The organism is Streptomyces sp. V2I9 (assembly GCF_030817475.1).
Taxonomy (GTDB): Bacteria; Actinomycetota; Actinomycetes; order Streptomycetales; family Streptomycetaceae; genus Streptomyces.
Genome location: NZ_JAUSZJ010000002.1, coordinates 756877 through 986362, shown reverse-complemented (window position 1 = coordinate 986362; position 229486 = coordinate 756877). Strand labels below are relative to the sequence as shown.

Here is a 229486-nt window from a genome sequence, read left to right as displayed (position 1 = left end):
TCGACGTACTCCATCACGTAGAACGGCGCGCCGAGCACCGTGTCGTCCTCGCAGAGCAGCAGCGGCTCCGGCACGGGCACGGCGGTGGGGTGCAGTCCGCTGATCACGCGGTACTCGCGTGCCATGTCGTGCGCGGTGGCCAGCACATGGCCGAGCGGCGGCCTGCGCACCACCCACTGCCCCGTCCCGTCGCCGACGACATACGTGAGGTTCGAGCGGCCGCCCTCGATCAGCCGTGCGTCGAGGGGCCCGCTCACCAGCCCCGGCCGCTCGCGGTCGAGATGGGCCCGCAGCGACTCCGGGTCGAGACCTGGCGGGGGGACTGGGCTCATGGTGCGTACCTCCGGGCGACGGGACGGGAACGGGACGGGAAGACGTGGTGGTGCGGGACGACGGGACGATCGGAGACCATGATGCCGACCAGTCGGTATGTCGTCCAGTGTCCTCCCGTGATCCGCCCTTTCCGAGGAGCGGCCGGGGTGCGCGAGGGAACCCCGCGCACCCCGGCGCGCGACGGGCGCCGCTCCGCCGTCCACCCGCGCCCGCCCTGAGTTGCGGCGACCCCGGCCCGCGCGGAAGGTCGGAGGATGAAGGCGATCAGCTACAGCGCGTACGGCTCCGCGGATGCCCTGGAGTACGGTGAGCGGCCCGACCCCACGGTGGGCCCCGACAGCGTCCTGGTGAAGGTGCGGGCCGCCGCCGTCAACCCGGTCGACTGGAAGGCCCGCGAGGGCTACCTCCGAGGGGCGCTCGACGCCGTCTTCCCGGTGATCCCCGGCTGGGACGTCTCCGGGGTCGTCGTGCAGCCGGGCGTCGCCGTGGACGAGTTCGCGGTGGGCGACGAGGTCATCGGCTACGTACGGGAGGACTTCCTCTCCCGCGGTACGTTCGCCCAGTACGTCGCCGCCCCCGTGCGCACCCTGGCCCGCAAGCCCCTGAGCCTGGGCTTCGAGGAGGCGGCCGGTCTGCCGCTGGCCGGCCTGACCGCGTACCAGGTGCTCCACCGGACCCTGAGGATCCGCGAGGGCGACACCGTCCTGGTCCACGCGGCGGCCGGCGGGGTCGGGTCGCTCGCCGTCCAGATCGCCCGGCATGCCGGCTGCCGGGTGGTCGGCACCGCGAGCCCCCGCAACCACGACCACCTCCGCAGCCTCGGCGCGGAGCCGGTGGCGTACGGCGAGGGCCTCGTCGAACGCCTGCGGGACCTGGTTCCCGAGGGCTTCGACGCCTCCTTCGACACGGTGGGCGGCGACGCCCTGCGGGCCTCCGCCGAGACCCTCGCCCCGGACGGCCGCCTCGCCTCCATCGCGGACGAGGAGGTCTTCTCCTACGGCGGCCGCTACGCCTTCGTGCGCCCCGACGCCAACGACCTCGCCCACGTCGCGGAGCTGGCGGAACGGGGCGTCGTCACCGTCCACGTGGACCGGGTGTTCCCGCTGGAGGAGGCCGCCGATGCGTACCGCCTCAACCAGGAGGGACGCACCCGCGGCAAGATCGTGGTGACGGTGGCCTGGGACGACTGAGGGCTCCGGCCGCGGCCGGAGCGTCCGCGCGTCCGCCCGGAAGCCCGGCTCCGGCCCGTCCGCGTGTCCGCCCGGAAGCCGGACCGCCCGGCGCCGTGCTCAGAACAGCATCGCCACCGCGAACGCCGCCAGCGCCACCACGCACAGCGTCGCCGTCAGTGCGCCGCGCGGCGCGAGCGGCTCGGGGCGCGCGGCCCCCAGCACCACCATCCGGCGGTGGGCGGCCAGCAGGAACCCCAGCCACGCCAGTGCGCTCAGCGCCACACCGGCCGGTGCGCCCGCGGTCGCCCCGCTGTGCAGGGCCTGCCGCGCCGCGAGCAGCACGACGACCGTGGCGGAGAGCGTCGTCCGCCGCCAGGCCAGCCGCGTCCGCTCGGGCTGCAGCCCGGGATCCCGGCCCGGTGCCGTCATCTGCCCTCCCAGCCGAAGAGGACCACCACCACCATCGCCACGGCCACGACGGCGACCACGAGGCTCAGCAGCGCCGGGAACCGGGACGCCGGCAGGTCCTCGCCCCGCCGCATCGCCCGCTCGCATCGCACCCAGTGGTCGACCGCCCGCAGCGCACAGAGCACCCCGGCGGCCAGCAGGCCGAGCGCCAGCCCGGCCCGGACGCCCCAGGCCAGGTCCGGCAGGAACTGGTCGACGGCGAACCCACCGCCGATCAGGGCCAGAGCCGTCCGGATCCAGGCGAGGAACGTCCGCTCGTTGGCCAGCGAGAACCGGTAGTCGGGGGTGTCCCCGTCCTCCCGGACCCGCTGCGGCGCGAACCACAGCCGTACGCTCTGCGCGATCTTGTTCACGCGGGAACCCTATGCCCGGCCGGATCAGGCGGACCGGAGCCCCCGCAGCCGCCGGTACGCCTCCACGCCGTCCGGCACCCAGGGCCACTCCCCGAGCCGCCGCTCCAGCTCCGCCTCGTCGAGGAACGCGTGCCAGGCGACCTCCTCCACCTGCGGGGAGACCGGCAGCTCGCAGCGCACCCGGTAGACGGCCGACCACCAGGTGTGCCCGCCGTCCGCGTAGAGGAACCGGAACAGCGGCTCCGGCCGGGGCAGCCCCGAGACCCCCAACTCCTCCTCCGCCTCCCGCAGCGCCGCCTCGTCGTACGACTCGCCCGCGCCCACGACACCGCCGACGAACATGTCGTAGTGCGAGGGGAAGACCAGCTTCGTGCCGGTGCGCCGGTGGACGAAGATCCTCCCCTCCGCGTCGCGCGCCTCGATGAACACGCAGCGGTGCCGCAGCCCCCGCGCGGTCGCCTCGCCGCGCGGAGCCTGCCCGACGACCACGTCGTTCTCGTCGACGATGTCCAGGATCTCGTCAGAGGGGTTCATGCGCTTCATCCAACAGCACCGGGCCGGACGGTTGACGTGGCCCCGGCGGGTACCCAAGATCTGACGCACGGGTAACGTGAATGTTTCGCCGACCGCGTGCGGCCGGTCGCCCCGCCCGTCCTGCCCCGCCCCGAGTCTCCCCGACAGGATGGAACCCATGGCGTACGACGCTGACGTGATCGTGATCGGGGCGGGACTCGCCGGGCTCGTGGCCACGGCCGAACTGGTCGACGCCGGCCGTTCCGTGATCCTCCTCGACCAGGAGCCCGAGCAGGCCGTCGGCGGCCAGGCGCACTGGTCCTTCGGCGGCCTCTTCCTCGTCGACTCGCCCGAACAGCGCCGGATGCGCATCAAGGACAGCCGCGAACTGGCCCTCCAGGACTGGTACGGCACGGCGGGCTTCGACCGCGAGGACGAGGACCGCTGGCCGAGGAAGTGGGCCGAGGCGTACGTCGACTTCGCCGCCGGCGAGAAGCGCTCCTGGCTGCACCAGCAGGGGTTGCGCCTCTTCCCCGTCGTCGGCTGGGCCGAACGCGGCGGTTACGACGCGACCGGCCACGGCAACTCCGTACCCCGCTTCCACATCACCTGGGGCACCGGCCCCGGCGTCGTCGCCCCCTTCGAACGGCGGGTCCGCGCGGGCGTCGCCAAGGGGCTCGTCCGGCTCGGGTTCCGCCACCGGGTCACCGGCCTCTCCCGCACCGCCGGGGCGCTCGACACGGTCACCGGGGAGATCCTGGAGCCCAGCGCGGCCGAACGCGGCACCGCGAGCAGCCGCGAGGTCGCCGGTGCCTTCGAGCTGAAGGCCCAGGCGGTGATCGTCACCTCCGGCGGCATCGGCGGCAACCACGACCTGGTCCGCGCCCAGTGGCCGAAGCGGCTGGGCACCCCGCCCGAGAAGATGCTCTCCGGTGTCCCGGCCCACGTGGACGGCCTGATGCTCGGCATCGCGGAGAAGGCGGGCGCGCACCACATCAACCGCGACCGGATGTGGCACTACACCGAGGGCATCGAGAACTGGAACCCGATCTGGGCCAAGCACGGCATCCGCATCCTGCCCGGCCCCTCCTCCCTCTGGCTGGACGCCCGCGGCAAGCGGCTGCCGGTCCCGCTCTTCCCCGGCTTCGACACGCTCGGCACCCTCGAACACATCATGGGCTCGGGCCACGGCTACACCTGGTTCGTGCTCAACCAGCGCATCATCGGCAAGGAGTTCGCCCTCTCCGGCTCCGAACAGAACCCGGACCTGACCGGCAAGTCGGTCCGCGACGTGATCGGCCGGGCCCGCGTGGACGTGCCCGCCCCGGTCAAGGCGTTCATGGACCACGGCGTCGACTTCGTCGTGGAGAAGGACCTCGGCGCGCTGGTGCGCGGCATGAACGCGGTCACCGGCGAGGGCCTCATCGACGAGGAGAGCCTGCGCCGCGAGATCACCGCCCGCGACCGCGAGATCGTCAACCCCTTCACCAAGGACCTCCAGGTCACCGCGATCAACGGGGCCCGCGCCTACCTGGGCGACCGCCTCATCCGGACCGTGAAGCCGCACCGCATCCTGGACCCGGCGGCGGGACCCCTGATCGCCGTCCGCCTCAACATCCTCACCCGCAAGTCCCTCGGCGGCCTGGAGACGGACCTGTCCTCGCGGGTCCTGACGGCGGACGGTGACCCGCTCCCCGGCCTGTACGCGGCGGGCGAGGCGGCGGGCTTCGGCGGCGGCGGCGTCCACGGTTACCGCTCCCTGGAGGGCACGTTCCTGGGCGGCTGCATCTTCTCCGGCCGGGCGGCGGGCCGGGCGGCGGCGGAGGCGGTGGCCTCCTAGGACCTCAGAGGCCGGGGGCCTCGGGGGTCGGGCCGACGCCCCGAACCCCACCGGCGGTCGAAAAGCGGGGCCCGCCCGGACCGCCGGCCAGGCGACGGCCCGCCTCGCGCCGCGCGGACACGCCGGAAACCGCTCCCCGACCTCACCCGGTCACACCAGCCGCTCGACCACCCGGAACCGCTCCGCGACGATCGGCGTCCCGTCGTCCACCGTGAACGACGGATCCCCCAGCGCCTCCCGCATCTCCTCGCCGTGCCAGAACCGTTCGTGCCCCGCCCGCCACTCGGCCACCGAGGCGTACCCCTCGCCCTCGTCCCGTACGTGTCGCAGGTCCACGGCCCCCAGCGGCAGCACCCGTACGTCCGTCACCTCGACCACCGCGACCTCCCGCCCGTCCGAGTCGATGAGCGCGGAGCGTTCGCCGACCGGCGGCAACTCCTCCTGCTCCAGCTCGTACTCGCACAGCAATCCGGTGGTGGACACTTTCTCGCCGGAGAGCACCGCTGCCACCAGACGGTCCCGCAGCGGTCCGGGGAAGGCGAGGAGGAAGGGCTTCAGGGGTTCGCGTGGCTCCATGCGATCAGTGTGGCACCCGGCGCGACCTCGGCCCGAACCCGATGCGTCCGCAGCGACCGCGCCCCGCCCGCTCCGCCCGCCCGCTGTGCCGACATCCCGCGCCGTTCGACCGGAACCAGCCAACTCGCCTACATGTATGAGCGGTTGATGGCAGGCCCCTCTTGACGCGTACCGTGGCGCCCCGCTTTGCTGTGCGCGATCATCCGCTCGCACACCGCATCGAAAGAAGCCCGCGGCATGCCCCCGCCCCCGCCGCCTCCGCCGCCCCCGGGCCGCTCCCGCCGCTCGGGCCACGTCTTCGACCCGGCCCTGGACGACGACGAACTCATCGCCGCGCGCGGCTGGTTCGCCCGCGGCAGATGGTCCGAGGCCCGCACCCTGCTGGTGGGCACCGGGCGGGACTGGGACCGCCGTGCGCACCGCCTGCTGGCCCTCGCCGAGATCGCGTCCGCCGTGGACTGGGCGGGCGACTGGCTGCTCGTCGAGCCCGAGAGCGCCGACGCTGCCGTCCTCCTCGGCTGCGCCCGCGTCGTGCGCGCGTTGCGGCCCAAGGCCAGGGCGCACGACGCCGCCCGCGCCCGGGAAGCGTGCCTGGCCGCCGCCCGGCTCGCCCCCGACGACCCCACCCCCTGGCTCGCGCTGCTTCTCCTGGACCGGGGGCGCGCCGACGGCGCGAACGAGACCGGCAGGCTCTTCGAGGAGGTCCGCTCCCGTCATCCGGACCACCACCACGCCCACCACGTGATGACCGCTCTGCTGGCCGAGAGCAGTCCCGAGAGCGGCCACGACCCGCTCCACGAGGTGTACGACTTCGCCGCCTGGGCCGCCGAACTGGCACCCGCCGACTCGCCGTTGGCCGTACTCCCGGTGGTCGCCCACGCCGAGCGCCACCGCGTCCTGGTCGCCGCGGGCATCGAGCCCGCCGACCCGGCGGCCTCCGCGCACTGGTCCGGCCGCCGGGCCCGCCAGGTGATGAAGGCCGCCTTCGACTGGTGGCTGGAATGGGAGCGCGACGACCACCCCCGCCATCGCATCGACCTGAACTTCCTGGCGCACGCCAAGGTCTGCGAGGGCCGCCCCGCCGAAGCCGCCGCCCTCTTCCACCGCATCGGCGACCACGCCACCGCCGCGCCCTGGTCGTACTCCGGCGGCGAACCCCACGCGGCGTTCACCGCCGCGCGCGCCTACGCGCTCGGCACCCCCTGAACCGCTCCGCGCCCCGAACCGCCGCACCCCGCGACACGGCTCCCGGCGCCCGCGCGGCACGAAGAGCACACCACTCCACCGGCTCCACCGCGAAGAAAGGGACCCATTCCGTCATGTCGACCGGCAGTTCATTTTCCAGCGAGACCGCGACCTCCGGGAGGGCGGCCGGCACCGGGGGGATCAACACCTACAAGGGCGAGGAACGCGCGCTGCGGGCGAACCGGCTCGGCACCCCCGGCCTCCTGCTGTCGGTGGTCGCCGCCAGCGCCCCGCTGATGGTGGTCGCCGGGGTGATGCCCACGGTCTTCGGCGTGATGGGCATCGTCGGGCAGCCGCTGCTCTACCTCATCCTGGGCGCCGTCCTGATGCTGTTCGGCGCCGGTTACGCGGAGATGAGCCGGCACGTCCACAACGCGGGAGCGTTCTACGCGTACATCGCGCGGGGACTCGGCCCCACCGCCGGCGCCGGGGCCTCGCTCGTGGCGCTGGTGGCGTACAGCGCGATGCAGGTCGGCATCTACGGCATCCTCGGCTTCGAGGTCTCGGGCATCTTCGCCACCTACCTCGACATCGAGCTGGTGTGGTGGGTCCCGGCCCTGGTCTCGGCGGCCGTCGTCGCCGTCCTGGGCTGGCTGAAGATCGACCTCAACGCCAAGGTGCTCGGCGTCCTGCTGGTCATCGAGTGCGCCCTCGTGGTGATCTTCGACATCGCCGCCGTGAGCGAGCCGGGCCCCGAGGGGCTGTCGCTGCACGCCTTCGACCCCGACACCCTCGTCGGCGCCGGACTCGGCACCGCCCTCTGCTTCTGCGTCGCCGCGTTCGTCGGCTTCGAGCAGGCCCCGGTGTACGCGGAGGAGACCAGCCGGCCGCAGGTCGTCGTGTCGCGGGTGATGTTCCTCGCGGTCGGCTACGCGGCGCTGTTCCTCGCGGTCAGCTCCTGGGCGCTCACCGTGGCCGCCGGGCCCGGCTCCATCGCCGGCACCGCCCTCGAACAGGGCCCCGGCATGCTGTTCGGCCTCACCGAGGAGCGGCTCGGCTCCACCTTCACCGACGTACTGCACATCCTCTTCGTCACCGGCATGTTCGCGGCGCTCCTCAGCTTCCACAACGTGGTGGCCCGCTACGCGTTCGCCATGGGCCGCGAGGGTCTGCTGCCCGCCCGCTTCGGCCGCACCAACCGGGCGAGCGGCGCCCCCGGAACCGGTTCGCTGCTCCAGAGCGCGGTCTCCGTGGTGGTCATCCTGGCGTTCGCGGCCGCCGACGACCGACCGGTCGGCGACCCCACCGTCCCCGTCCTGCGGCTGTTCACCTGGATGGGCAACGTCGGCGCGCTCGGCGTCATCCTGCTGATGGCCGCCGCCTCCTTCGCCGTCATCGCCTTCTTCGTCAAGCGCGGTGCGGGCCGCGCCCAGGCCCCGCGCCTGGCCGCCTCCGCCCTCGCCGGACTGGCGCTGCTGTCGATCGCCGTCCTCACCGTCCGCGACTTCGACGTCCTCGTCGGCTCGGGCCCCGGCTCGGCCCTCACCTGGCTGCTGCCCGGTGTGATCGCCCTCGCCCTCGTCGGCGGTCTGGTGCACGGAGCCGTGCTGCGCTCGGTCCGGCCCGAGGCGCACGCCCGCATCGGCCTCGGCAACGAGGCGTTCCAGCTGGAGAAGGCGGCCGGGAACGAGACCGTCCGCCGCTGACGCCCCTACGGCCCGCCCGCACGTACGGCGTCCCCGGACGCGGGCGCCCGTCCCGGACGGTTCCGGGACGGGCGCACCTGAACGCGTACGGACCGCGCTACAGCAGCAACGACAGCAGCAGGATGAACGCCATCGCCACCACGGAGATGATCGTCTCCATCACGGACCAGGTCTTCACCGTCTGGCCGACGTCCATGCCGAAGTACTCCTTCACCAGCCAGAACCCGGCGTCGTTCACATGGCTGAAGAAGAGCGAGCCGGCGCCGACCGCCAGCACCAGCAGAGCCGCGTGCGAGGTCGACATGTCGGCGGCCAGCGGGGCGACCAGACCGGCGGCCGAGATGGTGGCGACGGTGGCCGAGCCGGTGGCGAGGCGGATGGCGACGGCGATCAGCCAGCCGAGCAGCAGAGCGGGGATCGACCAGTTCTCGGAGAAGTCCAGGATCATCCGGCCCACCCCGGCGTCGATCAGCGTCTGCTTGAAGCCGCCGCCCGCGCCGACGATCAGCAGGATGCCGGCGATCGGGGCGAGGGACTTCTCCACGGTGCCGGCGATCCGGTCCTTGGTGAACCCGGCGGCCCGGCCGAGCGTGAACATCCCGACCAGGACGGCCGCGAGCAGGGCGATCAGCGGCGAGCCGACGACCATGGTGACCTTCTGGAGGCCGTTCTCCGGGTTGTCGACCACGATCTCGACGAGAGCGTTCAGGAGCATCAGGACGACCGGCAGCAGGATGGTCGCCAGGGTCGCGCCGAAGCTCGGGCGGCGGTCCAGCTCCTCGGAGGGCCGCTGCGGGATCATGTTCTCCGGCGGCTCGATGTCCACCCAGCGCGCGGCGTAACGGGAGAAGACCGGGCCGGCGATGATCACCGTCGGTATGGCGACCAGCACGCCGAGCGCCAGTGTCACGCCCAGGTTGGCGTCCAGGGCGTCGATCGCGACCAGCGGGCCGGGGTGCGGCGGGATCAGCCCGTGCATCACCGAGAGTCCGGCCAGTGCGGGGATGCCGATCCGCATCAGGGAGTAGTTGCCGCGCTTGGCGACGAGCAGCACGACGGGGATCATCAGCACGATCCCGACCTCGAAGAACAGCGGCAGGCCGATGATCGAGGCGATCAGCACCATCGCCCAGGGCATCGCCCGGCCGCTCGCCTTCGCCAGGATGGTGTCCACGACCTGGTCGGCGCCGCCCGAGTCCGCGAGCAGCTTGCCGAGGATCGCGCCGAGCGCGATGAGGACGCCCACGCCCGACACGGTGGAGCCGAGGCCCGCGGTGAAGCTGAGGATCGTGTCCGCCGGGGCCGCGCCCGCGAAGGAGCCGAGCGCCAGCGATCCGATGGTCAGCGCCAGGAAGGCGTGCATCTTGAGCTTGGTGATCAGGAGAACGATGACGGCGATGCCCGCCAGGACGGCGATGCCCAACTGAGCGTTGCCTGCCGAGGTGATCGGTTCGGCGGCGTCCGCTGCCAGCATCTCGACGCTGAGACTGGTCACGGTGAAGGTCCTTAACTGTCGAGCCGGCGCAGTGCCGCGACGGCTCGCTGGGTGATTTCCGTAGGGGTGCCGGACACGTCGACGCTCACCCCGGCCTCGTCGGCCTGGAGCGGCTGGAGCGTCGCGAACTGCGAGTCGAGCAGTGCGGTGGGCATGAAGTGGCCCTTGCGGTCCGCCATCCGCTCCGCGATCAGCTCCCGGTCACCGGTCAGGTGCAGGAAGACGGCGCCGGGCGCCCCCTCCCGCAGCCGGTCCCGGTAGGCCCGCTTGAGTGCGGAGCTGGAGACGACCCCGCCGAGTCCGGCACGCCCGTGCGCCCACTCACCGATGGCGTCCAGCCAGGGCCACCGGTCGTCGTCGTCCAGGGGGGTGCCGGCCGACATCTTGGCGATGTTCGCCGGGGGATGGAAGTCATCGCCCTCGGCGTACGGAACGCCGAGTTCGGCGGCGAGCAGGGGACCGATCGTGGTCTTGCCGGTTCCTGCTACGCCCATCACCACGACGACGTGGGGGGTGCTCATGGGGGGTGCCGTGTTCATGGGGGTGTCTCGCTGTCTTCTTCGACATCGGTCCGTCGCGCTACTGAAACCTATTAGGTACGACTTATTCAAGGGTCTGTGACGCAAACGTCGTACTTGTTGTTCCCAGAGGTCGCCCCTTAGGCTTGCCCCATGACCACACAGAGCCAGGGGCTGCATACCCATGTGCTGGACACCCTGGGTCTGGAGATCTCCTCCGGCCAGTGCCCGCCGGGCAGCGTCCTGCGCACCGACGAGCTGGCCCAGCGCTTCGACGTCTCCCGTACGGTCGTCCGCGAAGTGGTCCGGGTCCTGGAGTCGATGCACCTGGTCGAATCGCGCCGCCGCGTCGGCGTGACCGTCCGCCCCACCGAGGCGTGGAACGTGTACGACCCCCAGGTCATCCGCTGGCGCCTCGCCGGAGCCGACCGCCCGCGCCAGCTCCGCTCCCTCACCGTGCTGCGCTCCGCGATCGAACCGGTGGCCGCCTCCCTCGCCGCCCGCCACGCCACCGCCGAGCAGTGCGCCGAGCTGACCGAGCGCGCCCTCGGCATGGTCGCCACCTCGCGCGGTCAGCAGCTGGAGGGCTACCTCGAACACGACATCGCCTTCCACCGGATCGTCCTCAACGCCTCCGGCAACGAGATGTTCGCCCGCCTCGGGGACGTCGTGGCCGAGGTCCTGGCGGGCCGCACCCACCACCAGGTGATGTTCGAGGACCCCGACCCGGCCGCCGTCACCCTCCACGTACGGCTGGCCGAAGCGGTCCGCGAGGGCGACGCCGGGGCCGCCGAGCGGATCACCAAGGAGATCGCGGTGGGCGCCCTGCACGAACTGGACGTGCTCGCTCCGTAGCGGGTGCCCCACGGCGTACGGTGGTCCGCGATCGATCTTCGCGCAGCGCGGGAGCAGGGAGCAGGGTTATGGCACAGCAGGTGCAGGCGGTCATCGCACCGGGGAAGAACGAGCCGGTCAGGGTCGAGACGATCGTGATCCCGGACCCCGGGCCCGGCGAGGCCGTCGTGAAGATCCAGGCGTGCGGCGTCTGCCACACCGACCTCCACTACAAGCAGGGCGGCATCAACGACGCGTTCCCCTTCCTCCTCGGCCACGAGGCGGCGGGCGTCGTGGAATCGGTGGGCGAGGGCGTCACGGACGTCGCCCCCGGCGACTTCGTCGTCCTCAACTGGCGTGCCGTGTGCGGCCAGTGCCGTGCCTGTCTGCGCGGCCGCCCCTGGTACTGCTTCGACACCCACAACGCCAAGCAGAAGATGACCCTGCTGGACGGCACGGAACTGTCGCCCGCCCTCGGTATCGGCGCCTTCGCGGAGAAGACCCTCGTCGCCTCCGGCCAGTGCACCAAGGTCGATCCCGAGGTCGCCCCGGAGGTCGCCGGTCTGCTCGGCTGCGGCGTCATGGCGGGCATCGGCGCCGCCATCAACACCGGCCAGGTCGGCCGCGGCGACTCCGTCGCCGTCATCGGCTGCGGCGGCGTCGGCGACGCGGCGATCGCCGGGGCCCGGCTGGCCGGAGCGGCGAAGATCATCGCGGTCGACATCGACGACCGCAAGCTGGAGACGGCGAAGAAGATGGGCGCCACCCACACCGTCAACTCCCGCTCCACCGACCCCGTCGAGGCGATCCGCGCCCTCACCGACGGCAACGGCGCCGACGTCGTCATCGAGGCCGTCGGCCGCCCCGAGACGTACGAACAGGCCTTCTACGCCCGCGACCTCGCCGGAACGGTCGTCCTCGTCGGCGTCCCCACCCCGGACATGAAGCTCGAACTGCCGCTCCTGGACGTCTTCGGCCGCGGCGGCTCCCTCAAGTCCTCCTGGTACGGCGACTGCCTGCCCTCCCGCGACTTCCCGATGCTCGTCGACCTGCACCAGCAGGGCCGCCTCGACCTCGCGGCCTTCGTCACCGAGACCATCGGCATCGGCGACGTCGAGCAGGCGTTCGCCCGGATGCACGACGGCGACGTCCTGCGTTCGGTGGTGGTCTTCTGATGGCCGCCCGCATCGACCACCTGGTCACCTCCGGCACCTTCGCCCTCGACGGCGGCGAGTGGGAGGTCGACAACAACGTCTGGATCGTCGGCGACGACAGCGAGGCGATCGTCATCGACGCCGCCCACGACGCCGCCGCCATCGAGGCCGCGCTCGGCGGCCGTACCCTGCGCGCCATCGTCTGCACCCACGCGCACAACGACCACATCGACGCCGCGCCCGCCCTCGCGGAGGCCACCGGCGCCCCGGTCCTGCTCCACCCGGACGACCTGCCGCTCTGGCTGGCGACCCACCCGGAGCGCGCCCCCGACGGCACGCTCACGGACGGCCAGGAGCTGACCGTGGCCGGCACCACCCTCACGGTCCTGCACACGCCGGGCCACGCCCCCGGCGCCGTCTGCCTGTACGCCCCCGAGCTGGGAACCGTCTTCACCGGCGACACCCTCTTCCAGGGCGGCCCCGGCGCCACCGGCCGGTCGTTCTCGTCCTTCCCGACGATCATCGACTCGATCCGGGACCGGCTGCTCACGCTGCCCGGCGACACGGCCGTGCGCACCGGCCACGGCGACCCCACCACCATCGGCGCGGAGGCCCCGCAGCTCGGCGAGTGGATCGAGCGCGGCCACTGAGAGCCGCCCGCCTCACCCCTCCGGCCAGGCGGAGAGCCGCAGCCCGCTCATGAAGCGGCGCGGCTCCCCGCCGACCGGATCGGTGAACTCCAGCACCCGCGCCAGCAGCTGCAACGGCCGCGAGAAGTCGTCCGCGGCCCCCTCCGCCTCCACCACCGGATACAGCGGGTCGTGGAGGATCGGCAGCCCCAGCGCGTTCATGTGGACCCGCAGCTGATGCGTCCGCCCCGTCGTGGGCAGCAGCCGGTAGCGTCCGACCCCGCCCCGCCGCTCCACCAGCTCCACCCGGCTCTCGCTGTTCGGTTCGCCCGGCTCCTCGCGCGCCGTCAGCACCCCGCGCTCCTTGACGATCCGGCTGCGTACGGTCCGGGGGAGCGCCACCGAGGGGTCGTACGGGGCCACCGCCTCGTACTCCTTGCACACCCGCCGGTCCCGGAACAGCGTCTGGTACGCGCCCCGGTCCTCCGGCCGCACCACGCACAGCAGGAGCCCCGCGGTCAGCCGGTCCAGCCGGTGCGCGGGCTGCAACGCCGGCAGGTCCAGCTCCCGCCGCAGCCGGGCCACCGCCGTCTCGGTGATGTGCCGCCCCCGGGGCATCGTCGCCAGGAAGTGCGGCTTGTCGACGACCACGATCCGCTCGTCCCGGTACACCACGCCGACCGGGAACGGCACCGGCTCCTCGGGCGCGAAGTCCCGGTGGAACCAGAGGCACCGCCCGGCGGTGTACGGCTCCGCGTCCCGCACGGCCGCCCCGTCCGCCCCCACGAACCGCCCGGCCTCCAGCATCCCGGCCACCCGCGCGGCCCCGACCGCCCCGCCGAACCGCCCGACCAGATACTCCCCGACGGTGGCCGGAAAGCTCCCCGGATCCTCCGGCAACCGCACCCGCACCGCGTCGATCCCGTCCCGCTGGGGAAGCGGCCCGCCGGACGACCTCCTGCGACCCCTCACCGCCGCCCCTCTCCATGACCGTCCGACAACGCGAAGGAGCCCCACCGAAGTGGGGCTCCTGCTGGTGTCCGAGGGGGGACTTGAACCCCCACGCCCGATAAAGGGCACTAGCACCTCAAGCTAGCGCGTCTGCCATTCCGCCACCCGGACAAGGTGTCTGTCTCGCGGGCCGTGCCCGTTCCGACGTGGAAAACCATAGCAAACATTCGAGGGTGCTCGATCACGCCCCGGTTGCTGTGAACGGTGCGTGACGGGGGGTGTGCGCCCTTGGGTGTACGCCGTGGGCGCGGGAGGATGAGGAGGAGCACCACAGCGACAGCGGAGGGAACCAGCGTGAGCGAGAGCAGCACGGGCCGGACCGGGACGGGCGGCAACGCCGAGCAGGAGGTCGTCGACCTCTGTCGTGACCTGATCCGGATCGACACCAGCAACTACGGCGACCACTCGGGGCCCGGTGAGCGGCTCGCGGCCGAGTACGTGGCGGAGAAGCTCGCGGAGGTCGGTCTGGAGCCGCAGATCTTCGAGTCGCACAAGGGGCGGGCCTCCACCGTCGCCCGGATCGAGGGTGAGGACCCCTCGCGCCCGGCGCTCCTCATCCACGGGCACACCGACGTCGTCCCGGCCAACGCGGCGGACTGGACGCACGACCCGTTCTCCGGGGAGATCGCGGACGGCTGCGTCTGGGGCCGGGGCGCGGTCGACATGAAGGACATGGACGCGATGACCCTCGCGGTCGTACGGGAGAGGATGCGCACCGGCCGCAAGCCCCCGCGCGACATCGTGCTGGCCTTCCTCGCGGACGAGGAGGCGGGCGGCACGTACGGGGCCCGCTATCTCGTGGACCACCACCCCGGACTCTTCGAGGGCGTCACCGAGGCGATCAGCGAGGTGGGCGGCTTCTCCTTCACCGTCGACGAGAACCTGCGGCTGTATCTGGTGGAGACGGCCCAGAAGGGCATGCACTGGATGAAGCTGACCGTGGACGGCACCGCCGGACACGGCTCGATGATCCACAAGGACAACGCCATCACCGAGCTGTCCGAGGCGGTCGGGCGGCTGGGCCGGCACAAGTTCCCGGTGCGGGTCACCAAGACGCTGCGGCACTTCCTGGACGAGCTCTCGGACGCGCTGGGCACCGAGCTGGACCCGGAGAACATGGACGAGACGCTCGCCAAGCTGGGCGGCATCGCCAAGCTCATCGGCGCCTCCCTCCAGAACACCGCCAACCCCACCCAGCTCGGCGCGGGCTACAAGGTCAACGTCATTCCGGGCCAGGCGACGGCACACGTGGACGGCCGGTACCTGCCGGGGTACGAGGAGGAGTTCCTGGCCGACCTGGACCGCATCCTCGGGCCCAACGTCCGGCGCGAGGACGTGCACGCGGACAAGGCCCTGGAGACCACGTTCGACGGCGCCCTGGTCGACGCCATGCAGACCGCGCTGGTCGCGGAGGACCCGATCGCCCGTGCCGTGCCGTACATGCTCTCGGCCGGCACCGACGCCAAGTCCTTCGACGACCTGGGCATCCGGGGCTTCGGCTTCGCCCCGCTGAAGCTGCCGCCGGAGCTGGACTTCGCCGGGATGTTCCACGGGGTGGACGAGCGGGTCCCGGTCGACGGGCTCCAGTTCGGCGTGCGGGTGCTCGACCGGTTCATCGACCACTCCTGACCGCCCGGTGACCGATGCGCCCTTGATTCGTCCACCTGTGCGGAGATGTCCGAACGAGTGAAACGAGCCGTTCACACGTAGCCCCGCCACACCCTCCTCGTTACATGGTGTGCGGTCCGCGGCTGGGACCGCGCTTTCCAACTAGGAGGAATCATGATCAAGAAGGTCGTCGCAGTTGCGGCTGCTACCGGTGGCCTCGTTCTCGCGGGTGCGGGCATGGCTTCCGCCGACGCGGGCGCCCAGGGTGCGGCCATCGGCAGCCCCGGCGTGCTCTCCGGCAACGTCGTCCAGGTCCCGGTCCACGTGCCGATCAACCTGTGCGGCAACACGGTCTCCGTGATCGGTCTGCTGAACCCCGCCTTCGGCAACACCTGCGTCAACGCCTGACGTTGAACGTCAACCCGTAAGGGTTTGAGCTCGACCGGTCCCGGAGTGCACTCCATGCACTCCGGGACTGTTCGGCATTCGGCTCCCGCACGGTCATGTCCGGGGGTTTTTCGGAAGCCAGAAGGCAGGAAACGAACCTATGCGACAGGTCACTCGTAAAGGCCTGATCACCATGGCGGCTGCGGGCGGTGTGCTCGCACTCAGTGGCGGATACGCCCACGCCGACTCCGGAGCGGGCGCCACGGCGGCCGGCTCCCCGGGCGTGCTGTCCGGCAACTCGATCCAGGTCCCGGTCGAGATCCCGGTCAACGTCTGCGGCAACTCCGTCAGCGTCGGCGGACTGCTCAACCCGGCCGGCGGAAACGACTGCGGAAACGGAACGACGGAATCCGGCCGCGCCGGCGACCGCTCGGCCGCCCCGGAGAACCGCACGGTCCCCGGCGGCTCCGGCAACGGCGCGCGGGCCGGAGACACCACCGCGTCGGACCGCCACACCGAGCCCGGCACCGGACGCCACCGGGCCCCGGGCGGCGGCGGTGCCACGGCCGAAGGGGTCGCCCAGGGCTCGCCCGGCATCCTCTCCGGCAACTCGATCCAGGCGCCGATCGACATCCCCGTGAACCTCTGCGGCAACAGCATCAGCGTCGTCGGGCTGCTCAACCCCGTCTTCGGCAACAGCTGCTCCAACGACTCCGAGGTTCCGCCCCCGCCGCCCGAGCAGCCGGAGAAGCCTCCGGTCACCCCGGAGAAGCCGGTCGACCCGCCGGTCAACCAGCCGCCCGAGCCGAACACCCCCGAGCCCCACTTCCCCGAGGAGCAGCTCGCGCAGACCGGTGGGGACGGGCTCGACGTGCTCATCCCCGCCGCCGCCGGACTGCTGCTCGCCGGAGCGGGATCGGTGCTCTACCGCCGCACGCGCAGCGCCGCCTGACCCGGCACGCAGGCCACGGCAGAGCCGAAGCATGAAGAGCGGGCCCCGCGATCGCGGGGCCCGCTCCATGTCACCAGGTGGCCCGGAGCTGACGGATGATCCGGCGGCGCAGCCGCACCCGGCGGCTGCCGTCCCTGCGGAGCGTCAGGCGGTCCAGCTCCCAGTGTCCGTACTCGGCGTGGTCGGTCAGGAGTCGGGCCGCTTCCTTGCGGGACACCCCGCGCGGCACGTACACGTCGATGAATTCGTATTCCGGCATCGCATCTATTGTGCGGGCAGAGCCCTGGTACGGATAGCGTCTGCACTATGTCTGATGCTGCGCAGCCCACCGCTGCCGAGGTACGTGCCGCCGCCGAAGCGGTCAAAACCGCGATCGACCGTCACCTCGACGCGGTCGAACGCCGTACCGGGGACGACGACCCCGCCGTCTACGACGCGTTCAACGCCCTTGCCGCTGCCGCCGAGGTCTACGACGAACTCCTCTACGACCGTCACGACGAAGTCACCCCCTTCGAGATCCCCGGCGCGGACGGCTCCCTGCCTCCCTACGCCGGTCCCGCCGAGCCCAGCGCGCTCAGCGTCCTGATCCGGCGCGACTACGTGGTCGCGGAGCCCCCGCGCCTCCTCGCCCAGGCCCAGCGGCTCGCCGACCTCGACGCGGGTCCCGGCGGCCGGCCGGACACGGCGCCCGTGGTCGGTACCAGCGTCCACGCCGCGCTCGGCGTCCTCTTCGGCGAGTACGAACCGGACGAGATCGCCTCCCGGCACAAGGAGTTCGGCCTGGAGGAGGGCGACTCCACGCTCTGGGTCTCGGCCGCCGACACCGCGCCGGAGCCGGGGGAGTGGCTGGGTGCCCCGTTCGACGACGCCGACCCCGAACTGGTCGTCTGCCGTTTCGACGTCAGCGCGGTCTTCGACGAGGAGGACGAGGCCGACGAGGACTTCGCCGGACCCGCGGCGGGTGAACGCTGACCCGTCCCGCTCCCCCCCGACCCGCACCGGACGCGACGGTGGGGCCCGGTGCACCACGCACCGGGCCCCACCGCTGTCCGGGCCCGCCGCCGTCCGTGCGGCCCCGCCCCGCCGACGTGCGGGCCGTCACGGTCGGGGGCGGTTCCGTCCGGCGTCGCTCATCCGCTCAGGGACGCCGCGTCGGGCGTCGGAAGCGCCTCCAGCAGCGGGCGCAGCCGGGTCGTCCGCTCCTGGGCCGGAATCTCCGCCACCGCGTGCGGGAGCGCCCGGTCGGCCCCGTGGACCACCGACAGATGCCGCTCGCCGCGGCCGAACGCCGTGTACACCCACGGCCGGCTCAGCCCCTGCACGGCGTCGCCCGGCAGCACGACGACCACGGCGGGCCAGCGCATCCCGGCCGCCTGGTGGGCGCTGAGGGCCCAGCCGTGCCGCACCGACGACTCCACCCGCTCCTGCGGTACGACGACGGGGACGCCGCCGCAGTCCAGCCGCAGGCCCTCCGCGTCGGCCGAGCGCACCACTCCGGGCACCGCCCGGCCGGGCGCGGGCACATGGACCACGCGGTCGCCCGGGTCGAACCCGCCGAACCGGCCGGGGCCCGGATTGAGCCGCTGCTTCAGCGCCTCGTTCAACGCCCTGGTCCCGGCGGCTCCGCCATGGCCCACGGTGATCACTTGGGTCTCCTCGGCGGGGATGGAGAACGCGCGGGGCACCGAGTCGGCGACCAGCTGCACGGTGCGGTGGACCGCCTCTCCCGCGTCGCGCACCGGGACGATCACCACCTCCTTGCCCGGAGCGTCGACCTGGTTCAGCTCGCCGATGCCGATGCCGGAGACCAGTTCGCCGATCGGTCCGGGGTCCGGGGTGCGGGAGACGACCTGCGGGCAGGCGCGGGCGGCCAGCACATCGGCGAAGACCCGCCCGGCCCCCGCCGAGCCCAGCACGCCGGGATCGCCGCTCAGGACCAGCCGGGCCCCGTCGGCCAGCGCCTCCACCAGGACCGCCGCGCCCTCCACGTCCAGCTGCGGGGCGTCCAGCACGACCAGCAGGTCCAGGGCGAGCGCCCCGTCCTCGTCGCGGCCGGGGCCCTGGGCGCCGGAGAGGAGGCCGGCCAGGGTGACCGCCGTGCCGGGATCACCGGTGGCCTCCGCGAGCCGGCGGCGGCCGTCCTCGCTGTGGGCCGCGCCCAGCGCCCGCAGGCCCAGGCCGCGAGCCGCCACGATCAGCGCGGCGGGCTCGGCCCGTGCCGCCTCGCCGCCGCTGTGCACGACCAGTCCGGCCGAGGCGACCGTACGGATCAACTCGGCGGCCGAGGAGCTCGGTGCGGCGGCGGCCGCCTCCGTCCAGTCGGCGGCCTTCTCGCAGGTGTTGACCAGCCGGGCCAGGCCGTCCGCGAGGCTCTCCTCGGCCAGGGCGTAGCGGTCCAGGCCCAGCAGCACCCGGACGGGCTCCCCGGCCGCGTCGGCGCCCTCCGCGGGGCCCGCCCCGCGCGCTTCGCCCTCGTCCGCCCCGGTCCCGTCCGCCCCGGTCCCGTCCGGCTCCGGGTCGCCGCCTTCCCGGAAGAGCAGGGCGACGCCCTCCTCCACGGCGTTCAGCACCGCGGCGTCCGGGTCGCGGACCGCGTGTCCGGCGAGCGCCGTCCGTACGGCATCGGCATCCAGCGCGGTGTGCCCCTGGAGGGCGGCGCGCTCCAGCAGCCAGCCGACCAGTGCGGCCGTCCTGCGCCCGTCGTCCGGGCCGCACTCCGCGCCCAGCAGCGCCCGTGCGAAGCCGTCGGCCTGCTCCGGCCGCACGCCGGGCACGGCCAGGAGATGCCAGGGGTCGGTACGCAGCAGCCCGGCCGCCTGCTCGCCCAGCGCGCCGAGCGCCGTACGCGCCAGGGCCTCGGGCGCCCCGCCCTCCGTGAGCACCGCGCGCACCGCGTCCAGGGCCTCCGGCGAGGCGGCCTGCGGCGCGGGGGCGGTCGCGGGCACGGCGGTCCGGGGCGGCTGTGCGGCGGCCGGGGCGGAACCGGGGGAGGCCGGGCGCGGAGCGGGGGCCGGGGCGGGAGCGGACCGGGCGAAGAACGTGGTGCCCGCCTTCTCGCCGCTCTCCACCGCCCGGACGGCCGCGAGCAGATCGGCGGCCGTGCCGCTCAGACCCCCGCCCGCGGAGATGGGCGTGGCCTTCTCCGCCTTGCGCTTCTCGATCCGCTCCCGCAGCTCACGCTGTGCGGCCAGCTCGGCCTGCGCCTCCGAGAGCTCGGCGGCGGTCGTGGCCTCGGAGGAGCCGCCCCCCGGTGTGGTGTCGGAGGCGTCGGCTTCGGGCGTCGCGTCCGCGGTGCCGTCCGCGGGCGCGGTCTCGGGCGTGCCGGTCTCCCCGTTCTCGGCGGCGGGAGGCGTCTCGGAGCCGCCGTCCGAGAGCTCGGCGCCGTCCCCGGGCGCGGGGGCGGCGGCCGGCGCGTCCTCGGCCGTCGCGTCGTCCGTGCCGGGGGTTTCCCCGGGAAGCGCAGTCACAGGGTGCTCCAGTCCTGGTCGGGATAGCGGTGCACGGGCGCCGACACATCGTCGAGCGCCTGGCGGATCTCGTAGGGAAGACTAAGCACCTCCACCGACAAAGCCTCCGTGAGCTGCGCCGCGTTGCGCGCGCCGACGATCGGGGCGGTCACACCGGGCCGGTCCCGGACCCAGGCGAGCGCCACCTGGAGCGGACTCGTCGCCAGGCCGTCCGCGGCCGTCGCCACCGCGTCCACGATCCGGGCCGCCGCGTCGTCGAGGTACGGCTCGACGAACGGGGCCAGCCGCTCGGACGCCCCCCGCGAGCCGGACGGGGTGCCCTGGCGGTACTTGCCGGTGAGGACACCGCGTCCCAGCGGCGAGGACGGCAGCAGCCCGATCCCCAGGTCCAGTGCGGCGGGCAGCACCTCGCGCTCGATGCCCCGCTGGAGCAGCGAGTACTCCATCTGCGTACTGGCCAGCCGGGTACGCACACCGGGCGTGGCGAGCTGCCAGGTCGCGGCCTTCGCCAGCTGCCAGCCGCAGAAGTTCGACACGCCCGCGTACCGGACCCGGCCGGAGGAGACGGCCTGGTCCACCGCCTGGAGCGTCTCCTCCAGCGGGGTCGCCGGATCGAAGGCGTGGACCTGCCACAGGTCCACGTAGTCCGTGCCGAGCCGTTCCAGGGACGCGTCCAGAGCGGCCAGCAGGTGCCCGCGCGAACCGTTGACGCGGCGGTAGGGGTCGGGGACGTTCCCGGCCTTCGTGGCGATGACCAGGTCCTGACGGGGGATCAGGCTGTCGACGAGCCGCCCGAGCAGGTGTTCGGCCTCGCCGCCCCCGTACACATCGGCGGTGTCCACCAGGGTGCCGCCCGCGTCCCAGAAGGCTTTCAGCAGGTCGGCGGCGTCGTGCTCGTCCGTGTCCCGGCCCCACGTGAGGGTGCCGAGCCCGATCCGGGACACGCGAAGGCCGGTACGGCCGAGATACCTCTGCTCCATGGGGGCTGAGATTACTGGCCGATGCCCCGCCGGGTGGAGGCCTGTGGACAAGCGGAGGTCCGCCGGGCCTGCCGCATCGCCGCCGCCCGCGCTAGAGTCCGGAGCAAGGGACGTTACTGATCAGTAAGGGGAGCGGCTATGCGGCTCGGCATCAATCTCGGTTACTGGGGCGCCGGCATGGACGGCGACAACCTGGCCGTCGCGCAGGAGGCCGACCGGCTCGGCTACGACGTCTGCTGGGCGGCCGAGGCGTACGGCTCCGACGCCCCCACCGTGCTGACCTGGGTCGCGGCCCAGACCGAATCGATCGACGTCGGCTCCGCGATCATGCAGATCCCGGCCCGTCAGCCCACCATGACGGCGATGACCGCCGCCACCCTCGACTCGCTCTCCGGCGGCCGCTTCCGCCTCGGCCTCGGCGTCTCGGGCCCGCAGGTCTCCGAGGGCTGGTACGGCGTGAAGTTCGACAAGCCGCTGGCCCGCACCCGCGAGTACGTGGAGATCGTCCGCAAGGCGATGACCCGCGAGCGGGTGGCGTACGAGGGCGCGCACTGGACGCTGCCGCTCCCCGGCGGTCCGGGCAAGCCGATCAAGCTCACCGTGCACCCCCAGCGCGAGCACATCCCGCTCTACATCGCCGCGATCGGCCCCAAGAACCTGGAGCAGACCGGCGAGATCGCCGACGGCGCCCTGCTGATCTTCCCCTCGGCCGAGCACCTGGAGGAGACCGCGATCCAGCCGCTGCGCGCGGGCCGCGAGAAGGCCGGCCTGACGATGGAGGGCTTCGACGTCAGCCCGACGCTGCCGCTGGCGGTCGGCGACGACGTGACCGGCCTCGCCGACATGTTCCGCCCCTACACCGCCCTGTACGTCGGCGGCATGGGAAGCCGGAAGCAGAACTTCTACAACCAGCTCGCCCAGCGCATGGGGTACGAGAAGGAGGCCGCCGAGATCCAGGACAAGTACCTGGACGGGGACAAGGCGGGCGCCGCCGCCGCCGTGCCGCACCGGCTGATCGACCAGACCGCGCTGCTCGGTCCCGTCGAGCGGATCGCCGAGCGGATGCAGGCGTACGCCGCCGCCGGGGTCACCACGCTGAACCTCGCCCCGGCCGGCTTCACCCTGGAGGAGCGGCTCACCGCCCTGCGCGCCGGTACGGACGCCCTGGAGCGGTCCGGCCTCGCCTGATCCTCCCGGAGCAGCACTACGGCCGTGGTGGGGGCTCGGGGGTCTTCCCCGCCACGGCCGTCACCGGGAACAACGCGCCGGGCGCGCCGGGGTTACGGCGTGGGGCGCGCCGCCCGCGACCGCGCCGCCGGCGACCGCTCCGGTTGCCGACCGCCCCGGCGGGCCGTTGACTCTCTCTGCGGACTACTGCCCCGCGGAGTGCGGCTCGGCGGGCGACGGGTACGGAGGTGGCCGGCATGCTCTCAGCGCAGACCCTTTTCCAGGAGATTCTGGACAACGACGAGTCCTACCGGCTCTTCTGCTCCATCGCCGCGAGCGGAGAGGCCCAGGGCGGCTGGGAGAACGCGCGGATCGCCGCCCTCGTCCCGGAGGGCAGCCGCGACCTGGCCCCCAAGATCGTCCGGCACGGCGCCGACGAGGACAAGCACGGCCGGATCTTCAACGCCCTGCTGAGGAAGCGCGGGCTGCCGCCGGTCGAGGTCCCGCCGGAGACCGACTACACGATGCTCCTGGAGCAGGAGGGCATCGGCCTCGCGCACTCCCGGCTGCGGGGCGAGGAGCGGCTCACCGAGCGCGACATCATCACCTATCTGGCCCACAGCCGCGTCACCGAGCAGCGCGCCTCCGAGCAGATGCGCCTGCTGCGCCGGTACTTCGCCGACCACCCCGACATCGGGCGCGCGGTGAGGATGATCTCCGCCGACGAGGACAACCACCTCGCCTACTGCCACGAGGAACTGCTGCGCCTCGCCCGCGCCGGGCACGGGCGGACCATCCAGCGGACCATGCGCGAGTGCGCCCTGGCCGAGATCCGGATCTACCGCGACGTCAGCCTCGCGGTGATGGCGAACATGGGCCGCGTGCTGGGCTGGTCGCGCCCCAAGGCCGCCGTGCTCGCCGCGGGCATCCACGCGGTGTACGCCTACGAGCGCCTGGTCGGCTGGCGGCGGATGGTGCGCCTGGAGACGCCGCGGCTGCGCGACGCGCTGGGCGGTCCCGCCGCCCCGGAACACGCATACGCCTGAGCCCGGCCGCCGGACCCACGGGCCCTCAGAGCCAGCCGCGCCGCTTGAACAGCCGGTGCAGACCGACCACGGCCACGCCCATCAGACCGACCACCGCCGGATAGGTCCACGACCAGTGCAGCTCCGGCATGTGGTCGAAGTTCATGCCGTAGATGCCCGCCACCATCGTGGGGACGGCGGCCATGGCCGCCCAGGCGGAGATCTTGCGCATGTCGTCGTTCTGCCGCACGCCCATCTGCGCCAGATGCGCCGACAGGATGTCCGAGAGCAACCGGTCCAGCCCCTCCACCTGCTCGTTGGCGCGGGTCAGGTGGTCGGCGACGTCCCGGAAGAACGGCTGCGCGTCCGCGTGGACGAACGGCACGCCCGCCCCCGCGAGCCGCGTCATCGGGCCCGTCAGCGGACCGGCCGCCCGGCGGAACTCCAGCACCTGCCGCTTGAACGTGTAGATCCGGGCGGCGGTGTTCTTCGAATCGCCCGAGGAGGTCGGCGCGAAGACCTCCGTCTCCAGCTCCTCCAGGTCGACCTGGAGCTCCCCGGCCACGTCCATGTAGTGGTCCACGACCGCGTCGCTGACCGCGTACAGCACGGCGGTCGGGCCATGCTTGAGCACCTCGGGCTCGGCCTCCAGGCGGCGGCGCACGGCCGCCAGCGGGGCGCCCTCGCCGTGCCGGACCGTCACCACGAACGCGTCGCCGATGAAGACCATCAGCTCGTCGGCGCTGACCGTGTCGCTCTCCGGCTCGTAGACGACCGGCTTGAGCACCGCGAACAACGAGTCGTCGTACACCTCCAGCTTGGGCCGCTGGTGCGCCCGCAGCGCGTCCTCCACGGCCAGCGGGTGCAGCCCGAACTCGTCACGCACGAGATCGAACTCCGTCTCCGTCGGCTCGTGCAGTCCGATCCACAGGAACGCGTCGTGCGAGGCGCGCGCCTCGTCCAGAGCGTCGGAGAAGTCGGCGGGCCGCTCGGTACGGCGCCCGTCCCGGTAGATGGCACAGTCCACGATCACGGCGGGCATTCTTCCCCGTGAACCGCCCCTCACGCACCTTTCCCGGCCCTCTAGGCTGGCGGGTATGCCCACGCTGATCCTCGTACGCCACGGACGCTCCACCGCCAACACCGCCGGAGTGCTCGCGGGCCGCACCCCCGGCGTCCGCCTCGACGACCGCGGCGCCGAGCAGGCCGCGGCCCTTCCCGCCCGGCTGTCCGCCCTCTCCCCGGTCCTCGCCGTCAGCAGCCCCCTGGAGCGCTGCCGGCAGACCCTCCAGCCGCTCCTGGACGCCGACCCGGCCCTGCCCCTGCACACCGAGGACCGGATCAGCGAGTGCGACTACGGCGACTGGTCGGGGCGGAAGCTGGCCGAACTCGCCGACGAGCCCCTGATGGCCGTCGTGCAGCAGCACCCCTCCGCCGCGGCCTTCCCCGGCGGCGAGTCCCTGCGCGCGATGCAGGCCCGCGCCGTCGACGCCGTACGCGACTGGAACGAGCGCGTCGAGGCCGAGCACGGCGAGGACGCCACGTACGTCATGTGCTCGCACGGCGACATCATCAAGGCCCTGGTGGCCGACGCGCTGGGCATGCACCTGGACCTCTTCCAGCGCGTCCACGTCGACCCCTGCTCGGTCACCGCGATCCGCTACACCCGGCTGCGCCCCTTCCTCCTGCGGCTCGGGGACACCGGCGACCTGGCGGCCCTCGCCCCGCGCGCGAACCCCGTCGGGGCGGACGCGGCGGCCTCCTCCTCGGGAGCCGGTACGGCGGAGGCGACGGTCGGCGGCGGCGCGGGCGCGCCGTGATCGCTCCGGGCAGTAGGGTGGACGCGCCGTAGCGCCGCCCCACCACCATCGAAGCTCAAGGGAGCAGGACGTGTCCCGTCAGGTGTTCCTCTACGACCCCCCGGACCGATTCGTGGCCGGTACGGTCGGGTTGCCTGGCCGTCGTACGTTTTTCCTGCAGGCGTCCTCGCAGGGCCGGGTCACCAGCGTGGCCCTGGAGAAGACCCAGGTCGCCGCGCTCGCCGAACGGATCGACGAACTGCTCGACGAGGTCGTGCGCCGTACCGGGGGCAACTCCCCGGTGCCCGCCGTGGCCCCCACCGACGTCACCGACACCGCGCCGCTCGACGTGCCCGTCGAGGAGGAGTTCCGGGTCGGCACCATGGCCCTGGCCTGGGACGGCGAGGAACAGCGCATGATCGTCGAGGCGCAGGCCCTCGTCGAGCTCGACGCCGAGTCCGAGGACGACCTCGCGGAGGCCGAGGAGAAGCTCCTCCAGGACGAGGAGAACGGCCCGCCGATGCTCCGCGTCCGGCTCAGCGGCGCCCAGGCCCGTGCCTTCGCCAAGCGTGCCCTGGACGTCGTCAACGCCGGCCGCCCGCCGTGCCCGCTGTGCAGCCTGCCGCTCGACCCGGAAGGACACGTATGCCCGCGCCAGAACGGATACCGTCGCGGAGCCTGACCGACCCCGAGTTGCTCACCCTGCTCTCCGAGGGCACGCTCACCGTCCTGGGGCAGGTCGGCGGGGCCTCCAACGCGGTGCTGCACTGCACGGTGGCGCACCAGGGAGAGGAGCGCACCTGTGCCTACAAGCCCGTCGCGGGGGAGCAGCCGCTCTGGGACTTCCCCGACGGGACCCTCGCCCAGCGCGAGGTCGCCGCGTACGAGATCTCCCGCGCGACCGGCTGGGACCTGGTGCCGCCGACCGTGCTGCGGGACGGACCGTACGGGCAGGGGATGTGTCAGCTCTGGATCGACGGTCCCGCGTCCGACGAGGAGGCGCCCTCCCTGCTGGCGCTCGTCGAGGGCGAGGAGCCGGGCGACGGCTGGAAGGCCGTGGGCTTCGCGGACGTGGGGGAGGGGAGGACCGCGCTGCTGGTGCACGCCGACGATCCCCGGCTGCGGCGCCTCGCGGTGCTGGACGCGGTGATCAACAACGGGGACCGCAAGGGCGGGCACCTGCTGCCCGGCGCCGGCGGAGGACTCTTCGGCATCGACCACGGCGTCACCTTCAACGCCGACGACAAACTGCGGACCCTGCTCTGGGGATGGGCCGGCGAGCCGCTCACCGAGGAAGCCCGCCAGGTACTGGGCCGTCTCACCGCGGAGCTGGCACCGGGAACCGCCCTCGCCACACGGATGGCCGAACTCATCACCCCGGCCGAGCTGGCGGCCCTGCGGGAGCGGGTCGCCGGTCTGATCAGGAGCGGCGTGCACCCGCAGCCGAGCGGGCAGTGGCCGCCGATCCCCTGGCCGCCCGTCTAGGACGCGCCGTCCGCCCGCATGACGCCGACGGTTCCGCAAGAGTGCCTCTTCGGACAGGATTCCGGATCCGGTTCGTATCCGGAAGCATCGTCCGGTTACGCTCATGGCATGCATGCCTGGCCCGCTTCTGAGGTCCCCGCCCTGCCCGGCAAGGGCCGCGACCTTCGGATCCACGACACCGCGACCGGCGGACGGATCACCCTTGACCCCGGTCCCGTCGCCCGCATCTACGTCTGCGGCATCACGCCGTACGACGCGACCCACATGGGTCATGCGGCGACCTACAACGCGTTCGACCTGGTTCAGCGCGTGTGGCTCGACACCAAGCGGCAGGTCCACTACGTCCAGAACGTGACCGACGTGGACGATCCGCTGCTGGAGCGGGCCGTGCGCGACGGTCAGGACTGGACCGAGCTCGCGGAGCGCGAGACGGCACTCTTCCGCGAGGACATGACCGCCCTGCGGATGCTGCCCCCGCGGCACTACATCGGAGCGGTCGAGGCGATACCGGGCATCGTGCCCCTCGTCGAACGCCTCCGGGACGCGGGCGCCGCCTACGACCTGGACGGCGACACCTACTTCTCCGTCGACGCCGACCCGCACTTCGGCGAGGTCTCCGGCCTCGACGCCGAGGCGATGCGCCTGCTCTCCGCCGAGCGCGGCGGAGACCCGGAGCGCCCCGGCAAGAAGAACCCCCTCGACCCGATGCTCTGGATGGCCGCCCGTCCGGGCGAGCCGAGCTGGGACGGGGCCTCCCTGGGCGAGGGCCGCCCCGGCTGGCACATCGAGTGCGTCGCCATCGCGCTGGACCACCTCGGCATGGGCTTCGACGTCCAGGGCGGCGGCTCCGACCTGGCCTTCCCGCACCACGAGATGGGCGCCTCGCACGCCCAGGCGCTGACCGGCGAGCACCCGTTCGCCCGCGCGTACGTCCACGCGGGCATGGTCGGCCTGGGCGGCGAGAAGATGTCCAAGTCGCGCGGCAACCTGGTCTTCGTCTCGGCGCTGCGCCGGGACGGCGTGGACCCGGCGGCCATCCGGCTCGCCCTGCTCTCCCGTCACTACCGTTCCGACTGGGAGTGGAGCGACCAGGTGCTGGCCGACGCGGTCGAGCGCCTGGCGCGCTGGCGGGCCGCCGTCTCCCGCCCCGACGGGCCGTCCGCCGACGCGCTGGTCGAGGAGGTCCGCGAGGCCCTCGCCGACGACCTGGACAGCCCCGCCGCGCTGGCCGCGGTGGACCGCTGGGCCGCGCTGCAGGGCGCGGAGGGCGGTACGGACGAGGGCGCGCCCGGCCTCGTCTCGCGTACGGTCGACGCCCTGCTGGGGGTCGCGCTGTAGCACGGAGGGCGGCCGAGCCGTCCGGCCCGGCCGCCCTCCGTGAAGGTCACCGGCGCCAACGGGGCCGGGGACCACGGCGACCGGGACGCGCGGCGGAGTTACCCCGCGCCCGAGCCCGACCCCACGCACAGGAGCGCCGCACGGGATCGTTTCCCCGTGCGGCGCTCCTGTCGTTCTCCGGTCAGTCCCCCTCGGGACGGTCAGGGCCGTCGCCGGGGGCCGTCCCGCCCGGCCCGTCCGGTCCGCCCGCCTCGCCGTCGGACGCCTCGTCAGATCCCCGGGCGCCCTGGTCATCGGCACCCTTGCCCCGCCCCGTCTCCGGACGCGGCGGCTTCGGGGGGCGCGTGCGGCCGCCGGAGGTGTCGCGCAGATACGGTACGTCGCCGGACTCCGTGGCGTGGCCGCCCGGCCCCTGTCCGGGACCGCCGTCCCGGCGCCGCAGATAGCGCTCGAACTCGCGGGCGATGGCCTCGCCGGACGCCTCGGGCAGCTCCGCGGTGTCCCGCGCCTCCTCCAGCGTCTGCACGTACTCCGCCACCTCGCTGTCCTCCGAGGCGAGTTGGTCCACACCGACCTGCCAGGCCCGCGCGTCCTCGGGCAGTTCGCCCAGCGGGATGCGCAGCCCGATCAGATCCTCCAGGCGGTTCAGCAGGGCCAGCGTCGCCTTCGGGTTCGGCGGCTGCGACACGTAGTGCGGGACCGCCGCCCAGAGGCTGACCGCCGGCACCCCGGCGTGCGTGCACGCCTCCTGGAGCACGCCCACGATGCCCGTGGGGCCCTCGTACCGGGTCTCCTCCAGGTCCATCGTCCGCGCCAGGTCCGGGTCGGAGGTGACGCCGCTCACCGGCACCGGCCGGGTGTGCGGGGTGTCCCCGAGCAACGCGCCCAGGATGACGACCATTTCGACGCCCAGCTCATGGGCGAAGCCGAGGATCTCGTTGCAGAACGACCGCCAGCGCATCGACGGCTCGATGCCGCGCACCAGGACCAGGTCGCGGGGCTTCTCGCCGCCCACCCGCACCACGGACAGCCGCGTCGTCGGCCAGGTGATCTTCCGCGTCCCGCCGTCCAGCCACACCGTGGGCCGGTTGACCTGGAAGTCGTAGTAGTCCTCGGCGTCCAGCGCCGCGAACACCTCGCCCTTCCACTCCCGGTCCAGATGACCGACCGCTGTGGAGGCGGCGTCCCCGGCGTCGTTCCAGCCTTCGAACGCGGCCACCATGACCGGGTCGACCAGCTCGGGCACCGACTCGAGCTCGATCACCCGGGCCTCCTTCCGCTGACTCCATGCGTACGGAGCAACCTTACGGCTTCCGGGGCCCCGGTCCGCAGCCCTCCCGCACGGCCGGGTGAACCCTGCCACCAGGAGTGGATCAACGCGCGGAACCGTGCATCATGGCCCCGCACACCCGCGGCCGGACGGCTCCCGCGCCGCCGTGGACGGGCGGCCGACGCCCTGTCAGGAGCCGCTGGCGCGCGCGGACGCCGAACGGGGGCGGCTCCCGTGCGGAGGCCGCCCCCGTCCCCGTACCCGTGGGGGGTGGATCGGTGGTTCAGTCCCGGTCGGCCAGCAGCTTCTCGACGCCCTCGCGGACCTCGTCCGTGGCCAGGCCGCGGATCGTCAGCGTGGTCCGGCGGCGCAGCACGTCGTCCGCCGTCTCGGCCCACTCGTGGTCGCGGGCGTAGGCGACCTGCGCCCAGATCTCCGGGGCGTCCGGGTGGACGCGCTCGGCCAGCGCCGGGTTCTCGTTCGCCAGCCGGGCGATGTCGAAGGCGAGCGAGCCGTAGTGCGTGGCCAGGTGCCGGGCGGTGTCCGGAGCCATCCGGGGGCCGGGCGCGGGACCGTCGACCAGCAGCCGGTGCGCGACCGCGTTCGGGTTGGCGATACCGGGCAGCGGCAGCTTCCTCGGCAGCCGGTTCATCGGCTCCATGTCCTCGGCCAGCGGGTGGCCCGGCAGGGCGGCCAGCTTGTTCATCACGGTGCGGCCGATGTGGCGGAAGGTCGTCCACTTGCCGCCGGCGACCGACAGCATCCCGCCGCGGCCCTCCGTGACGACCGTCTCGCGCTTGGCCTTGGACGTGTCGCCCGGACCGCCGGGCAGCACCCGCAGACCCGCGAAGGAGTACGTGATCAGATCGCGCGAGAGCTGCTGGTCCTTGATCGAGAACGCCGCCTCGTCGAGGATCTGCACGGTGTCCGCCTCGGTCACCGCGACGTCCGCCGGATCGCCCTCGTACTCCTCGTCGGTCGTGCCGAGGAGCAGCATGTCCTCCCACGGCAGCGCGAACGTGATGCGGTACTTGTCGATCGGGGTGGCCAGCGCCGCCCGCCACGGCCGGGTCCGCTTGAGGACCAGGTGCGCGCCTTTGGAGAGGCGGATGGAGGGGGCCGCGTTCGGGTCCTCCATCTTCCGCAGGTGGTCGACCCAGGGGCCGGTGGCGTTCAGCACGAGGCGGGCGGTGACGCCGAACTCCGTACCGTCGGTGCGGTCCTGGAGGTCCGCGCCGGTGACCCGGCCGCGGGTGAAGCGCAGACCCGTGACGGCCGCGTGGTTGAGGACGACCGCGCCGGCGTCGACGGCCGCGCGGACCGTCATCAGCGCCATGCGGGCGTCGTTCATCTGGTCGTCGCCGTAGACCGCGACGGCCTTGAGGTTGTCGGTGCGCAGCTCCGGGACGTCGCGCTGGGCCTTGGCCGGGGAGATGACGTGGCCGACGCCGTCGCCGAACGCGGAGAGCGCGGAGTAGGCGAAGACGCCCGCGCCGAGCTTGGCCGCGCCGTGCGGGCCGCCCTTGTAGACCGGCAGGTAGAAGGTGAGCGGGTTGGCCAGGTGCGGGGCCACCTCGCGGGAGACCGCGCGCCGCTCGAAGTGGTTCTCCGCGACCAGCTTCACCGCGCCGGTCTGGAGGTAGCGCAGACCGCCGTGGAGGAGCTTGGAGGAGGCGGAGGAGGTGGCGCCGGCGAAGTCGCCGGCGTCCACCAGGGCCACCCGCAGCCCGGCCTGCGCGGCATGCCAGGCGGTGGAGATGCCCAGGATGCCGCCGCCGATGACCAGGAGGTCGTACGTGGCCCGCGACAGCTGGTCACGGGTCTCGGCGCGGCTCGGCAGCGAGCCGGAGGCCGGGTGCGTTCCGAGGGCGGGAACGCTCTGCAGGGTGGTCATGGTGATGCTCCTCGTCAGCTTTCTTCGTCCTCGATCCAGCCCATGGTCCGTTCGACGGCCTTGAGCCAGCTCTTGTACTCGCGGGCACGGGTGTCCGCGTCCATGCGGGGTGTCCACTCGGCGGCCCGGCGCCAGTTGGCGCGCAGCGCGTCGGTGTCCGGCCAGAAGCCGACGGCGAGACCGGCGGCGTAGGCGGCGCCGAGGCAGGTGGTCTCGGCGACCATCGGGCGCACCACGGGCGCGTCCAGGAAGTCGGAGAGCGTCTGCATCAGCAGGTTGTTGGACGTCATGCCGCCGTCGACCTTGAGCGCGGTCAGCTCGACGCCGGAGTCCTTGGTCATGGCGTCGCTGATCTCGCGGGTCTGCCAGGCGGTGGCCTCCAGGACGGCACGGGCGATGTGCGCCTTGGTGACGTAGCGGGTGAGGCCGGCGATCACGCCCCGCGCGTCGGGACGCCAGTACGGGGCGAAGAGACCCGAGAAGGCGGGCACGAAGTAGGCGCCCCCGTTGTCCTCGACCGAGGAGGCCAGCGTCTCGATCTCGGCGGCCGACTTGATCAGGCCCATCTGGTCGCGCATCCACTGCACCAGCGAACCGGTGACCGCGATGGAGCCCTCCAGGGCGTACACGGGGGGCTTGTCGCCGATCTGGTAACCGACCGTGGTGAGCAGCCCGTTGTACGAGTTCACCGGGGTGGAGCCGGTGTTCATCAGCATGAACGTGCCGGTGCCGTACGTGGACTTGGCCTCGCCCTCGGCGAAACAGGTCTGGCCGAACAGGGCCGCCTGCTGGTCGCCGAGCGCGGAGGCGACGGGCACACCGTCGAGGACGCCGCCCTTGGCGTGGCCGTAGACCTCGGCGGAGGAGCGGATCTCGGGGAGCACGGCGGCCGGGATGCCGATCGAGGAGAGGATCTTCTCGTCCCAGGACATGGTGTGCAGGTTCATCAGGAGGGTGCGGGAGGCGTTGGTGACGTCGGTGACGTGCACACCGCCGTCGGTGCCGCCGGTCAGGTTCCAGATGACCCAGGAGTCCATGGTGCCGAAGAGGATGTCGCCGCGCTCGGCGCGCTCGCGCAGTCCCTCGACGTTGTCGAGCAGCCAGCGGACCTTGGGGCCGGCGAAGTACGAGGCGAGCGGCAGCCCGGTCTCGCGGCGGAAGCGGTCCTGGCCCACGTTGCGGCCGAGCTCCTTGCAGAGCGCGTCGGTACGGGTGTCCTGCCAGACCAGCGCGTTGTGCACCGGCTCACCGGTGTGCCTGTCCCACAGCAGGGTGGTCTCACGCTGGTTGGTGATGCCGATCGCCTTGACGTCGGCGGAGGTGATGCCGGCCTTGACGATGGCTCCGGCGACGACCTCCTGGACGTTCTCCCAGATCTCGGTCGCGTCGTGCTCGACCCAGCCCGGCTTCGGGAAGATCTGCTCGTGCTCCTTCTGGTCGACGGAGACGATCCGGCCGTCCTTGTCGAAGACGATGCAGCGGCTGGAGGTGGTGCCCTGGTCGATGGCCGCGATGAACGGGCCGGTGCCGTGGGTGCCGGTGGTGTGTGCGTCGGTCACTGAGTGCTCCCGGAGGTCTGTGAGGTGGTGGAGGGGTGACTAGGCGAAGGCGAGGTTGTAGAGCCCGCCGGCGAGTGCGCCGCCGACGAGCGGACCCACGATGGGTACCCACGCGTAGCCCCAGTCCGAACCACCCTTGTTCGGCAGCGGCAGCAGGGAGTGCACGATGCGCGGACCGAGGTCGCGGACCGGGTTGATGGCGTAGCCGGTCGGGCCGCCGAGCGAGAGGCCGATGCCGACGACGACCAGGGAGGTGATCAGCGCGCCGAGCACGCCGAGGCCGTTGCCCTCGTCGTTGAGGCCCTGGGTCAGGATCGCCAGGACCAGCACGACCGTGGCGATGATCTCGGTGATCACGTTCTGCACGCCGTTGCGGATCTCCGGACCGGTGGAGAAGATCCCGAGCACCGGGCCCGCCTTCGGGGCGGCGGCCCGGTCGACCATGCCCTCGTCGGCGGACTTCGCCCCGACGATCTCCGGGTCGGTCAGGTGGGCGTGGAACTGGCCGTAGTAGACCGCCCAGACCAGCAGGGCGCCGATCATCGCGCCGAGCAGCTGCGAGCCGAGGTAGAGGGGAACGTGACCCCACTCGGTACCGCCCTGGATGGCCAGGCCGACCGTGACCGCGGGGTTCAGATGGGCGCCTGACACCCCGCCGGCGAGGTAGGCGGCGGTCAGCACCGCGAAGCCCCACCCGAAGGTGATGGCGAGCCAGCCCGCGTCACGGGCCTTGGAGCTCTTCAGCGTGACGGCGGCACAGACACCGCCGCCGAGCAGGATGAGTACGGCGGTACCTATGGTCTCGCCGATGAAAATGTCGGAGCTGGACACCCGCGACTCCTTTGTCCTTCGTCCAGGGGAGAGCGGACCACCGGTCCCGCCGGTGTTCCGCGCCCCAGATGGGTATCCACGAAGCGTGGGCAACCCACCTGTAAGGGCTTGACCGGCCCTTGGCACTGTCACACCCTAACGCGTATTGCCGTTAGGCGTTCGACAATGCCGACCGTTGAACGGCAGTGTTTCCCCCGAGTGAAGGAAGCGTCAAGGGTTCTGTGGGCCACGACTCGGTGCGCGACGCGATCGTTACCCCGCGTGCGGCGGGAGCGTGGGCGCGCCGGTGCGTGGGGGCCCGGAGCGCGGCATGAGGGCGGCCCGCGCCGTGTACCCGCGCGGGGCGGGCGGGGGTCGTACGGCGTACCCGCGCGGGGCGGCGGAGCGGTAGGGGGCCGTGCGGGTATGGGCCAGGGTGCTCAGAAGCGGCCGGCGCCCAGATCCCGCGAGACGGCGCGGGCGCAGTCGCGCACGGCCGCGATCAGCTCGGGCCGCAGCACCCCGGCCGGAGCCACCCGCTCCACCGCGCCGGTCACGGCGACCGCCCCGACCGGCATCCTCCGCCGGTCGTGCACCGGGGCGGCCACGGCCGCGACGCCCTCCCAGGTCTCCTCGGCGTCGGCCGCCCAGCCCTGCGCGCGGACCAGGTCGAGCATCGTCTCGAAATCGTCGGCGGCGGTGACGGTGCGCCCGGTGAAGGAGCGGCGCTCCGCCTCCATGACCTCGCTGTGGGCCACCGGGTCGTACGCGGACAGCACCTTGCCCAGCGCCGTGGAGTGCAGCGGCTGCATCGCCCCGACCTCCAGCACCTGGCGGCTGTCGTCGGGCCGGAAGACGTGGTGGACGATCAGCACGCCGTGCTGGTGCAGCACCCCGAGGTGGACGCTCTCACCGCTGGAGCGGGCCAGGTCGTCGGTCCAGACCAGGGCGCGCGCCCGCAGCTCGTGGACGTCCAGATAGCTGTTGCCCAGCCGCAGCAGCTCCGCGCCCAGCTGGTAACGGCCCGAGGCCGCGTCCTGCTCCACGAACCCCTCCAGCTGGAGGGTGCGCAGGATGCCGTGCGCGGTGCCCTTGGCCAGCCCCAGCGAGGAGGCGATGTCGGAGAGCCCGAGCCGGCGCTCGCCGCCCGCCAGCAGACGCAGCATCGCGGCCGCCCGCTCCAGCGACTGGATGTTCTTGGCCATCGCGCCGTACTCCTCCACCTCGGTTCGACAATGCTGAACACTATCGGTCGATGCCGACCTGCGCCGGACTCCGGGGGAAAGTCTCCGCCACCGGAGCGCACCCGCCGCACCCCGCACAGCATGCAGTCCGCCGTTCGGACGCATCGACGGGCCCGGAGGCGATCCGGCTAGGCTGGCGGCGTGCGCCTTCCCCGAGAAGGGCGCAAAGCCGACAGCCGTCGCATCCCCGGGAGATCATCCATGGCCTCGTTGCCGACATCCGCCGCCGACAGCCGGACCCGCGCAGACGCGCTCCGAGATGCACTCGCCACCCGCGTGGTGGTGGCCGACGGGGCGATGGGCACCATGCTCCAGGCACAGGACCCCACGCTGGAGGACTTCGAGAACCTCGAAGGCTGCAACGAGATCCTCAACATCACCCGGCCCGACATCGTGCGCTCGGTCCACGAGGAGTACTTCGCGGTCGGCGTCGACTGCGTCGAGACCAACACCTTCGGCGCGAACCACTCCGCCGCCAACGAGTACGAGATCGCCCACCGCATCCACGAGCTCTCCGAGTCCGGCGCCCGGATCGCCCGCGAGGTCGCGGACGAGTTCACCGCCGAGGACGGGCGGCAGCGCTGGGTCCTCGGCTCGATCGGTCCCGGCACCAAGCTGCCCTCGCTCGGCCACATCACCTACGACGTCCTGCGCGACGGCTACCAGCGGAACGCCGAGGGCCTCCTCGCCGGCGGCTCCGACGCGCTGATCGTCGAGACCACCCAGGACCTGCTCCAGACCAAGTCCAGCATCATCGGCGCACGCCGGGCGATGGACGCCCTCGGCGTCCAGGTGCCCCTGATCTGCTCCCTCGCCTTCGAGACGACCGGCGTCATGCTGCTGGGCTCCGAGATCGGCGCGGCCCTGACCGCCCTGGAGCCCCTGGGCATCGACCTGATCGGGCTGAACTGCTCGACCGGCCCGGACGAGATGAGCGAGCACCTGCGCTACCTCGCCCGCCACTCCCGTACGCCCCTGATGTGCATGCCCAACGCCGGCCTGCCGGTCCTCACCAAGGACGGCGCGCACTTCCCGCTCGGCCCCGAGGGGCTGGCCGACGCCCAGGAGCACTTCGTCCGGGACTACGGCCTCTCCCTCATCGGCGGCTGCTGCGGTACGACCCCCGAGCACCTGCGGGCCGTCGTCGAGCGGGCCCGCGCGCTGTCGCCGACCGAGCGCGACCCGCGTCCCGAACCCGGCGCCGCCTCCCTCTACCAGCACGTCCCCTTCCGTCAGGACACCGCCTACCTGGCGATCGGGGAGCGCACCAACGCCAACGGCTCGAAGAAGTTCCGCGAGGCCATGCTGGAGGCCCGGTGGGACGACTGCGTGGAGATGGCCCGCGACCAGATCCGCGAGGGCGCGCACATGCTCGACCTCTGCGTCGACTACGTGGGCCGCGACGGCGTCGCCGACATGACCGAGCTGGCCGGCCGCTTCGCCACCGCCTCCACCCTGCCGATCGTGCTGGACTCCACCGAACTGCCCGTTCTGCGCGCCGGCCTGGAGAAGCTCGGCGGCCGTGCCGTGCTCAACTCGGTCAACTACGAGGACGGCGACGGCCCCGACTCCCGCTTCGCCCGGGTCAGCGCCCTGGCCGCCGAGCACGGCGCCGCGCTGATCGCCCTGACGATCGACGAGGAGGGCCAGGCCCGCACCGTCGAGCACAAGGTCGCCATCGCCGAGCGGCTCATCGACGACCTCACCACCAACTGGGGCATCCGCGAGTCCGACATCCTCATCGACACCCTGACCTTTACCATCTGCACCGGTCAGGAGGAGTCCCGCGGCGACGGCATCGCCACCATCGGGGCCATCCGCGAGCTGAAGAAGCGCCGCCCCCACGTCCAGACCACCCTCGGCCTCTCGAACATCTCCTTCGGCCTCAACCCGGCCGCGCGCGTGGTGCTGAACTCCGTCTTCCTCGACGAGTGCGTCAAGGCCGGTCTGGACTCGGCGATCGTGCACGCCTCGAAGATCCTGCCGATCGCCCGGCTGGAGGAGGAGCAGGTCAAGGTCGCCCTCGACCTGATCTACGACCGCCGCGCCGAGGGCTACGACCCCCTCCAGAAGCTCATGGAGCTGTTCGAGGGCGTCAACATGAAGTCGATGAAGGCGGGCAAGGCCGAGGAGCTGATGGCCCTCCCGCTGGACGAGCGGCTCCAGCGCCGCATCATCGACGGCGAGAAGAACGGCCTGGAGGCCGACCTCGACGAGGCCCTCCAGGACACCCCCGCCCTCGACATCGTCAACAACACGCTGCTGGAAGGCATGAAGGTGGTCGGCGAGCTGTTCGGCTCCGGCCAGATGCAGCTGCCCTTCGTCCTCCAGTCCGCCGAGGTCATGAAGAGCGCGGTGGCCCACCTGGAGCCGCACATGGAGAAGTCCGACGACGAGGGCAAGGGCACCATCGTGCTGGCCACCGTCCGCGGCGACGTCCACGACATCGGCAAGAACCTCGTCGACATCATCCTCTCCAACAACGGCTACAACGTCGTCAACCTGGGTATCAAGCAGCCCGTCTCCGCGATCCTGGAAGCCGCCGAGGAACACCGCGCCGACGTCATCGGCATGTCCGGTCTCCTGGTGAAGTCCACCGTGATCATGAAGGAGAACCTGGAGGAGCTGAACCAGCGCAAGATGGCCGCCGACTTCCCGGTCATTCTCGGCGGCGCCGCGCTGACCAGGGCCTACGTCGAGCAGGACCTCCACGAGATCTACGAGGGCGAGGTCCGCTACGCCCGCGACGCCTTCGAGGGCCTGCGCCTCATGGACGCGCTCATCGGCGTCAAGCGCGGGGTGCCGGGCGCGGCTCTGCCCGAGCTGAAGCAGCGCCGGGTCCCCAGGAAGAACACCGACGCGGCGGTGCCGGAGGTCCAGGAGCCCGAGGGCTCGGTGCGCTCGGACGTCTCCACCACCAACCCCGTCCCCGAGCCGCCGTTCCGGGGCACCCGAGTCATCAAGGGCATCCCGCTCAAGGAGTACGCCTCCTGGCTCGACGAAGGCGCCCTGTTCAAGGGCCAGTGGGGGCTCAAGCAGGCCAGGACCGGCGACGGGCCGACGTACGAGGAGCTGGTGGAGACCGAGGGGCGCCCGCGTCTGCGGGGCTGGCTCGACCACCTCCAGTCCAACAACCTCCTGGAGGCGGCCGTCGTCTACGGCTACTTCCCCTGCGTGTCCAAGGGCGAGGACCTGATCCTCCTCCACGAGGACGGATCCGAGCGCACGCGCTTCACCTTCCCGCGCCAGCGCCGCGGCCGCCGCCTCTGTCTGGCGGACTTCTTCCGCCCCGAGGAGTCCGGGGAGACGGACGTCGTCGGCCTCCAGATCGTCACCGTCGGCTCCCGGATCGGCGAGGCCACCGCCGAACTGTTCGCCGCCGACTCCTACCGCGACTACCTGGAGCTGCACGGCCTCTCCGTCCAGCTCGCCGAGGCCCTGGCCGAGTACTGGCACGCCCGCGTCCGGGCCGAGCTGGGCTTCGCGGGGGAGGACCCGGCGGAGGTCGAGGACATGTTCGCGCTGAAGTACCGGGGCGCGCGGTTCTCGCTCGGCTACGGGGCGTGCCCGGACCTGGAGGACCGGGCGAAGATCGCCGACCTGCTCCAGCCGGAGCGGATCGGGGTGCACCTCTCCGAGGAGTTCCAGCTCCACCCGGAGCAGTCCACCGACGCCCTCGTCATCCACCACCCCGAGGCGAAGTACTTCAACGCCCGCTAGCCCCGCGTTCACGCCGCGGTCCCGCGTCCTTCGCGCACCGCGACCCGACACGTCGTACACTGGTCGGTCCAGTGCAGGCCGGTCGCCCTCCCACCCGTGGGAACGGCGGCCGGCCTTCTCGCCCCCCGACGGAAGGTGTGCCGGATGACCAGTACGGTTCCCGCGTCCTTGACCCGCACGGCCGAAGGAGCCGCTCTGCAGGCGGTCCTTCTCGACATGGACGGAACCCTGGTCGATACCGAGGGCTTCTGGTGGGACGTGGAGAAGGAGGTCTTCGCCGGCCTCGGGCACCGGCTGGAGGAGTCCTGGCGGGACGTGGTCGTCGGCGGCCCGATGACCCGCAGCGCCGGCTACCTCATCGACGCCACCGGCGCCGACATCCGGCTGGACGAGCTGACCGTGCTGCTCAACGACGGGTTCGAGAGCCGCATCAGCCGGGGCGTGCCGCTGATGCCGGGGGCCGAGCGGCTGCTGGCCGAACTGGCCGTCCACGAGGTGCCCACCGCGCTGGTCTCCGCCTCCCACCGCCGGATCATCGACCGGGTGCTGGACTCGGTGGGTCACCACCACTTCGCGCTCACGGTCGCCGGCGACGAGGTGACCCGGACCAAGCCCCACCCCGAGCCCTACCTCACCGCCGCCGCGGGTTTCGGCGCCGACCCCTGGCGCTGCGCCGTCATCGAGGACACCGCGACCGGGGTGGCCGCCGCCGAGGCCGCCGGGTGCCGGGTCGTCGCGGTGCCGTCCGTCGCCCCCATCGCCCCGAACGTCGGGCGCGTCGTGGTCGGCTCCCTCGAAGACGTGGATCTGGCCTTCCTGCGCAAGCTCATCACCGGAACGGGCTGAGGGGCACACCGCGCGCACATGTGAACGAACAGCGGACGTTCTGCCCGGTCCGTGTGCGTTCCGGCAACGTTCCGTGGATGTGGATCACCTGAGGGGTGCCTCTGTGAAGAGGGGGGAACGGTGACCTTCCTCACGCGAAACCGCCTGGCGGGCCACCGAGATCGGATGATCTGTCCGACATCGTGATCATATGATCTCCCGGTGGGCGGCCGGGGCGGCGCGAGCCGTCCGCCGGACGGTCCGGGGCGTGGAGCCACGGCTACTAGCGTTGATCCCTCACCTGCCGGGATGAGGGAGAACGTCCAGATGAACCGCAAGACCCTGGTGCTGCCGGCCGTCGTCGGCCTGCTCGCCCCCGTGCTCGCCGCCTGCGGCGGCACGGACGGTGGCGCCGATGGCAAGGGCGCCATCGTCGTCGGCACCACGGACCAGCTCGTCGCCTCGCGGGAGAACCCCGCGCCGCTCGACCCGGCCATCGGCTACGAGGCGGGCGTCTGGAACGTCCTGCGGCAGACCGTGCAGACCCTCACCACCGTGCCCGGCGGCGGCGGCGAGCCGGTGCCCGAGGCCGCCCGCAGCTGCTCCTTCACCGACACCGCGAACGAGCGCTACCGCTGCACCCTGCGGTCGGGCCTCACGTTCGCCGACGGGACGCCCGTCACCGCCGAGGACGTGAAGCACTCCATCCAGCGCGTCATCGACATCGGCGCGGAAAGCGGGCCCGTCGGCCTGCTCGCCAACATCGACATGATCGAGACCAAGGGCGAGGACCAGGTGATCTTCCACCTGGACACGCCCGACGCGACCTTCCCGTACAAGCTCGCCACCCCGGCCGCCGGCATCGTCCCGAAGGCGCAGTACCCGGCGAAGGCGGCCCGCACCGGCTTCCAGGTGAACGGTTCCGGCCCGTACACCATGAAGCCGGAGATCGAGGACGGCCGCGTCGTCAAGATCGAATTCGCCAGGAACCCTTCGTACAAGGGCGAGTTGAAGGTGCTCAACGACAAGGTCGAGATGGACCTCTTCCCCGATGCCGGAGCCATGGGCAAGGCGCTCGACGAGAAGAAGATCCACCTCATGACGCGGGCCATGTCGCCCGAGCAGGCCCACGCCATGCTCGTGGCGCCGGAGGAAGGTGTGGATCTCACCGAACTGCCCGGCCTCGCCATCAGCTACCTCGGCTTCAACACCAAGGACCCGGTGGTCACCAAGCCGGTGCGGCAGGCCATGGCGCAGGTCATCGACCGGGGCCGGATCGCGGAGAAGGTCTACGGCACCACCGCCGAGCCGCTCTACTCGCTGATCCCGTCCAGCATCGCCGGGCACACCAACGCCTTCTTCAACAAGTACGGCGAGCCCAGCACCGCCAAGGCCGCCAAGATCCTCGACGACGCCGGGGTCAGGACGCCGGTGAAGTTCACCCTGCACTACACCAGTGACCACTACGGCCCGGCCACCGCCGAGGAGTTCCGGGCGATCCAGCAGCAGCTGAACGCCTCGGGCCTCTTCAAGGTCTCCGTCCGGGGGCGAGAAGTGGTCGACGTACCGCCCCGAGCAGAAGCGCGGCGACTACGCGGCCTACGGGATGGGCTGGTTCCCCGACTTCCCGGACCCGGACAACTACACCGCGCCCTTCCTGGACACCGACAACTTCCTCAACTCGCCCTACCGGTCGCGCGAGGCGGAGAAGGTGCTCATCCCGCAGTCCCGCCGGACGGCCGACCGCGCCGCCGCCGCGGACACCTACGAGAAGCTCCAGGACATCGTCGCCGACGACGTACCGGTGCTCCCGATCTGGCAGGGCAAGCAGTACGTGGCCTCCCGCGACGGGATCGCCGGGGTCGAGCGGTCCGTCAGCGCCACCTCCGAACTGCAGCTCTGGGAACTCAACCGGCCCAACGCCTGAGTGCCGCAACGCCGTCCGGCCCGCCGCCCCCACGGGAGGGGAACGACGGGCCGGACGGCTTCACCGGGCGCGGGGGCGGCTACTGCGCGCCGGGGCGCACCAGCCCGCTCTCGTACGCGTACACCGCGGCCTGCACCCGGTCGCGCAGACCCAGCTTCGTGAGCACGTGGCCCACATGGGTCTTGACCGTCGTCTCGCTGACGAACAGGTCCGCCGCGATCTCCGCGTTGGACAGGCCCCGCGCCACCAGCTTCAGCACCTCGAGCTCGCGGTCCGTCAGCGTGTGCAGGGCGTCCGGGACCGGCTCCTCGCCGGACGGCAGATGGTCCGCGTACTTGTCGAGCAGGCGGCGCGTGATGCTCGGCGCGAGCATCGCCTCGCCCGCCGCCACCACCCGGATCGCCTGAACCAGTTCGGCCGCCGGAGCATCCTTGAGCAGGAAGCCGCTGGCGCCGGCGCGCAGCGCCTCCACCACGTACTCGTCGAGATCGAAGGTGGTCAGCACCAGCACCTTCGCCGGGCCGTCCTTACCGGGGCCGGTGATCTGACGGGTCGCCTCCACCCCGTCCATACGCGGCATCCGGATGTCCATCAGCACCACATCGGGCTGCAGCGCCCGCACCTGGTCGATGGCCTGGAGACCGTCACCGGCCTCGCCCACCACCGCCAGATCGCCTTCCGCCTCCAGGATCATCCGGAAACCGGTGCGCAGCAGAGGCTGGTCGTCGACCAGAAGGACGCGGATCGCCACAGGAACTCCTTAAGGGCCCTCAAGGGCCACGGCTCGGCCGGCCTCGGCCCGGACCGGTCCCATTCTGCCCTGGTCGCCCTCGTCCGCGTCCGCCGGGCGGACGGACAGCGGGTAGACCGGGGGAGTCCCGCCGAACTCCGGACACACCGCCCGGTGGTCGCACCACCCGCACAGCTTCGTCGGCCGGGGCCGCCAGTCACCGGTCTCCGTCGCCAGCGCGATCGCGTCCCACAACGCCAGCAGCTTGCGCTCCACCCGCTCCAGATCCGCCATCACCGGGTCGTACGTCAGCACGTCGCCGCTGCCCAGATAGACCAGCTGGAGCCGGCGCGGCACCACGCCCTTGAGCCGCCAGATCACCAGCGCGTAGAACGTCATCTGGAACAGCGGCCCCTCGGCGTACTCCGGCCGCGGCGCCTTCCCCGTCTTGTAGTCGACGATCCGGACCTCGCCGCTCGGCGCGACGTCCACCCGGTCGATCACCCCGCGCAGCCGCAGCCCCGACTCCAGCTCCGTCTCGACGAACATCTCGCGCTCCGCCGGCTCCAGCCGCGTCGGGTCCTCCAGCGAGAACCACCGCTCCACCAGCCGCTCCGCCTCGCCCAGCCAGCGCGTCAGCCGCTCGCCCCCGGCATCCCCGTCGAACAACTCGCCCAGCTCCGGCTTCGACTCCAGCAGCCGGTCCCACTGGCCGGGGACCAGTGCCCGCGCCCGCGGCGCCGTACGGTCGGCCGCCGGGGCGTCGAAGAGCCGCTCCAGCACTGCATGGACCAGCGTGCCGCGGGTAGCCGCCTCGCTGGGCTTCTCCGGCAGTCTGTCGATCACCCGGAAGCGGTAGAGCAAGGGGCACTGCATGAAATCGCTCGCCCGCGACGGCGACAGCGACGTGGGCGGCTGGGGTGGACGCGGCACGGAGGTCATGTCTCACGACCCTACGGCCCGCCACCGACAGCGAGCGGCATACCATCGACGGCAGACCCTCGCACGTGCATGATCGTGGCACAGGCCACACACCCGACCGAAGGGAACCCGTGGACGACAGCGGCGACAGCGGGCGGCCGCAGCCCGGCTCAGGGGGCACCGGCCCCGGTGCCGGCCCCGGCAAGCCGAAACGCCCCGCGGACCCCGGTGGCGGCCTGCTCATGGGCCGCCCCTTCGGCGTGCCCGTCTACGTCGCCCCCAGCTGGTTCGTCGTCGCCGCGCTGATCACCTGGGTATTCGGCGGCCAGCTCGACCGCGTCCTGCCCGAGCTGGGCGGCGCCCGCTATCTGGTCGCCCTGTTCTTCGCCATCGCCTTCTACGCCTCCGTGCTCGTCCACGAACTGGCCCACACGGTGGCCGCGCTGCGCTACAAACTCCCGGTCCGCCGCATCCAGCTCCAGTTCTTCGGCGGCGTCTCGGAGATCGAGAAGGAGACCGAGACCCCCGGCCGCGAGTTCGTCCTCGCCTTCGTCGGACCGCTCCTGTCCCTGGTCCTCGGCGGCGTCTTCTACGGTGCGATGCAGCTCGTCGAGCCCGGCACCGTCCCCGGCGTCCTGCTGGCCGGCCTGATGATCTCCAACCTCATCGTGGCCGCCTTCAACCTGCTGCCCGGCCTCCCCCTGGACGGCGGCCGGATGCTCCGCGCCGTCGTCTGGAAGATCACCGGCAAGCCCATGAGCGGCACCGTCGCCGCCGCCTGGGTCGGCCGCGGCCTCGCCGTCGTCGTCCTGGTCGGACTGCCGCTGCTCACCCACACCGGAACGCTCGGCGGCGACTCCCAGGACATCGGCGGGGTCGAGACCGTCATGGACGCGCTGCTCGCCGCGATCCTCGCCGGCATCATCTGGACCGGCGCGGGGAACAGCCTGCGCGTGGCCCGCCTCCGCGAACACCTGCCCGACCTCCGGGCCCGCACCCTGACCCGCCGCGCCGTTCCCGTCGAGTCCGCCACCCCGCTCTCCGAAGCGCTGCGCCGGGCCAACGAGGCGGGCGCCCGCGCCCTGGTCGTGGTCGACGGACAGGGCAACCCCAAGGGCCTCGTCCGCGAGGCCGCCATCGTCGGCGTCCCCGAGCACCGCCGGCCCTGGGTCGCCGTCAGCGGCCTCGCCCAGGACCTCACCGACGGCATGCGGGTCCCCGCGGAGCTGGCCGGCGAGGCCCTCCTGGACCGGCTCAAGGCCACCCCCGCCACCGAGTACCTGGTCGTCGAGGAGACCGGCGAGATCTACGGCGTCCTCTCCACCGCCGATGTGGAGCGCGCCTTCGTCAAGGCCATGGCCCGACCTGGCTCCTGAGCCCCCCGGCACCCGCGGGAGGGGCGGCGGGAGGCCCCGGAATCACCGGTAGGCTGGTCACATGTCTGAACCGACCGGTGCCGCCCGCCGACGTGGGCCCTTCAAGGTCGGGGACCAGGTACAGCTCACCGACCCCAAGGGCCGCCACTACACCTTCACGCTCGAAGCCGGAAAGAACTTCCACACCCACAAGGGTTCTTTCCCGCACGACGAGCTGATCGGTGCGCCCGAGGGCAGTGTTGTCCGCACCACGGGAAACGTCGCCTACCTCGCGCTGCGCCCCCTGCTCCCCGACTACGTCCTCTCCATGCCCCGCGGCGCCGCCGTGGTCTACCCCAAGGACGCGGGCCAGATCCTGGCCTTCGCCGACATCTTCCCCGGCGCGCGCGTCGTGGAGGCCGGGGTCGGCTCCGGCTCGCTCAGCACCTTCCTGCTGCGCGCCATCGGTGAGCAGGGCATGCTGCACTCCTACGAGCGCCGCGAGGACTTCGCCGAGATCGCCCAGCAGAACGTCGAGCGCTACTTCGGCTCCCCGCACCCGGCCTGGCAGCTGACCGTCGGAGACCTCCAGGACAACCTCTCCGACACCGACGTCGACCGCGTCGTGCTGGACATGCTCGCCCCCTGGGAGTGCCTGGAGGCCGTCTCCAAGGCCCTGGTGCCCGGCGGCATCCTCTGCGCCTACGTGGCCACCACCACCCAGCTCTCGCGCACCGTCGAGTCCATCCGCGAGATCGGCTGCTTCGCCGAACCGCAGCCCTGGGAGTCGATGATCCGCAACTGGCACGTGGAGGGCCTCGCGGTCCGTCCCGACCACCGGATGATCGGCCACACCGGTTTCCTGGTCACCGCGCGGCGTCTCGCGGACGGCGTCGAGCCGCCGCAGCGCCGCCGCCGCCCCTCCAAGGGCGCCTACGGCGAGGACTACGACGGACCCAACAGCCGGGGTGGCGCCGCCACCGCCGGAGCCTGACCCGCACAACGCACCGGCGCCGCCGTGCGGTTCCCCGACCGACCGGGGACCGCGCGGCGGCGCTTTTTCCGTGGACCCCGCCGTTCCGCCCGCGTGTGAGGTGTGGCACGATTCCGGCAACCCCTCGGGGGTGCTCCCCCCAGCGGGCTCCCAGGAACCATCAGGAGACGTACCGCGTGCAGACACCCGCGCTCCCGGACCTCGCCCACACCGCCGCCAAGCCGGTGCACTGGCTCGCCACGGCCGCGGCGATGGCGGGGGTCGTCGCGCTGGCCGGACTGCTCCAGCCCCGCACGGCCACCGCGACCGCCACGGCCTCCGAGCAGCGGACCACCACGCCGCACGGTGCCGCCGCGCCCGCCCCGGACCCGGCCGGTGTGGACTTCCCGCTGGAGTGCGGCGCGGCCGGGACGACCGTCGCCCGGCACGCCCCCGGCGACCTGGACGGCGACGGGCGGCCGGAAACCGTCGCCGTGGTGCACTGCGACGCCGGGTCGGGGACCCCGCCCGCCGGGATCTACGTCCTGACACGGACGGACGGGGCCGCGCCGCGGGTCGTGGCGACCCTGGTGGACCCCGCCGACCGCAAGACGGTCAAGGACTTCGCCGTACGCGGCGGCGCCGTCTCCGCGACCCTGCTCGGCTACTCCTCCCTGGAGGTGCCCCGCTGCTGCCCCGACCAGGAGGAACAGGCGTCCTGGCGGTGGCGGGGGAAGGCTTTCGTCCGCAGCACCGGAGACCTCGCCCGAAGCGCCTGAGCGCTCGCTCCCGGTCCACCCCGCGACGTCCGGGGCGCGGAAGGACGGCCGGTCAGTCGGCGTCCGGCCCGTACACCTCGACGCTGTCCTTGACGCGCCGTACGTGGATGCAGTCCCCGGGACACTCCTTGGCCGAATCGACCACGTCCTGGAGCAGCGGCAGCGGCACCGGAGTGGTCGCCCCCGCGTCCTGGAGCAGCTCGTCGTCCGCGCTCTTCACATACGCCAGGCCGTCGATGTCCAGCTCGAAGACATCGGGGGCGTACTGCACGCAGATGCCGTCGCCCGTACAGAGGTCCTGGTCGATCCAGACCTCCAGGTCCTGCGTGTCACTGTCGCCCGGCGAGTCCTGCTGCACGGTCATGTGTCCTGCCGTTCCTGCGTATCCGAACCAATTGGAGCCAGCCCTGACGGGTGTTGACCGGTTCGACGATACAACCGGCTGCTTTCCGGTGCCGAAGGGTGGGTATTCCCTTGGCGTGAGGGAGAGCGCAAGGGTGAAGATCGGACACACCCCGCAGTCTTTGTGATCTAGGGGTTTCAATCACCACCCACCCAGGTAGGGTCAGGAAGCGTCCAGCTCCCCATGGAGGAGGTGAGGACCGTGGCAGCCCACGACGACGACATCAACCGCGGCATCCGGCCCACGCGAGGGTCGGAGGACCCAGCCGGCCAGGTTGCCTATCTCGAGCAGGAAATCGCCGTCCTGCGACGTAAGCTCGCCGACTCGCCGCGCCACACGAGGATTCTCGAAGAGCGCGTCGTCGAGTTGCAGACGAATCTGGCAGGCGTGTCCGCACAGAACGAGCGGCTCGCCAACACGCTCCGCGAGGCGCGTGACCAGATCGTGGCCCTCAAGGAGGAGGTCGACCGGCTCGCGCAGCCGCCGGCCGGCTTCGGCGTCTTCCTGCAGGCCAACGAGGACGGCACCTGCGACATCTTCACCGGGGGCCGCAAGCTCCGGGTGAACGTCAGCCCCAGTGTCGAGCTCGAGGACCTGCGGCGTGGCCAGGAGGTCATGCTCAACGAAGCGCTCAACGTGGTCGAGGCCATGGAGTTCGAGCGCGCCGGGGACATCGTCACCCTCAAGGAGATCCTCGAGGACGGCGAGCGCGCCCTGGTGGTCGGGCACACCGACGAGGAGAGGGTGGTACGGCTCGCCGAACCGCTGCTGAACCTCACCATCCGCTCCGGCGACGCCCTGCTCCTGGACTCCAGGTCGGGTTACGTCTACGAAGTGGTGCCCAAGAGCGAGGTCGAGGAGCTCGTCCTCGAAGAGGTGCCGGACATCGACTACGACAAGATCGGCGGTCTGGGCGACCAGATCGAGCTGATCCGGGACGCGGTCGAGCTTCCGTACCTGCACCCCGACCTCTTCAAGGAGCACGAGCTCCGCCCGCCGAAGGGCATCCTGCTCTACGGTCCGCCCGGCTGCGGCAAGACGCTCATCGCCAAGGCCGTCGCCAACTCGCTCGCCAAGAAGGTCGCCGAGGTGACCGGGCAGCCCGCGGGGAAGAGCTACTTCCTCAATATCAAGGGCCCCGAGCTGCTCAACAAGTACGTCGGCGAGACCGAGCGGCACATCCGCCTGGTCTTCCAGCGAGCGAGGGAGAAGGCGAGCGAGGGCACCCCCGTCATCGTCTTCTTCGACGAGATGGAGTCCCTCTTCCGCACCCGCGGCAGCGGCGTCAGCTCGGACGTGGAGAACACCATCGTCCCGCAGCTGCTCGCCGAGATCGACGGTGTGGAGGGCCTGGAGAACGTCATCGTCATCGGCGCCTCCAACCGTGAGGACATGATCGACCCCGCCATCCTGCGACCCGGTCGCCTCGATGTGAAGATCAAGATCGAGCGTCCGGACGCCGAGGCCGCGAAGGACATCTTCGCGAAATACCTGACCCCGTCGCTTCCGCTGCACGCGGACGACCTCTCCGAGCACACCGGCTCGCGCGAGGCCGCCGCCCACGCCATGATCCAGTCGGTCGTGGAGCGGATGTACACGGAGTCCGAGGAGAACCGCTTCCTCGAGGTCACGTACGCCAACGGCGACAAGGAAGTCCTGTACTTCAAGGACTTCAACTCCGGCGCGATGATTCAGAACATCGTCGACCGGGCCAAGAAAATGGCCATCAAGGCATTCCTGGAACAGGGCCAGAAGGGGCTGCGGGTCGCCCATCTCCTGCAGGCCTGCGTGGACGAGTTCAAGGAGAACGAGGACCTGCCGAACACCACCAACCCGGACGACTGGGCCAGGATTTCCGGAAAGAAGGGTGAGCGGATCGTCTTCATTCGCACACTCGTCACCGGAAAGCAGGGCGCGGACACCGGACGCTCCATCGACACGGTGGCCAATACCGGCCAGTACCTGTAATGCACGGACCGGCTGCGGAAGGCCCGGTGGGCCTCCGCAGCCGGTCGCATTCCCCGTTCCGGCCACGCCGGAGCAATGTCGTAATTGATCTCCCCACCGGCGCAGAGGCGCTCTAGGCTCTGCGGTACCGCCGAGTCGCGCAGTGCGGTGTCGGGCACCACACACGCACCGGACCCAGCAGCGGTACGTGAGCGTCGCTCCCGGAGGGGACCGACGCCGGGCAAGGAGGGCCGCATGACCGTACGGCGAGTAATGGGCATCGAGACGGAGTACGGGATCTCCGTCCCCGGCCACCCCAACGCCAATGCCATGCTCACCTCGTCCCAGATCGTCAACGCCTACGCGGCGGCGATGCACCGGGCGCGGCGCGCCCGCTGGGACTTCGAGGAGGAGAACCCGCTGCGTGACGCGCGAGGCTTCGACCTCGCCCGCGAGACCGCCGACTCCAGCCAGCTCACCGACGAGGACATCGGCCTGGCCAATGTCATCCTCACCAACGGCGCCCGGCTCTACGTCGACCACGCGCACCCCGAGTACAGCTCGCCCGAGATCACCAATCCGCGCGACGCGGTGCTCTGGGACAAGGCCGGCGAGCGGATCATGGCGGAGGCCGCCGAGCGGGCGGCCGCCATTCCCGGAGCCCAGCCGATCCACCTCTACAAGAACAACACCGACAACAAGGGCGCCTCCTACGGCACGCACGAGAACTACCTCATGCAGCGGGAGACGCCGTTCTCGGACATCGTGCGCCATCTGACGCCGTTCTTCGTCTCCCGCCAGGTCGTCACGGGCGCGGGCCGGGTCGGCATCGGGCAGGACGGACACGAGCACGGCTTCCAGATCAGCCAGCGCGCCGACTACTTCGAGGTCGAGGTCGGCCTGGAGACCACGCTCAAGCGCCCCATCATCAACACGCGGGACGAACCCCACTCCGACGCGGAGAAGTACCGCCGGCTCCACGTGATCATCGGGGACGCCAACCTCTCGGAGATCTCCACCTACCTCAAGCTCGGCACCACGTCCCTGGTGCTGTCCATGATCGAGGACGCGTTCATCACCGTCGACCTCGCGGTCGACCAGCCCGTCCGCACCCTGCACGAGGTCTCGCACGACCCGGACCTGCGTCAGCTGATCACGCTCCGCAGCGGCCGGACGCTCACCGCCGTCCAGTTGCAGATGGAGTACTTCGAGCTGGCCCGCAAGTACGTCGACGAGCGGTACGGCGCGGACGCCGACGAGCAGACCAAGGACGTCCTGACCCGCTGGGAGGACACGCTCAACCGGCTGGAGACCGACCCGATGAGCCTGTCGGGCGAGCTGGACTGGATCGCCAAGCGGGAGCTGATGGAGGGCTACCGCCGCCGCGACGCCCTGGACTGGGACGCTCCGCGGCTCCATCTGGTGGACCTCCAGTACGCGGACGTGCGCCCCGACAAGGGCCTGTACAACCGCCTGGTGGCGCGCGGGAAGATCAAGCGCCTCCTGGACGAGGACGACGTCACCAGGGCCCGTACGCAGCCGCCGGAGGACACCAGGGCCTACTTCCGGGGCCGCTGCCTGGAGCAGTACGCCGACGACGTGGCGGCAGCCTCCTGGGACTCGGTCATCTTCGACCTGCCGGACCGTGACTCCCTGCAACGGGTACCCACCCTGGAGCCGCTGCGCGGGACCAGGGAACACGTCCAGGGCCTGCTGGACCGCTGCCGTACGGCGGAGGAGCTGGTCCGGGCGCTGACGGGCGGCTGAAAGTCCTCCGGGCTGGGAATCAATCACCCGAGGCCCGGACGTCGAACAACCACCGGGCCAGATGTCGGGCCCCGTGGGTAGGGTCTGATCAAGAGCTTCGATTGCTTCGAACCGAGCGGGGTGAGCTACATGGCGACCAAGGACACCGGCGGCGGACAGCAGAAGGCGACGCGTTCCACCGAGGAGACCGAGGAGCAGGCGCAGGATGCGCAGGCGTCCGAGGACCTCGCGGAACGCCAGGAGAAGCTGAGCGACGACGTCGACTCGGTCCTGGACGAGATCGACGACGTCCTGGAGGAGAACGCCGAGGACTTCGTGAGGTCCTTCGTCCAGAAGGGCGGGCAGTAGCCCGGCCGCACAGGCGCCCGGAGCGTTCCGGGCGCCCGTGCGGACAGCGGGGGAGACGGGGTGAGGGCGTGGCGTCGCGGCGCACGCCGTCGCCCCGCGCGCCGACACGGGGGCCGCTTCCCGGCCCCGCCGGATCGGTACGGACAACCTCCGCCGAACATGTGGATCACTCCCGCCGGACGGGTAGGGTCCCTGGCGTACGTACGTGCTTCAACGGCAATTCGGCCATCGGCAAGTTGGGGGATGATCCTGACTCTCTTGCGCAGGGCCATCGCATACCTGGAGGGAAACGCGTGGAAGCCAACACTCGTAGCACCGGGCGTCTACCAGCTGCCTTCCTGACGCCGGGGTCGTCCTCGTTCATGGACTTCCTCTCCGACCAGTCGCCCGAGATGCTTCCGGGCAATCGGAGCCTGCCGCCGCTCCAGGGGGCCATCGAGGCGCCGCACGGGACGACCATCGTGGCCGCGTCCTTCCCCGGCGGCGTGGTCCTGGCCGGCGACCGGCGCGCCACCATGGGCAACATGATCGCGCAGCGCGACATCGAGAAGGTCTTCCCGGCCGACGAGTACTCGGCGGTGGGCATCGCCGGCACCGCCGGACTGGCCGTGGAGATGGTCAAGCTGTTCCAGCTGGAGCTGGAGCACTTCGAGAAGGTCGAGGGCGCCCAGCTCTCCCTGGAGGGCAAGGCCAACCGCCTCTCCACCATGATCCGCTCCAACCTCGCGATGGCCATGCAGGGCCTCGCCGTGGTGCCCCTGTTCGCGGGCTACGACGTCGACCGCGACAAGGGCCGGATCTTCTCCTACGACGTCACCGGCGGCCGCTCCGAGGAGACCGGCTACGCCGCCACCGGCTCCGGGTCGATCTTCGCCCGCGGCTCCATGAAGAAGCTCTACCGCGCGGACCTGACGGAGGAGCAGGCCCTCACGCTGGTCGTGCAGGCGCTGTACGACGCGGCGGACGACGACTCGGCGACCGGCGGTCCGGACGTGGCCCGCCGCATCTACCCGATCGTCACCGTCATCACCGACGAAGGCTTCCGGAGGCTGACCGACCAGGAGTCCTCCGAGATCGCGCGCTCCGTCCTGGAACGCCGGCTGGAGCAGCCCGACGGCCCGCGCGCAGCGCTGCTCTGATCCGGATTCCGAGCCCCCCGACGCACTCGTCACTGACAGAAAGGGACGGATAGCCGGTGTCGACGCCGTTCTATGTCTCACCCCAGCAGGCCATGGCCGACCGGGCGGAATACGCCCGCAAGGGCATCGCCCGTGGTCGCAGCCTCGTTGTGCTGCAGTACGCCGACGGCATTGTGTTCGTCGGCGAGAACCCGTCCCGCGCACTCCACAAGTTCAGCGAGATCTACGACCGGATCGGCTTCGCGGCCGCAGGCAAGTACAACGAGTACGAGAACCTCCGCATCGGCGGAGTCCGCTACGCGGATCTGCGCGGGTACACCTACGACCGCGACGACGTGACGGCCCGTGGGCTGGCCAACGTCTACGCGCAGACGCTCGGCACCATCTTCTCCAGCGCGGCCGAGAAGCCGTACGAGGTGGAGCTGGTGGTCGCCGAGGTCGGCACCGATCCCGAGGGCGACCAGATCTACCGGCTGCCGCACGACGGTTCGATCGTGGACGAGCACGGCTCGGTCGCGGTCGGCGGCAACGCCGAGCAGATCAGCGGTTTCCTCGACCAGCGCCACCGCGACGGCATGACACTGGCCGAGGCGCTCAAGCTCGCCGTACAGGCCCTCTCGCGGGAGCCCGGCGGCGGCGAGCGGGAGATCCCCGCCGAGCGCCTGGAGGTCGCGGTCCTGGACCGCACCCGCCCCCAGAAGCGCAAGTTCAAGCGGATCGTCGGCCGTCAGCTGGCCCGGCTGCTGGAGACGGACTCCGCGGGCAGCACGCCCACGGACGCCCCGTCCGACACCGAGGAGAGCGACGCTCCCGACACCGGCAGCGCGTCCGGTTCCACCGAGGAGTAGCGAGCAGCACCCGGCGCTGTCCCCGGTCCGCGGTCCGGGGGCAGCGCCTCGTCATGCCCCGGCGGCGCGCGGCGGAGCGGTGGAGCCGCGGACGACGAGCCGGACCGGCAGACCGCCCGGCTCGACGGGCCGGCCGTCCAGCACGGCGAGCAGCGCCTCCATGCCCCGCTCGCCGACCAGCTCCGCCGGGAGCCGCACCGTGGTCAGCTCCGGCTCCAGGGCGGTCGCCAGCGCCAGATCGTCGAAGCCGGTGACCGACAGCTCGTCCGGCACCCGCAGCCCGAGCCTGCGGGCCGCCTTGCAGGCGCCCGCCGCCAGGATGTCGTCGTCGCAGACGATCGCGGTGGGCCGGTCCCCGGCGGCCGCCAGCGCCTGTTCCACGGCCTCCCGGCCCGCCCGTACGTCCAGCGGGGCCCGTACGGTCCGTACCGTCGCGGACCCCACCGCGCCCAGCGCGTCGTGCAGCGCGGCGGCGCGCACCGCGAACGTCCAGGTGTCCACGGCGGACGCCAGGTGCAGGAAGCGGCGGTGGCCGAGGCCCACCAGATGGTCCGTCACCTGCCGCATGCCGTCGGCGATGTCGAGGTTCACGTGGGCGGCCGGACCGCTGCCCGACGGATCGCTGTCCAGCATCACCAGCGGAAGGTCCGCCCCGTGCAGCGCCTCCAGCGCGTCGGCGGCCATCGAGGACGCGATGACCCCGTCGAGCGCCGCGCGGGCCGAGGCGAACGGGTCCCTCGCCGGGCCCGTGCCGTCCGGCGAGGGGTAGAGCACCACGCCGAAGTCGTGCTCGGCGGCGAGCCCCGCGGCCCCGGCGTACACACGGGCGAAGAACTCGTTGGTGAGGGCGGGCACCACCAGCAGGGCGGTCCTGGTCCGGCCGAGCCGGAGGCTGCGGGCCGCCAGATTGGGCCGGTAGCCGAGCTCGGCCGCCGCGTCCCGGACCCGCCGGGACGTGGCCTCCGACACCCGGCCCGGCCATTTCCCGCCGAGGACCAGGGAGACCGTCGCCTGCGAGACGCCCGCCGCACGGGCCACGTCGCGGCTGGTGGGCCGGGCGGGAACGGGCTGCTGCGCGCTGGTCACTCGTGCCTCCGTGCGGGATGTTCCGTGGAGCCGCGGGGTGGACCCGCGAACTGCGCACATGGTACGTATGAGTCCTGAGGTTATACGTAACACTTCGGCGCGTGGGCGGCCGGGGCGGAGAGGGGCGGGAATGGCCGCGGGATATCTGGACATCCTCCGGGCGCGGCACGCGGCCCGGCTGCTGACGGGCACCCTGGTGGGGCGGCTGCCCAACGGCACCGCGCACATCGCGATCGTGCTGTTCACCCGCGCGGAGGGCGGCAGCTACACCCTGGCCGGGGCGCTCGCCGCCGCGTACGGGCTGGCGACCGCCGTGGGGCAGCCGCTGCTCGGCCGGGCGGTCGACCTGTACGGGCAGCCGCGCGTCCAGCTCCCGGCCGCCGTGCTCTCCGCGCTCGGGATGGTCCTGCTGGCCCTCACCGGCCTCGGCTCGCTCCCGCTGGCCTATGTCGCCGTCGTCGTCGCGGGTCTCGCCACTCCGCCCCTGGAGGGCGGCCTGCGGGCGCTGTGGCCCGACGTCCTCGAGGGCGAGGACCAGGTGCACCGGGCCTACGCCCTGGACGCCGTGGCGCAGGAGGTCATGTTCACCGTCGGGCCGCTCCTGGTGACCCTGCTCGTCTCGCTCCGGTCCCCGGCCGCCGCCCTGCTCGTCATCAACGCCATCGGTGTCCTCGGCGCGCTCTCGGTCGTCCTGTCCGAACCCTCGCGCACCTGGCGCTCCGCACCCCGCGAGGCGCACTGGCTCGGCGCCCTGCGCTCGCCCGGACTCCTCGCGCTCCTGGGCGCGTTCTTCTTCGTCGGGCTCGCCCTCGGCTCCATCACGGTGGCCGGGGTGGCGTACGCCGACGACCACGGGCAGGAGTCCGTGTACGGCTGGCTGATGGCCGCGCTCGGCCTCGGCGCGCTGATCGGCGGCCTGGCCTACGGGGCGCGGCAGTGGACCGGCGCCCCCGAGAAGCGGCTGCGGGTCATCGTCGGACTGCTGGCGCTGGGCTATCTGCCGCTGACGCTCACGCCCCCGGTCCCGGTCATGACCGCCCTCGCCGCCCTCGCCGGGGTGTTCCTCGCGCCCGCCATCGCCTGCTCCTTCATCGTGGTCGACCGCCATGCCCCGCGCGGCACGGTGACCGAGGCGTTCTCCTGGCTCGTCACCACGTTCGGCGTAGGCGCGGCGGCCGGCACGGCCGCTGCCGGGCCGGCCGTCGAACTCGGCTCCACCGCCTGGAGCTTCGCCGTCGCGGGGGCCGGGGGAGTGGCGGCCCTGGTCGTCCTGCTGGCCACCGGAAGGCTCCTCGCGGCTCCCATCCGTACGGGCGAGGTCGTGACGGGATCGGAAAATGATCGAAACGGTGCCGTCGAACCCGGTTTCAGCTCGGGCCATAAGGCGTAATGTTCAGTCATGGACCGCCGCATTTTCGGGCTGGAGAACGAGTACGGCGTCACGTGCACGTTCAGGGGACAGCGCCGACTGTCACCTGACGAAGTGGCGCGCTACCTCTTCCGCCGTGTTGTGTCATGGGGCCGCAGCAGCAACGTCTTTCTGCGGAACGGCGCCCGCCTCTACCTCGACGTGGGATCGCATCCGGAATACGCGACACCCGAGTGCGACAACGTGACCGAACTGGTCACGCACGACAAGGCGGGCGAGCGCATTCTGGAAGGCCTGCTCGTCGACGCCGAACGCCGCCTGCACGAGGAGGGAATCGCGGGCGACGTCTATCTCTTCAAGAACAACACCGACTCGGCGGGAAACTCCTACGGCTGCCACGAGAACTACCTCGTGGCCCGGCACGGGGAATTCTCCCGACTCGCGGACATCCTCATTCCGTTCCTCGTCACCCGGCAGCTGATCTGCGGCGCGGGCAAGGTGCTCCAGACCCCGCGCGGCGCGGTCTACTGCGTCAGCCAGCGCGCCGAGCACATCTGGGAGGGCGTCAGCTCCGCGACGACCCGCTCCCGGCCGATCATCAACACCCGCGACGAACCGCACGCCGACGCCGAGCGGTACCGCCGCCTCCACGTCATCGTCGGTGACTCGAACATGTCCGAGACGACCATGCTGCTCAAGGTCGGCGCCACCGACCTGGTGCTCCGCATGATCGAGGCGGGCACGGTGATGCGCGACCTCACCCTGGAGAACCCGATCCGGGCGATCCGCGAGGTCAGCCACGACCTCACCGGCCGCCGCAAGGTGCGCCTGGCCAGCGGCCGGGAGGCATCGGCCATCGAGATCCAGCGGGAGTACTACGAGAAGGCCGTCGACTTCGTCGAGCGCCGGGGCATCCGCACCGGCACCGTCGACCAGGTCCTGGAGCTGTGGGGCCGCACCCTCGACGCGGTCGAGGCCGAGGACCTCGACCGGATCGACACCGAGATCGACTGGGTCATGAAGTACAAGCTCATCGAGCGGTACCGGGCCAAGCACAACATGACCATGTCGAATCCGCGGGTCGCCCAGATAGACCTCGCCTACCACGACATCCACCGCCGCCGCGGGCTTTTCTACCTCCTGGAGAGGAAGGGGCAGACCGCCCGCATCTGCAACGACCTGAAGATCTTCGAGGGCAAGTCGGTGCCCCCGCAGACCACCCGGGCGCGGCTGCGCGGCGATTTCATCCGCCGGGCACAGGAGCAGCGCAGGGACTTCACCGTCGACTGGGTCCACCTCAAGCTCAACGACCAGGCCCAGCGCACGGTCCTGTGCAAGGACCCGTTCCGTTCCGTGGACGAGCGGGTGGAGAAGCTGATCGCCGGCATGTGACCGGCCCACAGGCCCTCCGGCAGCCGGCCGTGGCCCCGGACCGCGCGAGAGCGCGGTCCGGGGCCACGGCCGGTCGTACGGGGGGTGAGTACCGGCCGGGCCGCACCCACGTGCGTGCGGGGGCGAGTAACGGGACCGTGCCCGGTCCGTGCGGGTGCGAGGTCCGCGGCTCCCGGCAGGGCCCCGGCGTCCCGGCCGCCCGGGCCCTGCCGGGGGCGGAGGTGTGTCGGCACTCGTGGTGCCCCCGGGGTGAGGTCGTACAGTGGCGGGACTTGCCCGGAGCCCCCTACTCGCGAGTTGGACTGATGAACCCCACGAAGACTGCCCGGTACGCCGCCGCACTGGTCGTGCCCGCCCTCCTGTTCACCGCCGCCTGCGGGTCCGACTCCAAGGACGACGACGCGCCGAAGTCGGGACCCGTCGGGAAGGTGTCCGGAGCGTTCGGATCCGAGCCCAAGATCGAGGTGCCCAAGGGCGCCAAGGCGGCCGACGAGATCGTGGTGGACGAGGTGTCCACCGGTGACGGCGCCGAGGTGAAGAAGGGCGACATCGTCCGCCTGGACTTCGCCGGAAACATCAAGGCGCTCGGCTCCACCTGGGCCAAGGGGCAGAACGCCGCCCCGAAGGCCCCGCGCGCCCAGGTCGTGCAGGAAGCCGGTCAGCAGGGACAGATGCTGCCGACCAAGGTCGCGGACGCGCTGGTGGGCCACAAGGTCGGCAGCCGGATCCAGGTCGAGGGCACGGCCAAGGCGATCGTCGGAGAGCAGCTGAACCCGCAGTCGGGGATCAAGCCCTCCGACCCGCTGGTCTGGGTCGTCGACATCGTCAACGCCAAGAAGGTCGACAAGAAGGGCGAGGCGAAGGGGGAGCAGGCCGCGGCCGAGGCCGGGATGCCCGAGGTGAAGGCGGCGTCGCAGAAGGCCGCGACGATCACCATCCCCAAGGGCGAGAAGGCCCCCAAGGAGCTCAAGGAGCAGGTGCTGATCAAGGGTGACGGGGCCGAGGTCAAGGCCGGCGAGGGCCTGGTCGTCCAGTACACCGGCGTGAAGTGGGAGGACGGCGAGAAGTTCGACTCCTCCTGGGACCACGGCGGCGCGAGCGCCTTCCCGATCGGCGTCAACGGCGTCATCCAGGGCTGGGACAAGGGGCTGGTCGGCAAGCACGTCGGCGACCGCGTCCTGCTGACGATCCCGCCCAACCAGGCCTACGGCGCCGACCCCTCGCACCAGCTGGCCAAGAACAACCTGGTCTTCGTCGTCGACATCCTCGACACCGTCTGACCGGCGGCACGGCCCCGTACGGTCCGACCGCCGGGGCGACCCGTGCGAAACTTGTGCCCCCAAGATTTTTTTAGGAGCAGTTCAGTGAGCATCGAGAAGCCCGAGGTCGACTTCCCGGGCGGCGAGCCGCCGGCCGACCTGGAGATCAAGGACATCTGGGAGGGCGACGGCCCGGTGGCCCGGGCGGGCCAGACCGTCTCCGTCCACTACGTGGGTGTCTCCTTCTCCAGCGGCGAGGAGTTCGACGCCTCCTGGAACCGCGGCACCCCGCTGCAGTTCCAGCTCGGCGCCGGCCAGGTCATCGCCGGCTGGGACCAGGGTGTGCAGGGCATGAAGGTCGGCGGCCGCCGCCAGCTGACCATCCCCGCCCACCTGGCCTACGGCGACCGCGGCGCCGGCGGCAAGATCGCCCCCGGCGAGACGCTGATCTTCGTCTGCGACCTCGTCGCGGTCTGATCCGCCCCACGCGCGCATCAGGAGGGCCCCCGCCGGCGGCGGGGGCCCTCCGTGTTCTCCGGCGGCCCCCTCCACCGGCCGGCGACCTGCGGCCCGGCTTTGGTCCGCGCCCCCCTGAGCGGTACGGTCGAGCGTCGTAGAGCACCGGAGAAAGGGCATCGATGGCGATTGCCAAGGCCGAGCGGTTGATGAACCTCGCGCTGTGCCTGCTGGGGACCCGGCGCCCGCTCAGCAAGCGCGAACTCCGCGGATCCATCGAGGCGTACCTCGAAGCGGGCTCCGACGACTCCTTCAACCGGATGTTCGAGCGGGACAAGGACGATCTGCGCGAGCTGGGCCTCGTCATCGAGACCGTCGAGAACCTCGACGGCGAGATCGGCTACCTGGCCCGCCGCGACAGCAACAGGCTTCCTCCCATCACCCTGGACGCCGAGGAGGCCGCCGCTCTCGGCCTCGCCGCGAAGGTCTGGCAGCAGGCGCGCCTCGCCGGTGCGGCCAGCGGTGCCCTGCAGAAGCTGCGCGCCGCCGGCATGCCCGAGTCCGAGGACGCCTACGAGGTCCACAGCGCCCTCGAACCCCGCATCCCCGTCCACGAGGCCGCCTTCGAGCCCCTCATGCTGGCCTGCCGCGACCGCCGTCCCGTCACCTTCGACTACCGCAAGGCCAACAGCGCCCGCGCCGAACAGCGCCAGGTGGAGCCCTGGACTCTCGAATGCTGGCGCGGCCACTGGTACCTCGCCGGATGGGACCGCGAACGCGGCGCCGAACGCGTCTTCCGGCTCTCCCGTATCACCGGCAAGGTCCGCTCCCGCGCCGGGGCGTTCACCGCCGAGGTGCCCGACGTGGTCACCGTCCGCGAGACGGTGGAGAGCTGGGCCGGCGAGGTCGCCACCCGTACCGCGCGGATCAGGCTCCGCGCCGGGGCCGGCTACCCGCTGCGGTCGCGCGCCACAGCGGTACGGGAACGCGGTGACGGCTGGGACGAACTGGAGATCCCGTACGGCCACGGCCTCGACGCCTGGCTCGTCGAGTTCGGCCCGGACGTCGTCGTGGAGGAACCCGCCGATCTGCGGGCCGATGTGGTGGACCGGCTCCGCGCCGTGGCCAAGGACTAGGGACGAGGGAGAACGGAACGATGGCCACGAACGCGATCGACCAGACCCGCAGGATGCTGTCCCTGGTGACGTATCTGCGCGAACGCCCCGGCGCCCACGTCCAGGACGTGGCACGGGCCTTCGGGATCACCGAGGACGAGCTGATCTCGGACCTCGACGTGCTGCCCATGTGCGGCACCAGCTTCCGCGGCGGCGACCTCCTCGACATCGACACCGACGGCGACCGGATCTGGTGGCACAACCCGGACGACGTCGCCGAACCGCTCCGGCTCGCCGCCGACGAGGCCACCGCGCTGCTCGTGGCCGCCCGCGCCGTCGCCACCCTGCCCGGCCTGCGCGAGAGCGACCGCCTCGCCCTCGTCCGTGCCACCGCCAAGCTGGAGACGGCCGCCGGGGAGTCCGGGGCCGCCAGCTCCCGGCTCTCGGTGACCTTCGAGGCGGAGGGCGGTGTCTTCGCCGACGTCGACCGCGCCATCTCCGAGCGCCGCCGGCTCTGGCTGCGCTACTACTCGCCCGCCCGCGACGAACTGACCGAGCGCGAGGTCGACCCGATCCGGCTCTTCGCCGTCGGCCACACCTACATGGAGGGCTGGTGCCGGCTCTCCGAGGCCCGCCGGACCTTCCGGCTGGACCGGGTCGCCGAGATCCGCATCCTCGACGCCCCCGCCGCCCCGCCCGAGCTGGAGCTGCGCGACCTGTCCGCCGGGCTCGTCCAGCCCGCCGCCGAGGACCCCGAGGTCGTGATCGAGGTCGGCACCGGCGGCCGCTGGGTCGCCGAGTACTACCCGCACGACTCCGCCGAGGAGCTCCCCGACGGCGGCCTGCGGATCATCCTGCGCACCCCGGACCCGGCCTCGCTGCGCCGGCTCGCCCTGCGCCTGGGCGGCGACGGCCGCATCGTCACCCCGCCGGAACTCGCCGACAGTGCCCGTGACGCCGCCCGCCAGGCGCTCGCCGCCTACGAGGACGCGGTCTGAGGGCGCGGGGAGGCGAGACGACGATGAACCGGACGTCCCCGTTCCCGACCGCCGCCACCGGGCTCCGCCCGGCGTCCCGGCCCGGCGAGGTCCCCGTACCGGTGACCGCCGTGCGCTTCCGGGCCGCCTGCCCCGACTGCCGCGCCCGCTTCGAGCTCGCCGCCGCGGCGCTGCGCCTGGCGATCGGCGCCACCAGCCGCACGACCTTCTACACCTTCACCTGCCCCGACTGCGGGGCCTGTGTCCGCAAGCCCGCCGGAGAGCGCATCATCGAACTGCTCACCGGCGGCGGGGTGCGGACCCTGCGTCTGCACACCGCCCTGTAGCGCCCGCCGCGGCACCTGCCCGCGGTCCGCAAGCCCGTAGGAAGAGGCACGCCGTATGTTCTGGCCCATGCTCGCCATCGCCCTCGGATTCCTGGGCGTCGCCGTCCTCGGCGTGCTCGGCGTCAAGGTCTTCGTGGAGGCCCGGCGCCTCGGCCGGCAGGTCTCGGCCACCACCGAGCGGATCAACCGGGCGTCGGAGGACCTCGAACAGGCCGCCACCCGGCTCGCGGCCACCGGCGACAGCCTGCGCTGACGGGCCCGCGGCCCCGGGCCGGCCGGGCGAGGGGGGTACTCTGCAGGGGTCGGCCCCGGCAGGGAGATGCGGGCCGCAAGCTGGAGTACGCACGGGCATTGCCTCGCGTTTACCCCTGCGGGTTACGATCGCTGGCAAGCGCAACGATCGGACGTATGCCCGGTCGAACGGGTAGCGAGCCCACCCCCAGCCCAGCCGCCTCAGTGAGAAGGAAGTCGCACATGATCGGCAATCTGAAGCCCCTCGAGATCGTTCTGATCATCGCTGTCATCCTGCTGCTCTTCGGTGCCAAGAAGCTCCCCGACATGGCGCGTTCGCTCGGCAAGTCGGCCCGCATCCTCAAGAGCGAGGCCAAGGCCATGAAGAAGGACGACGCGGCGACCGCGGCGCCCACCACGGAGACCGTCGAGGACACGGTCCCTCCGCAGGCCACCACCGCGCGCACCATCCAGGCCGCACCGGGCGACGTCACCAGCTCCCGCCCGGTCAACGAGGCCAAGCCCACCACCCAGAGCTGACCGCTGACGCGTTTCGCCGACAGCCGCCGCACGAGACGAGGGAAGTGGGTTGCTCAAGTCTGCCCGCAAGCAGGAGAAGAACGACGAGGGGCGGATGCCTCTCCTCGATCACCTGCGTGAGCTGCGTAACCGGCTGCTGAAGGCCGTGCTGGCGATCGTGATCGCCGTCATCGGGGCCGCCTTCTTCCACAAGGAGATCTTCGAGTTCCTGATGAAGCCGATCCTCGACTCGGTCGGCTGCAAGAACGGCGTCGAGACGATGGTCAACGGCCGCCCGTGCGCGGAGATGACCACCAACGGCCTGCTGTCGCCGTTCACCATCGCCCTGAAGGTGTCCCTCATGGCGGGTGTCCTCGTCGCCACGCCCGTCTGGCTGTACCAGCTCTGGGCCTTCGTCGCCCCCGGCCTCCACCAGAAGGAGAAGCGGTACTCCCTGGCCTTCGTGGCCGCGGGCGTCCCGCTGTTCACGGCGGGCGCCTACCTCGCGTACGCGATCCTGCCGCAGACGGCCGAGATCATGCTCGGCTTCACGCCGGACAATGTGACCAACCTCCTGCCGCTCGACGACTTCCTCGATCTGATCACCCGCATGGTGATCGTCTTCGGCCTCGCCTTCGAGCTGCCGCTCCTGCTCGTCGCCCTCAACATGACCGGGGTCCTCACCGGCACCCGGATGCTGCGCTGGTGGCGCGGCATGCTCGTCGGCCTCACCGCCTTCGCGGCCATCGCCACCCCCGGCGGCGAGCCCATCTCCATGCTGCTCCTCGCCGGCCCGCTCGCGGTCCTCTACTTCCTCGCCGTCGGCTTCTCCCTGCTGAACGACAAGCGCCGCAACCGCAACAACCCCGACGCCGAGCTCAGCGACGACGAGGCGGCTCCCCTCGACCTGACGCCCGAGCCCGTCGGCCGCGTGGAGAACGTCTCCCCCTCTTCCCGCCCCGCCCTTCCCGGACAGGCGTCCGGAGAGGCGGACGCCGCCGGACCGCACCGGCTGAACGGTTACGACGACATCACCTGACCTTGTAGGGTCCGGCGGGTGACCAGCGAGATCACCCTCTTCGTCAATCCCACCGCGGGGCGCGGCCGGGGCGCGCACGCCGCGCAGCCGGCCGCTTCCGCGTTGCGGGACGCCGGATTCTCCGTCCGTACGGTGCTGGGCGAGGACGCCGGCGACGCCCTGCGCCGGGCCCGTGAGGCGGTCGCCGCGGGGACCGGGGCGCTGATAGCCGTGGGCGGGGACGGGCTGGTGTCCCTCGCCCTCCAGGCCGTCGCCGGGACCGCGACCCCGCTCGGGATCGTCGCCGCCGGCAGCGGCAACGACTTCGCCCGCGCGCTGGGCCTGCCGATCCGCGATCCGGCCGCCGCCGGACGGCTGGCCGCGCGGGCGCTCAAGGGCGGCGGCCACCGCGAGATCGACCTCGGCCGGGTCGGGGAGCGCTGGTTCGGCACGGTCCTCGCCTCCGGCTTCGACTCCCGCGTCAACGACCGGGGCAACCGGATGCGCCTCGTCGGCGGCCGGTTCACGTACGACCTCGCGATCCTCGCCGAACTGGCCGCCTTCCGGCCGATCCCGTACCGGCTCCGGCTCGACGGGGGAGAGCCCACCGAGATCGAGGCCACCCTCATCGCGGTCGGCAACGGGAGCGCGTACGGCGGGGGCATGCGGATCTGTGCCGGCGCGGAGATGGACGACGGCCTCTTCGACGTGACCGTGGTGGGGCGGTGCACCCGCGCCACGCTGCTCAAGGTCTTTCCGAGGGTCTACCGGGGCACGCACCTGGACCATCCGGCCGTCACCGTGCACCGGGTCTCCTCCATCGAGCTGGCTGCCGCCGGGATCACGGCGTACGCGGACGGTGAACCGGTGGGTCCGCTGCCGCTCACCGCCACCTGCGTACTGGGCGCGGTGCGGGTGCTCACCGGAGGCTGACGGGGTCCGACGGGGTGGAGTGCCGAGGCGACATAAAGATCGGGCTGACTGTCGGAGGTGGCGGGTAGGCTCGTGGTCAAGATGACAGAGGACCTCTCACCAGCTGAGCGATACCAGGCTTCTCGCGAGCGTGCGGCCGAGATGGCGACGGCTCTCGGGCCGTTCCGCGAGATGTACGAGTTCGGTCTGGACCCGTTCCAGATCGAGGCATGCCAGGCCCTGGAGGCGGGCAAGGGGGTGCTGGTCGCGGCCCCCACCGGGTCGGGCAAGACGATCGTCGGCGAGTTCGCCGTGCACCTGGCCCTGGAACAGGGCCGCAAGTGCTTCTACACCACGCCGATCAAGGCGCTCTCCAACCAGAAGTTCGCCGATCTGGTCAAGCGGTACGGCGCGGACAAGGTCGGCCTCCTCACGGGCGACAACAGCGTCAACTCCGAGGCGCCCGTGGTCGTGATGACCACCGAGGTCCTGCGGAACATGCTGTACGCGGGCTCACCCTCGCTGTCCGGCCTCGGTTACGTGGTCATGGACGAGGTGCACTACCTCTCCGACCGGTTCCGGGGCGCGGTGTGGGAGGAAGTGATCATCCACCTCCCGGAGTCGGTGACGCTGGTATCCCTCTCGGCGACCGTCTCCAACGCGGAGGAGTTCGGCGACTGGCTGGACACCGTACGCGGCGACACCGAGGTGATCGTCTCCGAGCACCGGCCGGTGCCGCTCTGGCAGCACGTGATGGCCGGACGCCGGATGTACGACCTCTTCGAGGAGACGACCGACCACGGCGGCCGGGGCGCGGGGCGGCGCGAGGTCAACCCGGACCTGGTCCGGCTCGCCCGCCAGGAGAGCCAGAACGTCTACAACCCGCGCGACCGCCGCCGGGGCAAGATGGTGCGGGAGGCCGACCGCGAGCGCGAGCGGCGTCAGCGCGGCCGGATCTGGACGCCCGGCCGCCCCGAGGTCATCGAGCGGCTGGACAACGAGGGCCTGCTGCCCGCCATCACCTTCATCTTCAGCCGGGCGGGCTGCGAGGCCGCCGTCCAGCAGTGCCTGTACGCCGGCCTCCGGCTCAACGACGAGGACAACCGGCGGCTGGTTCGCGAGATCGTCGAGGAGCGGACGGCGTCCATCCCCGGCGAGGATCTGCACGTCCTGGGCTACTACGAGTGGCTGGAGGGACTGGAGCGGGGCATCGCCGCCCACCACGCGGGCATGCTGCCGACCTTCAAGGAGGTCGTCGAGGAGCTGTTCGTCCGGGGCCTGGTGAAGGCCGTCTTCGCCACCGAGACGCTGGCGCTCGGCATCAACATGCCCGCGCGTTCCGTGGTGCTGGAGAAGCTGGTCAAGTGGAACGGCGAGCAGCACGCCGACATCACCCCCGGCGAGTACACCCAGCTCACCGGCCGGGCCGGACGCCGCGGCATCGACGTCGAGGGCCACGCGGTGGTCCTGTGGCAGCGCGGCATGGACCCGACGGCACTGGCCGGCCTCGCGGGCACGCGGACGTATCCGCTGCGCTCCAGCTTCCGTCCCTCGTACAACATGGCGGTCAACCTGGTGCAGCAGTTCGGGCGGCACCGCTCGCGCGAGCTGCTGGAGACCTCGTTCGCCCAGTTCCAGGCGGACAAGTCCGTCGTCGGGATCTCCCGGCAGGTGCAGCGCAACGAGGAAGGGCTGGAGGGCTACAAGGAGGGCATGACCTGCCACCTCGGGGACTTCGAGGAGTACGCGCGCCTGCGGCGCGACCTCAAGGACCGCGAGACGGAGCTGGCCAAGCAGGGCGCGGCCCAGCGGAGGGCGGCCGCGGCCTCCTCGCTGGAGAAGCTGAAGCCCGGAGACGTCATCCACGTGCCGACGGGGAAGTTCGCGGGGCTGGCCCTGGTGCTGGACCCGGGTCTGCCCGCCGGGCGGGCCAACGGGCACCGCGGCTTCGACCACCACGACGGGCCGCGGCCGCTCGTGCTGACCGCCGAGCGGCAGGTCAAGCGGCTGGCTTCGATGGACTTCCCGGTGCCGGTGGAGGCGCTGGACCGGATGCGGGTTCCGAAGTCGTTCAACCCGCGATCGCCGCAGTCCCGGCGCGACCTCGCCTCGGCGCTGCGGACCAAGGCCGGGCACATCGTGCCCGACCGGCACCGCAAGGGGCGCGCGCCGGCCGCCGACGACCGCGAGATCGCCCGGCTGCGGACCGAGCTGCGCGCCCACCCCTGTCACGGGTGCGACGAGCGCGAGGACCATGCGCGGTGGGCCGAGCGCTATCACCGGTTGCAGCGGGACACCCGGCAGCTGGAGAAGCGGATCGAGGGGCGGACGAACACGATCGCCCGGACCTTCGACCGGATCGTCGCCCTCCTCACGGAGATGGACTACCTCCGGGGAGACGAGGTCACGGAGAACGGCCGGCGACTGGCCCGGCTCTACGGCGAATTGGACCTGCTCGCCAGCGAGTGCCTGCGGGACGGCGTGTGGGAGGGGCTCAACCCCGCCGAACTCGCCGCCTGCGTCTCGGCGTTGGTGTACGAGGCGCGGCAGTCCGACGACGCGGTCGCACCCAAGGTGCCGTCCGGTCCCGCCAAGGCCGCCCTGGGCGAAATGGTGCGGATCTGGGGGCGGCTGGACGCCCTGGAGGAGGACTTCAAGATCAACCAGGCGGAGGGGGTCGGGCAGCGCGAGCCCGATCTCGGCTTCGCCTGGGCGGTCTACATGTGGGCCTCCGGCCGGACGCTCGACGAGGTGCTGCGTGAGGCGGAGATGCCGGCGGGAGACTTCGTCCGGTGGTGCAAGCAGGTGATCGACGTGCTGGGGCAGGTGGCCGCCGCGGCACCGCGGGAGTCGGGGGCCGGGGCTGCCGGCGCCACGACCTCCAGCGTGGCGAAGAACGCCCGTAAGGCGGTGGACGCGGTGCTGCGGGGGGTCGTGGCGTACAGCTCGGTGGGGTGAGCGGCCGGGCGGGCGCGCCGGGTGCCTGCGGCGGACCTGTTTCCCGTCGCGCCCTCTCCCTCGGCCGGGGGCGCGCCCCCGGACCCCGCTCATCGCGCTCCCGAGAGGCTGGGGGCCGAGGTGCTCGGCCCCCAGCCCCCGATCCTCGAAGCCGGAGGGCCGGAGGGCCGGGGGTCCGCAGGGTGGGGCGCTGTCACGTCCTGCGGGTCCTGGCCGCCGCTCCCGCACAGACCATGCCCAGCAGCACGGTCAGTCCGCCGGCGATGATGTTGCTGATCACGATCCCGGTGTCCGGGCTGCTGCCCACCACCCAGGTCGACACGATGATCCACGCACCCATCGCGCAGATCGCCCAGCTCAGTCCGTACATGCGTTCCGGCATCACGGTGAAGCCGAGCGCCAGTACCGCGACCGCGATGCCCATCACCAGGTTGTGCGTGACCAGAGCCGGCTGGCTCGCCGTGAAGTGGAGCACCCACGGGGAGACGGCGCAGTAGAGGCCGACCAGGAAGACCGGCGCGTCCACCAGCGCCACATCACGACCGCCCATCACGCGGTCGTACCGCGCACGCATCTCGGAGGCGTCGGGGTGGCCCGACAGATCGCTCCTCGCGTGTGAGACGTTGCTCATGAGATCTCGTCCCCTTCGGTCCTGCGGGCCCCGCCGCCGTGGGGTTGATTGCGACGAGCACCCATACCTCCATCGTGCGCTTATCCGGTTCTTATGTGAATATTTCGGGCGATGCTGTTCGAGCGATCGACGCGTGCGTCCTCATACGGTCCGAGGGCCCTCTGCGTCGAGCCGTGCCGCCAGGGTGAGAAGGTCCGCCGTGTCCAGGCAGCGATCCGCGTAGCCGGGCAGCGGTACGTGCAGCAGCCCGGTCCACCGGGCCGGCACCGCTCCGATTCCGTACACGGCTCCCGCCAGGCCGCCCGTCACGGCCGCCACGGTGTCGGTGTCCCCGCCCACGTCCACCGCGCACGCCAACGCCCGCTCGAAGCTGTCGGTCGTGCGCAGCGCCCAGAGGGCCGTGCCGAGGCAGGGCCACACCGCGCCGTTGAACTCGGTCGCCAGGCCGGGGTGCCAGTCGTGGGCCAGCACCGCCGCCCAGCGGTCCCGGTGGTCGGCGTGCACCTCGGCCAGCGTTCCGGGGACGGCGGCGAGCGGATCGCCGCCCGCGAGCGCGACCCGGATCAGTTCGTGGAGGACCGCGGTGCCCTCCCGGGCCGCTCCGTCGCCGTGGGTCAGCGCAGCGATCCGGCGGGCCGCTTCCATCGTCGGCGTACGTCCGGCGCGCGCGAAGTACACCGCGGACGTGGAGGCCCGCATCAGCGAACCGTTGCCCGCCGCCCGCCCGTTGACCTGGAAATGCAGGCCCGCCGCCAGGTCCCACGGCGAGCCGTTCGTCAGCACGTCCTCGGTCTGCAGGCCGATGTCCTTGGGCTCGCCCGCCGCCCACCGCCGGAACCGGTCGAAGACGTCAGGCAGGTCCAGGCCGCCGCGCTCCAGCAGCGACTCCCCGACCAGCACGGCCATCTGGGTGTCGTCCGTCGCCTCGCCCGGATCCCAGCCACCGCCTCCGCACAGGGTCCCGACGCCGTCGGGGAAGCGGGTGGTGAAGACCCCGGAAGGGCCGAACTCGAACGGGGCGCCGAGCGCGTCCCCGGCAGCGGAGCCCACCACGGCTCCGGCTACGCGGTCGCCACGGTCCACGGGTGCGCGCTGCGTCATCCGGTCAGGCTAAGGGCTGGGGCGCACGGGACACGAGGACACGAGACATGAGGAGGGGCGGGGCCGCGGTGTTCCGCGGCCCCGCCCCTCCTCTACGGGCGTCCGGAGCGGGTCACTTCGGGGGCATCAGGACCGTGTCGACGATGTGGACCGTCGCGTTGGCGGTCGGGACATTACCGCAGACGACCTTCGAGGAGTCGTTCACGGTGTACTCCGTGCCCGAGCCCGCCGTCGTCAGGCTGCTCTTCTCCAGAGTGCCGAAGGAGCCCTTCTCCAACTGCTTCGGCGTCAGCTTCTCACCGACCACGTGGTAGGTGAGCACCTTGGTGAGCTCGGCCTTGTCCGCCAGCAGCGCGTCCAGGTCGGCCTGCGGGATCTTGGCGAAGGCGTCGTTCGTCGGGGCGAACACCGTGATGTTCTGCGCGTTGTTGAGCGTGTCCACCAGGCCGGCCTGCTTCACGGCGGCCACGAGCGTCGACAGCTCCTTGTTGTTCGACGCGGCCGTGGCGACCGGGTCCTGCGCCATGCCGTCGAACGAGCCCGCGCCTTCCTTCGGCACCGACGAACAGGCCGGGCCGAACGGCTTGTCCGTGGTCGTCGAGTCATCGGCCGGAGACTCCGCCGGCGTGGACGCGCTGGGCGTCGAACCCGCGGCCGAGTCCTTGGAGGAGTCGTCCGACGAGCAGGCGGCCAGGGCCAGCGGCAGCACGACGGTTGCGGACACGGCGAGCGCGGCGCGGCGGAAGAGGAGCGAGTTCATGGTGTTTCTCCTGAATCGAAGGGTGTCGAGGGCGTCGAGTGGATCGAGGGGACAAAGCGACAAAGAGGCACGTGAGGAGCCGGGGAACTGTCGAGCGCGCCGACTTCTCGGCGCTCGGCACTCGGCGCGTGGGGTGTCCCGTGGTCCGTCTCCCAGCCGCGGGAGACGGACCACCGTGCCGAGCGGGACCGCCGGGAGAGGCGTGCGCCGTTCGTCCGCGCGTCGTTCCGGTCTGTTCTCACGCAAGGGGTTCGGCGCCCGGCGGCCGCCGGATTGGCCGGATGCCTGCATTCACTCGTTCGGAGGTATGCCGAAGATCGACCAATCCCTCGGGGCGGCAGCCACGAATGGGCTCTCGAAGGAGTGCTCCCGCAGCGCTCCGACCCGTGGGGGACGACCGGAGGGAGCCGGGAGATGGCAGGGCGACGGCGGACGGCCGCGGTGGGGTCCGGGGTGGCGGGGCTGACCGCCGCGTACGTGCTCCGGGACGCGCACGACGTGACCCTGTACGAGGCGGACGACCGCGTCGGCGGTCACGCCCACACGCATGAACTGGACGCCTCCGACGGCCGGACGCACAGCGTCGACTCCGGCTTCATCGTGCACAACCGGCGTACCTATCCGCACCTGCTCCGGCTCTTCGACGAACTCGGCGTCGCCACCCAGGAGTCCGAGATGTCGATGTCGGTACGGTGCGAGGGGTGCGGCCTCGAATACGCCGGGGCGCGCGGTCCGTCCGGACTCTTCGCGCAGCCGCGCTCCGCCCTGCGCGGCCCCTACCTGCGGATGCTCGCCGACGTGCCGCGCTTCCACCGCGCGGCCCGAGCCATCCTCGCGCTGCCGGAGAGCGGCGCACAGGAGATGACGCTGGGGGAGTTCGCCCGGCGGGGCCGGTTCTCGCCCTACTTCCGCGCCCACTTCCTGACGCCCGTCGTCTCCGCCGTCTGGTCCTGCGACCCGGTCAGCGCGCTGAGTTACCCGGCCCGCTACCTCTTCCGGTTCCTCGACCACCACGGGATGCTCTCGATCGGCGGCTCGCCGGTCTGGCGCACCGTGACCGGCGGCTTCCGCGCGTACGTCGGCCTCGTCGTCGAGCGGCTCGCCGCCGTGCACACCACGACGCCGGTGCGCGCCGTCGCCCGGCACGCGGACGGCGTCGAGATCACCACGGAGGACGGCACGACGGCCTCGTACGACTCCGTCGTCAGCCAGCATGGTCTACGAACACCCCGTCTACACCCCTGAATCCGTCGCTGCCCAGGCCCCGGCTGCCCGCTCTCTCCGGCCCGGTCACCGCCTACGCCGGGGCGTACCACGGCTGGGGGTTCCACGAGGACGGCTGCCGTTCGGGGGCCGAGGCCGCCGCCGCCCTGGGGGTGGCCTGGTGAACGCCCTCTACCCGTGCACCATCACGCACGTACGGAACCGGCCCACGGCGTACGCGTTCCGGCACCGGACCTACCTGTGGCTGATCGACCCCGACCGGCCGCCCCGGCCGCCCCGCGCCCTGCGGCCGCTGGCCCGGTTCGAGCCCCGCGACCACTTCGGCGGCACCGCGCCCACCATCCGCGCCGGGCTCGAACGCTTCCTGCGCGCCCGAGGCGTCGAACTCGGCGACGGCACCGTCACCATGCTCACCCAGGCGCGGGTGTTCGGGCACGTCTCAACCCGATCACCGTCTACTGGTGCCACCGCCCCGACGGCAGCCCCCTCTGCGTCGTCGCCGAGGTGCACAACACGTACGGCGGGCGCCACGGCTACCTGCTCCACCCCGACGGGGACGGCCGGGCGGTGACCGGCAAGAAGTTCTACGTCTCGCCGTTCTTCCCCGTGGACGGCGGCTACCGGATGCGGCTGCCCGAGCCGGGGCCCCGGCTCGACCTGACGGTTCATCTGGAGCGCGAAGGGGGCCGCCCGTTCACCGCGACCGTGCGGGGCGCGCGCCGCCCCGCCACCCCGCGCGAACTGCTGCGGCTCGCCCTGCGCCACCCGCTGTCCCCCCTCGTCGTCTCCGCCGCGATCCGCCTGCACGGCATCCGGCTTCATCTGCGCGGGCTCCCCGTGCGCCCCCGACCCCCGCACCGCACCCAGGAAGGCATGCAGTGACCGCTCCCACCCCGGCGCTGTCGGCAGACCACACCTCCGGCACCGATCCGGAACGCTGGCCCGACGTCGCCATCCCGCCCCGCGTCTCCCGCGCCCGGACCGCCGTCGCGGAACGCATCGTGCGCCGCGCCCTCGGCAGCTTCCCGCTGCGCGCCCGGCTCGCGGGCCGCGAGGACATCGGACTCGGCGGGCCGCTCATGGACATCCGCGACCCCGACGCCTTCTTCCGGCGGATCGGCGCGAGCGGGCTCATCGGCTTCGGCGAGTCCTACCTGGCCGGCGAGTGGGACGCGCCCGACCTCGTCGGCGTCCTGACCGTGCTCGCCGGCCACGCGGCCGACCTCGTCCCCCGGCCCCTGCAACGGCTGCGCGGCGCCTGGGCGCTGCGCAGGCCCGCAGCGCAGCTCAACACCCCCGACGGCTCCCGGAACAACATCAGCCACCACTACGACCTGTCCAACGACCTGTTCGCCCTCTTCCTCGACGAGACGCTGTCCTACTCCTCCGCCGTCTTCCGCGGCTTCCCGGCCGAACACGACCTGCTGCCCGCCGCCCAGCACCGCAAGATCGACCGGCTGCTGGACGCCGCCGGGGTCACCGAGGGCACCCGCCTCCTGGAGATCGGCACCGGCTGGGGCGAACTGGCCGTCCGTGCGGCCGCGCGCGGCGCCCGCGTCGTCACTGTCACCCTCTCCGCCGAGCAGCGCGACCTGGCCCGTGTCCGCATCCGCGAGGCCGGGTTCGAGGACCGCGTGGAAGTGCGGCTGAGCGACTACCGGCAGGTCACCGGCGCCTACGACGCCATCGTCAGCGTCGAGATGATCGAGGCGGTCGGCGAGGAGTTCTGGCCCGTCTACTTCCACACCCTGGACCGTCTGCTCGCCCCCGGCGGCCGGGTCGCCCTCCAGACCATCACCATGCCCGACGACCGGCTGCGCGCCAGCCGCTCCACGTACACCTGGATACAGAAGTACATCTTCCCCGGTGGACTGCTGCCCTCCACCGAGGCCGTCGAGCGGATCACCGCCGCCCACACCGGCCTGCGCACCACCCGGCGCATCCGGTTCGGCGCGCACTACGCCGAGACGCTCCGGCTGTGGCGCGAGCGGTTCACCGAGCGTGCGGCCGAGGTCGACGCCCTCGGCTTCGACGCCGTCTTCCGCCGGATGTGGACCTTCTACCTCGCCTACTCCGAAGCGGGCTTCCGCTCCGGCTACCTCGATGTGCGGCAACTGCTCCTGACCCGTGAGGAGACCGCGTGAGCACCACCGCGACCAAGCCCTCCGCCCGGTGCACTCCGACCGGGGCGGCCCAGCGCGTCGCACCGATGATCGAACGGTTCCTCGGCGGGGGACTGCCGGTCCGGCTGCGGATGTGGGACGGCAGCGAGACCGGGCCGCGCGACGCCCCCACGGTCCATGTGCGGACCCGCAGGGCGCTGCGCCGCCTGCTGTGGCAGCCGGGCGAACTCGGCCTGGCCGAGGCGTACATCACGGGCGACATCGACCTCGACGCCGACCTCGCCGACGGGCTGCGCGCCCTGCGCCGCGCCGTGCGCGAACGGGGCCTGACCGCACCCGCCCCCACCCTCGCGGACCGGGTCGGTGCGGCCGGGCTCCCGGCTGCTGGACATCGGATGCGGCTGGGGTTACCTGAGCCTGTACGCGGCCGAGCGCCACGGCGTCCACGTCACCGCCGTCACCCTCGCCGCCGAGCAGGCCGCGTACGTGCGGGAGCAGGTCGCGGGCCGGGGTCTCGGCGATCTCGTCGAGGTGCTGCACGCCGACTACCGGGACATCGGGGGGAGCGTACGACGCCGTGTCCACCGTCGAGATGGGCGAGCACGTGGGGGACGCCGAGTACCCGGCGTTACCGCGATCCTGCACGACGCGCTGCGGCCGAGGGGCCGGGCCCTGGTCCAGCAGATGTCCCGAGGGGCGAACGCACCGGGCGGCGGCGCGTTCATCGAGTCCTACATCGCCCCCGATATGCACATGCGGCCGCTCGGCGAGACCGTCTCCCTGCTGGAGGGGGCCGGGCTCGAAGTGCGGGACGTCGAGTCGCTGCGCGAGCACTACGTACGGACCGTGGAGGCGTGGCGGCGCACGCTGGAGGAGCGATGGGCGGAGTTCGTCGCGCGGGTGGGGGAGGAGACCGCTCGGGTGTGGCGGCTCTACCTCGCCGGCGGCGCGCTCGCGTTCGAGGAGCGCCGGATGGGCGTCGATCAGATCCTCTCCGTACGGCCGGACGCGGTCGGCTCCGCGGCGATGCCCGCCACCCGGCGCGGTTGGTACGCCCCGGCGGACCCGGGGGAGGAGCGATGAGCGGCTTCGCCTGGTCCGCGTTCACGAGCGGGCTGGCGGGCGCGGCCGCCGCCCTCGCCGTCATGCTCGTCACCTTCGTGATCGCCCTGAGGAAGGGCGTCCACCGGATCGTCGACGTCGCCTGGGGCATCGGGTTCGCCGCCGTCGCCCTGGTGTCGTACGTCCTCTCGTCCGGCACCGGCGACGACGGCCGACGGCTGCTGGTCACCGCGCTCACCGTGATCTGGGGGCTGCGCCTCTCGGTCCACATCGGACGGCGGGGGAGGGGGCACGGGGAGGACCCGCGCTACGCGAAGATGCTGGCCAAGGCCCCCGGCCGCCCCCAGCTGTACGCCCTGCGCAAGGTGTACCTCCTCCAGGGCGCACTGGTCTGGCTCGTCTCGCTCCCGGTGCAGACCGCGCAGTACCTCACCGCGCCGCTCGCGTGGTGGGCCCTGGCGGGGGCGCTGCTGTGGGCGGTCGGGCTCGCCTTCGAGGCGATCGGGGACGCCCAGCTCGCCCGGTTCAAGGCCGACCCCGCGAACCAGGGGAAGATCATGGACCGGGGGCTGTGGTCCTGGACCCGCCATCCGAACTACTTCGGGGACTTCTGCGTCTGGTGGGGCCTCTTCCTCTTCGTCTGCCAGTCGCCCGCCGCCGCGGCCGCGACCGTCGTCGCCCCGCTGGTGATGAGCTTCCTGCTCACCAAGGGCAGCGGGGCGGCCCTGCTGGAGCGCCACATGGCGCACCGGCCCGGATTCGCCGCGTACCGCGCCCGGACGAGCGGCTTCTTCCCCCGGCCGCCCCGCCGGAGCTGAGCACGGCGACCAGGGCGCCGGAGCCGCGCACACCGAAGGGGCCCGTTCCACGGCCGGCCGTGGAACGGGCCCCTTCACCGGTGCCGTACGGTCAGTCCAGGCCGCGGGCGCGTTCGAAGCGGGCCCGCGCCTCGGCCAGGTCCACCAGCGGGTCGGGGTAGTCGAGGCCCGCCCGGTCCAGCCCCTCCGCCTTCCAGGGCTCGTGGACCGCGGCCCCCTCCAGCTCCGCCAGCTCCGGGACCCACCGCCGTACGTACTCGCCGCGGGGGTCGAAGCGCTTGCCCTGGATCACCGGGTTGAGCACCCGGTTGGGGCGGGTGTCCGTGCCGGTGCCCGCCACCCACTGCCAGTTGAGCTGATTGTTCGCCAGATCTCCGTCGACCAGCAGGTCCAGGAAGTGCCGGGCGCCCACCCGCCAGTCCACGTACAGCGTCTTGGTGAGGAAGCTCGCCGCCAGCATCCGGGCCCGGTTGTGCATCCAGCCCTCGTGCGCGAGCTGCCGCATCGCCGCGTCCACCGGCGGGTAGCCCGTCCGCCCGGACTTCCAGGCGTCGATCTCGTCCGGGTCGGAGCGCCAGCGGTCGTGACGCGGCCGGTAGTCGGACCAGGAGGCGTCCGGGCGGGCCGCGAGGACCTGGTGGTGGAAGTCGCGCCAGGCCAGCTGCCGGACGAATGCCTCGCCGCCGGGGCCGCCCTTCTCCCGTGCGCGGGCGGCCAGTTCGGCGGCGGAGACCGTACCGAAGTGCAGGTGGGGGGAGAGCCGGGAGGTCGCGTCGCCCGCCAGGTCGTCGTGGCCGTCCTCGTAGTCGGCCATCGGCCCGTTCACCCAGGACGTCACCAGCTCGCGGCCCGCGGTCTCGCCGCCTCGGGCCAGACCGGGGGAGAGACCCTTGAGCGCGTCCCGGTCCGGCAGCGCGTCACCGGACACGCCGTCCGGCACCCGGACCGTGCGGGGAGCGGCCAGGGTGCCCCGTACTCCCTCCGCCTCCCAGCGGCGGAAGTACGGGGTGAACACCGCGAAGTGGTCCTTGCCGCCCGACGGGACCACCCGGCCCGGTGCGAGCGCGGTGATCACCGCGTCATGGACGCGCAGGTCGCAGCCGGTGCCCTCCAGGGCCTCCCGGACGCGCTCCTCGCGTCGTGACGCGTACCCGCTGACCCCGGCGGCGATGTGCACGGACGCGGCCCCGGTCCGCTCGACGACCCGCCTCACCTCACGGGCGCTGTCGCCTCGGCGGACGATCAGCCTGCCGCCCCGCTCCCGGAGTCCGGCGTCCAGGTCCGCCAGGCAGTCGGCCAGGAACGCCAGCCGGTTGGGCGCGTCGAATCCGGCGCGGTGGACGGCGTCGTCCCGGACGAACAGCGGGACGACCTCGTCGGCGTCCCGCAGGGCGGCACACAGCACCGGGTTGTCGTGCAGACGCAGATCGGAGGTGAACAGCACCACCGCGACACTCATGGAACACCGGCTCCCTTGTGTTGTTACGTGGTCGAGCGGTCAGGCGGTCGGGAAGTCCATCAGCGCCACCGGCGACGAGGTCGGCTCGGCGGACCCCCCGGCGGGTTCGACGGTGATGCCCATCCCGGACGCCCGGTCCACCGGCCCGTCCAGCAGGATGGCGTCGTCGCTCGCCTTCGGGTCCATCAGACCGGCCGAACGCATGGTGCCGGCGTCGTTGAACCAGAGCTGGTAGACCTTGCCGCTCGGCGGCCTTTCCATGCCCGACGCCAGGAACACCGCCCGATCGAGGCCCCGCGAGACCACGACGGTGCCGTGCGCGCCGCCGGTCAGTTCGCCCGACGACGTCTTCGCGTCCGGGGCGGAGAGCACGCGGGCCAGCGCCTCGTTCTGCCGCTGTGCCCGGTCCGCCTCCCGCCGGGCGTCCTGCGCCACCTGGTTCTGCCAGACCGCGACCCCGCCGAACGCGGCGGCCGCCGCGACACAGGCGGCGAGCGCGTAGGCGTACCACCGTCCGGTGCGCCCGCCCCCGCCGGACCGTTCCGGCCTGCCGCGCGCCGGCGCCTCCTGGCGTACGGTCCTGATCTCCCGGAGCACCCGTCCGCGCAGCTCGGGCGACGGGGTCCCGGCGACGGCGAGGCCGAGCCGGGCGGCGGTGGCCGACAACTCCCGTACCTCCTGCGTGCACGCCTCGCAGTCCGCCAGATGGCGTTCGAACGCCAGCAGTTCGGAGTCCGGCAGCGCGTGCAGGGCGTAGGCCCCGGTCAGCGTGTGCAGTTCGGCCGTGTTCATGCGCTCACCCCCAGGCAGTCCCGCAGCCGGATGAGTCCGTCGCGGAGCCGTGTCTTGATGGTTCCCAACGGCACGGAGAGGAGTTCGGAGACCTCACGGTAGGTCAGGCCCCGGTAGTAGGCGAGCGTCACCGACTCCCGCTGCAACTCGGACAGGGTGCGCAGGCAGCGCCGTACCTGTTCTCTCTCCAGCCGGGTCTCGACCTGCTCGGACACCTCGTCGAAGGCGGGCGTCCGCTCCAGCAGCGCGGCCTTGTGCTCCCGTGCCGCGGCCGCCTCGGCCGAACGGACCCGGTCGACGGCCCGGTGGTGGGCCAGTGTGAGCACCCAGTTCATCGCGCTGCCCCGCGCGGGCTGATAGCGCGGTGCGGTGCGCCACACCTCCACCAGCACCTCCTGCGCCACCTCCTCCGACTGGGCCGGATCGCGGAGCACACTGCGCACGAGGCCGAGCACGGGCCCGCTCACCGCGTCGTACACCGCGCCGAACGCCTCCGGGTCGCCCCGCGCGACCCGCCCCAGGAGTTCCTGGAGATCGGGACCCGGCGAGGGCACCCCACTGATGTGTACGGCTTCCTTCACGCGGGTTTCCTCCCTGGGACCATCGTGGCTTCCGGCAGTGGTTCGGAGCCGGCGGCCGTACGGATTGGTCGGATTCCGCGATCTTTCCGGACCGGGCGCGCGGACGCGCGCCCGGTCCGCCGGACGGTGCGCCACGCCGCCCGACCGGAGGGGCGCCCGGACACGTTCCCACGCGCGGACCCCGCCCGCCGCGAGGTGCGGCGGACGGGGTCCGGGGTGCCGAGCCGGGCAGGTCGGCGGGCAAGTGCTACGCGGCGCCCGTGCCGCTCTCCTGCTCGCGCTCCACCTGCTCGTTCCACTCGCGCTTGACGGCGCGCCAGGCGTCGTCGTTCTGGCCGAGACGCCAGTAGCCGGAGATCGACAACTGGGCCAGCGGGATCTGCCGCTCCACCCGCAGGTGGCGGCGGATCTCCTTCACGAAGCCCGCCTCCCCGTGCACGAACGCCTGGACACGGCCCCCGGGGAAGTCCAGCCCCTTCACGGCGGCCGTCAGCAGCTCGCCGACGGGGCGGCCGCCTCGGTGCAGCCAGCTCACGGCCACCCCGTCCGGCGTCACGATCTTCTGCTCCTCCGAGGCGTCCGCCACCTCGACGAAGGCATGCACCAGCGCGCCCGCGGGCATCTGCTCCAGCGCCGCCGCGATCGCCGGCAGCGCGCTCTCGTCGCCGGCCAGCAGGTGCCAGTCCGCCGACGCGTCCGGCCCGTAACCACCGCCGGGACCGAGGAAGGTCACCTGCTCGCCCACCCGCGCCCGCTGAGCCCACGGCCCCGCGAGGCCCTCGTCACCGTGCACGACGAAGTCGACGGCCATCTCACGGGCGGCCGGGTCCCATGAACGCACCGTGTACGTCCGCGTGGTGGGCCACAGCTCGCGCGGGTTGCTCTCCCGGATCGCGGCCATGTCGAACGGGTGGGCGTAGTCCGCGCCCTCCGGTGCGAAGCACAGCTTGATGTAATGGTCGGTGAAACCGGAGAGGGCGAAGTCGGCGAGACCCTCGCCGCCGAGCACCACCCGCACCATGTGCGGGGTGATCTGCTCGGTGCGCACGACCTGCGCCCCCCGGGCCTTGGGTCCCTGCCGGGCCGGCCGCTCTGCCACGAGATGCTCCCTGGTTCGATTACTTAGGTAAACCTAAGCTAGCACCTCGGAGCTCACCGCTGAAGGGCGGTCAGGAGCCGCGATACCGCCCCGCCCAGCCCCCACTGCTCCGCCAGCGCCTCCAGAGCGGCCGGATCGTGCGGCTCGTGCGGCAGCGCCGGGTCGAAATCGGGCAGCGGGACGTCGTCGGCCACCCGGACCACCTTCGGCGCGACGGCCACGTAGGCGCGCGACTCGTCCAGGCGCTTGCGCTGCGACGGCGTCAGCTTCGCCTTCGGATCGTCCACCGCCGCCATGATCCCGTCGAGGTCGCCGTACGCGTCCAGCAGCTTCGCCGCCGTCTTCTCGCCGATGCCGGGAACGCCCGGCAGGCCGTCGCTCGGGTCGCCGCGCAGGAGCGCCAGATCCACGTACCCCGCGCCGTCCACGCCGTACTTCGCGCGCAGCCACGCCTCGTCGGTCGTCTGGAGGGTGCCCACGCCCTTGAGCGGGTAGAGCACGCGCACCTGCCGGGCGTCGTCGACCAGCTGGTACAGGTCGCGGTCGCCGGTGACGATGTCCACCGGCCCGGTCGCCCGCGCCGTGAGGGTGCCGATGACGTCGTCCGCCTCGTACGGGGTGGCGCCGATCCGGGCGATCCCGAAGGCCGCCAGCACGTCCTCGATGATCGGGACCTGAGGGGAGAGCGTGTCGGGGACCTCCTCCTCGTCCGTCTGTCCGGCGGGCGTCTCCTCGGCGACCCGGTGCGCCTTGTACGTCGGAATCAGGTCGACCCGCCACTGGGGGCGCCAGTCGTTGTCCCAGCAGGCGACCAGGTCGTCCGGCCGGTGGTCCTGCACCAGCCGGCCGATGAAGTCGAGGAGGCCGCGCACGGCGTTCACCGGCGTCCCGTCCGGCGCGCGCACCGAGTCGGGCACCCCGAAGTAGGCGCGGAAGTACAGGGAGGCGGTATCGAGGAGCATCAGGCGTCGCGTCACGGCCCCGATCATGCCGCACCCCGCCGACAGTCGCGTTCGGTAACCGCTTACCACCGCTTCGTGGCCGATGGGTGAGCTGGGTCACTGTCCTGTTTGAGCCGTGTAAGTGCGGGCAGCCGCGCCATCGGAGCGAACCACGTCGCATTTCCCACCGGCGCATGTGCCACGCGGACGGAATCCGCATCGCTCCACGGTCTGCCGGAGGGGGGTGGCAGACCGTTTTTCGGTTCAACGCGTGAGGTGTATGTGTCCAGGCTGCAAGCCGAGCACTTGTACAAAGTGTTCGGCAGACGACCCGATGAAGCCGTGCGGAAGCTCGAAAGCGGCTCCGGCCGCGACGAGCTGCGCGCCGACGGAACGACGGCAGCGGTGATCGACGCGTCGTTCACCGTGGAGCCGGGGCAGATCTTCGTCGTCATGGGGTTGTCCGGCTCCGGCAAGTCCACCCTGCTGCGGATGCTCAACGGCCTGCTGGAGCCCACGGCGGGCCGGGTCCTCTTCGACGGTCAGGACCTGACCGCCCTGAGCCCCCGCGACCTGCGGCACGTCCGCTCCACCAGGATCAGCATGGTGTTCCAGCACTTCGCGCTCTTCCCCCACCGGAGCGTCCTGGAGAACGCCGCGTACGGCCTGGAGGTCCAGGGCGTCCCGCGCGAGGAGCGCGAGGTGCGCGCCGCCGAGGCGCTGCGGCTCACCGGCCTCGAAGGCTGGGAGAGCTCCTGGCCCGACGAACTGTCCGGCGGCATGCAGCAGCGCGTGGGTCTCGCCCGCGCCCTGGCCACTGACGCCGACCTGCTGCTCATGGACGAGTCCTTCAGCGCGCTCGACCCGCTGATCCGCCGCGACATGCAGGACCAGCTCCTGGAGCTCCAGAAGCGCCTGAAGAAGACCATCGTCTTCATCACCCACGACCTCAACGAGGCCATGCGCCTCGGCGACCGCATCGCCGTGATGCGCGACGGCGAGATCGTCCAGCTCGGTACCGCCGAGGACATCCTCGTCACCCCGGCCAACGACTACGTCGCCTCCTTCACCCGGGACGTCGACCGCTCGCGGGTGCTCACCGCGAGCGCGATCATGGCCGAGCCGCACACCGTCATGGGCACCAGGGCGGCGGACGGCACGGAGCTGCGCACCCCGCAGGACGTCCTCGCCGCGGCCCCCGCCGCGGTCCCGGAGTCCACGCCGATCATCGACCTGTTCACACCCTGCGCGCAGAGCGGGAACCCGGTTGCCGTGACCGACGCCAAGGGCAAGCTCGTCGGCGTCGTCCCCGGCTCCCGGCTGCTCGCCGTCCTCGGCGAGCCCATGACCCCGGCGGAGGCGCCGCGGACCGGCACGACCGCGGCGGCGGCCGGCCTGAAGAAGGTGGCCGGTGTTTAGGCTCCCCCTCGGTGAGTGGATCGACTCCGCGGTCGACTGGCTGCAGACCCACCTCGCCTGGCTCTTCGACGCCATCAGCTCCCTCGTCAGCGGCATGTTCGACGGCATGGCCGCCGTCCTGTCCGCCCCCGCGCCGCTGATCTTCGCGGGCATCGTCGCCGTCATCGCCTGGTGGCTGCGCGGCCTGCCCGCGGCCCTGTTCACGTTCGCCGGATTCGCCCTCATCGACTCCGTCGAGCTGTGGGACGAGGCGATGGACACCCTCACGCTGGTGCTCGTGGCGACCCTCGTCACCCTGGTCATCGCCGTACCGCTCGGCATCTGGGCCTCCCGCTCCAAGGCCGTCAGCGCCGTGATCCGGCCGGTGCTGGACTTCATGCAGACCATGCCCGCCATGGTCTACCTGATCCCCGGCGTCATCTTCTTCGGCGTCGGCGTGGTCCCCGGCATCATCGCCACGATCATCTTCGCCCTGCCCCCCGGCGTCCGGATGACCGAACTCGGCATCCGCCAGGTCGACGGCGAACTCGTCGAGGCCGCCGAGGCGTTCGGCACCACCTCGCGCAACACCCTGCTGCGCGTCCAGCTGCCTCTCGCCCTGCCCACGATCATGGCCGGAATCAACCAGGTCATCATGCTCGGCCTCTCCATGGTCGTCATCGCGGGCATGGTGGGCGGCGGCGGCCTCGGCGGCTCCGTCTACCGCGCCATCGGCAACGTCGACGTCGGCCTCGGCTTCGAGGCGGGCATCTCCATCGTCATCCTCGCCATGTACCTGGACCGGATGACCGGTGCGCTCGGCACCGTGGTCTCCCCGCTCGGCCGCCGCGCGGTCGCCAAGACCCGCGCGGCTGCCGAGGGCTGGAAGATCTGGACCTACCGCCCGCAGCCCGTGGCCGCGGTCGCCGCCGTCGTCGCCCTCGCCCTCGTGGCCGGCGGCATGAGCTTCCTCGGCGGCTCCAAGGACTCCACCGCCGCCGGTGAGGACGCGAAGACCGGTGACGGCAGGAAGATCTCCATCGGCTACATCCCGTGGGACGAGGGCATCGCCTCCACCTTCCTCTGGAAGGAGATGCTGGAGCGGCGCGGCTTCGAGGTCGACGTCCAGCAGTACGAGGCGGGCGCGCTGTACACCGGCATGGCCAACGGCCAGATCGACTTCCAGACCGACTCCTGGCTGCCCGTCACCCACGCCAGCTACTGGAAGAAGTACCGGGACCGCCTGGAGGACCTGGGCTCGTGGTACGGACCCACCTCGCTGGAGTTGGCCGTCCCGGCGTACATGAAGGACGTCCGGTCCATGGAGGACCTGAAGGGCCGGGCCTCCGCGTTCAAGGGCCGGATCGTCGGCATCGAGCCGAGCGCCGGTGAGATGGGCCTGCTCAAGGACAAGCTCCTGCCGGGCTACGGCCTCGACGAGGAGTACAAGCTCATCGACGGCTCCACGCCGTCGATGCTGGCCGAGCTGAAGCGCGCGTACGCCAAGAAGGAACCGATCGTCGTTCCGCTCTGGTCGCCGCACTGGGCGTACAACCAGTACGACCTCACCAAGCTCGAGGACCCCAAGAACCTCTGGGGCAAGGGCGACGGCATCCACACCCTGGCACGCAAGGGCTTCTCGAAGGAGAACCCCGAGGTCGCCCGGTGGCTCAAGAGCTTCGAGCTGACCGAGGACCAGCTCACCAGCCTCGAAGCCGAGATCCAGAAGACCGGTTCCGGCAAGGAGCAGGAGGCCGTCCGCACCTGGCTCGGGGACCATCCGGGCGTGGCGGACGCCATGGCGCCCCAGTAGGGCGCCACGGGTACGAAGACCCGGGTCGCACGGGGTGGCACCCGCCTTCGGGCGGGGCCGCCCCTTCCGGCTGTCCGGGGGCGTTCACCGGACGTCGTGCGCGACCATGTGCGTAAGGTGCTGGCAACCGCGAGGATGGCGGGGGTGGGAGGGAGCTCGGGACATGGACGACAAGGACACACCGCGGGTAGGCGCCGCCGTCCGCCGACGGCGCAGAACCCTGGGCCTCACGCTGGCCGCGGTCGCCGAGCGCAGCGGCCTCTCCGTGCCCTTTCTCAGCCAGATCGAGAACGAGCGCGCCCGTCCCAGCGCCCGATCCCTCGACCGGGTCGCCGAAGCGCTGGAGACCACCACCGAGAAGCTCCACGCCGCCGCCGACTCCGCCCGCGCCGTGGACGTCGTCCGGGCCGGGGAGGGCGAGGGCGTCCGCCGGCTGGTGCGCGGCCGGCACCAGCTCAGCGCCCTGGAGTTCTCCGGCGAACCGGACCTCGGCCGCGAGTTCCAGCACCGCAACGACGAGCTGATGTACGTCGTCGAGGGCGCCGTCGACATCGAGGCCGAGGGCCAGGTGCACCGGCTGGAGCACGGCGACAGCCTGTTCCTCTCCGGCGGGGTCCGCCACCGCTGGCGCGCCACCGTGCCCGGCACCCGGCTCCTGGTCGTCGCGGTGGCCGAACACATCGACGCCACGTTCGACTCGCGCCGCTGAGACGGTACGGCGCGGGCCCGCCCCCTGCGGAGGCCCCCGCCGGAACCGCGCCCCCGACCTCGACGCGCTGAGGGCCGCCGGACTCGATGTCCTGGTCACCGAGGTCCGCACCCTGGACCAGGCGTTCACCGAACTGCACCGCGTCCTCGTGGACGGCTGCGGGCTCGCCCGGCCCCGCTGGCTGGACGAGGCCGAGGCCGCCTGGGCCGCCCTCCCCGCGCCCTCCGGTAGTCCGCGCCCCGCCGCCGTACCGGTCTGGCGCAGGCACTGGACGGTGCTCGGCCGCGACACCTTCGCCGGGGACCTCCGCACCCGTCTCGGCGTCCGCAACGTCTACGCCGACCACCCCGAGCGCTACCCGCGCGTCCCGCTCGCCGAGCTGAACGGCTCCGGGGCCGAACTGATCGTGCTGCCCGCCGAGCCCTACCGGTTCGACGCCGACGACGGGCCCGAGGCGTTCCCCGCCCTGCCCGCCGCACTCGTCGACGGGCGGTTGCTCACGTGGTACGGGCCGTCGCCGGCCGAGGCGGCACGGGTGCTGCCGTCAGCGCTCCGCCGACCACCCCGCGCACGGTCCGCGTCCCGGCCACCGCCCACGCCGCGACCAGGAACATGTACAGCGCCACCGCCAGCCAGGTCAGCGCGTCCAGGCCGGTGTGCCGTGCCAGACCGGACGCCCCCGTGACGCACGTACCGACGGGGAAGGTGAACGCCCACCACGTCATCGTGAACCCCATCCCGTTCCGTGCGGCCCGCACCACCATCGCGGCCGCCAGGGCCAGCCACAGCAGCGCGAAGCCCGTCACCGGCACCCCGTGGAGCACGGCGAACGCGCCGAACGCGGAGGCGTACGGGTCCCCGACCGCCCCCGGCGCGACGTCCGCCAACTGGTTCACGGCGGTCGTCGACTGGCCCAGCGGCCCCAGGACCAGGAAGAGCGTCGGCGTCAGCGCGAGGGGCAGCGGGCCGTGGTGGACCAGCCGGGAGAAGACCAGCGGAAGCACCACCAGCGTGGCCAGCGACGACATGCCGAACATCGCGTAGCAGGCCAGCAGCAGGGCCTCGCGTCCCTGCCCGGAGGACAGGTGGGGCACCAGCAGGGCGCCCTGCGTGGCCGACACCATCGGGGCGACCAGAGGCAGCAGCCAGACCGGCGACGCGGTGCCGGGCGCGGGCCGGTGGCGTACGACCAGCAGGTAGGGCACCACGACCGCGGCCACCAGCCCGATCGCCGTGCCCGCGGCGAACAGCACCACGTCGGCCGCGAGCGCCGCCCGCGCGCCCACCACGTCCGCGCCGACCGTCAGGGTGGCTCCGCCGACCGCCGTCAGCGCCATCGACAGGCAGCCGTAGAACGGGGCGATCGCCGGGTCCAGCAGATGGGCGCGCGCCTGGTCCCGGTGGCAGAGCCAGTGCCCGGCCCGCGCGGCGAGGACCGACAGCAGCAGCACGGCCGAGAGCGCCCACACGAGAACGCAGGCCACGCGCAGCCCTGGAACGTCCACCGGGAGCCCCGCCCCGGCGGACGCGACGATCGCGGTGCCCATGACGGACGCGTACCAGTTCGGTCCGATGTGCCGCAGGACCGGCACCCGCACGGGTCCGCCGGGAGCCTCTACAGGGCCGGGAGCCTCTACAGGGCGGACCTCCACCGCAAGGGCCTGCCCCGAACGGGCCTCCGCCCGGCCGGGCGGAGGGGGGAGCGGGGGCGGTGGCACGGCGGCGCCGGTCCGCGGAAAGATGGCCATGCCACGATTCTTCGCGTACGGGCTCCGGTCCTGCCAGGGACTCCGTCTCTATGAGGTCATAAGCTGACGTTATGACCGGTGACGACGCAGAGGTACCCCGCATCCCCATCGCCCACCGGGTCCCCGACCTCGGGGCGCTGGAGTTGCTCATCGCCGTCGCACGCCACGGCAGCCTCGGGCGGGCCGCCCGCGACGTCGGCATCACCCAGCCCGCCGCCTCCAGCCGCGTCCGGTCCATGGAACGGCAGCTCGGCGTCGCCCTGCTGGACCGCTCCCCGCGCGGCTCCCGGCTCACGGCAGCGGGCGCGCTCGTCACCGACTGGGCCCGCAGGGTCGTGGAGGCGGCGGAGGCCTTCGACGCGGGCGCGCAGGCGCTGCGCGACCGCCGCGATTCCCGGCTGCGGGTCGCCGCCAGCATGACGATCGCCGAGTACCTGCTGCCGGGCTGGCTGATCGCCCTGCGCGGGCAGCGCCCCGACACCGCCGTCTCGCTCCTCGTCGGCAACTCCTCGGCCGTCGCCCGCCGCCTGGTCACCGGCGAGGCCGACCTCGGCTTCGTCGAAGGGCTGTCCATACCGGAGGGGCTCGACGGCACGGTCATCGCCCACGACCGCCTCGTCGTCGTGGTCGCCCCCGGCCACCCCTGGGCCCGCCGCCGCACCCCGCTGCTCCCCGCCGAACTCGCCGCCACCCCGCTGATCCTGCGCGAACACGGCTCCGGCACCCGCCAGGTCCTGGACGCCGCGCTCGCCGTGCACGGCGGACTGGCCCCACCGCTGCTGGAGCTCTCCTCCACCACGGCGGTCAAGGGCACGGCGGAGAGCGGCGCCGGCCCCTGCGTCCTGAGCGAACTGGCCCTGGGCGAGGAACTGTCGGCCCGCCGCCTCGTGAAGGTCCCGATCGCAGGCGTACGGCTGCGCCGCCAGCTGCGCGCCGTCTGGCCGGGCGGCCACCGCCCCACCGGCCCCGCCCGCGACCTGCTGTCCCTGACCGGCCGCGAGGGCTGATGGCGCGGAGGCTCCGGGCGCCGGGAACTCCGCCGACCCCCGCGGCCGTGTCGAAGCCGGACTCTAAGGTGGGCACATGAATTACGCGACGCCGCCCGGCTGGTATCCGGACACGGGCGCACCCGGCCTGGAGCGCTGGTGGGACGGCACGGCCTGGACCGCGCACACCCGCCCGCTCGCCGCCGCCCCCGTGGCGGCACCCCGGCCTGCCGCACCGGCGGTGGAGTTCGGTCCGCCGTCGCTTCCGCTCCCGCGCCGGCGCGGTCCCCACGACGGCTCCGGGGGAGGCAACCGGATCAGGATCCTGGCGATCACGCTCTCCGGAATGCTGGTCCTGGGCGCGGCCGTCACCGGGGTGATCCTGCTGGGCCGTGACGAGGGCGGTACGACGGTGACCCCGACGACGACCGGCTCGGCCCCCGCCCCCGCCCCCACGGCCACCGCCACGACATCGGCCCAGCCCGAACCGGACGCGGACCCGTCCATCCTCGTGGACCAGCTCAACGGGGTCACCCTGCCGGTCCCCGAGGGCTGGGAGAAACCGGAGTACGGCACCCGGGGCGTCCCCACCATCCGCACGGAGCAGTCCTACGACTGCCCCGGCGGCTCCTCGTTCTGCTACCACGGCACGGTCACCACCCACACCGCCCGGAGCGCCGAGACCGCCCCCAAGGCCCTGGCCGAGGCGGACATCGCCACCGCGGCGGACAAGGCCTACGGCGAGGACGGCCTCGGCCGTCGTCTCCACGGCGGCATCCGGTCCCACCAGGTCCTCGAAGGCCGCGAACTGACCGTCGCCGGCCGCACCGGCTACCTGGTGCGCTGGCAGGTCACCACCGGCAAGGGGCCCGGAGGATACGTGCAGTCCCTCGCCTTCCCGTCCTCGGTGGGCTCCGAGACCCCGGTGATCGTCCGGTTCGCCTTCGACGCGGGCGTGGCCGAGCTGCCGCTCTCCCTGATGGACACGATCACCCGCGGCATCCGCCCGCTGGGGGACAGCGCGACGGGCGGGGGAGTCGGCGCGTCCATCGGCCCGTGACCCCGCGCCTGCCTCGGGCCGCGGTCGGAGGCAGGCGTCCGGCGGAGGCGGGGATCGGAGGCAGGCGTCCGGCGGACACAGGAAGCGGAGGCAGGCGTCAGAGGAAGGTCCGCCCCTCGCCCCGGTACGTCGGGACGGTCGCCGTGATCCGGTCGCCCTCGATCAGCTGGAGCGCGTCGAAGCGCTCGCACAGCTCCCCGGCCTTGGCGTGCCGGAACCACACCTTGTCACCGATCAGCAGATCGTCGGCGGGGGAGCCCAGCAGCGGCGTCTGCACCTCTCCCGCGCCCTCCTGCGGGTCGTAGCGCAGCCCCTCCGGCAGATACGGCACCGGCGAGCGGTCCGCCCCGGCCGCACCGGAGGCCGGGTAACCGCCGCCGAGCACCGTCACCACGCCCACGCCGGGCCGGCGCACCACGGGCTGGGCGAACAGGGCCGCCGGGCGGCCGGTGAACGACGTGTAGTTGTCGAACAGCCGGGGCACGTACAGCCCCGAACCGGCGGCGATCTCCGTGACCGCGTCCTCGGCCGCCGTGTGCTGCACGCTGCCCGTACCCCCGCCGTTGACGAACTCCAGGTCCGGCACGACGGCCCGGACCGCCCGCACCACCTCGGCCCGGCGCGCCGCCAGCTCCTTGAGGGCGGCCGCCTGCATCAGCCGGATCGCCCGCGACCGCAGCGGACGCCCGGCAACGGCGTCCCCGACCCCGGCGACATGCCCCTCGTACGCCATCAGTCCCACCAGCCGGAAGCCCGGCCGCCGGTCCACCGAGCGGGCCAGCTCCGCGAGGTGCGCGGGGGAGCGCAGGGGGGAGCGCAGCGCCCCGATCCGCACCCGCCCACCCAGCATCCGCAGCGAGGTGTCCAGCTCCAGGCAGACCCGGATCTCCTCCTGCCCGCCCGCACGGGACGCGTCCATCAGCTCCAGCTGGGCGTGGTCGTCGACCATCACCGTCACGGCGGCGGCCAGCTTCGGGTCGGCGGCCAGCTCGGCGAAGGCGGCGCGGTCGGCCGAGGGGTAGGCGAGGAGGACGTCGTCGAACCCGGCGCGCGCCAGCCACAGCGACTCCGCCAGCGTGAACGACATGATCCCGGAGAAACCGGGCCGCGCGAGCACCCGCTCCAGCAGGGTCCGGCACCGTACCGACTTGCTGGCGACCCGGAGTGGCTTTCCGGCCGCCCGTCGCACCAGATCGTCGGCGTTGGTGTCGAACGCCTCCAGGTCGACGATCGCGATCGGGGCGTCGAGATGGGCGGTGGCCCGGTTGTAGCGGGTCCGGTCAGCGGCACGGGCAGTCATGGCCGCAGCTTGCCAGAGAGCCGCTACGGCTGGGTAGGGGGACGATCGGGACAGATCCGCCGCCGACCTGGACGTCCCGTTCCCCGCCGCCGGCCCGCAGCCCGTAGAGTGACGTGCACACGAACACCAACGGGCCTGTCAGCGGCGGTGATCCGTGGTCGGTACGAGGATGTGTACGCAGGGGGCCGGATGAGTACCGAAGCGCAGCGCCCTCCTGTGCCGCCCCGCCCGGCCGCCCCTCCGACGCCGCCTTCGGCCCCGGCGACACCCGTGCCCCCGGCCCCCGCCCACCCGGCCGCGAAGCCCGCGCCGCCGGTGACCCAGGCAGCGACGCCTCCGGCCTCGGCGGCAACGGCCCGGAAGTCCGACCTCACGAGGCCCGCCCTCCCGGCCGCCGCACCGCCTCCTCCCGCCCCACCGGCCGCACCGCCGCCCCCCGTTCCCCGGACCGCACCGTCCGCTTCCGCCCCGCCGGCACCGCGGGCACCGTCCACCCCGCCTCCCGGCGGCGGCCCGGCGCGGCCCACGAGTCCGGCACATCCCGCCCCGCCCTCCGTCAGCCCGACGCCCCCCGGCGCGCCCCCCACCCCGCCCCCGCTCACGCGGGGCGGCCCCGCCGCTCCGACGCCCGTGCCGGGAGCGGTTCCGCAGCCTCCGGGCGGCTACCCGCCCCCGCTCCGCCTCGGCTTCCCGGAGACCCCCGCCGAGACCACCACCCGGCTGCGGCCCGTCCGGCCCCGGCAACGATGGCGTACCGTCGCGGCCGCCGCCTGCGTCGTGCTCGGCCTCGGGCTGATCGGCGGGGCCGCCACCGGAGCCTGGCTGACCGGGGACTCCTCGGCCGAGACCGCCGAGACCCCCTACACGGCCACCCGCACCGCCTGGCACAGCGTTCCCGTCGACACACTGTTCCCGCGCACCCTGCAGGGCAAGGGCGCCGGCCCCGGCGGTACCCACCGCAGCTGGACCCGCGTCGCCGTCGCCCCCGACTCCACCTGCGACGACGGTCTCGACCCGCTGCTCCTCACCACCCTCCGGTCCGTCGGCTGCGAACGGCTGGTGCGCGCCACCTACACCGACGCCACCCGTTCCGCCGTGACCACCGTCGGCCTGGTCTTCGCCGAGGCCGACGCCCCCGCCATGCGGGCCCTGCGCACCCGGTTCACCGAACAGAAGCTCGGCGCGCGCAAGGACCTCATGCCCCGTACGTACGCCCCGCGGGGCACCCCCGCCGCCTCCTTCGGCGCCGCGCAGCGGGCCAGCTGGACGGTCGTCCCGCTCACCGAGATCCCGGTCGTCGTCCTCGCCGTCTCCGGCTTCGCGGACGGGCGCGCCGTCGCCGATCCGCAGCCCGCGGCCGACGCCATGGCCGAAGGCGCCGGGACGGACATCGCGCAGGCCGGGCTCGGCCACGAGGCGAAGGGCGTCGCGGACCGGGTGGAACGCGGGCTGCGCAGAGCCGTCGCCGACCTCACGGAGCAGCCCGGATGACCCGACGACCCCACCGCGTCCTCGCCGCGGTCTGCGCCGCCGCCGTGCTCGCCCTCACCCCCGCCGCCCCCGCCCACGCGGACGCCATCCGCGACCAGCAGTGGGCCCTGGAGGCCCTGCACACGGACCGGGCCTGGCAGACCACCCGTGGCCGGGGCGTCACCGTCGCGGTCCTGGACACCGGGGTGGACGACGCCCATCCCGACCTGGCGGGCCAGGTGCTCCCCGGCAAGGACCTCATCGGCTTCGGCGCGGCCCGCGGCGACTCCTCCTGGGCCCTGCACGGCACCGCCATGGCCGGCATCATCGCCGGGCACGGCAACGGCCCCGGCCGCACCGACGGTGTCCTCGGCATCGCCCCCGAGGCCCGCATCCTGCCGGTCCGGGTCATCCTGGAGTCCAAGGACCCGGCCCGCGCCAAGGCCCGCAAGTCCCGCGGCGCCGCCCTCGCACGGGGTATCCGCTGGGCGGCCGACAACGGCGCCGACGTCATCAACCTCTCCCTCGGCGACGACAGCGAGTCCGCCCACCCCGATCCGGGCGAGGACTCGGCCATCCAGTACGCGCTCGCCAAGGGCATCCCCGTGGTCGCGTCGGCGGGCAACGGCGGCGAGAAGGGCGACCGGATCTCCTACCCGGCCGCGTACCCCGGAGTGATCGCGGTGGCCGCGGTCGACGAGTACGGCACGCACGCCTCGTTCTCCACCCGCCGCTGGTACGCCACCGTCAGCGCCCCCGGCGTCGACATCGTCGTCGCCAACCCGGACGGGCACTACTACATCGAGTGGGGCACCTCGGCAGCCGCCGCGTTCGTCTCCGGCGCGGTCGCGCTGGTCCGTGCCGCCCACCCCGGACTCGGCCCGGCCCAGATCAAGAAGCTGCTCGCCGACACCGCCCGTGACGCTCCCGCCGGGGGCCGTGACGACGCCCGCGGATACGGCATCGTCGACCCGGCCGAGGCCATCGAGGCGGGTGCCCGGCTGCGCCCGGAGGACCCGGGCGCCAAGGCGGCCCCGGCGGGACGACAGGGGCGGTACTTCGGCGAGGGCCCGGCCCCGTTCCGTACCGACGAGGTGACGGCCGACCGGGTCGCCCCGCTCGCCGGCGGCCTCGGCGCGGTGCTGCTGGCCGTGGCCGTCGTCCTGTGGCGCGGCCGCACCACCCCCGGCCGCCGCTGACCGGGCCCGCCCGGTGCACCGTCGCGCCGGTGGCCGCCTCCCACCGCCCCGCGATCCGTCACCCTTCCGGTGGCTCCGGCCCTCCGCGGCACCTGCGGGCGACCCCCCGGCGGTCAGGCACTACCCTCGTCCCGTGGAGCTCAAGAACATTCCGGACCCCGGTTTCTCCGACGACGACGGCTCGGCGTCCCCCGCCCTGACCAGCGCCCTGGACGCCTGGTCGCGGGACCGGAGTGCCGTCGGCCCGGTCCTCACGGCCCTGCGCGACGCCCGGCTCCTGGTCCCCGTCGTCGCCGTCCTCGGCGAGGTCGAGGTGGACGACAAGGGGTTGCGGCGCGAGAAGACCAGTGACATGGCCGTGCCCACCCTCAGCGCCGGCGGCCGGCGTGCGCTCCCCGCCTTCACCTCCACCGACTCGCTGGCGCTCTGGGACCCGCAGGCGCGCCCCGTCGCCGTGCCGCTGCACCAGGCACTCCAGGCCGCCGCCCACGAGAAGGCCGACACCGTCGTGCTCGACCTCGCCGGGCCCGTCGCCTTCGAGCTGAGCGGACAGGCGCTCCTGGCCCTCGCGGAGAACCGCACCAGCATCGACCCGCTCCAGGACCCCGCCGTCGCCGAGGCCGTCCGGGAGATCGTCGCAGCAGACCCCGCTGTCGTCCGCGCCCACCTCGGGCCCGGCAGCGCGGACGGCACCCTCGCGCTCGTCCTCGCCCCGGACGCGGTGCCCGCCGAGGCGGCCCGCCGCGTCGCCGGAGCCCTGGCGGCCAGCGACGTCCTGCGGGCCCGGCTGGTGAAGGGCCTGGACCTGGCTCTCCTCCCGCCCGGCACGCCCACCCCCGGGGAACCCCTCTTCGCCCGCTGAGGAGGGACCGGCCCCCGCCCGACGCGCGCGAAGCGCCCCTCGCCGTGAGAATGAACCGGTACATCGGAGAAATCCGGCATACCGGCCTACTCGCGAGGTGGTTCCATGGACAAGCGGATCGTGGCGCCGGAGGACAAGCGGATCGTGGCGTCCGAATTCCTCGGCACTCTGCTGCTGGTGTTCTTCGCCGTGGGGTCCGCGGTGGTCGCCGTCGAATACCTCGGCACGGTGGGGATCGCCCTCACGTTCGGTTTCACCCTCCTCGCCCTCGCCTACGCGCTCGGCCCGATCTCCGGCTGCCATGTCAACCCGGCGGTGACGCTGGGCATGTACGTGGCGGGCCGGATCGGCATCCGGTCGGCCGTCGAGCGCTGGGTGGCGCAGTTCCTCGGCGCGATCGTCGGCGCGGCCCTGCTGTTCCTGCTGGCCCACCAGATCCCGGGCCTGGAGACCAGCGGGGAGTTCGGCACCAACGGCTACGAGGACCGGTCGGCCGTCGGCATCAACATCGGCGGCGCGTTCCTCGCCGAGGTGGTGCTGACGTTCCTGCTCGTCTACGTGGTCCTCGCGGTGACGCACAAAGTGGCGGTCGTCGGCTTCGACGGGCTGCCGATCGGCCTGGCGCTCGGCGCGATCCACCTGGTGGGCATCCCGCTGACCGGCACCTCGGTCAACCCGGCGCGCAGCTTCGGCCCGGCGCTCTTCGCGGGCGGCGCGGCCCTGACCCAGCTCTGGCTGTTCATCCTCGCGCCCCTCGTCGGCGGGGCGATCGCCGCCTGTGCCCACCGGCTCACCCACCCCTGCCCCAACGTCCTGACCCCGGAGGCCGAGGACGCCGTCTGAGGAACGGTCCCCGGCGCACACGCACGGGAGCCCGCCGTCCCACGGGGGGACGGCGGGCTCCGTGGCGTACAGGGGAGGTGCGGCGGGCGCGCAGGCGACCGTCCGTACGGGGAAGGGGCGGCCGACGCGTGAACGGCTCCGGCCGGGTCGTACGGGGAAGCGGAACGGCTAGGTTCTGTCCGGCGGATCACTGACGGAGCCAGAGTCGGATCGCTGCGGCGGTGACAGTGCCGTGGAAGACGTAGGCCCTCTTGTCGTAACGGGTGGCGACCGCGCGGGAGTTCTTGAGCCGGTTGATGGTCCGCTCGACCTCGTTGCGGCGCCGGTAGTGGTCGGGGTCGAAGCCGGCGGGCCTGCCCCCGTTGCTGCCCCTGCGGCGGCGGTTGGCCCGCTGGTCCTTCGGTTCTGGGATCGTGTGCCGGATGTCGCGTCTTCGCAGGTAGCGGCGGTTTCGGCGGGAACTGTATGCCTTGTCGCCGCTGACGTGGTCCGGCCGGGTCCGGGGCCTTCCGCCAAGCGGCCGCGGAACTCGGATCCGGTCCAGGACCTCGATCATCTGCGGTGCGTCGCCCCACTGTCCCGGCGTGAGCAGGAGGGCCATGGGGCGGCAGCCGCCTTCGCCGGCGAGGTGGATCTTGCAGGTCAGGCCGCCCCGGGACCGTCCGAGTCCCTCGTCGGGGCGGTGGTGCCGGGGCGTCGTCCTTTTTTCGGGACCCGCGGCCGGGTCCTGCGTGCGCCGGCCGCGTGCTGATGGGCCCGGCAGGACGTCGAGTCGACGCCGACCATCGACCAGTCGACACGCCCCGCCAGGTCGGCGTCGGCCTGGACCGAATGCAGGATCCGGTCCCAGGTGCCGTCCGCCGACCAGCGGCGATGCCGTTCGTAAACGGTTTTCCACGAGCCGTAGCGTTCCGGCAGGTCACGCCACGGGACACCGGTTCGGACCCGGAACAGCATCCCGTTGACCACGGTGCGGTGGTCGTTCCACCGACCGCCCCGGCCACCCAGAGGTGGCAGATGCGGTTCCAGTAACGACCACTCGCGATTCGTCAAATCCCCCCGACCCATGACCGGACCAACGAGCGACCAGTCGGAAGGTCACATGATCCGCCGGACAGAACCTAGCCGTAGACCGGGCCCGTGTACTTCTCGCCGGGGCCGTGGCCCGGCTCGTCCGGCACCAGCGACGCCTCGCGGAAGGCGAGCTGCAGGGACTTCAGGCCGTCGCGCAGCGGCGAGGCGTGGAAGGTGCTGATCTCCGTGGTGCTCGCGTCCAGCAGCCCGGCCAGCGCGTGGACCAGCTTGCGGGCCTCGTCGAGGTCCTTGTGGTCCTCGCCTTCCTCCGTGAGACCGAGCTTCACCGCGGCGGCGCTCATCAGATTGACGGCGACCGTCACGATGACCTCGACGGCGGGGACCTCCGCGATGTCGCGGGCCATGTCGTCGAAGCCGGGGTTCTCACTGCTGGGGGTCGCGTCGCTCATGCCCACACGATACGGCCAGGAGGAGGACGCCCCGTCCCCCGGGAGCCCCCGGCCAGGGCGCCGGACGCGCGATTAGCGCCGCCGCGACCGGGCTGTTAACCTGAGACAACGACCGGCCGGACATCTGTGTGCCCGGCCCGCAAGTGGAGGCTCCGATCTCCCACCTGACCGTCCTCGCGGACGGCGGGTCACCGGTCAGACGGTCCCCATCGTTCCGTACGGACGATGGAGCCGTCCGATGCGCCCCGCGGTTGACCGCGGCGGTGTTCCGGTAGTTCCTGGAGCCCCGCCTGTGTCCCGTCCGGGGCATTTTTTGCATTCCGGCGCGGTTGGTCTTGACGTTACAAGACGTTACGCGGCTGTCCGCCAGGCGGTCGCGTGGTGCTACCGAGGAGGATCCATCAGCGCCGAGCCCCGCATCAACGACCGGATTCGCGTTCCCGAGGTCCGACTTGTCGGTCCCAGTGGCGAGCAGGTCGGGATTGTTCCGCTTGCCAAGGCCCTGGAGCTCGCACAGGAGTACGACCTCGACCTGGTCGAGGTGGCGGCGACAGCCCGTCCGCCCGTGTGCAAGCTCATGGACTACGGGAAGTTCAAGTACGAGTCGGCCATGAAGGCCCGTGAGGCGCGCAAGAACCAGGCGCACACGGTCATCAAGGAGATGAAGCTCCGGCCGAAGATCGACCCGCACGACTATGACACCAAGAAGGGTCATGTCGTCCGGTTCCTCAAGCAGGGCGACAAGGTCAAGATCACGATCATGTTCCGTGGTCGTGAGCAGTCCCGCCCCGAGCTGGGCTTCCGACTGCTCCAGCGTCTCGCTTCGGACGTCGAGGACCTGGGCTTCATCGAGTCCAACCCGAAGCAGGACGGCCGGAACATGATCATGGTTCTGGGCCCGCACAAGAAGAAGACCGAAGCCATGGCCGAAGCCCGTGAGGCCCAGGCCGCCCGCAAGGCGGAGCGTCAGGGCACGACCGACGCACCGTCCGAGGGTGACACCGCTGAGGCTCCGGCCGCGGCGGCCGAGGCTCCGGCCGAGACACCTTCCGAGGCGTGACCTTCGGGGGCTGCCACCCAGGCGCCCCCAGGGTCTCCCCGGAACCCCATAGAGATCTGACGCCCCTGCAGTCCGGTGCCCGCACCGTGAGGGGCGCCACTGACGAGGAGAGAACGGCGCGATGCCGAAGAACAAGACGCACAGCGGTGCCAGCAAGCGCTTCAAGATCACCGGCTCCGGCAAGGTGCTCCGCGAGAGGGCCGGCAAGCGCCACCTGCTCGAGCACAAGTCGTCCAAGAAGACCCGCTCGCTGACCGGCACGGTCGTCGTGGCTCCGGCCGACGCCAAGAAGATCAAGAAGCTTCTCGGCAAGTGAGGCCCGGCCTCCGGACCGTTCCGGAGGCGCGACCTCGATCACACCGGGACCAATTCGTTTCCGGGCCGTGTGCCGATACCCACGGCCCCGCTGCAAGGAGTTAACAAGTGGCACGCGTCAAGCGGGCGGTCAACGCCCACAAGAAGCGCCGGGCGATCCTCGAAGCCGCCAGCGGCTACCGCGGTCAGCGTTCGCGCCTGTACCGCAAGGCCAAGGAGCAGGTCACCCACTCCCTGGTCTACAACTACAACGACCGCAAGAAGCGCAAGGGCGACTTCCGTCAGCTGTGGATCCAGCGCATCAACGCCGCTGCCCGCCAGAACGGTATGACGTACAACCGCCTCATCCAGGGTCTGAAGGCCGCCAACATCGAGGTGGACCGCAAGATCCTGGCCGAGCTCGCGGTCAACGACGCCAACGCGTTCGCCGCCCTCGTCGAGGTCGCCCAGAAGGCCCTCCCGAGCGACGTCAACGCCCCGAAGGCCGCCTGATCCAGGTACCTCCTTCCAGGTATGTGAACCGGACCCGCAGACGCACGCCGCCTGCGGGTCCGGTGCGTTGACCCGCCGACCCACCCCGCCGACGACACCCACACCGCCACAGCCGTACGCAGAGAGGCTCGCCGCCGCCCATGGGCACCCACGAACTGATCTCCCCGCGTTCCCCCCGTGTCGCCGCCGCCCGCCGGCTGGCCCGCCGCAACTTCCGCGGCAAGGAGCGCAGGTTCATCGCCGAGGGGCCCCAGGCCGTACGCGAGGCCGCCGTCCACCGCGGCAGCGACGGGCAGCCCACCCTCATCGAGCTGTTCGCCACAGCCGAGGCCGCCGACCGGTACGCCGACATCGTCGAGGCGGCCCGCACGGCCGGCGCACGGGTCCACCTGGCCGACGCCGAGGTCCTCGCCGACATCTCCCAGACGGTCACTCCCCAGGGCCTCATCGGCGTCTGCCGCTTCCTGGACACCCCGTTCCAGGAGATCCTCGCCGCGAAGCCCACCCTGGTGGCGGTTCTGGCCCACGTGCGCGACCCCGGAAACGCCGGGACGGTCCTGCGCTGCGCGGACGCGGCGGGCGCGGACGCGGTGATCCTCACCGACGCCTCGGTCGACCTCTACAACCCCAAGTCCGTACGGGCATCGGCCGGGTCGCTCTACCACCTGCCCGTCGCGGTCGGCGTCCCCGTCGAACAGGCCGTACGGGGCCTGCGGGACGCCGGGGTGCGCATCCTCGCCGCCGACGGCGCGGGGGCCGACGACCTGGACGACGAGCTGGACGCCGGCACCATGGGCGGCCCCACCGCCTGGGTCTTCGGCAACGAGGCGTGGGGGCTCCCCGAGGAGACCCGCGCACTGGCCGACGCCGTCGTCCGCGTCCCCATCCACGGCAAGGCGGAGAGCCTCAACCTCGCCACCGCCGCCGCCGTCTGCCTCTACGCCTCCGCCCGCGCGCAGCGCCCCCGGCGCGCCCCCGGCGTGTAGGGGGCGCGCCGGGGGCCGCACCGGCCCGGCGGCCCGTCAGCGCACGTTTCCGGCCGATCCCGCGCCCTGTCCGCCGGTGCGCTCCCCTCCACGCCCCCGCAGGGTGTCGCCGGTTCGCCGACGACTAGTAGGGTGACGAACTCGGGGGCCCACTGCACCGGTTCGAGAGGTGGGATACGGGAAGATGGCTGTCGGCATGAGCGCGCCGCGACCGGCGCACACCGCCGCGCCGCACGCTGCGGACGGGGAGCCGGACGGCACGGCGGCCGGTCCGGACGGCCTCGGTGCGGGCCTCGATCCGGACGACCTTCCCGACGGTCTCGTCGTCGCCGACGCGAACGGTCTCGTCGTCTGCTTCAACGCCGCCGCCGCCCGCATCACCGCCACCGACCGCGCCGACGCGATCGGCCGCCCCCTGGAGTCCGTCCTCCCGCTGGAGGACCTCAAGGGCAAGCGCTGGTGGCCGCTGACCGACCCGTACGGCGGCCTCGCCACCCGCAACGGCCAGCCCGAGCGGAACCTCCTGCTCCCCGGCGTCCGCGAGGTGCTGGTCTCCGCCCGCTACGTCCGCGAGCACCCGACCGGGCCGGTGCGCCGGGTCGTCGTGTGCCTGCGGGGGACCGAGGCCCGCCGGCGCAGCGAGCGCAGCAACGCCGAACTGATCGCCACGGTCGCCCACGAGCTCCGCTCCCCGCTCACCTCGGTGAAGGGGTTCACCGCCACCCTGCTCGCCAAGTGGGAGAGGTTCACCGACGACCAGAAGCGGCTGATGCTGGAGACCGTCGACGCGGACGCGGGCCGGGTCACCCGGCTCATCGCCGAGCTGCTCGACATCTCCCGGATCGACTCCGGCCGGCTGGAGCTGCGCCGCCAGCCCGTCGACATCGCCGCCGCCGTCGCCCGCCACGTCCAGGCCCTCATCGCGGGCGGTCAGGCCCCCGAACGCTTCCGGGTCCGGGCCCGCGGACCGCTGCCCGAGCTGTGGGCCGACCCCGACAAGGTCGACCAGGTCCTCGGGAACCTCCTGGAAAACGCGGTGCGCCACGGCGAGGGAACCGTCACCATCGAGATCACCCCGGCACCCGCGCCGGGGACGAGCGACGAGACGGGAACGGCGGTCACCGTGAGCGACGAGGGTCCCGGCATCCCCGAGGAGTCGATGAGCCGCGTCTTCACCCGCTTCTGGCGGGGCAGCAAGCGCGGCGGCACCGGCCTGGGCCTCTACATCGTCAAGGGCATCGTCGAGGCCCACGGCGGCGCCATCACCGTCGGCCGGGGGCCCGGCGGCGGAGCCGAGTTCCGATTTATCCTGCCCGTGAGCACGCCCGCCTACCTGGCGTGAGCGGCCCACGGGCCTCCCGACCGTCCTGCGGCCTTTAGACTCGACCTTTGGCACCTTTGCGTCCTCCGGTCGTCGAGCGGGGTCGCGCCATCAGCCAATCGGAAGCACGGGAAGAGATGTCGGCACCGAACAAGTCGTACGACCCAGTCGAGGTCGAGGCACTGAAACCGGAAGAGATCGAACGCATGCGGGACGAGGCGTTCGCCGCCTTCGCCGCCGCCGGCGACCTCGACGCGCTCGCCCAGGCGAAGACCGCGCACACCGGAGGTACCTCGCCGCTGTCCCTCGCCAACCGCGAGATCGGCGCCCTGCCCCCGCAGGCCAAGGCCGAGGCGGGCAAGCGCGTGGGCCAGGCCCGCGGCGCCGTCTCCAAGGCGCTCGCCGCCCGCCAGGCCGAACTGGAGGCCGAGCGGGACGCCCGGGTGCTCGTCGAGGAGGCCGTGGACGTCACGCTGCCCTACGACCGCGTCCCGGCCGGCGCCCGCCACCCCCTGACGACCCTCATGGAGCGCGTCGCGGACGTCTTCGTGGCCATGGGCTACGAGATCGCCGAGGGCCCCGAGGTCGAGGCGGAGTGGTTCAACTTCGACGCCCTGAACTTCGTGCCCGACCACCCGGCCCGCCAGATGCAGGACACCTTCTTCGTCCAGGGCACCACCTCCGACGGCAAGGCCACCGAGGGTGACGAGTCCGGTGTGGTGCTGCGTACGCACACCTCGCCGGTCCAGGCCCGCTCGCTCCTGGAGCGCAAGCCCCCGGTCTACGTGGTCTGCCCCGGCAGGGTCTACCGCACCGACGAGCTGGACGCCACGCACACCCCGGTCTTCCACCAGATCGAGCTGCTCGCCATCGACGAGGGCCTGACCATGGCCGACCTCAAGGGCACCCTCGACCACATGGTCCAGGCGCTCTTCGGTCCGGACATGAAGACCCGGCTGCGGCCGAACTTCTTCCCGTTCACCGAGCCGTCCGCCGAGATGGACATGGTCTGCTACGTCTGCCGCGGCGAGTCCGTCGGCAACCCGGACCATCCCTGCCGCACCTGCGGCAGCGAGGGCTGGATCGAGCTGGGCGGCTGCGGCATGGTCAACCCCAAGGTGCTCACCGCCTGCGGCGTGGACCCCCGGAAGTACAGCGGATTCGCCTTCGGGTTCGGCATCGAACGGATGCTGATGTTCCGCCACAACGTCGATGACATGCGAGACATGGTCGAGGGTGACGTCCGGTTCACCCGGCCGTTCGGGATGGAGATCTGATGCGCGTCCCGCTTTCCTGGCTGCGGGAGTACGTCGACCTGCCGGCGACGGAGACCGGCCGTGACGTACAGGCCAAGCTCGTCTCCGTCGGGCTCGAGGTCGAGACCGTCGAACGGATCGGCGCGGGCCTGAAGGGCCCCCTGGTCGTCGGACAGGTCCTGACCATCGAGGAGCTGGAGGGGTTCAAGAAGCCCATCCGCTTCTGCACGGTCGACGTCGGCACCGCCAACGGCACCGGCGAACCGCAGGAGATCGTCTGCGGCGCCCGCAACTTCTCGGTCGGCGACAAGGTTGTCGTGGTCCTGCCGGGCGCGGTCCTGCCCGGCGACTTCGCGATCGCCGCCCGCAAGACGTACGGCAAGACCTCGCACGGCATGATCTGCTCCACCGACGAGCTCGGCATGGGCGACGACGGCACGCACGGCATCATCGTGCTGCCCCCGGAGCACGAGGTGGGCACCGACGCCATCGAGCTGCTCCAGCTCGTCGACGAGGTCCTCGACATCGCCGTCACCCCCGACCGGGGCTACTGCCTGTCGATGCGCGGGGTCGCCCGCGAGACCGCGACCGCCTACGGGCTGCCCCTGCGCGACCCGGCGCTCCTGGACGTGCCCGCGCCGAACGCGTACGGCTACCCGGTCAAGATCAGCGACCCGATCGGCTGCGACCGGTTCACCGCGCGCACCGTCACCGGCCTCCAGCCCGAGGCCCGCTCCCCGATCTGGATGCAGCGCCGTCTGCAGAAGGCCGGGATGCGACCCATCTCGCTGGCCGTCGACGTCACCAACTACGTGATGCTGGAGCTGGGCCAGCCGCTGCACGCCTACGACCGCACCCGCGTCGAGGGCGCGATCGGCGTACGCCGTGCCACGCGGGGCGAGAAGCTCACCACCCTGGACGGCACCGTGCGTGTGCTGGACGCCGAGGACCTGGTCATCACCGACGACCGCGGGCCGATCGGCCTCGCGGGCGTCATGGGCGGCGCCAACACCGAGATCGCCGACGCGGACGGCGAGCACGCCCCCACCACCGAGGTCGTCATCGAGGCCGCGCACTTCGACGCGATCTCGATCGCCCGCACCGCGCGCCGCCACAAGCTGTCCTCCGAGGCGTCCAAGCGCTTCGAGCGGGGCGTCGACCCGCAGGCCGCCGCCGCTGCCGCGCAGCGCACGGTCGATCTGCTGGTGCTGCTCGCGGGCGGCACCGCCGAGGCCGGGGTCACCGAGATCAGCTCGCCCTCCGCGCCGCGCACCATCGCGATGCCGGCGAACCACCCGGACAAGGTCGCCGGTGTGGAGTACGGCCGCGAGACCGTCGTCCGCCGCCTCCAGGAGGTCGGCTGCGACGTCTACGGGCAGGACGAGCTGATCGTCACCGCCCCGTCCTGGCGGCCCGACCTGGGCGAGCCGAACGACCTGGCCGAAGAGGTCATCCGGCTGGAGGGCTACGAGAACCTGCCCTCCACCCTGCCCACGCCTCCCTCCGGGCGTGGCCTGACCGAGCGGCAGCGGCTGCACCGCCGGATCGGCCGGGTGCTGGCCGGAGCCGGTTACGTCGAGGCACTGAGCTACCCGTTCATCGGCGACGCGGTCCTGGACCAGCTCGGCCTGGAGGCGGACGACGACCGCCGCCGTACGGTCACGCTCGTCAACCCGCTCTCCGACGAGGAGCCGGCGCTGCGCACCACGCTGCTGCCGGGCCTCCTCGGAGCGCTCCGGCGCAACGACGGCCGCGGCAGCCACGACCTGGCGCTCTTCGAGACCGGTCTCGTCTTCAGGCCGACCGGGAAGGAGACGGCCGCCGTCCGGCTGCCCGTCGACCGCCGGCCCACCGACGAGGAGATCGCCGGGCTGAACGCGGCCCTGCCGCGCCAGCCCCGCCGCGCCGCCGTCGTCCTCGCGGGCGCCCGCGAGCAGGCCGGCTGGTGGGGCAAGGGCACCCCGGCGACCTGGGCGGACGCCGTCGAGGCCGCCCGGTCCATCGCCGCGGAGGCCGGGGTGGAGGTCACCGTCCGCGCCGACCGGCACGCCCCGTGGCATCCGGGCCGCTGCGCCGCGCTGTACGTCACCGTGAACGGCGAGGAGACCCTCTTCGGACACGCGGGCGAACTGCACCCCCGCGTGATCAAGGCACTCCACCTGCCCGAGCGGACCTGCGCCGCCGAGGTCGAGCTGGACGTGCTGGAGCAGGCCGTCGACGGAGCGCTCCAGGCGCCCAGGATCTCCACCTTCCCGGTGGCGACCCAGGACGTCGCGCTCGTCGTCGCCGAGGACGTCCCGGCCGCCGAGGTGGAGCGGGCGCTGCGCGAGGGCGCGGGTGAACTCCTCGAATCGCTGCGGCTGTTCGACGTCTTCACCGGCGAGCAGATCGGCGGGGGCAACAAGTCCCTGGCGTACGCGCTGCGCTTCCGCGCCGCCGACCGCACCCTGACGGTGGACGAGGCGTCGGCCGCCCGCGACAGCGCGGTGGCCCTGGCCGCCGAGCGTACGGGCGCGGTGCTGCGCGGGGCGTAGTCCCCCGGGTTCGCGCAGGTGTCGCGGCATCGGGAAGGGGCGTATCCGGCCACTGGATACGCCCCTTCTCCGTCCCCGCCGAGCGGCGCGGGGACCACACGCAGGACGGGAGCGGGAACCGGGAGGAACGCGGTTCCGGCCGCCGTCCGCAGCCACCCTCCTTCGTCGTCGGTCAGTGGGCCGTGCGGTCCGGGCGCCGTCCGCGCTGCCTCGGAGTGTCGGGCAGGACGGCAGTGCGGACGGCGCGGATGCGGGTCGTCAGCCGTTACGAGGGGGAGCCGACGACCCGGCCGCCTCTTGCGAGGGAGTTCATTCAACCGACACCTGGACCCGCGCGGCAGAGTGCGCGGCGGGAGGGTTCGGGCATTCCGTTCACACCCCGTGTGAATCGTGCTCCACTAGGCTCGTCGCGTCACGCACCTGGGGGGACGATGGAGCCCAATGTCCTGCTCGAAGCCTTGATCGAGGAGGCCGGAGTCTCCCGCGCGGGCCTCGCCGGCCATGTCAACCGGGCGGGCCTGTCCCGCGGGCTGAGCCTGCGGTACGAACACACGGCGGTCGCCCGCTGGCTCAAGGGCCAGCGCCCGCGCGGACAGGTTCCCGACCTGATCTGCGAGGTGCTGGCGGGCCGGCTCGGGCGGCCCGTCGGACTCGACGACATCGGGATGGGTGCCTCCGCCGCCGGGGCGGACGCCTCCGCCGAGGGGGCCACTCTCTCCGGGTTCGTCGAGCGGGCCACCGCCCTGTGGCGCTCGGACGAACAGCAGCGCCCCGGCCTGGCCACCGTGCCCGCCGTCACGGGGACGTCGGCGGTGATGCCGGTCTGGGAGTGGGAGAACCCGCCGGAGGACGCCGACGTCTCGCGGCCGGGACCCGTCCGGGTGAGCGAGGCCGACATAGCGATGCTCAAGGCGGCCCGCGACCACTACGAGCAGATGTACCGCAAGACGGGCGGCATCGCGACCAGGTCCCGGATCGTCCGCTTCCTCGACGCGGAGGCCGCGCCGCTGCTGCGCGGCGGCTGCAGCGACGCCCTCGGCCGCAGCCTGCACCGCGCGACCGCCGGTCTGGTGGCGGTGGCGGGCATCTGCGCGTACGACTCCGACGCCCACGGGCTCGCCCAGCGCTACTTCCACCAGGCGCTGCGGCTCGCCAAGTCCAGTGGGGACCGGGCGCTCGGCGGTTATGTGATCGCCCTGCTGGTCACCCAGTCGCTGTTCCTCGGCGACCACCGCCGTTCCATCGCGTTCGCCGAATCCGCGCTGCGGGCCGCCGGCGACCGCATCACCCCGGCCCTCGCCGCCGACCTGCACGCCATGCAGGCCAAGGCGTACGCCGGGCTCGGGGACGCCGCGAGCGCCCGCGCCTGCATCGCGCGGGCCGAGGCCCAGGCGGGTCGCATCCACACCGGACGGGAGCCGGACGAGACGGGGTACGTCCAGCCGGGCCTGGTCGACGTCCAGGTGGCGGAGGCGCTGCTCGGCCTCGGAGATCTTCCCGCCGCACGTGAGCACGCGGCCTCCGCCGTGCGCGCCCCGGCGCACGATCGGGGGCGCGTGCACCGGCTCGCGATGCTCAGCCATATCGAGCTGCTCCAGGGCGAGGCCGACCGGGCGGCCGTCACCGCAGCGGAGATGGCGGCCAGAGCCCGCGGGATGGAGTCCCAGCGGCTGCGCGACCGGCTGCGGGGGGTCCGGCGACGGCTCGCCGCGAGCGGCTGCGCCGAGGCCGTACGGACCACGGATCTCATCGACGAGGCGCTCCGCGTGCCTCTGTGAGCTCCGCCGACGCCCCGCCGTTCGCTCCTCCCGGCAGTCGAGCCTGCTGACATGGAGAGCCCGACATGTCGAAAGGCGGCACACCCGTGCAGTGGACGAACTTGAGCGAACGGAATGTGTATCAGAACCCGTGGTTCCGGGTGAACCTGGCGGACGTACGGCTCCCCGACGGCAGCCACCTCGACCACTTCGTCATCCGGCAGCGGCCCGTCGCCGCCGCCACGGTCGTCAACGAGGCGAACGAGGTGCTGCTGCTCTGGCGGCACCGCTTCATCACCGACAGCTGGGGGTGGGAGCTGGCCGCGGGCGTGGTCGAGGACGGTGAGGACATCGTGGCGGCCGCGGCGCGGGAGATGGAGGAGGAGACCGGCTGGCGTCCCGGCGAACTGCGCCCGCTGCTCACCGTGGAACCGTCGAACGGCCTCACCGACGCCCGCCACCACCTGTACTGGTCCGACGAGGCGCGCTGGACCGGGCACCCGCAGGACGCCTTCGAGTCGTCCCGCCGTGAGTGGATACCGCTCAAGGTGGTCCCGGACATGATCGCCCGTGGCGAGGTGCCCGCCGCGAACATGGCGGCCGCCCTGCTGATGCTGCACCACCTGCGTCTGGGCTGAACCCGGCCCGGTGACGGGGCCCGCGGCCCCCGGGACGGGAGCCGGTTCCGGGCGTCCCCGGAACCGGCTCCCGGCGTACGGGCGTCCCAGGGGCCTCCGGCGGCTCCCGGCCAGGTCGCGGGAAGGCCGGACACCCCCTCGGGCGCACGGGGGGGCAGCCCGAGCCGGTCCTGCGGCCGGGGAGCCGCGTCGGCCACCCGGCCGGCCGACTCCTTTACCGAATCATTCCTCTGGCCCTGCCCTCTTGATCATTTCAAATGCGCTCATGCCGGTTTTGAGGCCATAGAACAATTCTTAAAAGATCATTAGAGTCCGCTGGTCGGTCACACGTTTACTGCACGTAGTGAGGGTTCTGGGGATGAGTCGTGGGGGGATGGGGCGTCATCGACGCCCCGTATCCGGGGTAGTGGGGATCGCCGTGGGTGCGGCGATGCTGGGGGGCCTGCTGGCACCGGCGGGGAGCGCGGCGGCGAGCGAAGCCGAACGTCCCGAGGCGGTCTCCCACACGCCGGCGGACGAAGCCGGCAAGGGGAAGGCCTTCTGGGAGGACGACCGGCTGCCCGAGGCATCGGCCGAGCAGAAGGCGTCGCGCGCCGCGGCCGAGGCGGGGCGCCGGGTCGAGGTCGCCGGTCTGACGACCGAGACCGGTCAGGTCTTCGCCAACCCTGACGGTACGTTCACCGCGGAGAGCTCCGCGTCGATCGAGCGGGTGCGCCGGGGAACGGGCTGGGCGGCCGTGGACACCACCCTCGTCCGGGCCGACGACGGGACCCTGGCGCCGAAGGCGGCGCTGGACATGACGTTGTCCGGCGGTGGGGACAAGGCCCCGCTGGTCCGCTTCGAGCGAGGGGGGCACTCGTACGAGGTCCACTCGCCCTGGACACTGCCGGAGCCGGTCCTGGACGGCTCGCACGCCGTGTACACGTCGGTGCGCCCCGACGTCGACCTGGTGGTCCAGGTCCTGCCCGACGGCTTCACCCAGAACCTGGTGGTGCACACGCCGCAGGCCGCGGCGGCGCTCAAGTCCATTCGCTACCCGGTCAGGGCCGACGGGTTGACCGTACGCAACCACGACGGCGCCGTGTCCCTGGTGGATGACGGCGGACACCCCGCGTTCATCAACAGCGCGCCGCTGATGTGGGACGCCGGGACGCCGGGCTCCGACGCCGGGACGGCGGCGGGTGCCAGGTCCGCGGCGGGCACGAGGTCCGCGCTCGCCGCCGAGGCCGGTCCGGTGGACCCGGTGGACGCGGTCAGCCCGCCTGCCGATGCGCGCACCGCGATCGCCGGCATGGCCGCGGGGCAGGACGAGTTGACGGTGGTGCCGGACCAGGAGTTCCTGGCCGACCCGAAGACCACGTACCCGGTGGTGATCGACCCGCCCACCGTGGCAGGGAAGCTGACCGGCTGGACCGCCCTGTGGTCCAACGAGAGCAGCTCGACCTTCTGGAACACCAGTCACGCGCTCGGCGTGGGCTACGACGCGTACGTGGACAACAAGAAGGCCCGCTCCCTCTTCCAGTTCGACACCCGCAGTGTGGCCGGCAAGAAGATCCTGCACGCCGACTTCTCCGCGTACGAGATCTGGTCGGCGAACTGCGAGAAGCGCAACATCGAGCTGTGGCGCACGGGCAGCATCTCCTCGTCCACCAAGTGGTCCTCCTCGCTGTCGTGGTCCTCGAAGGTCGACACGGTCTCCGCGGCCAAGGGCCACTCGTCCAGCTGCCCGGACGGGACGGTCGAGTTCGACGCGACGGCCGCGGTCGCGTACACGGCGAAGGCCAAGTCGACCACGACCACGCTGGGGCTGCGGGCGAGCGAGAGCGACCCGATCGCGTGGAAACAGTTCATGTCCCCCAAGGACGCGGACTCCACGACCGGCCGCAAGCCCGTCCTGTCCATCACCTACGTCTCCCCGCCGACGGCGAAGCCCTCGTCGGTGAAGATGTCGGACCCGAACGTGTCCTGCTCGGCTTCGAGCAGCCCCGCGATCATCCGCGACACCACACCCCGGCTCACCGCGACCCCGACGTCGTCGGACGGGTCGAAGGCGGTCCTGCGTCCGAACTTCGAGCTGTACGCCGGCAGCAGCACCTCGCCGACCTCGCTGAAGCCGAGCACCTGGACCGCCAGCGGCACCGCCGGCACCATGCCGACCGCCACGCTGGCCGAGAACACCACGTACCACTTCCGCGCGCGGACGGAGTACAAGTACACCTACGGCGGCACCACGGGGTACCTGTACGGGCCCTGGTCCTCCTCCTGCTACTTCAAGGTGGACTCCAAGGGACCGCCGAAGCCGACCGTCACCTCGGTGAACAACCAGTACCCCGAGTGCGCCGGTACCAGCTGCGCCAGCTCCCCGGAGACCGGGAGCGTGGGCATGACCGGCAGGTTCACCATCGGCGCCGGTGCCACGGACGTGCGTCGCTTCGTCACCCACCTCAACGGCGTCAAGGTGGAGGACAAGACCTACACCGCCGACACCGCGAGCCACACGGTGACCATCACCCCGGACAAGCGGCTCACCAACACCCTGCGCGTGCAGACCTTCGACGCGGCCGGCAACCCCGGAGAGACCCGCGACTACCTCTTCAACGTCGCCCGCGCCGCGGCGCCCGTCGGCGTATGGAAGTTCGACGAGGGAACCGGCACCGCGGCCGCCAACACGCAGGGCACGGCCCACCACCTCACCGTGACCGGGGGGAGCTGGACCGACAAGGCCCGCCTGGGCAAGGGCTTCAGGAGCACGGCCGGCGACGGCTACGCCGCGGCCGCCGGGCCGATCGTGGACACCACCGGAAACTTCGCCGTGTCCAGCTGGGTCAAGCTGAACTCCAAGACCCAGTCGACGGTCATGCAACAGCGTGGCACGAAGACCGGCGGCTTCCAGCTGTACTACTCCACCGCCTACGACCGGTGGATCTTCAACCGGTACGACAAGGACGCGACCGACGACGGCGGCGCCACCATCGTCCGCGCGATCGGCACCAAGCCTCCGGTGCTCGGCGCCTGGACCCACCTGCTGGGCGTGTACGACCGGCAGGCACAGAAGATCCGCCTGTACGTCAACGGAACGCTGAACGCGGAAACCGCCTTCACCACCCCCTGGGCCGCGAACGGCCCCTTCGAGATCGGCCGTTGGGGCACGAGCAACCAGCTGGACGCCGAAGTCGATCAGGCCGCCGTGTTCAACCGGGTCGTCTACCCCGACGAACTGCCGGGACTGACCAACCTGGAGAACCCGGACACCGGTCATCCGCAGGCCGAACTGCTCGCCCACTGGGCGCTGGACGAGAGCGCCGGAACCACCGGACTCGACAGCAGCGGCCGGGGCAACACGCTGTCCCTGCAGAGCGGGTCCACATTCACCACCACCGACGACTACGCCCACGGCAATGTGCTGAGTCTCGACGCCGACGTACTGGGCCGGGCCACCGCGCCGGTCAAGCTCGACGCGTCAGGCAGCTTCACCGTCGCCGGCTGGGTGAACCTCGAATCGCAGTCCAAGCTCGAGGACACCACCGTCGCGCACTCGCCGACCGTCTTCTCCCACCCCGGAGCGAACCGCAACGCGTTCCGTCTCTGGTACCGCCAGGAAGCCGGGGAATCCGTCGGTGACTGGAACTTCGGTGTGTACGCGACCGACGTGCTCGAGGGCCCGGCCGCGACCACCGTGTCCGACGAGGTCAATCCGCCCGGCGGCTGGATCCACGTGGCCGGAGTCTTCGACTCGGCCAACCGGTCGGCCAAGCTCTACGTCACCGGCGAGCGCCAGGGCGACGAGGAAGGCGTCCTCGTCGACGACGTCTTCCAGAGCAGCGGCCCCCTCATGATCGGTGGCGCGCGCCGCCACGACACCGGCGCCTGGGGCAACGCGCTGCCCGGTCAGCTGGACGACATGCGGGTGTACGCCGGCGTACTCAGCGAAGCGGAGATCACGCAGCTCTCCATCGCCGACGAGCCGCCCGTCGACATCGGCTGAACCACACCTCCCCGAGCAACACCTCACCCACGCGCGGTGCCGCGTACCGGTTGTGCATACCGGTGTGCGGCACCGCGCCCTTCAGAATGCGGAGATTCCCGTGTCCAGGCGTACCTCAGGGCCGCACGGCCGATGGGCGTGGAGCAGAGCCGGCCGCCGCCGCTTGGCGGCCGTCGTTCTGCCCGTGTCCTCGGCAGTCATCGCCACCCTGCTCGGAGCAGCCCCGGTACAGGCTGTCGAACGAGACCACGGCACACTGCAGAAAGCCGAGTACGGCACAGCCGAACGGTTCGTTCCGAAGACCGAGAAGATCAAGGACCCGACGGCCGCCGCGTCGAGGAAGACACGTGAGCAGGCGGCGCGGAAGACCACCTGGCCCGCCGCGGACTCCGTCACGCTGGACATACCCGAGTCCGGCAAGCGGCAGGCGAAGGCCGCCGCAGTCCCCATCGCCCTGTCCCGGCCCGGAGCGGTGAGCGGCAAACGGGGCCTGAGCGCGGCCAGGAGCACCGGAGTACCGGAGCAGGCCAGGATCGATGTGCTGGACCGGAGGACCACGCGGCGACTCGGCGTCGACGGCCTGGTGTTCAGCGTGCGCCGGGCCGACGGCGAGAACGCCCCCGCCGCTCTCGGCGCCACCATCGACTACAGCGGATTCGCCCACGCGTTCGGCGGCAACTGGTCCTCCCGGCTGCGGGTGGTGCGGCTCCCCGCGTGCGCCCTGACCGCACCCACCGAGGCGGCCTGCCGCAAGGTCTCCCCGGTGACGGGCGCCAACAACACCGAGCGGCAGCAGCTCACGGCGCAGATCACCACCCCCGCGGCCACCGCGGCCGGCTCCGGCGTGACCGTACTGGCCGTCTCCGCCGCCGCCGGATCCGACCAGGGCACGTACGAGGCGACCCCGCTGTCGGCCTCCTCCACCTGGTCGGCCGGCGGATCCAACGGCGACTTCACCTGGAGCTACCCGCTGGACGCCCCGCCGGCTCCGGCCGGCCCGGCGCCCAACCTGTCCATCGGCTACTCCGCACAGAGCGTGGACGGACGCACCTCGTCCACCAGCAGTCAGCCGTCCTGGGTCGGCGAGGGCTTCGACCTGTCCGGTTCGTACATCGAGCGGGCGTACGGCAGCTGCGAGGACGACGGCCAGGACAAGAAGTACGACCAGTGCTGGAAGGAGAACAACGCCTCCCTCGTGCTGAACGGCAAGTCCACCCCCCTGGTCTGGAACGAGACCAGGAAGACGTGGCGCCCCAAGAGCGACGACGGCGAACGGATCGTGCACGGCACCGGCGCCACCAACGGCGACGACAACGGTGAGTTCTGGACGGTGACCTCCACCGACGGGACGCAGTACGTGTTCGGCAAGAACCGGCTGCCCGGCTGGACGACCGGCAAGCCCGAGACCGGCTCGACCTGGACCGTCCCCGTCTTCGGTGACGACTCCGGTGAGCCCGGCCACGACAAGGGCGGCAGCTTCGCCGACCGCTCGCTCTCCCAGGCCTGGCGCTGGAACCTCGACTACGTCGTGGACCCGCACGGCAACGCCATGACGTACTGGTACGGCAAGGAGACCAACTACTACGCCAAGAACGGCACCACCGGAAACGGCAGCGCCTACACCCGCGGCGGCCACCTCAAGCGCATCGACTACGGTCAGCGCGACGACGCCCTCTTCTCCACCACCCAGCCGCCCGCGGCCCGCGTCCAGTTCACCGTGGCCGAGCGCTGCCTGCAGGTCACCGGCGAAGAGACCTGCGCGTCGCTGACCGATGCCAACCGCAACGCCTGGCCGGACGTTCCCTACGACCAGATCTGTGCCGCCGACAAGCCGTGCACCGACCAGCCGGCCCCGTCGTTCTTCAGCCGCAAGAGGCTGACACAGGTCACCACCCAGGTCTTCGACGGCAGCGGAACGGGTGCGGACACCGACTATCTCGACGTCAACACGTGGAGCCTGAAGCAATCCTTCCCCGATCCGGGGGACGGTTCCGGCGCCGGCCTGTGGCTGAACTCGATCCAGCAGACGGGCAAGCCCGGTACCGACGTCGCGCTGCCGCCGGTCACGTTCAGCGGAATCCAGCTGCACAACCGTGTCGACAAGACCGGTGACGACATCGCCCCGTTCATCAAGTGGCGGGTACGGACCATCACCTCGGAATCCGGCTCCGTCCTGACGGTGAACCACTCCACCGAGGACTGCCTCGCCGACACCGGCATCCCCGACAAGCTGGACGCCAACACCAGGCGCTGCTATCCGGTCAAGTGGATCCCGCCGTCGAACCCGACCCCGGGCACCGACCCGAAGCCGCGCACCGACTGGTTCCACAAGTACGTCGTCACCCAGGTCACCGAGTCCGATCCGACCGGCGGCGCCCCGCTGAAGCAGACCGACTACACCTACAGCGGTGGGGGTGCCTGGGCCTACGACGACGAGTCGCCCATCACCCCGGCCAAGTACCGCACCTGGGGTATCTGGCGCGGCTACCAGAAGGTCACCACGACCACCGGCGAGCCCGCGGGCACGCGCTCGAAGAGCACTGCCCTGTACTACCGGGGCATGGACGGCGACAAGCAGTCCGACGGCACCACGCGCAAGGAGACGGTCACCGACTCCCGGGGGGACGCCAGGACGGACTCCGAACAGTTCGCGGGGCAGGTCCGCGAGCAGATCACCTACAACGGCACCGACGGCGGTGAGGTCAGCGCCACGATCAACACCCCGTGGTCGGCCACCACCGCCACCGACACGCACCCCTACGGCACCGTCAACGCCCACCTGGTGCGCACCGGCACGGCCGTGAGCCGCACGGCGCTGTCCGCGGGCGGCGAGATGACCGTCACCACCAGGAAGACCTTCGACCCCGCCAGCGGTCTGACCCTCACCGAGGAGCAGGACGCGGCCGGCCAGAAGGACTGCACCCGCACCGAGTACGCGCCCAACACCGGGGCGTGGATCCTGAACCTGCCCAAGCGGGTGGAGAAGGTCTCGGCGGGCTGCTCGGAAACGCCCGTCCGTACCGGTGACCCGAAGACCACCGACGTCGTCTCCGACGTCCGGGCCGCCTTCGACAACCAGGCATGGGGCGCCGCGCCGACCAAGGGCGACGTCACCCGCACGCAGCGCGTCACCGGCTACTCGTCGGGCGTCGCCGACCTCCAGACCGTCAGCACGGCCGCCTACGACGCGCTCGGCCGCCCCGTCGACCAGTTCGACGGCGCGGGCACACGCACCAAGCACACCGAGTACACCCCTGCCACCGGTGGTCCGCTGACGAAGACGGTGGAGACCAACGCCCTGGGCCACACGGTCACCAACGACCTCGCGCCCGAGTGGGGCCTGAGGAAGCTCACGACGGACCCGAACGGCAACCGGACCGAACTGGCCTACGACGCCCTCGGACGGCTGACGGACGTCTGGCTCGCCGACCGCGACCGCGGTACGGGCCACGCCCCGTCGCACACGTTCGAGTACCGGATCCAGAACACCACCAGCAGCTGGGTCGCCACCAAGACCCTCAAGAACGACGGCACCACGTACCGCACCTCCTACGCCCTCTATGACGCCCTGCTGAGGCCCCGCCAGACCCAGGCGCCGGCGGCCGTAGGCACCGGCCGCATCATCACCGAGACCACGTACGACAGCCGTGGTCTCGAGGTCGGGACGGTGGCGGACTACATCGACGCCACGGCGCCCGAGGGCAAGCTCGCCACCCTGCTCAGTGCCGCTCCCAGTGGCACCGAGGTCACCTACGACGGTGCGGGACGGCCCACGGTCGAGAAGTCGATGGCCCTGGGCAAGGAGTTCTCGCGCACCAGGAACACCTACCTCGGTGATGCCACGCTCGTGGAGCCGCCCGCCGGCGCCCCGGCCGTGAAGGAGAGGGTCGACGCGCGCGGCCGGCTGGTCGAGAAGCTGGAGTACAGCGGGAACACGGCCGGAAGCGACTTCACGAGGCTCACCTACGGCCACGACCACGCCGGTCGTACGACCACGGTCAAGGACGACGACCAGAACACATGGTCGTACGCGTACGACTTCCTCGGCCGGGAGACGACGTCGACCGACCCCGACTCCGGGACCTCGACGACCGAGTACAACGCGCTGGACCAAGTGGTATCCACCACCGACAACCGCAAGAAGACGCTCGGCTACACCTACGACCTGCTCGGCAGGCGCACCGGAAAGCTCGACGGCAAGGTGCCGGTCGTGGACGGCAGGCCGGCGCCCGAGGACGCCAAGTACCTCGCGCGCTGGTCCTACGACACCATCGCCAAGGGGCAGCTCACCTCGGCCATCCGGTACGTGGGAGGCAAGAGCGGTGACGTGTACGCCACCACCAACGCCGGCTACGACAAGCTCAACCGCGTCCTCAAGGAGCAGTACACGATCAGCAAGGCGGAGGGCGCGCTCGCCGGCTCCGGCACCTGGACCCTCACCAACGCCTACAACCTCGACGGGAGCCTGCAGAAGCGCACCATCCCCGCGATGGGCGGCCTGGCCACGGAGGTCCTCGACTACGGCTACACCGACCAGGGCAGCCCGGACACGCTCAAGGGCCTGACCGGGATCGTCCAGAACACGGACTACCTGCCCGCGGGCGAACAGATCCGCGTCACGCTCGGCGTCTCCTCCACCGCCAAGTGGACCGAGGTCAATTCCTCCTACGAGGACGGCACCAAGCGCCTCGCGCGTCAGACCGTCGTGTCCGAGTCGAACACGGGAACGGACTCCGACGTCAACTACCGCTACGACCCGGCCGGCAACCCGATCGAGGTCGACGAACGGGCGGGAGCCACCAGCGACAAGCAGTGCTTCGCCTACGACGGCCACCGCAGGCTCCGGTCGGCCTGGACCGCGACCACGAGCTGCGCGACCACGCCCGCGAGCGCGAACGTGGGCGGGCCGGCGCCGTACTGGCAGTCGTTCACCTATGACAGCGCCGGAAACCGTGAGACGGTCACGAACCATCTGGCCGCCGGCGGCCCCGCGACGACCACGTACACCTACAAGACCGGTGACCAGCCGCGGCCGCACGCGCTGTCCTCGACGGAGACGACACGGGCGGACGGCACCAGGACCGGCACCAGCTACACCTACGACCCCGCCGGGAACACCCAGACCCGGACGGTCGGCGGAAAGAAGCAGACGCTCGACTGGGACAACCCGGAAGGGACACTCGCCAAGGTCACCGAGGCCGACGGCACCACCACCTCCTATCTCAACGACGCCGACGGCAACCGGCTCATCCGCCGCGACAGGACCGGTAGCACGCTCTATCTGGGGGAGACCGAACTCCGTCTCGACCAGGCGAGCGGCGAGGTCGCGGCGACCCGCTACTACACCCACGGCGGCAAGGTCGTCGCCGTCCGTACGCCCGACGCGCTGACCTGGACGGCGAGCGACCACAACGGCACCGCCGGGGTTCAGGTGGACGCGGCGACCCAGCAGGTCACGCGGCGTCACATGACCCCGTTCGGCGAAGCGCGGGGGTCGGCGCCCCGGGCGTGGGCCGGCACCCGGGGCTTCGTCAACGGAACCCAGGACCCCACGGGCCTGACCCATCTCGGCGCCCGCGAGTACGACCCGTCCACCGGGCGATTCATCAGCGTCGACCCGATCGCTGATCTCAAGGACCCGCAGCAGATCAACGGGTACGCCTACAGCAACAACAACCCCGTGACCTTCGCCGACCCGGACGGCAAGTTCTTCGGCGCCATCTTCCGTATCATCCGGGCGATCATCCGTCTGATCAACGCGATCAGGACGTACGTCAGCAACGTGCGCAGCGGGTCGTCCGGCTCCGGTGGCATGACCACCATGGGAAGCGCGAGCCACGTCTCGAAGGCGAGCGCGGACTCCTGCCCGCTCGTGAAGCGCAACTACGGGATCTGTGACAGCAACGAGCCCCCGGACCCGCGCGCCGAAGGCAGCGTCAAGGACGTGGTCGGAGGCGCCGCCGAGGTCGGGGGCGCGACCCTCGACTTCCTCGAATACGCCACGGAACCGTGGTGCTGGTTCGGAGCCAACTGCGGCGGCGCCGAGGACAAGGTCAAGGAATTCGAGGAGAAGCACGGAGTCGACACCGACTCGAAGGCGCACGACTCCGGGAAGGACTTCACGGAGGCCGCGACGCTCTTCAACATCGGGGGCCTGGTCAAGAAGGCGGTCAAGGGGATACTCGGCGCCGCCAAGAAGAAGGCCAAGCCGGACGCGCCCAAGGGCAAGGAAGATAACTGGGATGTTCCGGACAAGGAGACGCTCGACGGAACGTGGGAGAGGCTGGGCTTCGCCACCCGCAACGACTTCGGGAAGGCCGCGTGGGGCGGCAATTCCAAAGACGCCGCACTCAAGTTGAGAACGTCCGACCAGGTGGGCAAGATGCGCGACGTGGGTCTTACCGTGGACGACGCCAGGACATGGCGGAACTTCTACGCCGACGTTCATAAATCGGCGTCGGCGAGACACCCGAACAACCCCGAAAAAGTGAACCCGAGCGCCCGCTACAGGGCCGACCTCTTCCAGTACTACATGGACAACCTCTGAGGATGGAAATGCGATTCCTTATCCGGGCCGACCGTGACATGGCCGTGGTGTTCGAGCCCACAGCGGAGGAGGTTTCTCTGAAGCCGGGCGAGACCCTCACCGTGGAGTGGTTCGCCGAGAAGACGGACGGGATGGTCTCGCTGGAGGAGGGAGACCTCGTCGTGTCGGCCCCGAGCGGCGGATACACGCGCGTCTGGGGATCCGACGGGACGGAAATCTACGTCGGCCCCGACTCGGGCAGCGACGCACGCTGATCACCACCCGTGCCGGTGGGCGGTGGACGTCCGGCTGACCGTGGGTGGGCTCCGAGGTCTTCGGAGCCCACCCACCGGCGTGTGCGGCGCAGCTGGCAGGGTCAGTAGGCGTAGAAGCCCGACCCCGTCTTGCGGCCGAGGCGGCCCGCGTCGACCATGCGCTGGAGCAGCGGGGGAGCGGCGTACAGCGGCTCCTTGTACTCGGCGTACATGGAGTCCGCGACCGAGGCGACGGTGTCCAGACCGATGAGGTCGGCCAGCTTGAGCGGGCCCATCGGGTGGGCGCAGCCCATCTCCATGCCGTTGTCGATGTCCTCGCGGCTGGCGATACCCGACTCGAACATCCGGATCGCGGAGAGCAGGTACGGGATCAGCAGCGCGTTCACGACGAACCCGGACCGGTCCTGGGCGCGGATCGGGTGCTTGCCGAGCACGTCCTGGACGACGGCCTCGGCGCGCGCGATCGTCTCGTCCGAGGTGGTCAGTGCCGGGATCAGCTCGACGAGCTTCTGCACCGGGGCCGGGTTGAAGAAGTGGATGCCGATGACCCGGTCCGGGCGCGAGGTGGCGACGGCCAGCTTCACCAGCGGGATCGAGGAGGTGTTGGAGGCCAGGATCGCGTCCTGCCGGGTCACCACCTGGTCGAGCACCTGGAAGATCTCGGTCTTGACCTGCTCGTTCTCCACGACGGCCTCGATGACGAGATCGCGGTCGGCGAACTCCCCGAGGTCGGTGGTGAAGCTCAGCCGGCCCAGCGTCTCGTCCCGCTCCTCCGCCGTGATCTTGCCGCGTTCGGCGGCCTTCGACAGGGAGTTGTGCAGACGGGTGCGGCCGATCTCCAGAGCTTCGCCGGTGGTCTCGGCGACCTTCACTTCGAGGCCGCTGCGCGCGCACACCTCCGCGATACCTGCGCCCATCTGGCCGCAGCCCACCACTCCGACGCGTGCAATGTCGGCCATAAGGTCCGTCACCTCGTGCCTTTCGCTGATCTCCGTATCGCAGGGTCCCGTGTGATTCCGGTGCCCGCCTCGACCCCACGACGTTACTCCGCACCGCGACCCGGACGGCCCGCGGGTCACGACCGCTACGGATGGGAAGGATGCGGTTACGTAGAGCCAGTCCGATCAGATGCGGGATCACGGTGGAGAGAGGTGGGCCAGGATGCGGCGAACGGGCTTGGCGAGGAGGGCGTTCGTGCTGAGTGCGGCCGGGCTGCTGGCGGCGATGACGACGGCGGGAGAAGCGGCCGCCTCCCCGGTGGAGAGAAGGAGAGGCGGCGGCCTGCCGGGGGCGGCGGCGGGTCAGGTGCGCGGCATGTGGATCGCCACGGTCGCCAACATCGACTGGCCGTCCAAGCCGGGGCTCACGGCGGCCCGGCAGCAGTCCGAACTGCTCGCGTACCTGGACCGGGCGGTCGAGCTGCGGCTCAACACGGTGGTGCTCCAGGTCCGGCCGACCGCCGACGCCCTGTGGCCCTCCCCCCACGAGCCGTGGGCCGCCTGTCTCACCGGCACGCAGGGCAGGGATCCGGGCTGGGACCCGCTGGGCACGGCGGTGTGCGCGGCGCACGACCGGGGCCTGGAACTGCATGCCTGGTTCAACCCCTACCGGGTGGCGAACCACACGGACCCGTCCCGTCTGGTGCCCTCCCACCCGGCCCGCAAGCACCCGGACTGGGTCGTACCGTACGGCGGGAAGCTCTACTACAATCCGGGTCTCCCTGAGGTCCGCCGCTTCGTCCAGGACGCGATGCTGGACGCCGTGCGCCGCTACGACATCGACGCGGTGCACTGGGACGACTATTTCTACCCGTACCCGGTGGCCGGGCAGACCTTCGACGACGACGCCGAGTTCGAGCGGTACGGGGGCGGGTTCGCCGGCCGGGCGGCCTGGCGGCGCGACAACATCGACCGGCTCGTCCGCGAGACGGGCGAGCGCATCCGGGCGGTCAAGCCGCACGTCCGCTTCGGTATCAGCCCCTTCGCGGTCTGGCGCAACGCGGCGACCGACCCGAAGGGCTCGGACACCCGCGCCGGCGTGCAGACCTACGACGACCTCTACGCCGACACCCGTAAATGGGTCAGGAAGGGATGGATCGACTACATCTGCCCGCAGATCTACTGGCACATCGGGCAGAGCGCGGCCGACTACGCCAAGGTCCTCGCCTGGTGGAGCCGGACGGTGCGGGGGACCGGCGTCGATCTGTACGTGGGCGAGGCGCTGTACAAGGCGGGCGACCCGGCCCAGGCGGAGGCGTGGCAGGACCCGGCGGAGCTGTCCCGCCACCTCACCCTCGGCAAGGACCACAAGGAGGTGGGCGGCCACATCTACTTCTCCGGCAGGAGCGTGATGACGGACCGGATCGGCGCGATGCGACGCGTGGTGGCCGACCACTACAGGGACCGCGTCCGGCGCCTCCCGGACCGGGGGAACGCGTATCCGCGGCGGGGCCGGTCGTAGCGGTCTGCGGGGCCGGGGTCCGGGCGGCCGCCCGGACCCCGGCCCCGTCGTTCCTATCGCTGTCGCCCGTCCTCCTCCGGCGTCTCGCGGTGCTGGACGACGCTGTCGGGGCCGGGTGACATCAGGGATTCATGGCCGTCGTCGAACCGGAGCCGGTACGGGGGAGTGCCCCCGTCGCCGAGCACTTCGACGATCTCCGCGACCCGGTCGTGCCGCCCCACGGTCCTGCCGTGCGTCAGCAGCCGGTCGCCCTTGTGTGCCTCCATCGGGAGCGACCTCCTCACAGGGAGAGGCGGGACCCGTCGGACGAAGACGGTGCCCGTGTCGACAAGTCTATGACTGTGCGGTCCGGGATTCGCGCGTCTGTGGCCGTACGGTCGGGGATTCGCGCGCTGCGCGGCGGCCGGCCCGCTGGGTGGCGGCGATGCAGACCAGGACGGCCACCGCCGCGACCGGGGCCGCGGCCGAGATCTCCTCACCGAGCAGGAGGAAGGACCACACGAGCGTCAGCAGGGGCTGGGCGAGCTGGAGCTGGCTGGCGCGGGCCACGCCGATCGCCGCCATGCCCCGGTACCAGACGTACAGCCCGAGGAAGGTCGATCCGGCGGCCACCCAGACCAGGCCGACGACGCCGTGCGCGGTCAGGCGGACCGGTTCGAACGGCAGCGCCACCAGGCTGCCCACGACCCCGAGCGGCAGGCACAGGAGCAGCGCCCAGCCGATCACCTGCCAGCCGGGCATCACCCGCGCCAGCCGGCCGCCCTCGGTGTACCCGGCCGCGCACACCAGCAGTGCGCCGAACAGGTACAGGTCGCCGGAGGCCAGGGCCCCGCCGCTCTCCCGCACGGTGAAGACGATCACCACGGCCGCCCCGGCCAGCGCCGCGCCCCAGAACAGCCGCGAGGGCCGTTCGCCGGTCCGCAGGGCCCCCAGCACCGCCGTGGTCAGCGGCAGCAGGCCCACGACCACGGCCGCGTGCGAGGTGGTGGAGGTCTGCAGGGCCAGCGTCGTCAGCAGCGGGAACCCCACCACGACCCCGCCCCCGACGACGGCGAGCCCCGCCCAGTGGCGGCGGGCGGGCAACGGTACGCGGGCGGCCAGCAGCACGCCGCCCGCCACCAGGGCGGCGAGCACGCTGCGCAGCGCCACCAGTGACCAGGGGCCGAAACTCTCCAGCCCCCACGCCGTGGCCGGGAAGGTGAGCGAGAAGGCCACGACGCCGAGCCCGGCGAGAACGGTGCCGCTCCGGCCGCCCACCGGCCCGTTCCCGGCCGCCGCCGACGCGCTCGTCCGGGGAGCCGCAGAAGCGGCGACCGGGGCGCTGGACGGTTCGGTCGGCGACTCGACGACCGCTATCGATGAAGGTGCGGTAGCGCTATCCTGTGCTCTCATGCAAGAGCGTAGCAGCGTTGCCGAACTGGTCACTTCCTTGCGGGCCGAGCTCAACCGCTACTCCCCAGGTGGAAAGCTCCCGTCCAGTCGGGCCCTCGTCGAACGGTTCCGGGTCAGCCCCGTCACCGTCTCCCGTGCCATCGCCCAGCTCGCCGCCGAAGGGCTCGTCACCACCCGCCCCGGCTCCGGCGCCTTCCGGGCCCACCCCCGCACCGCGCTGCCCGCCCCGGGCGACACGTCCTGGCAGGAGGTGTCGCTGAGCGGCGACGGCGGGCCCGAGGTGGTGCCGCGTACGGTCGATGCCTCCGGGGTGCTGGTCACGCTCTCCGCACCACCCCCCGGCGTCATCGAATTCAACGGCGGCTACCTCCACGCCTCGCTCCAGCCCGAGCGCGCGCTCTCCGCCGCGCTGGCCCGCGCGGGCCGCAGACCGGGTGCCTGGGGCCGCCCGCCGACCGATGGCCTGCCCGAACTGCGGTCCTGGTTCGCCCGCGAGATCGGCCCCGCCGTCTCCGGCGCCGACGTCCTGATCACCGCGGGCGGCCAGAGCGCGCTGGCCACCGCGCTGCGCGCGCTCGCCCCGCCCGGCGCCCCGGTGCTCGTGGAGTCGCCCACCTACCCCGGCATGCTCGCCGCCGCCCGCGCCACCGGGCTGCGCCCCGTACCCGTCCCGATGGACGCCGACGGGGTCCGCCCCGAACTGCTCGCCGCCGCCTTCCGGGCCACCGGTGCGCGGGTCTTCGTCACCCAGCCGCTCTTCCAGAACCCCACCGGAGCCACCCTCGCACCCGCCCGCCGCCCGGAGGTCCTGGCCATCGCCCGTGCGGCCGGGGCGTTCGTGGTCGAGGACGACTTCGCCCGGCGGCTCGTCCACGACGACGCCGGACCGCTCCCGGCACCGCTGGCCGCCGACGATCCCGAGGGTGTCGTCGTCCACGTGTGCTCGCTGACCAAGGTGACCTCGCCCAGCCTGCGGGTCGGCGCGCTGGCCGCGCGGGGGCCGGTGCTGGAGCGCCTGCGGGCCATCCAGGTCGTCGACAGCTTCTTCGTGCCCCGGCCGCTCCAGGAAGCCGCGCTGGAACTCGTCGGCGCACCGTCCTGGGGCCGCCACCTGGCTGCCGTCGCCACCGAGCTGCGCCACCGCCGTACAGCCATGGCGACCGCCCTGGCCGCCCGGCTCCCGCAGTTCACGCTGCCGCACCTCCCGGCGGGCGGCGGCAGCCTCTGGCTCCGGCTGCCGGGAGGTGGCGCGGGAACCCGGACCGACGAGCCGGCCGTCGTCTCGGCCGCCCTGCGCGCCTCGGTCGCCATCGCCCCCGGCCGCCCCTACTTCTGCGCCGAACCCCCGGCCGGACACGTCCGCCTGAGCTTCGCCGCGGTCTCCGGAGCGGGCGAGATCGCGGAGGGCGTCCGCCGTCTCCGTACCGCCTTCGACGGGCTGCCGGGTGGCTGAACGACGTGTTCCGGCCCGCAGGCCCTCTTGACCAAACAGGCGTTCGGCCCCACGATCCCGCCATGACGCTTCGGGTCACCCTGGTGGCAGCGGCACGCGGCTCCTCCCGATCGGCCGAACGCTTCGACGACGACCGGCCGCTCGACGAGGACGGCCGGCACGAGGTGCGGTTCGTCGCCCACGCGCTCGTCCCGCTCGGCGCGGCCGAGCTGCGCTACTGCTCGCCCACCCCGCGCAGCCGGGCGACCGGGAACGCCCTCGGGTTCGCGCCCATGGCCCAGCCGGCGCTGCGCGACTGGGACATGGGGCGCTGGCGCGGGCTCACTCCGGGCGAGGTGACCGCCCGCGAACCGGCCGCGGTCGACCGCTGGCTCGCCGACCCGCGCAGCGCCCCGCACGGTGGCGAGACCATGCTCGAATTCATCGGGCGGGTCGGGGGCTGGCTCGACACCCGCCCCGCCGACGGCACCCTCGCCGTCGCCGTCGCCGAACCCGCGGTGATCCGCGCCGCCCTCGTCTACGCCCTGAACGCCCCGCCCTCCGCGTACTGGAACGTCGAGGTGCGCCCCCTGTCCACCCTCACCCTGACGGGCCCGCCCGGCCGCTGGAGCCTGTGCCTGGAGACGGGCGTCCACTGAGCCGGCAGCGAACGCGAGGGGAAGGAAACCGGACATCCCGACGTGCCGACCCCACCCGGGTTTCGCCTGCGGTTGCCAGGAATGTGAGGATGTCACCATGACAACCAAGGTCTACTTCGACATCACCATCGACGACGCGCCCGCCGGGCGGATCACGTTCAACCTGTTCGACGACGTCGTCCCCAAGACGACGGAGAACTTCCGCGCGCTCGCCACCGGCGAGAAGGGCTTCGGCTACGCCGGCTCGTCGTTCCACCGCGTCATCACGGACTTCATGCTCCAGGGCGGCGACTTCACCCGCGGCGACGGCACCGGCGGCAAGAGCATCTACGGCGAGAAGTTCGCCGACGAGAACTTCACGCTCAAGCACGACCGCGTGGGCCTCCTCTCGATGGCCAACGCCGGCCCGAACACGAACGGCTCGCAGTTCTTCATCACCACGGTGCTCACCCCGTGGCTGGACGGCAAGCACGTGGTCTTCGGCGAGGTCGCCGACGAGGACAGCATGGCCCTGGTCCGCAAGATCGAGGCGCTCGGCTCCTCCAGCGGCCGCACCCGCGCCAAGGTCACCATCGCCGAGTCCGGCGTTCTCTGACCGACCCTCCCGACCGGTCCGTGACCGGTCCGGTTCCCCCACGGGCCCGTGGCAGGAACGCTCCTCCCGCGTACGTGCACGCGGCGGGGGAGCGGACCGGCCGCGGGCCCGCGGCATGCGCCCGTCCGAACCCCTGACACCGGCCCCGCGTTCGGGCAGAATTCGAGGGTCCACGACGGGGGGAACGGCGATGCGACGCACCGAGGCCGCACGGGAACTGGGCGGATTCGTCCGCGAACACCGCACCGACGGCGGCCGGCGCTTACGGACGGCCGGCGCTCTGGTGGCCACCGGGATCGTCGGCCTCGCCTTCGGCGTCCCCGTGACCGTCGCCTCGATCGGCACCACCGACGGCGCACCCGAACTGGCGGGGCTGCTGCTCGGCGTGGGGCTGATCGGGCTGGGACTCGGGGTGTGGCGGCTGACGCAGGCGCTCCGCACCCGCGACCAGTGCTTCGACGTGCACGAGCGGGGGCTGACCCACCGGGTCGCGGGTCACGCCACCTTGATCCCCTGGACGGACATCGAGAGGATCGGCTCCGCCACGGCCGACGACGGACGCCCCCTGGCCGAGGCGCGGGGCATGGGCCTCCGCTTCACCCTCTGCCTGCGCGACGGCCGGACGATCACGGTGGACACCTTCACCGAGGACGCTCGGGAGCTGGCCGGGACCATCCACCGCGCGGTGGACCTGGGCGAGCTGCCGAGGGGCCGGGGCCACCGCCCCTGACGACGGCCCGCCGCGCCGCCGGCGGAGAAGCCGCCGAACAGCGGGCGGCCGCGGACGCACCCGCCATGGACAGCGGACGCACCGGCCACGGACAGCCGACCGAGGCCGGGCGGCTGGGCGCGTCCGGCTGCGGGCAGGCCCTCTTCCCGGCGGTCCGGGGCCCCCGCTCGGCGGACCGGGCCTCTGCCGGGTGGGCCGCCGATCGCCCCTACTGCTGGTCGCCGCCGGACCGCGCGGCCCGCTCGGCGTTGCGCTCCTTGATGCGGGCGGCCTCCTTGCGCACCTCCGCCTGGGTTTCGCGCTCCTTGCGCAGCCACTCGGGCATCTCGTCCTTCAGTGCGTCGATCTGCTCGGTGGTGAGCGGCTCGGTGACCCCGCCGCGGGCGAGCCCCGCGATGGAGATGCCGAGCTTCGCGGCGACGACCGGGCGGGGGTGCGGACCGGTGCGGCGCAGTTCCACGAGCCAGGCGGGCGGGTCGGTCTGGAGGGCGTTCAGCTCGGTGCGGGAGACGGCACCCTCCTGGAACTCGGCGGGGGTGGCCTGGAGGTACACACCCAGCTTCTTCGCCGCCGTGGCGGGCTTCATGGTCTGGGCGGTCTTGTGCGACGTCATGGGTCCAGGGTATCGACCATGGGACATACCTCCGACCACCGACCGGTAGCCTGGCTCCGTGACAGGCTCGGACATTCCCTCATCCTTCAGGCTCGCCTACGTCCCCGGCGTGACGCCCACCAAGTGGGTGAGGGTCTGGCAGGAGCGGCTGCCCCACACCCCCCTGGAACTCGTCCAGGCCACCGCGGCCGACGCCACGGGACTGCTGGTGGACGGCGCCGCCGACGCCGGTCTCGTACGGCTGCCGGTCGACCGGAGCGTCCTGAGCGCGATCCCCCTCTACACCGAGACGACCGTCGTCGTGATCCCCAAGGACCACGTGGCGACCGCCGCGGAGGAGGTGTCGCTCGACGAGCTGTCCGACGAGATCGTGCTGCACCCGCTGGACGACGTCCTCGGCTGGGAGACCCTGCCCGGCCGCCCGGCCTTCGAGCGCCCGGCGACGACGGCGGACGCGGTCGAGCTGGTGGCGGCGGGCGTGGGCGTCCTGCTCGTCCCGCAGTCACTGGCCCGCCTCCACCACCGCAAGGACCTCACCTACCGGCCGGTCCGGGAAGCCCCCGAGTCGCGGGTCGCGCTGTCCTGGCCCGAGGCGGAGACCACCCCCGACCTGGTGGAGGAGTTCATCGGGATCGTCCGGGGGCGCACCGTCAACAGCACCCGCGGCCGCATGACCGCCGACCGGCAGCGCCCCACGGAGAAGGCCAAGGACAAGGCCAAGGACAAGCGTGCCGGCGGGTCGGGCGGCGCCCGGCAGAAGCCGGCGGCGGGCGGCCGGTCCGGCAAGCGCACGGCCGGCCGGAGCGGTCAGGGCGGCAAGCACACGGGCGGCCCCGGCGGCAAGCGCGGGAAGCCGCGCGGCCGGTAGCAACCGAGCGGCCGGGGCCCGCGGTCCCGGCCGGGGCGCCCCCGGAACGCCACCCCGCGCCGGTTCACTCGTTGATGGGGCGACCGCCGTACACAGGGGAGCGCCCGTCCGATGCCGAACATCCGCAGAACCCAGCACCTCGGCCTCGCCGGGATGCTGATCGTCGCCACAGCCTTCGCCGGGCTCCAGCTGACCGCGGTGACGGGACGCGCCTCGCCCGACACGAAGAACTACCTCTCCTACGCCCTGAGCCTCAGCGGCGAGAACCGTGCCGAGGCGGGCCGCCGGGCCATCGCCTATTCGTGCGCGAGCGGGCAGCACGCGCCCCTGCGCACGATCCCCTGGACCAGCAGGAAGCCGGCGGGGGAGAGCGAGGAGCGGTGCGTACGCCGGCTGAACGACTCGGTCGCGTACTGGACCCGGCAGGGCAACACGTCCGGGATGACCGCGCCCTTCGCCAACCAGCGGTTCATGGCCATCTTCGAGGCCAGGCCGGGCTACCCGCTGTTCCTGGTCCCCTTCGTGAGTGTCCTCGGCGCGACGTGGGGGCTCTGGCTGGCCGGTCTCCTCGTCGCCCTGGCCGGCAGCGTCTGCGTCCTGCTCACCCTCCGCGCGGCGGGTGCTTCCCGGCGCGCCGGCCTGGCCGGGCAGGCGCTGTACCTCGCCCTGCCCACCGGCACCGTCGCGATGAACCCCCTGAGCGACGGACTCTCCCTGGCACTCGGCACGGCGGTCGTCCTCGGCTGCACGCTGCTGCTGCGGGAACGGCCCCACGGGTCCGGTACGGGCGGGGGGCTGTGGGGGGACACCGGTGCGGGCGCACGGCGGCGGGCGGGTGCGGCAGGGGCCCGTACCGGCCTGGCACTCGTCGTGGGCGGGTTCGCCCTGATGTTCCTCGTCCGCTACTCGCAGGCGCTCCTGCTGGCGGCCGCTCTGGCGGGTGTCCTCCTGATCCGGGCGGCGTGGCTGCACCGGAAGGGGCGCCGGCCCGCACCCGTGCTCCGCGCGGCCGCACTGTGCGGCGTGCTGGCGGGGCTCGTCCACGCGGGGGCGCATCTGCTGTCCTGGCCGATGGGCCAGGACAGCGCCCAGGACCTGCTGACCCACCACTACCAGCGCCCCGACCGGGCCGACCCCTGGCCCGAGTTCTTCGCTCAGGAGCGAGTCTTCTGGTCGGCCTGGCTCCGGCACCAGGCGACCCACCCGGTCCTGCCCGTCCTGCTCGCGCTCTCGGCCCTGGCCCTGCTCAAGCGGCGCTCCGCGGTGCTGCCGGTAGCCGTGGCTGCCGGGGCGGCGGGCCTGCTCAACCAGGCGGGCCACCCCAACCTGGACCAGCTGCTCGGCCACCGCCTCATCGTGTTCGTCTGGCTGCTGCCCGTCCTGGCGGTGCCGCTGCTCCTGGACCGGCCGCGGCCCGAGGGAGCCTCACCGCTCCCCGCGCAGCTGAAGAAGGTAGGCGGCGGTCAGCGCGACGGCACGGTCCGCGTCGCCCAGCAGGCCGGCGAGGGCGCGTGAGGCCGTAGCTCCCGCGATGCCCGCCAGCGCCTGGGTCAACCGCCCGCGCGCGGGGGCCCCGGTGGTGTCCTCGCCCAGACGGTCGACGAGGAGGGACGCGATCCGGTCCGATGCGGCGTCGTCGCCGGCCAGGACGCTCAACGCGTCGGCCGCATCGGTGTCGTTGCGGCCGTCCGCGATCAGTTCGACGAGCGCAGGGGCCGCCGCCGTCTCGCCCCGCGCCCCGAGCGTCAGGGCCGCGTGGCCGCGGACCACGGCGTCGGGACTCGTGAGGGCGTCCCGCAGCACGGCGTCCGCCTCCTTTCCGGGCAGCTCGGAAAGGGCCCGTACGGCACGTTCCCGTACGGCCGCCGCCGGGGAGCCGAGCCCCTCGGCCAGCGGTGCCGTCCCGCCGCCCGATCGTGCCAGGGCCCACTGGAGGGCACCGGCGACACACGGGTCGTCCTCCCCGAGCACCGCCTCGGCCAGCACCTCGGCCGGAACCTCGTCGACCGAGGCCAGGGCGGCACGGTGGCGGGCGGCGGCGTTCTCGTCCCCGAGGGCCCGCAGGACGGCGAGGACCCGCAGGACCTCCTCCCAGCCGGCCGGCTCCCGCGCCCGGACCCGGTGCAGCCGGGCGAGCAGCTCGGTCTCCGCCGCGATGCGTTCGCGCGTACGGCGGATGAGGTCGTCGACGAGCGCCGAAGGCGTGAAGCCGGGCTCGTCCAGGGCGCGTCCGATCTCCCGCAGCGAGAGCCCCATCGCCCGCAGGCTCTCGATGTGGAAGATCCGCCGGATGTCCTCACCGGAGTACTCGCGGTAGCCGGAACCGGTGCGGCCGGAGGGCCGCACCAGCCCGAGCGACTCGTAGTGCCGGAGCATGCGGGCGCTGACACCGGACCGCCGGGCGACCTCACCGATCAGCACGCGCTACGCCCCCTTCCCGCCGCCGCCCGCCCCGCCGAGGGCCACGACGCGCTTCGCCTCCTCCAGCGCGAGGGCGAATCCGGTGTCCGGTTCGCGCCCCAGCCGCTCGGTGGCGAGCGCGTGCGCGCGTACGGCCGGGTCGGAGGCGCGCTTCGCGGTGTCCAGGGCCGGTGCCATCGCGCAGCCCAGGGCGATCAGCGCCCGGCTGAGGCTCAGCCGCGTCTCGCGCCCACCGCGCCCGAGCTGCGTCACGAGCACCGCTGCCAACGCCGCCTCCTCCCCTTCCGGTACGAGCAGGACCGCCGTCCGCCAGGCGCTCCGCGCCACCTCGTCGTCGGCGTCGGTCAGCAGGGCCCGGCCGATCGCCGGCCACGCCCGGCGGTCCCCCACCTTGGACAGGGTGTGCAGCGCCTGGCTCCGTGCCTGCGCACGCTCCGAGCGGACCTCGACGAGCAGCCGGGGCAGGATGTCGTCGACCGGATGCCGGGTGAGCGCCCAGGTGAGCATGTCGCGGACGAAGAACTCCGGCTCGACCGCGCACCGTTCGACCAGTTCCTCCACCACACGCGGGTCCGGCGCCGAGCCGGCCGCCAGAGCGGCGCGCAGCCGCACCGACGCGTTCTCGTCCCGCAACGCCCGCAGGGCCCCTGCCTCGTCCGTTCCGTGCCGTCCCGTGACCGTCATCGAGACCACCTCCTCGGCGGCCAGTGAACGGCTTGTCACCGTGTCAAGGTCAAACACGGGCGGCGGCCCTCGCTCAGGGGCCCCGCCAGACGTTGGCGAAAGCGGTGTTCTCGATGGTCCGCCTCTGCCGTACGGCCTCCAGCTCCATCACCGCCTCATGGACGGTGGCGACCACGGTGGTCACCGTCTCGTCGCCGAGGCCGGGCTCGTCGTCCTCGGACCGCTCCCCGCCGAGCCCCACGGCAGACGCGAGGGAGGCCAGCACGGGATCGCCCTCCTCCCGGCGGGCCACGGCCCGGCGGCGGGCGGGCGTGTCCGCCGCCTCCATCTCCTTCGGGCCGAAGGGCAGCAGACCGCTCCGCTTCCGCGTGAGATCGCCGTCCTCCTCCAGCGCCTTCTGGTAGGCGGCCGCAAGATCCCGGCCCCGGCGCCACAGCCAGTCCTCGACCCGCTCGTAGGGCGGCTGCCGGGTGAGTCCCGCCGCTGCCGCGGCGAGCAGCCGGTCGTCCGGCACCGGTGACCCGCCCGGCACGACGAGATCGCCGTCCACGGTGACGGTCCCCGCGGCCAGGAGGTCGAGCAGTTCGGCCCCGGCGAGCGCGAGGGAGAGGTCGCCCTGTCCCACCGGCCGCTCCGGCGCCGGGTCCATCGCGATGATGAACAGGTCTTTCGCCGTGGTCATGAACGGCTCCCCTCGAAGGCATCGACGCATTCGGCACGGACGCGCCCCCGGCCGGACCGCCCGGCGGGGCGCCGGTCCGGGAGCGAGTGACTGCTGCGACCAGTATCGCCCTCCTTCCCTCCGCCCGACCCCGGCGGCCACGGCCGGCGGCGGAGCACCGCGAAGGTCGTGCGCCACGCCGACCGTGCGGCGAGCGCACGGAGCACGCCGACCGCACCGAGCGCCGGGACGCTCCGACCGGCCTCCGGAATACGTTTCCCCGACCGTGTCCGGGCCGGGCATCATTCCCCCATGCAGGGGGACAGCGGTCGGGGACCGTACAGGCTCACGGATGAGGAGAACGGTCACGTCTGGGGCGTCTGCGCCACGGTGGAGGGGCTGTTCGGGGAGGCCGCGCGCGAGACGTACGAACTGTTCGGCTGGGTACCGGACGGACCGGCGGTACGCGGCTGGGTCGGCAGCCGGGTGTGGCTGGTGCCGCAGGACGGGACGCCGGACGCCTGGCTGCTGGAGGACGCGGAGAGCCTCGGCCGCCACCCGGGCACGGACAGCCTCCTGCTCACCGGCACGGACGACTACGAGGGTCCGCCCGAGGGGTACCGCGCGGCCGTGCGCGTGCACGACGGGCGGCGGTGGCTGGGCTCCTGCCGGGAGTTCGCCCGGATCCTGCGGCCGGTCCGGGACGAGACGCCGCTCGTCCTGCGGGGACTCGCCCCGAGCGACCGGCTGCGGCGCGCGCTGGCGGCGGGCACCCGGCGCGCGTCGGACCCGGGGGTGGCCCGGCTGGAGATCCGGGACGACCGGAACGTACCGCTCATCGACCTGCCGCTGTGGTTCGACGTCCGCGCGTGGCAGCCGTCCTCCGGCGGGGCGGACCTGATCGACCTGGAACTCGATGCCTGCTCCGAACTCGTACCGGACCACGTCCGATCGGTCTGGGAGCACTGGCTCACCGGCCCACCGGAGGGCCCCGGCGCCTGGGCCGGACTCGGAACCCGCCGACGTGGGGCATGGCTCGATCTCGTACGGGGGCGCGGCTGCGCGCCCGGGCGCCGGGACCGGCCACCCGGCCAGGCGTACGAGCTGGACGGGCGGCACATCACGGACCTGCCGGGCCTGTACCTGGCGCTCGGAGAGGCCGTCAACGGGCCGGGCGGCTACTTCGGCGGCTGCCTGGGAGCTCTCGCGGACTGCCTGCGCGGCGGTTTCGGCCACACCTCTCCCGCGACCCTGCTCTGGCGGGACTCGGCGACCGCCCGTGAGCACCTGTCCCACGTCCTGACGCCGGACGGCGAGCCGTACGACCTGTTCGCCGAGGTGCTCGACGTCCTGGCCGAGGGCGGGGTCCGCGTGACGACCACGTGAGACGCCGGGCGGCCCGCGTGCGTGCGCGCCGGCCCCGGATGGCTCACCGCGCCGCCGGGTGGGCGGCGCGGCGACGGGTCTCGTCGATGTGGCGGGCGATGCAGCCGGCGAGGTTCAGCGGGGCCTCGGGGTCGTCGGCCTCGTGACCGATGCGGCGCAGAAGGCTGACCGAGTCGAGCGCGACGCCTTCGCGGGCCAGGACGAAGACGAGGGTGAGGAACGCGGACCGGGCGTTCCCGTCGTCGAAGGGGTGGAAGAAGCAGACGTCCAGGTAGGCGCGGGCGGCGCGGGCGGTCAGGCCGAGCGGCGGGTCGGCGTCGGACGCGCTCCCGGCCAGGCACGCGTCGAAGCGCGAGAGGGTGTCCGGTCCGATGCCGTAGCGCTCCCGGCCTCCCTTGGCGAAGGCGGGCGCGTCCCGGAACCGGGGCGGCCCGGGTGTGCCCAGCACGTGCTGCTGCCAGCTGCCGAGCAGGGCGAAATCGAGCCGAGCTCCCCGCGCGGCGTCGGTGCGGAGCAGTTCCAGGGCGCGCAGCAGGCTCTCGGCCCGCGCGGGGGCGATGGCGCCGTCGAAGGCCCGGATGTCTTCGGCGGCGCCGTCGCGGAGGGGCGCCACCGGTCCGTGGGTGTCGCTGTCCAGCGCCTCGTGCCACGCCACCGAAGCGCGCAGCGTGAGCCGGCGTCGCAGGTGGTCCGGGGGGATCGCCGCGTCCGCGGCGGCACGGGCGTCGGCCGGCCTCAGGGAGAGTGCGAGCCGCTCCGCGACGGAGTCGACCACCAGGGTGCCGGGACCGGTCCAGCTGCGGAACCGCCCGCCGATCGCCTCGTCGACCAGACCTTCGGCCACATCGGGCGCGATGCCCCCGTGGTCGAGGAACCAGGTGAGCACCTGGCGGCAGTGCCCGTGCCAGCCGCTGCCGCACCCGGTGCGGTCGACGACCTGAAGGATCAGATGCCTCGCCGCACGTTCCCACAGAATCCGCTGATCCCCGATGCCGGCCAGGTCCAGGGGGTACGCCTCGAAGCAGCGGGCCAGGAACTCCAGCCACTCGCGCCACTCCCGCAGGGCCGCCCCGACCCGGTCGAGGGTCTCGTCCGGCGTCGTGATCGAGTGGTGCGGGCAGCACCGGTGGCCGACCGGCCCGCCGTCGAAATCCCCCTCGTCGTGCGACCAGCGCCAGCCTACGGTCCACTTCCCGTAGTGCTCGAGGAGGGCGTACGACATGGCGTCGGCCCAGGACTCGGCCTCCCCGTGGCTCCACGCGGTCATCGCGGGGTCCCCGGAGGTGATGTCCGGACGGGTGGGCACGCACCGGGCCGGACCGAGGGAACGCACTGTCCCCGGCACGGCCGCTTCGTCGAGAGCATGACGGGCGGGGTCCACGTCGTCCCACGTCAGGTGGCGAGGAGCCAGGTGGTGGATCACCGCGCCAGCCTGACACGGCCGCCGGACACCCCCAAGGGGTTTTCCTGCGCGGGAAGCGGTGCCGCCGGGAAGCCAGGGCAACTCGTTGCATAAAAGTGCGCACATGCGTATAGTCATGCCATCGATCAGGAGGGTCACCGATGGCGGTACGAGCGGCAGTGGCAGGGGCGAGCGGATACGCCGGGGGGGAGCTGCTCCGCCTCCTGCTCACGCACCCGGCGATCGAGATCGGCGCCCTCACCGGGCACTCCAACGCCGGGCAGACCCTCGGGTCGCTCCAGCCGCACCTGCGGCCCCTCGCGGACCGGGTGCTGGAGCCCACCACCCCCGAGGTGCTGGCCGGGCACGACGTCGTCTTCCTCGCGCTGCCGCACGGGCAGTCCGCCGCCGTGGCCGAGCGGCTCGGACCGGAGGTGCTGGTCGTCGACATGGGGGCCGACTTCCGGCTGAAGGACGCCGGTGACTGGGAGGCGTTCTACGGGTCCCCGCACGCCGGTACCTGGCCCTACGGGCTGCCCGAGCTGCCGGGCGGCCGGGCCGCGCTCGCCGGGGTGAAGCGGATCGCGGTGCCCGGTTGCTATCCGACCGCCGTGTCCCTCGCGCTCTTCCCGGCGTACGGGGCGGGCATCGCCGAGCCGGAGGCCGTGATCGTCGCCGCGTCGGGCACCTCCGGCGCGGGCAAGGCGGCCAAGCCGCACCTGCTCGGCTCCGAGGTGATGGGCAACATGACCCCGTACGGCGTCGGCGGCGGACACCGCCACACGCCCGAGATGATCCAGAACCTCAGCGCCGCCGCCGGGGAGCGGGTCACGGTCTCCTTCACGCCCACCCTCGCTCCCATGCCCCGCGGCATCCTCGCCACGTGCAGCGCGAAGGCGAGGCCCGGCGTGAGCGCCCGGAGCCTGCGCGCGGTCTACGAGAAGGCGTTCGCGGACGAGCCGTTCACCGACCTCCTGCCCGAGGGGCAGTGGCCCGCCACCGCCGCGGTGTACGGCTCCAACGCCGCACAGATCCAGGTGGCCCACGATCCCGCCGCCGGACGGATCGTCGTCGTCTGCGCGATCGACAACCTCGCCAAGGGCACCGCGGGCGGCGCCCTCCAGAGCCTGAACATCGCCCTCGGCATCCCCGAGGAGACAGGTCTGACGACGATCGGAGCGGCGCCATGAGCGCCGAGCGCGCAGCCGCCGGGCTGCGGACGGACAGGAAGGCCGCGCCGCCCCGCCGGGCGGTCGAAGAAGCGAACGAGGAGATGCAGTGAGCGTCACGGCAGCACAGGGATTCTCCGCGGCGGGCATCGCCGCGGGAATCAAGGAGAGCGGGAACCCGGACCTGGCGCTCGTGGTCAACAACGGCCCGCGCCGCGCCGCCGCGGGCGTGTTCACCTCCAACCGCGTCAAGGCCGCACCCGTCCTCTGGTCGGAGCAGGTCCTCAAGGGCGGCGAGGTCACCGCCGTCGTCCTCAACTCCGGCGGTGCCAACGCCTGTACGGGGCCCCGGGGTTTCCAGGACACCCACGCCACCGCCGAGAAGGCCGCCGAGGTGCTCCCGGGCCACAGCGCGGGCGAGATCGCCGTCGCCTCGACCGGGCTCATCGGCATCCTGCTCCCGATGGACAAGCTGCTCCCCGGCATCGAGAAGGCCGCCGCCGCCCTCAGCGAGCACGGCGGTGAGAAGGCCGCCATCGCGATCAAGACCACCGACACCGTGCACAAGACGGCCGTCGCGGGCGGCGAGGGCTGGACCGTCGGCGGCATGGCCAAGGGCGCGGGCATGCTCGCCCCCGGCCTCGCCACCATGCTCGTCGTCCTGACCACCGACGCCGACGTCCCCGCACCGGAGCTGGACGCCGCACTGCGCGAGGCCACCCGCACCACCTTCGACCGGGTCGACTCCGACGGCTGCATGTCCACCAACGACACCGTGCTGCTGCTCGCCTCCGGAGCCAGCGGCATCGCCCCGGCGCGGGACGAGTTCGCCGAGGCCGTACGGGCCGTCTGCGCGGACCTCGCCCGGCAGCTCATCGGCGACGCCGAGGGCGCGTCCAAGGACATCCGGATCGAGGTGATCAACGCGGCCACCGAGGACGACGCCGTCGAGGTCGGGCGGTCCATCGCCCGCAACAACCTCCTCAAGTGCGCCATCCACGGCGAGGACCCCAACTGGGGCCGCGTCCTCTCCGCCATCGGCACCACGAAGGCCGCCTTCGAGCCGGACCGGCTGAACGTCGCCATCAACGACGTCTGGGTCTGCAGGAACGGCGGCGTCGGCGAGGACCGCGACCTCGTCGACATGCGCTACCGGGAGGTCAGGATCACCGCCGACCTCGCCGCCGGCGCCGAGTCGGCCGTCATCTGGGCCAACGACCTCACCGCGGACTACGTCCACGAGAACAGCGCGTACAGCTCATGACGACGGCGCGGAAGCACACCGCACTCCCGAAGGCGCAGATCCTCATCGAGGCGCTGCCCTGGCTGACCCGCCACCACGGCAGGACCGTCGTCATCAAGTTCGGCGGCAACGCCATGATCGACGAGGAGTTGAAGGCCGCCTTCGCCCAGGACGTCGTCTTCCTGCGGCACGCCGGCCTCAAGCCCGTCGTCGTGCACGGCGGCGGCCCGCAGATCAGCGCCCAGCTCGACAAGCAGGGCCTGGTCAGCGAGTTCAAGGCCGGGCTGCGCGTCACCACCCCCGAGGCGATGGACGTCGTCCGGATGGTGCTCGCCGGGCAGGTCCAGCGTGAGCTGGTCGGCCTCCTCAACCAGCACGGGCCGCTCGCCGTCGGCATGACAGGCGAGGACGCCCACACCATCACCGCCACCCAGCACCGCCCCACCATCGACGGCGAATCCGTCGACATCGGGCGGGTCGGAGAGATCACCGCCGTCGACACCGGGGCCATCCAGGCGCTGCTGGACGACGGCCGCATCCCGGTCGTCTCCTCGATCGCCCGCTCCGCCGACGACCACCACGTCTACAACGTCAACGCCGACACCGCCGCCGCCGCGCTCGCCGCCGCGCTGAACGCCGAGACGCTGATGGTCCTCACCGACGTCGAGGGGCTGTACGAGGACTGGCCCAACAGCGACGACGTCATCAGCAGGCTCACCGCGAGCCAGCTGGAGAAGCTGCTGCCCGAGCTGTCCAGCGGCATGGTCCCCAAGATGCAGGGCTGTCTGCACGCCGTGCGCAACGGCGTCGAGACCGCCCGCGTCATCGACGGCCGCGTCCAGCACTCGATCCTGCTGGAGATCTTCACCGACGAAGGCATCGGCACCATGGTCGTGCCGGACGCCCCCATCGACGTACACACAGGTTCTGAACAGGGGACATCATGACCGGCACAGAGGGCACGGGACTCACCTCGCGGTGGCGGGGCGCGCTGATGGACAACTACGGCACCCCCCGCCTGCCCCTCGTCCGCGGCGAGGGCGCCCACGTCTGGGACGAGGACGGCGCCCGCTACCTCGACTTCGTCGGCGGCATCGCGGTCAACGCCCTCGGCCACGCCCACCCCGCCGTCGTCCGGGCCGTCTCCGCCCAGATCGCCTCTCTCGGCCATGTGTCGAACCTGTTCATCGCCGAGCCGCCCGTCGCGCTCGCCGAGCGGCTGCTCCAGCTGTTCGGCCGTCCGGGCCGGGTCTTCTTCGCCAACTCGGGCGCCGAGGCCAACGAGGCCGCGTTCAAGATCGGCCGCCTCACCGGGCGCACCCACATGGTCGCCTCCGACGGCGGCTTCCACGGCCGGACGATGGGAGCGCTCGCCCTGACCGGCCAGCCGGGGAAGCAGAAGCCGTTCGTCCCGCTCCCCGGCGACGTCACCCACGTGCCGTACGGGGACGCCGACGCGCTCCGGGCCGCGGTGACCACCGACACCGCGCTGGTGATCATCGAACCGGTGCAGGGCGAGAACGGGGTCGTCGTCCCGCCCAAGGGCTACCTGGAGGCCGCACGGGAGATCACCCGGACCACGGGGACGCTGCTCGTCCTGGACGAGGTGCAGACCGGGATCGGCCGCTGCGGCCAGTGGTTCGAGCACCAGGCCCACCAGGGGGTCGAGCCCGACGTCGTCACGCTCGCCAAGGGCCTCGGCGGCGGCCTGCCGATCGGCGCGACGGTCGCCTTCGGCCCGGCTGCCGCCCTGCTGGAACCGGGGCACCACGGCACGACGTTCGGCGGCAACCCGGTGGCCTGCGCCGCCGGACTCGCCGTCCTGGACACTCTCGCGGCCGACGGCGCGCTCGACGAGGTCAAGCGGCTCGGGGAGAAGATCCGCGCCGGTGTGGAGGCGCTGGGACACCCCCTGGTCTCCCACGTCCGCGGCGCGGGCCTGCTGCTGGGTATCGTGCTCACCGGACCCCTCGCACCGCAGGTGCAGCAGGCGGCCCAGGGAGCCGGCCTCCTGGTGAACGCGCCCGCCCCCGATGTCGTACGGCTCATGCCGCCGCTGATCATCGGTGACGCGGAGGTGGACGCGTTCCTGGAGATCCTGCCGAGCGCTCTCGACGCGGCACACGGGGACGGACGATCCGGAGCATGAGCCTCCGGAGAATGAGGCGACGACGATGACCGAGGCGCAGGAAACCGAGCACGGCGGACCGTCCGTGCCGCAGACCCGCACCGCCCGCCACCGCCGGATCGTGGACATCCTGAACCGGCAGCCGGTCCGCTCGCAGAGCCAGCTGGCCAAGCTCCTCGCCGACGACGGGCTGAGCGTCACCCAGGCGACGCTCTCCCGCGACCTGGACGAGCTGGGTGCGGTGAAGATCCGCAACACCGGCGGCGAGCTGATCTACGCGGTGCCCAGCGAGGGCGGATTCCGCACCCCGCAGGCCCCGCTGGGCGGCTCGGCCAAGGAGGAGCGGATGCGCCGGCTCTCCGTCGAACTGCTCATCTCGGCGGAGGCCTCGGCCAACCTCGTGGTGCTGCGCACCCCGCCGGGCGCGGCCCAGTTCCTCGCCTCGGCCATCGACCAGGCCGAACTGCACGACATCCTCGGTACCATCGCGGGCGACGACACCCTGATGCTCATCAGCCGCGACCCGCACGGCGGCCAGGCGCTCGCCGACCATCTGCTGGCGCTCGCTCAGAACGACCGCTGAGCATCCCCGTTCAGTAACGCGTGATCGCGGTCGGGCCCGCGGAGGTCCCGACGGCGATGTGCGGTGCGCGCTGCGGGTCCACCCAGTCGAGGATCTCCGCCATCGCCCCGGCCGGGACCGAGACGCACCCGGCCGTCGCCCCGCGCCCGTCCACATGCAGGAAGATGCCCGCGCCCCGGCCCCGTACCGGCCGCTCGTAGTTGAAGCCGATCACCAGCGCGTGGGCGTACTGCGTGCCGTAGGAGACCAGGTGCTCCGCCTCGTCCGCCCGGCAGTGGGCGGGGCGCGGTTCCACCCAGCGGTTGTACGCCGCCGACGCGTTGTCCTGGCACCACCAGGAGTCGTCGTCCACCTTCCGGTACGGATACGTCGTGCCGGCCGGGGCCTCCTCGATGCCGAAGGCGTACGGCAGGTCGTACAGTCCGGCCGGGGTGGTGCTGGTGCCCTGCTCCCGCGTCGTCCCCTCGGCCAGCCCGTTGGCCCCGAACCGCGCGGGCGACGACCCCGCCTCGGCCCACCGGCCGCCGCGCCGCTCCCACCAGGTCACCGTGCCGGTCGTGGAGTCCGCGTGCGGAGCCTCGGCGGTGATCAGCTGGGAGCCGCCGCCGGTGTCCGCGAGCCGGTCCGGCAGGGGAGGCGCGTCGGTGGCGGAGGCGTCGGCGGGCCCGGCCGCGAGAGAGCCGGCCAGGGCGAGGAGTACGGCGGCGGTCACCGGTGATCTGCGCATGCTCCGGACCGTACGGCGGCCGGGGGCGAGTCCCCACCGGGCCTGCTCCGTACGGCCCAGCGGTGCGCAGGTCCGGGTCTCCGCCCGGGGTTCAGCGGTAGCCCGTCCCCGGTCGCCGGTGCCGCTCCGCCGCCCGCCGCAGCCGAGCGGCCGCCACCCGCACCGCGCGAGGCCGGTCCGGCGCCGCCCACGCGCGCAGCAGGGGCTCCGGAATCCCGGCGGCGTCCGGCAGCAGCGCCCTGGTCGCCGCCCGCACCACGGCCGGGCTCGGGTCGTCCAGCAGCGGTGTCAGCCGCTCCCGTGCCACCGCGTCCAGTGCGCGCAGACCCGTGATCGCGTGCAGCCGCACGGCGGGGAGCGGGTGCTCCGCGAGGGCCCACAGCACCTCGGCGTCCACCGTCCGGTCTCCGCACTCCCCGAGCCCGGCGGCGGCCCCCGGGTGCGCGGCCGGTTCGGCGCACCGGGCCCGGTAGAGGGGCTGCGGGTCGACGCCGCCCTGCCGCACCACATAGCGCGCGCAGGCCCGTACGAGGGCGGACCGGTCGTGGAGGAACGGCTCGGCGTCACTGTGGCGCCCGGCCCGACGCAGCGCGGTCACGCCCGCCGAACGCACGCGGGGCGAGCGGGCCGTCAGCAGACGGTCCAGCACGGCGGCGTCCGGGGGCGGGTTCTCGGCGTCCCCACCTCGCGGTCGCGCCGACGCGGAGACGGCGGCATCCGCGCACAGGTCCTGGAGGGTGATGTCCCCGCAGGTCGCCGCCGTGGTCGCCAGCTCCGTCGGGGTCAGCAGCCCGCGTTCCACCGCGATCCGGAACGCACACCGGTACGTCTCCCGGTCCGGGTGGGCCGTCAGCGCCAGCACCTCGGCCGCCGGGCCCTCACGCAGCGCGGCCTCCAGCAGACCGCGGGCGAAACCGCCCCGGTCCCGCCGCGCCAGCCGCAGGATCAGTTCGGCCAGCGGGAACAGGGCGTCGCCGGGCAACTCGGCCAGCAGCGTCCGCGCCCGCTCACGGACCGGGGGAGCCCAGTCCGCACACCGCACCGCCAGGAGCGGTCGCAGCTCCGGGGCGGTGCGGACCGCGTCCAGCGCCGTTTCCCGGACCCGCCCGTCCCGGTCGCACAGGGCGACGGCCGGTGGCGGTGCCGGGACGGGGGCGGCGACACGTCCGCGCAACCGGTCCAGCAGCCTCGGGGCCGGGCGTTCGGTCCCGTCGGGTGGGCGGGGCCGCAGCCACGGCCGGTCGTCGAGCGTCCGTACGGCGGCGTCGAAGGCGAGCCACGCCCCGGCCGACGCCGTGTCGAACGCCTCGGCGGGCGTCGCACCCTCGCACACCCGCACCACGGCGCGCACGGCTGCCCCGTCCCATCCGTCCACGCGTCCCCCTCGTCCGTCAACCCCCGATCCCGCCGATGCTAGGTGCGTCCGGCCGAGGAGCATCGGCATTTTCCGCCCCTGTGCCCAGCTTCGCCGCTCTGACCTGGAGCTTTGACAAAACATACGGACCACTGCATAGTTATACCCATCAGTGACTGCACCGTAAGGAGAAACCCGTGACCGAGCGCGTCGTACTCGCCTACTCGGGCGGCCTGGACACCTCCGTCGCCATCGGCTGGATCGCCGAGGAGACGGGCGCCGAGGTCATCGCCGTCGCCGTGGACGTCGGCCAGGGCGGCGAGGACCTGGACGTCATCCGCAAGCGCGCGCTCGCCTGCGGTGCCGTCGAGGCCGAGGTCGCGGACGCGAAGGACGAGTTCGCCGAGGAGTACTGCCTCCCGGCGATCAAGGCCAACGCCCTCTACATGGACCGCTACCCGCTGGTCTCGGCGCTCTCCCGGCCGACCATCGTCAAGCACCTCGTCGCCGCGGCCCACAAGCACAACGCCGGGATCGTCGCCCACGGCTGCACCGGCAAGGGCAACGACCAGGTCCGGTTCGAGGCCGGGATCTCCGCCCTCGGCCCCGACCTGAAGTGCATCGCCCCGGTCCGCGACTACGCGATGACCCGTGACAAGGCGATCGCGTTCTGCGAGGAGAAGAACCTCCCGATCGTGACCACCAAGAAGTCCCCGTACTCCATCGACCAGAACGTCTTCGGACGGGCTGTCGAGACGGGCTTCCTGGAGGACATCTGGAACGCGCCGATCGAGGACATCTACGAGTACACCTCCGACCCCGCCGCCCCGCGCGAGGCCGACGAGGTCGTCATCTCCTTCAAGGAAGGCGTCCCGGTCGCCATCGACGGCCGCCCCGTCACCGTCCTCCAGGCGATCCAGCAGCTCAACGAGCGGGCCGGCGCCCAGGGCATCGGCCGGATCGACATGGTCGAGGACCGGCTCGTGGGCATCAAGTCCCGCGAGGTGTACGAGGCGCCCGGCGCGATCGCACTGATCACCGCCCACCAGGAGCTGGAGAACGTCACCGTCGAGCGTGAGCTGGCCCGCTACAAGCGGCAGGTCGAGCAGCGGTGGGGCGAGATGGTCTACGACGGCCTGTGGTTCTCCCCGCTGAAGCGGGCCCTGGACGGCTTCATCAACGAGGCCAACCAGCATGTCACCGGCGACATCCGGATGACCCTGCACGGCGGCCGCGCCGTCGTCACCGGCCGGAAGTCCGAGGAGTCGCTGTACGACTTCAACCTCGCCACCTACGACTCGGGCGACACCTTCGACCAGTCCAAGGCGCAGGGCTTCATCGAGATCTTCGGCCTCTCGTCGAAGATCGCGGCCAAGCGCGACCTCGTCTGACGCGACCCGCGCGCCCCTCTCTCGTTGTACAGCCGCCTCCCCTCCCACGCGGCGGGGAGGCGGCCGCATATCCGCACCCTGCCTTCGCTTACGTCTTCCACGTCTTTGCCTGGGCCCTCGCCTTCCAAGGAGCACGCAGTGAGCAGCAACAACGGTGACGTCCGGCTCTGGGGCGCGCGGTTCGCCGACGGACCGGCGGAGGCCCTCGCCAAGCTGTCCGCCTCCGTCCACTTCGACTGGCGGCTCGCCCCGTACGACATCGCCGGCTCCCGCGCCCACGCCCGCGTCCTCAACAAGGCGGGCCTGCTCACCGAGGACGAGCTGACCCGCATGCTCGCCGGGCTCGACCAGCTGGAGGCCGACGTCGCGGCCGGCACCTTCACCGGCACCATCGCCGACGAGGACGTCCACACCGCCCTGGAACGCGGCCTCCTGGAACGGCTCGGCCCCGACCTCGGCGGCAAGCTGCGGGCCGGCCGGTCCCGGAACGACCAGATCGCCACGCTCTTCCGGATGTACCTGCGCGACCACGCCCGGATCATCGGCGGCCTCATCGCCGACCTCCAGAGCGCGCTGACCGGCCTCGCGGAGGCCCACGCGGACGTCGCGATGCCGGGCCGCACCCACCTCCAGCACGCCCAGCCCGTCCTCTTCGCCCACCACGTGCTGGCCCACGTCCAGTCGCTCTCACGGGACGCCGAGCGGCTGCGCCAGTGGGACGCGCGCACCGCCGTCTCCCCGTACGGCTCCGGGGCGCTCGCCGGATCCTCCCTCGGGCTCGACCCGGAGGCGGTCGCCGCCGACCTGGGCTTCGAGCACGGCTCGGTCGCCAACTCCATCGACGGCACCGCCTCGCGGGACTTCGTCGCCGAGTTCGCCTTCATCACCGCGATGATCGGCGTCAACCTCTCCCGCATCGCGGAGGAGGTCATCATCTGGAACACGAAGGAGTTCTCCTTCGTCACCCTCCACGACGCCTTCTCCACCGGCTCCTCGATCATGCCGCAGAAGAAGAACCCCGACATCGCGGAGCTGGCCCGCGGCAAGTCCGGCCGCCTCATCGGCAACCTCACCGGCCTGCTCGCCACGCTCAAGGCGCTCCCGCTCGCGTACAACCGGGACCTCCAGGAGGACAAGGAACCCGTCTTCGACTCCTGCGACCAGCTCGAAGTCCTGCTCCCCGCCTTCACCGGCATGATGGCCACCCTCACCGTCAACCGCGAGCGCATGGAGGAGCTGGCCCCGGCCGGCTTCTCGCTCGCCACCGACGTCGCGGAGTGGCTGGTCAAGCAGGGCGTGCCCTTCCGGGTGGCGCACGAGGTCGCCGGCGCCTGCGTCAAGGAGTGCGAGCGGCACGGCATCGAGCTGGACCAGCTCACCGACGAGCAGTTCGCCACCATCTCCGAGCACCTCACCCCCGAGGTCCGCACCGTCCTCAACGTGCGGGGCGCGCTCGCCTCCCGCGACGGCCGGGGCGGAACGGCCCCCTCCGCCGTGGCCGTACAGCTCGCCGCGGTGAAGGAGGACCTGGCGGCCCAGCACGCCTGGGCGGCCGCCCGCCGGTAGGAGGTCCCGCCGGGCGCGCGCCGGAGCGGCGTCGCACCGGATGGGCGAAGGGTGTCGCGGGCCGGGCTCACCGGGGTAGGAGTATCCGAAACCCGACCCGAGGAGCTCGTGATGCCCTTCGCCGCCCTGGCCGCCGCGACGACCCCGACCGCCCACATCGGGCTGGGCCTGGCCGCCGTGGGGAGGCCCGGCTACATCAATCTCCACCGCGACCGGGACCTCCCCGCCGACCGCGACCCCGACGCCCTGCGCGCCCGCACCCACGAACTGCTGGACGCGGCCTACGCCCAGGGCGTCCGGTACGTCGACACCGCCCGCTCCTACGGCCGCGCCGAGGAGTTCCTCGCGGAATGGCTGAACGCCCGGCCCTCCTTCACCGACCTCGTCGTCGGCTCCAAATGGGGTTACACCTACACCGCCGACTGGAGCGTCGAGGCGAAGGAACACGAGGTCAAGGACCACAGCCTCGCCACCTTCGAGCGCCAGTACGCCGAGACCCGTGATCTCCTCGGTGACCGCCTCAGCCTCTACCAGGTCCACTCCGTCACCCCGGACAGCCCGGCGCTCACCGACAAGGAACTGCTCCACCGCCTGGCCGCCCTGGCCGCCGACGGCGTCACCGTCGGCCTCTCCACCAGCGGGCCCGGCCAGGCCGACGCGATCCGGGCCGCCCTCGCCGTCACGGTCGACGGCGAACCCCTCTTCCGTACGGTCCAGGCCACCTACAACGCCCTGGAGACCTCGGCCGCGCCGGCGCTCGCCGAGGCCCATGACGCCGGGCTCACCGTGATCGTCAAGGAGGGCATGGCCAACGGCCGCCTCGCCGGGGAGGAGGCCCCCGCCGTGTTCCAGGAGATCGCCGCCGACGCGGGGGTGGGCGGCGACGCGGTCGCCCTCGCGCTGGTCCTGCACCAGCCCTGGGCGGGCGTCGTGCTCTCCGGGGCCGCCACGGCCGCCCAGCTCTCCGGCAACCTCCATGCGGCCGTCGTCGACCTGGACGAGGAACAGCGGGCGAGCCTCGACGCCCTGGTCGAGGAGCCGGAGGCGTACTGGCGTCACCGCGCCGGACTGCCCTGGCACTGACGCCCCGTCGCCCCCGCGGCGTCTCAGGAACTCGTCAGGACCACGAGTTCGCGGGTCGCCCGGGTCATGGCGACATAGCGGTCCACCGCCCCCGCGACGCCCCCGCCGAAGCCCTCCGGGTCGACGAGGACGACCAGGTCGAACTCCAGGCCCTTCGACAGCTCCGGGGTCAGCGACCGCACGCGGGGCGTCGCCGGGAACGCGGGCGCGCCGATGACGCAGGCGGTCCCGTCGTCGTGCGCGGCGAGCCACCGCCCGAGGACGGTCTCCAGCTCCTCGGCGCGGCCGCGGGTGACCGGGATGCCGCTGCTGCGGACGGAGACCGGCACGTTGGCGTCGGGGAGCACGGCCCGGACGACCGGCGCCGCCTCCGCCATGATCTCCTCCGGGGTCCGGTAGTTGATGGTGAGGGAAGCCAGGGTGATCCGGTCGAGACCGACCCGTTCCAGCCGCTCCCGCCACGGCTCGGGGAACCCGTGCCGGGCCTGCGCCCGGTCCCCGACGACGGTGAAGCTCCGGGACGGGCAGCGCCGGATCAGCATCTGCCACTGGGCGTCCGTCAGTTCCTGGGCCTCGTCCACGACGATGTGCGCGAACGGCCCGGCCAGCAGGCCGGCCTCCACTCCGCTCGGCCGGTCGGCGGTGGCCAGGGACTCCCGCAGATCCGCCCCGCGCAGCATCACCAGCGCACCCTCGCCGTCCGCGTCGGCGTCCGCCAGCGTCTCGTCGGCGAGCAGACTGTCGACGACCCGGTCCATCTGCTCGCGCTCGGCGGCGGCCGCCGCCTCATGGCGACGCCTGCGCCGGGACGCCTCCGGATCCCCGAGCCGCTGCCGTGCCGCGTCGAGGATCGGCAGGTCGGATTCCGTCCACGCCTGCGCGTCCGCCCGCTGCAACCGCCGCACCTCGTCGGAGGTCAGCCAGGGGGCGCACGTACGCAGATAGGCGGGTACGGACCAGAGGTCACCGACCAGATCGGCCGCCTCGATCAGCGGCCAGGCGCGGTCGAGGAGCGCGAACAACTCCCGGTTCCGCCGCAGCGAGGCGCGCAGCTGCTCCTCGGGCGCTTCGCCGTCGTGCTTGTCCACGAGGATCGTCAGCAGCTCCTCCCGGATCTGGTCGCGCGCCTCGTTGTGCGGGGTTCCCGGCTCCGCCGCCCCGAACGCGGCGGCCCAGTCGGCGGCGCTCAGCCAGATGTCGGACCAGTGGGTCTCCACCCGCACGCCCTCGGCGGGCGGCTCCTCGTAGAACCGGACGGCGGCCTCGACCGCGCTCACCAGCTCCGCCGACGCCTTCAGCCGTGCCACCTCCGGATCGCTCTCGGCCTCCGCCGTCACCCCCTCCGCGACCAGATCCCGCAGGGTGCACGTCTGCACGCCCTCCTCCCCGAGGCTGGGCAGGACATCGGCGACGTACCCGAGGTAGGGCTCGTGCGGACCTACGAACAGCACGCCGCCGCGCCGGTGGGCCAGGCGCGGGTCGGAGTACAGGAGATAGGCGGAGCGGTGCAGGGCGACGACGGTCTTCCCGGTGCCGGGGCCCCCGTCGACGACGAGCGTGCCGCGGGAGCCCGCCCGGATGACGGCGTCCTGGTCGGCCTGGATGGTGCCCAGCACATCGCGCATCCGCGCCGAGCGGGTGGAACCCAGGCTCGCGATGAACGCGGACTGGTCGTCCAGCGCCGCGGCGTGCCCGGCGAAGCCCTCCGGGGCGAACACCTCGTCCCAGTAGTCGCTGATCCGGCCGCCGTTCCAGCGGTAGCGGCGGCGGCTCGCCAGTCCCATCGGGTCGGCGTGGGTGGCCCCGAAGAACGGTTCGGCGGCGGGGGAGCGCCAGTCGACCAGCAGCCGGCGGCCCGAGCTGTCGGTCAGGCCGAGCCGTCCCACGTACAGCGGCCCGGAGCCGTCGGCGGCGACCATGTGCCCGAGGCACAGGTCCAGGCCGAACCGGCGCAGGGCGCGCAGCCGGGCGGTCAGGCGGTGGATCTCCACGTCCCGGTCCATCGCCTGCCGGCTCGCCCCGCCGGGCGCGCGGCGTTCGGCCGCGAGCCGGTCGGTCAGCTCGGCGATCGACTGTTCCAGGCAGCGGGCGATATCGGCGAAGTGCCGCTCGTCGTCGGCGATCAGCGCCGGGTCGGCTTTGGGGGAGAGGCGGGCGGGGAGGTCGAAGGCGCTGGTGGTCAGGGGATTCACGTCGTCGGTTCCGATCTGCGGGCGTGCGGTGGGCGGCGTCCCGTCCCGGCTACGGCGGACGATTCTGCGGCATATGGGGGGCCTTGCGGCAAGGCCCCCCATGAGCTATAAGTTGAGAGTGGCAAGGAGAGGATTCACCTCCGGCCACTTTTTTTGTTTCCGGCGCTCATCGCGCCCCGCCCGGTGCGCCCCGCGCATCTCGTGCACCTCTTTCGCACCTCGCGCACCCACCTCCGCGCCCCGTGCTCGCGCTCGTCCTCCATCGGTGCTGCCCCCACCCTTCGATGAGACAATGGTGTCTCATGTGGGCTATGGTCGTCTCATGACGCTTGACCGTGAGCAGGTGCTGCGCAGCGCCGCCGCCCTGCTGTCCCGCAAATCGACCGCGACCATGGACGAGGTCGCCAGGGCGGCGGGTATCGGGCGGGCCACCCTCCACCGGCACTTCGCCGGGCGCGACGCCCTCGTGAAGGCGCTGGAGAACCTCGGCCTCCAGGAGTTCGAGGCGGCCCTGGACGCCGCCCGGCTCGACGAGGGCGCCTCCGAGGAGGGGCTGCGCCGCCTCATCGCGGCCGTCGAGCCCAGTGCCGGGCTGATGTCCTTCCTCGTCACCGAGAACCAGCTCTTCGAGGGCGAGGTCGACGAGGGCTGGAACCGGGCCGACGCCCGTGTCGCCGCCTTCTTCCGCCGCGGCCAGGAGCGCGGCGAATTCCGTATCGACCTCACCCCCGCCTGGCTGACCGAGGCCCTCTACGGACTCATCGGCACCGCCGCCTGGTCCGTCCAGACGGGCCGGGTCGCCGCACAGGACTTCCAACACATGATCGTCGAGTTGCTGCTCGGCGGAGCACGCCGGAGCGTGGAACGATGACCAGTACCGAGAAGAACGCGCACGCCCCGGACGCGGTGCACCGTCCGGGGCGGTGGATCGCCCTCGCGGTCCTCGTCCTCGCCGTGCTGCTGGTGGCCGTGGACGCGACCGTCCTCGGTCTCGCCACCCCGTTCCTCAGCGAGGACCTGGAGCCCACCGGGACCCAGCTGCTCTGGATCGGCGACGTCTACTCCTTCGTCATCGCCGGGCTGCTCGTCTCGATGGGCAGCCTCGGCGACCGCATCGGGCGCAAGAAGCTGCTGCTGGTCGGCGCCGTCGCGTTCGGCGCGGTCTCCGTGCTCAACGCGTACGCCACCTCGCCCGAGATGATGATCGTGGCGCGGGCGCTGCTCGGTGTCGCCGGCGCCACGCTGATGCCGTCGACCCTCGCCCTGATCCGCAATCTCTTCCACGACCCGCGCGAGCGCAGCCTCGCCATCGGGATCTGGGGGGCGATGGCCTCGGCGGGCGCGGCCGTCGGCCCGGTCGTCGGCGGATTCCTGCTCGAACACTTCTGGTGGGGCTCGGTCTTCCTCATCAACCTGCCCGTGATGGCCGTCCTCGTCGTCGTCGGCGTCAAGCTGATCCCCGAGTCGAAGAACCCGGCCCCCGGTCCGTGGGACATGGTCAGCGTCGGGCTCTCCCTGGTCGGCATGTTCGGCGTCGTGTACGCCATCAAGGAGACGGCCTCGCACGGAGCGAGCTGGGACTCGATCACGGCCGCGGCCGTCGGCCTGGGCGCGCTGGTCTGGTTCGTCCGCAGGCAACTGCGGCTGCCCGCGCCCCTGCTGGACATGCGGCTCTTCCACCACCGGGGCTTCTCCGGCGCGGTCCTCGCCGATCTGCTGACCATCCTCGGCCTGTCGGGCCTGGTCTTCTTCCTCTCCCAGTTCCTGCAACTGGTGCAGGGCCGCGGGCCGCTGGAGGCCGGGCTCGCCGAACTGCCCGCCGCCATCGGGGCGGTGACGGCCGGTCTGCTGGCCGGGTTCGCCGCCCGCCGCTTCTCGGTCCGCTCCGTCGTCACCGGCGGCCTCGCCGCCGTCGGGCTGGCCCTCGGCAGCGTGACCCTGCTGGACCAGCACACCGACTACCCTCTGCTCGGCGCGATGCTGCTGGTCGTCGGCCTCGGTGCGGGTTTCGCCTTCACCGTCACCGCCGACGTGATCCTCTCCAGCGTGCCGAAGGAGCAGGCGGGTTCCGCCTCCGCCGTCTCCGAGACCGCGTACGAACTGGGCGCGGCCCTCGGTATCGCCCTCCTCGGCTCCATCGTCACCGGCGTCTACCGGGGCTTCCCGACCCCGTCCGGCGTCCCCGCCGACGTGGAATCGGCCGCCCACGAGTCCCTCGGCGGGGCGGTCGAGGCGGCCGGGGCGCTGCCCGCCGCCGAGGCGGGGCCGCTGATCTCGGCCGCCCAGGAGGCCTTTGTCGAAGGGCTGCGGTCCGCCGCGGGCGTCGGTGCCGCGGTGCTGCTGGCGGCGGCCGTCGCCGCGTGGTTCCTGCTGCGGGGCCAGAAGCTGGAGGACTCCGTCGAGCATCCGTGAGCCGTGCACGGGGAAGGGCCCGCACCCCGGTCGACCGGGGTGCGGGCCCTTCCCGCGTCGTCGCGTACCGCGCGGTCAGGCAGCCTTCGCCTTCGTCGCGTACATGTCCACGTACTCCTGTCCGGAGAGCCGCATCACCTCGGCCATCACCGAGTCCGTCACCGCCCGCAGCACGTAGCGGTCGCGGTCCATGCCCTCGTAGCGCGAGAACTCCATCGGCTCGCCGAAGCGCACCGTGACCTTGCCCGGCCGGGGCAGGCCCGCGCCGCCCGGCTGCAGCTTGTCGGTCCCGATCATCGCGAACGGGACCACCGGCGCACCCGTCATCAGCGTCAGCCGCGCGATGCCCGTACGGCCCCGGTAGAGCCGGCCGTCGGGGGAGCGGGTGCCCTCCGGGTAGATCGCGAACGCCTGGCCCTCCTCCAGCACCCGGCGGCCCGTCATCAGCGCCGCGACGCCGCCCCGGCCGCCGTCCCGGTCCACCGGGATCATGCCGCAGCCGGTGAAGAACCAGGCCATCAGCCGGCCCTTGAGCCCCTTGCCCGTCACGTACTCGTCCTTGCCGATGTAGAACACCGGCCGGTCGCAGCAGATCGGCATGATCATCGAGTCGATGAAGGTGAGGTGGTTGCCCGCGAGGATCACCGGCCCGGTCCCGGGAATGTTCTCGGCGCCCTCCACCTGTGGGCGGAACATCAGGCGCAGAATCGGTCCGAGCACTGCCTTGATGACCGTGAGACGGGACAACGGTTCCTCCGGTGTCGTGGCCGGGCCTGTCACGCCGGAACGGGTCCAGCGGGCGGTGGCCGGTGCCGACGGATGTGGGTCGGTGCAGGTGAGGACGATACTCGCGGGTACGGGCTGATCGCACATCGGGTTCACGAAGCGGATACGCGGTGTTGACATGTGTTTCCGCCATGTTGGCCGAAGGTCTGCCCTCCCGTACGTCTCCCAGCCTACGATCGGGCCTCGCTCGAACGGTCACGGACATCACCAAGCGAGGAGCATTCATGACGGAGCGTGCGCGGACGACCCCCGGCCGGCGGACCCTTCTGGGCGCCGCCGTCCTCGGTACCGCAGCCCTGGGCCTGCCCGCAGCCGCTCAGGCGGCCGAGCGGGGGCGCGGCCACGGCGGCGGCCACGGCTCGCTGCGCGATCTGCCCGTACCCACGGTGATCGGCCACCGCGGCGCCAGCGGCTACCGCCCCGAGCACACCCTCGGCTCCTACCAGCTCGCCCTCGACATGGGCGCGCACATCGTCGAGCAGGACCTCGTGCCCACGAAGGACGGCCACCTCGTCTGCCGGCACGAGAACGACATCACCGCCACCACCGACGTCGCCGACCACCCCGAGTTCGCCGCCCGCAGGACCACCAAGAGCATCGACGGCGCCTCGCTCACCGGCTGGTTCACCGAGGACTTCACCCTCGCCGAACTGAAGACGCTGCGGGCCAAGGAGCGCATTCCGGGCAGCCGCCCGGACAACACCCTCTACGACGGCCGCTGGACGATCCCCACCTTCGAGGAGGTCCTGCGCTGGGCGGAGAAGGAGGGCCGCAAGCGCGGCAAGCCGGTCTGGCTGTACGTGGAGACCAAGCACCCCACCTACTTCCGGGAGCTCGGCCTCGGCCTGGAGGAGCCCCTCGCCCGGCTGCTGCGCCGCCACGGCCGGGACCGCAGGAACTCCCCGCTGATCCTCCAGTCGTTCGAGCCCACCTCGGTCCAGCGCCTCGCGCGGCTCGTCGACACCCCGCGCATCGTGCTGCTGTCCGGCCCGAAGACGCGCCCCTGGGACTTCGTCCGGTCCGGCGACCCGCGCACCGTGGCCGACCTGGTGAAGCCCGCCGGGCTGACGTGGATGGCCTCCTTCGCCCAGGGCATCGGCCCGACCCTCGACCTGATCGTCCCGAAGGACGCCTCGGGGCGGCTCACCACCCCGACCACCCTGGTACGGGACGCGCACGCCGAGGGCCTGCTGCTGCACCCGTACACCCTGCGCAACGAGAACAGCTTCCTGCCCGCCGACTTCCGGCGCGGTACCGACCCCAACGCCTACGGGGACGTGTTCGGGGCCTACGCCGCCTACTTCGCCACCGGCATCGACGGGATCTTCGCCGACCAGCCCGACACGGCCCTGCTGGCGGCGGCGGACCACGCCGGACGCTGACCCGGCACGAGACGCACGACGGTACGAGGGCGGGCCCGGCGGTTCTCCGTACGCCGGTCCGCCCGGTACACCGCTCCGAGCCCTCGGCCGGACGGACCGTCAGCGGTCCGCCCCGGTATGCCCCGGTCGGGTGGTACGCCCCCTCCGGGGCAACCGCCGGCCGTCCCGGCACGTCCGCCGGGGCATGACGCTTCTCGACCACGAACCCGGTCCGGCCCCCTCCACCGCCCTCGTCGTCCGCGCCTTACAACCCCTGGTGCGCGCGGAGGCGAGGGCCGAGGCCCCCGCCGCCGGGGTCGATCCCGCCGACCTCGAACAGACCGTCTGGGTACGGCTGCTGGAGCGCCCGGCCGCCGGACCGCCCGCCGACGCCGCCCGCTGGGTGCGTGACACCGTACGGGCGGAGGCCCGCCGCGGACGCCGTACGGCCCTGCGCGAACGCCCGTACGCCGGAACGGAACCCGCCGCCGGACCGGCCGACTGCCCGGAACGCGCCGCGCTCGGGGCCGCCGAGCGCCGGGCGCTCCGCGCCGCCCTGGCCCGGCTGCCCGGCCGCTGCCCACGGGTGCTGGAGGCGCTGCTCGCCCCCGGCGACCCGACCTACCGGGAAATCGCAGGGGAGTTGGGTATGTCACAGGGCAGTTTGGGTCCGATCCGTTCCCGTTGCCTTGGATGTCTGCGCAGAATGCTGGCTGCGGAGGTTGCCACTCCATCCGTGCGGGGATAGGGAGTGTTGGGCAACCGGCGGACAGGTGAGCGGGAGGCGTGCACACATGGGCATGAGCGTGACCATCTCGGCGGCGACGGCACAGGACGTCGAGCAGATCTTCAGACTGCAGTACCTCTGCTTCCAGCGCGAAGCCGAGCTGTACGACAACTACCGGATCGACCCGCTCGTCCAGAGCCTCGCCTCCCTGCACGCCGAAGTCACCGACGACCTGGTGTTCGTGGCCAGGCTCGGGGACGAAGTCGTCGGCTCGGTCCGGGGGTTCACCGACCCCGACGGCGCGGGACGGATCGGCAAGCTCTGCGTGCACCCCCGCCTCCAGGGCCACGGCCTCGGCTCCCGGCTGCTGCTCGCCGCCGAGTCGGCGCTGGCGGCCGAGCGGGCGGCGACCCGGTTCCGGCTGCACAGCGGGCACCGCAGCGAGACCAATCTGCGCCTCTACCGGCGGGCCGGTTACGCCCGCGTCGGGGCCGTCACCGGAGCCGACGGCGTCCAGCTGATCCTGCTGGAGAAGGACGCCGCCGACCGGGACTTCGTGGCCAGCGCCTGACCGTGCGCCGCGCGCGGCGGGGCCGGCAGGGCTTCGTGGGGGCGTGTCGTCGGACGACGGCCGTCCGACGGCGTTCCCCGGAGTCTTCCGTTCGGATCATGCCGGACCCGCGGGCCCGGCATGATCCGAACGAGAGGTCCTAGACCGCGACCGTCTTCGCGCGGCGAAGCCAGATCATCCCGGTGACCGGCAGGATCACGGGGATGAAGAGGTAACCCATCCCGAAGTCCGACCACACCGTCGAGTCCGGGAACGCGGCCGGCTCGGCCAGCGTCCACGCGCCGACGACCAGCACGCCCAGCAGCTCGGCCGCACAGCACACCAGCGCCGCCCGGCGGGCCTTCTCCCCACCGCGCACCAGCGAGTACGTGATGAAGCCGTACACCACGGCCGCGACGGCCGAGAGCGTGTAGGGCAGCGGAGCACGGTCGAAGCCGCGGGCCATCTCGACGATCGAGCGCGAGGCCGCCGCGACCGTGAAGACCCCGTAGAACCAGACCAGGACCCGGCCGGGCCCGGTGCCCAGCTCGAACCCCCGGTTCCTCGGGGTCGCGTCCGCCACGGGGCGCTCGGTGTCGCTCACGTCAGTTTCCCCAGATGTCATAGAGCCGGACCTCCAGAACCGCCAGCACGACCGCGCCCGCCGCCACCGTGACCGAGCCCCAGCGGGTCCGCTCGGCCAGCGACAGGAAGCCGGCCGCCGGCACGGCGGCGAACGAACCGATCAGATAGGCGATGAACACCGCCATCCCCTGCTCCGGCCGCTCCCCGCGCGCCAGCTGCACGATGCCCACCACCAGCTGGGCCAGCGCCAGCACGGTGACGACCGCCATCCCGATGAAATGCCAGTCCTTCGTCGGCTGGTCCCGGTAGGCGGCGTGTCCGCACCAGGCGGCGAGGGTGAGCGCGGCCACGGTGACCGCGACCGTCAGGGCGTCAAGCATGCAGTGAGGGTATTACGGACGGAACGCCCGTCCGCGTGCGGCCCCGACGAGGCGGCCGGGGCCCGCGCCCCGGCGGGGAGGCGGCCGCGAGGAGGGTGGTCTTGGCCACAACCGGCGGGACGGATTCCGCTCCCCGCCCCCCGGCGCCTCTGCGGCCCGCTCTCCGGCCGCACCCGGCAACCCGCGCTGTCGTCGCAGGTCACGGGCGTACGCGAGGGCTGCGGCGGGGGAAGCGGAGGGAGGGCTTCCAGGCGTCCGGCGCTGTCCGCTATGCGGACAGCCGGGGTCGCGGGGACCTCACGTCTGTTTTACTTGGCCCATGACCACGACGAGCAGCCGCACCCTTGCGACCGAGGCGATCAGCACGCCCGGTGCTCGTTGTATGTGTCGAATGCGCGCCTTCTGAGGGCCCCCGCCTGAGCCTCGCGCCCCGAAGCGAGACCGAGCCTGCGCCGTCCGCGCCCCGCGGACCGAGCGTGCCCGCGCATGTGCCGTCCCGGCCGACCGCCGCGTTCAGCCATGCCGAGACCCCCGGCCGACCAGCCCGAACAGTCTCTTCAGACGAATGCCCCGTGCCCGGCGGACACCGCGCCGCGCACTCGACAGTGACGGAAACCCCTGTGATCACCACGACGGGCCTCACGAAGGTCTACCAGTCGCGCGACCGTGAGGTCACCGCACTCGACGGCGTCGACCTCCATGTCCGCGAAGGCGAGGTGTACGGCGTCATCGGACAGAGCGGCGCCGGAAAGTCCTCCCTCATCCGCTGCGTCAACCTCCTGGAACGCCCCACCTCCGGCACCGTGACGGTGGCCGGCCAGGACCTCACCGCGCTCGCCGGCCGCGGCCGGCGGGCGGGCGCCGAGCTGCGCCGGGCGCGCACCCGCATCGGCATGGTCTTCCAGCACTTCAACCTGCTGGACTCCCGGACCGTCCTGGACAACGTGGAGCTGCCGTTGGAGATCCTCGGCGTCTCCGGCCGGGCGCGCACCCGCAAGGCCGGGGAACTGCTCGACCTGGTCGGCCTCGCCGACAAGGCGAAGTCCTACCCCGGCCAGCTCTCCGGCGGCCAGAAGCAGCGCGTCGGCATAGCCCGCGCCCTCGCGGGCGACCCCCGGGTGCTGCTCTCCGACGAGGCGACCTCCGCCCTCGACCCCGAGACCACCCGCTCCATCCTCCAGCTGCTGCGCGACCTCAATCAGCAGCTCGGCCTGACCGTCCTCCTCATCACCCACGAGATGGACGTCGTCAAGACCGTCTGCGACTCCGCGGCGCTCATGCGGCGCGGCCGGATCGTCGAATCCGGGACCGTCGGCGAACTCCTCGCCACCCCCGGCTCCGAACTGGCCCACGAGCTGTTCCCGGTCGGCGGCACCGCCTCCGGCCCGGACCGCACGGTCGTCGACGTCACCTTCCACGGCGAATCGGCCTCGCAGCCGGTCATCTCCCAGCTCTCCCGTACGTACAACATCGACATCTCGATCCTCGGCGCCGCCATGGACACCGTCGGCGGCAAGCAGATCGGCCGCATGCGCATCGAGCTGCCCGGCCGCTTCGAGGAGAACGTCGTGCCCATCGGGTTCCTGCGCGAGCAGGGCCTCCAGGCCGAGGTCGTCGACGGCGAGTCCGCCCCGGACACCCCCGCGGGGACCATCACCGCCGTACCGGAGCAGTCGCCCGCCCCGCTCGCCAAGGAGGACGTCAAGTGACCTGGTCCGAAATGCAGCCCCTGCTGACCCAGGGCACCGTCGACACCCTCTACATGGTGCTCTGGTCCGCACTGGTCACCGTCGTCGGCGGACTGCCGCTCGGCGTCCTGCTGGTCCTCACCGACAAGGGCGGACTGCTCCGGAACACCGTGGTGAACAAGGTCATCGGCACCATCGTGAACATCGGCCGCTCGCTGCCGTTCATCATCCTGCTGATCGCCCTGATCCCCTTCACCACCTGGATCGTCGGCACCTTCATCGGCCCCACCGCGATGATCGTGCCGCTCGCCGTCGGCGCCATCCCGTTCTTCGCCCGGCTCGTCGAGACGGCGGTCCGCGAGGTCGACCACGGACTCGTCGAAGCGGTCCAGTCGATGGGCGGCTCCATCCCCACGATCGTCCGCAAGGTGCTCCTCCCGCAGGCCCTGCCCTCACTCGTCTCGGGCGTCACCACGACCCTCATCGTCCTCATCGGCTACTCCGCGATGGCCGGCGCGGTCGGCGGCGAAGGGCTCGGCTCCAAGGCCGTGACCTACGGATTCCAGCGCTTCGACAACCAGTTCATGCTGATCACCGTCGCGCTGCTGATCGTCATCGTCACCGTGGTCCAGCTCATCGGCGACCTCGCCGTCCGGCTGCTGACCCGTCGCGGCCGCACCGCCTCCTGAGGCGGCCCCCAGACTTTCCGTCCCCACCGAGCCCGAACTCCTTGTCCGGGCGCACCACCACAAGAAAGAGGCACTCTTCGTGCGCAAGAACATCAAGATCACCGCAGTCGCCGCTTCCGCCGCCGCGCTCTCCCTGGGCCTCAGCGCCTGCGGTACGGCCTCCGACCCCGCCTCCAAGGGCGCGACGGGCGCGAAGACCGACACCTCCAAGGCCCTGGTCGTCGCCGCGTCCCCGACGCCGCACGCCGACATCCTGGAGTTCGTCAAGAAGAACCTGGCGGCGAAGGAGGGCCTCAAGCTGGAGGTGAAGGAGTTCACGGACTACGTCCTGCCGAACACCGCCACCCAGAACGGCCAGGTCGACGCCAACTTCTTCCAGCACAAGCCCTACCTGGACGACTTCAACGCCAAGCAGAAGACCACCATCGTGCCGGTGGTCGATGTGCACCTGGAGCCGCTGGGCCTCTACTCCAGGACGGTCAAGAGCCTCAAGGACATCAAGGCCGGCCAGACCATAGCCGTCCCCAACGACACCACCAACGGCGGCCGCGCCCTCCAGCTGCTCGCCGAGAACGGCCTGATCACCCTCAAGGACGGCGTCGGCACCAGCGCGAAGCTGAGCGACATCACCGACAAGAAGGGCCTGGAGTTCAAGGAGCTGGAGGCCGCCACCGTGCCCCGCGCCCTGAACGACGTGGACGCCGCCGTCATCAACGGCAACTACGCGATCCAGGCCAAGCTCTCCCCGGCGAAGGACTCCCTCGCCCTCGAGAAGGCCGAAGGCAACCCGTACGCCAACTTCCTGGCGGTCAAGGACGGCAACGAGAAGGACCCGCGCGTCGAGAAGCTCGCGAAGCTCCTCAACTCCGACGAGGTCAAGCAGTACATCGAGGACACCTACAAGGGCTCGATCGTCCCGGCCTTCGGCGCCCCCGCCAAGTCCTGACCCCCGCACGGCACTTGCCCCGGAGCCCCGCACCCGCCACCCGGTGGGGGCGGGGCTCCGTCCTGCGCCCCCGCCCATGCGCACCACCCCCCGATGCTGCATGCTGTGCTTTTAACCGGTCTTCGGCATGGAGCTGCGCATGACTACCACCTTTCCGTCCATCTCCATCAGCACGGACAGGTTGGTGATGCGCCCCTTCGAGACGGCCGACATCCCCGCGTACATCGAGATGATGAACGACGAGGCGGTCGTGGCCTGGATGGACGGACCGAACCCGTACACCCGCGTCGACGCCGAACGCTGGGTCCGCAGGATCGCTCCCGCGGAGCGCACCGGAGGCCACGGCATCGCCCTCGCCGTCACCGAGTTCCTCACCCAGCGGCTCGTCGGCAGCGTCCGCCTCCTCAACACCGACTGGCGCACCCGCTCCACCGAGGTCCGCTACATCACCGCCCCCTGGGCCCGTGGCGAGGGATACGCCACCGAATCCGTGCTCGCCATAGCCGAATGGCTCTTCCGGGACCAGGGCTTCGAACGTATCGAGCTGCGCACCCCCGCCGACAACACCGACTCCCAGCAGGTCGCCCAGAAGATCGGCTGCATCAGCGAGGGCGTCCTGCGCAACGCCCGCATCGCCCGTACCCGGACCGAGAACGGCACCGACGGCGGCTGGACCGACATCCGCACCGACCTGATCGTCTGGGGACTCCTGCCCGAGGACCTCGAAGGGGTCGCCGAACAGCTCGCCGACGCCGGCGACTACGGCACGTACAACGACTGGAAGTAGCGCCACCGTCCCCACGCCCGGCCGCCCGCGGCGCCGAGGTACGGACCAGGTACTCTCACCCCTGCCCCGCGTGCGACGAGCCCCGCCGACGTACGACGGGCACCCGCTCCACACCCGCCGACACCCCCAGGAGACAGACGACGATGGCCGACCGGGTCACGGTGATCGGCTGGGACGGCTCGCCACTGACCAGAGCGGCCACGGCCGCGCTCTCGGCCGCCACCCTCGTCGCGGGCGCCGCCCACCACCTCGCCCTGCCGGAAGTGCCCCCGAACGCCGAACGCATCCGCCTCGGCAGCGTCGACCTCGCCGCCCGCCGGATCGCCGGACACCGCGGCAGCGCCGTCGTCCTCGCCGACGGCGACCCCGGCTTCTTCGGCGTCGTCCGCACCCTGCGCGCCCGTGAACACGGCCTGGAGGTCGAGGTCGTCCCCGCGGTCTCCGCCGTGGCCACCGCCTTCGCCCGGGCGGGCATGCCCTGGGACGACGCCCAGGTCGTGGTCGCCCACCCCCGCACCCTGCGCCGCGCGGTCAACGTCTGCCGCGCCCACCACAAGGTCGCCGTCCTCACCTCGCCGGGCGCCGGACCCGCCGAACTGGCCCTCCTCCTCGACGGAATCCACCGCACCTTCGTCATCTGCGAGGAACTCGGCACCGCACGCGAGCGGGTCACCGTCCTGACCTCCGACAAGGCGGCCGACCACGCCTGGCGCGACCCCAACGTCGTCATCGTCATCGGCAGCGGCCCCGAGACCACCGCCGCGGGCGCCTGGATCGCCGGCCGCCAACCCGCCTACCCGCAGGGCATACGGGGCTGGGCCCTGCCCGCCGACGCCTACCGGGCCGCCGGCGCCGAACGCATGCAGGAGTCCGGCGAGGGCGAGTTCCCCGGTCTGCGCGCCGCTCAGCTCGCCCGCCTCGGCCCGCGCACCGGCGACCTGGTCTGGGACATCGGCTCCGGCAGTGGCGCTTTCGCCGTCGAGGCGGCCCGCTTCGGCGCCGCCGTCCTGGCCGTGGACGACGACCCGGCCGCCTGCGCCCGCACCGAGGCCGCCGCCCGCGCCTTCGGCGTCCCCGTCCAGATCGTCCGCGGCCGCGCCCCGCACATCCTGGAACGACTGCCCGAACCGGACGTCGTGCGGATCGGCGGCGGGGGAGCGCCGGTGGCCAGGGCCGTCCTGGACCGCCGCCCCGAACGCATCGTCACGCACGCCTCCAACCGGGACGAGGCCGAGGCGCTCGGCGCCGCCCTCACCGGCAACGGCTACACCGTCGAGTGCTCGCTGCTCCAGTCCGTCGACCTGGACACCGAGGTGTGGACCGAGCGGGAGAGGTCCGTCGTGTTCCTGCTCTCCGCCTGCCGTTCCGACCTCGCCCCCTGACCCGTTCGGCCCGGTACGCGAGGTAGGCTGGCGGATTGTTGTACCGCGCCCGGCTGTTCGTCGATTCGTTCGTCAATGTCCGGAAAAGTGGACTGTTTTGGTCCGCACTGTGGTACGGCACCATCCGGGGGACGCGCAACGTGGCGCAGTCCACAGTGAGCCGTGGCAGAACTGCCTGTCGCGGCGGCGAACGGCCGCGAGAATAGGAAGCCGCGCGGGCGTTTCGTGCCGCGCGGCGAGCCCGCTCGTTCTTGATGACGAGCACCGGCATGCCGTGGTTCGGCGTCCCGGACGAAGGGCCGAAGGAGCACTGACGATGGGCGAGGGGTACGCATGACCGACACCGGCCAGGTCCCGGCCGAGGGACTGCCGGAGAACGCAGGCATGGTGGAGCAGCCGGGCGTCCCCGCCCCGGACGCGTACACCTTCCTCGACCCCTCCGAGCACACCCCCGAGGACGACGACCTTCTGCTGATGCCCACTTCCCAGGGTGCCTGGAGCGACCCGCAGGCCGCCCCGGCCCCCGCGCAGACGCAGCCCGCGCAGCCCACCCCCGAGCACGGCCGGCAGCGGACGCCCGCGCAGCAGGGCCAGGCGCCCCCGCCCCCCGTCGAGCCGCACGGCACCCACGAGTCCGGCGGCCGCGACTCCGGCCACGTGGACCTCAACGGCGTACGCATCCCGGCGCCCGCGCCCGCACCGGTCGGCACCCATGTCGCCGCCGCTCCCGCCCGCCGGCCCCTGCACCGGGGTCCGGCCGCCACCGAGGCTCCGACGTACGGAGGCGGTACGCAGGGCGGTGTCGTCCGCTCGCTGGCCGACCGTGGCCCGGCCGGAGCGACCCGCACCGCCGCCCCGGCCCGTCACGCGGGCGCGCCGACGAGCGGCGGTCCGGAGCACCCCGCCGCCCTGACCGAGGACCCCTCGACCCTGCCCGGCCCGCAGCTGGGCGAGATCCCGCCGCAGGCCGGCGCCCCGTGGGGGGCGCCGCAGCCGGAAGCGGTGCCCGCGTCCCCGCAGCCGGTCGCGGAGCCGGAGCAGCCCGCCGCCGAGCCGGTGGCCGCCGTGCAGACCGTGGCCGAGCCCGCCGCCGAAGAGGCGCCGCAGCCGGAGCAGGGCGTCGAGGCCGAGCAGCCCGTGGCCGAGCCCGCGGCGGCGGCCCCGGTGGCCGCCGAGGCCGAGCAGCCGGTCCAGGCGGCCGAGGAAGCACCGGCCGCACCGGAGGTTCAGGCCGCACGCGAGGTACCCGAGGTACCGGAGGCACAGGCCGTACCGGAGGCGCAGGAGGCTTCACCGGCTCGTCCGGCGGAGCCGGTGGCCGGGCACGTCGCGGCGGCTGCGGTGGCTCCGGCCGAACAGCCGGAACCGGCGGTCGCGGACGAGCCGCAGCCGCACTCCCCGGACCCCGTCGGCGAGGGCTCGCCCGAGCCTGCCCCGCAGACCGCTCCGGCGGACCCCGAGCCCGCCCCGCAGGCCGTTCCTGCGGACCCCGAGCCCGCGCCGCAGGCCGTTCCGGCAGAAACGGTCGTCCCGGACCCGGCCGCCGCGCAGATGCCTCCCGCCGGGCCGGTCCTCCTGCCGGAAGCCGTGGCGGCTCAGCCGGAGACCCCGGCGGAAGCGCCTGTTCCGACTCCGGCCGACGAGACGCCCGCCGCCCCGGAGCCGCTGCAGGCGGAGCACGCCGTCGCGCCCCCGCAGCCCGCACCCGAGGCCGTTCCGGTGGACGCGGCTGCCGCACAGCCCGAGGCGCAGGTCCCGGTGGCCGGCGAACCGGCAGCGGTGGAGCCCGTACGGGTGCCGCCGGCAGCGGCGGAGCCCGTACCGGCCGAGCCCGAGGTTCTGGTGCGGCCCGACCAGGAGCAGCCCGCGGATACGGTCGCCGGTGTGGCCCCCGAGCCGACGGCGGAGATCGTGGAGCCGGCCGCCGAGCCGGCCCCGGACACGGTGGCGGCCGAGAGCCCGGAGGCCGTCGTGGCTCCGGAGACCGCTGTGGCGGAGCCGTTGGCAGCGCAGCCCGCCCCTGAGACCGCGCAGCCCGAGCCCGCCGCCGGGACCGGGACCGCGCAGCCCGAGCCCGCCGCCGAGCCTGTGGCGGACGGTGCGCCGGGAGGGGACGCGCCGGAGCCCAGCGGCTCAGCAACTCCCCGTGCCGGAGCGGGAGGCCGCACCGGCCCCTGCCTCCGAGTCCGTGGAGGCGGTGCGGGCGGCCGTGCCCGACGACGAGGACGCCACCGGCCCCGAGATCATCGAGACGCCGGAGCTTCCGGAACCGCTGGGGACCACCCGGCAGACGCAGGCCGCCGACCCGTCGGCGCCGGCCGCCGACCAGCAGGCCGGGGCCGAGGCCCCGCAGACGGTCGAGGTCCCGCAGCGGCCCGAGGCGGCGGAGCACCCGGCGGCCGAGCCCGAGCCCGAGGCCGCCCCGGCGCCCGAGGAGTCCGCCGAACCGGCCACCCCGCCCGCCCCCGGCTACGACGACGCCGAACGCGAAGCCGTGCTGCGGGTCATGCGCGAGCGCCGGGACATCCGCAACGGCTTCCGCAGCGACCCCATTCCGCACGAGGTGCTGCTGCGGGTGCTGGAGGCGGCCCACACCGCGCCGAGCGTCGGCCACTCGCAGCCGTGGGACTTCGTGGTCATCCGCTCGGCGGAGACCCGTCGCTCCATGCACGAACTGGCCCAGAGGCAGCGCGACGCCTATGCCAAGTCGCTGCCCAAGGGCCGGGCGAAGCAGTTCAAGGAACTGAAGATCGAGGCGATCCTCGACACCCCGGTCAACATCGTCGTGACCGCCGACCCGACCCGCGGCGGCCGCCACACCCTCGGCCGGCACACCCAACCGCAGATGGCGCCCTACTCCTCGGCCCTCGCCGTCGAGAACCTGTGGCTCGCCGCCCGCGCCGAGGGCCTCGGCGTCGGCTGGGTCAGCTTCTTCGACGAGCGGGAGATGGTCCGCGCGCTGGGCCTGCCCGAGCACCTCGAAGTGGTGGCCTACCTCTGCGTGGGGTACGTCGACGAGTTCCCCGAGGAGCCCGAGCTGATGCAGGCGGGCTGGTCCAAGCGCCGTCCGCTGTCCTGGGTCGTCCACGAGGAGACGTACGGCCGTCGCGCGCTGCCCGGCGCCGAGCCGCACGACCTGCTCCAGGAGACGATCGCCGCGATCCGGCCGCTGGACGCCAAGGCGCTCGGGGAGGCGTGGGAGCGCCAGAAACGGATGACGAAGCCCGCCGGGGCACTCGGCATGCTGGAGATCATCTCCGCGCAGCTCTCCGGGCTCTCGCGGGCATGCCCGCCGCCGATCCCGGAGCCCGCGGCCGTGGCGATCTTCGCCGGGGACCACGGGGTGCACGCCCAGGGGGTCACCGCGTGGCCGCAGGAGGTCACCGCGCAGATGGTGGCGAACTTCCTCGGCGGCGGAGCCGTCTGCAACGCCTTCGCGGCCCAGGTCGGCGCGGAGGTCTGCGTCGTGGACGTCGGCGTGGCGGCGGAGCTGCCCGCGACCGCCGGTCTGCTGCCCCGCAAGGTGCGGCCCGGCACGGCGGACTTCACGACGGGCCCCGCGCTCAGCCGGGAAGACGTGCTCGCCGCGATCGAGGTCGGCATCGAGACCGCCCGCGACCTCGTGGCCGCGGGCAACAAGGCCCTGCTGACCGGTGAGATGGGCATCGCCAACACCACCGCGTCGGCCGCGCTGATCTGCGTGTACACCGGGGCCGACGCCTCCGAGGTGACCGGCCGGGGGACCGGCATCAACGACGAGATGCACGCCCGCAAGGTCGATGTCGTCCGCCGCGCCCTCGACCTGCACCAGCCGGACCCGGCCGACCCGATCGGCGTGCTCGCCGCGGTCGGCGGCCTGGAGCACGCGGCGATGGCCGGCTTCCTCCTCGGCGGGGCCTCCCTGCGTACGCCGGTGATCCTGGACGGAGTGAGCGCGGGTGCGGCGGCCCTGGTCGCCCGCGCCATCGCCCCCGAGGCGCTGGCCGCCTGCATCGCCGGGCACCGCAGCGCCGAGCCCGGCCATGTCGCCGCGCTCAACAAGCTGGGTCTGCGCCCGCTGGTCGACCTCGACCTGCGCCTGGGCGAGGGCACCGGGGCGCTGCTGGCGCTTCCGATCGTGCAGAGCGCGGCCCGCGCGATGCACGAGGTGGCGACGTTCGACTCCGCGGGCGTGACGGAGAAGTAGCACCGTCCGCCGCCCCGCGGCCCCGCCCCGACCGGCCACTCCGGTGCCGGAGGTGCGGGGCCCGGGGCGGAGCCCTCCCCGCTCGGACGGACGGGGAGGGCGAGAAGGGCGTCGCCAGGGGACGGGTCCACCGCAGACGCCGCCGGACCGCCCGCCCCGCGCCGGGACGCACGCTGCCCTCCCGTCGCCGGGCCCACGCAACTCGACCGGGCCCGCGCCCGATCCCCGCCCATCCCCACCCCGTATCGTGTTCCCCACCCGGAACCCCCGCTTTCCGCACGTCACAGCCGCTCCACCGCCGCAGCGGCCTACGCAGCACCCGCACGAGGAGCCCGTACCGCCATGGCCGAGCACGCAGACCACGCAGGTCACGCCGAGAGCGCAGGTCGAGCCGACCGCACCGACCAGGCCGATCACCCCGCGTACCCCGTAGGACTGCGCCTGCACGGCCGCCGCGTGGTCGTCGTCGGCGGCGGCCAGGTCGCCCAGCGCAGGCTGCCGCAGCTCATCGCCACCGGTGCCGTCATCACGCTCGTCTCCCCGTCCGCGACGCCCTCCGTCGAGGCCATGGCGGACGCCGGGGAGATCCGCTGGGAGCGCCGCCGCTACCGGGACGGCGACCTCGCCGACACCTGGTACGCCCTGGTCGCATCCTCCGACACCGCCGCCAACGACGCCGCGTCCGCCGAGGCCGAGCGGACCCGCACCTGGTGCGTCCGGGCCGACGACGCCGAGGCCGCCACCGCCTGGACGCCCGCGACCGGCCGGAGCGAGAACATCACCGTGGCCGTCCTCAACACCACCCCCCGCGGCCGCGATCCCCGGCACTCCGCCGCCATCCGCGACGCCATCGTCGAGGGCCTGCGCGACGGCACCCTCGCCGCCCCGCACCATCGCACCCGCGCCCCCGGCGTGGCCCTGGTCGGCGGCGGCCCCGGCGACCCGGACCTGATCACCGTGCGCGGCCGCCGCCTCCTCGCCGAGGCCGACGTCGTCATCGCCGACCGCCTCGGCCCCCGCGACCTGCTGGACGAACTCCCGCCGCACGTCGAGGTGATCGACGCCGCGAAGATCCCGTACGGCCGGTTCATGGCCCAGGAGGCGATCAACCAGGCGCTGATCGAGCACGCCAAGGCGGGCAAGTCCGTGGTCCGGCTCAAGGGGGGCGACCCGTTCGTCTTCGGCCGGGGCATGGAGGAGGCCCAGGCGCTGGCCGCCGAGGGCATCCCCTGCACGGTCGTCCCCGGCATCTCCAGCACCATCTCCGTCCCCGGCGCCGCGGGCATCCCCGTCACCCACCGGGGCGTGGCCCACGAGTTCACGGTGGTCAGCGGTCATGTGGCCCCCGAGGACCCCCGCTCGCTGGTCGACTGGGCGGCCATCGCCCGGCTGCGCGGCACGCTCGTCCTGCTGATGGCCGTGGACAAGATCGGCGCCATCGCCGCCGCCCTGATCACCCACGGCAAGGACCCGGCCACCCCGGTCGCCCTCGTCCAGGAGGGCACCACGGCCGCCCAGCGCCGGGTCGACGCGACGCTCGCGGACGTCGGCGAGCGCGCGGCCGCCGAGGACGTGCGCCCGCCCGCCGTGATCGTGATCGGCGAGGTCGTGGCGGTCGGCCCGGACTCCGTCCTGCGGACCGTGCGGGAGCCGGCCGAACAGCCCGGTCCCGTCACGGGGCCTGCCCCGGCCCCGTGACCAGCGGTCGCGTATCTCCCGCCAGGCGTTGGCACCCCACACACCGGACAAGGCAGTATCACCTGTGGCAGACCTCATCACCATCGACGACCCCGACGACCCCCGGCTCAGCGACTACATCGGCCTGACCGACGTCGAGCTGCGGCGGCGGCGCGAACCCGCCGAGGGCCTGTTCATCGCCGAGGGCGAGAAGGTGATCCGCCGAGCCCGGCAGTCCGGGTACGCGATGCGGTCCATGCTGCTCTCCGCCAAGTGGGTCGACGCCATGCGCGACGTCATCGAAGAGGTCCCGGCCCCGGTGTACGCCGTCGCCCCCGACCTGGCCGAACGCGTCACCGGCTACCACGTCCACCGTGGGGCGCTCGCCTCCATGCAGCGCAAGCCGCTGCCCGCCGCCGACGAGCTGCTCACCACCGCGCGCCGGGTGGCGGTCATGGAATCGGTGAACGACCACACCAACATCGGGGCCATCTTCCGCAGCGCCGCCGCCCTCGGCATGGACGCGGTCCTGCTCTCCCCGGACTGCGCGGATCCGCTCTACCGGCGCTCCGTCAAGGTCTCGATGGGCGCGGTCTTCTCCGTCCCGTACGCCCGGCTCGAAGCCTGGCCCACGTCGCTGGAGACGGTGCGGGAGGCCGGCTTCCGGCTGCTCGCCCTCACCCCGGACGCCGGGGCGACCAGCATCGACGATGCGGCGCCGCACCGGCTGGAGCGGGTGGCGCTGATGCTCGGCGCGGAGGGCGACGGGCTGTCCACGCGGGCGCTGACGGCCGCCGACGCCCGGGTCCGCATCCCGATGGCGCACGGCGTCGACTCGCTGAACGTGGGCGCGGCCGCCGCCGTCGCCTTCTACGCGGTGGCCACGGGCCGCCCGGAGAGCTGAGCGCCGACACCGGCACCGGCACCGGCCCGGTCAGGGCACCGGCGTCAGGACCGGGGAGCCGTCGCCCCCACAGGCCCCCCGCCGGAACGGGAAGCGACCCAGGACCCGGAAACCGGCGCGGAACCGCCCCGCACCTGAGACATCCCGTGCCGCACGGAAACGCCCGTCCGCGCCACCCCGTCCCGTACGGAATCGGCCCGCGCCTGACCGACCCCGCCGCCCGGCCGCTCGTTCCCGCCGAGCCCCTGGGCCGGACCCTGGCAGCCCTGGGCCGCCGCGATGCCCAGCGCCACCAGCAGCGTCACCACGACGAACACCACCAGCCGCTGACGCAGCAGCCGCGGGTTGGCCGGACGCCGTCCCGCCGAGGTCGTCCGGCTCCCGGAGCGGGTGTTCGGGCGGCCGTTCGTCCCGGCCGGGGCACCCGGCCGCTTCCCGGTCCTCCCGCCCGAACGCGTCGTGTCACGCGACGCCTGCTGCGGGCGGGAGCCACCGGTACGCGGCGGACCCGAACGCACGGGCGCCCCCCGCCGGCCCGGCTGGGGACGGGAGCCGGACGGGCCCTCGGAACGGCGGGTGTGCTGCTCGGCGTACGGATCGGCCATGCGCCCGGTCGGCCGCTCGGCCTCCTGCGCGGAACGCTGGACGGGCGGCCGGCTCTCGTGCAGCCCCTGCGCCTCCCGCGCCGCGATCTCCTTGAGCCGCATGGACAGTTGCAGCGTGCTGGGTCGCTCCTCCGGATCCTTCGCCAGACAGGCGCTGATCAGCGGGGCCAGCGCGTCGTGCACCCCGCGCAGCTGCGCCTCCTCGTGCACCACGCGGTACAGCATCACCTCGGAACTGCCGTGCCCGAAGGGGGAGTCGGCCATCGCCGCGTACGCCAGCGTCGCGCCGAGCGAGAAGACGTCCGTGGCGGGCGTCACGGCCGCGCCCCGGACCTGCTCGGGGGCGAGGAAGCCGGGCGATCCCACCGCCGTACCGACGTGGGTGAGCGTGCTCGCCCCGGTCGCCCAGGCGATACCGAAGTCGATGATGCGCGGGCCCTTGGGGGAGAGCAGGATGTTCGACGGCTTCAGGTCGCGGTGGACCACACCCGCCTCGTGCACCGCGACCAGCCCCTCGGAGAGCGCCGCCCCGATCGAGGCGACCTCGGCCGCGGACAGCGGGCCTTCCTCGGCGACCTTGTCGTGCAGCGAGGGGCCGGGTACGTACTGGGTGGCGAACCACGGGCGGTCCGCCTCCAGATCGGCGGCGACCAGCCGGGCCGTGCAGCCGCCGCGGATCCGCCGGGCGGCCGACACCTCGCGCGCGAACCGCGAACGGAACTCCTGATCCTCCGCCAGGTCGGGCCGGATCACCTTGAGCGCGACCCGCTGACCGCGACGGTCGGAGCCCAGGTAGACGACGCCCATGCCGCCCGCGCCGAGTCGCCGGTGCAGCCGGAACGAGCCGACGAGACGCGGGTCCTCGCGCCGGAGCCGCATCATCGCCATCGTCTGCCCATCCCCGCTGCACTGGTCCGCCTGACGAGGCACAGCTTACGTATCCCGCGCCCGGCGCGCTCAGAGGCCGCGCCCTCACCGGGGATTCGATTGTCCACGGCACGCGGGAGGGGCGAAGAGGGGGCAGGGCGGGGCGGATCGGCGGCCCTCGACCGGACGGACCGCTCAAGAAGCCACGGAGCAAAGGGGATTGGATGACCGGCGGAACGCCGGAACCCGGTGGCCGGCCTGGCCGTGACCACCGCCCCGGCATACGGGGCGGTGGGGTCCGGGCCGGTCCCCACCAGGGGGCGACCGGCCGCCGGGGGCCGGTCGACGTGAGTGAAGTCACCCGGCGGGCCCGCGCGCGAGCGGTCGAGACAGGCGAGCGCCCTCGCGCGAGCGGCGGACGCGTGCGGGTCCCCTCTCCGGGGAAGGCGCCCGGACCGCCCGGCGCCCGGCGTACGTCCCCACGTGACCCGGACACCTGTCGGGCGGCCCGAGGGCGTCCCCTCCGGGATGACCCCAACCTCCGGTGCTCCTTCTCCACCCAGGGGAGTACACCGGCCGGCGGCGGCTCATCCTCCGGGAGGCCCGGCAATCGGTACGCGGGCATGACGCCCTGTGCGCGCCGCTTACCTAGTGTTGAGGTCAAGCGGTGGGCGGGATACTCGTCCCCCGAGGTCACGCGCCCACCGCTCCCGATCGCGTCAGGAGAGGAACCATGGCGGACACGGCAACGCGGACGATGGTCCGTATGGGCGGACGCAAGGCGTACGCCGCGTTCGGCGCCCGCCCGTCCGGCACCCGTCACCCCTTGGTGGCGACGGCGATGGTCCTTCCCCTGGCGGCCCTGCTCGTGGTCGTCTTCGGCGGCTGGGAAGCGGTGGTCACACAGGCGTCGTCCGTGGCGGTGATGCTGGGGCGCTGAGCGGCGCCCGGGGTCCGGAAGAGCGGTCCGGGCCCACACATCCGGCCAACAGCCCCGTGGGGACGGGGGTGCGGCGGACGGCAGCGTTTGTCCGGTCAGCTGGGGAGCTGACCGGACATCGCGCTGTCCGGGGTGAGGACTCTCGCCCGGCCGGAGTACGGTGCCGACTCCTCGGCCCGCCCCGCGTTACGCTCACGGCTGGACCGGTGCCACGGCCGGGCCGACCGCGGGGGAGCCGTTGACCACCACCCAGACCTCAGTCGTCCACGACCTGGGCGCCCTCGCGCACCGCCTCGCCCATCCCGCCGGGACACCGTGCGTGTGCGAGCCGCCGCAGGTGCTCGCGGACCGGCCCGACGGCACCGTCGTCCGCAGCGGTGCGATCGTCGCCAAGGCCCACGCCGCCGACGCCGACCGCGAAGCGCTGGCGGCCCGGATCGCCCTGGCCGCCGCCCCCGGACTCACCGGCATCCTGCTCCCGCCCCTCACCGCCCCGGAAGTTCCGGGGACCGCCGGAGAGATCCGGCACCCGGAACTCTCCGGTGATCCGCGGGACCCGGTGCCGGCCGGGCACGCCGCCGTACCCGGCGCCCGCCCCGTCACGCTCTGGCCGCTCGGCACACCCGTGGACCCCGCCGATCCCGGAGCCGCCCCCTGGGCCGAGGCCGCCGGGCTGCTCGCCCGTCTGCACCGGACGGAGCCCCCGTTCCCCCTGCCGCCGATGCGCGGTCCGGCCAAGGCGGCGCGTGCCGTCGCCCGGATGTGCGCCGCACTCCCCGGTGCCCCGGCCGCCCTGCCCGTCCTGGCGGGCTGGCACGCCCTGCCCGCCTGGGCACGGGGGGAGTCCCCGCCGTCCATGCGGCGCGACCGCTTCCTGTGCCACGGTGACCTCCACCTCGGGCAGCTCGTACGCCATCCCGCGCCGGACGGACCCTGGCTGCTCATCGACGTGGACGACGCGGGAACGGGCGATCCGGCCTGGGACCTCGCCCGGCCCGCCGCCTGGTACGCGGCCGGGCTCCTGGCCCCCGAGGACTGGTCCGTCTTCCTGCGCGCCTACCGGTCCGCCGGGGGACCGGCCGTACCCGCCGCCGGCGACCCCTGGCCCGTGCTGGACGTCCCGGCCCGCGCGCTGACGGTGCAGACGGCGGCCGTCGCCCTCGCCAAGTGCGCCGCGGAGCGACGGGACCCGGACGCGCACGAACAGCTGATGATCGAATCCTGTGCCCGAATCGCTACGCTGCCGCCCGAGTTGGCCAGCGGTCCCGCGTCGTAGGGTGAACGGACCGCCGCCGGGCAGACATTCCGGCGACGGCACAACGAGGGCGAGGAGCCGAGCCGATGATGCAGTGTCCGAAGTGTCACGCGCAGATGAACACGTACAACCGCAACGGCGTTCAGATCGAGCAGTGCAGCGGGTGCCGGGGGATATTCCTCGACTACGGCGAGCTGGAGTCGCTGACCCGTCTGGAGTCCCAGTGGGCCCAGCAGGCTCCCCCCGCCCCGCCGCAGGCGTACCCGGCCGCCCCGCCCGCCGCCCACGCTCCTGCCTGGGGAGCGCCGCAGCACGGCGGACACTACGGCCACCACCGCCAGAAGGGCTTCGGCCGCATGCTGTTCTCGTCCTGAGCGGTCCCCGTGCGGCTCGGACCCTCCAGGTCATCCGGGCCGTACGGGGTGGACCGTACGACGAAAGAACCCCCGGCCGTGGAGACGGCCGGGGGTTCTTGCTGGTGCGCGATACTGGGATTGAACCAGTGACCTCTTCCGTGTCAGGGAAGCGCTCTCCCGCTGAGCTAATCGCGCAGGTTGCCCTGCGTGTACTGCGCGTGCGTGCGCGATACTGGGATTGAACCAGTGACCTCTTCCGTGTCAGGGAAGCGCTCTCCCGCTGAGCTAATCGCGCGGGGATCCTTGCGGACCGGTGATCCTTACGGATCAGTGGACGATACTGGGATTGAACCAGTGACCTCTTCCGTGTCAGGGAAGCGCTCTCCCGCTGAGCTAATCGTCCTTGGAGGTGGAGACGGGATTTGAACCCGTGTAGACGGCTTTGCAGGCCGTTGCCTCGCCTCTCGGCCACTCCACCAGGGATGGGGGCTCGGGAAGAATCCCCCACCTTGTACGAGCGGACGACCAGGTTCGAACTGGCGACCTCAACCTTGGCAAGGTTGCGCTCTACCAACTGAGCTACGTCCGCTTGTCTTTCCCGGTCCGCTTGCGCGTCCCGGCGACGTGTTGAACTCTAGCGGATTCCTGGGCCAGCACAAAAACGCGTTTGCGCAGCGTGCTGCGGTGGCCTCGCCCCGACGCAGGTCACCGCGCACCGTCCTAGACTCCTTGGTGTGTCCGACCTCGTCCCCTTGGCCCGTTTCGACGGCCTCATAGCCACCGGTCTGCAGGATGTGACCCATGACCCCGCGGCTCTCGACTCGTCCGGTTTCTGGGCGGTCTCCGCGGACTTCGAGGGCCGTGTCGTCTGCGCCCGCTTCTCCGACGTACGCAGGGAAGAGGTGCCCCCTCCCGTCCCCGGAGCCTGGCGCGGGCCCGTCGCCGGGGACTGGACCTCCTCACTGGACCGTGACGCCTACACGGCGGGCGTACGGCGGATCCGTGAACACATCGCGGCCGGAGACGTCTACCAGGCCAACCTCTGCCGGGTGCTGTCCGCGCCGCTCCCCGACGGCGGGACCGGAGCCGACGTGGACGCCCTGACCTCCCTGCTCGCCCGCGGCAACCCCGCCCCTTACGCGGGCACGATCCGGCTGCCCGGCCACGGCGTGGAGATCGCCACCGCCTCCCCGGAGCTCTTCCTGAAGCGCGACGGACGGACCGTGGAGTCCGGGCCGATCAAGGGGACCGGCCGGACCGAGGCGGATCTGCTGGAGAAGGACCACGCGGAGAACGTGATGATCGTGGACCTGGTCCGCAACGACCTGGGCCGGGTCTGCGCCACCGGGAGCGTGAGCGTGCCCGATCTGTGCGTGGTGGAGAAGCATCCGGGCCTCGTCCACCTCGTCTCCAGCGTCCGGGGCCGGCTGGCCGACGGGGCGGGCTGGCCCGAACTGTTCGCGGCCGCTTTCCCGCCCGGTTCGGTCACCGGCGCGCCGAAGTCCAGCGCGCTGCGGATCATCGCCGAGCTGGAGCGGGCCCCGCGCGGGCCCTACTGCGGGGCGATCGGGTGGGTCGACGCCGACCGGGGCGCCGCCTCGCTCGCGGTGGGCATACGGACGTTCTGGATCGACCGGACCGGGCCCGCGCCGCTGCTGCGGTTCGGGACGGGCGCCGGGATCACCTGGGGCTCCGACCCCGAGCGCGAGTGGGACGAGACCGAGCTCAAGGCATCCCGGCTGCTCGCTGTGGCGTCGGGCACGTATCCGGAGACAGGAAGGGCCGCATGATGAGGATCTGGGTCAACGGCGGGCTGCGGAACGCCGACGACGCCCGGCTGTCGGTGCTCGACCACGGACTGACCGTGGGCGACGGCATCTTCGAGACGGTACGTACGAGCGAGGGGCGCCCCTTCGCGCTGACCCGGCACCTCGACCGCCTCACCCGGTCCGCCCGCGGGCTGGGCCTGCCCGACCCGGACCACGACGAGGTCCGTCGCGCCGCCGCGGCGGTCATCGACGCCAACCCCGTCGCCCTGGGGCGGCTGCGGATCACTTACACCGGCGGGCTCTCCCCGCTCGGCTCGGACCGGGGCGACGACGGGCCGAGCCTGGTGGTCGCCCTCGACGGGGTGCGCCGCCGCCCGGACAGCACGGCGGTGATCACCGTCCCCTGGACCCGCAACGAACGCGGTGCGCTCGCGGGGCTGAAGACCACCTCGTACGCCGAGAACGTCGTCGCCCTGGCCCGGGCACGGGAGCGGGGTGCGTCCGAAGCGCTGTTCCCCAACACCGCCGACCGCCTCTGCGAAGGCACCGGCTCCAACGTCTTCGTCGTCCTGGACGGCCGCATCCACACGCCGCCGGTCGCGTCCGGCTGCCTCGCCGGGATCACCCGCGCGCTGACCGTGGAGTGGACCGGGGCGGAGGAGACCGATCTGCCGATGGACGTGCTGGCCGAGGCCGACGAAGTGTTCCTGACCTCGACGCTCCGCGACGTCCAGGCGGCGCACCGGATCGACGACCGCACGCTGACGCCGGAGGTCGGACCGGTGACGGCGAAGGCGATGCGGATCTTCGCCGAGCGAGCGGGCGACGACCTCGACCCGTGAACCGGCCGCCGAGGTCCCTCGCCCCCGGACCGGGGTGAGCCCGGCGGCCGGGAAATGCGCGTGACGGGAGGGCGCGAAGGGGATACAACCCCTTGATGACCACGACCCTCCGGCCGTCCGGGCCGCTTCAGCAGAGTGACGGCGGCGCGCGGTCGCGCCACTACGACGTGTGCGACAACGGGCGGCCGGTCGGCGCCGTGGCGATCAGCACCGACGGGGCCTTCGGCCCCACCGCCGGTGTGCTGACCTCCCTCGCCGTCGACGAGGCGCGGCGCAGGCGCGGCCGGGGCACCATCGCCGCGCTCGCCGCCGAGGAGGTGCTGCGCGGGTGGGGCTGCACCCGCGTAGGCGTCGAGGTGCCCGCCGGCAACGAGCCCGCCCGGCGTCTGGCGACCGCCCTCGGCTACACGGAGCGCAGCCGCAACATGGTCAAGGAACTCGGCCCGGACACCGCCCCGCTGCCCGCCGGGCTCACCGCACGTGCCATGGGCGAGGAGGAGTTCGCCGCCTGGCGGCAGGACGCGGTCCGGTCGTACGCGCGGAGCTGGGTGGAGCGAGGGGTGGAGCCCGAGCAGGCCCGGCTCAAGTCCGAGGCCGACCACGCCGCCCACCTGCCGGACGGACTGGCGACCGAGGGCGTCCGCTTCCGGGTGCTGGTGCGGGCCGGCGAGGTCGTCGGCCATGTGTGGGTGGCGCTGCGGGAGCTGGAGCCGGGCGGCCCGGAGGCCGGATTCGTCTTCGACGTCGAGGTGCGCGAGGAGCATCGGGGCCGGGGCCACGGGCGCGTGTTGATGCTGCTCGCCGAGGACATCACGCGCGACTGGGGCGCGGACCGGCTCGGCCTGCACGTCTTCGCGTCCAACACCCCGGCCCTGAAGCTGTACGAGTCCCTCGGCTACACGACGACGCGGTACAACCTGGCCAAGGTGCTGTAGCGGACCCCGGAGCCGGAGGCGCCCGGCGGCCACCCGGAGCGCGGCGCCGCCCGGCCACCGGTCGGGCCGCCCGGCCGTCGCGCCGTGGCCCCCGGCTACCGGTCGAGGGCGGCCGGCATGTCGTCGATGATCTTCTCGATCCGCTCGCGCAGCCCGTCCTGGCTCTTGCCGCCGTCCAGCCGCTCATCGCCGATCACATAGGTCGGGGTGCCGGTGACGCCGATCGCCTTGCCCTCCGCCTGGTCGGCGTCCACGATCAGCAGATGGCGGCCGTCGATCAGCGCCGTGTCCAACTCCTCGGCGTCCAGCCCCAGTTCGCGCGCCACGTCGAGGAGCAACGGCTCGCCCCTGCGCCCGAGCTCGGCGGTCCGGGCCAGCAGGGCCTCGACGTACGGCCGGCCCTGCCCCTGTTCGATCGCCTCCTCGGCGGCCTGGGCCGCGGCGTAGGCGTGCTTGTTCTTCTCCAGCGGGAAGTGCCGCAGCCGGATCTCGAGGCGGTCCCCGTACCGCTCGCGCAGGGCGCGCACATCGTCGAGGGCTCGGTGGCAGTCGGGGCACTGGAGGTCGCACCAGACGTCGAGGACGACCGGTGCCGCAGGGGTGGAATCGCTCATGTGCTCAGTCTCCCAGGCCGGGCGGGGGCGGCCCAATCCGGACCGGGCCACCCCTTGGGGAGGAGCCCGGCCCTGAAATGTCCCTGAGGTGGACCGCCGCCGTGGCCCCACCGGCGGCCGCCGGTGCAGGATGGAGGGGACGTACCCCCTGCGCCTGGAGGCCGTGATGCTTGCCGAAACGATCTGTTCCGCGGTGTCGGCGGCGGGCCTGGGGATCGCCGCGGTGACCGCGTACCGCAAGCGGTTCCTCACGGCGACGCGCCTCGCCGCCTATTCCCTGGTCCCGGTCGGGCTCGTGCTGACCGGGGTCGTCGAATGGGCCGCCGGTATCGCCTTCAAGCCGAGTGTCTGGATCGGTGTCGGGGTGCTCGGCCTCTCCTGGCTGTTGTTCATGACCACCCGCGCCGTCGAGCGCCGTGGCGGCACCACCCGCGCGGAACGCAAGGCCGTGCGGGCCGCCGGCCGGAACGGGGCGGTCGCCCCCGCCGTGTCCGCCCCCTCCCTCGGTGCGGGCGCCGCGTCCGGCCCCACGGCGGCGAAGCCGAAGAGGAAGCAGGAGTCCGCCGCGGCCGGCGACGATTTCGGCGACATCGAGGCGATCCTCAAGAAGCACGGCATCTGAGGGCCTCGGGAGCACGGCGGCCGGGGCGGCGACCGCCCCGGCCGTCACCGACGGGCAGGCCCACCGCCCCGAACACCTGGCGGCGATCCGTACGCCGGAGCGATTACCGATGGCCACGGGATGGTGAACTCCCGCGAGAACACCCCTGGTTGATCGCCAAGCCGGTCGTCGGTGCGTCATGATCACCCCGAGATGGTGGACACTTCCCGGGGCGAAGCCCCCGCACGCCCCGCCGAAGAGCCTCGCGGCTGCCTCTTCGCGCTTTCCCAGCCGCCCCTGATGATCTTTCTGGCGGTGGTCGGGGGGCTGTTACTGATGGCCGCCGTCCATGACCTCTTCCTGCTGTGAGCCGCGCCGTGCGGGCCTCAGCCCGCGGCTTCCTTGCGCCGGGCCCGGTACGCCGCGACATGGAGACGGTTCCCGCACGTACGGCTGGAGCAGTAGCGGCGGGAGCGGTTGCGCGACAGGTCGACGAAGGCGTGCCCGCAGTCCGGCGCCTCGCAGCGCCGCAGCCGCTCCTGCTCGCCCGCCACGATGATGAACGCCAGCGCCATGCCGCAGTCCGCCGCGAGGTGGTCGGCGATCGAGGCGTCCGGCGCGAAGTAGTGGACGTGCCAGTCGTAGCCGTCGTGGTCGGTGAGCTGCGGGGTGGTCCCGGCGGCCGCGACGAGCCGGTTGACCAGGTCGGCCGCGCTGCGGGGGTCGGGCGCCGCGAAGACCTCGGCGAAACGCGCCCGGACCTCGCGTACGGCGTTCAGGTCCTTCTCGCCGAGGGCGCCGACCCCGCTGATGTGATGCCGCTCCGCGAAGGCGTACAGCGCCGCCACGTCGGGGAGTCCGTCACCGGGCTCGTCCGCGGGGTCGTCCCGGAGCGGCTCGCTCTCCGGTGCGGTGTTCACCAGATCGACCACCGTGTCGAGGGCGATCCGGGTGTCGTGAGGGATCAGCACGCTTCGCTCCCTGGCCTCCGGCGGGCGGGCGCCTGCCGATGGCGGCTGACTCTACTGGCTCGCCGCGCCGGTGCCGGGCCCCGGTGGGACCCGGCCGAGAGCGGAACGAGGCGGTCCGGCACCGGGGGAGCGGAGGCGGTGAGCGCGCCGACGCCGTCGCCGCGGTGGATTCCGCGACGACGGCGTCATGGTCAGCCCTATGCGGTTGTGATGACGACGCCGTCGCCCCGAGTCGGACGGCGTCGTACGGCTCCCTGCCCGGCTAGCTCTCGGCCAGGATGTGGGAGAGCTCCGTGTCCAGATCGAAGTGACGATGTTCGGTGCCGGGCGGAACCGCGGCGTCGGTCCTCTTCAGGAACGACTCCAGGGCCCGCGCCGGAGCTTCGAGCAGGGCTTCGCCCTCCGGGGAACTCAGGGCGATGCAGACGACGCCTTGACCGTGACTACGAGATGGCCAGACGCGGACGTCACCGGTGCCGGTGGGCCTGTGCAGCCCCTCGGCGAGGAGGTCGCGGGCGAATACCCACTCGACCGTCTCTTCCGCTCCGGTGTGGAAGGTGGCGTGCACGGCATAGGGATCGGCCGTGTCATACCGCAGGCCCGCAGGTACAGGCAGTGAGGACTCGCTCGACACAACGAGGCGCAGGTGCAGCTCGCAGCTGACCGTGGTGTTCATAAGCGCCAGGGCCTTTCGCTCAGTGTGCGCTCGGGGATTCGCACGTCGGCGAAATCGACATGCCACCTACGGTGGCGTTGTAAACCCCTCTGACCCATTTGTGATGCTTCGGGTCCCCCGCTCAGCGGCGTGTAACTTTGAGTTATGCACCCATTCCAGTGACGACGACGGGTCGGGTAAGTTGAGTTTCATGAACGCGGAGAGTGACGAGCGGACCAAGGTCGCCGAGCAGGCCGACCCGGCGTCCGCCACGGGGGAATCGGGCCGGGAGGAACGCGAGCTGGGCTCGCGGGCCCCCGGTTTCATCAAGGCGTCGAAGGCGCTGCATCTGAGCTGGCAGGTCGGCGTCTTCGTCGTCGGGCTCGGCGTCGTGATCGCGGGTGTGCTCATGCTGGTGCTGCCCGGCCCCGGCTGGCTGGTGATCTTCGGTGGCATGGCGATCTGGGCGACCGAGTTCGTCTGGGCACAGCTCGTGCTGCGCTGGACCAAGCGCAAGGTCACCGAGGCGGCGCAGCGGGCGCTCGACCCCAAGGTCCGGCGGCGCAACATCATCCTCACCACCGTCGGGCTCGTGATCATGGCGATCCTGGTGGGGGTCTACGTCTGGAAGTTCGGGCTCACCATGCCGTGGAAGATCAGCGAGTGACTCCCACGTGGTCCGGAAGCACCGCTGACATGGGGTAATGTTTGCGGTGCGCCGGGGCGATTAGCTCAGTGGGAGAGCGCTTCGTTCACACCGAAGAGGTCACTGGTTCGAACCCAGTATCGCCCACCCGGACAGAGGGCCCGGAAGACGGAATCCGTCTTCCGGGCCCTCCGCGTTGTCCGTTTTTCCCGGTCGGGGGCGGCCGCACGGCCGCCCCCGACCGGGGCGGGGCTCACCGCATCCGGCCCAGCGCGTCCTTGAGGCGGCGGGCGTCGCGCAGCCGCTGCTCGTACGTCGCGCCCACCACCAGCAGGAGCAGTCCGGCCAGAGCCGGCGGCAGCCAGCGCGGGAGCGCCCCCGCCACCTGCACCACGTAAGGGGCCAGCTCGTGCAGCGCGTCCAGCGCGAGCACCGCCCCGCCCAGGACCAGCAGCGCCTGGAGGCGGTGGCGCGCGCCCAGCAGGGTGACCACCAGCGCTGCCACCCCCAGCAGCAGCGGCCGCTGCCAGTCCGGGTCCGTCCAGGCGACCGCCAGGCTCGGCAGCAGCGTCGCCGCGAGCCCCGGCCCGTACGCCGTCCAGGACGACGCCTCCGGGTCCTCGCGCCGCCGCAGGAAGCCGACGACCAGCGCGGGCACCGTCACCGGCAGCGTGTACGCCTCCGGGAACGACACCCCCGATGCCGCCAGCCGTACCCAGGCGGCCAGCACGAACAGTCCCGCCGCGAGCCGGCCCGCCGCCTGCCGCCGCTCCGGCCGCACCGCGGCGCCCGCCGCCAGCACCCCGCACAGCGCCAGCGTCAGGGCCAGGAACGGAGCGTCGGACACCGCGAGCCCCACCGCGACCAGTGCCCCCGGCACGCCCGCCAGTTCCACCGGCAAGGCCACCGCGTCCCGCCGCAGCCGCGCCCCCAGCAGCACCGTCAGCGCGGGCACCAGGAGGAGCAGCGGCGCGGACTCGTACGGAGCGAGCTCCAGGGACCGGCCCGCGAACCCCGTGAGCACGGTGCCCCAGGCCACCGCCGCGACCGCGCACACCGCACGTGGCACCCCGGCACCCGCCCGGACCGCCGCCCCCGCGAAGAGGGCCGCCAGCGCGCCGGACACCGCGTAGGAGGCGCCCTCGGCGGCCAGTGACAGGAGCCCGACGCTCACCGCCCCGGCCACTGCCGCCACCAGTGCGGTCACCGGTACCGCCGCGGTGTCCCGGCCGCGCCCCGCGCCACGTACGGCCAGGGCGAGCAGACCGGCCACCAGCAGCGTCTCCGCGCCCACCGCGAGGGCGTACGGCACGTTCAGCACGGCCCCGGCCGACAGCAGCGCGCCCCAGCCGAGCGCCACCGCCCCGGCGCCCGCGGCACCGCGCAGCACCGCCTCGGAGGGACGCCGCCGGGCGGCGGCCCCGCCGGGGGCGTACCAGGGCGCTCCGGCCCCGTACGCCGCCGTCCCCTGCGACCAGCCCTCCGGCGCGCTTCCCGTCGTCCCCGGCGTCCCGGCCGTCCCCGGCTCCCGTGCGGTCAGCGGTGCCGCGATCCGTACCAGCGACGGCCACCACCGGTACGCCGACCCCAGCAGCGCGGCCGTCAGGGCGAGCACCACCGGCGCCATGGCCGACTCCGACCACGGCAGCGTCGAGCCCAGCGCGGACCGGAAGCCCTCCGGCGAACCGGCCCAGACGTCCGGCAGCAGCGTCACCGGGCCCAGCAGCACGGCCGCGACCAGCGGCACCGCCCCCACCAGCGCACCGGCCACCACCGCAGCCGACGCCGCCAGCACCCCGCGCGCCGAGTCCCTCGGGAGCCGGGTCCGCACCACCGCGGTCAGAGCGAGTCCGCACAGCAGATACGCGAGCACCGGCCAGCCGTCCGGCATCGCCGCCGCGGGTACGCCGCCGACCGCGGCCACCGCCGTGAGCCCCGCCACCGCGCCGCCCACGAGCGCGAAGCCCTTCGGGGCGTGCCACACACCGGCCAGGGCCGCCGCCGCTGCCGCCAGCAGCAGCGCGCCCGGCGCCGACGCGCCGAGCGGCCCGGAGGCCGTCGTGGACAGCGTCAGGCCCACCAGCAGCGCCGAGAGGCCCAGCGCCGCGCCGCCGGCGCACGCCGTGATCCGCACCCCGAGGCCCCGGCCCCGCAGCGCGATCACGCCGTCCATCACCGCCGTCACCAGCAGCGCCCAGCCGACGACCAGCGCCGGCGCGCCCGCCGCCCACGCCCAGAACAGCAGCGGCCACTGCGCCAGCACCACGGCGGCCGGCAGCGGCAGGCGGAGTTTTCCGAGCGCCAGGCCGTACGCCGTCCACAGCGCCGCCAGCACCGCGCAGGCCACGGCCGTGAAGCCCAGCCCGTCCGTCTCCGGGGCGGCCACCGCGTGGACCGCGTAGACATCGAGCAGGGTCAGCACCAACGCCAGAGCCGTCACCGCCTCGGCGGTGGCGGTCAGCCCGCGCCGCAGCAGCACCGCCGGGGTGATCAGCGCTCCCAGGGTCACCGCGGACAGCACGGCCGACCGGCCGGCGATCCCCATCGAGCCCCAGCTCACCAGGGTGAACGCGACGGCCGCGACCGTCAGCAGCAGCCCGCCCAGCGTCAGCAGGACGTTCTGCGCGCTGCGCGGCGCGGACGCCTGCTTGCCGGGGACGTAGCCCCACGGCTGCGCCGGAGCGCCCGGCCGGCCGACGGGCGGTGCGCCCCAGGCGGAGGGGTTCCAGCCGGGGGCGGCGGCCGTCGCGGGCGGCCGCAGTGCGGCGAGCAGCCAGGCGCGCCGGGTCAGCAGCTGGGCGCGGCGGGCGTCCAGCTCGGCGAGTTCGCGGTCGAGGCGGGCCAGTTCCTCGGCGGGCGGGGGCACAGGTTCCATGCAGGGGAGTGTGACCCCGGCCGCCCGGCTCGTACATGCGCTCGGATACTTACTTCCCGGCCACGGAGGCTCTGAGTAGAGCCCGGCCGGAAGCGGTTTGAACGAAGCCCGCGGAGCCCTGTATGGTTCAACCCGTTCCCGGGCGATTAGCTCAGTGGGAGAGCGCTTCGTTCACACCGAAGAGGTCACTGGTTCGAACCCAGTATCGCCCACCGGGGAAAGCCGGTCCGCACGCGTCACGCGGACCGGCTTTCGCATGTCCGGTCCCGCCCCGCCCCTCATGCCGCCGCGGGCAGTTCGGGGCGCAGCGGCCACGACGGGTCCACCGTCTCCGGCGTCCCGCTCTTCGCGAACCACGCCTCCAGGCCCCGCGCCTGGGCCGCGTGCCAGGTCGCCTGGAGGGTGTGCAGCTCGGACGGTGACAGCCGTTCCAGCCGGGTCGAGAAGCGCCGGCACACCGCCCGCACCAGCTCCAGCGAGGCCGTGGCGTCGGCCGCCGCGTCGTGGGCCCCGTCGAGCACCACCCCGTACCGCGCGCACAGGTCCGTGAGCGTGCGGCGGCCCTTGCGGTAGCGGTCCAGATGCTTGTCCAGCACGCGCGGGTCCACCACCCGCATCGGCGCCCCGTCCAGATACCCGGTGAGCGACGACGCCCGGTGGCGCCTCAACTCGCGGTCCAGCAGCGTCAGGTCGAAGGGCGCGTTCATCACGACGAGCGGCCGGCCCGTCGCGCAGCTCTCCGCCAGCGCGCGGGCCATCTCGTCCATCACCGGTGCCGGCCACCGCCCGTTGCGCTGAAGGTGATCGTCGGTCAGACCGTGGACCTCGGTCGCCCCCGGCGGGACCGGAACCCCCGGATTGACCAGCCACCGGGTGACGCGGACGCGACCGCCCGCGGTGTCCTGCGCGACGAGAGCGGCCGAAACGATCCGGTCCTGCTCGACGTCCACGCCTGTCGTCTCCGTGTCAAAAGCGGCCAGCGGCCCTTCGAACCAGTGCATCATCCCCGAACTCCTCGCACCCGCACGGCAGATGGAATGTTTCCTCTGCCCGATATCGGTGATACCCGGACCGTTTGCCTGATACGCCGTTTGCGGGCGGTCCGATGCGGTGACAACACTGGTGTGACGCCGAGGAGTTGTGCCCGGCGTCCGTCGATCCGCCCCGCCCACGACATTCCGCCGGCAGGCCGTCTGCCGTCGATCGGCACGCCCGGAAGGCACACGGAGCCATGGCGCTCGCGCAGCCCGACCCCGGGGGAACCGCCCGCGCCGAGGCCACCGGGCCCCGGCTTCCGCAGCAGCCCGACGCGCCGCTGCGCGGCTCCCTCGCCACCACCGCCTGCATGGAGACCCTTCAGGTGGGCTATCTGCACGCCGTCGCGGCGGCCGCCGGATGCTCCCTGTCCCAGCCCTTCCCCGACAACGGCATCGACTGGCACGTCACCCACGGGGCCGCCGCCCACACCGTCGACGACGAGGTGACCATCAAGGTGCAGCTCAAGTGCACCTACCAGATACCGCCGCACCCGGCGGGCGGGGCGTTCTCCTTCACCCTCGACAACGCCCACCTCGTCAAACTCGCCCGCAGCCCCGTGTCGGTGCACAGGATCCTCGTCGTGATGATCGTCCCCCGCAGCCAGGACGACTGGCTGCGCGCCGGGCCGGGCGGCCTCGACCTGCGGCACTGCTGCTACTGGACCAACCTGGCCGGCCACGCGGTGACGGGCCGGTACCGGACCACTGTGCGCATCCCGACCTCGCGGATCTTCGACGACCGCGCACTCTGCGACATCATGGCCCGCGTCGGGGCCGGAGGGAGACCCTGATGCACCGGTCGATGGACGAACCCACGGGCGGGGCGGGGCTGCCCGCCGCCCGCTCGCATCCCGGCGCCCGCCCCTGGCCCCCACCGCTCGCCGAGTCCGGGGCGCGGCCGCCCGACCCCGCCGTCCTCGGGGCCCTCCTGCGGCGGTACGGCTGGCAGCGGCGCGGGGGAGCGCCCGGACGGTACGGCCGCTGGACCCCGCCGGGGGCCACCTCCGGGGCGGCCGGACTGCTGGTGCCCGAGAGCGCGGCCTTCCCCGACAGCGGGGAGCTGCTCGAGGAGGCCCTCGTCGCGCTCGGCCACAGCTCCCACCCCTCAGCCCGCGACATCCTCGTCTCCCTCGCCGTGCCCAGCGACGAGATCCGCTGGTGGCGCGAGGTCCCCGAGTCGGCGGCCGGGGCCGCCGGCGCGGCGGGCTGGACAGAGGCGGAGGAGCTGCGGTCGGCCGCCCGGCAGGTCCTCCTGGCCGGAGCCCTCGCGGCGTGCGGCCGGGCCGGCTACCACGGGGCCCGGCACCGCAGGAAGGCGCGGGCCGCCCTGGACGACGCACTGCTCGGGCCCGGCGCCGACGGCCGCGGCCTCACCGCGTACGTTCCCGTCGCCTCCGGGCGCGCCGTCGCCGTCCAGCTCTGCCACGCCCTGCACGCCACCCGCGAGGCGGTGGACTACCAGCGGGCGACCGGCGGCATGGACGCCTTCGACAGCGCGGTCGCGGCGGGCGCCGGCCGCGAGCTGACCGAGGCGCTGATCGCCCTGGTGCGCGGCTCCGAGGGGGCCCGGATCGTTCTGCGCTGGGCGCCTGCCGCCGGCACCCCGGAGGGCTGTCCGGCCCGCCCCGCCCCCGTCGAGTTCTCCCCCGGCGACCTGCCCGCCCTGCGTGCCGCCGGAGCCCGCTACCTCCGCGACGAACCCGCCGTGCACGTGCGGCTGACCGGCGCGGTGGTCCGGCTCCGGCGCTCGGGACCGCGCGGCGCCGGGATCGTACGACTGCGGGTGCTGGCCGGGGCCGAGGTCGGGCACGTCCGGGTGGAGCTGGACGAGGAGGCGTACCGCATCGCGGGCCACGCCCACCTGGTGGGGCTGCCGCTGAGGGTGGAGGGACGGCTGGAGAGCCGCGGCGGCTTCCGGCGGCTCACCGGGGCCTCCCGGGTCGCGCCCGTACAGGTCGACGAGGCGGAGCGGGACCGGCTGATGAAGGCCCTCCAGGAGAACGTGGACTTCTTCGAGGAGGCGTGCGCGGGGGAGGAGGAGCCGTAGCCCCACCAGGAAGGCGTTCGCGTCGGGGGCGTACGGCTCGGTACGATTCGCATTGCTTGGCCATGTGAAGGCAGGCATCCCCTCAGTCAGGAGAGACCGGTGTCAGACGTCCGTGTGATCATCCAACGCGATTCCGAGCGGGAAGAGCACGTGGTGACGACGGGCACGACCGCCGGCGAGCTCTTCCCCGGTCAGCGCACCGTCGTCGCCGCGCGCGTCGGCGGCGAGCTGAAGGACCTCTCCTACGTGCTCCAGGACGGCGAGAGCGTCGAGCCCGTGGAGATCTCCTCCCCGGACGGTCTCGACATCCTGCGCCACTCCACCGCGCACGTCATGGCCCAGGCCGTGCAGGAGCTGTTCCCGGAGGCCAAGCTCGGCATCGGCCCGCCGGTCAAGGACGGCTTCTACTACGACTTCGACGTCGAGAAGCCGTTCACTCCCGAGGACCTCAAGGCCATCGAGAAGAAGATGCAGGAGATCCAGAAGCGGGGCCAGAGGTTCTCCCGCCGCGTGGTCTCCGACGAGGCCGCCCGCGAAGAGCTGAAAGACGAGCCGTACAAGCTGGAGCTCATCGGCATCAAGGGTTCCGCGTCCTCCGACGACGGCGCGGACGTCGAGGTGGGCGGCGGCGAGCTGACCATCTACGACAACCTCGACCCGAAGACCGGCGACCTGTGCTGGAAGGACCTCTGCCGGGGTCCGCACCTGCCCACCACCCGGTTCATCCCCGCGTTCAAGCTGATGCGCAACGCCGCCGCGTACTGGCGCGGCAGCGAGAAGAACCCGATGCTCCAGCGCATCTACGGCACCGCCTGGCCCACCAAGGACGAGCTGAAGGCGCACCTGGAGTTCCTGGAGGAGGCCGCCAAGCGCGACCACCGCAAGCTCGGCAACGAGCTGGACCTCTTCTCCTTCCCCGACGAGATCGGCCCCGGCCTCGCGGTCTTCCATCCCAAGGGCGGCGTCATCCGCCGGGCCATGGAGGACTACTCGCGCCGCCGCCACGAGGAGGAGGGCTACGAGTTCGTCTACAGCCCGCACGCCACCAAGGGCAAGCTCTTCGAGAAGTCCGGCCACCTGGACTGGTACGCCGACGGCATGTACCCGCCCATGCAGCTCGACGACGGGGTGGACTACTACCTCAAGCCGATGAACTGCCCGATGCACAACCTGATCTTCGACGCGCGCGGCCGCTCCTACCGCGAACTGCCGCTGCGCCTCTTCGAGTTCGGCACGGTGTACCGGTACGAGAAGTCGGGCGTCGTGCACGGGCTGACCCGCTCGCGCGGTTTCACCCAGGACGACGCGCACATCTACTGCACCAAGGAGCAGATGGCGGAGGAGCTGGACCGCACGCTCACCTTCGTGCTGAACCTGCTCCGCGACTACGGGCTCACCGACTTCTACCTGGAGCTGTCCACCAAGGACCCGGAGAAGTACGTCGGCTCCGACGAGACCTGGGAGGAGGCCACCGAGACGCTCCGCCAGGTCGCCGAGAAGCAGGGCCTTCCCCTCGTCCCGGACCCGGGCGGCGCCGCGTTCTACGGCCCGAAGATCTCCGTGCAGTGCCAGGACGCCATCGGCCGCACCTGGCAGATGTCGACCGTGCAGCTCGACTTCAACCTGCCGGAGCGCTTCGACCTGGAGTACACCGGCCCGGACGGCTCCAAGCAGCGCCCGGTGATGATCCACCGCGCCCTGTTCGGCTCCATCGAGCGCTTCTTCGCCGTGCTCCTGGAGCACTACGCGGGCGCGTTCCCGGTCTGGCTCGCCCCGGTCCAGGCGGTCGGCATCCCGATCGGTGACGCCCACATCCCCTATCTCCAGGAGTTCGCCGCCAAGGCGCGCAAGCAGGGGCTGCGGGTGGACGTGGACGCCTCCTCCGACCGGATGCAGAAGAAGATCCGCAACCAGCAGAAGGCCAAGGTGCCCTTCATGATCATCGCTGGTGACGAGGACATGGCCAACGGTGCCGTCTCCTTCCGTTACCGCGACGGTTCGCAGGAGAACGGCATCCCGGTCGACGAGGCCATCGCCAAGATCGCGAAGGCCGTCGAGGACCGCGTACAGGTCTGATCCCGCCGAGGCGGTACGGCCCCCGGAGCGTCACCCGCGCTCCGGGGGCCGTTTCTCGTCCTCCCGCGTGAACACCTGGATCAGCCACGACGAGAACGACCCGGTCACCGCGCCCAGCAGGGCGAGCCCGCAGGCCATCAGCCCCGCCGCGACCGTCCGCCCCCAGAACGTGACCGGGACCGCGTCCCCGTAGCCGACCGTCGTGAGCGTCGCGCACGCCCACCACACCGCGTCCCCGAACGTGACGATCGAGGCGCCGGGGGCCCGGTGCTCCAGGTGGTAGACCGCGAGGGAGGCGGCGAACCCCAGCAGGACGGCGGTCATCCCCGCGTACGCCATCACCCGCGTGTACAGGTCCAGCCGCGGCCGGCCGTGGCGGCGCTGGACCGCCTGGTACACCTTCACCATCCGCAGGGGACGCAGCAGGGGCAGCAGCAGGACCAGGGTGTCCAGGCGGTGCGTACGCGGGAAGCGCGCGCCCAGGCCGCTGAGGCGCAGCCGGGTCACGTAGTCCAGGAGGAAGATCAGCCAGGCCGACCCGACGAGGACCAGCGCGAGGTCGTTCCAGGGCTCCGCGTCGCGCGGGGTCAGCACGCGGACCGCGTATCCCGCGAGGAAGGCCAGCCCCGTGAGGAAGAGGGGGACCTCCGTGCGATGCTCCCAGCGGGTCAGCCGGGAGGGCGGATCGGGGGCGGCGCGGTCGCTCATCGCCTCAGCATCACGGGCGGCCGGGCGGCGCGGCCCCGGCGACACGCCCCCTCCGGGTGACGCCATATGCTGACCGGCATGACGAGTGAGCCGGAGCAGCAGATCGGGGTGGGGATGCCCGACGCATTCCAGCGCCTGTGGACGCCCCACCGGATGGCGTACATCCAGGGCGAGAACAAGCCGAGCGGCCCGGGGGCCGAGGACGGCTGCCCGTTCTGCTCGATTCCCGCGAAGTCCGACGAGGACGGGCTCGTCGTGGCCCGTGGCGAGCACGTCTACGCGGTGCTGAACCTGTACCCGTACAACGGCGGCCACCTCATGGTCGTGCCCTACCGGCACGTGGCCGACTACACCGAGCTGAACGGCCCGGAGACCGTCGAGCTGGCGGACTTCACCAAGCGGGCGATGACCGCGCTGCGGACGGCATCCGGCGCCCACGGCTTCAACATCGGTATGAACCAGGGCTCCGTCGCCGGCGCCGGGATCGCCGCGCATCTGCACCAGCACCTGGTGCCGCGCTGGGGCGGGGACGCCAACTTCATGCCGGTGATCGGTCACACCAAGGTGCTGCCCCAACTGCTCGGGGAGACCCGCGCGATCCTGGCCGACGCCTGGCCCGTGGGCGACCTGCCGGTCCGCTGAGACCGGCCACGGCGCGCCGTGGAGGACACGCGAGGGGGAGGCCCGGCCACCGGGCCTCCCCCTTCGTCGTGCTTTTCCCTCCGTGCTCCCGTGCTCCGTGCGAACGCCGTGCCTATGCGTCGTACACGTCGGCCTTGCGCGGGGCCGGGTCCTGGACGAGGCCGCTCAGGACCATCGAGCGGTTGTCGAAGCGCTCCGTGTCGACGCCGTTCTCCGCGAGGACGCGCATCGCGGCCGTGTGGACGGCCCGCAGCACCGGAGTGGCGGCGCGCATCGCGTCGTCCGCCATGAAGCGGTGGTTCCACGGCTTGGCCGCCCACGCGTGCCGCAGCCCGAACGGCTCGGGCAGCACGATCTTCCCGCCCAGGTAGTCCAGCAGCGGCGGATACCAGGTGAGGGGGGCCCGCAGGGCGAGCCGGACGACCTCCTTGGCGTCCACCAGCGCCAGCTGGATGTCCCGCGTCTCCCAGAAGCGGACCGTCTTGTTGACCGTCTTCGTCTTCGCCGCCGGCTTGGAGAGGAACAGGCCGTGCACCGGCCCCAGGGCGTGCCCGGTGACCTCGATGCGCAGCGTCTCGTGGAGCACGGTCACGGTGATCATCATGGTGATCACCAGCTGGCCGTCCCACAGGGTGAACTGGACGCCCAGGTAGTGCCGGTCACCCCCGCCGAACTGCTGGTGGTTGCAGATCCGCTGGATCTCGTGGGGCTTCACCTGGAACGTGGCGACGTCCTCCCCGTCGGGGCGGGTGACGGAGTCGGCGTTCTCCCCGATGGGCGAGACGATCCAGTGCTTCACGGAGGGCTTGGGGAAGCCGCCGGTGTTCAGCGGCCCCCGCTCCAGCATCTTCAGCTGGTCGTGGATGATCCGGATCAGGTCCCAGCTGCGGAACTGGTGGATCTCCTTCGTCGGGTCCTTCGGGATCAGTTCCTCGGCCAGCTGCCAACTGCCCCAGCGGGTGCCCATTCCGAGGATGCCCTTGGGCCCGGCGTAGAAGACGGAGTTGGACTGCTGCTCGGCCGACAGCTTCTCCAGCGCCTGGCGCAGCGCCTCGCGCGCGGTCTCGTTGGGGTTCTTGGGCACCGCCTCGGGGATCTTGGCGATCACCCCGGTGCCCGAGAGCAGGCCCTCCCAGCGGGCCCGCAGGTCCCTGGCCGAGGTCTCCGCGATCCGCTTGGCGAGCAGCCAGCCGATCACCGGGGCGATGAGCGCGCCCCGCACGTACAGCGCCAGCAGCCCGGCCAGCGGGAGCTTGACCATCAGGACGAGCGCGCCGATCCCGAAGGCGGCCAGGAGGGCCGTGCCGACCGCGCGGAACGCCGTGTCCTTGGACTTGTTGAGCGCGTCCCGGATCCGGAAGGCGATCACCCAGGCGAGCATGCCGGGCAGGAACAGGATGCCGAACACCACGGTCACCAGGGTGAGACGGGCGTCACGGGCCTTGCGGAGGTTGTTCGCCGACAGACAGTGCTCCACCACGGTCTGCGGGTCCGTGCCGAACGACTGGATCAGCGCCTTGCGCGCGCCGCCGAGCATCCGTTCCTGGACGGCGCGGGCGAACGCCTCACCGAGATTCGGCTTGAAGTAGTCCGACTTGAAGAGTTTGGAGGACCCCGGCTTCACCTGCGAGGTGTGCCACTCGCTGTTGGCGTCGAGGATCGTCTCCACCGGACTGTCCCGGTACGCCGCCGAGGCCAGGGCGTTGGTCGCCACGGTCTGGCCGCCCGAGCCCTGGATCGGGACCTGGGCCCCGGGTGAGAAGTCGAATCCGTCGTTGGCCACCTGTCGCCCCCACTCGCCGCACGTCTGCTCCTGCGGTGTGCCCAACTACCGTACGCGGCATACCTTCTGAGCTGGGCCCACAGCGTATCGTCCGGATCACGCCACTGCCCGTCACCGGCGTGACCAGGGGTGGTGTGTGCGTCAGTGCGCCGGTCACGCGCCGGGGCCGGGTCGCCCGGGCGGACACCGGGGGAGCGGCGCGCCCGTGCGGCGCGGACGGGGGCGGCGCGGGTACGGGTCCCGCGTCGGGTACGGACTGCGGGCCGCGGCGGGTGGGCGGGCCGTCCGCCGGACCGGGGAGCGGACCGTGCCGCGTCGCGCACGCCGCACCCGCGGCCCGGTGACACCCGCCGCGGGTGCCCGTCCGGTGGAAGGCACCTGCGGTGACTACGATGGGCCAGCCGGTGGCCGAAGGGGCCGCTCGGCGAACCGAACCCTCGGGAAGGCCATGCTGAACAAGTACGCGCGTGCATTCTTCACGCGTGTCCTCACACCGTTCGCCGCTCTGCTGCTCCGCCTCGGGGTCAGCCCCGACGCGGTCACTCTCATCGGTACGGCCGGAGTGATGGCAGGTGCGCTGGTCTTTTTCCCCATGGGGGAGTTCTTCTGGGGCACGATCGTCATCACGATCTTCGTCTTCTCCGACCTCGTCGACGGCAACATGGCGCGGCAGGCCGGGATCTCCAGCCGGTGGGGCGCGTTCCTCGACTCGACGCTCGACCGGGTCGCCGACGGGGCGATCTTCGCCGGCTTCGCCCTCTGGTACGCGGGCCGCGGGGACGACAACATCCTCTGCGCCGTCGCGATCTTCTGCCTCGCCAGTGGCCAGGTGGTCTCGTACACCAAGGCGCGCGGCGAGTCGATCGGTCTGCCGGTCGCGGTCAACGGCCTCGTGGAGCGCGCCGAGCGCCTGGTCATCTCGCTGGTCGCCGCAGGTCTCGCCGGACTGCACACGTTCGGCGTCCCCGGCGTCGAGGTGCTGCTCCCGATCGCGCTGTGGATCGTCGCCGTCGGCAGCCTCGTCACGCTGATCCAGCGCGTGGTGACCGTACGCCGCGAGTCGGCCGAGGCGGACGCGGCCGAGGCCGCCGCCGCGGGTCCGGCGGAACCGGACGCCGCCGGCCACGGGAGCGAGGCCGACCGGTGACCCCGTCCGACCTGAGGGGCCGACTCACCGACGGGTTGTACGGACTGGGCTGGAGCGCGGTCAAGAAGCTGCCCGAGCCCGCCGCCGCCCGGCTCTTCCGCACCATCGCCGACCGGACGTGGAAGCGGCGCGGCAAGAGCGTGCTGCGGCTGGAGTCGAACCTCGCGCGGGTCGTCCCCGACGCCACCCCGGAGCGGCTGGCCGAGCTGTCGCGGGCCGGGATGCGCTCCTACATGCGGTACTGGATGGAGTCGTTCCGGCTGCCGACCTGGACCCCGGAGCGGATCAGGGCGAGCATCGACGTTCAGGACGCCCACCTGCTGACCGAGGGCATGGACGCCGGGAAGGGCGTGATCGTCGCCCTGCCGCACCTGGGCAACTGGGACCTCGCCGGAGCCTGGGTCACCACCGATCTGAAGGTCCCTTTCACCACCGTCGCCGAACGGCTGGAGCCCGCCACCCTCTACGACCGTTTCGTCGCCTACCGCGAGAGTCTGGGCATGGAGGTCCTGCCGCACAGCGGCGGAGCCGCCTTCGGGACCCTGGCGCGGCGGCTGCGCGCGGGCGGCCTGATCTGCCTGGTCGCGGACCGGGACCTGTCCGCCTCCGGCGTCGAGGTGTCGTTCTTCGGCGCCACCGCGCGGATGCCCGCGGGACCGGCGCTGCTCGCCCTGCAGACGGGCGCGCGCCTGCTGCCGGTGACCCTCTGGTACGACGGCACGCCGGTGATGAAGGCGCGTATCCACCCGGCGGTCGAGGCGCCGGAGGAAGGCACCCGCCCCGAGCGGACCGCCGCCATGACGCAGGGACTGGCCGACGCCTTCGCCGACGGCATCGCCGAACACCCGGAGGACTGGCACATGCTCCAGCGGCTCTGGCTGGACGACCTGGACCCCCGGAAGGAACCGACGTGAAGATCGGCATCGTCTGCCCGTACTCCTGGGACGTACCGGGCGGCGTGCAGTTCCACATCCGGGACCTCGCCGAGCACCTGATCCGGCTCGGCCACGAGGTCTCCGTCCTGGCCCCCGCCGACGACGAGACCCCGCTGCCGCCCTACGTCGTCTCCGCGGGCCGGGCCGTCCCCGTCCCGTACAACGGCTCCGTCGCCCGGCTGAACTTCGGCTTCCTCTCGGCGGCGCGGGTACGGCGCTGGCTGCACGACGGCACGTTCGACGTCATCCACATCCACGAGCCGACCTCCCCGTCGCTGGGCCTGCTGGCCTGCTGGGCGGCGCAGGGGCCGATCGTGGCCACCTTCCACACCTCCAACCCGCGCTCGCGGGCGATGATCGCCGCGTATCCGATCCTCCAGCCCGCGCTGGAGAAGATCAGCGCCCGGATCGCGGTGAGCGAGTACGCGCGGCGCACCCTGGTCGAACACCTCGGCGGGGACGCGGTCGTCATCCCCAACGGCGTCGACGTCGGCTTCTTCGCCGAGGCCGAGCCGAAGGCCGAATGGCAGGGCCAGACCCTCGGCTTCATCGGCCGTATCGACGAACCCCGCAAGGGCCTGCCCGTCCTGATGAAGGCGCTGCCCGCCATCCTCGCCGCCCGCCCCGGGGCCCGGCTGCTGGTCGCCGGGCGCGGCGACGAGGAGGAGGCGGTGGCGACGCTGCCGAAGGAGCTGCGCGAACGCGTCGAGTTCCTCGGCATGGTCAGCGACGAGGACAAGGCCCGGCTGCTGCGCAGCGTCGACGTGTACGTGGCGCCCAACACCGGGGGCGAGAGCTTCGGCATCATCCTGGTCGAGGCGCTCTCGGCCGGCGCGCCGGTCCTCGCCAGCGACCTGGACGCCTTCGCGCAGGTGCTGGACCAGGGAGCGGCGGGCGACCTGTTCGCCAACGAGGACGCCGACGCGCTGGCCGCCGCCGCCATCCGGCTGCTGGGCGACCCGGAGCGCCGGGCCGGACTGCGCGAACGCGGCGAGGCCCATGTACGCCGCTTCGACTGGGGGACGGTCGGGGCCGACATCCTCGCGGTCTACGAGACGGTGACCGACGGGGCCGCCTCCGTCGCGGCCGACGAACGCTCCGGGCTGCGCGCCCGGTTCGGGCTCGCGCGGGACTGAGACCGGGGCCCCGCACCCCGACGGGGTCCCGACGGGGTGCGGGGCCGCGGCGACGGTAGCGTGGGGGCCCGTGACCGTAACCCTCATCGTCTGGATCGTCGTCGCCCTCATCGCGATCGGCGTGTACCTCAGCTGGACCGCCGGGCGGCTCGACCGCCTGCACTCCCGGATCGACGCCGCGCGGGCCGCCCTCGACGCCCAACTCCTGCGCCGCGCCTCGGTCACCCAGGAGCTGGCCACCTCCGGCGTCCTGGACCCGGCCGCCTCGATCCTCCTGTACGAGGCCGCGCACGCGGCCCGGCAGGCCGAGGAGGACCACCGGGAGGTGGCCGAGAGCGAACTGAGCGCCGCCCTGCGCGCGGTCTTCGGCGAGCCGGCCCAGGTCGAGGCGGTGAAGGAGGTCCCCGGTGGCGAGGATGCGGCCGTCGAGCTGGCCGCCGCCGTACGCCGCGTGCCCATGGCCCGCCGCTTCCACAACGATGCCGTACGCGCCGCCCGCGCGCTGCGCCGGCACCGTACCGTCCGGCTCTTCCGGCTGGCCGGGCACGCGCCGTTCCCGCTCGCCGTCGAGATGGACGACGCCCCTCCGGTGGCCCTCGCGGACCGGCCCGGCACCTGAGACCGCCGCCGTACCGGGGGCGCCTCCGGCGCGCGGGAGCCACGCCGCACACGGCCTCCGGGACGGAACGATCCACGGCGTGCCCATTGGCCCTTGCTGTGGCCTGGTCCCGGAGCGTTTGCTCGGCGGTGCAGAGTCCAGCGTCTTTCACCGAGTGAGGTCCCGTGTCCACGCTTCCCAGCACCCCGCAGTCCGCCGCACCCGTCACCGGCACCGCCCGCGTCAAGCGCGGCATGGCCGAGCAGCTCAAGGGCGGCGTGATCATGGACGTCGTCGACGCCGAGCAGGCGAAGATCGCCGAGGACGCGGGCGCCGTGGCGGTCATGGCCCTGGAGCGGGTCCCCGCCGACATCCGCAAGGACGGCGGCGTGGCCCGGATGTCCGACCCCAACATGATCGAGGAGATCATCGGGGCCGTCTCCATCCCCGTCATGGCCAAGTCCCGCATCGGCCACTTCGTCGAGGCCCAGGTCCTCCAGTCCCTCGGCGTCGACTACATCGACGAGTCCGAGGTGCTCACCCCGGCCGACGAGGTCAACCACAGCGACAAGTTCGCCTTCACCACCCCCTTCGTCTGCGGCGCCACCAACCTGGGCGAGGCCCTGCGCCGGATCGCCGAGGGCGCGGCCATGATCCGCTCGAAGGGCGAGGCCGGCACCGGCAACGTCGTCGAGGCCGTCCGCCACCTGCGCCAGATCAAGAACGAGATCGCGCGGCTGCGCGGCTTCGACAACAACGAGCTGTACGCCGCCGCCAAGGACCTCCGCGCCCCCTACGAGCTGGTCAAGGAGGTCGCGGAGCTGGGCAAGCTGCCCGTCGTGCTGTTCTCCGCCGGCGGGGTCGCCACCCCGGCCGACGCCGCGCTGATGCGCCAGCTCGGCGCCGAGGGCGTCTTCGTCGGCTCCGGCATCTTCAAGTCCGGCGACCCGGCCAAGCGCGCCGCCGCCATCGTGAAGGCCACCACCTTCTACGACGACCCGAAGGTCATCGCGGACGCCTCCCGCAACCTGGGCGAGGCCATGGTCGGCATCAACTGCGACACCCTTCCCGAGTCCGAGCGCTACGCCAACCGCGGCTGGTAACCACTGATGAGCGACACCCCCCTGATCGGCGTCCTCGCACTCCAGGGCGACGTACGGGAGCACCTGATCGCCCTGGCCTCGGCGGACGCCCTGGCCAGGCCGATCCGGCGCCCCGACGAGCTGGCCGAGGTGGACGGTCTGGTCATACCGGGCGGCGAGTCCACCACCATGTCCAAACTGGCGGTGCTCTTCGGCATGCTGGAGCCGCTGCGCGAGCGGGTGCGGACCGGGATGCCGGTCTACGGCACCTGCGCGGGCATGATCCTGCTGGCCGGGAAGATCCTCGACCCCCGCTCGCACCAGGAGACCGTCGGCGGCATCGACATGATCGTGCGGCGCAACGCCTTCGGGCGGCAGAACGAGTCGTTCGAGGCCGCGGTCGAGGTCGCGGGCGTCGACGGCGGCCCGGTGGAAGGCGTGTTCATCCGTGCTCCCTGGGTCGAGTCCGTCGGGGCCGGCGCCGAGGTCATCGCCGAACATGACGGGCATATCGTGGCCGTCCGGCAGAAAAACGCCCTCGCCACCTCGTTCCACCCCGAACTGACCGGCGACCACCGCATGCACGCCCTGTTCGTGGACATGGTGCGCGCGGTGAAGTGAACGGACCCCGGTAGGATCTCTCGGGTTCGACTCGATTTTGGTGACGCGAAGGAGAAGGCAGATGTCCGGCCACTCTAAATGGGCTACGACGAAGCACAAGAAGGCCGTGATTGACGCCAAGCGCGGCAAGCTCTTCGCGAAGCTGATCAAGAACATCGAGGTCGCGGCCCGCTCCGGCGGCGTCGACCCCGAGGGCAACCCCACGCTCGTCGACGCCATTCAGAAGGCGAAGAAGAGCTCCGTCCCCAACAAGAACATCGACTCCGCGGTCAAGCGCGGCGGTGGTCTCGAAGCGGGCGGAAGCGATTACGAGACGATCATGTACGAGGGTTACGGCCCCAACGGTGTCGCGGTGCTCATCGAGTGCCTCACCGACAACCGCAACCGCGCCGCGTCCGACGTCCGTGTCGCCATGACCCGGAACGGCGGCTCGATGGCCGATCCGGGCTCGGTCTCGTACCTGTTCAACCGCAAGGGCGTCGTGATCGTGCCCAAGGGCGAGCTGACCGAGGACGACGTCCTCGGCGCCGTCCTCGACGCGGGCGCCGAGGAGGTCAACGACCTCGGCGAGACCTTCGAGGTGGTCAGCGAGGCCACCGACATGGTCGCGGTGCGCACCGCCCTCCAGGAGGCGGGCATCGACTACGACTCCGCCGAGGCCAGCTTCCTGCCCACCATGCAGGTCGAGCTGGACGAAGAGGGCGCCCGCAAGATCTTCAAGCTCATCGACGCGCTGGAGGACAGCGACGACGTGCAGAACGTCTTCGCCAACTTCGACGTGTCCGACGAGGTCATGGAGAAGGTCGACGCCTGACGGCACGGCCGCCAGGTCTTCACGCGACGGGCCGACGGGGCACTCCCCGTCGGCCCGTCGTCCTGTGGTTGCCACGGTTTGTCGGTCCGAGCCGATAGCCTGCGGGAACAGATGATCGAGTGGGCGCGGCGTGCGCCGGTGACGACCGAGGACAGGGGGGCTCCATGCGGGTTCTGGGCATCGACCCGGGGCTGACCCGGTGCGGCGTCGGCGTGGTCGAGGGGGTCGCGGGACGCCCGCTGACCATGATCGGCGTCGGCGTCGTGCGCACCCCCGCCGACGCCGAACTGGGCGACCGCCTCGTCGCCGTCGAGCGCGGCATCGAGCAGTGGCTCGACGAACACACCCCCGGCTTCGTCGCCGTCGAGCGCGTCTTCGCCCAGCACAACGTCCGTACGGTGATGGGCACCGCCCAGGCCAGCGCGGTCGCCATGCTCTGCGCCGCCCGCCGCGGCATCCCCGTCGCCCTGCACACCCCCAGCGAGGTCAAGGCCGCCGTCACCGGCTCGGGCCGTGCCGACAAGGCCCAGATCGGCGCGATGGTGACCCGGCTGCTGCGGCTGGACGCACCGCCCAGGCCCGCCGACGCCGCCGACGCCCTGGCCCTCGCGATCTGCCACATCTGGCGGGCCCCCGCCCAGAACCGGCTCCAGCGGGCCGTCGCCGCCCACCGCTCGCCCGGCACGTCCCGGACCGCCGGCTCCCTCGGCGTGTCGAGGACCCCGGCCGCCTCCCGCACCCCGCGCCGGACCGGCTCGCACGACACGCCCGGCAGCTCCAGCACCCCCGGTACGCCCGGTACCTCCAGCACGCCCCGCACGCTGAAAGGCCGCACCGCATGATCGCCTTCGTCTCCGGCCCGGTGGCCGCCCTCGCCCCGGCCACGGCCGTCATCGAGGTCGGCGGCATCGGCATGGCCGTCCAGTGCACCCCGCAGACCCTCGCCGGCCTGCGGGTCGGCAAGGAGGCCCGGCTCGCCACCTCGCTGGTCGTCCGGGAGGACTCGCTCACCCTGTACGGCTTCGCCGACGGCGACGAGCGACAGGTCTTCGAACTCCTCCAGACCGCCAGCGGTGTCGGTCCCCGCCTCGCCCAGGCGATGCTCGCCACCCACAGCCCCGACGCCCTGCGCCTCGCCGTCTCCACCGGCGACGAGAAGGCGCTGACCGCCGTGTCCGGCATCGGGAAGAAGGGCGCCCAGAAACTGCTCCTGGAGCTCAAGGACCGCCTCGGCGAACCGGTCGGCGCGCACATCGGGCAGCAGGGCATCGGCACCCCCGTCACCTCCGGCTGGCGCGACCAGCTCCAGGCCGCGCTGATCGGCCTCGGCTACGCGAGCCGCGAGGCCGACGAGGCCGTCGACGCCGTCGCACCGCAGGCCGAGGCCGCCGTCGCCGAAGGCGCCGCACCCCCCGTGCCACAGCTCCTGCGGGCCGCCCTGCAGACTCTCAACCGCGCACGCTGACCGGCACCGAACCACCGAAGAGGCCCGAAATGAACTGGGACGAGACCGGACCCGAGACCGACGAGCCGACCGGCCCGGTCCTCGACGACCGGCTGGTCGACGCCGCCCATCTCGACGGCGAGGACACCGCGGTCGAGGCGGCCCTGCGCCCCCAGGACCTGGAGGAGTTCGTCGGCCAGGAGAAGGTACGCGAACAGCTCGACCTGGTCCTCAAGGCCGCCCGCGCCCGCGGTGCCACCGCCGACCACGTGCTGCTCTCCGGCGCCCCCGGCCTCGGCAAGACCACCCTCTCCATGATCATCGCCGCTGAGATGAACGCTCCGATCCGGATCACCTCGGGCCCCGCCATCCAGCACGCCGGCGATCTCGCCGCGATCCTCTCCTCCCTCCAGGAGGGCGAGGTCCTCTTCCTCGACGAGATCCACCGCATGTCCCGGCCCGCCGAGGAGATGCTGTACATGGCGATGGAGGACTTCCGGGTCGACGTCATCGTCGGCAAGGGCCCCGGCGCCACCGCGATCCCGCTGGAGCTGCCCCCGTTCACCCTGGTCGGGGCCACCACCCGCGCCGGACTGCTGCCGCCCCCGCTGCGCGACCGCTTCGGCTTCACCGGGCACATGGAGTTCTACGCCCCCGCCGAGCTGGAACGCGTCATCCACCGCTCCGCGCGGCTCCTCGACGTCGGCATCGACGCGGAGGGCGCGGCCGAGATCGCCGGACGTTCCCGCGGCACCCCCCGTATCGCCAACCGGCTGCTCCGCCGCGTCCGTGACTACGCCCAGGTCAAGGCGGAGGGAACGATCGACCGGGTGATCGCTGCGGCGGCCCTCAAGGTGTACGAGGTTGACGCCCGCGGACTGGATCGGCTGGACCGCGCCGTCCTCGGCGCCCTGCTGAAGCTGTTCGGCGGCGGTCCCGTCGGCCTGTCCACCCTGGCGGTCGCCGTGGGGGAGGAGCGGGAGACCGTCGAGGAGGTCGCCGAACCCTTCCTCGTACGGGAAGGACTGCTGGCCAGGACGCCGCGCGGCCGGGTCGCCACCCCCGCGGCCTGGGCGCACCTGGGACTGGTCCCGCCGGCGCACGGAGCAAAGGGACAACAGGGCTTGTTCGGGGCGTGAGGCGTCACGGGTTCGCCCGCACGGGAACCCGGGTGCCATGCTGGGCGTTGTTCCATCGATGCGGACTCGCTTAGACTCCGCCGATGCCGCCCTTACCGGTCGGTGTACCCACCCCCGTATATACAGGCCGCATTCCAGCGCGGTCGTGCGAAGGAATTCCCGTCCCGTGGATATCTTGACTTTCCTCCCCTTCATCGTGCTCATCGGGGCCATGTTCCTGATGACCCGCTCCGCCAAGAAGAAGCAGGCGGCGGCCGCGCAGATGCGCAACGACATGCAGCCCGGCACCGGCGTCCGGACGATCGGGGGCATGTACGCGACCGTGAAGGAAGTCCACGACGACACCGTCCTCCTCGAAGTGGCCCCGGGCGTGCACGCCGTCTACGCGAAGAACTCCATCGGCGCGGTCCTGGACGACGCGGAGTACAACCGCATCGTGCACGGCGACGACCCGGAGCTGGACACGGACGGCACCGTCGTTCCCGACGACGCCTCCTCGCTGACCGGTGACGCGGAGGTCGCCAAGATCGACCTGGGCAAGGACGACGCGGCCGACGACGACTCCGAGGACGCCTCGGCCAAGGACGTCAAGGACGTGAAGGACGCCGAGGACAAGAGCGGGAAGACCGACGGCGAAGCCGACACCAAGTAGTTCTCACGACCCCGGGGACGTCGCGCGCCCACCGGCGCGCGGCGTCCCCGGGACCGTGCGGTCGTCTGCGGGGGCAGGGTCCCCACTACATTTCGTGGCCGTTCCGACGCGTACCCGGCGCGGGGCGGTTGGACAGGGAGAAACGAGAAGGTGGCAGCACCCAAGAAGGGCCGAGGGCCGTCCGGCGGTCATGGCCGACCGGGGCGTGCCCTGGCTCTGATCCTCATCGCCATGGTCGCGCTCGCCGGCGGGATGTTCCTGTCCGGGCACACCACGCCCCGGCTGGGCATCGACCTCGCCGGCGGTACGTCGATCACGCTGGAGGCGCAGAACCAGCCCGGCAAGCCGAACGCGATCAACCAGACCAACATGGACACGGCGGTCGGGATCATCGAGCGGCGCGTCAACGGGCTGGGCGTCTCCGAGGCCGAGGTTCAGACCCAGGGCTCGAAGAACATCATCGTCAACATCCCCAAGGGGACGAACTCCAAGCAGGCCCAGGAGCAGGTCGGCACCACCGCCCAGCTCTACTTCCGGCCTGTGCTGACGGTGCAGGCGAGCGGCCCCGAGGCGCCCAAGCCCTCCGGCTCCGCGACCCCCTCGGCCAGCGCCACCCCCAAGCCCGGCGAGTCCGCCGCGGGCGGGGACAAGGGCGAGGACAAGGACAAGCCCGAGGGCGAGGAGGCCACCGGCACGGAGGCCACCCCCTCGGCGAGCGCCACCACGCAGGGCCGCGCGGTCACCGGCGCCCTGACGAAGGACGACCCGACGCCCGGCGCCTCCGACAAGCCCAAGCCGTCCGGCTCCCCCGAGGCGACGCCCTCCGTGGACCCGGCGACGGCCAAGCTCCAGGAGGAGTTCACCAAGCTCGACTGCACGGACCCCAAGCAGCGGACCGACGCGGGCAGGAACGCCAAGGCCACCGACTCCATCGTCGCCTGCGGTTCCAACGTTCCGGGCAGCTACGAGAAGTACATCCTCGGCCCCGCCGAGGTCTCCGGCAGCGACGTCGACGACGCCAAGGGCGCCATCGATCAGCAGACCGGTGAGTGGATCGTGTCGATGGAGTTCACCTCCGCCGGCGCCAAGAAGTTCCAGACGATCACCGGCCGGCTCTCGCAGCAGCAGCCGCCGATGAACCAGTTCGCGATCGTCCTCGACGGCGAGGTCGTCTCGGCTCCCTCGGTCCGCACCGCGCTCAGCAAGAACGCCCAGATCTCCGGCAGCTTCACCCAGCAGTCGGCCGAGGACCTCGGCAACATCCTGTCGTACGGCGCCCTGCCCCTGACCTTCAAGGAGGTCAGCGTCACCACGGTGACCGCGGCGCTCGGCAGCGAGCAGCTCAAGGGCGGCCTCATCGCCGGCGCCATCGGCCTGGCCCTCGTCGTCGTCTACCTGGTCGTCTACTACCGGGGCCTCGCGTTCATCGCGCTCCTGAGCCTCCTGGTGTCCGGCATCCTGACGTACACGATCATGGCTCTGCTCGGCCCGGCCATCGGCTTCGCGCTGAACCTCCCAGCGGTCTGCGGCGCCATCGTCGCCATCGGTATCACGGCCGACTCGTTCATCGTCTACTTCGAACGCGTCAGGGACGAGATCCGCGAGGGACGCACGCTCCGTCCGGCGATCGAACGCGCCTGGCCACGCGCCCGCCGCACCATCCTGGTCTCCGACTTCGTGTCGTTCCTGGCCGCAGCGGTGCTCTTCATCGTCACCGTGGGCAAGGTGCAGGGCTTCGCCTTCACGCTCGGCCTCACCACCCTGCTCGACGTCGTCGTGGTCTTCTTCTTCACGAAGCCCCTCATGACGCTCATGGGACGGACGAAGTTCTTCTCCCGCGGCGGCCCGTGGTCCGGACTGGACCCGAAGCGGCTCGGCGCCCAGCCGCCGCTGCGCCGTTCGCGCCGTGTCAACGCCCCCACCGAACCGAAGGAGGCGTGAGATGTCGCGACTCGGCAATCTCGGCGCCCGGCTCTACCGCGGCGAGGTCGGTTACGACTTCATCCGCAACCGCAAGATCTGGTACGGCGTCTCGATCCTGATCACCATCACGGCCATCATCGGCGTGGCGGTCGGCGGGCTGCGGATGGGCATCGAGTTCAAGGGCGGCGCGGTCTTCACGACCGACACCAAGGCCCAGATCTCGACCGCCCGGGCCACGGACGTGGCGACCGAGGCGTCCGGTCACATGGCGATCGTCCAGGAGCTCGGCAACGGCGGTCTGCGCATCCAGATCACCGAGGTCGACACCGCCAAGGCCAACGAGATCAAGGAGACCCTCTCCGACGAACTCGGCATCCCGGCCAATGACATCAACGCGGACCTGGTCGGCCCCAGCTGGGGCGAGCAGATCGCGAACAAGGCCTGGACCGGCCTCGGGGTCTTCATGATCCTGGTGGTGATCTATCTGGCGATCGCCTTCGAGTGGCGGATGGCCGTCGCCGCCCTGGTCGCGCTGATCCACGACATCACCATCACGGTCGGCGTCTACGCCCTGGTCGGCTTCGAGGTCACGCCCGGCACGGTGATCGGTCTGCTGACCATCCTCGGATACTCCCTGTACGACACGGTGGTGGTCTTCGACAGCCTGAAGGAGGGCCAGAAGGACATCACCAAGCAGACCCGCTACACGTACAGCGAGATCGCCAACCGGTCGATCAACAGCACCCTGGTCCGCTCCATCAACACCACCGTGGTGGCGCTGCTGCCGGTGGCCGGTCTGCTGTTCATCGGCGGTGGCGTCTTCGGCGCCGGCATGCTGAACGACATCTCGCTCTCGCTGTTCGTCGGCCTCGCCGCCGGCGCCTACTCCTCGATCTTCATCGCCACGCCGCTCGTCGCCGACCTCAAGGAACGCGAGCCGCAGATGAAGGCGCTGAAGAAGCGGGTGCTGGCCAAGCGGGCCGCCGCGGCCGCCAAGGGCGAGTTCCCGGAGGACGGAACCGAGGACCCGCGCGACGCCGCCGAGACCGCGGGCTCCACGATCGGGCACCCCCGGTCCCACGGCCGCGCCCCCGGGAAGCGCTGAGCGATGACGAGCACCACCGAATCCCTCCGCGAGCTGCTGCTCAGCCGGATCCGCGATGTCGCGGACTACCCGAAGCCGGGCGTGATGTTCAAGGACATCACCCCGCTGCTCGCGGACCCGGTCGCCTTCACGGCGCTCACCGACGCCCTCGCGGAGCTGTGCGTACGCCACGGCGCCACGAAGGTCGTCGGCCTGGAGGCGCGCGGCTTCATCCTGGCCGCGCCCGTCGCGGTCCGGGCGGGCCTGGGCTTCGTCCCGGTCCGCAAGGCGGGGAAGCTCCCCGGAGCCACCCTGAGCCAGTCCTACGAGCTGGAGTACGGCAGCGCCGAGATCGAGATCCACGCCGAGGACCTCGACGCCGAGGACCGGGTCCTGGTCATCGACGACGTCCTGGCCACCGGCGGCACCGCCGAGGCGTCGCTGGAGCTCATCCGGCGGGCCGGCGCCCGGGTCGCGGGCGTCGCGGTGCTCATGGAGCTCGGCTTCCTCGCGGGCCGGGCCCGGCTGGAGCCGGGTCTCGGCGGCGCACCGCTGGAGGCCCTGATCACGGTCTGATCCGCAGGCCGCGGTCCGGCGACGGACACCGAGCACACCAGGATGGGCATCCGGGAACACCGGGTGCCCATCCTTCGTCGTGCGGGCTTCCACCGTCCCCGGGGGAGGACTCGCCGGGGGATCGATACCATGGGCTCTCCGGGTACCCCGGATCCGCACGAGGAGCGCTCTTGCCAGACGAGGCCCAGTCAGCCGCCGCCCCGCAGCCCGAGAAGCCCGTGGCGGCCCCCGCCACGCCGGACAAGGCCGCGCCCTCGAACGCGCCGGAGCCCGCGCCCGCCGATGCCACGCGCCCCGCGGGGCCGGCGCAGCCCGCGAAGCCCGCCGCCCCCGAGGTCCCGCCGAACCCGGCCGGGACGACGGGTCCGGCGCAGCCGCCCGCCAGGAAGCCGGCCCCCGCCGCGCCCAAACCGCCGCCCCCCGGGCCCCCCGCGAAGTCCGGAGCCACCGGCGGCTCCTCCTCCCGCTCCGGCGGTTCCTCCAACCGCGTACGGGCCCGCCTCGCCCGACTGGGCGTACAGCGCTCCAGCCCGTACAACCCGGTGCTGGAACCCCTCCTGCGGACCGTCCGGGGCAACGATCCCAAGATCGAGACGGCCACGCTCCGCCAGATCGAGAAGGCCTACCAGGTCGCCGAGCGCTGGCACCGGGGCCAGAAGCGCAAGAGCGGCGACCCGTACATCACGCACCCGCTGGCCGTCACCACGATCCTCGCCGAGCTGGGCATGGACCCGGCGACGCTGATGGCGGGCCTGCTGCACGACACCGTCGAGGACACCGAGTACGGCCTGGACACCCTGCGCCGCGACTTCGGCGACCAGGTGGCCCTGCTCGTCGACGGCGTCACCAAGCTGGACAAGGTCAAGTTCGGCGAGGCCGCCCAGGCCGAGACCGTACGCAAGATGGTCGTGGCCATGGCCAAGGACCCGCGGGTCCTGGTCATCAAGCTCGCCGACCGCCTGCACAACATGCGCACCATGCGCTATCTCAAGCGGGAGAAGCAGGAGAAGAAGGCCCGCGAGACGCTGGAGATCTACGCCCCGCTGGCACACCGGCTCGGCATGAACACCATCAAGTGGGAACTGGAGGACCTCGCCTTCGCGATCCTCTACCCCAAGATGTACGACGAGATCGTCCGCCTCGTCGCCGAGCGGGCCCCCAAGCGCGACGAATACCTCGCCATAGTGACCGACGAGGTCCAGGCGGACCTGCGCGCCGCCCGCATCAAGGCCACCGTCACCGGCCGCCCCAAGCACTACTACAGCGTCTACCAGAAGATGATCGTGCGAGGCCGCGACTTCGCGGAGATCTACGACCTGGTGGGCATCAGGGTCCTCGTCGACACCGTCCGCGACTGCTACGCGGCGCTCGGCACCGTCCACGCCCGGTGGAACCCGGTGCCGGGGCGGTTCAAGGACTACATCGCCATGCCCAAGTTCAACATGTACCAGTCGCTGCACACCACGGTGATCGGTCCCAGCGGCAAGCCCGTCGAACTGCAGATCCGCACCTTCGACATGCACCGCCGGGCCGAGTACGGCATCGCGGCCCACTGGAAGTACAAGCAGGAGGCCGTCGCCGGCGCCTCCAAGGTGCGCACCGACGTCCCCAGGAACACCGGACGCGGCCAGGACACCGTCAACGACATGGCGTGGCTGCGTCAGCTCCTGGACTGGCAGAAGGAGACCGAGGACCCCAGCGAGTTCCTGGAGTCCCTGCGCTTCGACCTCTCGCGCAACGAGGTCTTCGTCTTCACGCCGAAGGGCGACGTGATAGCGCTGCCCGCCGGTGCGACCCCGGTCGACTTCGCGTACGCCGTCCACACCGAGGTCGGCCACCGGACCATAGGAGCGCGCGTCAACGGGCGGCTCGTCCCGCTCGAATCGACGCTCGACAACGGCGACCTGGTCGAGGTCTTCACCTCCAAGGCGACCGGCGCCGGGCCCTCCCGTGACTGGCTCGGCTTCGTCAAGTCGCCGCGTGCCCGCAACAAGATCCGCGCCTGGTTCTCCAAGGAGCGCCGCGACGAGGCCATCGAGCAGGGCAAGGACGCCATCGCGCGCGCCATGCGCAAGCAGAACCTGCCGATCCAGCGCATCCTGACCGGCGACTCCCTGGTCACCCTCGCCCACGAGATGCGCTACCCCGACATCTCCTCCCTGTACGCGGCGATCGGCGAGGGCCATGTCGCGGCGGCCGGCGTCGTCCAGAAGCTGGTCCAGGCGCTCGGCGGCCACGACGAGGCCAACGAGGACATCGCCGAGTCCACCCCGCCCTCGCACGGCGGCCGCGGCAAGCGCCGCGCCAACGCCGACCCCGGCGTCGTCGTCAAGGGCGTCGAGGACGTCTGGGTCAAACTGGCCCGCTGCTGCACGCCCGTCCCCGGTGACCCGATCATCGGCTTCGTCACGCGGGGCAGCGGCGTCTCCGTGCACCGCGCCGACTGCGTCAACGTGGAGTCGCTCTCGCAGCAGCCCGAGCGCATCCTCGACGTCGAATGGGCCCCCACCCAGTCCTCGGTCTTCCTGGTCGCCATCCAGGTCGAGGCGCTGGACCGCTCCCGGCTGCTCTCCGACGTCACCCGGATCCTCTCCGACCAGCACGTCAACATCCTGTCGGCGGCCGTCCAGACCTCCCGAGACCGGGTGGCCACCTCGCGCTTCACGTTCGAGATGGGCGACCCCAAGCACCTGGGCCACGTCCTGAAGGCCGTACGCGGCGTGGAGGGCGTCTACGACGTCTACCGGGTCACCTCGGCCCGCAGGCCGTAGCGGACGACGCAGGGGCCCCCGGTACGCACCGCGTACCGGGGGCCCCTGCGTGAGCCGGCCTTCTCAGCCGCCGAACTCCTCCAGACCCTTCAGCGCCTGGTCCAGCAGCGCCTGCCGGCCCTCCAGCTCCTTGGCCAGCTTGTCCGCGCGGGCGTTGTTGCCCTGGGCGCGCGCGGTGTCGATCTGGCCGCGCAGCTTGTCCACGGCGGCCTGCAGCTGTCCGGTCAGGCCCTCGGCGCGGGCCCGCGCCTCCGGGTTCGTCCGGCGCCACTCGGCCTCCTCGGACTCCAGGAGCACCCGCTCCACCGCCTGCATCCGGCCCTCGACCTTCGGGCGGGCGTCACGCGGTACGTGGCCGATGGCCTCCCAGCGCTCGTTGATCGACCGGAACGCGGCGCGGGCCGCCTTCAGGTCCTTCACCGGCACCAGCTTCTCGGCCTCGTCGGCGAGCTCCTCCTTGAGCTTGAGGTTCTCGCCCTGCTCGGCGTCCCGCTCCGCGAAGACCTCGCCTCGGGCGGCGAAGAAGACGTCCTGGGCACCGCGGAAACGGTTCCACAGATCGTCCTCGGCCTCGCGCTGGGCGCGGCCCGCCGCCTTCCACTCGGTCATCAGGTCGCGGTAGCGCGCGGCCGTGGCCGCCCAGTCCCGCGAACCGGACAGCGCCTCGGCCTCGGCGACCAGCTTCTCCTTGGCCTTGCGGGCGTCCTCCCGCTGGGCGTCCAGCGCGGCGAAGTGGGCCTTGCGCCGCTTGGAGAACGCCGAGCGCGCGTGCGAGAAGCGGTGCCACAGCTCGTCGTCCGACTTGCGGTCGAGGCGGGGGAGGCCCTTCCAGGTGTCCACCAGCGCCCGCAGCCGCTCACCGGCCGACCGCCACTGCTCGCTCTTCGCCAGCTCCTCGGCCTCGGCGACCAGCGCCTCCTTGGCCTGCTTGGCCTCGTCGGTCTGCTTGGCCTTGAGCGCCTTGCGCTCCTCGCGCCGCGCCTCGACCGTCGCCACGAGCGCGTCCAGCCGCTTGCGGAGCGCCTCCAGGTCGCCCACCGCATGGTGCTCGTCGACCTGCTGCCGCAGATGGTCGATCGCCGCCGTCGCGTCCTTCGCCGACAGGTCGGTGGTCTTCACCCGCCGTTCGAGGAGGCCGATCTCGACCACCATGCCGTCGTACTTGCGCTCGAAATAGGCCAGAGCCTCCTCGGGGGAACCGGCCTGCCACGATCCGACGACCTGCTCGCCCTCGGCTGTACGCACGTACACGGTGCCCGTCTCGTCGACGCGGCCCCACGGGTCGCTGCTCACAGCGCCTCCTCCACCTGATGCCTGCGAGGGGGTTCGCCCCCCGGGCATCGTCCACAGTTTCCTGGGGCGGGCACCGCCCGCCCTGCACAACGTCAATCTAGGCGACCGGCCGCCCGGCTGTCCGCACTCGGCGAGGCTCAAATTATCCGCCTCGGCCCGTGGGGGTCCCCGCCGCCCCGGTGACCCTCCGGCCGGTCGCCGTCCCGCCGCTTCAGCTCTTCTCGACGGACGCCTTCTCCACCGTCACGGCCTTCTTCGGGGCGCCGTCGCCGGCCCCGCCCTCGACGCCGGCCTCGCCGACCTTCTGGACGGTCTTGAGCGAGGCGGCGTCCATCGTGCCGAAGGGGGTGTAGGTAGGCGGGAGCTTCGTCTCCTTGTAGACCAGGAAGTACTGGCTGCCGCCGGAGTTCGGCTGACCGGTGTTGGCCATCGCCACCGTGCCCGGCGGGTAGACGACGGTGCCGTCGCCGCCCGCCTTGCCGAGCCCGTCCAGGTTCTCGTCCGGGATGGTGTAGCCCGGACCGCCCGTGCCGTCGCCCTTCGGGTCGCCGCACTGGAGCACGAAGATGCCCTGGGTGGTCAGGCGGTGGCACTTGGTGCCGTCGAAGTAGCCCTTGTCGGCGAGCGCCTTGAAGGAGTTCACCGTCTGCGGGGTCTTCGCCGCGTCCATCGAGAACCCGATGTCGCCCTGGCTCGTCTTGAGCGACATCGTGTACGAAGCCTTCTTGTCGATCTTCATCGGCGGCAGCGGAGCCTTGCTCTCGCTCTCGGAGGGCTCCGGGGAGGGGCTCCGGCTCGACGCGGTGTCGCTCTTCTTGTCCTTGTCGTCGTCCTTGCCCGCCACGACGAACGCGCTCACCCCCACGACGGCGATCACGGCCACCGAGGCGGCGACGATCGCGGTGATGCGCTTCGTCCGGCGGCGGGCCTCCTCCCGCCGCTTCTGCTGGCGCTCGAACTTCTCCCGGGCGAGCTGCCGCCGCCGCTGTTCGCTGCTGGACACCGGTTGGGCTCCTTGTTACGTCGTGAGGATGTGGGCCTGAGCTGCCCCGTACCGTATATGGGTTACCTGTGGGATGAGGAGCGCCGGTAGGCTCTGATCCGCCGCATCCTCCGTCGCGGCCGCATCCTCCGCCGAACATTAAGGACGATCGTGCTCATTGCCGGGTTCCCCGCCGGGGCCTGGGGGACCAATTGCTACCTGGTCGCCCCCGCCGCCGGTGAGGAGTGCGTGATCATCGACCCGGGCCACCAGGCCGCCCAAGGCGTCGAGGAAGCGCTGAAGAAGCATCGGCTCAAGCCCGTCGCCGTCGTTCTCACCCACGGTCACATCGACCATGTCGCCTCGGTCGTGCCCGTCTGCGGCGCCCATGACGTCCCCGCCTGGATCCACCCCGAGGACCGCTACATGATGAGCGACCCGGAGAAGGCGCTGGGCCGCTCCATCGGGATGCCGCTCATGGGCGAGCTGACCGTGGGGGAGCCGGACGACGTCAAGGAGCTGACCGACGGCTCGAAGCTGAGCCTGGCCGGTCTGGAGTTCGGCGTCTCGCACGCGCCCGGCCATACCAAGGGGTCGGTGACGTTCGGGATGCCCGAGGCCGCGGATGTTCCGCCGGTCCTCTTCTCGGGCGACCTGCTCTTCGCCGGCTCCGTCGGACGCACCGACCTGCCCGGCGGCGATCACGCCGAGCTGCTCGAGTCGCTGGCCCGCGTGTGCCTGCCGCTCGACGACTCGACCGTGGTGCTGTCCGGCCACGGCCCCCAGACGACCATCGGCCGCGAGCGCGCCTCCAACCCGTTCCTGAACGGTCTGGACGCGGCGCCGCGCCGAGGAATGTAGACGAGAGACGTATTCGTGAGCACCTTCCAGGCCCCCAAGGGCACGTACGACCTGATCCCGCCGGACTCCGCGAAGTTCCTGGCGGTGCGCGAGGCCATCTCCGCACCCCTGCGCGATTCCGGCTACGGCTACATCGAGACGCCCGGCTTCGAGGACGTCGAGCTGTTCGCGCGCGGTGTCGGTGAGTCCACCGACATCGTCACCAAGGAGATGTACACCCTCACCACCAAGGGCGGCGCCGAGCTGGCGCTGCGTCCGGAGGGCACCGCGTCCGTGCTGCGCGCGGCGCTGGAGGCCAACCTCCACAAGGCGGGCAACCTCCCCGTCAAGCTCTGGTACTCCGGCTCGTACTACCGCTACGAGCGCCCGCAGAAGGGGCGCTACCGCCACTTCTCGCAGGTCGGCGCCGAGGCCATCGGCACCGAGGACCCGGTCCTGGACGCCGAGCTGATCATCCTGGCCGACCAGGCGTACCGCTCGCTGGGCCTGCGTCAGTTCCGCATCCTGCTGAACTCGCTCGGCGACAAGGAGTGCCGCCCGGTCTACCGCGAGGCGCTCCAGACCTTCCTGCGCGACCTGGACCTCGACGAGGAGACCCGCCGCCGCATCGAGATCAACCCGCTGCGCGTCCTGGACGACAAGCGGGCGGATGTGCAGAAGCAGCTCACCGGCGCCCCGAAGCTCCGCGACCACCTCTGCGACGCGTGCACGGCGTACCACGAGGAGGTCCGCGCCCTGCTCACGACGGCCGGAGTCGCGTTCGAGGACGACGAGAAGCTGGTGCGCGGACTCGACTACTACACCCGCACCACCTTCGAGTTCGTCCACGACGGTCTCGGCTCGCAGTCGGCGGTCGGCGGCGGCGGCCGTTACGACGGTCTGTCCGAGATGATCGGCGGTCCCGCGCTGCCGTCCGTCGGCTGGGCGCTCGGCGTGGACCGCACGGTCCTCGCGCTGGAGGCCGAGGGCGTCGAGCTCGACCTGCCCGCCACCACCAGCGTGTACGCGGTCCCGCTCGGCGAGGAGGCCCGCCGGGTGCTGTTCGGTGTGGTCACCGAACTGCGCCGGGCGGGGATCGCCGCGGACTTCGCGTTCGGCGGCCGGGGGCTGAAGGGCGCGATGAAGAGCGCCAACCGCTCGGGCGCGCGGTACACCCTGGTGGCGGGCGAGCGCGACCTCGCCGAGGGCGTCGTCCAGCTCAAGGACATGGAGTCCGGCGAGCAGAGCGCGGTGCCGACGGCCGAAGCCGTGGCCGAGCTGACGAAGCGGCTCGGCTGAGGAGCGGCCGTGCGACCGCCGGGACCGTCCGGTTCCGGCGGTCCGGTCGGCCCGCCGCTCCGTGAACGGGGCGCTGCCGTCGGGACGTGACGTCCCGACGGCAGCGCCTTTTACCGTCCGGCGTCAACACGGTGAGCGTGCGTTCATCCTTGGCGGTGCACTCCGCGGGGGTCGTACGCGCGCTCGGTGCCGCCCGTCCGGTGAGGATGGGCCGTGCATCGCCCGTCGTCGTGGCCTCGCGCCCCCGGAGCCCGTACGCCGGGGGCGCTCATTGACGTACATCCTTATGTTCATCGAACGGTTGTGCTGGGCGAGGGTGCGGCACAATGACCTTGCCCGGCTGACCACTCGGTGATGGAACGGCGATATGACGACTGCAGCGGTGGACCACGAACTCTCATCCGACCGGGACGAGGGCGGCGGCAAGCGGTCCTTCGGGGCCGGCCGCGGTCTCGCCCTGCTCCTGGTGATCACCGGCGCGGCCGGGCTGCTGGCCGCCTGGGTCATCACGATCGACAAGTTCAAGCTGCTGGAGGACCCCTCCTTCACGCCGGGGTGCAGCCTCAACCCCGTCGTCGCCTGCGGCAACATCATGAAGAGCGAGCAGGCGTCGGTGTTCGGGTTCCCCAACCCGATGCTGGGGCTGGTCACGTACGGCATGGTCATCGCGATCGGGATGGGGCTTCTCGCCGGCGCGCGCTACCGCGGCTGGTTCTGGCTCGGCCTGAACGCCGGGACCCTGTTCGGCGTCGGCTTCTGCACCTGGCTCCAGTACCAGTCGCTGTACAACATCAACTCGCTCTGCCTGTGGTGCTGCCTGGCCTGGGTCGCCACGATCGTCATGTTCTGCTACGTGACCACGCACAACGTCAGGAACCGCGTCCTGCCGGCACCGGCCTGGCTGCGGAACGGGCTCGCCGAGTTCCCCTGGGTGCTTCCGGTGCTGTGGATCGGGATCATCGGCATGCTGATCCTGACCCGCTGGTGGGACTTCTGGACCAGCTGAGGACGGCCTGTGGGGCCGGCCACCTCCGAACATCCGTAGGTGGTGGTGTCAGCGGGGTCGCTTACGCTTCATGACGTGGAGCCCGACCTCTTTACCGCAGCAGCCGAAGACCGCCAGGAGAAGGACCCGAGCAGCAGTCCTCTCGCCGTCCGGATGCGTCCGCGCGTCCTCGACGAGGTGGTCGGCCAGCAGCATCTGCTGAAGCCGGGTTCGCCCCTGCGCCGTCTCGTCGGCGAGGGCGGCGGCGGCCCGGCCGGGGCGTCCTCCGTCATCCTCTGGGGCCCGCCCGGCACCGGCAAGACGACCCTGGCGTACGTGGTCAGCAAGGCCACCAACAAGCGGTTCGTCGAGCTCTCCGCGATCACCGCGGGCGTCAAGGAGGTCCGGGCCGTCATCGAGGGCGCGCGCCGCGCCACCGGCGGCTTCGGCAAGGAGACCGTCCTCTTCCTGGACGAGATCCACCGCTTCTCCAAGGCCCAGCAGGACTCCCTGCTCCCCGCCGTGGAGAACCGCTGGGTGACCCTCATCGCCGCCACCACGGAGAATCCGTACTTCTCGATCATCTCGCCGCTGCTCTCGCGCTCCCTGCTGCTCACCCTGGAGCCGCTGACCGACGACGACCTGCGCTCGCTGCTGCGCCGCGCGCTCACGGAGGAGCGGGGCCTCGGCGGGGCGGTCACGCTGCCCGAGGACGCCGAGGCGCATCTGCTGCGCATCGCCGGCGGCGACGCCCGCCGGGCCCTGACGGCGCTGGAGGCCGCGGCGGGCGCGGCCATCGCCACGGGGGAGGCGGAGATCACCCTGGAGACGGTCGAGGCGACCGTCGACCGCGCCGCCGTGAAGTACGACCGTGACGGCGACCAGCACTACGACGTGGCCAGCGCGCTCATCAAGTCGATCCGCGGCTCCGACGTGGACGCCGCCCTGCACTATCTGGCCCGGATGATCGAGGCGGGGGAGGACCCCCGGTTCATCGCCCGGCGGCTGATGATCTCGGCCAGCGAGGACATCGGCCTTGCCGACCCCACCGCGCTGCCGACCGCCGTGGCCGCCGCCCAGGCGGTGGCCATGATCGGCTTCCCGGAAGCGGCGCTCACCCTCAGCCACGCCACCATCGCACTGGCGCTCGCCCCCAAGTCGAACGCGGCGACGCTGGCGATCTCCGCCGCGCAGGACGACGTGCGCAGGGGGCTAGCGGGACCCGTCCCGGCCCACCTGCGCGACGGCCACTACAAGGGCGCGGCCAAGCTCGGCCACGCCCGGGGGTACGTCTACCCGCACGACGTGCAGGGGGGCATCGCCGCCCAGCAGTACGCCCCGGACGCGGTGCGCGACCGGCAGTACTACACCCCTACGCGGTACGGCGCGGAGGCGCGGTACGCGGACGTCGTCGAGCGGGTCCGCGAGCGCCTCGGCCGCGCGGGCGAGGGCGCGGACCCGGCGTAGGGCGGCTCCGGAGCCCGTCGTGGGCTTGCGCTCCCGTGCCGCCGGTCGCGCGGCGTGACACGGGAGGGGCGGCTCAGTGTGAGGCCGCCTCGAAGAGGGTGTGCATGGCGCGGCGCAGCCCGGTGACGTCCCGTACCGGCTCGGGGAAATCGAAGCGGGCGTCGAAGCAGGAGCTCCGGCCCTCGATGAAGCGGACCCGCAGTCCGAAGCGGTCCAGTGCCACGGGCACGGCGCTCGGCCGGTCCTGCGGGCGGGCGCGGGCGGTGCGCTCGCCCAGCAGCCCGCACAGGGCCCGCACCTGCTCGTCGTGGGAGGCGGCCAGGTGCTGGAGCAGCTCCGCCTCGTGGGCGGCCAGCGGATCGGGGGCCGCGTCCCGGAAGTCCTCCGCGTCGATGTCGTCGGCGCCCCAGAGGTCGTCCACGTACGCCTCGCCGAACTCCAGGCGCAGCATCATCCGGCCGGGCTCCGCGAGGCCGGGGACGGAGGTGAGCCAGCCGGAGATCCACGCGCGTCCCCGGATGCGGTGCGGTACGGAGACCGGGGCGACGTCCGTGATCTCCAGCACGGCCGTCAGATCGTCGCCCTGCGCGTGCGTCGCGGCCCGAACTGCCGGGGAATGCGCGGGGAATTCGAGGAACACGTCGCCGTCGGGCCCCACGCGCCTGCTGTCCGGGATCAGCGGCTCCGCGCGGGCCGCATCCAGCCCCGGTACGACGAGCAGCGCGGAGCAGGTACTCTGTACGAGAGTTCGTGTGCGTTCGGCTGCTGACGGCATCCGAGTGTTTTCTGGCCCGCTGGGACGCGGCTGACCACGATCTGATCGGCCTTCCGTCGTAGCAGCATCCTCCTTCGAGGTGCTGCCGCTTCCTGTGCTGTCCGTGACGTGAGTGGTGTTCCCAGGGCAAGACATGCGATCTCCTTGAGTAAGGTAAGCCTAACCTAACCTACAACGGAGGTCTGGAGAACGTGCCTAACCAGTCGCGTCCCAAGGTCAAGAAGTCGCGTGCCCTCGGCATCGCTCTGACGCCCAAGGCTGTCAAGTACTTCGAAGCGCGTCCGTACCCGCCGGGCGAGCACGGCCGTGGCCGCAAGCAGAACTCGGACTACAAGGTCCGTCTGCTGGAGAAGCAGCGCCTGCGCGCGCAGTACGACATCAGCGAGCGCCAGATGGCGCGCGCCTACGACCGTGCCAAGAAGGCCGAGGGCAAGACGGGCGAGGCGCTGGTCGTCGAGCTCGAGCGCCGCCTCGACGCCCTGGTCCTGCGTTCGGGCATCGCCCGCACCATCTACCAGGCCCGTCAGATGGTCGTCCACGGCCACATCGAGGTCAACGGCGGCAAGGTCGACAAGCCGTCCTTCCGCGTGCGCCCGGACGACATCGTCCAGGTCCGCGAGCGCAGCCGCTCCAAGGTCCCCTTCCAGGTGGCCCGCGAGGGTGGTTACGACACCGACGGTGAGACCCCGCGCTACCTCCAGGTGAACCTGAAGGCCCTGGCCTTCCGCCTGGACCGGGACCCGAACCGCAAGGAGATCCCGGTGATCTGCGACGAGCAGCTCGTCGTCGAGTACTACGCCCGCTGATCCAGGCGTAGTCGCTCTCACCAGCGCTCCGGCCCGCCCCTCCCTGTCATCCGGGAGGCGGCGGGCCTTCGCGTTCCCCCGGATTCCCCCGCCGGCGGCGCCCCGCCCGTGCCCGGCCCGTCCCCCGCCGGGGCCGGACCGCTGCCGGTCAGGGCCCGGTCCACCGCGGTGGCCGGATCAAGCCGCCGGCCCGCCCGCAGCCCCTCCTCGTACGCCGCGTTCCCCAGCTCCCGGCGCGCCTGCTCCTCGCACTCCGCCCGAGGCCGCCCGTAGTACACCGAGCCGAACAGCGGCAGGCCCACCGACGGCCAGATGCCCTCCGCCGCGCCCTGGAGGACGGCGGCCTCCCCGGCGTCCCCCTCGACCGCCGTCACCAGGGCCAGCAGCTCCAGCGACAGCACCGTTCCCAGCAGATCGTTGAACGTCCGGCCGATCGCCAGGCACTCCCCGAGCATCTGCCGCGCCCGCGCCGTCCGCCCCCGGCGCAGCGCCGCGTACGCCAGGACGTACAGCGCGTACGCCAGCGCCCAGCGCTCCCCGTGGTCCTCGCAGACCTCCCGCACCTCGTCGCAGATCGCCGCCGCCGCGTCCAGGTCCCCGAGGAACGCCACCGCCATGGCCAGCTCGACCTGCGCCATCAGCACATTGCTGTTCAGCTCGCCGGCCTCGCGGTAGCGGCCCAGGGCCTCGCGCAGCAGCTCCTCGGCGCGCGGCATGTCGTCCGTCACGATCGCCAGGCATCCCATGCGGTGCACCGCGTACGCCAGCGCCGCAGCGTTCCCGGAACGCTCGGCCTCCTCCCGGCACTCCTGGAGGGCCGAGACCGCCGCGACCGCATCTCCCTGGAGGACCGCCACGTAGCCCAGCACCCACAGCACCTTCAGCCGTGCCGCGTCGCACGGGGCCGGCTCCTCCAGCACGTGCTCCAGCCAGTGCCGCCCCTCGGACAACCGCCCGCAGCCGACCCAGTAGAACCACAGGGTGCCGGCCAGGTACTGCGCCAGATGCACCTCGTCGGGGTCCTCCATCGAACACTCCATCGCCCGGCGGAGGTTGGGCAGTTCACCGTCGATCCGCGCCGCCACCTCCGCCTGCCGCGGACTGAACCAGTCCAGCTCGCACCAGGTCGCGAGCCCCAGGAACCAGTCCCGGTGCCGCCGCCGCAGTCGCCGGGTGTCCCCGGTGGCCGCCAGCCACTGCGCCCCGTACTCGCTCACCGTGTCCAGCAACCGGTAGCGCGCCCCGGCAGGGCATTCCTCGCGCTCCACCACCGACTGGGCCAGCAGCTCGTCCAGCACGTCGAGCACCGACTCGGCCGGCAGGTCCGGCCCACCGCAGATGTACTCCGCGGCCTCCAGGTCGAACTGCCCGGCGAAGACCGAGAGCCGAGCCCACAGCAACCGCTGCTCGGGCGTGCACAGCTCATGGCTCCAGCCGATCGCCGTACGCAGCGTCTGGTGGCGGGGCGGCGCGCCCCGGCGGCCGCCGGTCAGCAGCCGGAACCGGTCGTCCAGTCGCAGCAGCACCTGCTCCACCGACAGGACGCGCAGCCGCCCGGCCGCCAGCTCCAGCGCCAGCGGAATCCCGTCGAGACGGCGGCAGAGCTCCAGCACCGTTCCCCGCTCGCCCTCCGTCGGCTCCCAGCCGGGCCGGACGCCGCGCGCCCGTTCGGTGAACAGCTCCACCGCGTCCCCGTCGGACATGGGGGCGAGCGGGAACGTCCGCTCCCCGTCCACCCGCAGCGGGCAGCGCCCGGCCGCGAGCACCTGGAGCCCCGGAGCCCGGCGCAGCAGCTCGGTGACGAGATCGGCGCAGACGTCCACGAGGTGTTCGAAACCGTCGAGGACCAGCAGCGTCCGGCGCTCGCGGAGATGCTCCACGAGGACGGTGCGCGGCGGCCGGCCGGTGTGATCGGTCAGCCCCAGAGCGTCGATCAGGGCGTGCTCCAGCAGATCGGGATCGCGCACGGCGGACAGCTCGGCCAGCAGGACCCCGTCGCAGTACCGTTTCTCCCGGAGCGCCGCGACCCGGACGACGCACCGCGTCTTGCCCACGCCCGCCACCCCGACGACGGTGACGAGCCGCGCCTCCTCCGCCAGCAACCCTCCCAGCTCGGCCAGTTCGCCGGCGCGCCCCACGAAGGGGTTGAGCTCGGCCGGAAGGCCGCCGGGCGGCGGCGCGGGGCGGGCGTCCGGATCACCGGGACGCGGGAAGGGGTCCTGCAGGCGTCGCATGAGACACGGAGCGTACTGGCTTGAAAGCTCTCCGTACAATCTCGTCGGACGACTGCCGGCCGCCCCGCGGAGAATGCGGTAGGGGAGGGGACGCACGGCGCGATAGGCTCGAAGAACGACGATCGTGTGCGGCCGGCAGCAGCCGGCCGCACCGACGGAGGCAAGCCCCCGAGGGGGCCGATCGACGAGCAGAGAGCGGTGCACTGTGTCCGGTGGAGAGGTGGCCGGGATCATCGTGGCCGTCTTCTGGGCAATCCTGGTCTCGTTCCTCGCCGTGGTGCTGGTGAGGCTCGCCCAGACGCTCAGGGCGACCACCAAACTCGTGGCGGACGTGACCGATCAGGCCGTTCCGCTGCTCGCGGACGCCTCGGCGACAGTGCGCTCCGCCCAGACCCAGCTGGACAAGGTCGACGCCATCGCGAGCGACGTCCAGGAGGTCACCTCCAACGCCTCCGCGCTCTCCACCACCGTCGCCTCCACCTTCGGCGGCCCCCTCGTCAAGGTCGCCGCCTTCGGCTACGGCGTACGGCAGGCGCTCGGCCGCCGCGCCGCCCCCGAACCGGAACCGGCGCGGGGCCGCGGCTCCGCCCGCCGTACGGTGATCGTCGGCCGGACCGTACCCTCGGCGCGCGAACGCAGGCGCGAACGCCGAAACGCCCGCGGACAGAAGGACTGATCGAGCGATGTTCCGCCGCACGTTCTGGTTCACCGCCGGCGCAGCCGCCGGCGTGTGGGCCACCACCAAGGTCAACCGCAAGCTGAAGCAACTGACCCCCGAAAGCCTCGCGGCGCAGGCCGCGGACAAGGCGATCGAGACCGGGCACAAGCTCAAGGACTTCGCCCTCGACGTACGCGAGGGCATGGTCAGGCGCGAAGCCGAACTGGGCGGCGCACTGGGCCTCCAGGCCCCGGTCGACCAGGACCTTCCCGTACAGCGGCACTGGGCCGTCGAGGCGGCCGAGCCGCCCGCGAACACCGCCGCGCACCGCACGCTCCCCTACAACACGAACAACCGGAATGAGGACCACTGATGGAGTCGGCTGAAATTCGCCGCCGCTGGCTGAGCTTCTTCGAGGAGCGCGGTCACACCGCCGTGCCTTCGGCGTCGCTCATCGCGGACGACCCGACTCTGCTGCTGGTCCCCGCGGGCATGGTTCCCTTCAAGCCGTACTTCCTCGGCGAGGCCAAGCCGCCCGCCCCGCGCGTCACCAGCGTGCAGAAGTGCGTCCGCACGCCGGACATCGAAGAGGTCGGCAAGACCACCCGGCACGGCACCTTCTTCCAGATGTGCGGCAACTTCTCCTTCGGGGACTACTTCAAGGAGGGGGCCATCACCTTCGCCTGGGAGATCCTGACGAAGTCCGTCGAGGACGGCGGTTACGGCCTCGACCCGGAGAAGCTCTGGATCACGGTCTACCTCGACGACGACGAGGCCGAGGCCATCTGGCGCGACAAGATCGGCGTCCCCGCCGAGCGCATCCAGCGCCTGGGGATGGGGCCGAACTTCTGGTCCATGGGCGTGCCCGGCCCGTGCGGTCCGTGCTCGGAGATCAACTACGACCGCGGCCCCGAGTTCGGCGTCGAGGGCGGCCCGGCCGTCAACGACGAGCGCTACGTGGAGATCTGGAACCTGGTCTTCATGCAGTACGAGCGCGGCGCCGGCGACGGCAAGGACGACTTCCCGATCCTCGGGGACCTGCCCTCGAAGAACATCGACACCGGTCTCGGCCTGGAACGTCTCGCGATGATCCTCCAGGGCGTGCAGAACATGTACGAGACCGACACCCTGCGCGTCGTCATGGACAAGGCCACCGAGCTGACCGGGGTCCGCTACGGGGCCGAGCAGTCCACGGACGTCTCGCTCCGCGTCGTCGCCGACCACATCCGTACGTCGGTGATGCTCATCGGCGACGGCGTCACCCCCGGCAACGAGGGCCGCGGCTACGTGCTGCGCCGCATCATGCGCCGCGCCATCCGCAACATGCGCCTCCTGGGCGCCACCGGCACGGTCGTCAAGGACCTGGTCGACGTCGTGATCGACACCATGGGGCAGCAGTACCCGGAGCTGATCACCGACCGCAAGCGCATCGAGACCGTCGCGCTCGCCGAGGAGGCCGCCTTCCTCAAGGCCCTCAAGGGTGGCACCAACATCCTGGAGACCGCCGTCACCGAGACCAAGGCCGCCGGCGGCAAGGTCCTCGCCGGCGACAAGGCGTTCCTGCTCCACGACACGTGGGGCTTCCCGATCGACCTGACCCTGGAGATGGCCGCCGAACAGGGGCTCTCCGTGGACGAGGACGGCTTCCGCCGCCTCATGCAGGAGCAGCGCGACAAGGCCAAGGCCGACGCCCGCGCCAAGAAGACCGGCCACGCGGACCTCTCCGCCTACCGCGAGGTCGCCGACACCTCCGGCGCCACCGAGTTCACCGGCTACACCAGCGTGGCGGGTGAGTCCACCATCGTCGGCCTGCTGGTCGACGGCGTGCCCTCGCCCGCCGCCACCGAGGGCGACGAGGTCGAGGTCGTCCTCGACCGCACCCCCTTCTACGCCGAGGGCGGCGGCCAGCTGGCCGACACCGGCCGCATCCGGCTCGACACCGGCGCCGTGATCGAGGTCCGCGACGTCCAGAAGCCGGTGCCGGGCGTCCACGTCCACAAGGGCGTCGTCCAGGTCGGCGAGGTGACGGTCGGAGCCCCTGTCCTCGCCTCGATCGACGCCACCCGCCGCCGCGCCATCGCCCGCGCCCACAGCGCCACCCACCTCACGCACCAGGCGCTGCGCGACGCGCTCGGCCCCACGGCCGCCCAGGCCGGATCGGAGAACTCGCCGGGCCGCTTCCGCTTCGACTTCGGCTCGCCCGCCGCCGTCCCCGGCACGGTCCTCACCGATGTGGAGCAGCGGATCAACGAGGTCCTCTCGCGGGAGCTCGACGTCCAGGCCGAGGTCATGTCGATCGACGAGGCCAAGAAGCAGGGCGCCATCGCGGAGTTCGGCGAGAAGTATGGCGAGCGGGTCCGCGTCGTCACCATCGGGGACTTCTCCAAGGAGCTGTGCGGCGGCACGCACGTCCACAACACCGCCCAGCTCGGCCTGGTGAAGCTGCTCGGCGAGTCCTCCATCGGCTCGGGCGTGCGCCGCATCGAAGCCCTGGTCGGCGTGGACGCGTACAACTTCCTCGCCAAGGAGCACACGGTCGTCGCCCAGCTCCAGGAGCTGGTCAAGGGCCGTCCCGAGGAGCTTCCCGAGAAGATCGCGGGCATGCTCGGCAAGCTCAAGGACGCCGAGAAGGAGATCGAGAAGTTCCGCGCGGAGAAGGTCCTCGCGGCCGCCGCCGGCCTGGTCGAGTCCGCCAAGGACGTCCGCGGCGTCGCGCTGGTCACCGGCCAGGTTCCCGACGGCACCTCCGCCGACGACCTGCGCAAGCTGGTCCTGGACGTCCGCGGACGCATCCAGGGCAGCCGCCCGGCCGTCGTGGCCCTGTTCACCACGGCCAACGGACGCCCGCTCACCGTCATCGCCACCAACGAGGCCGCCCGTGAGCGCGGTCTCAAGGCCGGTGACCTGGTGCGCACCGCCGCCAAGACCCTCGGCGGCGGTGGCGGCGGCAAGCCGGACGTCGCCCAGGGCGGCGGCACGAACCCGGCCGCCATCGGAGACGCCGTCGCCGCGGTCGAACGCCTCGTCACCGAGACGGCGTGACGAGCGCGATGACGCGGATGCGCCGAGGCCGGCGGCTCGCCGTCGACGTCGGGGACGCCCGGATCGGGGTCGCCTCGTGCGACCCCGACGGGATCCTGGCCACGCCGGTGGAGACCGTGCCGGGACGCGATGTCCCGGCCGCCCACCGGCGGCTGGCGGCCATCGTGGAGGAGTACGAGCCGATCGAGGTCGTCCTCGGGCTGCCGCGCTCGCTCGGCGGGGGCGAGGGCCCGGCGGCCGCCAAGGTCCGGGCGTTCGCCCGGGAGTTCGCCCGTGCGATCGCACCCGTTCCGGTGCGGTTGGTGGACGAGAGGATGACCACAGTGACGGCCGCCCAGGGGATGCGCGCCTCGGGCGTGAAGTCCAGGAAAGGCCGTTCTGTCATCGACCAGGCTGCCGCTGTGGTGATCCTTCAGAACGCTCTGGAGTCCGAACGGGCGTCAGGCAATCCCCCCGGAGAGGGCGTCGAAGTGGTGGTCTGATCGCGATACGGTAACGTTCCGCGCGATGCGGCGGTGGGTTCGAACACATCACCGCTCAGCGAAGCGAAGAGGCGGAACAGCGTCTCGCGGCTCTAGGGGATCGATGACCGAGTATGGCCGGGGACCCGGCTCCGAACCGTGGCATCCCGAGGACCCCTTGTACGGGGACCAGGGATGGGGAGGCAGCCAGGCCGCCCACGGCCAGAGCCGGTACGGCGACCAGCAGCAGCCCTACCCGCAGGACCCGTACGCGCAGCAGCACCAGAACCAGCAGTACGCGCCCCAGCAGCAGACCTACCCGCAGCACCAGGGCCAGAACCACCAGCAGTACCCGCAGCAGCCCCCGTACGGCCAGCAGCACCAGAACCAGCAGTACGGGCAGCCGCCGCAGCAGTACGGAACGCACCAGCAGGACCCGTACGCCCAGCAGCCGGGCGCCCAGCCGCAGTACGACGGCGGCTGGGCCACCGGACAGCAGGCGGGGGCGGCCTACGGGGCCGAGCCCCAGGGCCCGTACGCCCAGCAGCCCGGTGGCTACGACACGGGCCAGGACTACTACGGCACGCCGGAGGCATACCCTCCGCCGCAGCCCCCCGGCCGTCGTGAGGCCGCGCCCGCACAGCAGCCTCAGCAGCAGGGGCCGACCGACTGGGACCCGGACCAGCCGCAGGAGGAGACGCACCCCTTCTTCACCGGCTCCGACGAACCGGCCGGCCGTGAGCCGCGCGACGACGACGATGACCCCGACGACGACGGATCGCGCTCCGCGCGCCGCGACCGCAGGGGCAGCGAGCGGCGGGGCGGCAAGGGCAAGAAGAAGAACCGCAGCGGCTGTGCCTGCCTGGTGGTCTCCGTCGTCCTGGTGGGCGGTCTCGGCGGCGTCGGGTACGTCGGCTACACCTTCTGGCAGAAACAGTTCGGCGCCCCGGCCGACTACGCGGGGTCGGGCACCGGCGAGCAGGTCGAGGTCGAGATCCCCGAAGGGGCCTTCGGGTACGACATCGCCAACATCCTGCGCAAGAAGGGCGTCATCAAGTCCTCCGACGCGTTCGTCGCGGCGCAGAACGACAACCCGAAGGGCAAGTCGCTCCAGGCCGGGGTCTACCTCCTGAAGAAGGAGATGTCGGCGGCCAGCGCGATCAGGCTCATGCTGGACCCGAAGAGCCAGAACGCCTTCGTGATCCCGGAGGGGACCCGTAACGCGAAGGTCTACGAGATGATCGACACCCGGCTGAAGCTGGAGAAGGGCACCACGGCGAAGATCGCCAAGACCAAGGCGGAGTCCCTGGGCCTGCCCGACTGGGCCGACGACAACCCGGATGTGAAGGACCCGCTGGAGGGCTTCCTCTACCCGGCGGCCTACCCGGTCTCCAAGGGATCGAAGCCCGAAGACGCCCTGAAGCGGATGGTCACCCGCGCGAACAAGGAGTACGGCAAGCTCGACCTGGAGGCCGGCGCCAGGAAGCTCGGCCTGAAGACCCCGTGGGAGCTCATCACCGTCGCTAGCCTCGTGCAGGTCGAAGGCAAGTACAAGCACGACTTCGACAAGGTCGCGCGGGTCGTCTACAACCGGCTCAAGCCGGGCAACATGGAGACGGTCGGCCGGCTGGAATTCGACTCGACGGTCAATTACATCAAGGGCCAGAGCACGCTGGACGTGGGTGCCGTCGACGATCTGCGGAAGATCGACGACCCCTACAACACGTACAAGGTCGTCGGTCTGCCTTCCGGTCCGATCAGCAACCCGGGTGCGGACGCCCTGCACTCGGCCATGAACCCCACACCGGGCCCCTGGTACTACTTCGTCTCGATCAACGAGGACAAGACCGTCTTCGCCGAGACCAACGAGGAGCACGAGAAGAACCGCCGGGAGTACGAGGACGGGAAGGGCGGCCAGTGAGCGAGCCACGCCGGGCAGCCGTCCTCGGCTCGCCCATCGCCCACTCCCTCTCCCCGGTCCTGCACCGCGCCGCCTACGCCGAACTCGGCCTGGAAGACTGGTCCTACGACCGGTTCGAGGTCGACGAGGCGGCGCTGCCCGGCTTCGTCGAAGGTCTGGACGGCTCCTGGGCGGGGTTGTCGCTGACCATGCCGCTCAAGCGGGCGGTCATCCCGCTCCTCGACGAGATCAGCGCGACGGCCGCTGCCGTGGAGGCCGTGAACACGGTCGTGTTCACCGAGGACGGCCGCCGGGTCGGGGACAACACCGACATCCCCGGCATGGTCGCCGCCCTGCGGGAACGCGGCGTCGACAAGGTCGAGTCCGCCGCCGTCCTCGGGGCCGGCGCCACCGCCTCCTCCGCCCTCGCCGCGCTCGCCGTGGTCTGCGCCGGTCCGGTCACGGCGTATGTGCGCAGCCCCGAGCGCGCCGCCGAGATGCGGGGCTGGGGGGAGCGGCTGGGGGTCGACGTCGTGACCGCCGACTGGTCGGACGCGGCAGCGGCCCTCGGCGCACCGCTGGTCATCGCCACCACCCCCGCCGGAGCCACCGACGACTTGGCCGGATCCGTGCCGGAGGCTCCGGGCATCCTCTTCGACGTGCTGTACGAGCCGTGGCCCACCGGCCTCGCCGCCGCCTGGTCCGCGCACGGCGGGGCGGTCGTCGGCGGCCTCGACCTCCTCGTCCACCAGGCCCTGCTTCAGGTCGAGCAGGTGACCGGGCGCGTTCCGGCGCCGTTGGCCGCGATGCGGCACGCCGGGGAAGCGGCGCTCGCGGCCCGCTGACCGGTCCGCCCACCGGACCGCCCGTCCGTCTGCTGGACCGGAGGCCGGATCGTGCCCCCGGTCGTGGGAGGATCGAGGGCGGCGGACCAGGGCCGCGCACCCGGTGGCGCCGTCGGATTTCAGGCGCGAGCAAGAGGAGCACCGTTGAGCAGGTTGCGCTGGCTGACCGCGGGGGAGTCGCACGGCCCCGCACTGGTGGCGACGCTGGAGGGTCTTCCCGCCGGTGTCCCGATCACCACGGGGATGGTCGCGGAGGCGCTGGCCCGGCGACGGCTCGGTTACGGCCGCGGTGCGCGGATGAAGTTCGAGCAGGACGAGGTCACCTTCCTCGGCGGCGTACGGCACGGCCTCACCATGGGCTCCCCGGTCGCCGTCATGGTCGGCAACACCGAGTGGCCCAAGTGGGAGCAGGTCATGTCGGCCGACCCGGTCGACCCGCAGGAGCTGTCCCAGCTCGCCCGCAACGCCCCGCTGACCCGTCCCCGCCCCGGACACGCCGACCTCGCGGGGATGCAGAAGTACGGCTTCGACGAGGCCCGGCCGGTCCTGGAGCGCGCCAGCGCCCGGGAGACCGCCGCGCGCGTCGCCCTCGGGGCCGTCGCCCGCTCCTACCTCAAGGAGACCGCGGGCATCGAGATCGTCAGTCACGTCGTCGAACTGGCCGCGGCCAAGGCGCCGTACGGCGTCGTCCCGGTCCCCGGCGACGTGGAGAAGCTGGACGCCGACCCGGTGCGCTGCCTCGACGCCGACGCCTCGAAGGCGATGGTGGCCGAGATCGACCAGGCCCACAAGGACGGCGACACCCTCGGCGGCGTCGTCGAGGTGCTGGCGTACGGCGTGCCGGTGGGGCTCGGCTCGCATGTGCACTGGGACCGGCGCCTGGACGCCCGGCTCGCCGCCGCGCTGATGGGCATCCAGGCCATCAAGGGCGTCGAGGTCGGCGACGGCTTCGACCTGGCCCGGGTGCCCGGCTCCCGGGCACACGACGAGATCGTCGCCACCGAGGACGGCATCAAGCGCACCTCGGGCCGTTCCGGCGGCACCGAGGGCGGGCTGACCACCGGTGAGCTGCTGCGCGTGCGCGCCGCGATGAAGCCCATCGCCACCGTGCCGCGCGCGCTGGCCACCGTGGACGTCACCACCGGCGAGGCCACCAAGGCGCACCACCAGCGCTCCGACGTCTGCGCCGTCCCGGCCGCGGGCATCGTCGCGGAGGCGATGGTCGCCCTGGTCCTGGCCGACGCGGTCGCGGAGAAGTTCGGCGGGGACAGCGTGGCCGAGACCCACCGCAACGTGCAGTCGTACCTCGACCACCTCCAGATCCGATGAGCGGCCCCCTGGTCGTCCTCGTCGGCCCGATGGGCGTCGGCAAGTCCACCGTCGGCGAACTGCTCGCCGCCCGGCTCGGCACCACCTACCGGGACACCGACGCGGACGTCGTCACCGAGGCGGGCAAGCCGATCGCGGAGATCTTCTACGACGAGGGCGAGGAGCACTTCCGCGCCCTGGAGCGCCGGGCCGTCGCCGCGGCCGTCGCCGAACACACCGGCGTCCTCTCCCTCGGCGGCGGCGCCGTCCTGGACGCGGAGACCAGGGAGCTGGTGGCCGGCCTTCCGGTCGTCTACCTCTCCATGGACGTGGAGGAGGCCGTGCGGCGCGTCGGGCTGAACACGGCCCGCCCGCTGCTCGCGGTCAACCCGCGGCGGCAGTGGCGCGAGCTGATGGACGCCCGCCGTCATCTGTACGAAGAGGTCGCCCGTACCGTCGTCGCCACCGACGAGCACACCCCCGAAGAGGTCGCCCGGGCGATCATCGACGCACTGGAACTGCCGGAGGGCGCAGCCGCCCCCGGCGTGGAGAGCACCGGCATGACGCAGCAGGGACCCACCCGCATCCAGGTAGCGGACTCGGCGGGCTCGGACCCGTACGAGATCCTCGTCGGCCACCAGCTCCTCGGGGAACTGCCCCAGCTGATCGGCGACCGGGCCCGGCGGGTCGCCGTGCTGCACCCCGAGGCGCTGGCCGAGACCGGTGAGGCGGTCCGTCAGGACCTCGCCGACCAGGGGTACGAGGCCATCGCCGTCCAGCTGCCCAACGCGGAGGAGGCCAAGACCGTCGAGGTCGCCGCCTACTGCTGGAAGGCGCTCGGGCAGACCGGCTTCACCCGTACCGACGTCGTCGTCGGCATCGGCGGCGGCGCCACCACGGACGTCGCCGGGTTCGTCGCGGCGAGCTGGCTGCGCGGGGTCCGCTGGATCGCCGTCCCGACCACCGTGCTCGGCATGGTGGACGCGGCCGTCGGCGGCAAGACCGGCATCAACACCGCCGAGGGGAAGAACCTCGTCGGAGCCTTCCACCCGCCCGCCGGGGTCCTGTGCGACCTGGCCGCCCTGGAGTCGCTGCCGGTCCACGACTACGTCTCCGGCCTGGCCGAGATCATCAAGGCCGGTTTCATCGCCGACCCGGTCATCCTCGATCTGATCGAGGCGGACCCCGAAGCCGCCCGGACGCCGTCCGGTCCCCACACCGCCGAGCTGATCGAGCGTTCCATCCGGGTCAAGGCCGAGGTCGTCTCCAGCGACCTCAAGGAGTCCGGCCTCCGCGAGATCCTCAACTACGGCCACACCCTCGGCCACGCCATCGAGAAGAACGAGCGCTACAAGTGGCGCCACGGCGCGGCCGTCTCCATCGGGATGGTCTTCGCCGCCGAGCTGGGCCGGCTCGCCGGACGTCTCGACGACGCCACCGCCGACCGGCACCGCGCCGTCCTGGAGTCGGTGGGCCTGCCGCTGGCCTACCGCGGCGACCAGTGGCCCAAGCTGCTGGAGAACATGAAGGTCGACAAGAAGTCGCGCGGCGACCTGCTGCGCTTCATCGTCCTGGACGGCCTCGGCAAGCCCACCGTCCTGGAGGGCCCCGACCCCGCCGTGCTGCTCGCCGCCTACGGGGAGGTCTCCGCGTGACCCGCAGGGTCTTCGTGCTGAACGGCCCCAACCTCGGCCGGCTCGGCTCGCGCGAGCCCGACGTCTACGGGGCCACCTCGTACGCCGGGCTCGTCGAGACCTGCACGGTGCTCGGCAAGGAGCTGGGCTTCGACGTCGAGGTACGGGAGACCAACGACGAGGGCGAGCTGATCCGCTGGCTCCACGAGGCGGCGGACGGCTCGATTCCGGTCGTTCTCAATCCGGGCGCCTTCACGCACTACTCGTACGGCATGCGGGACGCGGCCGCCCAGCGCACCGCCCCGCTGATCGAGGTGCACATCTCCAACCCGTACACCCGTGAGGAGTTCCGGCACACCTCCGTGGTCGCCGCGGTGGCCACGGGCACGGTCGCCGGATTCGGCATCGGCTCCTACCGCCTCGCCCTGCGGGCCCTGGCCGACGAGCTGACGGGCTGACAGTCCCCGCGCCCACGGGGCAACTCCACGCCCTCCCGGGCCGTTCACCCTGAGACGGCCCGGGAGGGTACGGTAGCCCTCCCATCAGCGTCAGTTGCGGTTACGAGACGGAGTGGCACCGGATGCAGCACGCAGTGGGGGCCCCGCTGCCGCCGCCCCACGGACCCGGCATCGGGCACGTGGGCCGGCCGTACCAGGCCCAGCACCCCGGCCACCCCGGCCACCCCGGGCAGCCCCCGATACCCCCGCCGCCCGCGGGCCGGGCCCACCCCTCCCGGCCGCCGGCTCCGGGCCACTCCCCGCCTCCGCCGCCTCCCGCGCACAGCCAGGCGCCGCCTCCCGGACACGCCCAGCCCTCGCCGCCGCCGGCCCCCGGCCAGGCCCCGGCCCCCGGCTGGAGCGGCACCGGCCCCACACCCCCCGCCGGTGAGGCCGGCGGCCGGACCGGACACGTCCAGCTGCCTCCCGGCGGCCCCGTCCCTCTGCCCGTTCCACCCGCCGAGGCCGGCACCGGCGGCGCGACGCTCGCCGTCCTGCTCATCGGCCCGGCCGGGGCGGGCAAGACCACCGTGGCCAAGCTCTGGGCCGCCCGCCGCCGGGTGCCCACCGCCCATGTCTCCCTCGACGACGTGCGCGAATGGGTCCGCTCCGGCTTCGCCGACCCGCAGGCCGGCTGGAACGACCACTCCGAGGCCCAGTACCGCCTGGCCCGCCGGACCTGCGGCTTCGCCGCCCGCAACTTCCTCGCCAACGGCATCTCCTGCATCCTCGACGACGCCGTCTTCCCCGACCGTCCGGTCGTCGGCCTCGGCGGCTGGAAGCGCCACGTGGGTCCCGGTCTGCTGCCCGTGGTCCTGCTGCCCGGTCTGGAGATCGTCCTGGAGCGCAACGCGGAGCGCAGCGGCAACCGCCGGCTCTCCGACGAGGAGGTCGCCCGCATCCACGGCCGGATGGCCGGCTGGTACGGCTCCGGCCTCCCGATCATCGACAACTCCACCTACGACGTCGAGACCACCGCCCGTGTCCTGGACGACGTGCTGGCCCGCTCCATCGCCAGCCCGCCCGCCTGGTAGCACCGCACGCCCCGTGCGCCGGCCGTCCGGGGCCCGCGCCGGGCGGGCGGCGGCCCCGTGCCGGACGGCCGCAGCCGGGAGCCACGCCCGGCCCGCCCAGGTGCCCCGGCCGCGCGTGGTGCCCCGGTCGGATGCGCCCGCCGGGCGGCCCGCCGCCGCCACTCGTACGCTCGGACCATGTCTGAGGTGCACGCCGTCCGACGCGGGCTGCTCCGGGACCGGTGCGCCGCCGCGGGCTCCGCGGCCGCCCTGGTCTCCCGCCCCGCCAACGTCCGCTATCTGGCGGGCGGAGCGCCCCCCGGAGCCGTGCTGCTGCTCGGCCCCGGCGAGGACGTTCTGCTCTGTCCCCGCGCCCCGACCGTGGAGTCCGCCCACGGACGGCCCGACGAGGCGCTCAGGGTCGATCTGCTGCCCGCCCCGGACGGGGACCCGGTGGTCGCCGCCGCGGGTCTCGCCGCCGCCGCGGGGGCCGAGTCGCTCGCCGTCGAGGAGCACGACCTGACCGTGGCCCGGCACCGCGCCATGGGGCGGGCCGCTCCGCACCTGAGGCTGGCCGATCTGGGCTTCACCGTGGAGCAGCAGCGGATCGTCAAGGACGAGGAGGAGATCGGCTGCCTCCGGATCGCCGCGGAGATCACCGACCAGGCACTCGGCGAACTCCTCGAATCGATCCTGGTCGGCCGCACCGAGCGGCACCTCGCCCTCGAACTGGAGCGCCGCCTCGTCGACCACGGCGCGGACGGCCCGGCCTTCCCGACCTCCGTGGGCACCGGCCCCAACTCCGGCCAGGGGCGCCACCGGCCCTCCGACCGCAGGGTGGAGGAGGGGGATTTCCTCTCCGTACGGCTCGGCGCGAGCTACCGCGGCTACCGCTGCGAGATCGGCCGGACCTTTGTCATCGGCACCGCCCCCGCGGAGTGGCAGATCGAGCTGTACGACCTCGTTTTCGCCGCTCAGCGGGCCGGCCGGGAAGCCCTGGCACCGGGCGCCGCCTACCGGGAGGTGGACCGCGCCGCCCGCCAGATGCTGGAGACGGCGGGGTACGGAGAGGGCCTTCAGCCGAGGACCGGGCACGGTGTGGGGCTCGAAATCGAGGAGGACCCGCAACTGGCACCGACAGCCATGGGTAAACTGGACGCTTGTGTGCCGGTCACCGTCGAACCGGGGGTCCACCTTCCGGGCCGGGGCGGTGTCCGGATCGATGACACGCTCGTCGTGCGCCCCGAGGCGGACGGCGGACCCGAGCTACTCACCATGACGACCAAGGAGCTGCTCGCGCTCTAGCGCGGATCCTCGGTCGTTCCACCAGCTTCAGTCCAGGAGATTCCGCAACCGTGGCTTCCACGAACGACCTCAAGAACGGCATGGTGCTCAAGCTCGACGGAGGCCAGCTCTGGTCCGTCGTCGAGTTCCAGCACGTCAAGCCCGGCAAGGGCCCTGCCTTCGTGCGCACCAAGCTCAAGAACGTGCTCTCCGGGAAGGTCGTCGACAAGACGTTCAACGCCGGCGTGAAGGTCGAGTCGGCCACCATCGACCGGCGCGACATGCAGTTCTCGTACATGGACGGCGAGTACTTCGTCTTCATGGACATGGACACGTACGACCAGCTCATGGTCGACCGCAAGGCCGTCGGCGACGCCGCCAACTTCCTGATCGAGGGCTTCACCGCCTCCGTCGCGCAGTACGAGGGCGAGGTGCTCTACGTCGAGCTGCCCGCGGCCGTCGAGCTGACGATCCAGCACACCGACCCCGGCGTGCAGGGCGACCGCTCCACCGGCGGCACCAAGCCCGCGACCCTGGAGACCGGTTACGAGATCGGCGTGCCGCTCTTCATCACCACCGGCGAGAAGATCAAGGTCGACACCCGCTCGGGCGACTACCTCGGCCGGGTGAACAGCTAACCGTGGCTGCCCGGAACAAGGCCCGCAAGCGCGCCTTCCAGATCCTCTTCGAGGCCGACCAGCGCGGTGAGTCCGTGCAGAGCGTGCTCGCGGACTGGGTTCGGCTCTCGCGGACCGACGACCGTCAGCCGCCGGTCGGTGAGTTCACGATGGAGCTCGTCGAGGGGTACGCGCAGTACGCGGACCGGATCGACGACCTCATCGTCACCTATGCCGTGGACTGGGAGATCGACCGTATGCCGGTCGTCGACCGGAACATCCTGCGACTCGGTGCGTACGAGCTGATCTGGCTGGACGAGACCCCGGACGCCGTGGTGATCGACGAGGCCGTCCAGCTCGCCAAGGAGTTCTCCACCGATGACTCCCCGTCCTTCGTGAACGGCCTGCTGGCCCGGTTCAAGGACCTCAAGCCGAACCTCCGCCGGGCCCCGTAGCCCCGGCCGCGACGGTTCGGTCGCACCACCCCCGAAGGGCCCGCGGTCAGCCGACCGCGGGCCCTTCGGGCTTCTCCGCCCGCAGCCGGTGGGCAGCGGGGGGGTACGAGAACGCCGGGTGGGCGGGGCCCGAAGGCCCCGCCCACCCGGCGGCACGTTTCTGCGACAGGGGCTCCGCCCCGCCCGCTCAGCTCTCGTCGTGGGAGACCGCGCGGCGCGCGTCGGCGTCCAGCACGCCCCAGCTGATGAGCTGCTCCGTCAGCACCGACGGCGACTGGTCGTAGATCACGGCGAGCGTGCGCAGGTCGTCCTGGCGGATCGAGAGCACCTTGCCGTTGTAGTCTCCGCGCTGGCTCTGGATGGTCGCCGCGTAGCGCTGCAGCGGACCGGCCTTCTCCGGCGGGACGTGGGCGAGGCGCTCCAGGTCCAGGACGAGCTTCGGCGGCGGCTCGGCGGCCCCGCCCGGCGTGGTGCCGGGCAGCAGCTCCTGCACCGGAACCCCGTAGAAATCCGCCAGCTCGGCGAGGCGCTGCACGGTCACGGCACGGTCGCCGCGCTCGTACGAGCCGACCACGACGGCCTTCCAGCGCCCCTGGGACTTCTCCTCCACGCCATGGAGGGAAAGGCCCTGCTGGGTGCGGATGGCACGGAGTTTGGCCCCGAGCTGTTTTGCGTATTCGCTGGACATATGGCTCCCCGGACGCTGGAACAGTGTGCGGCTCCGCCGCGTGGCTGGTAACTCACTGTGAGGTTACGCAGCGTTACTTGGATGCGTCAAGCCGGATGGTCCGGACCGGCGCCTCCCCGGGGGCGGGGCCGGAGCCGGGCGCAAGCCCTGGTAGCGTGGATGACGCAATTTCGACGTCCTTTAACGATCCGTCCCGTGAGGCGGAGAAGGAGGTCCGTTCCCATGGACGCACAGCCCGACGGCACCGGCAACGCGGCGCGCCCCGTTCTCGAGGCCCCCGACATCGCCCGTGTTCTCACCCGTATCGCCCACGAGATCGTCGAACGCGCCAAGGGCGCCGACGACGTGGTGCTGCTCGGCATCCCGACGCGAGGCGTCTTCCTCGCCCGCCGGCTGGCCGACAAGCTCGAACAGATCACCGGCCGGAAGACTCCGGTCGGATCGCTCGACATCACCATGTACCGCGACGACCTGAGGCTCCGCCCGGCGCGTGCCCTGGCCCGCACCGACATCCCCGGCGAGGGGATCGAGGGCAGCCTGGTCGTCCTGGTCGACGATGTGCTCTTCTCCGGCCGCACGATCCGCGCCGCCCTCGACGCGCTCGGCGACATCGGCCGCCCCCGTGCCGTGCAGCTCGCGGTTCTCGTCGACCGCGGCCACCGGGAACTCCCGATCCGCGCGGACTACGTCGGCAAGAACCTCCCCACGTCGCTGCGGGAGACGGTCAAGGTCCAGCTCGCCGAGGAGGACGGCCGCGACGCCGTGCTGCTCGGCGTCAAGCAGGCCACCCCCGCGGACCCGCGGTAGCCCGAACCCTTCCGTACGCCCTTCGGGGCCGTACGGCGGCTTCCGCGCGCCCGCATGCCTGAAACTCCCTCCAGCCACCCGGAGAACCCCAGATGAAGCGTCACCTCATCTCGGCCGCCGACCTCACCCGCGACGACGCCGTCCTGATCCTCGACACCGCCGAGGAGATGGCCCGGGTCGCGGACCGGCCGATCAAGAAGCTCCCCACCCTGCGCGGCCGCACCGTCGTCAACCTCTTCTTCGAGGACTCGACCCGCACCCGCATCTCCTTCGAGGCGGCCGCCAAGCGGCTCTCCGCCGACGTCATCAACTTCTCCGCCAAGGGCTCCTCGGTCTCCAAGGGCGAGTCCCTGAAGGACACCGCGCTGACCCTGGAGGCGATGGGCGCCGACGCCGTCGTCATCCGGCACGGCGCCTCCGGCGCCCCCTACCGGCTCGCCACCTCCGGCTGGATCGACGGGGCCGTGGTCAACGCCGGCGACGGCACCCACGAGCACCCCACCCAGGCCCTGCTGGACGCCTTCACCATGCGCCGCCGGCTCGTCGGCGCGGACGCCGGGCTCGGCCGCGACCTCGACGGCCGCCGCATCACGATCGTCGGCGACATCCTGCACAGCCGCGTCGCCCGCTCCAACGTCCACCTGCTGACCACGCTCGGCGCGCACGTCACCCTGGTGGCCCCGCCCACCCTGGTGCCCGTGGGCGTCGAGCAGTGGCCCTGCGACGTCAGCTACAGCCTCGACGACGTGCTGGCGACGTCCGACGCGGTGATGATGCTGCGTGTGCAGCGCGAGAGGATGAACGCCGCCTACTTCCCGACCGAGCGCGAATATTCCCGCCGCTACGGCCTGGACGGCGAGCGGATGGCGAAGATGCCCGAACACGCCATCGTCATGCACCCCGGCCCGATGGTCCGAGGCATGGAGATCACCGCCGAGGTGGCCGACTCCGACCGCTGCACGGTCGTCGAGCAGGTCGCCAACGGCGTCTCCATCCGGATGGCCGTGCTCTACCTGCTGCTCGGCGGCTCCGACACCGCTCTGTCCGCCGCCCCCGCCCGTACCGAGGAGAACAAGTAATCATGAGCAAGATCATCATTCGCGGTGCGCGCATCCTCGGCGGCGAACCGCAGGACGTCCTGATCGACGGCGGGACCATCGCCGAGGTCGGCCCCGGCCTCGACGCCGAGGGCGCCACCGTCGTCGAGGCCGAGGGGCAGATCCTGCTGCCCGGCCTGGTCGACCTCCACACCCACCTGCGCGAGCCCGGCCGCGAGGACTCCGAGACCGTCCTCACCGGCACCAGGGCGGCCGCGATCGGCGGATTCACCGCCGTCCACGCCATGGCCAACACCTTCCCCGTCGCCGACACCGCCGGCGTCGTCGAGCAGGTATGGCGGCTCGGCAAGGAGTCCGGCTACTGCGACGTCCAGCCCATCGGCGCGGTCACCGTCGGCCTGGAGGGCAAGCAGCTCGCCGAACTGGGCGCGATGCACGACTCGGCCGCCGGGGTGAAGGTCTTCTCCGACGACGGCAAGTGCGTCGACGACGCGGTGATCATGCGCCGCGCCCTGGAGTACGTGAAGGCCTTCGACGGCGTCGTCGCCCAGCACGCCCAGGAGCCCCGCCTCACCGAGGGCGCCCAGATGAACGAGGGCGTCGTCTCCGCCGAACTCGGCCTCGGCGGCTGGCCCGCCGTGGCCGAGGAGTCGATCATCGCCCGCGACGTCCTCCTCGCCGCCCACGTCGGCTCCCGCGTCCACATCTGCCACCTCTCCACCGCCGGCTCCGTGGAGATCGTCCGCTGGGCCAAGTCCAAGGGCTGGAACGTCACCGCCGAGGTCACCCCGCACCACCTCCTCCTCACCGACGAGCTGGTCCGCACCTACAACCCGGTCTACAAGGTGAACCCGCCGCTGCGCACCGAGGCCGACGTCCTGGCCCTGCGCGAGGCCCTGGCCGACGGCACGATCGACTGTGTCGCCACCGACCACGCCCCGCACCCGCACGAGGACAAGGACTGCGAGTGGGCCGCCGCCGCCATGGGCATGGTGGGCCTGGAGACCGCGCTCTCGGTCGTCCAGCAGACGATGGTGGACACCGGCCTGATCGACTGGGCGGGCGTCGCCGACCGCATGTCCTTCCGCCCCGCCGCCATCGGCCGGCTGGAGGGACACGGCCGGCCCGTCTCGGCGGGTGAGCCCGCCAACCTCACTCTGGTCGATCCGGCATACCGTGGAGCCGTGGACCCCGCGGGCTTCGCGTCCCGCAGCCGCAACACCCCTTACGAGGGCCGTGAGCTGCCGGGCCGCGTCACCCACACCTTCCTGCGGGGCCGTGCCACGGTCGTCGACGGGAAGCTCGCGTGATCACTCTGACCCCCCTGTACCACCTGGCCGCCGAGAAGAGGTCGGCGGAAGTGACGGACTGGGCCGCCCGCATCGCCTGGGTGGCCGGCCTGCTCGTCCTCATCGCCCTCGTCTACTGGCTGATGCGCCAGGGCTGGAAGTGGCGCGCCAGCCTCCAGTCCGGCCTGCCGGAGCTCCCGGAGTCCCCCGAGGACTTCGCCTCCGACGAGGTGCTGCTGACGCTGGAAGGGCGCTACCACGCCTCCACCACCGCCGGGCAGTGGCTCGACCGCATCGTCGCGCACGGACTCGGCACCCGCAGCCGCGCCGAGCTGACGCTCACCGCCCGCGGCCTGCGCGTCGGACGCCCCGGAGACACCGACTTCTTCATCCCGGCCGACGCCCTGCGCGAAGCCCGGCTCGACAAGGCGCTCGCGGGCAAGGTCCTCCCCGAGGGCGGCCTGCTGATCATCACCTGGGCGCACGGCGGGACGCTGATCGACTCCGGCTTCCGCTCCGACCGCGCCGCCGAGCACCACGCCTGGGTCGAAGCCGTCCACCGGCTCACCGGCCCCTCGGCCGCCACGGAACTCACCAGCACCA

202 protein-coding genes, 8 tRNA genes and 6 pseudogenes (2 of these 216 running past the window's edge) are annotated in these 229486 nt (G+C 72.4%); 149 read left to right on the top strand and 67 right to left on the bottom strand.

Annotation, left to right across the window (positions count from 1 at the left end):
- A protein-coding gene (locus QFZ71_RS04415) for a phosphotransferase family protein (protein WP_307666933.1) crosses the window boundary here: on the bottom strand, nucleotides 1-332 show its 5' portion. Its footprint begins 691 nt before the window's first position; 332 of the gene's 1023 nt are visible here — the first part of the coding sequence; the start codon lies at nucleotides 330-332; the stop codon falls past the left edge of the window.
- Between the two features lie 255 nt (nucleotides 333-587).
- On the opposite strand from QFZ71_RS04415, the gene QFZ71_RS04410 reads away from it, so the two are divergent.
- Nucleotides 588-1523: an NADP-dependent oxidoreductase gene (locus QFZ71_RS04410; protein ID WP_307666932.1), complete on the top strand. Its 936-nt coding sequence runs from the start codon at nucleotides 588-590 to the stop codon at nucleotides 1521-1523.
- A gap of 99 nt (nucleotides 1524-1622) precedes the next feature.
- Here the strand turns inward: QFZ71_RS04410 and QFZ71_RS04405 are convergent, their stop codons facing one another.
- From QFZ71_RS04405 to QFZ71_RS04395, 3 genes are read right to left on the bottom strand one after another with little or no spacing between them, the layout of a single operon-like run.
- On the bottom strand, nucleotides 1623-1934 hold the full coding sequence (locus QFZ71_RS04405) for a DUF202 domain-containing protein (protein ID WP_307666931.1): 312 nt from the start codon (nucleotides 1932-1934) through the stop codon (nucleotides 1623-1625).
- Nucleotides 1931-2326 carry a YidH family protein gene (locus QFZ71_RS04400; RefSeq protein ID WP_307666930.1) on the bottom strand — a complete coding sequence of 132 codons (396 nt, stop codon included), beginning with the start codon at nucleotides 2324-2326 and terminating at the stop codon, nucleotides 1931-1933. The genes QFZ71_RS04405 and QFZ71_RS04400 overlap by 4 nt, the downstream gene beginning before the upstream one ends.
- 24 nt (nucleotides 2327-2350) lie before the next feature.
- Nucleotides 2351-2860, bottom strand: coding sequence for an NUDIX domain-containing protein (locus tag QFZ71_RS04395; RefSeq protein ID WP_307666929.1), 510 nt, complete (start codon nucleotides 2858-2860; stop codon nucleotides 2351-2353).
- Nucleotides 2861-3017: 157 nt separating this feature from the next.
- Between QFZ71_RS04395 and QFZ71_RS04390 the strand changes: the two genes are divergently transcribed.
- Nucleotides 3018-4679 (top strand): FAD-binding dehydrogenase, encoded by a 1662-nt coding sequence (locus QFZ71_RS04390; RefSeq protein ID WP_307666928.1) that lies wholly within the window; start codon nucleotides 3018-3020, stop codon nucleotides 4677-4679.
- Between the two features lie 150 nt (nucleotides 4680-4829).
- Here the strand turns inward: QFZ71_RS04390 and QFZ71_RS04385 are convergent, their stop codons facing one another.
- Nucleotides 4830-5255 carry an ASCH domain-containing protein gene (locus QFZ71_RS04385; protein ID WP_307666927.1) on the bottom strand — a complete coding sequence of 142 codons (426 nt, stop codon included), beginning with the start codon at nucleotides 5253-5255 and terminating at the stop codon, nucleotides 4830-4832.
- A 237-nt stretch (nucleotides 5256-5492) separates the two neighbouring features.
- On the opposite strand from QFZ71_RS04385, the gene QFZ71_RS04380 reads away from it, so the two are divergent.
- Both QFZ71_RS04380 and QFZ71_RS04375 read left to right on the top strand, forming a co-directional pair.
- Nucleotides 5493-6461: a hypothetical protein gene (locus QFZ71_RS04380; protein ID WP_307666926.1), complete on the top strand. Its 969-nt coding sequence runs from the start codon at nucleotides 5493-5495 to the stop codon at nucleotides 6459-6461.
- A gap of 113 nt (nucleotides 6462-6574) precedes the next feature.
- Nucleotides 6575-8146: an APC family permease gene (locus QFZ71_RS04375; RefSeq protein WP_307666925.1), complete on the top strand. Its 1572-nt coding sequence runs from the start codon at nucleotides 6575-6577 to the stop codon at nucleotides 8144-8146.
- A 97-nt stretch (nucleotides 8147-8243) separates the two neighbouring features.
- Here the strand turns inward: QFZ71_RS04375 and QFZ71_RS04370 are convergent, their stop codons facing one another.
- Nucleotides 8244-9641 carry a GntP family permease gene (locus tag QFZ71_RS04370; protein WP_307666924.1) on the bottom strand — a complete coding sequence of 466 codons (1398 nt, stop codon included), beginning with the start codon at nucleotides 9639-9641 and terminating at the stop codon, nucleotides 8244-8246.
- Nucleotides 9642-9652: 11 nt separating this feature from the next.
- The gene (locus QFZ71_RS04365) at nucleotides 9653-10162 is read right to left on the bottom strand and encodes a gluconokinase (RefSeq protein ID WP_307666923.1); all 510 of its coding nucleotides are present in this window, start codon (nucleotides 10160-10162) and stop codon (nucleotides 9653-9655) included.
- Between the two features lie 150 nt (nucleotides 10163-10312).
- On the opposite strand from QFZ71_RS04365, the gene QFZ71_RS04360 reads away from it, so the two are divergent.
- The 3 genes from QFZ71_RS04360 (at nucleotide 10313) to QFZ71_RS04350 (ending at nucleotide 12797) form a co-directional block, all read left to right on the top strand.
- The gene (locus QFZ71_RS04360) at nucleotides 10313-11014 is read left to right on the top strand and encodes a FadR/GntR family transcriptional regulator (protein ID WP_307666922.1); all 702 of its coding nucleotides are present in this window, start codon (nucleotides 10313-10315) and stop codon (nucleotides 11012-11014) included.
- Nucleotides 11015-11082: 68 nt separating this feature from the next.
- Entirely contained in the window at nucleotides 11083-12168 is a 1086-nt protein-coding gene (locus QFZ71_RS04355) for an S-(hydroxymethyl)mycothiol dehydrogenase (protein WP_307666921.1), read from the top strand.
- Entirely contained in the window at nucleotides 12168-12797 is a 630-nt protein-coding gene (locus QFZ71_RS04350) for an MBL fold metallo-hydrolase (RefSeq protein ID WP_307666920.1), read from the top strand. Before QFZ71_RS04355 ends, QFZ71_RS04350 begins: the two co-directional genes overlap by 1 nt.
- 12 nt (nucleotides 12798-12809) lie before the next feature.
- Here the strand turns inward: QFZ71_RS04350 and QFZ71_RS04345 are convergent, their stop codons facing one another.
- Entirely contained in the window at nucleotides 12810-13748 is a 939-nt protein-coding gene (locus QFZ71_RS04345) for an RluA family pseudouridine synthase (protein ID WP_307666919.1), read from the bottom strand.
- A 62-nt stretch (nucleotides 13749-13810) separates the two neighbouring features.
- A tRNA-Leu gene (locus QFZ71_RS04340) sits at nucleotides 13811-13898 on the bottom strand.
- 183 nt (nucleotides 13899-14081) lie between these two features.
- Here QFZ71_RS04340 and QFZ71_RS04335 point away from each other — a divergent pair.
- The 3 genes from QFZ71_RS04335 to QFZ71_RS04325 all read left to right on the top strand — a co-directional run bounded on the left by QFZ71_RS04335 (nucleotide 14082) and on the right by QFZ71_RS04325 (nucleotide 16734).
- Complete coding sequence (locus QFZ71_RS04335) at nucleotides 14082-15416, top strand: M20/M25/M40 family metallo-hydrolase (protein WP_307666918.1); 1335 nt, start codon at nucleotides 14082-14084, stop codon at nucleotides 15414-15416.
- Between the two features lie 153 nt (nucleotides 15417-15569).
- Nucleotides 15570-15803 (top strand): chaplin ChpH, encoded by a 234-nt coding sequence (gene chpH / locus QFZ71_RS04330; protein WP_015607544.1) that lies wholly within the window; start codon nucleotides 15570-15572, stop codon nucleotides 15801-15803.
- A gap of 139 nt (nucleotides 15804-15942) precedes the next feature.
- Entirely contained in the window at nucleotides 15943-16734 is a 792-nt protein-coding gene (locus tag QFZ71_RS04325) for a chaplin (protein ID WP_307666917.1), read from the top strand.
- A gap of 70 nt (nucleotides 16735-16804) precedes the next feature.
- Here the strand turns inward: QFZ71_RS04325 and QFZ71_RS04320 are convergent, their stop codons facing one another.
- Nucleotides 16805-16993 carry a DUF5703 family protein gene (locus QFZ71_RS04320; protein ID WP_030114174.1) on the bottom strand — a complete coding sequence of 63 codons (189 nt, stop codon included), beginning with the start codon at nucleotides 16991-16993 and terminating at the stop codon, nucleotides 16805-16807.
- A 47-nt stretch (nucleotides 16994-17040) separates the two neighbouring features.
- Between QFZ71_RS04320 and QFZ71_RS04315 the strand changes: the two genes are divergently transcribed.
- Complete coding sequence (locus tag QFZ71_RS04315) at nucleotides 17041-17706, top strand: hypothetical protein (protein WP_307666916.1); 666 nt, start codon at nucleotides 17041-17043, stop codon at nucleotides 17704-17706.
- A 158-nt stretch (nucleotides 17707-17864) separates the two neighbouring features.
- On the opposite strand, the gene QFZ71_RS04310 is transcribed toward QFZ71_RS04315, so the two are convergent.
- A complete protein-coding gene (locus tag QFZ71_RS04310) occupies nucleotides 17865-20201 on the bottom strand; it encodes a helix-hairpin-helix domain-containing protein (protein ID WP_307666915.1) in 2337 nt (778 codons plus the stop codon).
- Complete coding sequence (locus QFZ71_RS04305) at nucleotides 20198-21181, bottom strand: aldo/keto reductase (protein ID WP_307666914.1); 984 nt, start codon at nucleotides 21179-21181, stop codon at nucleotides 20198-20200. The genes QFZ71_RS04310 and QFZ71_RS04305 overlap by 4 nt, the downstream gene beginning before the upstream one ends.
- 138 nt (nucleotides 21182-21319) lie before the next feature.
- Here QFZ71_RS04305 and QFZ71_RS04300 point away from each other — a divergent pair, with 138 nt between their 5' ends.
- Entirely contained in the window at nucleotides 21320-22369 is a 1050-nt protein-coding gene (locus QFZ71_RS04300; RefSeq protein WP_307666913.1) for an LLM class F420-dependent oxidoreductase, read from the top strand.
- Between the two features lie 236 nt (nucleotides 22370-22605).
- On the top strand, nucleotides 22606-23394 hold the full coding sequence (locus QFZ71_RS04295) for a ferritin-like domain-containing protein (protein WP_307666912.1): 789 nt from the start codon (nucleotides 22606-22608) through the stop codon (nucleotides 23392-23394).
- 25 nt (nucleotides 23395-23419) lie between these two features.
- Here the strand turns inward: QFZ71_RS04295 and corA are convergent, their stop codons facing one another.
- A complete protein-coding gene (corA, locus tag QFZ71_RS04290) occupies nucleotides 23420-24415 on the bottom strand; it encodes a magnesium/cobalt transporter CorA (protein WP_307666911.1) in 996 nt (331 codons plus the stop codon).
- Between the two features lie 55 nt (nucleotides 24416-24470).
- On the opposite strand from corA, the gene QFZ71_RS04285 reads away from it, so the two are divergent.
- From QFZ71_RS04285 to mshC, 4 genes are all read left to right on the top strand, one after another.
- The gene (locus QFZ71_RS04285; RefSeq protein ID WP_307666910.1) at nucleotides 24471-25193 is read left to right on the top strand and encodes a histidine phosphatase family protein; all 723 of its coding nucleotides are present in this window, start codon (nucleotides 24471-24473) and stop codon (nucleotides 25191-25193) included.
- A gap of 70 nt (nucleotides 25194-25263) precedes the next feature.
- Entirely contained in the window at nucleotides 25264-25854 is a 591-nt protein-coding gene (locus tag QFZ71_RS04280) for a DUF3090 domain-containing protein (protein WP_307666909.1), read from the top strand.
- The gene (locus tag QFZ71_RS04275; protein ID WP_307666908.1) at nucleotides 25818-26657 is read left to right on the top strand and encodes an SCO1664 family protein; all 840 of its coding nucleotides are present in this window, start codon (nucleotides 25818-25820) and stop codon (nucleotides 26655-26657) included. Before QFZ71_RS04280 ends, QFZ71_RS04275 begins: the two co-directional genes overlap by 37 nt.
- Nucleotides 26658-26765: 108 nt before the next feature.
- The gene (gene mshC / locus QFZ71_RS04270; protein WP_307666907.1) at nucleotides 26766-27995 is read left to right on the top strand and encodes a cysteine--1-D-myo-inosityl 2-amino-2-deoxy-alpha-D-glucopyranoside ligase; all 1230 of its coding nucleotides are present in this window, start codon (nucleotides 26766-26768) and stop codon (nucleotides 27993-27995) included.
- Nucleotides 27996-28176: 181 nt separating this feature from the next.
- Here mshC and QFZ71_RS04265 read toward each other — a convergent pair whose 3' ends face one another.
- The 5 genes from QFZ71_RS04265 to QFZ71_RS04245 all read right to left on the bottom strand — a co-directional run bounded on the left by QFZ71_RS04265 (nucleotide 28177) and on the right by QFZ71_RS04245 (nucleotide 34733).
- Nucleotides 28177-29259, bottom strand: coding sequence for a PAC2 family protein (locus QFZ71_RS04265; protein ID WP_307666906.1), 1083 nt, complete (start codon nucleotides 29257-29259; stop codon nucleotides 28177-28179).
- Between the two features lie 289 nt (nucleotides 29260-29548).
- Nucleotides 29549-31159 (bottom strand): glycerol-3-phosphate dehydrogenase/oxidase, encoded by a 1611-nt coding sequence (locus QFZ71_RS04260; RefSeq protein WP_307666905.1) that lies wholly within the window; start codon nucleotides 31157-31159, stop codon nucleotides 29549-29551.
- A gap of 14 nt (nucleotides 31160-31173) precedes the next feature.
- Complete coding sequence (gene glpK / locus QFZ71_RS04255) at nucleotides 31174-32718, bottom strand: glycerol kinase GlpK (protein ID WP_307666904.1); 1545 nt, start codon at nucleotides 32716-32718, stop codon at nucleotides 31174-31176.
- A 39-nt stretch (nucleotides 32719-32757) separates the two neighbouring features.
- Nucleotides 32758-33549 (bottom strand): MIP/aquaporin family protein, encoded by a 792-nt coding sequence (locus QFZ71_RS04250; protein WP_307666903.1) that lies wholly within the window; start codon nucleotides 33547-33549, stop codon nucleotides 32758-32760.
- Between the two features lie 419 nt (nucleotides 33550-33968).
- Entirely contained in the window at nucleotides 33969-34733 is a 765-nt protein-coding gene (locus QFZ71_RS04245; RefSeq protein WP_307666902.1) for an IclR family transcriptional regulator, read from the bottom strand.
- A 240-nt stretch (nucleotides 34734-34973) separates the two neighbouring features.
- On the opposite strand from QFZ71_RS04245, the gene metH reads away from it, so the two are divergent.
- The 3 genes and pseudogenes from metH (at nucleotide 34974) to QFZ71_RS04230 (ending at nucleotide 41244) form a co-directional block, all read left to right on the top strand.
- Entirely contained in the window at nucleotides 34974-38492 is a 3519-nt protein-coding gene (gene metH / locus QFZ71_RS04240; protein WP_307666901.1) for a methionine synthase, read from the top strand.
- Between the two features lie 144 nt (nucleotides 38493-38636).
- Nucleotides 38637-39338, top strand: coding sequence for an HAD family phosphatase (locus tag QFZ71_RS04235; RefSeq protein ID WP_307666900.1), 702 nt, complete (start codon nucleotides 38637-38639; stop codon nucleotides 39336-39338).
- A 306-nt stretch (nucleotides 39339-39644) separates the two neighbouring features.
- A pseudogene (locus tag QFZ71_RS04230) lies at nucleotides 39645-41244 on the top strand (ABC transporter substrate-binding protein).
- 79 nt (nucleotides 41245-41323) lie between these two features.
- Here QFZ71_RS04230 and QFZ71_RS04225 read toward each other — a convergent pair.
- Together QFZ71_RS04225 and QFZ71_RS04220 are read right to left on the bottom strand one after the other, a co-directional pair.
- Nucleotides 41324-41995, bottom strand: a complete 672-nt coding sequence (locus tag QFZ71_RS04225; protein WP_030114150.1) for a response regulator transcription factor — start codon at nucleotides 41993-41995, stop codon at nucleotides 41324-41326.
- Nucleotides 41996-42004: 9 nt separating this feature from the next.
- On the bottom strand, nucleotides 42005-42850 hold the full coding sequence (locus tag QFZ71_RS04220) for a PD-(D/E)XK nuclease family protein (protein ID WP_307671334.1): 846 nt from the start codon (nucleotides 42848-42850) through the stop codon (nucleotides 42005-42007).
- A gap of 176 nt (nucleotides 42851-43026) precedes the next feature.
- On the opposite strand from QFZ71_RS04220, the gene QFZ71_RS04215 reads away from it, so the two are divergent.
- From QFZ71_RS04215 to QFZ71_RS04205, 3 genes are all read left to right on the top strand, one after another.
- The gene (locus QFZ71_RS04215) at nucleotides 43027-44271 is read left to right on the top strand and encodes a site-2 protease family protein (RefSeq protein ID WP_307666899.1); all 1245 of its coding nucleotides are present in this window, start codon (nucleotides 43027-43029) and stop codon (nucleotides 44269-44271) included.
- Nucleotides 44272-44332: 61 nt separating this feature from the next.
- Nucleotides 44333-45244 (top strand): tRNA (adenine-N1)-methyltransferase, encoded by a 912-nt coding sequence (locus tag QFZ71_RS04210; RefSeq protein ID WP_307666898.1) that lies wholly within the window; start codon nucleotides 44333-44335, stop codon nucleotides 45242-45244.
- A gap of 176 nt (nucleotides 45245-45420) precedes the next feature.
- A complete protein-coding gene (locus QFZ71_RS04205) occupies nucleotides 45421-46002 on the top strand; it encodes a hypothetical protein (protein WP_307666897.1) in 582 nt (193 codons plus the stop codon).
- A 52-nt stretch (nucleotides 46003-46054) separates the two neighbouring features.
- Here the strand turns inward: QFZ71_RS04205 and QFZ71_RS04200 are convergent, their stop codons facing one another.
- On the bottom strand, nucleotides 46055-46366 hold the full coding sequence (locus QFZ71_RS04200) for a ferredoxin (protein WP_307666896.1): 312 nt from the start codon (nucleotides 46364-46366) through the stop codon (nucleotides 46055-46057).
- Between the two features lie 240 nt (nucleotides 46367-46606).
- Between QFZ71_RS04200 and arc the strand changes: the two genes are divergently transcribed.
- The 6 genes and pseudogenes from arc (at nucleotide 46607) to prcA (ending at nucleotide 52454) form a co-directional block, all read left to right on the top strand.
- Nucleotides 46607-48373 (top strand): proteasome ATPase, encoded by a 1767-nt coding sequence (gene arc / locus QFZ71_RS04195; RefSeq protein WP_307666895.1) that lies wholly within the window; start codon nucleotides 46607-46609, stop codon nucleotides 48371-48373.
- A gap of 234 nt (nucleotides 48374-48607) precedes the next feature.
- Entirely contained in the window at nucleotides 48608-50119 is a 1512-nt protein-coding gene (gene dop, locus QFZ71_RS04190; protein ID WP_307666894.1) for a depupylase/deamidase Dop, read from the top strand.
- 129 nt (nucleotides 50120-50248) lie between these two features.
- A complete protein-coding gene (locus QFZ71_RS04185) occupies nucleotides 50249-50467 on the top strand; it encodes a ubiquitin-like protein Pup (RefSeq protein WP_018515354.1) in 219 nt (72 codons plus the stop codon).
- A gap of 152 nt (nucleotides 50468-50619) precedes the next feature.
- A pseudogene (locus QFZ71_RS04180) lies at nucleotides 50620-50809 on the top strand (endonuclease domain-containing protein); the annotation flags it as partial.
- The gene (gene prcB, locus QFZ71_RS04175; protein WP_307666893.1) at nucleotides 50761-51606 is read left to right on the top strand and encodes a proteasome subunit beta; all 846 of its coding nucleotides are present in this window, start codon (nucleotides 50761-50763) and stop codon (nucleotides 51604-51606) included. The pseudogene QFZ71_RS04180 and the gene prcB, both read left to right, overlap by 49 nt.
- A 56-nt stretch (nucleotides 51607-51662) precedes the next feature.
- Nucleotides 51663-52454 carry a proteasome subunit alpha gene (prcA, locus tag QFZ71_RS04170; protein WP_307666892.1) on the top strand — a complete coding sequence of 264 codons (792 nt, stop codon included), beginning with the start codon at nucleotides 51663-51665 and terminating at the stop codon, nucleotides 52452-52454.
- Between the two features lie 51 nt (nucleotides 52455-52505).
- On the opposite strand, the gene QFZ71_RS04165 is transcribed toward prcA, so the two are convergent.
- Nucleotides 52506-53540 (bottom strand): LacI family DNA-binding transcriptional regulator, encoded by a 1035-nt coding sequence (locus tag QFZ71_RS04165; protein ID WP_307666891.1) that lies wholly within the window; start codon nucleotides 53538-53540, stop codon nucleotides 52506-52508.
- 130 nt (nucleotides 53541-53670) lie between these two features.
- Here QFZ71_RS04165 and QFZ71_RS04160 point away from each other — a divergent pair, with 130 nt between their 5' ends.
- The 12 genes from QFZ71_RS04160 (at nucleotide 53671) to QFZ71_RS04105 (ending at nucleotide 66093) form a co-directional block, all read left to right on the top strand.
- Nucleotides 53671-54930, top strand: a complete 1260-nt coding sequence (locus QFZ71_RS04160) for an MFS transporter (protein WP_307666890.1) — start codon at nucleotides 53671-53673, stop codon at nucleotides 54928-54930.
- A gap of 9 nt (nucleotides 54931-54939) precedes the next feature.
- Nucleotides 54940-56301, top strand: a complete 1362-nt coding sequence (gene pafA, locus QFZ71_RS04155; protein WP_307666889.1) for a Pup--protein ligase — start codon at nucleotides 54940-54942, stop codon at nucleotides 56299-56301.
- A gap of 305 nt (nucleotides 56302-56606) precedes the next feature.
- Entirely contained in the window at nucleotides 56607-57581 is a 975-nt protein-coding gene (locus tag QFZ71_RS04150; RefSeq protein ID WP_307666888.1) for an FKBP-type peptidyl-prolyl cis-trans isomerase, read from the top strand.
- Nucleotides 57582-57665: 84 nt separating this feature from the next.
- The gene (locus QFZ71_RS04145) at nucleotides 57666-58037 is read left to right on the top strand and encodes an FKBP-type peptidyl-prolyl cis-trans isomerase (RefSeq protein ID WP_307666887.1); all 372 of its coding nucleotides are present in this window, start codon (nucleotides 57666-57668) and stop codon (nucleotides 58035-58037) included.
- Between the two features lie 161 nt (nucleotides 58038-58198).
- A complete protein-coding gene (locus QFZ71_RS04140; RefSeq protein ID WP_307666886.1) occupies nucleotides 58199-59152 on the top strand; it encodes a YafY family protein in 954 nt (317 codons plus the stop codon).
- A 20-nt stretch (nucleotides 59153-59172) separates the two neighbouring features.
- Nucleotides 59173-60129, top strand: coding sequence for a YafY family protein (locus tag QFZ71_RS04135; protein WP_307666885.1), 957 nt, complete (start codon nucleotides 59173-59175; stop codon nucleotides 60127-60129).
- A 23-nt stretch (nucleotides 60130-60152) separates the two neighbouring features.
- Nucleotides 60153-60455, top strand: a complete 303-nt coding sequence (locus tag QFZ71_RS04130; protein ID WP_307666884.1) for a hypothetical protein — start codon at nucleotides 60153-60155, stop codon at nucleotides 60453-60455.
- Between the two features lie 55 nt (nucleotides 60456-60510).
- A complete protein-coding gene (locus QFZ71_RS04125) occupies nucleotides 60511-60708 on the top strand; it encodes a hypothetical protein (RefSeq protein WP_307666882.1) in 198 nt (65 codons plus the stop codon).
- A 221-nt stretch (nucleotides 60709-60929) separates the two neighbouring features.
- Entirely contained in the window at nucleotides 60930-61226 is a 297-nt protein-coding gene (tatA, locus tag QFZ71_RS04120) for a Sec-independent protein translocase subunit TatA (protein WP_307666881.1), read from the top strand.
- A gap of 49 nt (nucleotides 61227-61275) precedes the next feature.
- A complete protein-coding gene (gene tatC, locus QFZ71_RS04115) occupies nucleotides 61276-62244 on the top strand; it encodes a twin-arginine translocase subunit TatC (RefSeq protein ID WP_307666880.1) in 969 nt (322 codons plus the stop codon).
- 18 nt (nucleotides 62245-62262) lie between these two features.
- Nucleotides 62263-63156: a diacylglycerol kinase gene (locus QFZ71_RS04110; RefSeq protein WP_307666879.1), complete on the top strand. Its 894-nt coding sequence runs from the start codon at nucleotides 62263-62265 to the stop codon at nucleotides 63154-63156.
- 81 nt (nucleotides 63157-63237) lie between these two features.
- Entirely contained in the window at nucleotides 63238-66093 is a 2856-nt protein-coding gene (locus QFZ71_RS04105) for an RNA helicase (protein WP_307666878.1), read from the top strand.
- 193 nt (nucleotides 66094-66286) lie between these two features.
- Here the strand turns inward: QFZ71_RS04105 and QFZ71_RS04100 are convergent, their stop codons facing one another.
- The 3 genes from QFZ71_RS04100 to QFZ71_RS04090 form a co-directional block, all read right to left on the bottom strand.
- On the bottom strand, nucleotides 66287-66724 hold the full coding sequence (locus QFZ71_RS04100) for an SPW repeat protein (RefSeq protein ID WP_307666877.1): 438 nt from the start codon (nucleotides 66722-66724) through the stop codon (nucleotides 66287-66289).
- 141 nt (nucleotides 66725-66865) lie between these two features.
- Nucleotides 66866-67825 carry an ADP-ribosylglycohydrolase family protein gene (locus QFZ71_RS04095; protein WP_307666876.1) on the bottom strand — a complete coding sequence of 320 codons (960 nt, stop codon included), beginning with the start codon at nucleotides 67823-67825 and terminating at the stop codon, nucleotides 66866-66868.
- Nucleotides 67826-67937: 112 nt separating this feature from the next.
- Nucleotides 67938-68585, bottom strand: a complete 648-nt coding sequence (locus tag QFZ71_RS04090; protein WP_307666875.1) for a fasciclin domain-containing protein — start codon at nucleotides 68583-68585, stop codon at nucleotides 67938-67940.
- Between the two features lie 414 nt (nucleotides 68586-68999).
- On the opposite strand from QFZ71_RS04090, the pseudogene QFZ71_RS04085 reads away from it, so the two are divergent.
- The 5 genes and pseudogenes from QFZ71_RS04085 to QFZ71_RS04065 all read left to right on the top strand — a co-directional run bounded on the left by QFZ71_RS04085 (nucleotide 69000) and on the right by QFZ71_RS04065 (nucleotide 73812).
- Nucleotides 69000-69973 (top strand): annotated as a pseudogene (locus tag QFZ71_RS04085) (NAD(P)/FAD-dependent oxidoreductase).
- Nucleotides 69967-70691: pseudogene (locus QFZ71_RS04080) on the top strand (DUF1365 domain-containing protein). The pseudogenes QFZ71_RS04085 and QFZ71_RS04080 overlap by 7 nt, the downstream one beginning before the upstream one ends.
- Nucleotides 70688-71953: a cyclopropane-fatty-acyl-phospholipid synthase family protein gene (locus QFZ71_RS04075; RefSeq protein ID WP_307666874.1), complete on the top strand. Its 1266-nt coding sequence runs from the start codon at nucleotides 70688-70690 to the stop codon at nucleotides 71951-71953. Before QFZ71_RS04080 ends, QFZ71_RS04075 begins: the two are co-directional and overlap by 4 nt.
- A 342-nt stretch (nucleotides 71954-72295) precedes the next feature.
- On the top strand, nucleotides 72296-73015 hold the full coding sequence (locus tag QFZ71_RS04070) for a class I SAM-dependent methyltransferase (RefSeq protein WP_307666873.1): 720 nt from the start codon (nucleotides 72296-72298) through the stop codon (nucleotides 73013-73015).
- A complete protein-coding gene (locus QFZ71_RS04065) occupies nucleotides 73012-73812 on the top strand; it encodes a DUF1295 domain-containing protein (protein ID WP_307666872.1) in 801 nt (266 codons plus the stop codon). The genes QFZ71_RS04070 and QFZ71_RS04065 overlap by 4 nt, the downstream gene beginning before the upstream one ends.
- A 91-nt stretch (nucleotides 73813-73903) precedes the next feature.
- Here the strand turns inward: QFZ71_RS04065 and QFZ71_RS04060 are convergent, their stop codons facing one another.
- From QFZ71_RS04060 to QFZ71_RS04040, 5 genes are all read right to left on the bottom strand, one after another.
- The gene (locus tag QFZ71_RS04060) at nucleotides 73904-75271 is read right to left on the bottom strand and encodes a deoxyribodipyrimidine photo-lyase (protein ID WP_307666871.1); all 1368 of its coding nucleotides are present in this window, start codon (nucleotides 75269-75271) and stop codon (nucleotides 73904-73906) included.
- Nucleotides 75272-75310: 39 nt separating this feature from the next.
- Nucleotides 75311-76063, bottom strand: a complete 753-nt coding sequence (locus tag QFZ71_RS04055) for an anti-sigma factor (protein WP_307666870.1) — start codon at nucleotides 76061-76063, stop codon at nucleotides 75311-75313.
- Nucleotides 76060-76644: a sigma-70 family RNA polymerase sigma factor gene (locus tag QFZ71_RS04050; RefSeq protein ID WP_307666869.1), complete on the bottom strand. Its 585-nt coding sequence runs from the start codon at nucleotides 76642-76644 to the stop codon at nucleotides 76060-76062. Before QFZ71_RS04050 ends, QFZ71_RS04055 begins: the two co-directional genes overlap by 4 nt.
- Nucleotides 76645-76891: 247 nt before the next feature.
- Nucleotides 76892-77743: a siderophore-interacting protein gene (locus QFZ71_RS04045; RefSeq protein ID WP_307666868.1), complete on the bottom strand. Its 852-nt coding sequence runs from the start codon at nucleotides 77741-77743 to the stop codon at nucleotides 76892-76894.
- 53 nt (nucleotides 77744-77796) lie between these two features.
- Nucleotides 77797-78705, bottom strand: a complete 909-nt coding sequence (locus QFZ71_RS04040; RefSeq protein WP_307671333.1) for a 5'-3' exonuclease — start codon at nucleotides 78703-78705, stop codon at nucleotides 77797-77799.
- A 321-nt stretch (nucleotides 78706-79026) separates the two neighbouring features.
- Between QFZ71_RS04040 and QFZ71_RS04035 the strand changes: the two genes are divergently transcribed.
- The 4 genes and pseudogenes from QFZ71_RS04035 to QFZ71_RS04020 form a co-directional block, all read left to right on the top strand.
- The gene (locus QFZ71_RS04035) at nucleotides 79027-80103 is read left to right on the top strand and encodes a glycine betaine/L-proline ABC transporter ATP-binding protein (RefSeq protein WP_307666867.1); all 1077 of its coding nucleotides are present in this window, start codon (nucleotides 79027-79029) and stop codon (nucleotides 80101-80103) included.
- Nucleotides 80096-81895, top strand: coding sequence for an ABC transporter permease/substrate binding protein (locus QFZ71_RS04030; RefSeq protein WP_307666866.1), 1800 nt, complete (start codon nucleotides 80096-80098; stop codon nucleotides 81893-81895). Before QFZ71_RS04035 ends, QFZ71_RS04030 begins: the two co-directional genes overlap by 8 nt.
- 163 nt (nucleotides 81896-82058) lie before the next feature.
- Nucleotides 82059-82604 (top strand): helix-turn-helix domain-containing protein, encoded by a 546-nt coding sequence (locus tag QFZ71_RS04025; protein WP_307666865.1) that lies wholly within the window; start codon nucleotides 82059-82061, stop codon nucleotides 82602-82604.
- 43 nt (nucleotides 82605-82647) lie between these two features.
- Nucleotides 82648-83160 (top strand): annotated as a pseudogene (locus QFZ71_RS04020) (helical backbone metal receptor); the annotation flags it as partial.
- On the opposite strand, the gene QFZ71_RS04015 reads toward QFZ71_RS04020, so the two are convergent.
- A complete protein-coding gene (locus QFZ71_RS04015) occupies nucleotides 83102-84151 on the bottom strand; it encodes a TDT family transporter (RefSeq protein WP_373465077.1) in 1050 nt (349 codons plus the stop codon). The pseudogene QFZ71_RS04020 and the gene QFZ71_RS04015 overlap by 59 nt on opposite strands.
- A gap of 272 nt (nucleotides 84152-84423) precedes the next feature.
- Between QFZ71_RS04015 and QFZ71_RS04010 the strand changes: the two genes are divergently transcribed.
- Both QFZ71_RS04010 and QFZ71_RS04005 read left to right on the top strand, forming a co-directional pair.
- Nucleotides 84424-85359 carry a LysR family transcriptional regulator gene (locus QFZ71_RS04010; RefSeq protein WP_307666863.1) on the top strand — a complete coding sequence of 312 codons (936 nt, stop codon included), beginning with the start codon at nucleotides 84424-84426 and terminating at the stop codon, nucleotides 85357-85359.
- A gap of 76 nt (nucleotides 85360-85435) precedes the next feature.
- On the top strand, nucleotides 85436-86398 hold the full coding sequence (locus QFZ71_RS04005) for a DUF2510 domain-containing protein (protein ID WP_307666862.1): 963 nt from the start codon (nucleotides 85436-85438) through the stop codon (nucleotides 86396-86398).
- 97 nt (nucleotides 86399-86495) lie between these two features.
- Here QFZ71_RS04005 and QFZ71_RS04000 read toward each other — a convergent pair whose 3' ends face one another.
- Entirely contained in the window at nucleotides 86496-87698 is a 1203-nt protein-coding gene (locus QFZ71_RS04000) for an amino acid deaminase/aldolase (RefSeq protein WP_307666861.1), read from the bottom strand.
- Nucleotides 87699-88328: 630 nt separating this feature from the next.
- Between QFZ71_RS04000 and QFZ71_RS03995 the strand changes: the two genes are divergently transcribed.
- The 4 genes from QFZ71_RS03995 to QFZ71_RS03980 all read left to right on the top strand — a co-directional run bounded on the left by QFZ71_RS03995 (nucleotide 88329) and on the right by QFZ71_RS03980 (nucleotide 92072).
- Nucleotides 88329-89189 carry a hypothetical protein gene (locus QFZ71_RS03995; RefSeq protein WP_307666860.1) on the top strand — a complete coding sequence of 287 codons (861 nt, stop codon included), beginning with the start codon at nucleotides 88329-88331 and terminating at the stop codon, nucleotides 89187-89189.
- The gene (gene mycP, locus QFZ71_RS03990) at nucleotides 89186-90367 is read left to right on the top strand and encodes a type VII secretion-associated serine protease mycosin (protein WP_307666859.1); all 1182 of its coding nucleotides are present in this window, start codon (nucleotides 89186-89188) and stop codon (nucleotides 90365-90367) included. Before QFZ71_RS03995 ends, mycP begins: the two co-directional genes overlap by 4 nt.
- A 133-nt stretch (nucleotides 90368-90500) precedes the next feature.
- Nucleotides 90501-91229 (top strand): SseB family protein, encoded by a 729-nt coding sequence (locus tag QFZ71_RS03985; RefSeq protein WP_307666858.1) that lies wholly within the window; start codon nucleotides 90501-90503, stop codon nucleotides 91227-91229.
- A gap of 105 nt (nucleotides 91230-91334) precedes the next feature.
- A complete protein-coding gene (locus QFZ71_RS03980; RefSeq protein WP_307666857.1) occupies nucleotides 91335-92072 on the top strand; it encodes an MIP family channel protein in 738 nt (245 codons plus the stop codon).
- Nucleotides 92073-92259: 187 nt separating this feature from the next.
- On the opposite strand, the gene QFZ71_RS03975 is transcribed toward QFZ71_RS03980, so the two are convergent.
- Both QFZ71_RS03975 and QFZ71_RS03970 read right to left on the bottom strand, forming a co-directional pair.
- Nucleotides 92260-93140, bottom strand: a protein-coding gene (locus QFZ71_RS03975) for an IS5 family transposase (protein ID WP_307666856.1) whose coding sequence is annotated in 2 segments (ribosomal slippage) — nucleotides 92260-92780 and nucleotides 92780-93140 — 882 coding nt in all. Because the reading frame shifts where the segments join, the coding sequence is not laid out codon by codon here.
- Nucleotides 93141-93193: 53 nt separating this feature from the next.
- Entirely contained in the window at nucleotides 93194-93556 is a 363-nt protein-coding gene (locus QFZ71_RS03970; RefSeq protein ID WP_006123336.1) for a DUF1844 domain-containing protein, read from the bottom strand.
- 238 nt (nucleotides 93557-93794) lie between these two features.
- On the opposite strand from QFZ71_RS03970, the gene infC reads away from it, so the two are divergent.
- From infC to QFZ71_RS03910, 12 genes are all read left to right on the top strand, one after another.
- The gene (infC, locus tag QFZ71_RS03965; protein ID WP_373465075.1) at nucleotides 93795-94616 is read left to right on the top strand and encodes a translation initiation factor IF-3; all 822 of its coding nucleotides are present in this window, start codon (nucleotides 93795-93797) and stop codon (nucleotides 94614-94616) included.
- A gap of 121 nt (nucleotides 94617-94737) precedes the next feature.
- On the top strand, nucleotides 94738-94932 hold the full coding sequence (rpmI, locus tag QFZ71_RS03960; protein ID WP_003970213.1) for a 50S ribosomal protein L35: 195 nt from the start codon (nucleotides 94738-94740) through the stop codon (nucleotides 94930-94932).
- 107 nt (nucleotides 94933-95039) lie between these two features.
- Nucleotides 95040-95423 carry a 50S ribosomal protein L20 gene (gene rplT / locus QFZ71_RS03955; RefSeq protein ID WP_003970214.1) on the top strand — a complete coding sequence of 128 codons (384 nt, stop codon included), beginning with the start codon at nucleotides 95040-95042 and terminating at the stop codon, nucleotides 95421-95423.
- Nucleotides 95424-95563: 140 nt separating this feature from the next.
- Complete coding sequence (locus QFZ71_RS03950) at nucleotides 95564-96409, top strand: RNA methyltransferase (RefSeq protein WP_307666855.1); 846 nt, start codon at nucleotides 95564-95566, stop codon at nucleotides 96407-96409.
- A 184-nt stretch (nucleotides 96410-96593) separates the two neighbouring features.
- On the top strand, nucleotides 96594-97751 hold the full coding sequence (locus QFZ71_RS03945) for an ATP-binding protein (RefSeq protein WP_307666854.1): 1158 nt from the start codon (nucleotides 96594-96596) through the stop codon (nucleotides 97749-97751).
- 116 nt (nucleotides 97752-97867) lie between these two features.
- Nucleotides 97868-99007: a phenylalanine--tRNA ligase subunit alpha gene (gene pheS / locus QFZ71_RS03940; protein WP_307666853.1), complete on the top strand. Its 1140-nt coding sequence runs from the start codon at nucleotides 97868-97870 to the stop codon at nucleotides 99005-99007.
- Nucleotides 99007-101520, top strand: a complete 2514-nt coding sequence (gene pheT, locus QFZ71_RS03935) for a phenylalanine--tRNA ligase subunit beta (RefSeq protein ID WP_307666852.1) — start codon at nucleotides 99007-99009, stop codon at nucleotides 101518-101520. Before pheS ends, pheT begins: the two co-directional genes overlap by 1 nt.
- Before the next feature lie 431 nt (nucleotides 101521-101951).
- Nucleotides 101952-103298 (top strand): transcriptional regulator, encoded by a 1347-nt coding sequence (locus QFZ71_RS03930; protein ID WP_307666851.1) that lies wholly within the window; start codon nucleotides 101952-101954, stop codon nucleotides 103296-103298.
- Between the two features lie 86 nt (nucleotides 103299-103384).
- The gene (locus QFZ71_RS03925; RefSeq protein ID WP_307666850.1) at nucleotides 103385-103915 is read left to right on the top strand and encodes an NUDIX domain-containing protein; all 531 of its coding nucleotides are present in this window, start codon (nucleotides 103385-103387) and stop codon (nucleotides 103913-103915) included.
- Between the two features lie 418 nt (nucleotides 103916-104333).
- On the top strand, nucleotides 104334-107900 hold the full coding sequence (locus QFZ71_RS03920) for a LamG domain-containing protein (protein ID WP_307666849.1): 3567 nt from the start codon (nucleotides 104334-104336) through the stop codon (nucleotides 107898-107900).
- 184 nt (nucleotides 107901-108084) lie between these two features.
- Entirely contained in the window at nucleotides 108085-114447 is a 6363-nt protein-coding gene (locus QFZ71_RS03915) for an RHS repeat-associated core domain-containing protein (RefSeq protein ID WP_307666848.1), read from the top strand.
- 8 nt (nucleotides 114448-114455) lie between these two features.
- Nucleotides 114456-114701: a hypothetical protein gene (locus QFZ71_RS03910; RefSeq protein WP_307666847.1), complete on the top strand. Its 246-nt coding sequence runs from the start codon at nucleotides 114456-114458 to the stop codon at nucleotides 114699-114701.
- 101 nt (nucleotides 114702-114802) lie between these two features.
- Here QFZ71_RS03910 and QFZ71_RS03905 read toward each other — a convergent pair whose 3' ends face one another.
- Complete coding sequence (locus QFZ71_RS03905; protein WP_307666846.1) at nucleotides 114803-115660, bottom strand: 3-hydroxybutyryl-CoA dehydrogenase; 858 nt, start codon at nucleotides 115658-115660, stop codon at nucleotides 114803-114805.
- 235 nt (nucleotides 115661-115895) lie between these two features.
- Here QFZ71_RS03905 and QFZ71_RS03900 point away from each other — a divergent pair, with 235 nt between their 5' ends.
- On the top strand, nucleotides 115896-117161 hold the full coding sequence (locus QFZ71_RS03900; RefSeq protein ID WP_307666845.1) for a glycoside hydrolase family 10 protein: 1266 nt from the start codon (nucleotides 115896-115898) through the stop codon (nucleotides 117159-117161).
- A gap of 53 nt (nucleotides 117162-117214) precedes the next feature.
- Here QFZ71_RS03900 and QFZ71_RS03895 read toward each other — a convergent pair whose 3' ends face one another.
- Complete coding sequence (locus tag QFZ71_RS03895) at nucleotides 117215-117427, bottom strand: DUF1918 domain-containing protein (RefSeq protein ID WP_307666844.1); 213 nt, start codon at nucleotides 117425-117427, stop codon at nucleotides 117215-117217.
- Nucleotides 117428-117494: 67 nt separating this feature from the next.
- Nucleotides 117495-118553, bottom strand: a complete 1059-nt coding sequence (locus QFZ71_RS03890) for a DMT family transporter (RefSeq protein WP_307666843.1) — start codon at nucleotides 118551-118553, stop codon at nucleotides 117495-117497.
- On the opposite strand from QFZ71_RS03890, the gene QFZ71_RS03885 reads away from it, so the two are divergent.
- The 4 genes from QFZ71_RS03885 to QFZ71_RS03870 all read left to right on the top strand — a co-directional run bounded on the left by QFZ71_RS03885 (nucleotide 118552) and on the right by QFZ71_RS03870 (nucleotide 121969).
- Nucleotides 118552-120006, top strand: coding sequence for a PLP-dependent aminotransferase family protein (locus tag QFZ71_RS03885; RefSeq protein WP_307666842.1), 1455 nt, complete (start codon nucleotides 118552-118554; stop codon nucleotides 120004-120006). The genes QFZ71_RS03890 and QFZ71_RS03885 overlap by 2 nt on opposite strands.
- Before the next feature lie 62 nt (nucleotides 120007-120068).
- Nucleotides 120069-120644, top strand: a complete 576-nt coding sequence (locus QFZ71_RS03880; RefSeq protein ID WP_307666841.1) for a histidine phosphatase family protein — start codon at nucleotides 120069-120071, stop codon at nucleotides 120642-120644.
- Nucleotides 120645-120741: 97 nt separating this feature from the next.
- Nucleotides 120742-121239, top strand: coding sequence for a peptidylprolyl isomerase (locus tag QFZ71_RS03875; RefSeq protein WP_307666840.1), 498 nt, complete (start codon nucleotides 120742-120744; stop codon nucleotides 121237-121239).
- Nucleotides 121240-121429: 190 nt separating this feature from the next.
- Nucleotides 121430-121969, top strand: a complete 540-nt coding sequence (locus QFZ71_RS03870) for a hypothetical protein (protein ID WP_307666839.1) — start codon at nucleotides 121430-121432, stop codon at nucleotides 121967-121969.
- Nucleotides 121970-122177: 208 nt separating this feature from the next.
- Here the strand turns inward: QFZ71_RS03870 and QFZ71_RS03865 are convergent, their stop codons facing one another.
- Nucleotides 122178-122582, bottom strand: a complete 405-nt coding sequence (locus tag QFZ71_RS03865) for a DUF5997 family protein (RefSeq protein ID WP_307666838.1) — start codon at nucleotides 122580-122582, stop codon at nucleotides 122178-122180.
- 58 nt (nucleotides 122583-122640) lie between these two features.
- On the opposite strand from QFZ71_RS03865, the gene QFZ71_RS03860 reads away from it, so the two are divergent.
- Both QFZ71_RS03860 and QFZ71_RS03855 read left to right on the top strand, forming a co-directional pair.
- On the top strand, nucleotides 122641-123450 hold the full coding sequence (locus tag QFZ71_RS03860) for a LysR family transcriptional regulator substrate-binding protein (protein WP_307666837.1): 810 nt from the start codon (nucleotides 122641-122643) through the stop codon (nucleotides 123448-123450).
- Nucleotides 123451-123561: 111 nt separating this feature from the next.
- Nucleotides 123562-124965 (top strand): hypothetical protein, encoded by a 1404-nt coding sequence (locus QFZ71_RS03855; protein ID WP_307666836.1) that lies wholly within the window; start codon nucleotides 123562-123564, stop codon nucleotides 124963-124965.
- Here QFZ71_RS03855 and QFZ71_RS03850 read toward each other — a convergent pair.
- From QFZ71_RS03850 to QFZ71_RS03840, 3 genes are all read right to left on the bottom strand, one after another.
- The gene (locus QFZ71_RS03850) at nucleotides 124876-125871 is read right to left on the bottom strand and encodes a MerR family transcriptional regulator (RefSeq protein WP_307666835.1); all 996 of its coding nucleotides are present in this window, start codon (nucleotides 125869-125871) and stop codon (nucleotides 124876-124878) included. The two genes, QFZ71_RS03855 and QFZ71_RS03850, sit on opposite strands and share 90 nt — an antisense overlap.
- Before the next feature lie 3 nt (nucleotides 125872-125874).
- Entirely contained in the window at nucleotides 125875-126555 is a 681-nt protein-coding gene (locus QFZ71_RS03845) for a HEAT repeat domain-containing protein (protein WP_307671332.1), read from the bottom strand.
- A gap of 73 nt (nucleotides 126556-126628) precedes the next feature.
- Nucleotides 126629-127237 (bottom strand): GPP34 family phosphoprotein, encoded by a 609-nt coding sequence (locus QFZ71_RS03840; RefSeq protein WP_307666834.1) that lies wholly within the window; start codon nucleotides 127235-127237, stop codon nucleotides 126629-126631.
- 291 nt (nucleotides 127238-127528) lie between these two features.
- Between QFZ71_RS03840 and QFZ71_RS03835 the strand changes: the two genes are divergently transcribed.
- Complete coding sequence (locus QFZ71_RS03835; protein WP_307666833.1) at nucleotides 127529-128602, top strand: barstar family protein; 1074 nt, start codon at nucleotides 127529-127531, stop codon at nucleotides 128600-128602.
- 43 nt (nucleotides 128603-128645) lie between these two features.
- On the opposite strand, the gene QFZ71_RS03830 is transcribed toward QFZ71_RS03835, so the two are convergent.
- A complete protein-coding gene (locus tag QFZ71_RS03830) occupies nucleotides 128646-130025 on the bottom strand; it encodes a cell filamentation protein Fic (protein WP_307666832.1) in 1380 nt (459 codons plus the stop codon).
- A 140-nt stretch (nucleotides 130026-130165) separates the two neighbouring features.
- On the opposite strand from QFZ71_RS03830, the gene argC reads away from it, so the two are divergent.
- The 5 genes from argC (at nucleotide 130166) to QFZ71_RS03805 (ending at nucleotide 135127) form a co-directional block, all read left to right on the top strand.
- Complete coding sequence (gene argC, locus QFZ71_RS03825; RefSeq protein ID WP_307666831.1) at nucleotides 130166-131194, top strand: N-acetyl-gamma-glutamyl-phosphate reductase; 1029 nt, start codon at nucleotides 130166-130168, stop codon at nucleotides 131192-131194.
- Between the two features lie 88 nt (nucleotides 131195-131282).
- On the top strand, nucleotides 131283-132437 hold the full coding sequence (gene argJ, locus QFZ71_RS03820; protein WP_307666830.1) for a bifunctional glutamate N-acetyltransferase/amino-acid acetyltransferase ArgJ: 1155 nt from the start codon (nucleotides 131283-131285) through the stop codon (nucleotides 132435-132437).
- Entirely contained in the window at nucleotides 132434-133363 is a 930-nt protein-coding gene (gene argB, locus QFZ71_RS03815; RefSeq protein ID WP_307666829.1) for an acetylglutamate kinase, read from the top strand. Before argJ ends, argB begins: the two co-directional genes overlap by 4 nt.
- On the top strand, nucleotides 133360-134565 hold the full coding sequence (locus tag QFZ71_RS03810) for an acetylornithine transaminase (protein ID WP_307666828.1): 1206 nt from the start codon (nucleotides 133360-133362) through the stop codon (nucleotides 134563-134565). The genes argB and QFZ71_RS03810 overlap by 4 nt, the downstream gene beginning before the upstream one ends.
- A 25-nt stretch (nucleotides 134566-134590) precedes the next feature.
- Complete coding sequence (locus QFZ71_RS03805) at nucleotides 134591-135127, top strand: arginine repressor (RefSeq protein ID WP_307666827.1); 537 nt, start codon at nucleotides 134591-134593, stop codon at nucleotides 135125-135127.
- A gap of 10 nt (nucleotides 135128-135137) precedes the next feature.
- Here the strand turns inward: QFZ71_RS03805 and QFZ71_RS03800 are convergent, their stop codons facing one another.
- Nucleotides 135138-135854 (bottom strand): L,D-transpeptidase, encoded by a 717-nt coding sequence (locus QFZ71_RS03800; RefSeq protein WP_307666826.1) that lies wholly within the window; start codon nucleotides 135852-135854, stop codon nucleotides 135138-135140.
- Between the two features lie 91 nt (nucleotides 135855-135945).
- Nucleotides 135946-137229 carry a HEAT repeat domain-containing protein gene (locus tag QFZ71_RS03795; protein ID WP_307666825.1) on the bottom strand — a complete coding sequence of 428 codons (1284 nt, stop codon included), beginning with the start codon at nucleotides 137227-137229 and terminating at the stop codon, nucleotides 135946-135948.
- 176 nt (nucleotides 137230-137405) lie between these two features.
- Between QFZ71_RS03795 and QFZ71_RS03790 the strand changes: the two genes are divergently transcribed.
- The 3 genes from QFZ71_RS03790 (at nucleotide 137406) to QFZ71_RS03780 (ending at nucleotide 141248) form a co-directional block, all read left to right on the top strand.
- Complete coding sequence (locus QFZ71_RS03790; RefSeq protein WP_307666824.1) at nucleotides 137406-138599, top strand: argininosuccinate synthase; 1194 nt, start codon at nucleotides 137406-137408, stop codon at nucleotides 138597-138599.
- A gap of 138 nt (nucleotides 138600-138737) precedes the next feature.
- Nucleotides 138738-140165 (top strand): argininosuccinate lyase, encoded by a 1428-nt coding sequence (argH, locus tag QFZ71_RS03785; RefSeq protein ID WP_307666823.1) that lies wholly within the window; start codon nucleotides 138738-138740, stop codon nucleotides 140163-140165.
- A gap of 111 nt (nucleotides 140166-140276) precedes the next feature.
- The gene (locus tag QFZ71_RS03780; RefSeq protein ID WP_307666822.1) at nucleotides 140277-141248 is read left to right on the top strand and encodes an aldo/keto reductase; all 972 of its coding nucleotides are present in this window, start codon (nucleotides 140277-140279) and stop codon (nucleotides 141246-141248) included.
- Between the two features lie 23 nt (nucleotides 141249-141271).
- Here QFZ71_RS03780 and helR read toward each other — a convergent pair whose 3' ends face one another.
- Nucleotides 141272-143440 (bottom strand): RNA polymerase recycling motor ATPase HelR, encoded by a 2169-nt coding sequence (gene helR, locus QFZ71_RS03775; protein ID WP_307666821.1) that lies wholly within the window; start codon nucleotides 143438-143440, stop codon nucleotides 141272-141274.
- Between the two features lie 322 nt (nucleotides 143441-143762).
- On the opposite strand from helR, the gene QFZ71_RS03770 reads away from it, so the two are divergent.
- Together QFZ71_RS03770 and QFZ71_RS03765 are read left to right on the top strand one after the other, a co-directional pair.
- A complete protein-coding gene (locus tag QFZ71_RS03770) occupies nucleotides 143763-144311 on the top strand; it encodes a TetR/AcrR family transcriptional regulator (RefSeq protein WP_307666820.1) in 549 nt (182 codons plus the stop codon).
- The gene (locus tag QFZ71_RS03765) at nucleotides 144308-145852 is read left to right on the top strand and encodes an MFS transporter (RefSeq protein ID WP_307666819.1); all 1545 of its coding nucleotides are present in this window, start codon (nucleotides 144308-144310) and stop codon (nucleotides 145850-145852) included. The genes QFZ71_RS03770 and QFZ71_RS03765 overlap by 4 nt, the downstream gene beginning before the upstream one ends.
- Nucleotides 145853-145927: 75 nt before the next feature.
- Here QFZ71_RS03765 and QFZ71_RS03760 read toward each other — a convergent pair whose 3' ends face one another.
- On the bottom strand, nucleotides 145928-146599 hold the full coding sequence (locus tag QFZ71_RS03760; protein ID WP_030088450.1) for a 1-acyl-sn-glycerol-3-phosphate acyltransferase: 672 nt from the start codon (nucleotides 146597-146599) through the stop codon (nucleotides 145928-145930).
- Nucleotides 146600-146862: 263 nt separating this feature from the next.
- On the opposite strand from QFZ71_RS03760, the gene QFZ71_RS03755 reads away from it, so the two are divergent.
- From QFZ71_RS03755 to QFZ71_RS03745, 3 genes are all read left to right on the top strand, one after another.
- The gene (locus QFZ71_RS03755; protein ID WP_307666818.1) at nucleotides 146863-148020 is read left to right on the top strand and encodes a glycerophosphodiester phosphodiesterase; all 1158 of its coding nucleotides are present in this window, start codon (nucleotides 146863-146865) and stop codon (nucleotides 148018-148020) included.
- 184 nt (nucleotides 148021-148204) lie between these two features.
- Nucleotides 148205-148747, top strand: a complete 543-nt coding sequence (locus QFZ71_RS03750; RefSeq protein ID WP_307666817.1) for a sigma-70 family RNA polymerase sigma factor — start codon at nucleotides 148205-148207, stop codon at nucleotides 148745-148747.
- Nucleotides 148748-148793: 46 nt separating this feature from the next.
- On the top strand, nucleotides 148794-149297 hold the full coding sequence (locus QFZ71_RS03745; protein ID WP_307666816.1) for a GNAT family N-acetyltransferase: 504 nt from the start codon (nucleotides 148794-148796) through the stop codon (nucleotides 149295-149297).
- 139 nt (nucleotides 149298-149436) lie between these two features.
- On the opposite strand, the gene QFZ71_RS03740 is transcribed toward QFZ71_RS03745, so the two are convergent.
- Both QFZ71_RS03740 and QFZ71_RS03735 read right to left on the bottom strand, forming a co-directional pair.
- Nucleotides 149437-149880 carry a hypothetical protein gene (locus QFZ71_RS03740; RefSeq protein ID WP_307666815.1) on the bottom strand — a complete coding sequence of 148 codons (444 nt, stop codon included), beginning with the start codon at nucleotides 149878-149880 and terminating at the stop codon, nucleotides 149437-149439.
- Between the two features lies 1 nt (nucleotide 149881).
- Complete coding sequence (locus tag QFZ71_RS03735) at nucleotides 149882-150241, bottom strand: hypothetical protein (RefSeq protein WP_307666814.1); 360 nt, start codon at nucleotides 150239-150241, stop codon at nucleotides 149882-149884.
- A 620-nt stretch (nucleotides 150242-150861) separates the two neighbouring features.
- Between QFZ71_RS03735 and QFZ71_RS03730 the strand changes: the two genes are divergently transcribed.
- The 5 genes from QFZ71_RS03730 (at nucleotide 150862) to cbiE (ending at nucleotide 155733) form a co-directional block, all read left to right on the top strand.
- The gene (locus QFZ71_RS03730) at nucleotides 150862-151950 is read left to right on the top strand and encodes a methionine ABC transporter ATP-binding protein (protein ID WP_307666813.1); all 1089 of its coding nucleotides are present in this window, start codon (nucleotides 150862-150864) and stop codon (nucleotides 151948-151950) included.
- Nucleotides 151947-152618 (top strand): methionine ABC transporter permease, encoded by a 672-nt coding sequence (locus QFZ71_RS03725; RefSeq protein WP_307666812.1) that lies wholly within the window; start codon nucleotides 151947-151949, stop codon nucleotides 152616-152618. The genes QFZ71_RS03730 and QFZ71_RS03725 overlap by 4 nt, the downstream gene beginning before the upstream one ends.
- Nucleotides 152619-152697: 79 nt before the next feature.
- Complete coding sequence (locus QFZ71_RS03720; protein ID WP_307666811.1) at nucleotides 152698-153564, top strand: MetQ/NlpA family ABC transporter substrate-binding protein; 867 nt, start codon at nucleotides 152698-152700, stop codon at nucleotides 153562-153564.
- 139 nt (nucleotides 153565-153703) lie between these two features.
- Nucleotides 153704-154351 carry a GNAT family N-acetyltransferase gene (locus QFZ71_RS03715; protein ID WP_373465074.1) on the top strand — a complete coding sequence of 216 codons (648 nt, stop codon included), beginning with the start codon at nucleotides 153704-153706 and terminating at the stop codon, nucleotides 154349-154351.
- Nucleotides 154352-154494: 143 nt separating this feature from the next.
- Complete coding sequence (gene cbiE / locus QFZ71_RS03710) at nucleotides 154495-155733, top strand: precorrin-6y C5,15-methyltransferase (decarboxylating) subunit CbiE (protein WP_307666809.1); 1239 nt, start codon at nucleotides 154495-154497, stop codon at nucleotides 155731-155733.
- A 1290-nt stretch (nucleotides 155734-157023) separates the two neighbouring features.
- Here cbiE and QFZ71_RS30410 read toward each other — a convergent pair.
- A complete protein-coding gene (locus tag QFZ71_RS30410; protein WP_373465223.1) occupies nucleotides 157024-157413 on the bottom strand; it encodes a hypothetical protein in 390 nt (129 codons plus the stop codon).
- On the opposite strand from QFZ71_RS30410, the pseudogene cobT reads away from it, so the two are divergent.
- The 3 genes and pseudogenes from cobT (at nucleotide 157321) to QFZ71_RS03695 (ending at nucleotide 162500) form a co-directional block, all read left to right on the top strand.
- A pseudogene (cobT, locus tag QFZ71_RS03705) lies at nucleotides 157321-159919 on the top strand (nicotinate-nucleotide--dimethylbenzimidazole phosphoribosyltransferase). The gene QFZ71_RS30410 and the pseudogene cobT sit on opposite strands and share 93 nt — an antisense overlap.
- Before the next feature lie 342 nt (nucleotides 159920-160261).
- Nucleotides 160262-161617 (top strand): uroporphyrinogen-III C-methyltransferase, encoded by a 1356-nt coding sequence (cobA, locus tag QFZ71_RS03700; RefSeq protein ID WP_307666808.1) that lies wholly within the window; start codon nucleotides 160262-160264, stop codon nucleotides 161615-161617.
- Between the two features lie 64 nt (nucleotides 161618-161681).
- Complete coding sequence (locus tag QFZ71_RS03695) at nucleotides 161682-162500, top strand: RNA methyltransferase (protein WP_307666807.1); 819 nt, start codon at nucleotides 161682-161684, stop codon at nucleotides 162498-162500.
- A 44-nt stretch (nucleotides 162501-162544) separates the two neighbouring features.
- Here the strand turns inward: QFZ71_RS03695 and QFZ71_RS03690 are convergent, their stop codons facing one another.
- Nucleotides 162545-163993, bottom strand: coding sequence for a protein kinase (locus tag QFZ71_RS03690; protein WP_307666805.1), 1449 nt, complete (start codon nucleotides 163991-163993; stop codon nucleotides 162545-162547).
- A gap of 712 nt (nucleotides 163994-164705) precedes the next feature.
- Here QFZ71_RS03690 and QFZ71_RS03685 point away from each other — a divergent pair.
- From QFZ71_RS03685 to QFZ71_RS03675, 3 genes are all read left to right on the top strand, one after another.
- Entirely contained in the window at nucleotides 164706-164912 is a 207-nt protein-coding gene (locus QFZ71_RS03685; protein ID WP_307666803.1) for a hypothetical protein, read from the top strand.
- Between the two features lie 238 nt (nucleotides 164913-165150).
- Entirely contained in the window at nucleotides 165151-166188 is a 1038-nt protein-coding gene (locus QFZ71_RS03680; protein WP_307666802.1) for a phosphotransferase family protein, read from the top strand.
- Between the two features lie 65 nt (nucleotides 166189-166253).
- Nucleotides 166254-166541: a zf-TFIIB domain-containing protein gene (locus QFZ71_RS03675; protein ID WP_307666801.1), complete on the top strand. Its 288-nt coding sequence runs from the start codon at nucleotides 166254-166256 to the stop codon at nucleotides 166539-166541.
- Nucleotides 166542-166643: 102 nt separating this feature from the next.
- Here the strand turns inward: QFZ71_RS03675 and QFZ71_RS03670 are convergent.
- The 5 genes from QFZ71_RS03670 to QFZ71_RS03650 all read right to left on the bottom strand — a co-directional run bounded on the left by QFZ71_RS03670 (nucleotide 166644) and on the right by QFZ71_RS03650 (nucleotide 167112).
- Nucleotides 166644-166718, bottom strand: a tRNA-Val gene (locus tag QFZ71_RS03670).
- 28 nt (nucleotides 166719-166746) lie between these two features.
- Nucleotides 166747-166818: transfer RNA gene (locus QFZ71_RS03665), tRNA-Val, on the bottom strand.
- A gap of 36 nt (nucleotides 166819-166854) precedes the next feature.
- Nucleotides 166855-166926: transfer RNA gene (locus tag QFZ71_RS03660), tRNA-Val, on the bottom strand.
- A 1-nt stretch (nucleotide 166927) separates the two neighbouring features.
- Nucleotides 166928-167001 (bottom strand) — tRNA-Cys (locus QFZ71_RS03655).
- Between the two features lie 38 nt (nucleotides 167002-167039).
- Nucleotides 167040-167112 (bottom strand) — tRNA-Gly (locus tag QFZ71_RS03650).
- A 145-nt stretch (nucleotides 167113-167257) separates the two neighbouring features.
- Here QFZ71_RS03650 and QFZ71_RS03645 point away from each other — a divergent pair.
- From QFZ71_RS03645 to QFZ71_RS03635, 3 genes are all read left to right on the top strand, one after another.
- Complete coding sequence (locus tag QFZ71_RS03645) at nucleotides 167258-168313, top strand: chorismate-binding protein (protein WP_307666800.1); 1056 nt, start codon at nucleotides 167258-167260, stop codon at nucleotides 168311-168313.
- Entirely contained in the window at nucleotides 168313-169134 is an 822-nt protein-coding gene (locus QFZ71_RS03640) for an aminotransferase class IV (protein ID WP_307671331.1), read from the top strand. The genes QFZ71_RS03645 and QFZ71_RS03640 overlap by 1 nt, the downstream gene beginning before the upstream one ends.
- Nucleotides 169135-169229: 95 nt before the next feature.
- On the top strand, nucleotides 169230-170069 hold the full coding sequence (locus QFZ71_RS03635) for a GNAT family N-acetyltransferase (protein WP_307666799.1): 840 nt from the start codon (nucleotides 169230-169232) through the stop codon (nucleotides 170067-170069).
- A gap of 95 nt (nucleotides 170070-170164) precedes the next feature.
- Here QFZ71_RS03635 and QFZ71_RS03630 read toward each other — a convergent pair whose 3' ends face one another.
- Nucleotides 170165-170683 carry a DsbA family protein gene (locus QFZ71_RS03630; protein WP_307666798.1) on the bottom strand — a complete coding sequence of 173 codons (519 nt, stop codon included), beginning with the start codon at nucleotides 170681-170683 and terminating at the stop codon, nucleotides 170165-170167.
- 166 nt (nucleotides 170684-170849) lie between these two features.
- On the opposite strand from QFZ71_RS03630, the gene QFZ71_RS03625 reads away from it, so the two are divergent.
- Both QFZ71_RS03625 and QFZ71_RS03620 read left to right on the top strand, forming a co-directional pair.
- The gene (locus QFZ71_RS03625; protein WP_307666797.1) at nucleotides 170850-171305 is read left to right on the top strand and encodes a hypothetical protein; all 456 of its coding nucleotides are present in this window, start codon (nucleotides 170850-170852) and stop codon (nucleotides 171303-171305) included.
- A 192-nt stretch (nucleotides 171306-171497) separates the two neighbouring features.
- Nucleotides 171498-171653, top strand: a complete 156-nt coding sequence (locus QFZ71_RS03620; RefSeq protein ID WP_307666796.1) for a hypothetical protein — start codon at nucleotides 171498-171500, stop codon at nucleotides 171651-171653.
- 17 nt (nucleotides 171654-171670) lie between these two features.
- Here QFZ71_RS03620 and QFZ71_RS03615 read toward each other — a convergent pair whose 3' ends face one another.
- Together QFZ71_RS03615 and QFZ71_RS03610 are read right to left on the bottom strand one after the other, a co-directional pair.
- Complete coding sequence (locus QFZ71_RS03615; protein WP_307666795.1) at nucleotides 171671-172255, bottom strand: CGNR zinc finger domain-containing protein; 585 nt, start codon at nucleotides 172253-172255, stop codon at nucleotides 171671-171673.
- 262 nt (nucleotides 172256-172517) lie between these two features.
- Entirely contained in the window at nucleotides 172518-172931 is a 414-nt protein-coding gene (locus QFZ71_RS03610) for an SsgA family sporulation/cell division regulator (RefSeq protein ID WP_003959770.1), read from the bottom strand.
- Nucleotides 172932-173121: 190 nt separating this feature from the next.
- Between QFZ71_RS03610 and QFZ71_RS03605 the strand changes: the two genes are divergently transcribed.
- Nucleotides 173122-173577 (top strand): TIGR02611 family protein, encoded by a 456-nt coding sequence (locus QFZ71_RS03605; protein ID WP_307666794.1) that lies wholly within the window; start codon nucleotides 173122-173124, stop codon nucleotides 173575-173577.
- Nucleotides 173578-173631: 54 nt separating this feature from the next.
- Nucleotides 173632-173703: transfer RNA gene (locus tag QFZ71_RS03600), tRNA-Val, on the top strand.
- 106 nt (nucleotides 173704-173809) lie between these two features.
- On the opposite strand, the gene QFZ71_RS03595 is transcribed toward QFZ71_RS03600, so the two are convergent.
- The gene (locus tag QFZ71_RS03595) at nucleotides 173810-176431 is read right to left on the bottom strand and encodes an SCO7613 C-terminal domain-containing membrane protein (RefSeq protein ID WP_307666793.1); all 2622 of its coding nucleotides are present in this window, start codon (nucleotides 176429-176431) and stop codon (nucleotides 173810-173812) included.
- 140 nt (nucleotides 176432-176571) lie between these two features.
- On the opposite strand from QFZ71_RS03595, the gene QFZ71_RS03590 reads away from it, so the two are divergent.
- A tRNA-Val gene (locus QFZ71_RS03590) sits at nucleotides 176572-176643 on the top strand.
- A gap of 66 nt (nucleotides 176644-176709) precedes the next feature.
- On the opposite strand, the gene QFZ71_RS03585 is transcribed toward QFZ71_RS03590, so the two are convergent.
- A complete protein-coding gene (locus QFZ71_RS03585; RefSeq protein ID WP_307666792.1) occupies nucleotides 176710-177435 on the bottom strand; it encodes a 3'-5' exonuclease in 726 nt (241 codons plus the stop codon).
- A 227-nt stretch (nucleotides 177436-177662) separates the two neighbouring features.
- On the opposite strand from QFZ71_RS03585, the gene QFZ71_RS03580 reads away from it, so the two are divergent.
- From QFZ71_RS03580 to thrS, 3 genes are all read left to right on the top strand, one after another.
- Nucleotides 177663-178259: a DUF4365 domain-containing protein gene (locus tag QFZ71_RS03580; protein WP_307666791.1), complete on the top strand. Its 597-nt coding sequence runs from the start codon at nucleotides 177663-177665 to the stop codon at nucleotides 178257-178259.
- Nucleotides 178259-179515 carry a hypothetical protein gene (locus tag QFZ71_RS03575; protein WP_307666790.1) on the top strand — a complete coding sequence of 419 codons (1257 nt, stop codon included), beginning with the start codon at nucleotides 178259-178261 and terminating at the stop codon, nucleotides 179513-179515. The genes QFZ71_RS03580 and QFZ71_RS03575 overlap by 1 nt, the downstream gene beginning before the upstream one ends.
- A 99-nt stretch (nucleotides 179516-179614) precedes the next feature.
- Complete coding sequence (thrS, locus tag QFZ71_RS03570) at nucleotides 179615-181591, top strand: threonine--tRNA ligase (RefSeq protein ID WP_307666789.1); 1977 nt, start codon at nucleotides 179615-179617, stop codon at nucleotides 181589-181591.
- Between the two features lie 30 nt (nucleotides 181592-181621).
- On the opposite strand, the gene QFZ71_RS03565 is transcribed toward thrS, so the two are convergent.
- Nucleotides 181622-182299, bottom strand: a complete 678-nt coding sequence (locus QFZ71_RS03565) for a potassium channel family protein (protein WP_307666788.1) — start codon at nucleotides 182297-182299, stop codon at nucleotides 181622-181624.
- A gap of 66 nt (nucleotides 182300-182365) precedes the next feature.
- Here QFZ71_RS03565 and QFZ71_RS03560 point away from each other — a divergent pair, with 66 nt between their 5' ends.
- On the top strand, nucleotides 182366-182941 hold the full coding sequence (locus QFZ71_RS03560; RefSeq protein WP_307666787.1) for an HIT domain-containing protein: 576 nt from the start codon (nucleotides 182366-182368) through the stop codon (nucleotides 182939-182941).
- 112 nt (nucleotides 182942-183053) lie between these two features.
- Here QFZ71_RS03560 and QFZ71_RS03555 read toward each other — a convergent pair whose 3' ends face one another.
- Nucleotides 183054-184724 carry a hypothetical protein gene (locus QFZ71_RS03555; protein WP_307666786.1) on the bottom strand — a complete coding sequence of 557 codons (1671 nt, stop codon included), beginning with the start codon at nucleotides 184722-184724 and terminating at the stop codon, nucleotides 183054-183056.
- Nucleotides 184725-185172: 448 nt separating this feature from the next.
- Here QFZ71_RS03555 and pgsA point away from each other — a divergent pair, with 448 nt between their 5' ends.
- The 15 genes from pgsA (at nucleotide 185173) to QFZ71_RS03480 (ending at nucleotide 200646) form a co-directional block, all read left to right on the top strand.
- Entirely contained in the window at nucleotides 185173-185871 is a 699-nt protein-coding gene (gene pgsA, locus QFZ71_RS03550) for a phosphatidylinositol phosphate synthase (RefSeq protein WP_307666785.1), read from the top strand.
- On the top strand, nucleotides 185868-186785 hold the full coding sequence (locus tag QFZ71_RS03545; protein ID WP_307666784.1) for a phosphatidylinositol mannoside acyltransferase: 918 nt from the start codon (nucleotides 185868-185870) through the stop codon (nucleotides 186783-186785). Before pgsA ends, QFZ71_RS03545 begins: the two co-directional genes overlap by 4 nt.
- Nucleotides 186782-187942, top strand: a complete 1161-nt coding sequence (locus tag QFZ71_RS03540) for a glycosyltransferase family 4 protein (RefSeq protein WP_307666783.1) — start codon at nucleotides 186782-186784, stop codon at nucleotides 187940-187942. The genes QFZ71_RS03545 and QFZ71_RS03540 overlap by 4 nt, the downstream gene beginning before the upstream one ends.
- A 70-nt stretch (nucleotides 187943-188012) precedes the next feature.
- Nucleotides 188013-188561, top strand: coding sequence for a hypothetical protein (locus tag QFZ71_RS03535; protein ID WP_307666782.1), 549 nt, complete (start codon nucleotides 188013-188015; stop codon nucleotides 188559-188561).
- A gap of 164 nt (nucleotides 188562-188725) precedes the next feature.
- Complete coding sequence (pdxS, locus tag QFZ71_RS03530) at nucleotides 188726-189643, top strand: pyridoxal 5'-phosphate synthase lyase subunit PdxS (RefSeq protein ID WP_307666781.1); 918 nt, start codon at nucleotides 188726-188728, stop codon at nucleotides 189641-189643.
- Nucleotides 189644-189649: 6 nt separating this feature from the next.
- Nucleotides 189650-190243 carry a pyridoxal 5'-phosphate synthase glutaminase subunit PdxT gene (gene pdxT / locus QFZ71_RS03525; protein WP_307666780.1) on the top strand — a complete coding sequence of 198 codons (594 nt, stop codon included), beginning with the start codon at nucleotides 189650-189652 and terminating at the stop codon, nucleotides 190241-190243.
- A 61-nt stretch (nucleotides 190244-190304) separates the two neighbouring features.
- Complete coding sequence (locus QFZ71_RS03520) at nucleotides 190305-191057, top strand: YebC/PmpR family DNA-binding transcriptional regulator (RefSeq protein WP_307666779.1); 753 nt, start codon at nucleotides 190305-190307, stop codon at nucleotides 191055-191057.
- Between the two features lie 164 nt (nucleotides 191058-191221).
- Entirely contained in the window at nucleotides 191222-191899 is a 678-nt protein-coding gene (gene ruvC, locus QFZ71_RS03515; protein ID WP_307666778.1) for a crossover junction endodeoxyribonuclease RuvC, read from the top strand.
- Nucleotides 191896-192522: a Holliday junction branch migration protein RuvA gene (gene ruvA, locus QFZ71_RS03510; RefSeq protein WP_307666777.1), complete on the top strand. Its 627-nt coding sequence runs from the start codon at nucleotides 191896-191898 to the stop codon at nucleotides 192520-192522. Before ruvC ends, ruvA begins: the two co-directional genes overlap by 4 nt.
- A gap of 29 nt (nucleotides 192523-192551) precedes the next feature.
- Nucleotides 192552-193640: a Holliday junction branch migration DNA helicase RuvB gene (ruvB, locus tag QFZ71_RS03505; RefSeq protein ID WP_307666776.1), complete on the top strand. Its 1089-nt coding sequence runs from the start codon at nucleotides 192552-192554 to the stop codon at nucleotides 193638-193640.
- Between the two features lie 166 nt (nucleotides 193641-193806).
- Nucleotides 193807-194292: a preprotein translocase subunit YajC gene (yajC, locus tag QFZ71_RS03500; RefSeq protein WP_307666775.1), complete on the top strand. Its 486-nt coding sequence runs from the start codon at nucleotides 193807-193809 to the stop codon at nucleotides 194290-194292.
- Nucleotides 194293-194442: 150 nt separating this feature from the next.
- Nucleotides 194443-196233, top strand: coding sequence for a protein translocase subunit SecD (gene secD / locus QFZ71_RS03495; protein ID WP_307666774.1), 1791 nt, complete (start codon nucleotides 194443-194445; stop codon nucleotides 196231-196233).
- 1 nt (nucleotide 196234) lies between these two features.
- Nucleotides 196235-197320, top strand: a complete 1086-nt coding sequence (gene secF / locus QFZ71_RS03490) for a protein translocase subunit SecF (RefSeq protein WP_307666773.1) — start codon at nucleotides 196235-196237, stop codon at nucleotides 197318-197320.
- A gap of 3 nt (nucleotides 197321-197323) precedes the next feature.
- Nucleotides 197324-197875 carry an adenine phosphoribosyltransferase gene (locus QFZ71_RS03485; protein WP_307666772.1) on the top strand — a complete coding sequence of 184 codons (552 nt, stop codon included), beginning with the start codon at nucleotides 197324-197326 and terminating at the stop codon, nucleotides 197873-197875.
- A 170-nt stretch (nucleotides 197876-198045) separates the two neighbouring features.
- A complete protein-coding gene (locus QFZ71_RS03480; protein WP_307666771.1) occupies nucleotides 198046-200646 on the top strand; it encodes a bifunctional (p)ppGpp synthetase/guanosine-3',5'-bis(diphosphate) 3'-pyrophosphohydrolase in 2601 nt (866 codons plus the stop codon).
- 63 nt (nucleotides 200647-200709) lie between these two features.
- Here QFZ71_RS03480 and QFZ71_RS03475 read toward each other — a convergent pair whose 3' ends face one another.
- Nucleotides 200710-201939, bottom strand: coding sequence for a DUF349 domain-containing protein (locus tag QFZ71_RS03475; RefSeq protein WP_307666770.1), 1230 nt, complete (start codon nucleotides 201937-201939; stop codon nucleotides 200710-200712).
- A 211-nt stretch (nucleotides 201940-202150) separates the two neighbouring features.
- Nucleotides 202151-202942 carry a peptidylprolyl isomerase gene (locus tag QFZ71_RS03470; protein WP_307666769.1) on the bottom strand — a complete coding sequence of 264 codons (792 nt, stop codon included), beginning with the start codon at nucleotides 202940-202942 and terminating at the stop codon, nucleotides 202151-202153.
- A 150-nt stretch (nucleotides 202943-203092) separates the two neighbouring features.
- Between QFZ71_RS03470 and QFZ71_RS03465 the strand changes: the two genes are divergently transcribed.
- The 4 genes from QFZ71_RS03465 to QFZ71_RS03450 all read left to right on the top strand — a co-directional run bounded on the left by QFZ71_RS03465 (nucleotide 203093) and on the right by QFZ71_RS03450 (nucleotide 207512).
- Nucleotides 203093-203782, top strand: coding sequence for an MBL fold metallo-hydrolase (locus QFZ71_RS03465; protein ID WP_307666768.1), 690 nt, complete (start codon nucleotides 203093-203095; stop codon nucleotides 203780-203782).
- 15 nt (nucleotides 203783-203797) lie between these two features.
- Nucleotides 203798-205060, top strand: coding sequence for a histidine--tRNA ligase (hisS, locus tag QFZ71_RS03460; RefSeq protein WP_307666767.1), 1263 nt, complete (start codon nucleotides 203798-203800; stop codon nucleotides 205058-205060).
- A gap of 367 nt (nucleotides 205061-205427) precedes the next feature.
- The gene (locus QFZ71_RS03455; protein WP_307666766.1) at nucleotides 205428-206066 is read left to right on the top strand and encodes a vitamin K epoxide reductase family protein; all 639 of its coding nucleotides are present in this window, start codon (nucleotides 205428-205430) and stop codon (nucleotides 206064-206066) included.
- Nucleotides 206067-206141: 75 nt separating this feature from the next.
- The gene (locus tag QFZ71_RS03450) at nucleotides 206142-207512 is read left to right on the top strand and encodes a replication-associated recombination protein A (RefSeq protein WP_307666765.1); all 1371 of its coding nucleotides are present in this window, start codon (nucleotides 206142-206144) and stop codon (nucleotides 207510-207512) included.
- A 73-nt stretch (nucleotides 207513-207585) separates the two neighbouring features.
- On the opposite strand, the gene QFZ71_RS03445 is transcribed toward QFZ71_RS03450, so the two are convergent.
- Nucleotides 207586-208287, bottom strand: coding sequence for a DUF2470 domain-containing protein (locus tag QFZ71_RS03445; RefSeq protein ID WP_307666764.1), 702 nt, complete (start codon nucleotides 208285-208287; stop codon nucleotides 207586-207588).
- A gap of 191 nt (nucleotides 208288-208478) precedes the next feature.
- On the opposite strand from QFZ71_RS03445, the gene rpsD reads away from it, so the two are divergent.
- Nucleotides 208479-209093, top strand: a complete 615-nt coding sequence (gene rpsD, locus QFZ71_RS03440; RefSeq protein WP_003970343.1) for a 30S ribosomal protein S4 — start codon at nucleotides 208479-208481, stop codon at nucleotides 209091-209093.
- A 17-nt stretch (nucleotides 209094-209110) separates the two neighbouring features.
- Here the strand turns inward: rpsD and QFZ71_RS03435 are convergent, their stop codons facing one another.
- Nucleotides 209111-211327, bottom strand: coding sequence for an AAA family ATPase (locus QFZ71_RS03435; RefSeq protein ID WP_307666763.1), 2217 nt, complete (start codon nucleotides 211325-211327; stop codon nucleotides 209111-209113).
- A 220-nt stretch (nucleotides 211328-211547) separates the two neighbouring features.
- Between QFZ71_RS03435 and QFZ71_RS03430 the strand changes: the two genes are divergently transcribed.
- From QFZ71_RS03430 to nusB, 13 genes are all read left to right on the top strand, one after another.
- On the top strand, nucleotides 211548-212003 hold the full coding sequence (locus QFZ71_RS03430) for a DUF948 domain-containing protein (protein WP_307666762.1): 456 nt from the start codon (nucleotides 211548-211550) through the stop codon (nucleotides 212001-212003).
- Between the two features lie 7 nt (nucleotides 212004-212010).
- Complete coding sequence (locus tag QFZ71_RS03425) at nucleotides 212011-212358, top strand: DUF6167 family protein (RefSeq protein ID WP_307666761.1); 348 nt, start codon at nucleotides 212011-212013, stop codon at nucleotides 212356-212358.
- Nucleotides 212358-215027, top strand: a complete 2670-nt coding sequence (alaS, locus tag QFZ71_RS03420; RefSeq protein WP_307666760.1) for an alanine--tRNA ligase — start codon at nucleotides 212358-212360, stop codon at nucleotides 215025-215027. Before QFZ71_RS03425 ends, alaS begins: the two co-directional genes overlap by 1 nt.
- 8 nt (nucleotides 215028-215035) lie before the next feature.
- Entirely contained in the window at nucleotides 215036-215509 is a 474-nt protein-coding gene (gene ruvX, locus QFZ71_RS03415; RefSeq protein ID WP_307671330.1) for a Holliday junction resolvase RuvX, read from the top strand.
- 103 nt (nucleotides 215510-215612) lie between these two features.
- On the top strand, nucleotides 215613-217409 hold the full coding sequence (gene mltG, locus QFZ71_RS03410) for an endolytic transglycosylase MltG (protein WP_307666759.1): 1797 nt from the start codon (nucleotides 215613-215615) through the stop codon (nucleotides 217407-217409).
- Nucleotides 217406-218233 (top strand): shikimate dehydrogenase, encoded by an 828-nt coding sequence (locus tag QFZ71_RS03405; RefSeq protein WP_307666758.1) that lies wholly within the window; start codon nucleotides 217406-217408, stop codon nucleotides 218231-218233. Before mltG ends, QFZ71_RS03405 begins: the two co-directional genes overlap by 4 nt.
- 144 nt (nucleotides 218234-218377) lie before the next feature.
- The gene (gene aroC, locus QFZ71_RS03400; RefSeq protein WP_307666757.1) at nucleotides 218378-219562 is read left to right on the top strand and encodes a chorismate synthase; all 1185 of its coding nucleotides are present in this window, start codon (nucleotides 218378-218380) and stop codon (nucleotides 219560-219562) included.
- Entirely contained in the window at nucleotides 219559-221196 is a 1638-nt protein-coding gene (aroB, locus tag QFZ71_RS03395; protein ID WP_307666756.1) for a 3-dehydroquinate synthase, read from the top strand. The genes aroC and aroB overlap by 4 nt, the downstream gene beginning before the upstream one ends.
- Nucleotides 221193-221633, top strand: a complete 441-nt coding sequence (locus QFZ71_RS03390) for a type II 3-dehydroquinate dehydratase (RefSeq protein ID WP_307666755.1) — start codon at nucleotides 221193-221195, stop codon at nucleotides 221631-221633. The genes aroB and QFZ71_RS03390 overlap by 4 nt, the downstream gene beginning before the upstream one ends.
- Nucleotides 221634-221755: 122 nt before the next feature.
- Nucleotides 221756-222706: an AAA family ATPase gene (locus tag QFZ71_RS03385; protein WP_307666754.1), complete on the top strand. Its 951-nt coding sequence runs from the start codon at nucleotides 221756-221758 to the stop codon at nucleotides 222704-222706.
- Nucleotides 222707-222883: 177 nt separating this feature from the next.
- Entirely contained in the window at nucleotides 222884-223990 is a 1107-nt protein-coding gene (locus tag QFZ71_RS03380) for a M24 family metallopeptidase (protein ID WP_307666752.1), read from the top strand.
- Between the two features lie 50 nt (nucleotides 223991-224040).
- A complete protein-coding gene (efp, locus tag QFZ71_RS03375) occupies nucleotides 224041-224607 on the top strand; it encodes an elongation factor P (protein ID WP_283895936.1) in 567 nt (188 codons plus the stop codon).
- Between the two features lie 2 nt (nucleotides 224608-224609).
- Nucleotides 224610-225041, top strand: coding sequence for a transcription antitermination factor NusB (gene nusB / locus QFZ71_RS03370; protein WP_307666751.1), 432 nt, complete (start codon nucleotides 224610-224612; stop codon nucleotides 225039-225041).
- Nucleotides 225042-225228: 187 nt separating this feature from the next.
- Here nusB and bldD read toward each other — a convergent pair whose 3' ends face one another.
- A complete protein-coding gene (gene bldD, locus QFZ71_RS03365; protein WP_006123181.1) occupies nucleotides 225229-225729 on the bottom strand; it encodes a transcriptional regulator BldD in 501 nt (166 codons plus the stop codon).
- Between the two features lie 222 nt (nucleotides 225730-225951).
- Here bldD and pyrR point away from each other — a divergent pair, with 222 nt between their 5' ends.
- The 4 genes from pyrR to QFZ71_RS03345 form a co-directional block, all read left to right on the top strand.
- A complete protein-coding gene (pyrR, locus tag QFZ71_RS03360) occupies nucleotides 225952-226536 on the top strand; it encodes a bifunctional pyr operon transcriptional regulator/uracil phosphoribosyltransferase PyrR (RefSeq protein ID WP_307666750.1) in 585 nt (194 codons plus the stop codon).
- A 92-nt stretch (nucleotides 226537-226628) separates the two neighbouring features.
- Nucleotides 226629-227615, top strand: a complete 987-nt coding sequence (locus QFZ71_RS03355) for an aspartate carbamoyltransferase catalytic subunit (RefSeq protein WP_307666749.1) — start codon at nucleotides 226629-226631, stop codon at nucleotides 227613-227615.
- Between the two features lie 2 nt (nucleotides 227616-227617).
- On the top strand, nucleotides 227618-228904 hold the full coding sequence (locus QFZ71_RS03350; RefSeq protein WP_307666748.1) for a dihydroorotase: 1287 nt from the start codon (nucleotides 227618-227620) through the stop codon (nucleotides 228902-228904).
- Nucleotides 228901-229486, top strand: the 5' portion of a protein-coding gene (locus tag QFZ71_RS03345; RefSeq protein WP_307666747.1) for a hypothetical protein. Its footprint extends 23 nt past the window's final position; the window shows 586 of its 609 coding nt (coding positions 1-586); the start codon lies at nucleotides 228901-228903; its stop codon lies beyond the right edge, outside the window. Before QFZ71_RS03350 ends, QFZ71_RS03345 begins: the two co-directional genes overlap by 4 nt.

Bases quoted from the DNA above. Each gene is read 5' to 3' on its own strand.
- QFZ71_RS03805 (WP_307666827.1), top strand. From the start codon at position 134,591: ATGACCGAGGCGCAGGAAACCGAGCACGGCGGACCGTCCGTGCCGCAG.
- QFZ71_RS04220 (WP_307671334.1), bottom strand. From the start codon at position 42,850: ATGCAGTGCCCCTTGCTCTACCGCTTCCGGGTGATCGACAGACTGCCG.
- QFZ71_RS04410 (WP_307666932.1), top strand. From the start codon at position 588: ATGAAGGCGATCAGCTACAGCGCGTACGGCTCCGCGGATGCCCTGGAG.
- QFZ71_RS03930 (WP_307666851.1), top strand. From the start codon at position 101,952: ATGGAGCCCAATGTCCTGCTCGAAGCCTTGATCGAGGAGGCCGGAGTC.
- QFZ71_RS03770 (WP_307666820.1), top strand. From the start codon at position 143,763: ATGACGCTTGACCGTGAGCAGGTGCTGCGCAGCGCCGCCGCCCTGCTG.
- QFZ71_RS04360 (WP_307666922.1), top strand. From the start codon at position 10,313: ATGACCACACAGAGCCAGGGGCTGCATACCCATGTGCTGGACACCCTG.
- QFZ71_RS04000 (WP_307666861.1), bottom strand. From the start codon at position 87,698: ATGACTGCCCGTGCCGCTGACCGGACCCGCTACAACCGGGCCACCGCC.
- pyrR (WP_307666750.1), top strand. From the start codon at position 225,952: ATGGACGCACAGCCCGACGGCACCGGCAACGCGGCGCGCCCCGTTCTC.
- ruvA (WP_307666777.1), top strand. From the start codon at position 191,896: ATGATCGCCTTCGTCTCCGGCCCGGTGGCCGCCCTCGCCCCGGCCACG.
- ruvX (WP_307671330.1), top strand. From the start codon at position 215,036: ATGACGCGGATGCGCCGAGGCCGGCGGCTCGCCGTCGACGTCGGGGAC.
- QFZ71_RS04130 (WP_307666884.1), top strand. From the start codon at position 60,153: ATGAACCGGACGTCCCCGTTCCCGACCGCCGCCACCGGGCTCCGCCCG.
- QFZ71_RS03835 (WP_307666833.1), top strand. From the start codon at position 127,529: ATGCAGGGGGACAGCGGTCGGGGACCGTACAGGCTCACGGATGAGGAG.
- QFZ71_RS04200 (WP_307666896.1), bottom strand. From the start codon at position 46,366: ATGACCGTGCAGCAGGACTCGCCGGGCGACAGTGACACGCAGGACCTG.
- QFZ71_RS03445 (WP_307666764.1), bottom strand. From the start codon at position 208,287: ATGCCGTCAGCAGCCGAACGCACACGAACTCTCGTACAGAGTACCTGC.
- QFZ71_RS03350 (WP_307666748.1), top strand. From the start codon at position 227,618: ATGAGCAAGATCATCATTCGCGGTGCGCGCATCCTCGGCGGCGAACCG.
- QFZ71_RS03565 (WP_307666788.1), bottom strand. From the start codon at position 182,299: ATGAGCGACCGCGCCGCCCCCGATCCGCCCTCCCGGCTGACCCGCTGG.
- QFZ71_RS03605 (WP_307666794.1), top strand. From the start codon at position 173,122: ATGAACGCGGAGAGTGACGAGCGGACCAAGGTCGCCGAGCAGGCCGAC.
- QFZ71_RS03575 (WP_307666790.1), top strand. From the start codon at position 178,259: ATGCACCGGTCGATGGACGAACCCACGGGCGGGGCGGGGCTGCCCGCC.
- QFZ71_RS03485 (WP_307666772.1), top strand. From the start codon at position 197,324: ATGACGAGCACCACCGAATCCCTCCGCGAGCTGCTGCTCAGCCGGATC.
- QFZ71_RS04150 (WP_307666888.1), top strand. From the start codon at position 56,607: ATGAACCCCACGAAGACTGCCCGGTACGCCGCCGCACTGGTCGTGCCC.
- QFZ71_RS04100 (WP_307666877.1), bottom strand. From the start codon at position 66,724: ATGAGCAACGTCTCACACGCGAGGAGCGATCTGTCGGGCCACCCCGAC.
- QFZ71_RS03735 (WP_307666814.1), bottom strand. From the start codon at position 150,241: ATGCTTGACGCCCTGACGGTCGCGGTCACCGTGGCCGCGCTCACCCTC.
- pheT (WP_307666852.1), top strand. From the start codon at position 99,007: ATGCGCGTCCCGCTTTCCTGGCTGCGGGAGTACGTCGACCTGCCGGCG.
- QFZ71_RS04125 (WP_307666882.1), top strand. From the start codon at position 60,511: ATGTTCTGGCCCATGCTCGCCATCGCCCTCGGATTCCTGGGCGTCGCC.
- QFZ71_RS03685 (WP_307666803.1), top strand. From the start codon at position 164,706: ATGGCGGACACGGCAACGCGGACGATGGTCCGTATGGGCGGACGCAAG.
- pafA (WP_307666889.1), top strand. From the start codon at position 54,940: ATGGACCGCCGCATTTTCGGGCTGGAGAACGAGTACGGCGTCACGTGC.
- corA (WP_307666911.1), bottom strand. From the start codon at position 24,415: ATGCCCGCCGTGATCGTGGACTGTGCCATCTACCGGGACGGGCGCCGT.
- tatA (WP_307666881.1), top strand. From the start codon at position 60,930: ATGATCGGCAATCTGAAGCCCCTCGAGATCGTTCTGATCATCGCTGTC.
- QFZ71_RS03780 (WP_307666822.1), top strand. From the start codon at position 140,277: ATGCCCTTCGCCGCCCTGGCCGCCGCGACGACCCCGACCGCCCACATC.
- cbiE (WP_307666809.1), top strand. From the start codon at position 154,495: ATGGCCGACCGGGTCACGGTGATCGGCTGGGACGGCTCGCCACTGACC.
- alaS (WP_307666760.1), top strand. From the start codon at position 212,358: ATGGAGTCGGCTGAAATTCGCCGCCGCTGGCTGAGCTTCTTCGAGGAG.
- QFZ71_RS04025 (WP_307666865.1), top strand. From the start codon at position 82,059: ATGGACGACAAGGACACACCGCGGGTAGGCGCCGCCGTCCGCCGACGG.
- QFZ71_RS04375 (WP_307666925.1), top strand. From the start codon at position 6,575: ATGTCGACCGGCAGTTCATTTTCCAGCGAGACCGCGACCTCCGGGAGG.
- QFZ71_RS04300 (WP_307666913.1), top strand. From the start codon at position 21,320: ATGCGGCTCGGCATCAATCTCGGTTACTGGGGCGCCGGCATGGACGGC.
- QFZ71_RS03455 (WP_307666766.1), top strand. From the start codon at position 205,428: ATGACGACTGCAGCGGTGGACCACGAACTCTCATCCGACCGGGACGAG.
- QFZ71_RS03980 (WP_307666857.1), top strand. From the start codon at position 91,335: ATGGACAAGCGGATCGTGGCGCCGGAGGACAAGCGGATCGTGGCGTCC.
- QFZ71_RS03910 (WP_307666847.1), top strand. From the start codon at position 114,456: ATGCGATTCCTTATCCGGGCCGACCGTGACATGGCCGTGGTGTTCGAG.
- QFZ71_RS04065 (WP_307666872.1), top strand. From the start codon at position 73,012: ATGAGCGGCTTCGCCTGGTCCGCGTTCACGAGCGGGCTGGCGGGCGCG.
- secF (WP_307666773.1), top strand. From the start codon at position 196,235: ATGTCGCGACTCGGCAATCTCGGCGCCCGGCTCTACCGCGGCGAGGTC.
- mycP (WP_307666859.1), top strand. From the start codon at position 89,186: ATGACCCGACGACCCCACCGCGTCCTCGCCGCGGTCTGCGCCGCCGCC.
- QFZ71_RS03625 (WP_307666797.1), top strand. From the start codon at position 170,850: ATGCTTGCCGAAACGATCTGTTCCGCGGTGTCGGCGGCGGGCCTGGGG.
- QFZ71_RS03585 (WP_307666792.1), bottom strand. From the start codon at position 177,435: ATGATGCACTGGTTCGAAGGGCCGCTGGCCGCTTTTGACACGGAGACG.
- QFZ71_RS04305 (WP_307666914.1), bottom strand. From the start codon at position 21,181: ATGGAGCAGAGGTATCTCGGCCGTACCGGCCTTCGCGTGTCCCGGATC.
- QFZ71_RS04325 (WP_307666917.1), top strand. From the start codon at position 15,943: ATGCGACAGGTCACTCGTAAAGGCCTGATCACCATGGCGGCTGCGGGC.
- QFZ71_RS04355 (WP_307666921.1), top strand. From the start codon at position 11,083: ATGGCACAGCAGGTGCAGGCGGTCATCGCACCGGGGAAGAACGAGCCG.
- QFZ71_RS04350 (WP_307666920.1), top strand. From the start codon at position 12,168: ATGGCCGCCCGCATCGACCACCTGGTCACCTCCGGCACCTTCGCCCTC.
- QFZ71_RS04105 (WP_307666878.1), top strand. From the start codon at position 63,238: ATGACAGAGGACCTCTCACCAGCTGAGCGATACCAGGCTTCTCGCGAG.
- QFZ71_RS03595 (WP_307666793.1), bottom strand. From the start codon at position 176,431: ATGGAACCTGTGCCCCCGCCCGCCGAGGAACTGGCCCGCCTCGACCGC.
- QFZ71_RS03970 (WP_006123336.1), bottom strand. From the start codon at position 93,556: ATGAGCGACGCGACCCCCAGCAGTGAGAACCCCGGCTTCGACGACATG.
- QFZ71_RS04395 (WP_307666929.1), bottom strand. From the start codon at position 2,860: ATGAACCCCTCTGACGAGATCCTGGACATCGTCGACGAGAACGACGTG.
- QFZ71_RS04060 (WP_307666871.1), bottom strand. From the start codon at position 75,271: ATGAGTGTCGCGGTGGTGCTGTTCACCTCCGATCTGCGTCTGCACGAC.
- QFZ71_RS04275 (WP_307666908.1), top strand. From the start codon at position 25,818: ATGCCCGCGCCAGAACGGATACCGTCGCGGAGCCTGACCGACCCCGAG.
- QFZ71_RS03840 (WP_307666834.1), bottom strand. From the start codon at position 127,237: ATGACCACGGCGAAAGACCTGTTCATCATCGCGATGGACCCGGCGCCG.
- mshC (WP_307666907.1), top strand. From the start codon at position 26,766: ATGCATGCCTGGCCCGCTTCTGAGGTCCCCGCCCTGCCCGGCAAGGGC.
- QFZ71_RS04380 (WP_307666926.1), top strand. From the start codon at position 5,493: ATGCCCCCGCCCCCGCCGCCTCCGCCGCCCCCGGGCCGCTCCCGCCGC.
- mltG (WP_307666759.1), top strand. From the start codon at position 215,613: ATGACCGAGTATGGCCGGGGACCCGGCTCCGAACCGTGGCATCCCGAG.
- aroB (WP_307666756.1), top strand. From the start codon at position 219,559: ATGAGCGGCCCCCTGGTCGTCCTCGTCGGCCCGATGGGCGTCGGCAAG.
- QFZ71_RS03435 (WP_307666763.1), bottom strand. From the start codon at position 211,327: ATGCGACGCCTGCAGGACCCCTTCCCGCGTCCCGGTGATCCGGACGCC.
- QFZ71_RS04185 (WP_018515354.1), top strand. From the start codon at position 50,249: ATGGCGACCAAGGACACCGGCGGCGGACAGCAGAAGGCGACGCGTTCC.
- QFZ71_RS03800 (WP_307666826.1), bottom strand. From the start codon at position 135,854: ATGCGCAGATCACCGGTGACCGCCGCCGTACTCCTCGCCCTGGCCGGC.
- QFZ71_RS04235 (WP_307666900.1), top strand. From the start codon at position 38,637: ATGACCAGTACGGTTCCCGCGTCCTTGACCCGCACGGCCGAAGGAGCC.
- QFZ71_RS03945 (WP_307666854.1), top strand. From the start codon at position 96,594: ATGGCTGTCGGCATGAGCGCGCCGCGACCGGCGCACACCGCCGCGCCG.
- argC (WP_307666831.1), top strand. From the start codon at position 130,166: ATGGCGGTACGAGCGGCAGTGGCAGGGGCGAGCGGATACGCCGGGGGG.
- pgsA (WP_307666785.1), top strand. From the start codon at position 185,173: ATGCTGAACAAGTACGCGCGTGCATTCTTCACGCGTGTCCTCACACCG.
- QFZ71_RS03620 (WP_307666796.1), top strand. From the start codon at position 171,498: ATGGTGGACACTTCCCGGGGCGAAGCCCCCGCACGCCCCGCCGAAGAG.
- QFZ71_RS03580 (WP_307666791.1), top strand. From the start codon at position 177,663: ATGGCGCTCGCGCAGCCCGACCCCGGGGGAACCGCCCGCGCCGAGGCC.
- QFZ71_RS04385 (WP_307666927.1), bottom strand. From the start codon at position 5,255: ATGGAGCCACGCGAACCCCTGAAGCCCTTCCTCCTCGCCTTCCCCGGA.
- metH (WP_307666901.1), top strand. From the start codon at position 34,974: ATGGCCTCGTTGCCGACATCCGCCGCCGACAGCCGGACCCGCGCAGAC.
- QFZ71_RS04285 (WP_307666910.1), top strand. From the start codon at position 24,471: ATGCCCACGCTGATCCTCGTACGCCACGGACGCTCCACCGCCAACACC.
- QFZ71_RS04315 (WP_307666916.1), top strand. From the start codon at position 17,041: ATGTCTGATGCTGCGCAGCCCACCGCTGCCGAGGTACGTGCCGCCGCC.
- rpmI (WP_003970213.1), top strand. From the start codon at position 94,738: ATGCCGAAGAACAAGACGCACAGCGGTGCCAGCAAGCGCTTCAAGATC.
- QFZ71_RS04040 (WP_307671333.1), bottom strand. From the start codon at position 78,705: ATGCTCCTCGATACCGCCTCCCTGTACTTCCGCGCCTACTTCGGGGTG.
- QFZ71_RS03890 (WP_307666843.1), bottom strand. From the start codon at position 118,553: ATGAGAGCACAGGATAGCGCTACCGCACCTTCATCGATAGCGGTCGTC.
- QFZ71_RS03750 (WP_307666817.1), top strand. From the start codon at position 148,205: ATGACGCTTCTCGACCACGAACCCGGTCCGGCCCCCTCCACCGCCCTC.
- QFZ71_RS04365 (WP_307666923.1), bottom strand. From the start codon at position 10,162: ATGAGCACCCCCCACGTCGTCGTGGTGATGGGCGTAGCAGGAACCGGC.
- cobA (WP_307666808.1), top strand. From the start codon at position 160,262: ATGGCCGAGCACGCAGACCACGCAGGTCACGCCGAGAGCGCAGGTCGA.
- argB (WP_307666829.1), top strand. From the start codon at position 132,434: ATGACGACGGCGCGGAAGCACACCGCACTCCCGAAGGCGCAGATCCTC.
- QFZ71_RS04090 (WP_307666875.1), bottom strand. From the start codon at position 68,585: ATGAACTCGCTCCTCTTCCGCCGCGCCGCGCTCGCCGTGTCCGCAACC.
- infC (WP_373465075.1), top strand. From the start codon at position 93,795: ATGCGCCCCGCGGTTGACCGCGGCGGTGTTCCGGTAGTTCCTGGAGCC.
- dop (WP_307666894.1), top strand. From the start codon at position 48,608: ATGACCGTACGGCGAGTAATGGGCATCGAGACGGAGTACGGGATCTCC.
- QFZ71_RS03855 (WP_307666836.1), top strand. From the start codon at position 123,562: ATGCCGAACATCCGCAGAACCCAGCACCTCGGCCTCGCCGGGATGCTG.
- pdxT (WP_307666780.1), top strand. From the start codon at position 189,650: ATGAGCGACACCCCCCTGATCGGCGTCCTCGCACTCCAGGGCGACGTA.
- bldD (WP_006123181.1), bottom strand. From the start codon at position 225,729: ATGTCCAGCGAATACGCAAAACAGCTCGGGGCCAAACTCCGTGCCATC.
- QFZ71_RS03635 (WP_307666799.1), top strand. From the start codon at position 169,230: ATGACCACGACCCTCCGGCCGTCCGGGCCGCTTCAGCAGAGTGACGGC.
- ruvC (WP_307666778.1), top strand. From the start codon at position 191,222: ATGCGGGTTCTGGGCATCGACCCGGGGCTGACCCGGTGCGGCGTCGGC.
- QFZ71_RS04320 (WP_030114174.1), bottom strand. From the start codon at position 16,993: ATGCCGGAATACGAATTCATCGACGTGTACGTGCCGCGCGGGGTGTCC.
- QFZ71_RS04160 (WP_307666890.1), top strand. From the start codon at position 53,671: ATGGCCGCGGGATATCTGGACATCCTCCGGGCGCGGCACGCGGCCCGG.
- QFZ71_RS03355 (WP_307666749.1), top strand. From the start codon at position 226,629: ATGAAGCGTCACCTCATCTCGGCCGCCGACCTCACCCGCGACGACGCC.
- QFZ71_RS03715 (WP_373465074.1), top strand. From the start codon at position 153,704: ATGACTACCACCTTTCCGTCCATCTCCATCAGCACGGACAGGTTGGTG.
- pheS (WP_307666853.1), top strand. From the start codon at position 97,868: ATGTCGGCACCGAACAAGTCGTACGACCCAGTCGAGGTCGAGGCACTG.
- QFZ71_RS03895 (WP_307666844.1), bottom strand. From the start codon at position 117,427: ATGGAGGCACACAAGGGCGACCGGCTGCTGACGCACGGCAGGACCGTG.
- QFZ71_RS03845 (WP_307671332.1), bottom strand. From the start codon at position 126,555: ATGACGGTCACGGGACGGCACGGAACGGACGAGGCAGGGGCCCTGCGG.
- QFZ71_RS04390 (WP_307666928.1), top strand. From the start codon at position 3,018: ATGGCGTACGACGCTGACGTGATCGTGATCGGGGCGGGACTCGCCGGG.
- ruvB (WP_307666776.1), top strand. From the start codon at position 192,552: ATGAACTGGGACGAGACCGGACCCGAGACCGACGAGCCGACCGGCCCG.
- QFZ71_RS03950 (WP_307666855.1), top strand. From the start codon at position 95,564: ATGGGCACCCACGAACTGATCTCCCCGCGTTCCCCCCGTGTCGCCGCC.
- QFZ71_RS03755 (WP_307666818.1), top strand. From the start codon at position 146,863: ATGACGGAGCGTGCGCGGACGACCCCCGGCCGGCGGACCCTTCTGGGC.
- QFZ71_RS03745 (WP_307666816.1), top strand. From the start codon at position 148,794: ATGGGCATGAGCGTGACCATCTCGGCGGCGACGGCACAGGACGTCGAG.
- QFZ71_RS03875 (WP_307666840.1), top strand. From the start codon at position 120,742: ATGACAACCAAGGTCTACTTCGACATCACCATCGACGACGCGCCCGCC.
- QFZ71_RS04140 (WP_307666886.1), top strand. From the start codon at position 58,199: ATGGCGATTGCCAAGGCCGAGCGGTTGATGAACCTCGCGCTGTGCCTG.
- QFZ71_RS03905 (WP_307666846.1), bottom strand. From the start codon at position 115,660: ATGGCCGACATTGCACGCGTCGGAGTGGTGGGCTGCGGCCAGATGGGC.
- QFZ71_RS03560 (WP_307666787.1), top strand. From the start codon at position 182,366: ATGCTGACCGGCATGACGAGTGAGCCGGAGCAGCAGATCGGGGTGGGG.
- QFZ71_RS04260 (WP_307666905.1), bottom strand. From the start codon at position 31,159: ATGACCACCCTGCAGAGCGTTCCCGCCCTCGGAACGCACCCGGCCTCC.
- QFZ71_RS04405 (WP_307666931.1), bottom strand. From the start codon at position 1,934: ATGACGGCACCGGGCCGGGATCCCGGGCTGCAGCCCGAGCGGACGCGG.
- QFZ71_RS03870 (WP_307666839.1), top strand. From the start codon at position 121,430: ATGCGACGCACCGAGGCCGCACGGGAACTGGGCGGATTCGTCCGCGAA.
- QFZ71_RS04055 (WP_307666870.1), bottom strand. From the start codon at position 76,063: ATGAACACGGCCGAACTGCACACGCTGACCGGGGCCTACGCCCTGCAC.
- QFZ71_RS03520 (WP_307666779.1), top strand. From the start codon at position 190,305: ATGTCCGGCCACTCTAAATGGGCTACGACGAAGCACAAGAAGGCCGTG.
- QFZ71_RS04295 (WP_307666912.1), top strand. From the start codon at position 22,606: ATGCTCTCAGCGCAGACCCTTTTCCAGGAGATTCTGGACAACGACGAG.
- QFZ71_RS03610 (WP_003959770.1), bottom strand. From the start codon at position 172,931: ATGAACACCACGGTCAGCTGCGAGCTGCACCTGCGCCTCGTTGTGTCG.
- QFZ71_RS03765 (WP_307666819.1), top strand. From the start codon at position 144,308: ATGACCAGTACCGAGAAGAACGCGCACGCCCCGGACGCGGTGCACCGT.
- QFZ71_RS03880 (WP_307666841.1), top strand. From the start codon at position 120,069: ATGACGCTTCGGGTCACCCTGGTGGCAGCGGCACGCGGCTCCTCCCGA.
- QFZ71_RS03885 (WP_307666842.1), top strand. From the start codon at position 118,552: ATGCAAGAGCGTAGCAGCGTTGCCGAACTGGTCACTTCCTTGCGGGCC.
- QFZ71_RS04010 (WP_307666863.1), top strand. From the start codon at position 84,424: ATGACCGGTGACGACGCAGAGGTACCCCGCATCCCCATCGCCCACCGG.
- chpH (WP_015607544.1), top strand. From the start codon at position 15,570: ATGATCAAGAAGGTCGTCGCAGTTGCGGCTGCTACCGGTGGCCTCGTT.
- QFZ71_RS04245 (WP_307666902.1), bottom strand. From the start codon at position 34,733: ATGGCCAAGAACATCCAGTCGCTGGAGCGGGCGGCCGCGATGCTGCGT.
- QFZ71_RS04210 (WP_307666898.1), top strand. From the start codon at position 44,333: ATGTCTGAACCGACCGGTGCCGCCCGCCGACGTGGGCCCTTCAAGGTC.
- QFZ71_RS04005 (WP_307666862.1), top strand. From the start codon at position 85,436: ATGAATTACGCGACGCCGCCCGGCTGGTATCCGGACACGGGCGCACCC.
- QFZ71_RS03630 (WP_307666798.1), bottom strand. From the start codon at position 170,683: ATGAGCGATTCCACCCCTGCGGCACCGGTCGTCCTCGACGTCTGGTGC.
- QFZ71_RS03675 (WP_307666801.1), top strand. From the start codon at position 166,254: ATGATGCAGTGTCCGAAGTGTCACGCGCAGATGAACACGTACAACCGC.
- QFZ71_RS03865 (WP_307666838.1), bottom strand. From the start codon at position 122,582: ATGACGTCGCACAAGACCGCCCAGACCATGAAGCCCGCCACGGCGGCG.
- QFZ71_RS04015 (WP_373465077.1), bottom strand. From the start codon at position 84,151: ATGGGCACCGCGATCGTCGCGTCCGCCGGGGCGGGGCTCCCGGTGGAC.
- QFZ71_RS03690 (WP_307666805.1), bottom strand. From the start codon at position 163,993: ATGGCGATGATGCGGCTCCGGCGCGAGGACCCGCGTCTCGTCGGCTCG.
- QFZ71_RS04135 (WP_307666885.1), top strand. From the start codon at position 59,173: ATGGCCACGAACGCGATCGACCAGACCCGCAGGATGCTGTCCCTGGTG.
- QFZ71_RS03640 (WP_307671331.1), top strand. From the start codon at position 168,313: ATGAGGATCTGGGTCAACGGCGGGCTGCGGAACGCCGACGACGCCCGG.
- QFZ71_RS03425 (WP_307666761.1), top strand. From the start codon at position 212,011: ATGTTCCGCCGCACGTTCTGGTTCACCGCCGGCGCAGCCGCCGGCGTG.
- QFZ71_RS03810 (WP_307666828.1), top strand. From the start codon at position 133,360: ATGACCGGCACAGAGGGCACGGGACTCACCTCGCGGTGGCGGGGCGCG.
- QFZ71_RS03380 (WP_307666752.1), top strand. From the start codon at position 222,884: ATGTCTGAGGTGCACGCCGTCCGACGCGGGCTGCTCCGGGACCGGTGC.
- QFZ71_RS04095 (WP_307666876.1), bottom strand. From the start codon at position 67,825: ATGACGCAGCGCGCACCCGTGGACCGTGGCGACCGCGTAGCCGGAGCC.
- QFZ71_RS03385 (WP_307666754.1), top strand. From the start codon at position 221,756: ATGCAGCACGCAGTGGGGGCCCCGCTGCCGCCGCCCCACGGACCCGGC.